At 69.2% G+C, this 211980-nt stretch carries 192 protein-coding genes, 2 tRNA genes and 2 pseudogenes; 82 read left to right on the top strand and 114 right to left on the bottom strand.

Annotated elements, in window-relative coordinates; translation table 11 throughout:
* Positions 1–982: pseudogene (locus Q0747_RS09975) on the bottom strand (IS3 family transposase); the annotation flags it as partial.
* Positions 983–1251: 269 nt separating this feature from the next.
* Between Q0747_RS09975 and Q0747_RS09970 the strand changes: the two are divergent.
* A complete protein-coding gene (locus Q0747_RS09970) occupies positions 1252–1620 on the top strand; it encodes an integrase core domain-containing protein (protein ID WP_298254152.1) in 369 nt (122 codons plus the stop codon).
* Positions 1621–1777: 157 nt separating this feature from the next.
* Here Q0747_RS09970 and Q0747_RS09965 read toward each other — a convergent pair whose 3' ends face one another.
* Both Q0747_RS09965 and Q0747_RS09960 read right to left on the bottom strand, forming a co-directional pair.
* Positions 1778–2941 carry a cystathionine gamma-synthase gene (locus Q0747_RS09965; protein WP_298254150.1) on the bottom strand — a complete coding sequence of 388 codons (1164 nt, stop codon included), beginning with the start codon at positions 2939–2941 and terminating at the stop codon, positions 1778–1780.
* A 26-nt stretch (positions 2942–2967) separates the two neighbouring features.
* Positions 2968–4344 carry a cystathionine beta-synthase gene (locus Q0747_RS09960; RefSeq protein WP_298254148.1) on the bottom strand — a complete coding sequence of 459 codons (1377 nt, stop codon included), beginning with the start codon at positions 4342–4344 and terminating at the stop codon, positions 2968–2970.
* Positions 4345–4466: 122 nt separating this feature from the next.
* Between Q0747_RS09960 and Q0747_RS09955 the strand changes: the two genes are divergently transcribed.
* The 3 genes from Q0747_RS09955 to Q0747_RS09945 are packed head-to-tail and all read left to right on the top strand — an operon-like array spanning position 4467 to position 6913.
* On the top strand, positions 4467–5543 hold the full coding sequence (locus Q0747_RS09955) for a tartrate dehydrogenase (protein ID WP_298254146.1): 1077 nt from the start codon (positions 4467–4469) through the stop codon (positions 5541–5543).
* A gap of 51 nt (positions 5544–5594) precedes the next feature.
* A complete protein-coding gene (locus Q0747_RS09950) occupies positions 5595–6566 on the top strand; it encodes a DNA-3-methyladenine glycosylase (RefSeq protein WP_298254144.1) in 972 nt (323 codons plus the stop codon).
* A gap of 56 nt (positions 6567–6622) precedes the next feature.
* A complete protein-coding gene (locus Q0747_RS09945) occupies positions 6623–6913 on the top strand; it encodes a putative quinol monooxygenase (RefSeq protein WP_298254142.1) in 291 nt (96 codons plus the stop codon).
* Positions 6914–6978: 65 nt separating this feature from the next.
* Here the strand turns inward: Q0747_RS09945 and trxA are convergent, their stop codons facing one another.
* Positions 6979–7368 carry a thioredoxin gene (gene trxA, locus Q0747_RS09940; RefSeq protein ID WP_148599390.1) on the bottom strand — a complete coding sequence of 130 codons (390 nt, stop codon included), beginning with the start codon at positions 7366–7368 and terminating at the stop codon, positions 6979–6981.
* Positions 7369–7475: 107 nt separating this feature from the next.
* On the opposite strand from trxA, the gene Q0747_RS09935 reads away from it, so the two are divergent.
* The gene (locus Q0747_RS09935) at positions 7476–7910 is read left to right on the top strand and encodes a DUF1810 domain-containing protein (RefSeq protein WP_298254139.1); all 435 of its coding nucleotides are present in this window, start codon (positions 7476–7478) and stop codon (positions 7908–7910) included.
* A 15-nt stretch (positions 7911–7925) separates the two neighbouring features.
* Here Q0747_RS09935 and Q0747_RS09930 read toward each other — a convergent pair whose 3' ends face one another.
* Both Q0747_RS09930 and Q0747_RS09925 read right to left on the bottom strand, forming a co-directional pair.
* A complete protein-coding gene (locus Q0747_RS09930) occupies positions 7926–9131 on the bottom strand; it encodes an MFS transporter (RefSeq protein WP_298254174.1) in 1206 nt (401 codons plus the stop codon).
* Between the two features lie 28 nt (positions 9132–9159).
* The gene (locus tag Q0747_RS09925) at positions 9160–9600 is read right to left on the bottom strand and encodes a MarR family winged helix-turn-helix transcriptional regulator (RefSeq protein WP_298254137.1); all 441 of its coding nucleotides are present in this window, start codon (positions 9598–9600) and stop codon (positions 9160–9162) included.
* 84 nt (positions 9601–9684) lie between these two features.
* On the opposite strand from Q0747_RS09925, the gene Q0747_RS09920 reads away from it, so the two are divergent.
* The gene (locus tag Q0747_RS09920) at positions 9685–10140 is read left to right on the top strand and encodes a DUF6314 family protein (protein WP_298254135.1); all 456 of its coding nucleotides are present in this window, start codon (positions 9685–9687) and stop codon (positions 10138–10140) included.
* Between the two features lie 2 nt (positions 10141–10142).
* Here the strand turns inward: Q0747_RS09920 and Q0747_RS09915 are convergent, their stop codons facing one another.
* The gene (locus tag Q0747_RS09915; RefSeq protein WP_298254133.1) at positions 10143–11165 is read right to left on the bottom strand and encodes an acyltransferase family protein; all 1023 of its coding nucleotides are present in this window, start codon (positions 11163–11165) and stop codon (positions 10143–10145) included.
* Between the two features lie 288 nt (positions 11166–11453).
* On the opposite strand from Q0747_RS09915, the gene Q0747_RS09910 reads away from it, so the two are divergent.
* The gene (locus tag Q0747_RS09910; RefSeq protein ID WP_298254131.1) at positions 11454–11768 is read left to right on the top strand and encodes a hypothetical protein; all 315 of its coding nucleotides are present in this window, start codon (positions 11454–11456) and stop codon (positions 11766–11768) included.
* Between the two features lie 228 nt (positions 11769–11996).
* Here the strand turns inward: Q0747_RS09910 and Q0747_RS09905 are convergent.
* Together Q0747_RS09905 and Q0747_RS09900 are read right to left on the bottom strand one after the other, a co-directional pair.
* Positions 11997–12078 (bottom strand) — tRNA-Tyr (locus Q0747_RS09905).
* 101 nt (positions 12079–12179) lie between these two features.
* Positions 12180–12563: a hypothetical protein gene (locus Q0747_RS09900; RefSeq protein WP_298254129.1), complete on the bottom strand. Its 384-nt coding sequence runs from the start codon at positions 12561–12563 to the stop codon at positions 12180–12182.
* A gap of 160 nt (positions 12564–12723) precedes the next feature.
* On the opposite strand from Q0747_RS09900, the gene Q0747_RS09895 reads away from it, so the two are divergent.
* Positions 12724–13212: a YajQ family cyclic di-GMP-binding protein gene (locus Q0747_RS09895; RefSeq protein WP_298254126.1), complete on the top strand. Its 489-nt coding sequence runs from the start codon at positions 12724–12726 to the stop codon at positions 13210–13212.
* A 66-nt stretch (positions 13213–13278) separates the two neighbouring features.
* Here the strand turns inward: Q0747_RS09895 and htpX are convergent, their stop codons facing one another.
* From htpX to Q0747_RS09880, 3 genes are all read right to left on the bottom strand, one after another.
* Positions 13279–14157 (bottom strand): zinc metalloprotease HtpX, encoded by an 879-nt coding sequence (gene htpX / locus Q0747_RS09890; protein ID WP_298254124.1) that lies wholly within the window; start codon positions 14155–14157, stop codon positions 13279–13281.
* A gap of 133 nt (positions 14158–14290) precedes the next feature.
* Positions 14291–15574 carry an MFS transporter gene (locus Q0747_RS09885; protein WP_298254122.1) on the bottom strand — a complete coding sequence of 428 codons (1284 nt, stop codon included), beginning with the start codon at positions 15572–15574 and terminating at the stop codon, positions 14291–14293.
* A 120-nt stretch (positions 15575–15694) separates the two neighbouring features.
* Positions 15695–16399, bottom strand: a complete 705-nt coding sequence (locus Q0747_RS09880; protein ID WP_298254120.1) for a triacylglycerol lipase — start codon at positions 16397–16399, stop codon at positions 15695–15697.
* A gap of 92 nt (positions 16400–16491) precedes the next feature.
* On the opposite strand from Q0747_RS09880, the gene Q0747_RS09875 reads away from it, so the two are divergent.
* Together Q0747_RS09875 and Q0747_RS09870 are read left to right on the top strand one after the other, a co-directional pair.
* Positions 16492–16962 (top strand): Fur family transcriptional regulator, encoded by a 471-nt coding sequence (locus Q0747_RS09875; RefSeq protein WP_298254118.1) that lies wholly within the window; start codon positions 16492–16494, stop codon positions 16960–16962.
* 25 nt (positions 16963–16987) lie between these two features.
* Positions 16988–18475 (top strand): catalase, encoded by a 1488-nt coding sequence (locus Q0747_RS09870; protein WP_298254116.1) that lies wholly within the window; start codon positions 16988–16990, stop codon positions 18473–18475.
* A 107-nt stretch (positions 18476–18582) separates the two neighbouring features.
* Here Q0747_RS09870 and Q0747_RS09865 read toward each other — a convergent pair whose 3' ends face one another.
* A complete protein-coding gene (locus Q0747_RS09865) occupies positions 18583–19113 on the bottom strand; it encodes a hypothetical protein (protein ID WP_298254114.1) in 531 nt (176 codons plus the stop codon).
* 424 nt (positions 19114–19537) lie between these two features.
* Between Q0747_RS09865 and Q0747_RS09860 the strand changes: the two genes are divergently transcribed.
* Complete coding sequence (locus Q0747_RS09860) at positions 19538–19924, top strand: hypothetical protein (RefSeq protein ID WP_298254113.1); 387 nt, start codon at positions 19538–19540, stop codon at positions 19922–19924.
* 67 nt (positions 19925–19991) lie between these two features.
* Here Q0747_RS09860 and Q0747_RS09855 read toward each other — a convergent pair whose 3' ends face one another.
* Both Q0747_RS09855 and Q0747_RS09850 read right to left on the bottom strand, forming a co-directional pair.
* On the bottom strand, positions 19992–22580 hold the full coding sequence (locus Q0747_RS09855) for an MMPL family transporter (protein ID WP_298254111.1): 2589 nt from the start codon (positions 22578–22580) through the stop codon (positions 19992–19994).
* 45 nt (positions 22581–22625) lie between these two features.
* Positions 22626–23297 (bottom strand): TetR family transcriptional regulator, encoded by a 672-nt coding sequence (locus Q0747_RS09850; RefSeq protein ID WP_298254109.1) that lies wholly within the window; start codon positions 23295–23297, stop codon positions 22626–22628.
* Positions 23298–23371: 74 nt separating this feature from the next.
* Between Q0747_RS09850 and Q0747_RS09845 the strand changes: the two genes are divergently transcribed.
* Together Q0747_RS09845 and Q0747_RS09840 are read left to right on the top strand one after the other, a co-directional pair.
* Positions 23372–24283, top strand: a complete 912-nt coding sequence (locus Q0747_RS09845; RefSeq protein ID WP_298254107.1) for a cation diffusion facilitator family transporter — start codon at positions 23372–23374, stop codon at positions 24281–24283.
* Positions 24283–24577 (top strand): annotated as a pseudogene (locus Q0747_RS09840) (ArsR/SmtB family transcription factor); the annotation flags it as partial. The gene Q0747_RS09845 and the pseudogene Q0747_RS09840, both read left to right, overlap by 1 nt.
* 115 nt (positions 24578–24692) lie before the next feature.
* Here Q0747_RS09840 and Q0747_RS09835 read toward each other — a convergent pair.
* From Q0747_RS09835 to Q0747_RS09815, 5 genes are all read right to left on the bottom strand, one after another.
* Complete coding sequence (locus tag Q0747_RS09835; RefSeq protein WP_298254105.1) at positions 24693–25091, bottom strand: DUF779 domain-containing protein; 399 nt, start codon at positions 25089–25091, stop codon at positions 24693–24695.
* Positions 25092–25105: 14 nt separating this feature from the next.
* On the bottom strand, positions 25106–26629 hold the full coding sequence (locus Q0747_RS09830; protein WP_298254103.1) for an aldehyde dehydrogenase family protein: 1524 nt from the start codon (positions 26627–26629) through the stop codon (positions 25106–25108).
* Positions 26630–26765: 136 nt separating this feature from the next.
* Positions 26766–28676, bottom strand: coding sequence for a peptidoglycan DD-metalloendopeptidase family protein (locus Q0747_RS09825; RefSeq protein ID WP_298254101.1), 1911 nt, complete (start codon positions 28674–28676; stop codon positions 26766–26768).
* 119 nt (positions 28677–28795) lie between these two features.
* The gene (locus Q0747_RS09820) at positions 28796–30157 is read right to left on the bottom strand and encodes a helix-turn-helix domain-containing protein (RefSeq protein WP_298254099.1); all 1362 of its coding nucleotides are present in this window, start codon (positions 30155–30157) and stop codon (positions 28796–28798) included.
* A gap of 62 nt (positions 30158–30219) precedes the next feature.
* Positions 30220–31641: an FAD-dependent oxidoreductase gene (locus Q0747_RS09815; RefSeq protein ID WP_298254097.1), complete on the bottom strand. Its 1422-nt coding sequence runs from the start codon at positions 31639–31641 to the stop codon at positions 30220–30222.
* Between the two features lie 283 nt (positions 31642–31924).
* Here Q0747_RS09815 and rarD point away from each other — a divergent pair, with 283 nt between their 5' ends.
* A complete protein-coding gene (gene rarD / locus Q0747_RS09810; RefSeq protein WP_367277701.1) occupies positions 31925–32857 on the top strand; it encodes an EamA family transporter RarD in 933 nt (310 codons plus the stop codon).
* 37 nt (positions 32858–32894) lie between these two features.
* On the opposite strand, the gene Q0747_RS09805 is transcribed toward rarD, so the two are convergent.
* The 4 genes from Q0747_RS09805 to Q0747_RS09790 all read right to left on the bottom strand — a co-directional run bounded on the left by Q0747_RS09805 (position 32895) and on the right by Q0747_RS09790 (position 37673).
* Positions 32895–33737, bottom strand: a complete 843-nt coding sequence (locus Q0747_RS09805; protein WP_298254092.1) for a universal stress protein — start codon at positions 33735–33737, stop codon at positions 32895–32897.
* A gap of 125 nt (positions 33738–33862) precedes the next feature.
* Positions 33863–35383 (bottom strand): APC family permease, encoded by a 1521-nt coding sequence (locus Q0747_RS09800; protein WP_298254090.1) that lies wholly within the window; start codon positions 35381–35383, stop codon positions 33863–33865.
* Entirely contained in the window at positions 35380–36267 is an 888-nt protein-coding gene (locus Q0747_RS09795) for a universal stress protein (RefSeq protein WP_298254088.1), read from the bottom strand. The genes Q0747_RS09800 and Q0747_RS09795 overlap by 4 nt, the downstream gene beginning before the upstream one ends.
* A 2-nt stretch (positions 36268–36269) precedes the next feature.
* Positions 36270–37673 carry an NAD(P)/FAD-dependent oxidoreductase gene (locus tag Q0747_RS09790; protein WP_298254086.1) on the bottom strand — a complete coding sequence of 468 codons (1404 nt, stop codon included), beginning with the start codon at positions 37671–37673 and terminating at the stop codon, positions 36270–36272.
* A gap of 130 nt (positions 37674–37803) precedes the next feature.
* Between Q0747_RS09790 and Q0747_RS09785 the strand changes: the two genes are divergently transcribed.
* Together Q0747_RS09785 and Q0747_RS09780 are read left to right on the top strand one after the other, a co-directional pair.
* A complete protein-coding gene (locus Q0747_RS09785) occupies positions 37804–38475 on the top strand; it encodes a TetR/AcrR family transcriptional regulator (protein WP_298254084.1) in 672 nt (223 codons plus the stop codon).
* A 98-nt stretch (positions 38476–38573) separates the two neighbouring features.
* Positions 38574–39167 carry a GNAT family N-acetyltransferase gene (locus Q0747_RS09780; protein ID WP_298254082.1) on the top strand — a complete coding sequence of 198 codons (594 nt, stop codon included), beginning with the start codon at positions 38574–38576 and terminating at the stop codon, positions 39165–39167.
* Between the two features lie 191 nt (positions 39168–39358).
* On the opposite strand, the gene gabT is transcribed toward Q0747_RS09780, so the two are convergent.
* Positions 39359–40744 carry a 4-aminobutyrate--2-oxoglutarate transaminase gene (gene gabT, locus Q0747_RS09775; RefSeq protein WP_298254080.1) on the bottom strand — a complete coding sequence of 462 codons (1386 nt, stop codon included), beginning with the start codon at positions 40742–40744 and terminating at the stop codon, positions 39359–39361.
* A gap of 26 nt (positions 40745–40770) precedes the next feature.
* Complete coding sequence (locus tag Q0747_RS09770) at positions 40771–42201, bottom strand: gamma-aminobutyraldehyde dehydrogenase (protein ID WP_298254078.1); 1431 nt, start codon at positions 42199–42201, stop codon at positions 40771–40773.
* Positions 42202–42364: 163 nt separating this feature from the next.
* Here Q0747_RS09770 and Q0747_RS09765 point away from each other — a divergent pair, with 163 nt between their 5' ends.
* Positions 42365–43825, top strand: coding sequence for a PucR family transcriptional regulator (locus Q0747_RS09765; protein WP_298254076.1), 1461 nt, complete (start codon positions 42365–42367; stop codon positions 43823–43825).
* 24 nt (positions 43826–43849) lie between these two features.
* Here Q0747_RS09765 and Q0747_RS09760 read toward each other — a convergent pair whose 3' ends face one another.
* Positions 43850–44815, bottom strand: a complete 966-nt coding sequence (locus tag Q0747_RS09760; RefSeq protein ID WP_298254074.1) for an alpha/beta hydrolase — start codon at positions 44813–44815, stop codon at positions 43850–43852.
* A 151-nt stretch (positions 44816–44966) separates the two neighbouring features.
* On the opposite strand from Q0747_RS09760, the gene Q0747_RS09755 reads away from it, so the two are divergent.
* From Q0747_RS09755 to Q0747_RS09745, 3 genes are read left to right on the top strand one after another with little or no spacing between them, the layout of a single operon-like run.
* Positions 44967–45602, top strand: coding sequence for a trimeric intracellular cation channel family protein (locus Q0747_RS09755; protein WP_298254072.1), 636 nt, complete (start codon positions 44967–44969; stop codon positions 45600–45602).
* A gap of 58 nt (positions 45603–45660) precedes the next feature.
* Positions 45661–46086, top strand: a complete 426-nt coding sequence (locus tag Q0747_RS09750; protein ID WP_298254070.1) for a hypothetical protein — start codon at positions 45661–45663, stop codon at positions 46084–46086.
* Complete coding sequence (locus Q0747_RS09745) at positions 46086–46562, top strand: HIT family protein (protein WP_298254068.1); 477 nt, start codon at positions 46086–46088, stop codon at positions 46560–46562. The genes Q0747_RS09750 and Q0747_RS09745 overlap by 1 nt, the downstream gene beginning before the upstream one ends.
* Positions 46563–46596: 34 nt before the next feature.
* Here the strand turns inward: Q0747_RS09745 and Q0747_RS09740 are convergent, their stop codons facing one another.
* Genes Q0747_RS09740 through Q0747_RS09730 form a run of 3 tightly spaced genes read right to left on the bottom strand, consistent with a single transcriptional unit; the run spans position 46597 to position 49779 of the window.
* Complete coding sequence (locus Q0747_RS09740; protein ID WP_298254066.1) at positions 46597–47691, bottom strand: polyprenyl synthetase family protein; 1095 nt, start codon at positions 47689–47691, stop codon at positions 46597–46599.
* A gap of 9 nt (positions 47692–47700) precedes the next feature.
* Positions 47701–49017 (bottom strand): geranylgeranyl reductase family protein, encoded by a 1317-nt coding sequence (locus tag Q0747_RS09735; protein WP_298254064.1) that lies wholly within the window; start codon positions 49015–49017, stop codon positions 47701–47703.
* Positions 49018–49779 (bottom strand): demethylmenaquinone methyltransferase, encoded by a 762-nt coding sequence (locus tag Q0747_RS09730; protein ID WP_298254062.1) that lies wholly within the window; start codon positions 49777–49779, stop codon positions 49018–49020.
* 139 nt (positions 49780–49918) lie between these two features.
* On the opposite strand from Q0747_RS09730, the gene Q0747_RS09725 reads away from it, so the two are divergent.
* The 4 genes from Q0747_RS09725 to Q0747_RS09710 all read left to right on the top strand — a co-directional run bounded on the left by Q0747_RS09725 (position 49919) and on the right by Q0747_RS09710 (position 53811).
* Positions 49919–51259, top strand: coding sequence for an isochorismate synthase MenF (locus Q0747_RS09725; protein ID WP_298254060.1), 1341 nt, complete (start codon positions 49919–49921; stop codon positions 51257–51259).
* 108 nt (positions 51260–51367) lie between these two features.
* Positions 51368–52168 (top strand): transporter substrate-binding domain-containing protein, encoded by an 801-nt coding sequence (locus tag Q0747_RS09720; RefSeq protein ID WP_298254059.1) that lies wholly within the window; start codon positions 51368–51370, stop codon positions 52166–52168.
* Positions 52169–52243: 75 nt separating this feature from the next.
* A complete protein-coding gene (locus Q0747_RS09715; protein WP_298254058.1) occupies positions 52244–53029 on the top strand; it encodes an amino acid ABC transporter permease in 786 nt (261 codons plus the stop codon).
* 5 nt (positions 53030–53034) lie between these two features.
* A complete protein-coding gene (locus tag Q0747_RS09710) occupies positions 53035–53811 on the top strand; it encodes an amino acid ABC transporter ATP-binding protein (protein WP_298254056.1) in 777 nt (258 codons plus the stop codon).
* Here Q0747_RS09710 and menD read toward each other — a convergent pair.
* A complete protein-coding gene (menD, locus tag Q0747_RS09705) occupies positions 53808–55661 on the bottom strand; it encodes a 2-succinyl-5-enolpyruvyl-6-hydroxy-3-cyclohexene-1-carboxylic-acid synthase (protein ID WP_298254054.1) in 1854 nt (617 codons plus the stop codon). The genes Q0747_RS09710 and menD overlap by 4 nt on opposite strands.
* 159 nt (positions 55662–55820) lie before the next feature.
* Complete coding sequence (locus Q0747_RS09700) at positions 55821–56819, bottom strand: o-succinylbenzoate synthase (protein WP_298254172.1); 999 nt, start codon at positions 56817–56819, stop codon at positions 55821–55823.
* 131 nt (positions 56820–56950) lie between these two features.
* Here Q0747_RS09700 and Q0747_RS09695 point away from each other — a divergent pair, with 131 nt between their 5' ends.
* Together Q0747_RS09695 and Q0747_RS09690 are read left to right on the top strand one after the other, a co-directional pair.
* Positions 56951–57184, top strand: coding sequence for a hypothetical protein (locus Q0747_RS09695; protein WP_298254052.1), 234 nt, complete (start codon positions 56951–56953; stop codon positions 57182–57184).
* Positions 57181–57399 carry a hypothetical protein gene (locus tag Q0747_RS09690; RefSeq protein WP_298254051.1) on the top strand — a complete coding sequence of 73 codons (219 nt, stop codon included), beginning with the start codon at positions 57181–57183 and terminating at the stop codon, positions 57397–57399. The genes Q0747_RS09695 and Q0747_RS09690 overlap by 4 nt, the downstream gene beginning before the upstream one ends.
* 19 nt (positions 57400–57418) lie before the next feature.
* On the opposite strand, the gene Q0747_RS09685 is transcribed toward Q0747_RS09690, so the two are convergent.
* The gene (locus Q0747_RS09685) at positions 57419–58363 is read right to left on the bottom strand and encodes an oxygenase MpaB family protein (RefSeq protein ID WP_298254049.1); all 945 of its coding nucleotides are present in this window, start codon (positions 58361–58363) and stop codon (positions 57419–57421) included.
* Positions 58364–58515: 152 nt separating this feature from the next.
* Here Q0747_RS09685 and Q0747_RS09680 point away from each other — a divergent pair, with 152 nt between their 5' ends.
* The gene (locus Q0747_RS09680; protein ID WP_298254047.1) at positions 58516–59445 is read left to right on the top strand and encodes a phosphatase PAP2 family protein; all 930 of its coding nucleotides are present in this window, start codon (positions 58516–58518) and stop codon (positions 59443–59445) included.
* Between the two features lie 7 nt (positions 59446–59452).
* Here Q0747_RS09680 and Q0747_RS09675 read toward each other — a convergent pair whose 3' ends face one another.
* The 8 genes from Q0747_RS09675 to glyA all read right to left on the bottom strand — a co-directional run bounded on the left by Q0747_RS09675 (position 59453) and on the right by glyA (position 69816).
* Positions 59453–60775 carry an MFS transporter gene (locus Q0747_RS09675; protein WP_298254171.1) on the bottom strand — a complete coding sequence of 441 codons (1323 nt, stop codon included), beginning with the start codon at positions 60773–60775 and terminating at the stop codon, positions 59453–59455.
* 210 nt (positions 60776–60985) lie between these two features.
* A complete protein-coding gene (purU, locus tag Q0747_RS09670; protein ID WP_298254045.1) occupies positions 60986–61855 on the bottom strand; it encodes a formyltetrahydrofolate deformylase in 870 nt (289 codons plus the stop codon).
* 1 nt (position 61856) lies between these two features.
* Positions 61857–63230, bottom strand: coding sequence for an L-serine ammonia-lyase (locus Q0747_RS09665; RefSeq protein ID WP_298254043.1), 1374 nt, complete (start codon positions 63228–63230; stop codon positions 61857–61859).
* On the bottom strand, positions 63231–63866 hold the full coding sequence (locus tag Q0747_RS09660) for a sarcosine oxidase subunit gamma (RefSeq protein WP_298254041.1): 636 nt from the start codon (positions 63864–63866) through the stop codon (positions 63231–63233).
* On the bottom strand, positions 63859–66801 hold the full coding sequence (locus Q0747_RS09655; protein WP_298254039.1) for a sarcosine oxidase subunit alpha family protein: 2943 nt from the start codon (positions 66799–66801) through the stop codon (positions 63859–63861). Before Q0747_RS09655 ends, Q0747_RS09660 begins: the two co-directional genes overlap by 8 nt.
* Positions 66798–67214, bottom strand: a complete 417-nt coding sequence (locus Q0747_RS09650; RefSeq protein ID WP_298254037.1) for a sarcosine oxidase subunit delta — start codon at positions 67212–67214, stop codon at positions 66798–66800. The genes Q0747_RS09655 and Q0747_RS09650 overlap by 4 nt, the downstream gene beginning before the upstream one ends.
* Positions 67215–67253: 39 nt before the next feature.
* Entirely contained in the window at positions 67254–68471 is a 1218-nt protein-coding gene (locus Q0747_RS09645) for a sarcosine oxidase subunit beta family protein (protein WP_298254035.1), read from the bottom strand.
* A gap of 4 nt (positions 68472–68475) precedes the next feature.
* Complete coding sequence (gene glyA, locus Q0747_RS09640) at positions 68476–69816, bottom strand: serine hydroxymethyltransferase (RefSeq protein WP_298254169.1); 1341 nt, start codon at positions 69814–69816, stop codon at positions 68476–68478.
* A gap of 332 nt (positions 69817–70148) precedes the next feature.
* On the opposite strand from glyA, the gene Q0747_RS09635 reads away from it, so the two are divergent.
* The 6 genes from Q0747_RS09635 to Q0747_RS09610 all read left to right on the top strand — a co-directional run bounded on the left by Q0747_RS09635 (position 70149) and on the right by Q0747_RS09610 (position 76352).
* Positions 70149–71918 (top strand): BCCT family transporter, encoded by a 1770-nt coding sequence (locus Q0747_RS09635; RefSeq protein WP_298254033.1) that lies wholly within the window; start codon positions 70149–70151, stop codon positions 71916–71918.
* Between the two features lie 135 nt (positions 71919–72053).
* Positions 72054–72839, top strand: coding sequence for a creatininase (locus Q0747_RS09630; protein ID WP_298254031.1), 786 nt, complete (start codon positions 72054–72056; stop codon positions 72837–72839).
* A 108-nt stretch (positions 72840–72947) separates the two neighbouring features.
* On the top strand, positions 72948–74204 hold the full coding sequence (locus Q0747_RS09625; RefSeq protein ID WP_298254029.1) for an aminopeptidase P family protein: 1257 nt from the start codon (positions 72948–72950) through the stop codon (positions 74202–74204).
* A 183-nt stretch (positions 74205–74387) separates the two neighbouring features.
* Positions 74388–75056, top strand: a complete 669-nt coding sequence (locus Q0747_RS09620; protein ID WP_298254027.1) for a GntR family transcriptional regulator — start codon at positions 74388–74390, stop codon at positions 75054–75056.
* Between the two features lie 111 nt (positions 75057–75167).
* The gene (locus Q0747_RS09615) at positions 75168–76013 is read left to right on the top strand and encodes an IclR family transcriptional regulator (protein WP_298254025.1); all 846 of its coding nucleotides are present in this window, start codon (positions 75168–75170) and stop codon (positions 76011–76013) included.
* A gap of 72 nt (positions 76014–76085) precedes the next feature.
* On the top strand, positions 76086–76352 hold the full coding sequence (locus tag Q0747_RS09610; protein ID WP_298254023.1) for a hypothetical protein: 267 nt from the start codon (positions 76086–76088) through the stop codon (positions 76350–76352).
* Between the two features lie 47 nt (positions 76353–76399).
* Here Q0747_RS09610 and crcB read toward each other — a convergent pair whose 3' ends face one another.
* Positions 76400–76786: a fluoride efflux transporter CrcB gene (crcB, locus tag Q0747_RS09605; RefSeq protein WP_298254021.1), complete on the bottom strand. Its 387-nt coding sequence runs from the start codon at positions 76784–76786 to the stop codon at positions 76400–76402.
* Positions 76783–77229 (bottom strand): CrcB family protein, encoded by a 447-nt coding sequence (locus tag Q0747_RS09600; protein WP_298254019.1) that lies wholly within the window; start codon positions 77227–77229, stop codon positions 76783–76785. The genes crcB and Q0747_RS09600 overlap by 4 nt, the downstream gene beginning before the upstream one ends.
* A 119-nt stretch (positions 77230–77348) precedes the next feature.
* Here Q0747_RS09600 and Q0747_RS09595 point away from each other — a divergent pair, with 119 nt between their 5' ends.
* The 4 genes from Q0747_RS09595 to Q0747_RS09580 all read left to right on the top strand — a co-directional run bounded on the left by Q0747_RS09595 (position 77349) and on the right by Q0747_RS09580 (position 80578).
* Positions 77349–78953 carry an SLC13 family permease gene (locus tag Q0747_RS09595; RefSeq protein ID WP_298254017.1) on the top strand — a complete coding sequence of 535 codons (1605 nt, stop codon included), beginning with the start codon at positions 77349–77351 and terminating at the stop codon, positions 78951–78953.
* A gap of 32 nt (positions 78954–78985) precedes the next feature.
* Positions 78986–79381, top strand: coding sequence for a hypothetical protein (locus tag Q0747_RS09590; protein ID WP_298254016.1), 396 nt, complete (start codon positions 78986–78988; stop codon positions 79379–79381).
* A gap of 75 nt (positions 79382–79456) precedes the next feature.
* Positions 79457–80047 carry a nitroreductase gene (locus tag Q0747_RS09585; protein ID WP_298254014.1) on the top strand — a complete coding sequence of 197 codons (591 nt, stop codon included), beginning with the start codon at positions 79457–79459 and terminating at the stop codon, positions 80045–80047.
* A gap of 261 nt (positions 80048–80308) precedes the next feature.
* The gene (locus tag Q0747_RS09580; protein WP_298254012.1) at positions 80309–80578 is read left to right on the top strand and encodes a helicase associated domain-containing protein; all 270 of its coding nucleotides are present in this window, start codon (positions 80309–80311) and stop codon (positions 80576–80578) included.
* 27 nt (positions 80579–80605) lie between these two features.
* Here Q0747_RS09580 and Q0747_RS09575 read toward each other — a convergent pair whose 3' ends face one another.
* The 8 genes from Q0747_RS09575 to eat form a co-directional block, all read right to left on the bottom strand.
* Positions 80606–81727 (bottom strand): Ig-like domain-containing protein, encoded by a 1122-nt coding sequence (locus Q0747_RS09575; protein WP_298254010.1) that lies wholly within the window; start codon positions 81725–81727, stop codon positions 80606–80608.
* Between the two features lie 102 nt (positions 81728–81829).
* Complete coding sequence (locus Q0747_RS09570) at positions 81830–82498, bottom strand: hypothetical protein (protein ID WP_298254008.1); 669 nt, start codon at positions 82496–82498, stop codon at positions 81830–81832.
* Positions 82499–82714: 216 nt separating this feature from the next.
* On the bottom strand, positions 82715–83401 hold the full coding sequence (locus tag Q0747_RS09565; protein WP_298254006.1) for an LmeA family phospholipid-binding protein: 687 nt from the start codon (positions 83399–83401) through the stop codon (positions 82715–82717).
* 84 nt (positions 83402–83485) lie between these two features.
* Positions 83486–84256, bottom strand: coding sequence for a 3-oxoacyl-ACP reductase (locus tag Q0747_RS09560; protein WP_298254167.1), 771 nt, complete (start codon positions 84254–84256; stop codon positions 83486–83488).
* 81 nt (positions 84257–84337) lie between these two features.
* The gene (locus tag Q0747_RS09555) at positions 84338–85714 is read right to left on the bottom strand and encodes an aldehyde dehydrogenase (RefSeq protein ID WP_298254004.1); all 1377 of its coding nucleotides are present in this window, start codon (positions 85712–85714) and stop codon (positions 84338–84340) included.
* Positions 85711–86436, bottom strand: coding sequence for a gamma-glutamyl-gamma-aminobutyrate hydrolase family protein (locus Q0747_RS09550; RefSeq protein ID WP_298254002.1), 726 nt, complete (start codon positions 86434–86436; stop codon positions 85711–85713). Before Q0747_RS09550 ends, Q0747_RS09555 begins: the two co-directional genes overlap by 4 nt.
* Positions 86437–86447: 11 nt before the next feature.
* Positions 86448–87821 carry a glutamine synthetase family protein gene (locus Q0747_RS09545; protein ID WP_298254000.1) on the bottom strand — a complete coding sequence of 458 codons (1374 nt, stop codon included), beginning with the start codon at positions 87819–87821 and terminating at the stop codon, positions 86448–86450.
* A 36-nt stretch (positions 87822–87857) separates the two neighbouring features.
* Entirely contained in the window at positions 87858–89294 is a 1437-nt protein-coding gene (eat, locus tag Q0747_RS09540; RefSeq protein WP_298253998.1) for an ethanolamine permease, read from the bottom strand.
* A 198-nt stretch (positions 89295–89492) separates the two neighbouring features.
* On the opposite strand from eat, the gene Q0747_RS09535 reads away from it, so the two are divergent.
* Both Q0747_RS09535 and Q0747_RS09530 read left to right on the top strand, forming a co-directional pair.
* Complete coding sequence (locus Q0747_RS09535) at positions 89493–90248, top strand: FadR/GntR family transcriptional regulator (RefSeq protein WP_298253996.1); 756 nt, start codon at positions 89493–89495, stop codon at positions 90246–90248.
* 71 nt (positions 90249–90319) lie between these two features.
* Positions 90320–91573 (top strand): phosphatidylserine/phosphatidylglycerophosphate/cardiolipin synthase family protein, encoded by a 1254-nt coding sequence (locus tag Q0747_RS09530; RefSeq protein ID WP_298253994.1) that lies wholly within the window; start codon positions 90320–90322, stop codon positions 91571–91573.
* 36 nt (positions 91574–91609) lie between these two features.
* Here Q0747_RS09530 and Q0747_RS09525 read toward each other — a convergent pair whose 3' ends face one another.
* The 4 genes from Q0747_RS09525 to Q0747_RS09510 form a co-directional block, all read right to left on the bottom strand.
* On the bottom strand, positions 91610–92284 hold the full coding sequence (locus Q0747_RS09525) for a YitT family protein (protein WP_298253992.1): 675 nt from the start codon (positions 92282–92284) through the stop codon (positions 91610–91612).
* A gap of 131 nt (positions 92285–92415) precedes the next feature.
* The gene (locus Q0747_RS09520) at positions 92416–94944 is read right to left on the bottom strand and encodes an excinuclease ABC subunit UvrA (RefSeq protein WP_298253990.1); all 2529 of its coding nucleotides are present in this window, start codon (positions 94942–94944) and stop codon (positions 92416–92418) included.
* A 277-nt stretch (positions 94945–95221) separates the two neighbouring features.
* Positions 95222–95722 (bottom strand): DinB family protein, encoded by a 501-nt coding sequence (locus Q0747_RS09515; RefSeq protein ID WP_298253989.1) that lies wholly within the window; start codon positions 95720–95722, stop codon positions 95222–95224.
* 149 nt (positions 95723–95871) lie between these two features.
* On the bottom strand, positions 95872–96054 hold the full coding sequence (locus Q0747_RS09510) for a hypothetical protein (RefSeq protein ID WP_298253988.1): 183 nt from the start codon (positions 96052–96054) through the stop codon (positions 95872–95874).
* Positions 96055–96280: 226 nt separating this feature from the next.
* Here Q0747_RS09510 and Q0747_RS09505 point away from each other — a divergent pair, with 226 nt between their 5' ends.
* The gene (locus tag Q0747_RS09505) at positions 96281–98512 is read left to right on the top strand and encodes an acyltransferase family protein (protein ID WP_298253986.1); all 2232 of its coding nucleotides are present in this window, start codon (positions 96281–96283) and stop codon (positions 98510–98512) included.
* Positions 98513–98611: 99 nt separating this feature from the next.
* Entirely contained in the window at positions 98612–99820 is a 1209-nt protein-coding gene (locus Q0747_RS09500) for a cysteine desulfurase-like protein (RefSeq protein ID WP_298253984.1), read from the top strand.
* A 48-nt stretch (positions 99821–99868) separates the two neighbouring features.
* Here Q0747_RS09500 and Q0747_RS09495 read toward each other — a convergent pair whose 3' ends face one another.
* The 3 genes from Q0747_RS09495 to pdhA are packed head-to-tail and all read right to left on the bottom strand — an operon-like array spanning position 99869 to position 103687.
* Positions 99869–101425 carry a dihydrolipoamide acetyltransferase family protein gene (locus Q0747_RS09495; RefSeq protein WP_298253982.1) on the bottom strand — a complete coding sequence of 519 codons (1557 nt, stop codon included), beginning with the start codon at positions 101423–101425 and terminating at the stop codon, positions 99869–99871.
* 1 nt (position 101426) lies between these two features.
* Positions 101427–102503 carry an alpha-ketoacid dehydrogenase subunit beta gene (locus Q0747_RS09490; RefSeq protein WP_298253980.1) on the bottom strand — a complete coding sequence of 359 codons (1077 nt, stop codon included), beginning with the start codon at positions 102501–102503 and terminating at the stop codon, positions 101427–101429.
* Positions 102500–103687: a pyruvate dehydrogenase (acetyl-transferring) E1 component subunit alpha gene (gene pdhA / locus Q0747_RS09485; RefSeq protein WP_298253978.1), complete on the bottom strand. Its 1188-nt coding sequence runs from the start codon at positions 103685–103687 to the stop codon at positions 102500–102502. The genes Q0747_RS09490 and pdhA overlap by 4 nt, the downstream gene beginning before the upstream one ends.
* Before the next feature lie 199 nt (positions 103688–103886).
* On the opposite strand from pdhA, the gene Q0747_RS09480 reads away from it, so the two are divergent.
* Positions 103887–104330, top strand: a complete 444-nt coding sequence (locus Q0747_RS09480) for an Lrp/AsnC family transcriptional regulator (protein ID WP_298253976.1) — start codon at positions 103887–103889, stop codon at positions 104328–104330.
* Positions 104331–104372: 42 nt separating this feature from the next.
* Here Q0747_RS09480 and Q0747_RS09475 read toward each other — a convergent pair whose 3' ends face one another.
* On the bottom strand, positions 104373–104771 hold the full coding sequence (locus tag Q0747_RS09475; RefSeq protein ID WP_298253974.1) for a hypothetical protein: 399 nt from the start codon (positions 104769–104771) through the stop codon (positions 104373–104375).
* A gap of 80 nt (positions 104772–104851) precedes the next feature.
* On the opposite strand from Q0747_RS09475, the gene Q0747_RS09470 reads away from it, so the two are divergent.
* Positions 104852–105661: an IclR family transcriptional regulator gene (locus Q0747_RS09470; RefSeq protein WP_298253972.1), complete on the top strand. Its 810-nt coding sequence runs from the start codon at positions 104852–104854 to the stop codon at positions 105659–105661.
* A gap of 21 nt (positions 105662–105682) precedes the next feature.
* Here the strand turns inward: Q0747_RS09470 and Q0747_RS09465 are convergent, their stop codons facing one another.
* Together Q0747_RS09465 and Q0747_RS09460 are read right to left on the bottom strand one after the other, a co-directional pair.
* Positions 105683–106819: an aromatic ring-hydroxylating dioxygenase subunit alpha gene (locus Q0747_RS09465; RefSeq protein WP_298253951.1), complete on the bottom strand. Its 1137-nt coding sequence runs from the start codon at positions 106817–106819 to the stop codon at positions 105683–105685.
* Between the two features lie 54 nt (positions 106820–106873).
* Positions 106874–108157 carry an NAD(P)/FAD-dependent oxidoreductase gene (locus tag Q0747_RS09460; RefSeq protein ID WP_298253949.1) on the bottom strand — a complete coding sequence of 428 codons (1284 nt, stop codon included), beginning with the start codon at positions 108155–108157 and terminating at the stop codon, positions 106874–106876.
* Between the two features lie 300 nt (positions 108158–108457).
* Here Q0747_RS09460 and Q0747_RS09455 point away from each other — a divergent pair, with 300 nt between their 5' ends.
* Complete coding sequence (locus Q0747_RS09455; protein ID WP_298254166.1) at positions 108458–108808, top strand: bifunctional 3-phenylpropionate/cinnamic acid dioxygenase ferredoxin subunit; 351 nt, start codon at positions 108458–108460, stop codon at positions 108806–108808.
* Between the two features lie 53 nt (positions 108809–108861).
* Positions 108862–111369 carry an FAD-dependent oxidoreductase gene (locus Q0747_RS09450; protein ID WP_298253947.1) on the top strand — a complete coding sequence of 836 codons (2508 nt, stop codon included), beginning with the start codon at positions 108862–108864 and terminating at the stop codon, positions 111367–111369.
* Between the two features lie 39 nt (positions 111370–111408).
* Here the strand turns inward: Q0747_RS09450 and Q0747_RS09445 are convergent, their stop codons facing one another.
* Positions 111409–112245, bottom strand: coding sequence for a DUF1028 domain-containing protein (locus tag Q0747_RS09445; RefSeq protein WP_298253945.1), 837 nt, complete (start codon positions 112243–112245; stop codon positions 111409–111411).
* Positions 112246–112489: 244 nt separating this feature from the next.
* On the opposite strand from Q0747_RS09445, the gene Q0747_RS09440 reads away from it, so the two are divergent.
* Positions 112490–113902, top strand: coding sequence for an amidase (locus Q0747_RS09440; protein ID WP_298253943.1), 1413 nt, complete (start codon positions 112490–112492; stop codon positions 113900–113902).
* Positions 113903–113990: 88 nt separating this feature from the next.
* On the opposite strand, the gene Q0747_RS09435 is transcribed toward Q0747_RS09440, so the two are convergent.
* From Q0747_RS09435 to paaA, 6 genes are all read right to left on the bottom strand, one after another.
* The gene (locus tag Q0747_RS09435; protein WP_298254164.1) at positions 113991–114770 is read right to left on the bottom strand and encodes an enoyl-CoA hydratase/isomerase family protein; all 780 of its coding nucleotides are present in this window, start codon (positions 114768–114770) and stop codon (positions 113991–113993) included.
* A 121-nt stretch (positions 114771–114891) separates the two neighbouring features.
* Positions 114892–116022 carry a 1,2-phenylacetyl-CoA epoxidase subunit PaaE gene (paaE, locus tag Q0747_RS09430; protein ID WP_298253941.1) on the bottom strand — a complete coding sequence of 377 codons (1131 nt, stop codon included), beginning with the start codon at positions 116020–116022 and terminating at the stop codon, positions 114892–114894.
* Entirely contained in the window at positions 116022–116534 is a 513-nt protein-coding gene (gene paaD / locus Q0747_RS09425; protein WP_298253939.1) for a 1,2-phenylacetyl-CoA epoxidase subunit PaaD, read from the bottom strand. The genes paaE and paaD overlap by 1 nt, the downstream gene beginning before the upstream one ends.
* On the bottom strand, positions 116528–117352 hold the full coding sequence (paaC, locus tag Q0747_RS09420) for a 1,2-phenylacetyl-CoA epoxidase subunit PaaC (RefSeq protein WP_298253937.1): 825 nt from the start codon (positions 117350–117352) through the stop codon (positions 116528–116530). The genes paaD and paaC overlap by 7 nt, the downstream gene beginning before the upstream one ends.
* Positions 117349–117696: a 1,2-phenylacetyl-CoA epoxidase subunit PaaB gene (gene paaB, locus Q0747_RS09415; protein WP_298253935.1), complete on the bottom strand. Its 348-nt coding sequence runs from the start codon at positions 117694–117696 to the stop codon at positions 117349–117351. The genes paaC and paaB overlap by 4 nt, the downstream gene beginning before the upstream one ends.
* Positions 117697–118677 (bottom strand): 1,2-phenylacetyl-CoA epoxidase subunit PaaA, encoded by a 981-nt coding sequence (gene paaA / locus Q0747_RS09410; RefSeq protein ID WP_298253933.1) that lies wholly within the window; start codon positions 118675–118677, stop codon positions 117697–117699.
* Between the two features lie 119 nt (positions 118678–118796).
* Between paaA and Q0747_RS09405 the strand changes: the two genes are divergently transcribed.
* Together Q0747_RS09405 and Q0747_RS09400 are read left to right on the top strand one after the other, a co-directional pair.
* Positions 118797–119411: a TetR/AcrR family transcriptional regulator gene (locus tag Q0747_RS09405; protein WP_298253931.1), complete on the top strand. Its 615-nt coding sequence runs from the start codon at positions 118797–118799 to the stop codon at positions 119409–119411.
* Between the two features lie 703 nt (positions 119412–120114).
* Positions 120115–120927 carry a type IV toxin-antitoxin system AbiEi family antitoxin domain-containing protein gene (locus tag Q0747_RS09400; protein WP_298253929.1) on the top strand — a complete coding sequence of 271 codons (813 nt, stop codon included), beginning with the start codon at positions 120115–120117 and terminating at the stop codon, positions 120925–120927.
* Between the two features lie 902 nt (positions 120928–121829).
* Here the strand turns inward: Q0747_RS09400 and paaZ are convergent.
* From paaZ to Q0747_RS09380, 4 genes are all read right to left on the bottom strand, one after another.
* Entirely contained in the window at positions 121830–123917 is a 2088-nt protein-coding gene (paaZ, locus tag Q0747_RS09395) for a phenylacetic acid degradation bifunctional protein PaaZ (RefSeq protein ID WP_298253927.1), read from the bottom strand.
* Between the two features lie 86 nt (positions 123918–124003).
* On the bottom strand, positions 124004–124876 hold the full coding sequence (locus tag Q0747_RS09390) for a 3-hydroxyacyl-CoA dehydrogenase family protein (RefSeq protein WP_298253925.1): 873 nt from the start codon (positions 124874–124876) through the stop codon (positions 124004–124006).
* Positions 124873–125613, bottom strand: a complete 741-nt coding sequence (locus Q0747_RS09385; RefSeq protein WP_298253923.1) for an enoyl-CoA hydratase/isomerase family protein — start codon at positions 125611–125613, stop codon at positions 124873–124875. Before Q0747_RS09385 ends, Q0747_RS09390 begins: the two co-directional genes overlap by 4 nt.
* Positions 125613–126821, bottom strand: a complete 1209-nt coding sequence (locus Q0747_RS09380; RefSeq protein WP_298253921.1) for an acetyl-CoA C-acyltransferase — start codon at positions 126819–126821, stop codon at positions 125613–125615. Before Q0747_RS09380 ends, Q0747_RS09385 begins: the two co-directional genes overlap by 1 nt.
* A 185-nt stretch (positions 126822–127006) precedes the next feature.
* On the opposite strand from Q0747_RS09380, the gene Q0747_RS09375 reads away from it, so the two are divergent.
* Both Q0747_RS09375 and Q0747_RS09370 read left to right on the top strand, forming a co-directional pair.
* Entirely contained in the window at positions 127007–129190 is a 2184-nt protein-coding gene (locus Q0747_RS09375) for a S9 family peptidase (protein WP_298253919.1), read from the top strand.
* A 59-nt stretch (positions 129191–129249) separates the two neighbouring features.
* Positions 129250–129624, top strand: a complete 375-nt coding sequence (locus Q0747_RS09370; RefSeq protein ID WP_298254162.1) for a PaaI family thioesterase — start codon at positions 129250–129252, stop codon at positions 129622–129624.
* Positions 129625–129851: 227 nt separating this feature from the next.
* Here the strand turns inward: Q0747_RS09370 and Q0747_RS09365 are convergent, their stop codons facing one another.
* Complete coding sequence (locus Q0747_RS09365; RefSeq protein WP_298253917.1) at positions 129852–130622, bottom strand: tyrosine-protein phosphatase; 771 nt, start codon at positions 130620–130622, stop codon at positions 129852–129854.
* 60 nt (positions 130623–130682) lie between these two features.
* On the opposite strand from Q0747_RS09365, the gene Q0747_RS09360 reads away from it, so the two are divergent.
* From Q0747_RS09360 to Q0747_RS09350, 3 genes are read left to right on the top strand one after another with little or no spacing between them, the layout of a single operon-like run.
* Positions 130683–131636, top strand: a complete 954-nt coding sequence (locus Q0747_RS09360; protein WP_298253915.1) for a 1,4-dihydroxy-2-naphthoyl-CoA synthase — start codon at positions 130683–130685, stop codon at positions 131634–131636.
* Between the two features lie 7 nt (positions 131637–131643).
* The gene (locus Q0747_RS09355; protein WP_298253912.1) at positions 131644–132771 is read left to right on the top strand and encodes an AMP-binding protein; all 1128 of its coding nucleotides are present in this window, start codon (positions 131644–131646) and stop codon (positions 132769–132771) included.
* A gap of 46 nt (positions 132772–132817) precedes the next feature.
* Positions 132818–133702 (top strand): 1,4-dihydroxy-2-naphthoate polyprenyltransferase, encoded by an 885-nt coding sequence (locus tag Q0747_RS09350; RefSeq protein ID WP_298253910.1) that lies wholly within the window; start codon positions 132818–132820, stop codon positions 133700–133702.
* A 25-nt stretch (positions 133703–133727) separates the two neighbouring features.
* Here the strand turns inward: Q0747_RS09350 and Q0747_RS09345 are convergent, their stop codons facing one another.
* The gene (locus Q0747_RS09345) at positions 133728–134033 is read right to left on the bottom strand and encodes a DUF4229 domain-containing protein (protein WP_298253907.1); all 306 of its coding nucleotides are present in this window, start codon (positions 134031–134033) and stop codon (positions 133728–133730) included.
* Positions 134034–134063: 30 nt separating this feature from the next.
* On the opposite strand from Q0747_RS09345, the gene Q0747_RS09340 reads away from it, so the two are divergent.
* Positions 134064–134462, top strand: a complete 399-nt coding sequence (locus Q0747_RS09340) for a PLDc N-terminal domain-containing protein (RefSeq protein ID WP_298253905.1) — start codon at positions 134064–134066, stop codon at positions 134460–134462.
* Between the two features lie 96 nt (positions 134463–134558).
* Positions 134559–135380 carry an IclR family transcriptional regulator gene (locus Q0747_RS09335; RefSeq protein WP_298253903.1) on the top strand — a complete coding sequence of 274 codons (822 nt, stop codon included), beginning with the start codon at positions 134559–134561 and terminating at the stop codon, positions 135378–135380.
* Between the two features lie 129 nt (positions 135381–135509).
* Here the strand turns inward: Q0747_RS09335 and Q0747_RS09330 are convergent, their stop codons facing one another.
* On the bottom strand, positions 135510–136280 hold the full coding sequence (locus Q0747_RS09330) for an N-carbamoylsarcosine amidohydrolase (RefSeq protein WP_298253901.1): 771 nt from the start codon (positions 136278–136280) through the stop codon (positions 135510–135512).
* A gap of 374 nt (positions 136281–136654) precedes the next feature.
* Between Q0747_RS09330 and Q0747_RS09325 the strand changes: the two genes are divergently transcribed.
* Both Q0747_RS09325 and Q0747_RS09320 read left to right on the top strand, forming a co-directional pair.
* On the top strand, positions 136655–140521 hold the full coding sequence (locus Q0747_RS09325; RefSeq protein ID WP_298253899.1) for a hydantoinase B/oxoprolinase family protein: 3867 nt from the start codon (positions 136655–136657) through the stop codon (positions 140519–140521).
* 101 nt (positions 140522–140622) lie between these two features.
* Entirely contained in the window at positions 140623–141993 is a 1371-nt protein-coding gene (locus Q0747_RS09320; RefSeq protein WP_298253897.1) for an MFS transporter, read from the top strand.
* Positions 141994–142175: 182 nt separating this feature from the next.
* Here the strand turns inward: Q0747_RS09320 and Q0747_RS09315 are convergent, their stop codons facing one another.
* Together Q0747_RS09315 and Q0747_RS09310 are read right to left on the bottom strand one after the other, a co-directional pair.
* On the bottom strand, positions 142176–142841 hold the full coding sequence (locus tag Q0747_RS09315) for a response regulator transcription factor (protein WP_298253895.1): 666 nt from the start codon (positions 142839–142841) through the stop codon (positions 142176–142178).
* Positions 142823–144151 carry a sensor histidine kinase gene (locus Q0747_RS09310; RefSeq protein ID WP_298253893.1) on the bottom strand — a complete coding sequence of 443 codons (1329 nt, stop codon included), beginning with the start codon at positions 144149–144151 and terminating at the stop codon, positions 142823–142825. Before Q0747_RS09310 ends, Q0747_RS09315 begins: the two co-directional genes overlap by 19 nt.
* Positions 144152–144282: 131 nt before the next feature.
* Here Q0747_RS09310 and Q0747_RS09305 point away from each other — a divergent pair, with 131 nt between their 5' ends.
* Positions 144283–145179, top strand: a complete 897-nt coding sequence (locus Q0747_RS09305; protein ID WP_298253891.1) for an ATP-binding cassette domain-containing protein — start codon at positions 144283–144285, stop codon at positions 145177–145179.
* Positions 145176–145991, top strand: coding sequence for an ABC transporter permease (locus tag Q0747_RS09300; protein WP_298253889.1), 816 nt, complete (start codon positions 145176–145178; stop codon positions 145989–145991). Before Q0747_RS09305 ends, Q0747_RS09300 begins: the two co-directional genes overlap by 4 nt.
* A 199-nt stretch (positions 145992–146190) precedes the next feature.
* On the opposite strand, the gene ccsB is transcribed toward Q0747_RS09300, so the two are convergent.
* From ccsB to Q0747_RS09275, 5 genes are all read right to left on the bottom strand, one after another.
* Positions 146191–147225: a c-type cytochrome biogenesis protein CcsB gene (gene ccsB / locus Q0747_RS09295; protein ID WP_298253887.1), complete on the bottom strand. Its 1035-nt coding sequence runs from the start codon at positions 147223–147225 to the stop codon at positions 146191–146193.
* On the bottom strand, positions 147225–148934 hold the full coding sequence (locus tag Q0747_RS09290) for a cytochrome c biogenesis protein ResB (protein ID WP_298253885.1): 1710 nt from the start codon (positions 148932–148934) through the stop codon (positions 147225–147227). Before Q0747_RS09290 ends, ccsB begins: the two co-directional genes overlap by 1 nt.
* A gap of 113 nt (positions 148935–149047) precedes the next feature.
* The gene (locus Q0747_RS09285; protein WP_298253884.1) at positions 149048–149851 is read right to left on the bottom strand and encodes a cytochrome c biogenesis CcdA family protein; all 804 of its coding nucleotides are present in this window, start codon (positions 149849–149851) and stop codon (positions 149048–149050) included.
* Positions 149852–149863: 12 nt separating this feature from the next.
* Complete coding sequence (locus tag Q0747_RS09280; protein WP_298254160.1) at positions 149864–150394, bottom strand: TlpA disulfide reductase family protein; 531 nt, start codon at positions 150392–150394, stop codon at positions 149864–149866.
* Between the two features lie 123 nt (positions 150395–150517).
* Positions 150518–151195 (bottom strand): histidine phosphatase family protein, encoded by a 678-nt coding sequence (locus Q0747_RS09275; RefSeq protein ID WP_298253882.1) that lies wholly within the window; start codon positions 151193–151195, stop codon positions 150518–150520.
* A gap of 164 nt (positions 151196–151359) precedes the next feature.
* On the opposite strand from Q0747_RS09275, the gene Q0747_RS09270 reads away from it, so the two are divergent.
* Both Q0747_RS09270 and Q0747_RS09265 read left to right on the top strand, forming a co-directional pair.
* Positions 151360–151917: a YceI family protein gene (locus Q0747_RS09270; protein ID WP_298253881.1), complete on the top strand. Its 558-nt coding sequence runs from the start codon at positions 151360–151362 to the stop codon at positions 151915–151917.
* Between the two features lie 167 nt (positions 151918–152084).
* Positions 152085–152750: a hypothetical protein gene (locus Q0747_RS09265; RefSeq protein WP_298253880.1), complete on the top strand. Its 666-nt coding sequence runs from the start codon at positions 152085–152087 to the stop codon at positions 152748–152750.
* Between the two features lie 39 nt (positions 152751–152789).
* Here the strand turns inward: Q0747_RS09265 and Q0747_RS09260 are convergent, their stop codons facing one another.
* Together Q0747_RS09260 and Q0747_RS09255 are read right to left on the bottom strand one after the other, a co-directional pair.
* Positions 152790–153482 (bottom strand): redox-sensing transcriptional repressor Rex, encoded by a 693-nt coding sequence (locus Q0747_RS09260; protein WP_298253878.1) that lies wholly within the window; start codon positions 153480–153482, stop codon positions 152790–152792.
* A 150-nt stretch (positions 153483–153632) separates the two neighbouring features.
* Positions 153633–153896 (bottom strand): glutaredoxin family protein, encoded by a 264-nt coding sequence (locus Q0747_RS09255; RefSeq protein ID WP_298253876.1) that lies wholly within the window; start codon positions 153894–153896, stop codon positions 153633–153635.
* A gap of 60 nt (positions 153897–153956) precedes the next feature.
* On the opposite strand from Q0747_RS09255, the gene Q0747_RS09250 reads away from it, so the two are divergent.
* Positions 153957–154769 carry an HAD family phosphatase gene (locus tag Q0747_RS09250; protein ID WP_298253874.1) on the top strand — a complete coding sequence of 271 codons (813 nt, stop codon included), beginning with the start codon at positions 153957–153959 and terminating at the stop codon, positions 154767–154769.
* A gap of 137 nt (positions 154770–154906) precedes the next feature.
* Here the strand turns inward: Q0747_RS09250 and Q0747_RS09245 are convergent, their stop codons facing one another.
* From Q0747_RS09245 to Q0747_RS09230, 4 genes are all read right to left on the bottom strand, one after another.
* Entirely contained in the window at positions 154907–155005 is a 99-nt protein-coding gene (locus tag Q0747_RS09245) for a 30S ribosomal protein bS22 (protein ID WP_003792170.1), read from the bottom strand.
* Between the two features lie 175 nt (positions 155006–155180).
* Entirely contained in the window at positions 155181–155393 is a 213-nt protein-coding gene (locus Q0747_RS09240; protein ID WP_298253872.1) for a helix-turn-helix domain-containing protein, read from the bottom strand.
* Between the two features lie 44 nt (positions 155394–155437).
* Positions 155438–155977, bottom strand: a complete 540-nt coding sequence (locus Q0747_RS09235; protein ID WP_298253870.1) for a helix-turn-helix transcriptional regulator — start codon at positions 155975–155977, stop codon at positions 155438–155440.
* A gap of 53 nt (positions 155978–156030) precedes the next feature.
* Complete coding sequence (locus tag Q0747_RS09230; RefSeq protein ID WP_298253868.1) at positions 156031–157233, bottom strand: acetoin utilization protein AcuC; 1203 nt, start codon at positions 157231–157233, stop codon at positions 156031–156033.
* Between the two features lie 134 nt (positions 157234–157367).
* On the opposite strand from Q0747_RS09230, the gene Q0747_RS09225 reads away from it, so the two are divergent.
* From Q0747_RS09225 to Q0747_RS09215, 3 genes are read left to right on the top strand one after another with little or no spacing between them, the layout of a single operon-like run.
* A complete protein-coding gene (locus Q0747_RS09225; protein WP_298253866.1) occupies positions 157368–158780 on the top strand; it encodes a TrkH family potassium uptake protein in 1413 nt (470 codons plus the stop codon).
* Complete coding sequence (locus tag Q0747_RS09220) at positions 158773–159441, top strand: TrkA family potassium uptake protein (RefSeq protein WP_298253864.1); 669 nt, start codon at positions 158773–158775, stop codon at positions 159439–159441. The genes Q0747_RS09225 and Q0747_RS09220 overlap by 8 nt, the downstream gene beginning before the upstream one ends.
* A gap of 1 nt (position 159442) precedes the next feature.
* Positions 159443–160681, top strand: a complete 1239-nt coding sequence (locus tag Q0747_RS09215) for a glycosyltransferase 87 family protein (protein ID WP_298253863.1) — start codon at positions 159443–159445, stop codon at positions 160679–160681.
* On the opposite strand, the gene proC is transcribed toward Q0747_RS09215, so the two are convergent.
* The 6 genes from proC to Q0747_RS09185 form a co-directional block, all read right to left on the bottom strand.
* The gene (proC, locus tag Q0747_RS09210) at positions 160647–161504 is read right to left on the bottom strand and encodes a pyrroline-5-carboxylate reductase (RefSeq protein WP_298253862.1); all 858 of its coding nucleotides are present in this window, start codon (positions 161502–161504) and stop codon (positions 160647–160649) included. The genes Q0747_RS09215 and proC overlap by 35 nt on opposite strands.
* Positions 161505–161799: 295 nt before the next feature.
* Positions 161800–162600, bottom strand: coding sequence for a sugar phosphate isomerase/epimerase (locus Q0747_RS09205; protein ID WP_298253859.1), 801 nt, complete (start codon positions 162598–162600; stop codon positions 161800–161802).
* Between the two features lies 1 nt (position 162601).
* The gene (locus tag Q0747_RS09200) at positions 162602–163615 is read right to left on the bottom strand and encodes a Ppx/GppA family phosphatase (protein WP_298253858.1); all 1014 of its coding nucleotides are present in this window, start codon (positions 163613–163615) and stop codon (positions 162602–162604) included.
* A gap of 61 nt (positions 163616–163676) precedes the next feature.
* A complete protein-coding gene (topA, locus tag Q0747_RS09195) occupies positions 163677–166424 on the bottom strand; it encodes a type I DNA topoisomerase (RefSeq protein ID WP_298253856.1) in 2748 nt (915 codons plus the stop codon).
* A 133-nt stretch (positions 166425–166557) separates the two neighbouring features.
* Positions 166558–168225 (bottom strand): methyltransferase, encoded by a 1668-nt coding sequence (locus Q0747_RS09190; protein ID WP_298253854.1) that lies wholly within the window; start codon positions 168223–168225, stop codon positions 166558–166560.
* Complete coding sequence (locus Q0747_RS09185; RefSeq protein ID WP_298253852.1) at positions 168225–169151, bottom strand: rhodanese-related sulfurtransferase; 927 nt, start codon at positions 169149–169151, stop codon at positions 168225–168227. The genes Q0747_RS09190 and Q0747_RS09185 overlap by 1 nt, the downstream gene beginning before the upstream one ends.
* Before the next feature lie 86 nt (positions 169152–169237).
* Between Q0747_RS09185 and Q0747_RS09180 the strand changes: the two genes are divergently transcribed.
* Entirely contained in the window at positions 169238–169888 is a 651-nt protein-coding gene (locus tag Q0747_RS09180; protein WP_298253850.1) for a GNAT family N-acetyltransferase, read from the top strand.
* Between the two features lie 48 nt (positions 169889–169936).
* On the top strand, positions 169937–172294 hold the full coding sequence (locus Q0747_RS09175) for a DEAD/DEAH box helicase (RefSeq protein WP_298253848.1): 2358 nt from the start codon (positions 169937–169939) through the stop codon (positions 172292–172294).
* Between the two features lie 248 nt (positions 172295–172542).
* Here the strand turns inward: Q0747_RS09175 and Q0747_RS09170 are convergent, their stop codons facing one another.
* The 9 genes from Q0747_RS09170 to ssd form a co-directional block, all read right to left on the bottom strand.
* Positions 172543–172941: an Rv3654c family TadE-like protein gene (locus Q0747_RS09170; protein WP_298253845.1), complete on the bottom strand. Its 399-nt coding sequence runs from the start codon at positions 172939–172941 to the stop codon at positions 172543–172545.
* Complete coding sequence (locus Q0747_RS09165) at positions 172934–173257, bottom strand: TadE family type IV pilus minor pilin (protein WP_298253843.1); 324 nt, start codon at positions 173255–173257, stop codon at positions 172934–172936. The genes Q0747_RS09170 and Q0747_RS09165 overlap by 8 nt, the downstream gene beginning before the upstream one ends.
* A gap of 167 nt (positions 173258–173424) precedes the next feature.
* Complete coding sequence (locus Q0747_RS09160) at positions 173425–173835, bottom strand: DUF4244 domain-containing protein (protein WP_298254158.1); 411 nt, start codon at positions 173833–173835, stop codon at positions 173425–173427.
* Between the two features lie 284 nt (positions 173836–174119).
* Complete coding sequence (locus Q0747_RS09155; RefSeq protein ID WP_298253841.1) at positions 174120–175151, bottom strand: ornithine cyclodeaminase; 1032 nt, start codon at positions 175149–175151, stop codon at positions 174120–174122.
* Between the two features lie 164 nt (positions 175152–175315).
* Positions 175316–175747, bottom strand: coding sequence for an Lrp/AsnC family transcriptional regulator (locus tag Q0747_RS09150; RefSeq protein ID WP_298253839.1), 432 nt, complete (start codon positions 175745–175747; stop codon positions 175316–175318).
* A 163-nt stretch (positions 175748–175910) separates the two neighbouring features.
* The gene (locus tag Q0747_RS09145) at positions 175911–176585 is read right to left on the bottom strand and encodes a type II secretion system F family protein (protein ID WP_298253837.1); all 675 of its coding nucleotides are present in this window, start codon (positions 176583–176585) and stop codon (positions 175911–175913) included.
* On the bottom strand, positions 176582–177373 hold the full coding sequence (locus Q0747_RS09140) for a type II secretion system F family protein (RefSeq protein WP_298253836.1): 792 nt from the start codon (positions 177371–177373) through the stop codon (positions 176582–176584). The genes Q0747_RS09145 and Q0747_RS09140 overlap by 4 nt, the downstream gene beginning before the upstream one ends.
* Entirely contained in the window at positions 177370–178716 is a 1347-nt protein-coding gene (locus Q0747_RS09135) for a TadA family conjugal transfer-associated ATPase (protein WP_298253834.1), read from the bottom strand. Before Q0747_RS09135 ends, Q0747_RS09140 begins: the two co-directional genes overlap by 4 nt.
* Positions 178713–179780, bottom strand: coding sequence for a septum site-determining protein Ssd (gene ssd, locus Q0747_RS09130; RefSeq protein ID WP_298253832.1), 1068 nt, complete (start codon positions 179778–179780; stop codon positions 178713–178715). The genes Q0747_RS09135 and ssd overlap by 4 nt, the downstream gene beginning before the upstream one ends.
* 106 nt (positions 179781–179886) lie before the next feature.
* Here ssd and Q0747_RS09125 point away from each other — a divergent pair, with 106 nt between their 5' ends.
* Positions 179887–181581, top strand: coding sequence for a bifunctional 3'-5' exonuclease/DNA polymerase (locus Q0747_RS09125; RefSeq protein ID WP_298253830.1), 1695 nt, complete (start codon positions 179887–179889; stop codon positions 181579–181581).
* Between the two features lie 143 nt (positions 181582–181724).
* The gene (locus tag Q0747_RS09120) at positions 181725–183209 is read left to right on the top strand and encodes a hypothetical protein (protein ID WP_298253828.1); all 1485 of its coding nucleotides are present in this window, start codon (positions 181725–181727) and stop codon (positions 183207–183209) included.
* On the opposite strand, the gene Q0747_RS09115 is transcribed toward Q0747_RS09120, so the two are convergent.
* The 3 genes from Q0747_RS09115 to Q0747_RS09105 are packed head-to-tail and all read right to left on the bottom strand — an operon-like array spanning position 183121 to position 186275.
* Positions 183121–183804 (bottom strand): CoA pyrophosphatase, encoded by a 684-nt coding sequence (locus tag Q0747_RS09115; protein ID WP_298253827.1) that lies wholly within the window; start codon positions 183802–183804, stop codon positions 183121–183123. The genes Q0747_RS09120 and Q0747_RS09115 overlap by 89 nt on opposite strands.
* A gap of 51 nt (positions 183805–183855) precedes the next feature.
* Positions 183856–184677, bottom strand: coding sequence for an endonuclease III (gene nth / locus Q0747_RS09110; protein WP_298253825.1), 822 nt, complete (start codon positions 184675–184677; stop codon positions 183856–183858).
* A gap of 56 nt (positions 184678–184733) precedes the next feature.
* On the bottom strand, positions 184734–186275 hold the full coding sequence (locus Q0747_RS09105; RefSeq protein ID WP_298253823.1) for a hypothetical protein: 1542 nt from the start codon (positions 186273–186275) through the stop codon (positions 184734–184736).
* Positions 186276–186472: 197 nt separating this feature from the next.
* Here Q0747_RS09105 and acs point away from each other — a divergent pair, with 197 nt between their 5' ends.
* A complete protein-coding gene (gene acs / locus Q0747_RS09100; protein WP_298253821.1) occupies positions 186473–188431 on the top strand; it encodes an acetate--CoA ligase in 1959 nt (652 codons plus the stop codon).
* 65 nt (positions 188432–188496) lie between these two features.
* Here acs and Q0747_RS09095 read toward each other — a convergent pair whose 3' ends face one another.
* Entirely contained in the window at positions 188497–188919 is a 423-nt protein-coding gene (locus Q0747_RS09095) for an organic hydroperoxide resistance protein (RefSeq protein WP_298253819.1), read from the bottom strand.
* A 116-nt stretch (positions 188920–189035) separates the two neighbouring features.
* Between Q0747_RS09095 and Q0747_RS09090 the strand changes: the two genes are divergently transcribed.
* The 4 genes from Q0747_RS09090 to Q0747_RS09075 all read left to right on the top strand — a co-directional run bounded on the left by Q0747_RS09090 (position 189036) and on the right by Q0747_RS09075 (position 193468).
* Complete coding sequence (locus Q0747_RS09090) at positions 189036–189617, top strand: TetR/AcrR family transcriptional regulator (RefSeq protein WP_298253817.1); 582 nt, start codon at positions 189036–189038, stop codon at positions 189615–189617.
* A gap of 107 nt (positions 189618–189724) precedes the next feature.
* A complete protein-coding gene (locus Q0747_RS09085) occupies positions 189725–191050 on the top strand; it encodes an MFS transporter (RefSeq protein WP_298253815.1) in 1326 nt (441 codons plus the stop codon).
* Between the two features lie 7 nt (positions 191051–191057).
* Positions 191058–191528 carry a type II 3-dehydroquinate dehydratase gene (gene aroQ, locus Q0747_RS09080; RefSeq protein WP_298253813.1) on the top strand — a complete coding sequence of 157 codons (471 nt, stop codon included), beginning with the start codon at positions 191058–191060 and terminating at the stop codon, positions 191526–191528.
* A 65-nt stretch (positions 191529–191593) separates the two neighbouring features.
* Complete coding sequence (locus tag Q0747_RS09075) at positions 191594–193468, top strand: ABC transporter ATP-binding protein (protein ID WP_298253811.1); 1875 nt, start codon at positions 191594–191596, stop codon at positions 193466–193468.
* A gap of 119 nt (positions 193469–193587) precedes the next feature.
* Here the strand turns inward: Q0747_RS09075 and Q0747_RS09070 are convergent, their stop codons facing one another.
* From Q0747_RS09070 to Q0747_RS09060, 3 genes are all read right to left on the bottom strand, one after another.
* Positions 193588–194529: an ABC transporter permease gene (locus tag Q0747_RS09070; RefSeq protein WP_298253809.1), complete on the bottom strand. Its 942-nt coding sequence runs from the start codon at positions 194527–194529 to the stop codon at positions 193588–193590.
* Positions 194526–195530: an ABC transporter permease gene (locus tag Q0747_RS09065; RefSeq protein WP_298253807.1), complete on the bottom strand. Its 1005-nt coding sequence runs from the start codon at positions 195528–195530 to the stop codon at positions 194526–194528. The genes Q0747_RS09070 and Q0747_RS09065 overlap by 4 nt, the downstream gene beginning before the upstream one ends.
* 112 nt (positions 195531–195642) lie before the next feature.
* The gene (locus tag Q0747_RS09060; protein WP_298253805.1) at positions 195643–197337 is read right to left on the bottom strand and encodes an ABC transporter substrate-binding protein; all 1695 of its coding nucleotides are present in this window, start codon (positions 197335–197337) and stop codon (positions 195643–195645) included.
* Positions 197338–197517: 180 nt separating this feature from the next.
* On the opposite strand from Q0747_RS09060, the gene Q0747_RS09055 reads away from it, so the two are divergent.
* Positions 197518–198519, top strand: coding sequence for a DUF2332 domain-containing protein (locus Q0747_RS09055; protein WP_298253804.1), 1002 nt, complete (start codon positions 197518–197520; stop codon positions 198517–198519).
* A gap of 21 nt (positions 198520–198540) precedes the next feature.
* Here Q0747_RS09055 and Q0747_RS09050 read toward each other — a convergent pair whose 3' ends face one another.
* Complete coding sequence (locus Q0747_RS09050; protein WP_298254156.1) at positions 198541–199734, bottom strand: MarP family serine protease; 1194 nt, start codon at positions 199732–199734, stop codon at positions 198541–198543.
* 1248 nt (positions 199735–200982) lie between these two features.
* Here Q0747_RS09050 and Q0747_RS09045 point away from each other — a divergent pair.
* On the top strand, positions 200983–201660 hold the full coding sequence (locus Q0747_RS09045) for a Crp/Fnr family transcriptional regulator (protein WP_298253802.1): 678 nt from the start codon (positions 200983–200985) through the stop codon (positions 201658–201660).
* A 419-nt stretch (positions 201661–202079) separates the two neighbouring features.
* Here the strand turns inward: Q0747_RS09045 and Q0747_RS09040 are convergent, their stop codons facing one another.
* Genes Q0747_RS09040 through Q0747_RS09030 form a run of 3 tightly spaced genes read right to left on the bottom strand, consistent with a single transcriptional unit; the run spans position 202080 to position 203644 of the window.
* Complete coding sequence (locus tag Q0747_RS09040; protein ID WP_298253800.1) at positions 202080–202994, bottom strand: NUDIX hydrolase; 915 nt, start codon at positions 202992–202994, stop codon at positions 202080–202082.
* 3 nt (positions 202995–202997) lie between these two features.
* The gene (locus Q0747_RS09035) at positions 202998–203486 is read right to left on the bottom strand and encodes a RidA family protein (protein ID WP_298253799.1); all 489 of its coding nucleotides are present in this window, start codon (positions 203484–203486) and stop codon (positions 202998–203000) included.
* A 2-nt stretch (positions 203487–203488) separates the two neighbouring features.
* Entirely contained in the window at positions 203489–203644 is a 156-nt protein-coding gene (locus Q0747_RS09030; protein WP_298253797.1) for a DUF4177 domain-containing protein, read from the bottom strand.
* Positions 203645–203679: 35 nt separating this feature from the next.
* Between Q0747_RS09030 and Q0747_RS09025 the strand changes: the two genes are divergently transcribed.
* From Q0747_RS09025 to Q0747_RS09000, 6 genes are all read left to right on the top strand, one after another.
* Positions 203680–205956 carry a transglycosylase domain-containing protein gene (locus tag Q0747_RS09025; protein ID WP_298253795.1) on the top strand — a complete coding sequence of 759 codons (2277 nt, stop codon included), beginning with the start codon at positions 203680–203682 and terminating at the stop codon, positions 205954–205956.
* Positions 205957–206017: 61 nt separating this feature from the next.
* Entirely contained in the window at positions 206018–206905 is an 888-nt protein-coding gene (locus Q0747_RS09020) for a metallophosphoesterase (RefSeq protein ID WP_298254154.1), read from the top strand.
* Between the two features lie 101 nt (positions 206906–207006).
* The gene (locus tag Q0747_RS09015) at positions 207007–208830 is read left to right on the top strand and encodes an ABC transporter ATP-binding protein (protein ID WP_298253793.1); all 1824 of its coding nucleotides are present in this window, start codon (positions 207007–207009) and stop codon (positions 208828–208830) included.
* Positions 208827–210749 carry an ABC transporter ATP-binding protein gene (locus Q0747_RS09010; RefSeq protein WP_298253791.1) on the top strand — a complete coding sequence of 641 codons (1923 nt, stop codon included), beginning with the start codon at positions 208827–208829 and terminating at the stop codon, positions 210747–210749. Before Q0747_RS09015 ends, Q0747_RS09010 begins: the two co-directional genes overlap by 4 nt.
* A gap of 92 nt (positions 210750–210841) precedes the next feature.
* Positions 210842–210918, top strand: a tRNA-Pro gene (locus Q0747_RS09005).
* A gap of 439 nt (positions 210919–211357) precedes the next feature.
* A complete protein-coding gene (locus Q0747_RS09000) occupies positions 211358–211618 on the top strand; it encodes a hypothetical protein (RefSeq protein WP_298253789.1) in 261 nt (86 codons plus the stop codon).
* Positions 211619–211980 lie beyond the last annotated feature (362 nt).

The following is a 211980-nucleotide window of genomic DNA, read 5'->3' as shown; positions in this document are numbered from 1 at the left end:
CGCAGGACGCGACCCGTCCCATCGAACCGACCATCCGGTGGTGGGTCAGAGAACGCAGGAATCTCCTACTCCGAAATTGCGACCCTCGGTCGCTGTGAACCACGCAGCCGGCGACATCACCACGACGAGCAACCGCATTCTCCAACGCATTCACCGCCAATCTCGATTTCATCCTCGAGTCGATGGAGTAACCGACGATCCGGTTCGAGAACACATCTTTGACCGCGCAAACGTAGAGCTTCCCTTCTGCGGTTTTGTGCTCTGTGATATCCGTGAGCCACAGCTGGTTCGGTTTCTCCGCGCTGAAGTCGTGCCGGACCCGGCCGTCGTCATCGGTGACCGTGCAGAGGTCATCATGGACCGCAGGCCCAGGTTTCCTCCCGTTCTTCCCGCGCTTCTTCCCGAACGAGCTCCACCAGCCATTGATTGCGCAGATCCGCCACGTAAGTCCGGTCCGCCATCGCCTCTCCGACGTCACGGGCCTCGTCCGCCAGGAGCCGGTGACCAAACTCGGGGTCGTCCGCGTGAGCGTGGAAGAGTGCGTTCGCGCGATACGCCTCAACGACCTCGCTAGCTCTGATGGGTGCTGCCAGCCACCGGTAGTAGGGCTGGCGGGAGAGCTTCAAAACCCGACACGTCACCGCCACGGGAATCCCATCGACGGCGAGCTCTTTCACGAGCGGGTAGAACCTTTTCCCGGCAGGTTCGCCTGCGACAGATACGCTGCCGCCCGCCGCAGAACCTCGTTCTCCTGCTCGAGCAGTCGAACCCGCTTGCGCAGCTCACGATTCTCCGCCGTCTCACTGCGAGCCTGACCAGGCTTAGCGGCATTATCGGCCTCGGCATGACGTAGCCATTTCGTAAGGGTCATCGGGTGAACACCGAAATCTTTGGCGATCTGCTCGATCGTCACTCCTGCTTCGCGGTTCCTCGCAACACGGATGACGTCGTCGCGGAATTCCTCTGGGTAGGGCTTTGGCACAGCAACATCCTTCCAGGCCCGCCTTCCGGCAAGCCAGATCAGATGTCACCTATCCGTGCAGCAGACCCAATCAGGAGGTGACGCTCACGCAGCCTGACACACCGATCCACAGGTCTTGACTATTCCTCCGAAACCGGCCGCGGAGACCGGTAGGCCGCAGGATCTGGTCGAGCGCCGGTTCACCGCGACGGCGCCGAATCGGCTGTGGGTCGCCAATATCACGTACGTGCGTACTTTCGCCGGCTGGGTGTACGCGGCGTTCGTCCTGGATGTCTTTTCTCGCCGGATCGAAAGGCTGGCAAGTCGCCACGAGCCTCTATACCGAGCTCGCCTTGGATGCCCTTGAGATGGGTATCTGGTCCCGCACCAGGGACGGCGCGGATCTCACCGGTCTTGTCCATCACAGCGACCGAGGCGTCCAATATCGGGCTATCCGCTATGCGGAGCGCCTCGCCACGGAGGACGCCATAGCGTCGGTGGGTTCCAAGGGCGATAGTTACGACAATGCGATGGCCGAGGCTCTTGACTCGCTGTTCAAGGCCGAGCTGGTCCGCAACAAAGGGCCCTGGCGCGACATCAATCAGCTCGAAGTCGCCGTCGCGGAATGGGTCGATTGGTACAACTGTGATCACCCATGAGAGCTTAGTCGGCAGGGCTGACGGCGAAGAACGAGAACGCGGGTCTGCATCTCGGCTGCATCAACGGAATGATCAGTACGCCGCCAGCGACCACGCGGCCGGACGCACGAAAGGCCCCTCCGAACGGAGGGGCCTTTCAGAAGAAGCGAGGGCAGGACTAGCGCAGGGCGCCGATGGCCTGCTCGAGATCGCCGATCAGATCCTCGAGATCCTCGATGCCCACCGACAGGCGGACCAGGTTCTCGGGAACGGCCAGCTCCGTGCCCCGCACCGAGGCGTGCGTCATGTCCGAGGGGTAGTTCATCAGCGACTCGATGCCACCGAGGGATTCGGCGAGGGTGAACACGTGCGTCGACTCGGCCACCTTCTTCGCGGCCTCGGCCCCGCCCGTGAACGTCACGGAGATCATGCCGCCGAAGTCCTTCATCTGCGCTGCAGCGAGATCGTGGCCGGGGTGCTCGGGCAGGCCCGGGTAGTAGACGCGCTCCACCCCGGCCTGCTCCTGCAGCCAGCGGGCGATCGCCGTCGCGTTCGAGGAGTGGCGGTCCATGCGGACGCCGAGCGTCTTCAGCCCGCGCGTGGTGAGCCAGGCCTCCATCGGCGCGGAGACGGCGCCGACGGCGAACTGCACGAAGCCGACCTTCTCGGCCAGCTCGTCGTCGTTCACCACCACGGCGCCGCCACTGGCGTCGGAGTGGCCGCCGATGTACTTCGTGGTCGAGTGCACGACGACGTCGGCACCGAAGGTGAGCGGCTGCTGCAGGTACGGCGAGGCGAAGGTGTTGTCGACCACGAGCAGGGCGCCGGCGTCGTGCGCCAGCTGGGCGGTCGCGGCGATGTCGGTGATCTTCATCATCGGGTTCGACGGCGTCTCGACCCAGACCATCTTCGTGTTGTTGGCCGAGATCGCGGCCTGAACCGCGGTGGTGTCGGCCATGTCGACGGCGGAGTTGGTGATGCCCCACTGCGACAGGACCCGGTCGATCAGCCGGTAGGTTCCGCCGTAGGCGTCATTGCCGAGCACGATGTGGTCACCCGGACGGAGCGCGCCGCGGATCAGCGCGTCCTCCGCGGCCAGGCCCGAGGAGAAGCTGAACGCGTGCTTGCCGCCCTCGAGGGCTGCGATTTGCGTCTGCAGCGCATCGCGCGTGGGATTGGTGCCGCGCCCGTACTCGTAGCCGTTGCGGAGCTTGCCGATGCCGTCCTGGGCGAACGTCGTCGTCTGGTACAGCGGCGGGATCACCGCTCCCGTGGTGGGATCGGGGGTCTGGCCTGCATGGATGGCCCGGGTGTTGAAACCCTGGGCGTCAGAGTGCGTCACGATGCTCCTGGTGTTCTGGTGGACTGTCAGCTGCTCATATACGTCAGCACGTCCTGGCGCGTCAGAATTCCCACCGGCGAGCCGAGGGACGTGACCATCAGCGTGTCGCTGTGCTGCAGCCGCTCCCGTGCGGCCTCGAGGGACTCCCGCGATCCGATGAGCGGAAGCTTCGCGTCCAGGTGCTCGGAGACCGTGTCCGTGAGCTCGGCCCGGCCCTGAAGGAGCTTCTCGGTGAGCGACCGCTGGTCCACCGAGCCCAGCACCTCGCCCATCTTCACCGGGGGTTCCTGCGACAGCACGGGGACCATGGATACGCCGTACTCGGCCATGAGCGCGATGACGTCGCGGAGCGTCTGCGCCGGGTGGGCGTGGACGAGGGCCGGCATGGAACCGTCCTTCGCGTCCAGGACCGCGCCGACGCCGGCGTCCGCACCGCCGTCCATGAAGCCGTAGGACTTCATCCAGTCGTCGTTGAAGATCTTGCCGAGGTAACCCCGGCCGCCGTCGGGCAGCAGGACCACCACGACGTCGTCCGCCGTGAGCTCCTTCGCCACGCGCAGGGCGGCGACGACGGCCATGCCGCACGAGCCGCCGACCAGGAGCCCCTCCTCACGGGCGAGGCGCCGCGTCATCCCGAAGCTCTCCGCGTCGGTGACGGCCTCGATCTCGTCCGGGACCGCAGGGTCGTAGGAGCCGGGCCACATGTCCTCGCCCACACCCTCGACGAAGTAGGGCCGCCCCGTGCCACCGGAGTACACGGACCCCTCCGGATCGGCGCCGATGATCCGCACCGGGCCTCCGGCGCGATCCGCGGAGACCTCCTTCAGGTACCGCCCCGTCCCGGTGATGGTGCCGCCCGTTCCGACGCCGGTGACGAAGTGCGTCACCGTGCCCTCGGTGTCGGCCCAGATCTCGGGACCGGTGCTCTCGTAGTGGCTCAGCGGGCCGAACTGGTTGGAGAACTGGTCGGGCTTGTAGGCACCGGGGATCTCGCGGACTAGGCGGTCCGAGACGCCGTAGTAGGACTCCGGGCTCTCGGGGGCCACTGCCGTGGGCGTGACGACCACTTCAGCCCCGTACGCCTTCAGGACGTTCCGCTTGTCCTCGCCCACCTTGTCGGGCACCACGAAGATGCACCGGTAGCCACGCTGCTGCGCGACGAGCGCGAGGCCCACCCCGGTGTTGCCGGACGTCGGCTCCACGATGGTGCCGCCCGGCTTGATCCGGCCCTCGGCCTCCGCCGCGTCGAGCATCCGGACCGCGATGCGATCCTTCACCGACCCGCCCGGATTCAGGTACTCGACCTTGGCGAGGACGGTGGCGGCGATGCCGTCCGTCACGGAGTTGAGCCTGACCAGCGGGGTGTTGCCGATCAGATCGACAATCGACTTGGCATACTTCATGACCACAACGCTACCGGCTGCCGACCCCGCCGCTGTGCGACCACGTAACACACGCCGTGCGGCCCCGGGGGCCTGCGCCTAGGGTTGGAACACCAGCCACCGTCCGACGAGGGGATCCAGCCATGACCGAGACCTATCGCATCGCCGTCATCGCCGGGGACGGGATCGGCAAGGAGGTCATGCCCGAGGGCCTGCGCGCCCTGCGGGCCGCGGCCACGCGGTACGGCTTCGGGATCGACGCCGTCGAGTTCGACTACGCGAGCGCCGAGTACTACACGGCCCACGGCCAGATGCTGCCTGACGACTGGTTCGAGGAACTGCGCACCTTCGACGCGATCTTCTTCGGCGCCGTCGGCTGGCCCGACGTCGTGCCCGACCACGTCTCGCTGTGGGGCAGCCTGCTGCAGTTCCGCCGCCACTTCGACCAGTACGTGAATCTGCGCCCCGTGCGCCTGCTGCCGGGGATCACCAGCCCGCTCGCGGGCCGGGAGCCCGGGGACGTGGACTTCTGGGTGGTGCGCGAGAACACCGAGGGCGAGTACTCGAGCGTGGGCGGCAGGATGTTCGAGGGCACCGAGCGCGAGACCGTCATCCAGGACACCGTCATGACACGCACCGGCGTGGACCGGATCCTCCGCTACGCGTTCGAGCTCGCGCAGACCCGCGAGAAGAAGCACCTGACCTCCGCGACGAAGAGCAACGGCATCTCCATCACCATGCCCTACTGGGACGAGCGCGTGGAGGCGATGTCCACGAAGTACGACGACGTCCGGGTGGACAAGTTCCACATCGACATCCTCTGCGCGAACTTCGTGCTCCATCCCGACTGGTTCGACGTCGTAGTGGCCAGCAATCTCTTCGGTGACATCCTCTCCGATCTCGGGCCTGCCTGCACCGGCACCATCGGCGTGGCACCCAGCGGCAACATCAACCCCGACCGCACGTTCCCCAGCCTCTTCGAACCCGTGCACGGCTCGGCCCCGGACATCGCCGGCAAAGGCATCGCCAATCCGGTGGGGCAGATCTGGAGTGCCTCCATGATGCTGGACCATCTCGGGGAGACCGACGCCGCTGCTGGCATCCTGGCGGGCATCGAGTCGGTGCTCGCCACCGGTGGTGATGCACTCACCCGCGATCTGGGCGGTACGGGCACGACGGCGTCGCTGGGTGAGGCGATCACCGACGCCATCGCGGGCTGATCCCCTGCCCGGCGAGCGCCCCGGGGGCGATCGACATGGCACCATGGTTCCATGTCGATCGCCCCCGCTCTCGTGCCCTCCGGCGCGGAGACGGCGGAGTGGGTCCCGGGCGGTCCGTACAGCCTGACCCGCAGCGTGGGCACCCTGCAGTGCGGGGCCCACGACCCCGCGTTCATCGTCCAGGGGCCGGACCACTGGCTGGCGTTCCGCACGGATCAGGGACCGGTGAGCCTGCTGCTGCGACAGCACGGTTCCCTGAACGACAGTGTGGTCCAGGCAGCGGCGTGGGGCCCCGGGGCCGCCCGGGCCCTCGAGGCTCTCCCCCGGCTGCTCGGCGCCGACGACGACTGGAGCGACTTCGACAGCCCCGCCTTCCGCGCCACCCTGCCGGACCTCGCCCGGAAGGGCAGGTACCTGGCTCCCGGGCTCCGCCTCCCCTCGTCGGGCCGCATGCTCGACACCGTGGCCCGCGCGGTCCTCGAACAGAAGGTCACCGGGATGGAGGCCAAGCGCGCCTGGCGTTACCTGCTGACGCGCTACGGCGACGCCGCGCCGGGCGCGGGGACCACCACCCCCGCAGGCCTGCGGCTCCCGCCGACCGCCGGGCAGTGGCGGCGCGTGCCGTCCTGGGACTGGCACCGCGCCGGTGTCGATTCCAAGCGCTCCGCCACGATCCTGAAGGCGGCACACGTGGCGAGCGGCCTGGAGCGGCTTGCCTCCCGGCAGGGTGAGGCGGTCCGGGTGGGTCTGCGCTCGGTGCCGGGCATCGGCGTCTGGACCGTCGCCGAGGTGGTCCAGCGGACGCACGGGTGCCCGGACTCCATCTCCGTGGGCGACTACCATCTCGCGGCCTATGTCGGCGCTGCGCTGACCGGGAGCCGGACGGACGACGCCGGGATGGTGGAGCTGCTGCGGCCGTGGGCGGGGCAGCGCCAGCGCGTGGTGCGGGCCCTGTATGCGAGCGGATTCCGGAAGCAGGCCTTCGGCCCGCGGCTGACACCCGAGGACCACCGCGGGCGCTAGGCACGGAGCGCGGCTCGCGTGCGGGAAGGTCCCCGGGTGGCCGCTAGGGTTGGGGTATGAGCGAACCTGTAGACGTCACAGCAATCTTCACCCCGCAGGAGGGTGAGTTCACCCGCGTGAAGCTGGCTCTCGATCTGGCCATCGAACAGGTGGTCCAGGAACCGGGATGCCTCCGGTACGAGATCACCGAGGCACAGGAGGACCGGATCGTGCTCCAGGAGCGGTGGGAGTCCACCGAAGCCCTCGATCTCCATATGCGCGGCCCGGCCCTGCAGGATCTCGGCGAGTCGCTGAGCGCGCTGCTCGCCGCACAGCCCGACGTGGTGCGCTCCGACCAGCCGGCCTGAGTCCCACGCACCCGACACGAACGGCCCCGCACTCCACGAGTGCGGGGCCGTTGCGGTGACGGGTACTACTGCGCGTCGGCGGCGGGAGAGTCCTCCTGGGACTGCTGCGCGATCTGCTCGTGCACGGCCTTCATGTCCAGGCCCTTCACGGCCTCGACCAGCTCGCCGAACTGCGTGGCGTTGAGGGCACCCGGCTGGGAGAAGACGAGGACCTTGTCCCGGAACGCCATGAGCGTGGGGATCGAGGTGATGCCGGCCGCTGCGGCGAGCGACTGCTCCGCCTCGGTGTCCACCTTGGCGAAGGTGATGTCGTCGTGCTGCTGCGACACGGCGTCGTACACCGGTGCGAACTGCTTGCACGGGCCGCACCACTCGGCCCAGAAGTCAACGAACACGATGTCGTTGCCCTCGATGGTTTCGGGGAAGCTTGCCTCGGTGATATTGATTGTCGACATCCCTCTACGGTAACGAGAGCACCCCGTACCTGTCAGGTCTGTTCGCTACCGATGAAGAAGTAGTGGCCCGAACACCTACTGAACCCCTACGAGTCCTGGAGACACGAGTGAACACCGACCCCTTCGACCTGGCGCGCTTCGTCGACGCACAGGACGCCCACAACACCTACGAGCAAGCTCTCACCGAGCTGCGCGGCGGACGCAAGACAGGGCACTGGATGTGGTTCGTCTTCCCTCAGGTCCAGGGCCTCGGGAGCAGCCCGACGTCGGTCCGGTACGCCATCGCGTCCCTCGACGAGGCGCGGGCGTATCTCTCGCACCCCGTCCTGGGGCCGCGCCTGCTCGAGTGCGTGCACGCCCTCCTCAATCTGGAGGGCAACGATCCGGTGGAGGTGCTCGGCGGGATCGACGCCCGGAAGCTGCAGTCCTCCATGACCCTGTTCAATCTCGCAGCCCCGCAGGAGCCGTGGTTCAAGGCCCTGCTGGGCCGGTACTACGGGGGCGTGGAGGACCAGGCGACGACGTCGTTCCTCGCGGACTGACGGCGTCGCCCGTCATCACCCGTGCGCCGTCGCGTGCTTCAGCGATCCGCGGCATCCGAGGACGACGGCGCCGGCGATGACCACCATGACGGCCGCCACCGCGTAGGTGACCCGCGGGTCGTAGATCTCGGCGAGCTTCGTCGCGGCGAAGGGGGCGAGGGCGCCGCCGAGCCAGCGGACGAAGTTGTAGCCCGCCGAGGCGACGGGCCGCGGCGCGTCCGAGACCCCCATGGCCAGTTCCGTGTAGAGCGTGTTGTTGATGCCGAGCAGCGCGCCGGAGACGATCACGAGCACGACGACGGCTGTCACCGAGCGCTCCGCCGCGAGAGCCAGGCCGACGAGGACGAGCGCGAGCGCGCCGAGGGTCAGCAGCAGCACGCGGGTGGTGCCGAGCAACCGCTGCAGGACCGGCGCCACGAGGACCGAGAAGACGGCGACCATGAGGCCCCAGCCGAAGAAGACGGCGCCGATGCCGTAGGCGTCCATGCCGAGCACGAAGGGCGTGAACGCGAGGATGGTGAAGAAGCCGTAGTTGTAGAACAGGGCGCTGGAGGCGGTGGTGCGCAGTCCCCTGTGCCCGAGGGCCAGCAGCGGATCCTTCAGCGACGTCCGGTGTGCCGGCGTCGGCGTGGGCGGCAGCATCACGGTCAGGGCGATGAGCGCCGCGGCCATGAGGGCGGCCGTGCCGAAGAACGGCGCACGCCACTGCCACCCGCCCAGGAGCGCACCGAGCAGCGGGCCGAGGGAGATCCCCAACCCGAGGGCCGCCTCGTAGAGGATGATCGCGGTGGCCGTGCCGCCGCTCGCGACGCCGACGATCACCGCGAGCGCGGTGGCCACGAAGAGCGCGTTGCCCAGCCCCCAGCCGGCTCGGAAGCCGACGAGGGTCGCCACGTCGCCCGACAGCCCTGACAGGGAGGCGAAGACGACGATGAGCCCGAGGCCGAGCAGAAGCGTCTTCTTCCCACCGATCCGGGAGGAGATGAACCCGGTGACCAGCATCGCGATGGCCGTGACGAGGAAGTAGCTCGTGAAGAGCAGGGACACCTGACTCGGTGTGGCGTCGAGATTCTCGGCGATGGCGGGGAGGATCGGGTCCACGAGCCCGATGCCCATGAAGGCGAAGACTGCGGCGAGGGCAGTGGCCCAGACCGCCCTGGGCTGACGGAAGAAGGACTGCTTCTCCTCACCCAGGACCGAGGTGGGCGAGGTCTCCGGCACGGAAGCACGGGTGGTCACTCAGGAACTCCTAGCTGTGGTTGGTCAGTTGTGCGACGACGGGCAGGGCTGCGGCAAGGGTCGCCCTGTCCCGGCTGTCGAGGCGGCCGAGCAGCTCGGCGATCCGTGCGTTCCGGCGCCGGTTGACCTCTTCCCAGGTGGTGCGGCCGGTCCGGGTGAGCTGCACCAGTACCGCCCGGGAGTCCGTGGGGTCCGGCTGCCGGGAGACCAGTCCCGCCTGCTCGAGCTTGATGATCTGCTCGGTGGCCGAGGGCACCCGGATACCGAGATTGGCCGCGACGCGGCTGACCCGCAGGGGTGCGTCGGCAGCCATGCTCAGCGTGCTCATCTGCATGGTCGACAGTTCGCCGTCGCTGTCCATGGAGCGGCTCAGGTAGACGGCGTGGCGCAGGGTGCTGCGGAAGGACTGCGCAAGCGCCAGCAGCTCCGCCTCCTCGGTCTCGGTTTCCATAGTTAGGCAGCCTAACATTCACGGTCCGAGTCACCAAGACGAGTGCGGGAGGCTACCGTGGAATCGGCCGACGACAGGAGATCCATGGATGAGACAGCACCTGCGACACCGGGTTCCTGGGGCGTGGAGGACCCGATCGCGTTCCTCACCGGCGTGTGGTCGACGGAACGCCGTCTCCTCGACCGCGCATCGGGCATCAGCGGCACGTTCAGCGGCCTCACCACGTTCACTCCTGACTCCGACGGCCTGGCCTGGGTCGAGGAGGGAACGGCGTGCTGGCCGCACTTCCAGGCGCCGGCGTCGCGCACCTACCGGGTCAGTGCCGTGGGGGCCACCATGATCGTCCGATTCCCCGATCAGCGGGTGCTCTGTCGGCTCGATCTGCGCACGGGGCGGGCGCAGGACGTGCACGGGTGCCCCCCGGACACGTACCGCGTGGCCTTCCACATCCGGGCCGCGGACGCCATCGAGTACTCCTGGGATGTCACGGGACCGGCGAAGGACCAGTTGCTGTCCACCAGGCTTGCGCGGGTCCGCTGAGGTCAGGCGACGTGCGACCGCCGACGGCGGGAGGACCGCACCCGGGGCCGTTCGCGGAGCGCGGGCAGTTCGAACAGGAGATTGACTGAGGCATGCTTCCGCGTCGCATACACCCGGGCGATGCCCAGCGGCACGCCGACGCCGACGCCGAGCAGCAGGGGCAGCACGAACCATGCACCGGCGAGCCCTGCGGCGTCCACGAGGGCCAGCGTGATCATGATGGGGCCCAGATGCACCACGTAGAAGACGATCGAGTAGCGGCCCACGAACTCGAGCGCAGCGTTCACGCGTCCGCCGGGCAGGCGCGGGAACAGCCAGCAGACCACACCGAGCGCCCCCACCACACCCCACGCGAACTCGCCGTGGTAGAGCACGTCGCGCCCGGTCAGGTTCAGCACACCCACGGTCACGGCAGAGGCCCCTGCCATGACCAGCACCCACGGGCGCTCGATGATCCGGGTGACCTGCCGAGCGTGCGCAGCGCACCATGCCCCGAAGAAGAAGAACGCCGCGAGGAAGGCCATGATCTCCGGGCGGCCGCCGTCCGGCAGCACGAGCGAGACCAGCAGTGCGATCCCGGAGATCAGCAGGGGCGGCACGCGGCGGAGTGGAAACGCCACGGCGTAGAAGAGCAGGATGAACCAGAGGTACCAGAGGTACGTGGGCGAGAGGTAGACGATCTGCGCGAGTCCGGCCAGGCTGACATCGCCTCCGGCAGTCAGGAGGATCAAGGACCACAGGAGGTACGGCCACGCCACCATGGACACCTTGCCCGCGACGTACTCCCGGCCCGGTTTGGCGACCGAGCGCGGCAGCAGGATGCCCGAGAGGAACATCAGCACGGGCATGCGGAACGGCTCGAGGAACAGATTGACCTGGTCGACGCCGGGAACGGGACCGACGACGAGGCACAGGGCCTCGCCCGCGTGCAGCACGATCACCAGCAGGATGGCGACGCCCCGCAGGCTGTCCAGCCACCCTATGCGTGCCTCCGGCGTCGTGCTGATCGTGGGCTCCTCCGACATCGCCTCCCACTGTAGGTAAGCGCACTGACCATTCGCGGAGGAGGCGTCACCGGATGGCTCCAGCGCCCGGCGCGGCGCAGTCTGTCCAGTAGTCCTCGTAGACGAGAGTGCCGGAGGGATTCCCGACGTCGAGGAGGACGATGCACGGAGACCGATCCGCGCTCATCGCCCGCGGAGTTGTGCGGCGTCGGGGACGGCCGCGCTCCTGACGGATGATCCGAAGTCGGCTTACGAGCCGCGCCGAGCGCCCGGCCGAGCGGTTCCGTGATGTGGCTCTAGGATCACCGGATGGACTCCTTCGAGGTCACTGTCGACGACGAGGTATTTCGAATCGACGAGAGGAAAGGACCCGGCGGGGCCCTGTCCTACGACTTCTCCTGGGTCAGTGGGCCTGCTGACGGAACGTACGGCTTCAGCGTCGGGAGGCTCTGCCACGAATCGGGAGGAATGACCTCGGAGAAGGAATCGCGGATGACACGGGACGAACTCGTGGATGAGGTGCGGGCCTTCGTCGGGCACGTGTACGACCCGGGCGGGATCGGTGAAGCCTGGCCTGACCATATTCCGGCTCGCGACCGCCGCAGCCCGCGCGTCGACTGGTGATGGTGCCCTTCTCGAACCGGTCCCCGTTCGGCTCTACCTTGTAGATGCCCACAGCGCCTGACCCGTCCTGCTCCCGGGACAACGGTATCGATCCCCTCAGGCGCACCATCATCCCGGCGCCCTGGGCCGTCATACAGGAGGTCGCTGGCTCTCCGGCCAAAAGGAAAGACCCACCAGGAGCTCCGAAGAGATCCTGGTGGGTCCATGTTCCCCGCCATGACTGGCGAGTGGCAGATACTGGATTCGAACCAGTGAAGGCGATGCCAGCTGATTTACAGTCAGCCCCCTTTGGCCACTCGGGTAATCTGCCCTACGTCCCCGCTCGGAGGACCGCCCGTAGCAAGCTCGGGCAAGACAACTTTACAGACAAACGGCGCGGGTGACGAATCGGAGCCTGTGCCTGATCCGCCACTAGAGGCCGGCGGCCACGCGGCGTTCCATCTGGGCGTAGAAGCCGCTCGCCTGCTCCGGCGTGACGAGCCGCAGCAGCACCGCCCGGTCCAGATCGGCCTCCACACCGGCAAGCCGATCGTCGGAGGTCCTGCCGATCGTGGCCAGGGAGGTCGAGCCGGTCGAGGCAGGTCCCACCGACGAGGCCACCTCGCCCCGTGCAACGCGATCGCCGGGTACCTTGTCCACATGCTCGGGACTCTCCACCGTCACACGTGCCGTCGAGGCCAGGGCCGGGGCTGTTCCGACGCCGAGCAGGGAGGTCGCCGACGCTGCTGCGAGGATGGATCCCGCCAGAGCCGTGCGGAGCCGGACCCGGTAGCGGCGGCGCGGTGGTGTGGTCATGATGTGGTTTCCTCTGCTGCAGCGGTCACCCCACCGTTGCACCGCCGGTTGTACACGGACCGGGCGTGGGCTGTCACCCACCTGTGAGCACCGGCAGGACGCCGCACGGGGGTTGCCGATAGTCTTGAGGCAAAGTATCCCCACCACCCCAGGAGGCATCGTGGCAAGCGAATCCACGTTCGACGTCGTCAGCAAAGTGGACAAGCAGGAGGTCGCCAATGCGCTGAACCAGGCCCAGAAGGAGATCGTTCAGCGCTACGACTTCAAGGGGGTGGGCGCGGAGGTGGACTTCAGCGGCGAGAAGATCCTCATGAAGGCCAACTCGGAGGAGCGCGTGATGGCCGTGCTCGATGTACTGCAGTCCAAGATGATCAAGCGCGGCATCTCCCTCAAGTCCCTCGATACGGGTGAGCCCTACGCGTCCGGCAAGGAGTTCCGGCTGGAGACCACCATCAAGGAGGGCATCGCGCAGGACATCGCGAAGAAGATCAACAAGCTCATCCGCGACGAGGGACCCAAGGGCGTGAAGTCCCAGATCCAGGGGGACGAGCTGCGCGTCAGCTCGAAGTCCCGCGACGATCTGCAGGCCACCATGGCATTGCTCAAGAACTTCGACGAGGCAGATCTGCAGTTCGTGAACATGCGCTGATCCACGCTCCGGAACGACGACGGCGGCCCTACCCGATCAGGTAGGGCCGCCGTAGTCATGAGGTGGTCAGCGCAGGGGGCGTCCGGCCATGCCTTCGAGCCGCGCGATGCGCTCGTTCATGGGCGGGTGCGTGGCGAACAGCCTGCCCAGCCCGCCGCCCTTGAACGGATTGGCGATCATGAGGTGGGAGGTGTTGACGAGCTTCTGGTCCTGCGGCAGCGGAGCGCGCTGGGTGCCGCTCTCGAGCTTGCGGAGCGCGGAGGCCAGGGCCAGGGGATCGTCGGTGAGGGCGGCGCCGTCCTCGTCGGCGTCGAACTCCCGCGTGCGGCCGATGGCGGTCTGGATGAGCCCCGCGGCCAACGGCGCGAGGATGGCCAGGAGCAGCGCGGCGAGGGGGTTGCCGCCCTGGTTCCTGTTGCCGCCCATCATGCCGGTGAAGGCGAAGATCTGCGCCACGGACGTGATGACCCCGGCCACGGCGGCCGCGACGGATCCGGTGAGGATGTCGCGGTTGTACACGTGCATGAGCTCGTGCCCCAGGACGCCGCGCAGCTCACGCTCGTCGAGCAGCTGCAGGATCCCCTGGGTGCAGCACACCGCCGAGTTCTCCGGGTTGCGACCCGTGGCGAATGCGTTCGGCGCATTCGTCGGAGAGACGTACAGCCGCGGCATGGGCTTGCCCGCCCTCGTGCTGAGCTCCCGGACGATCCTGTGCATCGCCGGTGCCTGCTGCTCCGACACCTCCACCGCGCGCATGCTGCGGATGGCGATCTTGTCGCTGTTCCAGTAGCTGTAGGCGATGGAGCCGACGCCGAAGAGGGCGAACAGCCAGATGAACATCGAGCTGCCGGTGGCTCCGGCGATGACCGCGCCGAAGACGAGGAAGATGCCCATGAGGGCACCGAACAACAACGCCGTCTTGGCACCGTTGAAATGGTTGTGCACTGCTCACTCCTTGCGAGGTGGAGGCCCCGGCCGAATCGCCACGGAGGGCGGAGGATCGGACGAGGCTTGTCCGTTCATGGTACGGGTCGGAGCTTCACGCTCGCTGAGAGGCGCCCGGCAGGCGACGCTGCGATCAGGGCTCGGGTCGGCGCGAGTCGTACCGCGAGAAGCCCGGCTGCCAGCGCACCAGGGCGAGCACCAGCACGATGCACGCGAGGCCCCCCACGACGGCGGTCCAGCCCTCGCCGAGCCACGCGGCCTGACCACCGGCCACCATGTCGCCGAGACGGGGACCGCCTGCGACGACGACGATGAAGACCCCCTGCAGCCGTCCGCGCATCGCATCCGGCGTCGCCGACTGCAGGATGGTGTTGCGGAAGACGCTGCTGATCGAGTCGGCGATGCCGGCGAGGATCAGGCAGGCGGCCGCCGGGAGCACCCACGGCGACAGGTCCCCCTCGACGGCGGGCAGCGACGACGACCCCGCCATCACGACGACGGCGCCGAAACCGGCCACGGAGGCACCCCAGCCCACGATGGACCAGATCACCGCCTGCCCCTGCCGGTGGATGTGGCCGAGCGGGCCCGAGAACAGCCCGGCCAGCACCGATCCGAAGGCGCCGGAGGCCAGCAGGATGCCGACCGTGAGTTCGCCGCCGCCGATGAGCACGGTGCCGACGGCCGGCAGGAGCGCGCGTGGCTGCGCCGTGATCATGGCGATCAGATCGAGGATGAACGTCATGCGGATGTTCGGGCGCGTCCCGAGGAAACGGAACCCCTCGAGCACGGTCGCCAGCCCGGCACGCCTGGTGGGACCCTCCGGCGGCAGCGGCGGAAGGCGGTAGACCGCCCACAGCGCGAAGGTGAAGGTGACGACGTCGACCGTGTACGTCCAGGCGTAGCCCACCTGGGCCACGAGGACCCCGGCGAGCAGCGGCCCGATGGTGAAGGCGAGGCCGAACGTGATCATGCTGAGCGCATTCGCGGCCGGCAGCAGCGCCGGGCGGACCAGCCGCGGGATGATGGAGCTCCGCGTGGGCTGGTTGATGCCGGCGGCCCCGGACTGGACGGCGATCAGCGCGTAGAGCAACCCGACGCTGTCGATACCGAACCACGCCTGCAGCGCGATGGCCGTGGTGGTGCCCCAGAGGGCGACGCCGGACCACAGGGCCACCTTCCGCCGATCCAGGGCATCGGCGATCGCGCCGCCGTAGAGCCCCGCCACCACGAGCGGCACGAGGGCGAACAGACTGAGCAGGCCCACGCTGAGGGTGGACTGCGTGAGCGCGTAGATCTGCAGGCTCACCGCGACGATGGTGAGCTGGGTGCCGATCGCCGAGAGCGCCGTACCGAGGTAGAGCCTGCGGAACGCCGGACTCTCCCTCAGCGGGGTGATGTCGGCGAGGAGTCTGGGCACGCGGCAAGTCTAGCCGCGCTTTGATTCGCAACAGCAACGATTCCCGAGGGATCATTGGCGCCGCGTCGTGCCGTGGATCGGGACGGGGTGGGACGGGGTGGAACAGGGTGGGGTTGCGCGTCAGGCGGTGTGGCCGTCGCCGTCGCCGATCGCCCGGTCGATCTCCTGCAGCACGCGCGGGTCGGCCACGGGCCGGAAGTGGCCCATGGTGTCGAGCCGGACGTTCCGGGCACCCTCCAGGAAACTGCCTGCGGGGATGTGGGGGTCGAAGCGGCCGTAGATGGACGTGATGCGGGCGTTCAGGTCGAGCTTGGCCCGCAGGGTCTTCAGGATGCTGTTCTGCGGCGAGAACGCCCGGATGCTGGGCAGGACGAAGAAGTTCGCGTAGACGGAACCGGAGAACGGCGCGTTGATCGCCACGAGGCGGGAGATCCGCGGCGCCGTGTCCGGCATCGTCAGGAGGAACTTGCCGATGAGCCCGCCCTTGCTGTGGGTGACGACGACGACGTCGGTGAGGTCCTGCCGCTCCAGGTACTCGGCCGCGAGGTCCGCCATGGCGGGCACCGTGCCCCGGTTGTACCCGAGCCGCTGCACCACGTGGACCGGGTGCCCGGCACGGTGCAGATGGTCGGCGACCGGCTTCATGAACTGCCACCGCTCGTACACCCCGGGGATCAGGAGCACGGGAGCGAGTCCTTCCGGGGCTTCCGGGTCCGGGACGAGATACTGCGCCGGATCGGCCCGGACGATGAAGTCGTGGGCCTGCCGGAATCCGACATAGGCGTAGTCCAGCAGCCAGGCCCAGCCCCGCTCGATGAGATGCACGCCTCTTACGGTACCGACCGGGCGCTCGGAAGGTGACGACACACGATCCCGTTTTATTATGAACTTCTAAGATTTACTGCTTGACTGGTGACATGACACACACGGCCGCGACTCAGGGGACCCAGGAGTCCCTCTGGTCCACGGCCCTGCGGTCCCGCAACCGGCGTGTCACCCGTCAGCGGCTCGGTGTCCTGGCCGCCGTCGAGGCGATCCCCCATGCGACCGCCGAGGAGATCTCGATCGCGGCGCAGGCGGAGCTGCCCCACATCACGGTGCAGTCCGTCTACGTGATCCTGGCCGACCTGACGGACGTCGGCCTGATCCGACGGATCGACACGCCGCACTCCCCCGCCCGCTACGAGACCCGCGTCGGGGACAACCACCACCACGCCATCTGCTCGGGCTGCGGCCGGATCGAGGACGTCGACTGCGCGGTGGGCCACGCCCCCTGCCTCACCCCCGAGTGGTCGCCCGGCGCCCACCGGATGACCATAGCCATCGCGGAGGTCGTGTACCAGGGCCTCTGCGAGGACTGCCGCCCGGCAGCCACCAGCCACCCCTAACCCCCATTCCAGGAAAAGGAGCACCATGTCCGCGAACTTCAGCACCACGCAGTCCGGCGCGCCGGTCATCGACGACGGCAACTCGTCCGTCATCGGTCGCGACGGCGCCATCCCGCTGACCGATCACTACCTCATCGAGAAGCTGGCCCAGTTCAACCGCGAGCGCGTCCCCGAGCGCGTGGTCCACGCCAAGGGCGGCGGCGCCTTCGGCGTCTTCGAGACCACCGAGGACGTCAGCATGTACACCCGCGCCGCACTGTTCCAGCAGGGCGCGACCACGGAGACGCTCCTGCGGTTCTCCACCGTGGCCGGCGAGCAGGGCTCACCCGACACGTGGCGCGATCCGCGCGGCTTCGCGCTGAAGTTCTACACCTCCGAGGGCAACTACGACCTCGTGGGCAACAACACCCCGGTGTTCTTCATCCGCGACGGCATCAAGTTCCCCGACTTCATCCACTCGCAGAAGCGCCTTCCGGGTACCAATCTGCGTGACGCGGACATGCAGTGGGACTTCTGGACGCTCAGCCCCGAGTCCGCCCACCAGGTGACCTGGCTCATGGGGGACCGCGGTATCCCGAACTCCTGGCGCACCATGAACGGCTACGGCTCGCACACCTTCATGTGGATCAACGGGTCCGACGAGAAGTTCTGGGTCAAGTACCACTTCAAGACGAACCAGGGCCACGAGACGCTGACCGGAGCGGACGCCGAGCTGCTCGCCGGCGCCGACGCCGACTACCACCTGCGCGATCTCTCCGAGAACATCGAGCAGGGTAACTTCCCGAGCTGGGACCTCAAGGTGCAGATCATGCCCTACGAGGATGCGAAGACCTACCGCTTCAACCCCTTCGACGTGACGAAGACCTGGTCGCAGCAGGACTACCCGCTCATCCCGGTCGGCAAGCTCACCCTCAACCGGAACCCGGAGAACTACTTCGCGCAGATCGAGCAGGCCGCGTTCGCGCCGTCGAACTTCGTGCCCGGGATCGCGGCCAGCCCCGACCGCATGCTGCAGGCGCGCGTCTTCTCCTACGCCGATGCGCACCGCTACCGCGTGGGGACGAACCACGCGCAGCTGCCCGTGAACGCGCCCAAGAACGAGGTGCGGAACTACTCGAAGGACGGGGCCGCCCGCTACAGCTTCAACTCCGCCTCCACCCCGGTGTACGCGCCGAACTCCATGGGCGGACCCGCCGCGGATCCGGCCCAGTACGGGGCGCACGGCGGGTGGGAGAACGACGGCGAGCTCGTCTATGCCGCCCACTCCCTGCATGCCGAGGACGACGACTTCGGTCAGGCCGGGACGCTCTACCGCGAGGTGTTCGACGACGCCCAGCGTGAGCGCTTCCTCGAGACCATCAGCGGCGCCGTCGGAGGTGTCAAGAGCGAGGAGATCCGCGCCCGGGCCGTCCAGTACTGGACCAACGTGGATGCGGACCTGGGAGCGAAGCTGGCCTCGAACCTCGGGCAGGGCAACACGCCGGCCACCGAGTCGGAGGCCGCGCTCTACTAGGAGCCCGGCAACGGATCTCCCGGGATCCACACAGGAAGGGCGGACCCTCGAGGGTCCGCCCTTCCTGTGTTCCATGAGGGGGCGTCACGGGCCCCGAGCGCGGATCCCTAACGCTGCGCCGTCAGGGACCGGTCCTCGGCCTCGTAGTCGAAGTCGTCCTCGAAGAAGTCCGTCGGCTGCACCGACTCGATACCACGGCGTCTCGCCTCGTCCACCAGCCAGTCGACGGTGGGACCCACCGTGGTGGCATAGTCCCCCACCGGTCGGTAGCCGAGTTCCAGGGCCGCCGACAGATCGAGGACGATCGGCGCTGACGCGTCCCACGGGGTCCGGCCGAGCCGGTCGTCCGCCGGGTCCGGGACCACTTCCTGCCACTCGTGGCCGAGGCGCGCTGCGATGGTGCGGACGATCTCCACCACGGACGGCGCCTCCGGATCGGCGCTGTTGAGGATGCGCGCACCGGGCACCTCCGCCACCACCCGGACGAGTGCGGCGATATTGGCCGCCGCACTCGTGTGGTTGACCGCGTGCGGCGCGCGCAGGAGGATGGCGCCGCGAGGGTCGAGGACCCGCCGCACCACGTGCCACTCCCGCGCGGGCAGGGCACCGACGCCGTGGACCTTCGAGGCCCTGATCACCGAGACGGGGTGGCCCGAGTCCAGGTAGGCCTGTTCCGGCGTCGGCGCCGGTGAAGGCGAGACAGTCGACCAGCAGGTCCGCACCGGGTGACAGGACCGCCGCGAGCCCCGCGGCGTCGTGACGCTCGAAGGCCGTGAAGGAGGCTCCCGCGGCTAGCAGATCGGCGGGCATCCGGGAGGGATCCCGAGCTGCCACCTCCACGTCCCAGCCCTCCCCCACCAGTCGTCGTGCGACGGCGAGGCCGATGACACCGGTTCCGCCCAGGATGATCGCTCTGCCCATTCGAGCACTGTAGTGGACGTCGCCGTCCGGGATCCGCCGGGCGCCGTCGCGGGTTGCCCCGACCTGATCGACGCTCTGCTGCGCCAACTCTTGGGACGGGCCCCACCGGTCACTAGACTCGTCGAAAGGGGGGCGGCAGCCATGGGAGCGGAACGACGATTCTCGCTGACGGTCGAGCAGGAGAACCTGGTCCGGGTGGAGTGGGCGCCGACCATCGTGCTCCGCCACATCGACGGCGCGCTCCTGACCGGGGAGATCCGCCGCGTGCAGCCACGTCGGCGCGTCCATCTGCTGATGCTCCTGAACGAGATGACGTCACTGCGCCAGGACGTGCTGGCCTACTTCGCCAAGCACGTCCAGCTCTCCGCCGTCGCGCTCGTGGGACCCTCGGTCCTCGACCAGCCGCTGGTCGATCTGTATCTCGAGGTGTACGAGCCGCCCTTCCCCGTGGGGTACTTCGCCACCGAGGCACCGGCCCGGTCCTGGCTGAGGTCCCAGCCCACGCTGGAGGGTCCGCCGCTCCGGTGACGGATGCGTGCCCGGGAGGATCGAGCCTCCCGGGCACGCATCGTTCGGCGCCGGCCGAAGGGCAGTGCTAGACGGAGACCTTCTCTCCGCGCTCCAGCTCTGCGTCGTCCTCGCCGCGCTTTGGCGTGGCCGGCTCCCCACGCTCCAGCTTGGCGCCCTCGACGTCGACATCCGGCAGGATGCGCTCCAGCCAGGCCGGCAGCCACCAGGCGTGCCTGCCCAGCAGGTACATGGCCGCCGGGATGAGCGTCATGCGGACCACGAACGCGTCCAGGAGGACGCCGAACGCGAGCCCGAACCCGATGGGACGCACCATGGCGAGCTCCGAGAAGACGAAGCCGGCGAACACCGAGACCATGATGATGGCCGCGGCGGTGACGACCCGTGCGCCGTGGCTGAATCCGATGCGCACCGCCGCCCTGGGATCGGCACCGTGCACGAAGGCCTCCCGCATGCCCGAGACCAGGAACATCTGGTAGTCCATCGCGAGGCCGAAGAGCACGCCGATCAGGATGATGGGCAGGAAGCTCAGGATGGGCCCGGGGTTGGAGACCGCGAAGAGGCTGCCGAGCCACCCCCACTGATAGATGGCGACCGTGGCTCCGAAGCTGGCCAGCAGGGAGAGCAGGAAGCCCGCCGTCGCGATGACCGGCACGAGGATGGAGCGGAAGACGAGCAGCAGCAGGATCAGGGACAGCCCGACGACGATGCCGAGGTAGGGCGGCAGCGCCTGGACGAGCTTCTCCGACACGTCGATGTTCGCGGCTGTCTGACCCGTGACGGCGACCGGCACGCCGGTCTGCTCCTCGATGCTGTCCGAGGCGGAGCGCAGGTCGCGCACCAGGTTCTCCGTGCTCTCGCTCGACGGGCCTTCCTCCGGGATGACCTGGAAGATACCCGTCCGACCGTCCTCGCTGAGGGTGGCCGGCACCGAGGCCGCGACGTTGTCGACGTCCAGCAGGAGGTCGTTGACATCCAGCTGGAGCGCGGTCAGTTCGGTCTCGTCCTGTGTCTCGGGGAAGGACCCGACCACGATCAACGGGCCGTTCGTCCCCTCACCGAACTTGTCGCCGATGGTGGTGTACGCCTGGTACGCGGTGGAGTCGGCCGGCTCGGCACCGCCGTCGGGCAGTCCGACACGCAGCTGCGTGGCCGGGATGGCGATCACCCCGAGCAGGACCACGCCGGCGAGGACCGTGAGGATCGGCTTCCGGGTGGCGATCCCGCCCCAACCAGCGCCCTTGGCGGCCCTCTCGTCGGCGGCCTCCGTGGGATCCTGGCCCTCGACGGGCGCCGTGGCGGAGTGCTTCCCGCCGTTCCCCCGCGCCCAGCGGCGCTTCGACACGATCCGCCGCCCGATCACGGCGAGCATGGCCGGCGTCAGGGTGAGCGCCACGAGCACGGCGGCCGCGACCGTTCCGGCCGCGGACAGACCCATCACCGTCAGGAAGGGCAGACCGGGTACGGCGAGCGCGGCGAGGGCCACGACGACGGTGATCCCTGCGAAGAGGACGGCGTTACCCGCGGTTCCCGTGGCCCGGGCGATGGACTCCCGCAGGTCCATGCCGCGGAGCAGCTGGGTCCTGTGGCGGTTGACGATGAAAAGGGAGTAGTCGATCCCCACGGCCAGGCCGAGCATCAGGGCCAGGACGGGCGAGATGCTGTTCATCTCGATGACGCCGGAGAGGGCGAAGGTGATGCCCACACCCACACCCACACCGACCACGGCCATCAGCAGTGGCAGACCGGCAGCGACGAGCGTCCCGAGCATCAGGATCAGGACGATCGCGGCGACGGCCAGGCCGATGAGTTCGGCGGCGCCGGCGATGCCGGAGACGTCCTCGACGATCTCCTTGCTGAAGTCGACCGTGACGCCGGCCGAGTCGGCCTCGGCCGCTGTCTCCTGCACCTTCTCGCGGAGCTCCGGGGAGACGCCGTTGATCTGCCCGTCGAACTGGACGTTCGCGACGGCTGCGGAGCCGTCATCGGAGAGCAGGCTCACCCCGGACGTGGCCTCGAGCTGCCGCTGGGCCTGATCGAGTTCGGTGGTACCCGACTCGAACTGCTCGCGGCCGGACTCGAGTTCGGCCCTGCTGGCATCGAGCTCGGCCTGGCCCTGCTCGAGCTGCCGCTCCGTGGCCGCCTCCCTCGCTGCCGGAAGCTGGTCGCGGGCACTCTCGAACTGGGACCGCTGCTCGTCGAGCTCGGCCTGGCCCTGCTCGAGCTGCTCCTCGCCGCTCGTGAGCTTCTGCTCGCTGGCCTCGAGCTCCGCGCGCCCGGACTCGATCTCCTCCCGGCCCGAGGACACCTGCGCTGCCACGTCGAACGGATCGACGACCCCACGTATGCCGTCGAACCCGGCGATGGAGGCGAGGACGGCCTGCACCTCGTCCTGCTGCTCGGCCGAGAACTCCGAGCCGTCGTCCGTGGTGAACACCACGGTGCCCGTACCTCCCACGGCCTCGGGCAGTTCGTCCTTCAGCCGGTCGGAGATGCGCTGGGACTCGGTGCCGGGGATCGAGAAGTTGTTCGTGAGCGTGCCGGAGAACGCAGCGGCTGCCCCGCCGACGGCGAGCATGATCGCCAGCCAGGCGGAGATGACCCACCATCGCCTCCGATAGGCGAACGAGCCGAGCCGATAGAGCAGAAAAGCCATGGAGTGATCCTTGCGGGGAGAAACGGACGGGAAGGGGACGGAGAATCAGGAACGGGCAGGAGTGTCCGGGGGATGCGGCGTGATCAGCGCACCCGGATCGGCGAAGCCGTCGCGCAGCATCGTCAGGGCGGCGAGGATCCGAGCCTCGAGTTGCCTGCCCGAGTCGGCGGCCGATGGCGGCGTGTGCACGGCCCAGTCGCGCAGGGCGGCCCTGGTGCTGGACATCACGCAGCCCACGAGCGCCGTCAGGTAGAGCTCGGACGCAGCGGTACCGAGTCTGGCGCGCAGGGCCTCGGCGATCCTCGCCTCCGCCCGCTCCCAGGAATGCAACTGGGCCCTCAGCAGATCGGGGTCGGCACCCGCCATGCGGAACAGTTCGCCGTGCTGGGACAACCCCTCCATCCGCGTCGTCTCGGTGAAGGCGCGGATGATCGCACCGAACAGCGGTTCGTCCGCGGGGAGCTGCTCGAAGACGCCCAGGGCCAGGTCGATGAACAGGTCCATCCGGACCGTCAGGGCGTCCTCGGCACTCGGGAAGTAGTTGAAGAACGTGCGCCGGGAGACTCCCGCGCGCTCCACGACCTGGTCGACGGTGAAGGCACCCGGTCCGACGGACCGTGCCAGCTCGAACGCCGCGTCCGCGATGGCCTGACGGGTGTCGATCTTGTTTTGTTCACGGCGGCCCAGGGGCTCGGCGTGGTGGTTTGCCTTCAGCACTGCTCCAGAATACTGCAATTTTTGCACTCCGTGCAACAAAGCATGGGTTCAGCTGAGACTGTACTGTGGGAGGCATGGCGGCCCATCAGCATCACACCTCGAGTTCGCGTCGCGGACCCCTGGCCGGGGCCCTGGGCATCACGCTCCTCGTCTTCGTCCTGCAGATCATCGGGGCCCTGTGGACGGGGAGCCTTGCCCTGCTCTTCGACTCCGTCCACGTCCTCACGGACGCTGCAGGGCTGGCCATCGCCCTCGGTGCCGCGACCCTGGCGATCCGCCCGGCCACGGCGAGGCGTTCCTGGGGTTTCCGCCGTGCCGAGGTGATCGCGGCCCTGCTCCAGGCAGCCTTCCTCCTGGCCGTCGGCGCCTATGTACTGGTCGAGGGGGTCAAGCGCCTGATCGTCCCGGAGGACGTCGCCGCCCCGGAGATGATCGTCTTCGGCGTCGTCGGTCTCCTGGGAAATCTGGTGGCCCTGGGCCTGCTGTCGCGGCACCGGGCGGCCAGCTTCAACCTGAGGGCGGCCTTCCTCGAGGTGCTCAATGACGCCCTCGGCTCGGTGGCCGTGATCGTCGCGGCCGTCGTCATCACGCTCACCGGCTGGATGCGCGCCGATGCCCTCGTAGCCCTGCTCATCGGCGCCCTGATCATCCCGCGGACCGTCAAGCTGCTGCGCGAGACCATCGACGTCCTGCTCGAGTCCACTCCGGTGGGCATCGATCTCGATGCCGTCCGGGCGCATCTCGCGCGCCTGCCCCGGGTCCGCGACGTCCATGACCTGCACATCACCCAGATTGCCACCGGACTTCCGGTCCTCACGGCGCACGTGGTGGTGGACGACGAGTGCTATCGGGACGGCTCCGCCCACACCGTGCTCGATCAGCTCCAGGAGTGCGTGAGCGAGCACTTCGAGGTGGGCATCGATCACTGCACCTTCCAGATCGAGCCCCTGGGGCATGTCCCCCACGAGACGGAACTCGCACACTGATGCTGCATGCCCTGACCTCGACGTCGGTCCTGGAGCGCGTGGGGACGGCCCTGTCGGATCCGACGCGGGTCCGCATCCTGGTGGCCCTTGCGGGATGCCCCGGCGTACCCCAGCGAGCTCGCCGCCCTCCTCGGTGTCAGCAGGCAGAGCCTGTCCAACCACCTCTCCTGCCTGCGCGGGTGCGGCCTCGTGGTCTTCGTACCCGAGGGCCGGCGCTCCCGCTACGAGCTCGTGGACCCGAGACTCGGCCACGCGATCACCGATCTGCTCGGCGTCGTGCTCGCCGTGGATCCGGAGCATGACGCCGGCCCGACGGAACACGGGGACGGCAGGGCCCCGGCGGATACGACGATCCGCCGGGGCCCTGCCGTCCGCGATCCCGCGGAGACGATGCCTGTGCGGAAGCCGGTCAGTCCATCAGCCGGGACCGGATGAGGAATCTCTTCCCCTCCGGCGCCTCGACGGAGAACCCGCTCCCCCGCCCCGGCACCACGTCGACCGTCAGATGCGTGTGGCGCCAGTACTCGAACTGCTCCCGCGACATCCAGAACTCGATCGGCCGGGGATCGGCGCCGGGCGTCCCCGCGGAGATGTCGAGGACGCCGAGGAGCACGTCGGCCTCGGCCGTGATGAACTCGCCCGCCGGATAGCACATCGGCGACGAGCCGTCGCAGCAGCCGCCGGACTGGTGAAACATCAGGGGTCCGTGGAGGAGCCACAGCTTGTCCAGCAACCCGACGGCGCTCCTGGTGAGCGCCACCCGGGAGAAGGTCTCCCCCGGGATGGTCACCGATGCCTCGACGGTCATGGTGTCCCCATCACCTAGAAGAACCCGAGCTTGGATTCCGAGTAGCTGACCAGGAGGTTCTTGGTCTGCTGGTAGTGATCGAGCATCATGGCGTGGTTCTCCCGGCCGATACCGGAGGACTTGTACCCTCCGAACGCAGCTCCCGCCGGGTAGGCGTGGTAGTTGTTCACCCACACCCGGCCCGCCTGGATCTCGCGGCCGGCCCGGTAGGCGACATTGCCGTTCCGGGACCAGACGCCGGCACCGAGGCCGTAGAGGGTGTCGTTGGCGATCTCCATGGCCTCCGCGTAGTCGTCGAACCGCGCCACCGACACCACCGGACCGAAGATCTCCTCCTGGAACACCCGCATCCTGTTCGTACCCTCGAACACCGTGGGTTGCACGTAGTACCCCTCGGCGAGATCGCCGTCGAGCATGTTCCGTTCACCGCCGATGAGCACCTTGGCGCCCTCCTCCCGGCCGATGTCCATGTAGGAGAGGATCTTCTCCAGCTGGTCGTTGGAGGCCTGTGCGCCCACCTGGGTCTCCGTGTCCAGCGGATTCCCCTGCACCATCTTCTCCACCCGGGCGATCGCGTCCGACATGAAGGAGTCGTAGATGGAGCCCTGGACGAGCGCGCGGGACGGGCAGGTGCACACCTCACCCTGGTTCAGCGCGAAGAGCGCGAAACCCTCGAGGGCCTTGTCGTAGAAGGAGTCGTTGGTCTCCGCGACGTCCGCGAAGAAGATGTTCGGGCTCTTCCCGCCGAGTTCCAGCGTGACGGGGATCAGATTCTGGCTGGCGTACTGGCTGATGAGCCTGCCGGTGGTCGTCTCGCCGGTGAAGGCGATCTTCCGGATCCGCTTGCTCGAGGCGAGCGGCTTCCCCGCCTCCACGCCGAAGCCGTTGACCACGTTCAGCACGCCCGCGGGGAGGATGTCGCTCACCAGCTCCATGAGGACGAGGATCGACGCCGGGGTCTGCTCGGCGGGCTTGAGCACGACGGCGTTTCCTGCGGCGATCGCGGGCGCCAGCTTCCAGGTGGCCATGAGGATCGGGAAGTTCCAGGGGATGATCTGCCCGACGACGCCGAGGGGCTCGTGGTAGTGGTACGCCGTCATGTCCTCGTCGAGCTGCGACAGGCGCCCCTCCTGGGCACGGATGGCACTCGCGAAATAGCGGAAGTGGTCGATGGCGAGCGGGATGTCGGCGGCCAGGGCCTCCCGGACCGGCTTGCCGTTGTCCCAGGAGTCCGCGACCGCGAGCATCTCCAGGTTCTCCTCCATACGGTCCGCGATGCGGTTCAGGACGGAGGCCCGTTCCGCGACGGAGGTCTTCCCCCATCCCGGAGCCGCCTTGTGGGCTGCGTCGAGGGCCAGGTCGATGTCCTCGGCGGTGCCCCTGGCCACCTCGCAGAAGACCTTGCCGGTCACGGGCGAGATGTTCTCGAAGTACTGGCCCTTCGCCGGCGGCACCCATTCACCGCCGATCCAGTTCTCGTACCTGGGCTTGAAAGAGACCTTCGATCCGTCCTGGCCGGGCTGGGCATAAACAGTCATTGTCGAACTCCTCGGATTCCGCGGGTGAGGGACCTGTACGGTCCACTGACCACAGCGTAGGAGCCGGATGGTTGCATCGACGTTGCATGGGCGCCGGACCGGGCGATCCCGGTCCGGCGCGGGAGGAGGGCTCCGCTCAGCCCTCGTTGCGGGGTGCCGCTGCCGGCGCTCCCGGCATGGCCGGGGTGACCGGCGCGGGGTCCTGCGCCGGGTCCTGCGCCGGATCGGGATTGCCCGACGCGTCGCCCGGCGCCGCGTCGTCGCAGGCCGTCTCCTCAGCGCCGTCGGCATCCGCCGGCTGCTCTGCCCCCGGTGCTCCCGCGACATGTCCGGGACCTGCGCCGGGCGCAGGGGCTGCTGCCAACGGCCCGGTACCTGCCGCGGGCTCTGCCCCTGCTGCTGGCTCTGGCTCTGCCCCTGCCGCTGACTGTGCCGCCGTCTTCGCCGCGGCATCGGGGCTGCACGACGAGTCCGTCCCCGCCTCGGGAACGACCTCCGGCTGGACCACCGGCTCTGCCGGCGTCGTGGTCTCGGCGGGCTCGGTCGTCTTCGTCGGCTCGGGCTCGGTCGTCTTGGTCGGTTCGGGCTTCGTCGTCTTGGTCGGCTCGGGCTCGGTCGTCTCCACCGGCTTCTGCCCGGTGGTCTTGATGGGCTCGGGCGTACTCGTCTTGGTCGGCTCCACCGGCTTCGGCTCGGGGGTCTTCGCCGTCTCGGTCGGCTTGGGCGCAGTCGTCTTCACGGGCTTCGGCTCGGTGGTCCTCACCGGCTTCGGCTTGGTGGTCCTCGTCGGCTCCGACGTCACCGGCGGCTTCGTCGCCTCGGGTTTCGCGGTCTCCGTCGGCTTGGTGGTCCTCGACGGCCTGGACTGCGTCGTCGATTCCGTCGTCGTGGACGGTTTCGGCTTCAAGGTCGTGGTCGGCCTGGACTGCGCGAGCGCCTCCTCCCTCTTCACGACGAGCTTCGACTGCTCCGGCGACGCTTTCACTCTCGCGCCGGGCTTCGACGCCGGTGGGGTGGTGGACGCCGATGCTCCGCGGGAGCCACTCGGCGGCGTCGTGGCCGCGACACGGGGCGGTGGGGTCGGGAGCAGCCTGCGCAACTCACCGGGACTTGCGCCGAGAACCGGCTGAAGATCGAGGAGCGGCGGCACGACGCCCGGATCGGTGGCGAACACCTGATCGGACCGGGTGCTCGACTGCGCCCAGGCCGGGACGGCGGACGCGGCGGCACCGCCGGGCGTGTAGTCCTTCATCACGCCGGGACGGTCGCGATGCGTCGTGGGGACGTACGTCCAGCGCTCCGGGTCCACGTGCCCGCCGTCGAGGATCGTCTCGAGATGCAGGTGGCAGCCTGTGGACGACCCGCTGCTGCCCACCTCCGCGATTCGATCACCGCCGTCGACCACATCCCCCGTCTCCACGGAGATTCCCTGGAGATGGTTGTACGTGGTGATGAGGCCGTTGCCGTGGTCCACCTCGACACGGTTCCCGCCACCCCACTGATGCCAACCGACACCGCGGACCACCCCGGCATCCGCCGCGTACACCGGGGTGCCGCAGGGTGCTGCGAAGTCCTGGCCGGTGTGGAGCTCTCCCTCCTCCGCCGTGACGGGGCTCGTCCGCGGTCCGAAGGGCGAGGTGGGGGTGAGTTCGCCGAGGGGGGCGAACAGCGTGCCCGCGACGGGCCGCTGGACGGCAGCGGAGAGATCGGTGAGGAGCGCACCGGCAGCAGCGGAGGTGCCCGACGACGGCGCCTGCTCCCGCGGCTTCGTCGCGTCGAGGGCATCGGCGTAGCGGAGGGGAACCAGCAGGGAGGAACCGACCGACCCCGTGGCCGACAGTGCGTCGTCGAGCCGGAGAAGGGAGGAGTCCGTCTGCACGGAAGCCCGCGCCATGGCATCGGCGGACTCCCACGACTGCGGGACGACGCCCTGGAAGCCGACGAAGCAGACCACCATCGCGAGGCTCGCGTTCATCTTCGTACGACGTACGCCCCGACTGCGCCCTGGCACCCTCGCCATGCTCCGGTGCTTTCCAGCCTGCGTCACGAAGATCCCCTTTTGGAAGTGCATTCTGCGGTGATCCGGACCAGCAGGCAGCATTGCCCGCCGGGCACGTCGGCCACCGGATACAACGGTAGCTGCAAGGTGGCCCGGATTGCGATGCTCTATTGCGATTCGGTGACAAACTTCAGTGAATCCTGAGCCTGCCGGGGCGCGGCCAGCTCCGCCGTCAGCCGTTCCACATGGGCGACGACGGCGCCCCTCCTCGGGGACCGCGGAGGCAGGACCCTCAGGGCCAGTTCCCAGGCCTCGGTGTCGTCCTCGGCCTCGGGAAGTGCCAGGTACTGCATCACGGCGTCCGGCGCGCCGTCACTGAGGACCGCATCGCGCAGCAGCGTGGACACCTCGCTGCGCAGGCGCACGATCGCCGGGGCCTGGGACCGCGGCAGGACGGGCCCCCGGTAGATGCCGAGTGCCGTCCGGTGGGCTCCCCGCCGCAGATAGCCGAGCACCTGCACCGCATCGACGACGAGTTCGCCCGGCAACCTGTACGGCCTGGACTGGGTGACCATCGCGGCACCGCAGGGCACCAGCGCCTTCCGCAGTCGGAGCATCTCCGCGCGGACGGTCACGCCCGCTGCCTCATCGGGGTAGACCATGGCGGCCAGCTGCTCCGCCGTGAGGCCCTCGGGGTGCAGTGCCAGGAGCGTGAGGAGTTCGGCGTGCCGCAGGCTGAGCTCCAGGGAGGCACCACCGACGTGCAGCACACCGCGATCACTCCCCAGGATCTGCAGACTGTTCCGGTACAGCGCGGTCGAGGAGCGGCCCCGCCGGGACGACCGCCGACCCGCGGGCTCGCGGCTCGTGAGGCGGTGGATCTTCAGCTGCGCCTCTGCTGCCGCGACCGCCGCCTCCACGAGCGAGAGGGTCTGCGGAGCCACGGCATCGGAGGACCCGGTGATGTCGACGACCCCGAGCACCGTCCCCGAGTCGGGGTCGTGCAGCGGAACGGCCGTGCAGCTCCAGGGCCGGGCATCGGGACTGAAGTGCTCGGCACCCGCGATCTGGACACTGCGCCCGAGCGCCAGGGCTGTCCCCGGAGCACTGGTGCCCACCGTGGCCTCCGACCAGTCGGCTCCCGCCACGAACAGCATGCCCTCGGCCCGCCGGCGCAGCTCACGGTCGCCCTCGACCCAGAGCAACCGGCCGTTCTCGTCGCCCACCGCCACGAGGAGACCCGCGCGGAGGCTCGGCTGGACCAGCAGCCGGTCGATCACCGGCATGACCGCGGTCAGCGGATGGGACTGGCGGTAGGACTCGAGTTCGTCGTCCGCGCAGAAGAGGTGAGCCTGGGCGGTCGAGGGATCCGGGAGGAAGGACAGCGATCGCAGCCAGGACTGCTGGACGACGCTGCGGAGATCACCCTCCACCCGCCCCTGCCAGAGGGCTTCATGGGCGGCGAGCGCCGTGCGCTGCAGCGCCTCGGAGGACAGCGCCGCTGCGGCGACTGAACGGGACGGCGACATCGACACTCCGCTTCATGACCTGCTCCACGGGACGGCGTGGGGCAGGTCACAGTCTAGCGGGGCTACTCGCCGCGGGAAATGGCCACCATGTCCTCGCGCGGTACGAGCTTGACGCGCTCGCGGACGACCTCGGCGTTACCCGAGGTGTTGACGAAGTTCGCGCCGAGCTTCATCTCGTGGCCGTCGAGCTTCAGCCATCCGTCCCAGGTGGTGTAGCGCACGCCGCGCTCCTCCAGCAGCGCTGTCACGGCTGCTTCGGACGGGTTCTCGGCGGCGGGCAGGTTGAGCCGGTCCTCGAGCAGGAAGCCGATGGTCTCGAGTGCGTCGCCCTTCGTGTGGCCGATCAGCCCCACCGGTCCGCGCTTGATCCATCCGGTGGCGTAGAGACCGGGCACGGGGTCGCCGGACTCGTCGATCACCCGCCCCCCTGCGTTGGGGATGACACCGCGCTCGGCGTCGAACCCGACCTCCGGGAGCTCGGAGCCGAAGTACCCGATGGCGCGGTAGACGGCCTGGACGGGGTAGTCGAGCATCTCCCCGGTGCCGCGCACGCTGCCGTCACCGGTCAGTTCGGTGCGTTCGAACCTCATGCCGGCGACCCTGCCGGGTGTCTCCGGCGAGTCGTGGATCTCGACCGGCGAGTGGAGGAAGTGCAGGTGCAGCCGACGCGAGGCACCGGTCGGCTCATCCTCGACGAGCCAGTTCGTCAGTGTCTTGACCATCGTCTTGGTCTGGTTGTTCGAGGCGATCTGCTGCTCCGAACCGGCGTCGAAGTCGAAGTCCTCCGGGTAGAGGACGATGTCGACGTCGCGGGAGTGGGACAGTTCCCGCAGTTCCAGCGGGGTGAACTTGATCTGCGCGGGACCGCGCCGTCCGAAGACGTGCACATCCGTGACGGGGGAAGCCTGCAGCCCGGCGTAGACGTTGTCCGGGATCTCCGTCGAGAGGAGATCGTCGGCGTGCTTGGAGAGGATGCGCGCAGTGTCGAGCGCCACGTTGCCGTTCCCGATCACCGCGATCTCGGTGGCGTCCAGCGGCCAGTCCCGGCTCACATCGGGGTGGCCGTCGTACCAGGACACGAAGTCGGCGGCGCCGAAGGAGCCCTCCAGCTCCACGCCGGGAATGGGAAGATCGGCGTCCTTGATGGCGCCGGTCGCGAAGATCACCGCGTCGTAGCAGCGGCGGAGATCGGAGAGGGTGAGATCGCGCCCGTAGTTCACGTTGCCCAGGAAGCGGATGTCCCCCCGGTCCAGGACCTTGTGGAGTGCGTTCACGATGCCCTTGATCCGCGGGTGGTCGGGAGCCACCCCGTAGCGGATAAGGCCGTAGGGGGCCGGGTACTGATCGAACAGGTCGATGCTGACGGCGAAGTCGCCCCCCTGCACCTCGTTCGACTTCGTCAGGATGTCGGCAGCGTAGACGCCGGCCGGTCCTGCGCCGATGATCGCGACCCGCAGCGGTCGTCCCGCAGCTGAGGTAGACACTGAATAGCCTTCTTCCCGGTGGAACTGCTCCCGATGGATACCGTGACGCGTACCAGGCGCACAGTCACCCATTCTAATTGCCGCGCGGTGACACCCGCCAAAATAGTGGCCGGTGTCTCCTGCGATCCAGCACACCACACCCCGCCACCACACCCCGACGCCGCGGGAACAAGCCGCGGGAACAAGCCGCGGGAATGAGCGTCGGGAACATCCGCGGGAATAGAACGGCGACGCCGATGGTTCAGCCCTCGTGAGCAGAACAGAGGCAAGATCCCCACGCCCGGTGAGAAGCGAGAATTCCCTGGGCATCCTCTTCGGGGTCAGCGCCTACGGTCTCTGGGGTCTGCTCCCCCTCTACTTCATCATCCTGGCGCCGGCGGGGCCCGTGGAGATCGTGGCGAACCGCGTGCTGTGGTCGCTGATCTTCTGTGCCCTCCTCCTCACCGCGATGCGTTCGTGGCGGCCGGTCCTGACCGCACTGCGGACACCGCAGATCGTCGGGCCGCTCACCCTCGCGGCCCTGCTGATCGCGGTCAACTGGCTCGTCTACACGTACGGTGTCACCTCGGGCCAGGCGATCGAGGCCTCGCTGGGCTACTTCATCAATCCGATCGTCTCCGTCCTGCTGGGCGTCCTCGTGCTCCACGAGCGGCTGCGGCCCCTGCAGTGGACCGCCATCGGGATGGGCGTCCTCGCGGTGATCGTCCTCGCGGTCGGCTATGGATCCGTCCCCTGGATCGCGCTGACCCTGGCGTTCTCCTTCGGCACGTACGGCTTCGTGAAGAAGAAGGTGGGCTCGAGGGTGGACGCCGTCTCGAGCCTGAGCATCGAGACCGTGGTCCTCGCCCCCATCGCCGCCGTCGTCATGCTCTGGCTCTCCTCGAGCGGTGCCGCGACCCTCACGAGCGAGGGTCCGGGGCATTTCTGGATCATGGCCGCCTCGGGCGTGATCACCGCCGTCCCGCTGATCTTCTTCGGGGCCGCGGCACGCCGGTTGCCCCTGACCACCATCGGGATGCTCCAGTACCTCGCCCCCGTGCTCCAGTTCCTCCTCGCCCTGCTGGTCCTCCACGAGGAGATGCCGTTCGAGCGCTGGGTCGGGTTCGGACTGGTGTGGGTGGGCCTGGTACTCCTGACGATCGACATGGTGCGGACCGTGCGCCGGCAGCCCCGACCGGCGGGGAAGCCCGTCGCGGCCCCGGCCGCCACTTCCTGACCCACGCGCTGACCCACGCGCAGGGCCGGATCACCCGTCAGCGGGGGGTGCGCACCCAGTCCCGGGGGACCACGACCATGGGGACGGGCAGGGCCCGCAGCATCTTGTTGGCGGTGGAGCCCAGGAAGATCTGGCGATTCTGGGCCAGCCGGCTGGAGCCCACGATCACGAGTTCGCCCGCATCCCATTCGATGTCGTCGATGGCCTCCTCGATGGTGCGGCCGTGCGCCACCGTGATGGATGCCTCGTGGCCCTCGGGGAGCTGCTCGACGGCGCGGGCCAGCACCGACTCGGCATGCTGGTGCGCCCTGTTGATGGCCTCACCCGAGTCGGAGGCCTCGTGCACGTCGAGCGCCACGAGCGAGATCAGCCGCAGTGGCAGGCCGCGCCGGGCGGCCGACTCGACGGAGACCTCCAGCACCGACTCCGCCCCGGCGCGCGTTCCCACCGCGCAGGTCATGCGGGTGAACGCCGCGCGGTGCCGGTAGCCGCGCGGCGCGAGGGCCACCGGGACGCTGGAGCTGTGCAGCACGGCGTTCGCCACGCTGCCCACGGTGAAGCGCCGGAGCAGTCCGTTGCTGGAGGCCCCGATCACGATCAGGCCGGCATCGATGTCGTTCGCGAGCTCCACCAGTCCTGCGGCGAAGGAGTCGGCGAGGCGCACGTGCGTGGAGACCTCGACGCCGTCGGGCACGTTCTCGCTCGCGCGGTCCAGCGCCTCCTGCGCGCGGACGCCGCCCGGGGCCACACTGCCGTCCTGGGGCCAGTCGAGAACGGTGACCAGATCGATGCCGGCCGCCTGGGTGACGGCCAGGGAGGTCGCCAGCTCCAGGGCATCCCTGCCGCGATCATTCTCGGTATAGCCAACGACGTAGCGCACGGCGACTTCCTCTTCCTCGATCAGTGGCGGCCGCGGCACGACGATGCCGCGCCGCAGAGTCGGTTCACTCTAGCGCAGCGGCCGGCCCGTGCACCGTTGATCGGGGCGGCTGCCACGGCCGGCGGCTACTGCCTCGGTGCCGAGCCCTTCGTGAGGATCTCCTGCCGGAAGAAGGCCGGGTTGATCCGGGCCCAGACGAGCATGAGGACGGCCCCGAGGAGGATCACGCCGATGCCGAGGATGAAGACCATGCCGATGCCGAACAGCTCCGAGCCCGAACCGTAGGCGGGATCCATGGAGTCCATCGCCGTCTTCACGAACATGACCAGGAGGATCACCCCGCCCAGCAGCGGAGCCAGGAACTTGAAGACCAGGTTCCGGCCGCTGGTGAAGGCCTGCGCGCGGAAGTACCAGACGCAGGCGAGCGCCGTGATGCCGTAGTAGAAGCAGATCATGAGCCCGAGGGCCGTGATGGTGTCCCACAGCGCGTTCTCCGACACGAGGCGGGTGAACACGTAGAAGCCCGCCGCGGCGACGGCCGCAGCCACGGTGGCGACACTCGGGGACTTGTACTGCGGACTGATGCGCCCGTAGCTCGTGGGCAGCGCCGTGTAGTGCCCCATGGCCAGGAGGGTGCGCGCCGGGGAGACGAAGGTCGACTGGAGCGAGGCGGCCGAGGAGCTCAGGACCGCCATGGACATCAGGATGGCGAAGGGACCCATCACGGGCCCGGCCAGGGCCGCGAAGATGCTCGCCTGGTTGTCGGGATTGCCGGCACCGAGCTCGCCGTCACCGATACCCGCATAGGCGAGCGTCGCGAGTGCGACGGTGAGGTAGATGACCACGATGACGACGACGGTGAGCGCACCGGCCCGGCCCGGTGTCTTCTCCGGATTCCTGGTCTCCTCGTTCATGGTCAGGGTGACGTCCCAGCCCCAGTAGATGAAGATCGACAGGGACACCCCGGCCGCGAAGGCGGAGAAGGAGCCGACGGCGAAGGGATTGAACCACTCGGCGCTGATACCGGTGGCGTCGAAGGCGGTGCCGTTGGCCACGTGGACGAAGGCCGCCACGGCGAACCAGCCCAGCACGATCAGCTGGAAGGTGACCAGGACGTACTGGACGGTCTTGGTGGTCTCCATCCCGCGGTAGGAGACGTAGCACGCGAGGGCGATGAACACGAGGGTCGTCGCGATGTTGAGCGGAAGATTCAGGGTGAGATCGGCGACGGCCGGATCACCCAGGAGCTGCGAGAGCAGCAGGTAGAAGAAGTCCACGGCGACGGCGGCGAGATTGGACAGCACGATGATCGTGGCCGCGATCAGCCCCCATCCGCCCATCCAGCCGACCCAGGGCCCGAAGGCGCGGGTGGCCCAGGTGAAGGAGGTCCCCGAGTCCGGCATGGAGTTGTTCAGCTCACGGTAGCCCAGCGCCACGAGCAGCATGGGGATGAACCCCACGAGGAAGATGGCGGGCAGATTCACGCCTACCTCCGCCACGGTGGGGCCGAGCGCTGCGGTGAGTGTGTAGGCAGGGGCCACGCAGGACACGCCGATCACGACGGCCCCCACCAGTCCCACCTTCCCGGAGGCCAGGCCCTTCCTGCTCAGTCCGCCCTCGGTCCTGGTGGTCTCCTCGATGCTCATGCGTCCGTCTCCGTGGTCGGGGCGCCCTGTCCGGGCGTGCTGCGGGGTGAGGTGTAGCTGCGCGGGACGACCACCATGGGGATGGTCAGCGTGCGCAGGATCTTGTTGGCCGTGGTGCCGAGGAAGATCCTCAGGTGCTGGGCGAGCCGGCTGGAGCCGACCAGCAGGATCTCCCCGTCGTCCCACTCCATGGACTCGATGGCCTCCTCGACGGAGGTACCGTGCGCCGTCTCCACGCTCACCTGGCCGCCGATCGAGGCGGCCGCCTCCCGGAGCCGGAGCTCCGCGGCGTCCTCGGCCCCGTCCGGGTCGGGCCGGCCGGCGTCGAGCGGGACGAGGGACACCAGCCGCAGGGGAAGATCACGACGGCGTGCCGAGGACACGGCGACCTCCACGACGTCCCCGGCGCCCGCGCGCCGTCCCACGGCGCACGTCAGGCGGGTCACCGGCTCCATGCGCCGGTAGCCCTTCGGCGCGAGCGCCACGGGGACCTCGGCGGCGTGGAGCAGGCTGCGTGCCACGTTGCCCACGTTGAACCGGGCGCCCAGCCCGCGCGAGCTGGCACCGATGACGATCAGCGCCACGTCCGGCTCGGCGGCGGCCCTCATGAGTCCCTCGGCGTTCGATTCCGCCCGCAGCACCACGCCGCGGGCCGCGACGTCCGCGGGGACGAGGGCGAGCCCCTCGTCCATCCACTCCTTCATCTGGTCCGAGAGGACCCCGTCGAAGTTCCTGGCCGGCGGGTACGTCCCGGCGTACAGGGAGTGCTCGGGGGTCACGAGCACGAGATCGAGGGTGGCCTCCTGGCGGCGCGCCAGCGCGACGGCGAGGCACACGGCGTCGTGCCCGCGTGCGTCAGCGGTGTATCCGACGACGTAGCGCATGATCAGGCCTCCTTCACGGAACCGGCTGGCTGCAGTCCGGACACGAGCGCCTCGTGGATCGCCGCGGCCGTGCGCCTACCCATCCGGATGGCGCCGTCCACGTGCTGGTACCCCTCCGCCGCGATGTCCGAGCAGGACCAGTGGATGGGGCCCACCGGAGTGCGCTGGTCCCGTCCGTAGCGATGGAGGCCGCCGAGGTCGTAGCTCGAGGCGTAGGCGCCGCGGGTCCACTCCTCCGAGGCCCAGTCCGATTCGTAGTAGACCTCCGGTTCGAGGGCCTGGGGGCCGAGGAAACCGGCGATCGACTCCAGGATGCGCGTGCGCCGCTCGGGTTCGGGGAGCTCGAACATCGCGTCGGCCTTCTCGTCGGACACGAAGCCGACGAGCGTGCCGCGCGGGTCCTCGTGGTTCGAGTTGTCGTAGATCTCCTGCACGATCGAGCCGGCGCTGAAACCGGTGCCGGAGAGTCCGTCCTCCCGCCAGAACGGTGTGGCGTAGACGGCGTGGACCTTGATGACGAGGCCGAGCGACTGGTGCTGGTGCATCTGGTGCTGGCGCCGCGGCAGGGGCGGGTCGTAGCTGATGCGCGAGTAGAGATTGGGCGGCACGGCGACGACCGCGTAACGCGCATGGACCGTGACCGTGTCGGAGACCACCGTGACGCCGTCGCCCCCGTCAGTCCCGTTCCGGCGCAGGGTGCGTACCGGGCTGCCGAGGATCACGTCCTCCCCGAGCTCCTCGGCCATCCGCTCGGAGACGGACTGCATGCCGCCGATGACGCGCTTGTCGAGGATGAAGTCCTCGTCGACGAGGTTGGAGAAGGATCCGGCCGTGGCGGCCATGAGGATGGCCTGCAGCGTCGAGAACGCGTGTGCGGGTTTGGTCAGCATGCCTCCCGCGATGAAGAGCCCGATGTTGTTGCAGGCCTCCTCGTCGTCCGACTGCTGACGCAGCCAGTGGTGGAAGGAGACGGTGTCGAGCGCGCGGGCGTCCGGGTGGTTCCAGGGCTCCTCGGGACCCGCCTCGGCGACGAGCCGGTCCAGGAGGGCGATCAGCCGCTCCATCTCCTCACGGGTGTGCTCGCCCACCGGGAACATCTCCCCCGTGTAGCGGACGGGCCCGCCGGCCGGGCCGATGTAGACGGACTCACCCTCGCGGTAGCGGGAGAACGTCCCCAGGCCCAGCTCGTCGAGCAGGCCGATGAGCTCGGTCTGGTCGGGTGAGACCCACTGGCCCCCCACCTCGAGCATCGCCCCGTCGACGATGTCGGTATGGGTGCGGCCTCCCACCCGGTCCCGGGCCTCCACGACGGCGACCGAGTGTCCGGCCTTCGTCAGGTCCCGTGCGGCGGTCAGGCCGGAGGGGCCTGCTCCGATAATGACGACGTCGCGTTCGATGGTTCGCATTTGATCCTCCCGGCCGCATGATGCGGACCACAAAATGAATGGCGTTCATTATTTCGGCCTACTATAGCCTTGAGGCTTCTCCGGGGGAAGAGTCGAGCCGGAATCCGTCGATCGCAGCAGGGGGCGAGCCATGAGTGCAGGACCAGCGGCCCCGCGCCGCGCCGGGCGACCACCCCGCGGCGTGCTCTCCCGCGACAGCATCACCGCGGCCGCCCTCGGCCTGATCGAGGACGAGGGCTACGAGGGACTGACGATGTCGGCCCTGGCACGCCGGCTCCGGGTCGCCCCGTCGGCGCTCTACAACCACGCGGCCTCCAAGCGTGAGGTGCTCGGCTGGGTGCAGGACCACGTCATGACGATGGTCGACTACAGCGCGTTCGCCCGTGAGCCGTGGGAGGACGCCGTCCGGCACTGGGCCCGGTCCTACCGGACGGTGCTGGCCCGCCACGGCCCCCTCGTGCCGGTGATCGCCGTCATGCCGGTCACCGACGCGGCCGAGACACTGCGCATGTACGAGGAGGTGGCCCGTGGCTTCCTCGCTGCCGGATGGCCCGAGGACCGGATCGTGCCCTCGATCGTGGCCCTCGAGTCCTTCATCTTCGGATCCGCCCTCGACGTCGCCGCGCCCAGCGACATCTTCGACTCGGGCAGCCTGGGACCGCACTTCCCGGTCTTCACCTCCGCCGTACGGACCGCCAGGGAGTCCGACGGCGCCCTCGGAGCGGCCGATGCCGCTTTCGACACCGGTCTCGAGGCCATGCTCGACGGCCTCCGTGCCCAGTTGGCGGCCCTCCGCGGCTGACGGCGCCTTTACCCCCCTCCGCAACACTGTTACGATCGCGTCACGGTCAAGTAGCGGCCGGCACTTCTGGCTCAGTGAGGTCCACAGTGAGGTCCACAGTGTCCGTTACACCCCTTACCCCGATCCCCCTGCCTCCCGACGGTCTCGATGACGGCCCGTGGATCAGCGAGGACGGCCTCGGCCTCGTCGTGCGGGAGCTGCCCGGTCGTCCGAGCCGGTCCGCACCGGTGGTACCGCGCGATCTCTCCGCGACCCCCGACCGTGAACTCTGGTCCCTCAGCAATCAGCTCTACCGTGTGCTCGACACCGACAACGCGCCGTTCGGGGCACTCGAGGACTACGAGGCCGTGATCGAGGAGCTCGACGAGCGCGCGGCGCATGCAGCACAGCGCGTCGAGGCCGAACGCGTGCGGGAGAAGTTCCGCGACAATCCCGTCACCTCGCGCTTCGAGCTCTTCCACGACGGCGTGATGGTGGGCTACGTGAAATACGATCTGCGCGCCGGGCGCCTGCGCCTGTTGGAGACCATCGTGGGTACGGACCACCAGGGCTCCGGGCTCGAAGCGGTCCTCGTCCGCGAGGCGCTCCTCGACGCGCACCGCCGGCGGCTCGCCCCGATCCCCTACTGCCGCCATGCGCAGGCGTTCCTGGCCGGTAACCCGCACTTCCGGGCCCTCATCCCCCTGGGCTGACCCCTCGACCGGGCCGAACTCACGCCCGGACCGGAATAGCGCCCGCTCCCGCAGAACGCGCGGGCCGGTGCAGCAGCAGGAAGACCCCGCAGCCGGGCTGCGGGGTCTTCCTGGTCCGGCGTCTTCCTGGTCCGGGGTCTTCCTGGTCCGGGGTCTTCCGACCCGGTGGCGCCGAGCGCGCGGGCGGGTGCTCAGCCGGGCTGGACGCTCCGGATCGCGTGCGTGAGCACATCGAGTCCGTCGGCGAGCAGCTCGTCGCCGATCACGAGCGGCGGGAGCAGCCGGATCACGTTCCCGTAGGTCCCGCAGGTCAGGATGATCACGCCCTCCCGCAGGCACTGCGCAGCGATGGCCTTCGTGGCCTCCGGGTCGGGGACCTTGCCACCGGGCTCCACGAACTCGATGGCCAGCATGGCTCCACGGCCGCGGATCTCACCGATGATGCTGTGCTCCCCGAGCTCGGACTGCAGCGCGGCGAATCGCTCCATGACCTGCGCCTCGATGGAGCGGGCCCTGCCCACCAGGTCCTGGTCCTTCATGGTCCGGATGGCGCCCAGCGCGGCCGCGCACGCGACGGGGTTACCTCCGTAGGTCCCGCCGAGGCCGCCGGCATGGACCGCGTCGAGCAGATCCGCCCGGCCCGTGATCGCCGAGAGCGGCATGCCGGCGGCGATCCCCTTCGCCATGGTGATGATGTCCGGGACCACGCCCTCGTGGTTCACCGCGAACCACTCGCCCGTGCGGCAGAACCCCGACTGCACCTCGTCCGCGATGAGGACGACGCCGTTCGCCGTCGCCCACTCGGCCAGGGCCGGGAGGAACCCGGGTGCCGGCACGATGAAACCGCCCTCGCCCTGCACCGGTTCGATGATGATCGCGGCCACCGATCCCGCACCGATCTGCTTCTCGATCATCGTGATGGCGCGCTGCGCCGCTTCGGGGCCCGTGATCTCCGGGTTCTCCTCGCGGAAGGGGTAGCTCATCGGCACGCGGTAGATCTCGGGCGCGAACGGACCGAAATCGGTCTTGTAGGGCATCGACTTGGCGGTGAGGGCCATCGTCAGGTTGGTGCGGCCGTGGTAGGCATGGTCGAAGGCGACGACGGCGTTCCGGCCGGTGGCCAGGCGCGCCACCTTGACCGCGTTCTCCACGGCTTCGGCACCGGAGTTGAACAGGACGGTGCGCTTCTCGAAGTCACCGGGTGTGAGCTCGGCGAGCTGCTCCGCGACGGCGATGTAGCCCTCGTAGGGCGTCACCATGAAGCAGGTGTGCGTGAAGTGCTCCACCTGTTCCTTGACCGCGTCGACGACCGCGGGGGCAGAGGCTCCCACGCTCGTCACGGCGATGCCTGCGCCGAGATCGATGAACGAGTTGCCGTCGACATCGACGACGATGCCGCCGTCCGCGTCCGCAGCGTAGACGGGCACACCCGAGACGGCACCCCTGGCGACGACCTGCGCGCGGCGCTCGGCCAGGGCCGCGGACTTCGGGCCGGGGAAGGTGCCCCTGATGTGGCGCTTCTGCTCGATCCTGGCAGCCGGAGCCGTGGCCCCCGGCGTTGTTGCATACGTTGTCATGCGAGTTCCTTTCCTCGTGGACCTTCTCAGGCGTCCAGCACGCTCATGACGTGCTTGATGCGGGTGTAGTCCTCCACGCCGTACATGGAGAGATCCTTGCCGTAGCCGGAACTCTTGAAGCCGCCGTGCGGCATCTCGGCGGTGAGCATGATGTGCGTGTTGATCCAGACCGCTCCGAAGTCGAGGTCGCGGGAGACGCGCATCGCCGTGCCGTGGTCGGTGGTCCAGACGCTGGAGGCCAGGGCGTAGTCGACCCCGTTCGCCATCTCCACGGCCTCCTCCTCCGTCCTGAACGTCTGCACGGTCAGGACCGGGCCGAAGGTCTCCTGCTGCACCACTGGATCGTCCTGCCTGGCCCCGGTGACGATGGTGGGCTCGAAGAAGTAGCCCTTCTCCCCCGCACGCCTGCCGCCCGTGGCGATGCTGCAGTGGGCCGGCAGCGCATCGATCACGGCATTGACCGCGTTGAAGTGGTTGATGTTGTTGAGCGGTCCGAAGTAGTTCTCGGAATCGTCGGCGCTGCCCGTCGTCAGGGTCTTCGTGTGCTCGACCATCGCCCCGACGAGCTCGTCGTGGGCATCCTCGTGGACGAGGATCCGTGTGATCGCGGTGCAGTCCTGCCCGGCGTTGAAGAAGGCGAACTCCGTGATCTGCTGCGCCGTCCTCTGCAGGTCCGCGTCGGCGAACACGACGGCGGGGGCCTTGCCGCCCAGCTCGAGGTGGGCACGCTTGAGTCCCTTGGCCGCGCCGGAGGCGACGGCGATGCCCGCGCGTACCGACCCGGTGATGGACACCAGCCCGGGTACGGGGTGCTCCACCATGGCCGCTCCTGTCTCCCCCGTGCCGAGCACCACGTTCAGGACGCCGTCGGGAAGGATGCCCTGCGTCAGCCGGGCGAGGACGAGGGTCGATTCCGGGGTGGTGTCACTGGGCTTGAGCACCACGGTGTTGCCCGCGGCGAGCGCCGGGCCGATCTTCCAGACGGCCATGAGGAACGGGTAGTTCCACGGCGCCACCTGCGCGACGACGCCGATCGGTTCCCGCCGCACGTAGGAGGTGTGGCCCTCCATGTACTCCCCCGCGGACTTGCCCTCGAGGATGCGGGCCGCTCCGGCGAAGAACCGCAGCTGGTCGGCCCCGGCGGCGACCTCCTCCGCGGCGATCATCTCGCGGACCTGGCCCGTATTGCGGTGCTGTGCCTCGACGAGCTCCTCCGCCGCGGCCTCGACGGCATCGGCGAGCCGGAGCAGCATGAGCTGGCGCTGCCCGGGTGTGGTCCGCTTCCAGGTGCGGAACGCCCGGGCGGCCGCCTGCATGGCGTCGTCCACATCGGCGGCCGACGAGACGGGCGACTGCGCCACGACCTCGCCGTTGGTGGGATTCACGATGTCCAGGAGGTCTGTTCCGGCCGGCGTCACGAAGGTGCCGTCGATGAAGTTCTGAAGGGTCTCGGCCACGCTGCTCTGCCTTTCACGAGGGTGGTGACACGGCATCATGGTGCATCCGGTCACGTCTGTTGTGGTAACGGTACCGACGCCCACACGCTCTCGCCACGGCTACTTGCACAGGCGGCGGGCTCGCCAGTGGTGCAGCGGCACAGGGTTCTCCTAGCATGGTGCCATGGCCCTCTCGCTCCCCGATCTCCTTGCCGATCCCGCCCTCGAGCTGGCGTCGGAGGGGCATACCGAGGCCTCCTCGCTCCCCATCCAGTGGGTCGCCATGACAGAACTGGAGGATCCGGCGCCCTTCCTCAACGGCGCCGAGGTGGTGCTGACCACCGGGGTGCGGCTGCTCACGGAGGCCGCCCAGCGCCGCTTCGTCCGGCGGACCCATGCTGCCGGAGCGCTCGCCATCGGCTTCGGGGTGGGTTTCGCCCACGACCGGGTCCCTGCCGCCCTGGTCTCGGCGGCCGACGCCGTCGGCCTGCCCGTCTTCCTCGTCCCGTACGAGGTGCCGTTCATCGCCATCGGGAAGAAGGTCTCCGATGCCCTGTCGGCGGACCACTACGCCGGGCTGGAGGAGCTGCTCGAGGGGCACGCCGTCCTGGCCTCGGCCCTGCTCGGGGCCGGAGGACTCGGCGCCCTCCTCGACCAGCTGGCGCGCATGCTCGGCACCGAGGTGGCGCTGTTCCAGTACGGCGCGCGGATCGCCGGTGCAGCCGCACCCCGACGCGCCGGGGCACGGGGTCCGGACGCGGTCGAGGGGGCCGCCGATCCGGCCTGGCACCGCCTGCCGATCGCCACGGGGCTCAAGGACCGGTGCACGCTGGCGATCGGTGAACCCTACGTCCGCGCCGCCGTGGTGGACTACGCGCAGAGCCTCATCTCGGTGGAGCTCACCAACCAGGCGCGCAACCGCACGGGAGCACGGATGGCGCTCGGTCAGCTGCTCGAGGACGTGGTCCGGGGCACCCTGGCCGGGCCGGACGCCGCCGCGAGACTCGCCGGCTCCGGCATGGACACGACGGGACGCCACAGCGTGCTGATCGTCGACGTGGCCTCGGGGCAGCGTCGGGCCCTGCGCACCCTCCCGCTGCCGGACGGGTGGGACGGCGTCTCGTCCGGGCTCGTCGACGATCAGCTCGTGCTGGTCCTGCCGTCGTCGGGCACCCCCGAGCCGATGGACCTCACCCGGTATCTGCACGGCGCCGGACTGACCGCGCGCATCGGCGTGGGCGGCACCTACACCCAGCCGAACGGCCTGCGCTGGAGCTACTACGAGGCCCGCGAGGCCCTCCTGCGCGGGCAGAGCCTCAATGTCGCGGACCGCCTCAGCCTCACCTCGCTGCTGCTGTCCAGCGCCGACGTACCCCTGGCCGACCTGGCCGCGGAGACCCTGCAGCCCCTGGAGGCCTTCGACGACGCCCATGGGGCGGGGCTCACCCTCACGCTCCAGCGGTACCTCGACCTCGACGGTTCGGTGGCCGCCGTGGCCGCGGACCTGGACCTGCACCGCAACACCATCCGCTACCGTCTCCAGCAGGTCGTCACACTCTCCGGCTACGACCCGGCCGTCACGGCGGATCGGGTGCACCTCTACCTCGCCCTGCGGGTGCGGGCCCTCGACCGCAACGATCGCTGACCGCCGCAGAGCACGCCGTCCGGGTCAGGGCAGCATGGGCCGGCCGAGGAAGTCGGCGATGTCCGCGTAGACCTTCTTCGACTCCGGCAGGCGGGGGAACGCCGGGAAGACGTGGAAGCCGCCCGGGTAGACCCTCATGGTGACGCGCGCGCCTGCTGCCACGGCGCGGTCCCGGAACACCGCGGCGTCGGCCATGCAGATATCGCGTGTGCCCTGGTAGATCCGTGTTGTCGGCACCATTCCCAGCAGCGTGTCCGGCGCGCACGCCGGACTGATCAGCGGAGTACGCGGATCGTCCCCGGCGGCCCACCACAGCCCGGCCTGGACGCCGCCGGCCACGGAGAGCATGGGGTCCACGGCGTCGTATTCGGGGATCCGCGGGTTCGTCCCCGTGACGTCGAGCCAGGGCGAGAAGGCGACGATCCGGCCGGGTGCCGGCAGCCCGGCCTCACGGAAGGCCCACGGCTGGGCGATCGCGAGACCGCCGCCCGCCGAGTCCCCCATCAGGGTGACGTCGCCGGGAGCAACCGTGCGCAGCACCTCGCGGTACACGGAGACCAGATAGCCGAACGCCTCGCGGTAGGTGCTCTCCGGCGCGAGGCGGTAGAGGGGAACGGTGACGGCTGCGCCCGTGCGCCGGGTCAGCTCCGCGATGATCCACCAGTGCGGACGGCCCAGCTCGTTGATGTAGATGCCGCCGTGCGTGTAGATGATGTGCGAGCGGGTGGCTCCGAGGACCGGACGCACCGTGATGGTGCGCACGCCGTCGATCGTCGTCTCCTGGATGGTGTGCTTCTGCCTGAACGTCCAGGGGATCGCCGCCGCCGCCGGGTAGCTGCGGCCCTCATAGGTGCGCCTCACCCAGTCGGTGTCGGCGAGCTGCTTCTTCGTGGGCAGGAGACCGATCAGGCGGGATACGAGGCGCATCGCCCGGGAACCGTCCTGCGCGCTCGGTTCGATACTCTCGGAGGGTGCGGATCCGTGCGTCATCGGCCCAGCCTAGTGCTGACGCCTCCCACGCCGCCGCCTCTGTCATGCTGGTCAGGGCGCGCCGGCCGTGCCCGTCGACTCCGACCGCCTGCTGCCGGGGCGAGTCGATCCACCGGCTGCGACCGCAGCGCCCGGCATGCCGAAGGAGGACATGGACACCGCGTCACAGATAGCCCTCGCCGCCGATCTCCTCGGCGTCCTCTTCTTCGCGGTCTCCGGCTCGCTGCTCGCTGCGCGGAAGAGCTTCGACCTCGTGGGATCGCTCCTGCTCGCGTCCCTCGCCTCGCTCGGCGGCGGCGTGGTCCGCGACGTCATCCTCGACGTGCCCCCGGCTGCCTTCAACAATCCCGCCTACCTCGTACCGCCGCTGCTCGCCACGGTGCTGGTGTACTTCGTCTTCTCCGGTGTGGAGCGCGTGCGGCAGGTGCTGGTCCTGTTCGACGCCGCGGGGCTCGCGCTCTTCTGCATCACCGGGACCGTCAAAGCCCTGGAGCTGGGACAGCACCCCGTCTCGGCAGCCCTGCTCGGGGTCACCACGGCGGTGGGCGGCGGTCTGCTGCGCGACGTCGTCGCCAACGAGATCCCGCAGCTGTTCGACCCGCGCGACATCTATGCCCTGCCCGCCCTGCTCGGGGCCACCATCGTCACCGTCCTGTACCTGACGGAGACCTTCACGATCGTCACCGGGATCCTCGCGGCCTGCCTCGTGTTCTCTCTGCGCGTCCTCGCCTGGCGCTACGGCTGGCACGCACCGCTGGCCGCGAGGACCTGGAGTACACGTCCGTAGCTCCGGCCGTGTCGGCGGCGGCTAGGATGGGAGGCCCGCCACCTCTCCTGGAGTACCTGTGACCGAGCTTTTCGCCGACAAATTCCGTGGCCTCGTGCCCCAGTACTTCGAGGACGAGTGGGTCGAGGAGGACGGCCTGTCCGAGCTCGAACTCTCCGAGATGCTCCACGGCAAGGGGATCGACCTGCCGCTCGCGCTGTGGGAGTTCTACCGTGCGGTGGGCGCCACCGAGGACATCATGGAGGCGTTCCACTTCTTCTGGGACCCGGACGAGCTCGAGATCGAGGACGGCTTCCTGCTCTTCCTCGAGGACGAGGACGAGCAGTACGCCTGGGGCATGAGGGCCGACCAGCTCGACGTCCCCGATCCCATCGTCTGGCGGCGCAACAACGCCCGCGGCGAATGGCAGAGCGAGGAGGGCACGTTCAGCGAGTACGTCCTGGACCTGTTCGAGTGGGTCTTCGAGGAAGGGGACGACGACTGATGGACTTCACCCACCACGCGCCCGCGGGCTACCGGTGCCCGTTCTGCGACCTGGCGCGCGGGGACTTCAGCAATCCCGGTAATCTGTGTCGACCGGGCGACGTCATCCACTCCGACGATCTCGCCCTGGCGTTCATCGCCTCGCACGGTTTCGAACCGAATCCCGGCCACGTGCTCATCACGCCCCGCGACCACGTCGAACTGCTCTACGAACTGCCCGACGACGTCGCGGCCCGCATCATGACGCTCACGCGCGACATCGCGATCGCGATCAAGCGGGCATGGACCCCCGACGGCATCTCCACCCGGCAGCACAACGAGCCCGCGGGGAGCCAGCACGTGTGGCACTACCACCAGCACGTGCTGCCGCGCTGGGAGGACGACGGCTTCTACTTCACGCCGAAGCGGCCCGTGGTGGACCCGGGGATCCGCGCCCGGAAGGCCGACGAACTGCGCGCCTTCCTCCCGCCGCAGTAGGCGCCGGGAAGAAATCCGCACGGGACGACGCCGTCTACACGTCCCGGCTGACCACGGCCTGCGCGAAACTCGTCAGGGCCTGTTTCACCACGCTGTCGGGCAGGGGCTCCAGGGCGGCGACGGCGGAGTCCGCCCACCGCTGGGCCACCGCCCACGCCTCCTGCGTCTGCGGGTGTCCCCGCAGGGCGGCGACGGCCGCGGCGAGGGCCTCGTCCGAGGAGAGGTCGCCGTCGACCAGCGCGAGGACGTCGGCGGCGGAGCGGTCCCCTGCGGCCGCGGCGCGGCGCAGCAGGATCACCGGCAGCGTCGGCACCGCCTCACGCAGATCGGTGCCCGGCGCCTTGCCGGAGGTGACCTTGAGCCCGGTGACGTCGATGACGTCGTCGGCCAGCTGGAAGGCCACGCCCACCTTCTCGCCGTAGGAGACCATGACGTCCACGACCTCGCGGGGTGCATCGGCGAAGATGGCGCCCAGCTGGCCGGAGGCGGCGACGAGCGAGCCGGTCTTGTCGGCGATCACGGAGAGATAGTGCTCGAGGTCGTCCTGGCCCTCGCGGGGTCCGACGGTCTCGTGCAGCTGGCCCAGGCACAGTCGCTCGAAGGTCCGCGCCTGGATGCCGAGCGCCTCCCCGCCCAGCTCGGACACGAGGATCGAGGCCCGGGCGAAGATGAGATCGCCGGTGAGGATGGCCACGGAGTTGCCCCACACCTCGTGTGCCGTGGGTCCGCCGCGGCGGTACGGGGCCGAGTCCATGACGTCGTCATGGTAGAGGGTGGCCAGATGGGTCAGTTCGACGACGACGGCCGCCTGGACCACCTGCGGCGTGGCCGGTGTGCCCAGATGGGACGCGAGGATGGTGAGCAGCGGCCTGATGCGCTTGCCGCCGGCCTCCACGAGGTGCCGGCTCGTGGCGTCGGCCAGGGGATCGGAGTTGGAGATGGCGTGGCGGAGCTGCGTCTCGACCTCCGCGAGGCAGGACGACACGGAGGGCCCCAGCTGGGGGTCCTCGGCGATCAGGGCGAAGCCCGGCGGCAGGCGCAGGGTGTCCGCCTCGTCCCGGGGGTCCGCCGCGTCCGGGGCGCTGCCCGGGCCCACGTTGGTCCAGCCGGGGCTGAAGGAGTGCGTCACCGTCTAAGCCTAACCACGTGCGCCTGCTCCCTGCGCACGCAGCAGCTGCGCCGCGGGCGGCTGGTTGGTGGTGGCGGGAACGAGCGATTCGAGCAGGCGGATGACGCGGTCCTCGAATCCCCTGCCACCGGCATCGGTGAGATTGGCGAGCATGCGCACCACGAAGCGCATGAGCAGCGGGATCGGCATGCCGGTCCGCAGTGCCAGGGACATCACGGCGGGCTTCCCGATCAGCTGCGCGAAGACCCGCCCGAGCGTGAAGTGGCTGCCCCAGCGGCTGCGCACGTAGGGAGCGTAGCCGGACATGACCTGGTCCCGGCCCGGCGGGGAGGAGATGCCCTGTGCGCGCTCGATGAACTCGGCCGCGTACCGTGCGGACTCCATGGCGTAGGAGATCCCCTCGCCGTTGAACGGTGACACCATGCCGCCGGCGTCCCCGAGGAGCAGCAGTCCGGGGCTGTAGTGCGGCGTCCTGTTGAAGCCCATGGGCAGCGCCGCGCCGCGGATCTCGCCCACCTGGTTCTCCGGCGTGAAACCCCACTCGGTCGGCATGGCCGCGGTCCAGTCGCGCAACACCTGCTTGTAGTCGAGCTTGCCGAACTCCGCGGAGGAGTTGAGGATCCCGAGGCCCACGTTGGAGGTGCCGTCGCCCACGCCGAAGACCCATCCGTAGCCGGGCAGGGGCTTGCCGGTGGCGTCGGGGAGTTCCAGCCAGCCCTCCATCCACTCGTCGTCGGTCCGCGGACTGGTGAAGTAGGTGCGCACGGCGACGCCGAGGGGACGGTCGTCCCGCTTCTGCATGCCGAGGCTGACGGCCGTGCGGGTGGAGTTGCCGTCGGCGGCCAGGACGACGTCGGCCGAGAAGGAGCGCGTCTCGCCGGTCCTGCGGCCGTCGGCGTCGAGCAGGTTCACCGTGACGCCGGTGACGCGCCCGGCGTCGTCGCGCACCGCGGAGGACACCGCATGGCCCTCGAGGATGGTGGCGCCGGCGGTGCGGGCATGCAGTGCCAGGGCCTCGTCGAAACCGAGCCGGGTGCGGACCAGGCCGTAGTCGGGGAAGTCGCTGAGCTCGGGCCAGGGCACCTCGACGGTGCGGGTGCCCGCGATGAGGCGCAGGCCCTTGTTCCGGCGCCATCCCGCGCTCTCGTCGTGCGGCAGGCCGAGCAGCTGCACCTCCCGCGTGGCACGGGGTGTCAGCCCGTCCCCGCACACCTTCTCCCGGGGGAAGAAGGTCTTCTCCAGGACGGTGACCTCGATGCCGGCGCTCGCGAGATAGTAGGCGGCGGTGGATCCGGCCGGGCCGGCACCGACGATGAGGACCGTCATCTAGACGGCCGTCGTCTGGCGGGTCAGGCGGACCTGACCGGGCCGCAGCGGTTCCTCACCGGGCGCGGCAGGGGCCTTGAAGGCACGGTGGACGGCGACGATGCCCCCGTTGAGATTCCGGTACTCGACGTCCTCCCAGCCGCTCCCGGTCAGCCACGCCGCGAGCGCGTCCTGGTCCGGCCAGGCCCGGATGGACTCCGCGAGGTACACGTAGGCGTCCGGGTTGGAGCTGACCCTGCGCGCGATCGCGGGCAGTGCTCGCATGAGGTACTCGGTGTAGGCGGTGCGCCAGAGCGCGGCCGTGGGCTGGGAGAACTCGGCGATGACGAGCCGCCCGCCGGGTCTGGTGACGCGCAGCAGCTCCTCGAGGGCCTTCCTCGGCTCGTTGACGTTGCGCAGGCCGAAGGAGATGGTCGAGGCGTCGAAGGAGTTGTCCGCGAAGGGCAGCGCGGTGGCGTCCCCGGCCACGAAGTCGATGTCGGGGCGCCTGCGCTTGCCCACCTTCAGCATGCCGAGGGAGAAGTCGCACGCCACGACGTCGATCCCGGCGTCGGCGTACGGTTCGCTCGAGGTTCCCGTGCCGGCCGCGAGATCGAGCACGCGCTCCCCGGGTTCGGCGCCCACGGCGTCCACGACGATCCGACGCCACCGGCGGGCCTGTCCCACGGACAGGACGTCGTTGACGACGTCGTACTTGGGCGCAACGTCGTCGAACATGGCCGCCACTTCGTCAGGGCGCTTCTCCAGGGATGCACGATTCACCTGTCCATCATCTCAAACAAACCCGGGTGACCCAATCACGATCACCCCGGTCGCCGTGGAGGCCGGCGCCGGCCTCCACCCCGGTCCCGGCACGGCAGCGGGCGGTCCGGATCAGCGCCCCGGAGTACGCTGGGGAATCATGAGCACTCCGTCCCTCACCGCGCTGACGCCTGCGCCCGGACAGTCCAGCGGGCTCCGCAGTATCACGGTGGCTCGTGAGGACCTGGACCCACGGACAGGCCTCCTCGAGTACGTGGTGCGCGACGACGCGCACACCTGGATCCGGCGAGGTGGCGGATTGGTGGCATACGGGGAGATCACCCGGTTCACGGTGACCGGACCGGACCGTTTCACGCGGGCGCAGGACTGGTGGCGGCGCGAGCTGGCCGGCGCCCAGGTGGTCGACGAGCTCGGTATCCCCGGTTCCGGCCTGATCGCCTTCGGCTCGTTCGCGTTCTCCAAGACCTCCCCGCACGCCTCGCGCCTGATCGTCCCCGAGGTGGTGGTCGGGTGCACCGAGGGTCGCAGCTGGCTGACCTACATCACCCGCGATCCCGAGGCGGACCTGAGTGCGGCGGCCGCGGAGGCAGCCCTGGCCGCCTGGCTCCTGGAGCCGGCCATCGACCGCTCCCCCAGCCCGGGTGACCGCCTGGCTCCCGGCGTCCTGACCGAGGACCAGTACACGCGGGCCGTCGCCGAGGGGGTCGAGCACGTCCGGAGGGGCGAGCTCAGCAAGCTCGTGCTCGCGCGCGACATCGTCGCCGAGCTGGAGCAGCCGGTGGCGACGGCACGCGTTCTGCGTGAGCTCGCCGTGCGCTACGAGGACTGCTGGACCTACGCCGTCGACAGCCTGATCGGCTCGACGCCGGAGATGCTCATCAAGGTGGAGAACAACGCGGCCGAGGCGCGGGTGCTGGCCGGGACGCTGGATCGGGCCGACGCGCCGGCCGACGATCCCGGTTACGCCGAGAGGGTCCTCGCCGGGTCCGAGAAGCAGCTGCACGAGCACCAGATCGCCATCGACTCGCTCACCGAGACCCTCGCTCCGTTCACGAGTTCCATGACCTCCCACAGCGCACCGTTCGTCCTGCAGCTGCCCAACGTGTGGCACCTGGCTTCGGACGTGACCGCCAGCCTGACGGCGGACGACGACGGACACGTGCCGACCTCGCTGGCGCTCGTACAGGCGCTGCACCCGACGGCGGCGGTCTGCGGTACGCCGACCACCGTCGCGGGTGCGCTCATCCGCGAACTCGAGCACCTGCAGCGCGGGCCCTACGCCGGTCCCGTGGGCTGGATCGATGCCGCCGGCAACGGTGAGTGGGGTATCGCGCTGCGGGGCGCCGTGATCGAGACGCCCACCCGCGTGCGGCTCTACGCCGGCTGCGGCATCGTGGAGGGCTCCACCCCCGAGGCCGAACTGGCGGAGACCTGGAGCAAGTTCCGGCCCATGATCGAGGCCCTCGGCATCCGTCGCTGATCTCGATCTGGTTACCAATAGGCAAAACCTGTAGCCTGTGACGCACATCTCAACGATCGTCGCTACAATCAGCAGGACATTCTCCGCTCCCGTCCAAGTGAGGCATTCATGAATCGCAGCAGAAGCGCAATGCTGGCGGCACTCGCCACCGGTACCCTCCTCCTCAGCGCGTGCGGCGGAGGTTCCGACGACGCCGGCTCCGACCCCAGCGCCGGGGCCGGCGGCCTCGACCTCGTCTCCGAAGGATCGCTCACCGTCTGCTCGGACGTCCCCTACCCGCCCTTCGAGTTCGAGGAGGACGGCGAGTACACCGGCTTCGACATGGACATCATGCGCGAGATCGCCACGGGGATGGACCTCGAGTTCACCGTGCAGGACGTCGGGTTCGACGGCCTGCAGAGTGGCGTCGCGTTCGGTGCGGGCCAGTGCGACGTGGGCGCCAGTGCCATGACCATCACCGAGGATCGCAAGGCCAATCTCGCCTTCTCCGACCCCTACTACGACTCGCTGCAGTCCCTGCTGGTCCCCGAGGGCTCCGACATCGCCGCGATAGACGACCTGGGTGGGATGCGGGTCGGCGTACAGCAGGGCACCACCGGTGAGAACTACACGAAAGAGAACGCGCCGGAGGACACGGAGATCATCTCCTTCCCCTCCGACGCCGAGATGTACGCGTCCATCCAGGCCGGCGGCGTGGACGCGCTGCTGCAGGACCTGCCCGTCAACATCGGGCACACCGAGGACGGCGCCTTCACCATCGCCGAGGAGTACGAGACGGACGAGCAGTACGGCTTCGCGATGTCGAAGGAGGGCACCGAGGATCTCGTCGCCGCGGTGAACGAGCAGCTCACCGCGATGCGGGACGACGGCAGGTACCAGGAGATCTACGACTCCTACTTCTCGGAGTAGCCCGGCCCCGCCCGTGCGGCCGGGGCGATCTCCGGCCGCGCGGGCATCCCCACCGAAGGAAGGCGTGCCCCGCGCGTGAAACGTTCAACCCGCAGGCGGCTCATCCAGGGCCTCCTCTACGTCGTGTTCGTCGCAGTGGTCCTCTTCGTCGTGCTGGCCGCCGACTGGGAGCGGATCCAGCCCTACTTCTTCAACCCCGACGTCGCTGCCTCGCTGTTCCCCGAGATCGTGCTCACGGCCGCGAAGAACAGCGTCATCTATACCCTGATCGCCTTCGTGGGCGGCGTCCTCCTCGGACTCCTGCTCGCCCTCATGAAGCTCTCGCCCGTGCTGCCGTACCGGTGGTTCGCCACCGGCTTCATCGAACTGTTCCGCGGGCTCCCGGCACTGCTGGTGATCTTCGCCTTCGCCTTCGCGGTCCCCATCGCCCTCTCCTGGCAGCCGCCCGGGGGCAGCACGGGTGCCGGTCTGATCGGCCTCGTCATCGTCTCCTCCGCCTACATCGCCGAGACCATCCGCGCCGGCATCGAGGCGGTTCCGAAGGGGCAGACGGAGGCCGCACGATCGCTCGGCCTGAATCCGCTGTGGACCATGATCACGGTGGTCCTGCCGCAGGCCTTCCGCATCATCACCCCGCCGCTGACCAACGAGCTCGTGATCATCATCAAGGACACCTCGCTGCTGTTCATCGTCGGCATGGCCCTGGACCAGCGGGAACTGACCACGTTCGCGCGTGACGGGCTCTCGAGCACGGCCAACGCGACCCCGCTCGTGGTCGCGGCCCTCCTGTACCTGGTCATCACCCTGCCGCTCACACAGCTGGTGGCGAAGCTCGAACGACACAACAAGAGAGGCCGGTGATCCCGATGTCCCACACAGCATCGGAGGAGACAGGGCGCGGATCGGCAGCAGCTGCACCCGCCATCGAGGTACGCGAGCTGTGCAAGACGTTCGGCAGCAACGCGGTGCTCAAGGGCATCGACTTCCACGTGGACCAGGGCGAGGTGGTCTGCGTGATCGGTCCCTCCGGCTCCGGCAAGTCGACGCTGCTGCGCTGCGTCAACCGGCTCGAGGAGCCCACCAGCGGCACCATCGTGGTGGAGGGCATCGACATCACCGACAGCGAGACGGATCTCGACGCCGTCCGGACGCGCATCGGCATCGTCTTCCAGCAGTTCAATCTCTTCCCGCACCTGACGGTCCTGCAGAATCTGACGCTCGCGCAGCGGCGGGCCAAGAAGCGGGGCAAGAAGGAGGCGGCCGAGATCGCCCGGAAGAACCTGGAGAAAGTGGGTCTGTCCGAGAAGGCGGACGCCTTCCCCACGCAGCTCTCGGGTGGTCAGCAGCAGCGCGTCGCCATCGCCCGGGCACTGTCCATGGACCCGGACATGATGCTCTTCGACGAGCCGACCAGCGCCCTGGATCCTGAGCTCGTGGGCGATGTGCTGGAGGTCATGAAGCAGCTGGCCCGTGAGGGGATGACCATGATGGTCGTCACGCACGAGATGGGCTTCGCCCGGGAGGTGGGCGACCGCGTGGTCTTCATGGACGGCGGCGTGGTGGTGGAGCAGGGCGTGCCCGAGGACGTCCTCGGGAACCCGCAGCACGAGCGGACGCAGTCGTTCCTCTCGAAGGTGCTCTAGCCGTCCAGCTCCGCCGCCGCATCCACGTCGGCCGCAGCGTCCAGCACGGCGCGGCGGATGCGTGCATGGAGATCGCGGAGCGAGCTGCGCTGCGTCCGGATCTCGAGGAGGGAGCGGCCCCGGATGGGCCGTTCCAGCGCCACCTCCAGCTCTCCGGTGCTCGTCGCCCGCTCGTATCGCAATTCATGGGCGGCGGCCAGTGCGGCGACGTCGACGGCGTGCGGAGTGCCGAAGAGTCGCTCGACGGCAGCGCCGTAGCGGTCCGTCGTCGACTCCGCGCCGTGCTCGAGCAGACCGAAGATCCCGCCTCCGCCGTCGTTGAGCACTACCAGCTGCAGCTCCGGCCGCACTTCCCCGGTGCCGATCAGCAGCCCGCCGACATCGTGCAGGAAGGTCAGGTCCCCGAGCAGCACACGCGTGGGGACGCCCGTCGCGAGCGCGATGCCCGTGGCCGTCGAGACCGTGCCGTCGATGCCCGCGAGCCCGCGGTTGGCGAAGACCTCCAGTGGATGGTGGTCCGTGGCTGCCATGAGGTCCACGTCCCGGATGGGATTCGAGGAGCCGAGCACCAGATTGCCCGCAGTACCCGCCCACACCATCTCGGCGACCTGCAGTCCCGTGAGCTCCTGCTCGCCGTCGAGCACGGCACGGACGGCCGCCTGCGCCCGTGCTCCGGCGTCCTGCCAGGTCCGTAGCCAGCCAGCCGCGCCGCGTCCGGCGAAGAGGAGCAGCTCCGACAGCTCGTCGATGATCCGCTCGGGGCGGCGACCCTCCTCGAACCAGGCGACGGGGCCGGGCAGGTAAAGCGCGTGCTCCACGTCGGACCGCGCCAGGAGTGCTGCGACGGGCCGGGAGAGGGTGGGCCGCCCGAAGACGACCACCCGCGTGATGCTCGGCCCGAGCTGCTCGAGGAGCAGGCGGTAGGCGGCGACGGCGCTGCTGCCGGAGCGGGCGTTCGACGACGGTTCGGCGAGCAGCGGGAGCTCCAGATGGGCGGCGAACGCAGCCGCGACCCCGCCGGCGTCGTGCCCCGCGACGACCACCGTGCGCGCGTCGTCGCGCGCCTGCGGGAGCGAACTCCGCCCAGCCGCAGCCGACACGGCAGCGTCCGCCGACGTCGTCCCGATCGTGGCCCGCACGGGCGACGCCGCCGGTGACACGGTGACCTTGCCGGTGCCGGTGACGCTGGCGGTGTCGGTGACGCTGGCGATGTCGGCATCGGTGTCGGTGTCGGTGGCGGTGTCGGCATCGGTGGCGGTGTCGGCGTCGGGCGCGGCTCGGCCGTCGGGGACCAGCGGATCCCGGAACGCGAGATTCAGGTGCACGGGGCCACGCGGGGTGTCACCCGTGTCGCCGCCGAGTGCGGCCCGGAGTGCCGCCGTGACGGGACCGGTCGGGTCGTCCCCGGCGGCGACGTCGAAGTCCGCGCGTACGTGCACGCCGAACAGCTGCGGCTGCACGGTGGTCTGGTTGGCCCCGGTTCCCCGCAGTTCGGCGGGCCGGTCGGCCGACACCACCACGAGGGGCACCGCCGCGTGATTGGCCTCCATGACGGCGGGTAGCAGTTCGCCCACGGCGGTGCCCGACGTCGTCACGATGGCCGCGGGGTGATCCGCTCCGAGCGCGAGCCCCAGTGCCGTGAAGCATCCGGAACGTTCGTCGATACGCACGTGCAGGCGCACGTGCCCGGCGGCCTCGGCGTCGGCGAGCGCGTAGGCCAGCGGCGCGCTGCGGGACCCCGGGGCGACGACGACGTCGGTGACGCCGCCCGCGATCAGAGCGGCGACCGCCCGGGCCGCCGCCGTCGCGGAATCGAGGGGAGCATCGGGGCGGGTCGCTGATTCGGTCACGCTCCCATCCTCACACCCTGCGGGGTGGTCCGAGGGGTGTCGCTCGGCCGCGGCGGAACGCCGACCCCGGTCGGCGTCGTCCCAGCCGTCAGCACCCCAGCTGTTATCGTCCGACCGTCATCACCCCGACCGTCACCACCCGAGCCGTCCTCCCAGCCGTCATCCCGACAGGACGGCGTGCGTGCGGCGGAGCCGGTCCAGCCACCATCGCCTGCGTTCCGGCGCTGCAGCGAAGCGGTCCAGGAGTGCCTCCGACACCTCGACCTCGCGGACCGGTAGGGCGCCGCCCTCCGGGACCAGCGAGGACTCCGTCACGTCGCCGGCCATGAGCGAGACCGTGGCGAGACCGCACGCGTAGGGCAGCTCCGGCAGCGCTGCGGCGAGTGCCACCCCGGAGCGGATGCCCACGGACGTGTCCAGCGCCGAGCTGACGACGGCGGGGAGACCCGCCTGCGCGATGATGTCGAGGGCCCGCCGGACACCTCCGAGGGGTGGCGCCTTGATGACCAGCAGATCGGCCGCGTCCTCGCGTGCCACGAGCAGCGGGTCCTCCTGGCGCCGCACGCTCTCGTCGGCGGCGACGAGCACCCCGTTCCCGCGGCGCCTCAGTTCGAGGCGCACCGAGCGCAGGCCCGGGATGTCCGCCACCGGCTGCTCCACGTACTGCAGCCCGAAACGGTCCAGCGCCTCGACGGCCCGGAGTGCCTCGTCCACGGTCCAGCCGCCGTTCGCGTCGAGCTTGATGCCGGCGTCGGGGAGGAGGCGACGTACCTCCGCGACCCGGGCGACGTCGTCGGCGAGGCGCTGGCCGCGCTCGGCGACCTTGATCTTGACCGCGGAGACCCTTCCGAAGCGGGACAGGACGGCTTCCACCCGGTCCGGCCCGACGGCGGGCACCGTCGCATTCACGGGGACGGACGAGCGCACAGGCGCGGGCAACCCCTGCCACGCGGCCTCCAGCGCCGATGCGAGCCACGGTGCGGCCTCGGCGTCGTCGTACTCGGGGAACGGGCAGAACTCCCCCCAGCCGGCAGGTCCGCGGACCAGGAGGGCCTCGCGCTCGAGGACCCCGCGGAACTTCACGCGCATGGGGATCGCGACCACGCGCGCGGAGGCGGTCACCTCCTCGAGGGCGGGCACGGGGGTGTCGTCGTCCATGCCGGAGCCGGGCCGGGCGTCAGGGTGGGAACTCACGCCCTCAGGGTACGGGAGCGCGGCGGGCCGTCGGGCGCACGAGAACGTCGAACACCTACGGGCGCCGGCTACGACACCTCCGTAGAGTTGTGACCATGACCATGGGGACGAACGAACAAGCACAGACACCACCACGATCACACAACTCGAAGCGCGACGCGGTGATCCATGGGTTCGCGGGTACGATGCTCGCGCTGATCACCGTGATGACCTTCTCGAGGGTCAACGCCTGGTACCTGATGATCGGCTTCGGCCTGATCGCGGTCCTGGCCGTCGTGTACGTCGCCAAGGCGATCATCGCGCTCCGCCGCCAGAACGACTGGTCATGAGTCTCTGGAGCCGCTATCTGTTCGGGGCCTCACTCGTCTTCGGGATCGGCGTGACGATCCTCGCCGAGCGGTTACCGGCAGGATGGGGGCCCGCGTCGCTCCTTGCCATGGTTCTGGCTGCAGCCGCGTTCCTGATCCGCTCCATCATCGACCACCGGCGTGAGCGTTCAGCGATCGGCAGTGTCGAGGACCAGGACGCCGGGCTGCCTGGGTGAGTGCCGGTGCGGGCGGGGTTCAGTTGAGCCAGTCCGGGCGGCCGGCGAGGCCGAGCCGGTAGCGCGCCGCGTCCACGGAGGGACTGTGCGGGCCGAGGGCCAGCTGGAAGGTTCGCAACTGCAGGCGGGTGCGCTGCAACCGGAGGCGACGTGCGAGTGAACGGTCGCCGCGGCCGGGCACCCCGGCGAGGGGGGCCACGGACGGGGAGATGACCAGCGCTCCTGCGCTTGCGATGCCGCTGTAGAAGATCCGTTCGGCCCGGTTCAGCCCGTCCGGGGCGGAGAGGAAGGTCAGGAGCTCGGCGGGGACGGGTTCGAGTTCGGGCTCCAGCGCGCGCAGTGCCTCGGCGAGTTCCCGGCGGTTGAGCGGGAGGTCCTCGGCTCCGAGGGTCCGGGCGCTGCGGGACCAGTCGGCGACGTAGGTGTCGGCCCAGTTGCGGCCGAACCGTGGGGCCAGGTCGTGGCCGACGGCCTCGTGGGCCCCGAGGAAGGCATCGGTGAAGGCCAGGTGCACCCAGCGGAGCAGTGCGGGGTCGGAGGCGGAGTAGTCGCGGCCGTCGTCCGTGGTGCCTTGGACCCGCCCGTGCATGCGGCGGACCCGTGCCGAGTCCCGCTCGGCGAGTTCCGCGGAGCCGAAGGTGGTGATGGTGAGCCAGCGCGCGGTCCCGGCCAGGCGGGCCCAGGGGTCGCTGCGGTAGGAGGAGTGCCGTGCGACCCCGGCCATCGCCAGCGGGTGTGCACCCTGGCCGAGGAGGGCCGCGACGCCGCCGACCAGGGTGGAAAGACCACCGTGGACCTGCCAGACGACGCCCTCGGGTTCGAACAAGCCCGGGCCCTCCCCCACCAGGGCGATGTCGCGCACCCAGTCGGGTGCCCCGGTGGGATCACCGGAGACCCGGGCACGAAACGCGTTGCGGACGCGGTGGCCCAGATCGGCGGGGCGCGGGATCGAGCTGAGAGGCATGATGCTCCAACGACGGTAGGACGGGCACGACGGACACCTGGGACAGGAGACCACTACGAAGCGTAGAACACGGCCCTGACAGGCCGATGGCTGCCGCCTGGTCCCACAGCCGCCTGCAGGAACTCACAGCTGCATGTGGAACGATCGGTGGGATGCCGTCGACGACTAGCCCCGCAGGCCGATCCGGGTCCCCACTCCCCTTCGTCCTCGCCGCGCTGACCTGCGCCGCCGCCCTCGGTGGGACCTACTGGGCCTTCGTCCGGACCACGCGGGGACAGTTCGCCGACGAGTCGGCGTGGCGCGAGGCGGGGCTGCTCGCACCGGAGACGAAGGGTCCGTTCCTGCAGTTCCTGGACACGCTCCCCACCATCTCGCTCGTCCTCGCGGCCGCGGCCATCCTGTTCGTCGCGGTACTGCGCCGCCGCTACGCTGCTGCGGTCGTGGTGAGCCTCGTCATCGTCGCCTCGAACATCACCACGCAGGTGCTGAAGAACGTGGTCCTCGACCGGCCCGACCGGGGCGTCCAGACGCTGGACTTCAATTCCCTGCCGTCCGGGCACACGGCCCTCGCCGCCTCCACGGCGGCCGCCGTCTTCCTGATCGTGACACCGAGGTGGCGTCCCGTCACCGCGGTGCTGGGCGGGGCGTACGCGGTGCTCGCGGGCGCTGCCACCTTCGTCAACCTCTGGCACCGTCCGGCGGACGTCGTGGCTGCCCTGCTCGTGGTCGGCGGCTGGGTGCTCCTCGCCGGACCGGTGATCCTGCTGACGGACGCCCCGGGAAGCCCAGGCCGGCAGGCGCCGCACGCCGGCTGGGGCTCCTCACGCCGCTGGCTCGTGCTCTGCTGGACGCTGGGTGTCGGCAGCCTGCTGGCCTCCGCCCTGCTCTACCTCGCGGTCCGGGCCGGCGTCCTGGTGTCGGTAGCGGACGCCGGTCGTCCGCTCTACTTCTGGTGGGGCCTGTTGTGGATCATCGGCGTCGGCTTCGTCCTCGCCGCCGTGACGGCCTCGCTGTTCATGGCGCGGACCCGCCGGCCGGCAGGGCGAACTCCCCACCGCTCCGACGGGTCCGCCCCGCGGTGACCTCCGGCTACTCGTGGCGCAGGGGTTCGGCGGAGGTCTCGCGCGACAGTGCGACGGCGATCAGGGAGACGACCGCTGCGGCCACGAGATACCATGCGGGAGCCAGGTCGCTTCCCGTCGTGGCGATGAGGAACGTCGCCACGAACGGAGCGGTACCGCCGAAGATCGCGTTCGAGAGATTGAAGCTGACCGCGAACCCGGTGTAGCGGACGCGGGTGGGGAACATCTCCGCGAGGAAGCACGGCAGGGTGCCGTCGTTGAGCGTCAGCATGGCGCCGAGGAGGATCTGCACGAGGACGATGATCAGGAAGTTCCCCGTCCCGAGCAGGGCGAAGGCCGGTACGGTCAGCAGGATGAAGGTGACGGACGCCGAGATGAGCACCTTCTTCCTGCCGTAACGGTCGGAGAGCGCCCCGGTCAGGAAGATGAAGCCGATGTAGGTGATCAGCGCGATGGTGGTGGCGAGGAAGGACTCCGTGGCACCCAGGCCCAGCTCCGCGGATAGATACGTGGGCATGTAGCTGAGGATCACGTAGAAGCCGACGGCGTTGAGCAGCACAGCGCCACCCGCCCGTACCAGGAGGCGCCAGTGGAGCCGGAACAGGCTGGCAACGGGTGCCTTGATGGTCTCGTCCTCCGCCGCGAGTTCCCGGAACACCGGGGTGTCCTCGAGCTTTGTCCGGATGTAGCGCCCGATCAGGCCCATGGGTGCCGCGAGGAGGAAGGGCAGTCGCCAGCCCCAGCTGCTCATGGCGTCGTCGTCGAGCAGCGTGGTCAGGAGACCCGCGATGAGCGAGCCGAGCAGGAGCCCGGCCGCCGTGCTGGCTGGCACCACCGCCGCGTAGAGACCACGCTTCTTCTCGGGGGCGTACTCGACGAGGAACGCGGACGCCCCGGCGTACTCACCCGACGCGGAGAAGCCCTGGACCACGCGCAGGAGCAGGAGGAGGATGGGCGCCCAGATGCCGATGATGGCGTAGCTGGGGATGAGCGCGATGCAGAACGTGGCACCGGACATGATGAGGATCGAGAGGGAGAGCGCGGTCCGCCGTCCCACCCTGTCGCCGATGTGGCCCCACACGAAGCCGCCGATCGGACGCACAAGGAAGGAGATGGCGAAGAGCGCGAATGTGAGCAGGAGGCCCGTCTGCGGATCGGAGTCGGGGAAGAACACCGCGGCGATGGTCACCGCGAGATAGCCGTAGACGGCGTAGTCGAACCACTCCACGAAATTGCCGATGAAGCTCGCGGCGACGACGCGTCGGCGCGTGCTGGCATCCACCGTGACCGGGGCGGACTGCTCGTCCAGGCCGGTGGAGGACGAGCTCATCAGGACCGACCTCCGTTCGTCGTCGTGCTGCGGCATGGACCCACCCCTTCGTCAGGTTGCACGTATTGCAACGTTGTTGCACAACCATAGGAGTGGGCAGGATCACAGTCAAGGGTTCCGGCACTCCGATCCCGTGATCCCCGGAACGGGCCACGAAAAAGACCGACCGGTGGTCCGGTCGGCCTTCTCCGCACTGCTCGCGTGGTACTCCTAGCGCAGGACCACGGTCCTGTTGCCCTGCAGGATCACGCGGCCCTCGCAGTGCCAGCGCACCGCGTTGCTGAGCGCCTTGCACTCGGTGTCCCTGCCCGCCGCGACGAGGTCCTCGGGCCCGTAGGTGTGATCGACCTCCACCACCTGCTGGGAGATGATGGGGCCCTCGTCCAGCTCGCTGTTGACGTAGTGGGCCGTGGCCCCGACCGTCTTCACACCGCGCTCGTACGCCTGGTGGTAGGGCTTGGCTCCCTTGAAGCTCGGGAGGAACGAGTGGTGGATGTTGATCGCCCGGCCGTCCAGCTTCCGGGTCAGCCCGTCGCTGAGGACCTGCATGTACCGGGCCAGCACCACGAGCTCCACCTCGAACTCCTCCACCAGCTCGAGGAGGCGTTCCTCCGCGGCCGGCTTGGTGTCCGCCGTCACCGGCACGTGGAAGAACGGGATGCCGTGCCACTCCACGAGCCTCTGGTGATCGGTGTGGTTCGACACCACGGCCACCACCTCCACGTTCAGTTCACCACTCCTCGTCCTGAACAGCAGGTCGTTGAGGCAGTGCCCGAACTTGGAGACCATGATGAGCACGCGACGTCGGGCGCTGTGCGGCTCCAGCCGCCACCGCATCCCGAACTCCTCCGCGACCGCGCCGAACGCCTCCCGGAGGTCCTCGGCGGAAGGACCGCCCTCGGCCCGGACGTGCAGGCGCATGAAGAAGTGCCTCTGAGAGCGTTCCCCGAACTGCTTGTTGTCCAGGATGTCGCACCCGTGCTCCAGCAGGAACCCGGACACCGCGTGGACTATACCCGGCCTGTCCGGGCAGTCCAGTGTCAGGACGTACTCGTCCGCCGCCTCGTCACTCCGGGCCATCTCAGCACTCAATGACGTTCACGGCGAGGCCACCCCTGGAGGTCTCCTTGTACTTGGACTTCATATCGGCACCGGTCTCCCGCATGGTCTTGATCGCCTTGTCCAGAGACACCTTATGACTGCCGTCGCCGTGCAGGGCCAGGCGCGCCGCGTTGATCGCCTTCACGCTGGCGATCGCGTTGCGCTCGATGCACGGGATCTGGACCAGCCCGCCGACGGGGTCGCAGGTGAGACCGAGATTGTGCTCGATCCCCACCTCCGCCGCGTTCTCCACCTGCGTCGGCGTACCGCCGAGCACCTCGCACAGGCCTGCCGCGGCCATGGAGCAGGCCGATCCGACCTCTCCCTGGCAGCCCACCTCGGCCCCGGAGATCGAGGCATTGAGCTTGAACAGGATCCCGACGGCGGCCGCCGTCAGGAGGAAGGTGACCACGCCGTCGTCGTCGGCGCCCGGGACGAACTTCGTGTAGTAGTGAAGCACGGCCGGGATGATGCCCGCGGCGCCGTTGGTCGGGGCCGTGACGATACGGCCACCGGCCGCGTTCTCCTCGTTCACGGCGAGCGCGAACAGATTCACCCACTCCATGGCTCGCAGCGGATCGCTCACGCCGAGATCGGCGTTCAGCGTCTGGTACAGCGCCGGCGCGCGGCGCTTCACCTTGAGCCCGCCGGGGAGGATCCCCTCGGCGGCGCAGCCGTTGTCCACGCACTCACGCATGACGGCCCAGAGGCTCAGCAGTTCCTCGCGCAGCTCCTCCTCCGTGCGCCAGGTCAGCTCGTTGGCGAGCATCACCTGCGAGATGGACATCCCCTCACGACTGCAGATCTCGAGCAGTTCGTCGGCGGAGGTGAAGGGATAGGGCAGTACGGTCGAGTCGGCCACCACGCGGTCGGCGGCGTCGGCATCGCCGTCCACCACGAAGCCGCCGCCGATCGAGTAGTAGCTCCGTTCGGTGAGGACCGAACCGGCATGATCCAGCGCGCGGAAGGTCATCCCGTTGGGGTGGGCGGGCAGGGACTTGCGCCGGTGCAGCACCACGTCCTCGTCCCAGTTGAAGTCGACGCGCTGGCTGCCTCCCACCCAGAGCTCCGCATCGAGGGCCGCGGCTGCCACGAGATCGTCCGCCGCCGCCGTGTCGACCGTCTCGGGCAGCAGTCCCTTGAAGCCGAGGACCACCGCCTTGTCCGATCCGTGGCCCCGCCCCGTGGCGCCGAGGGAGCCGAACAGTTCGGCCTGGACCCGCCGGGTGGAGCCCAGGACGCCGTCCTCCTCGAGCCCGTCGGCGAACAGCTTGGCCGCCCGCATCGGGCCCACGGTGTGGGAGGACGAGGGCCCGATGCCGACGGAGAACAGATCCAGGACACTCAGTGCCATTCAGGGCACCTCGGGCGAGGCGAACTCGCGCATCGCATCGAGGAGCCAGCGGCCCAGGAAGTCCGCGAACGAGGCACGGGGGAAGATCCGGAAGCTCTCGTCACCGGTCTTCCAGAGGACCACGGGGATCTGGCCGATCTCCGTGGACAGCGCCGTGCCCGCCTCGAGGACACGGGGGTGCAGGTCCAGCGAGCACCCCTTCTCCAGGACCGCACGGGCCCGCGACCCGGTCAGTTCGAACGTGGTGCGATTGGCGGAGAGATCCACCACCTGCCCCGCTCCGTCGCCGAGCGCGTCGCGCAGCGACTGGATCAGGGTGCCGCCGAGCGTCTCGTGGGCCTCCATCGGAGCCACCACCAGGAACTCGGTGGGGCCGAGCCAGAGCACGGAGCTGTCCTCGTTGCCGCTGACACCGCCCGAGGCCTCGGGCAGACCGCCGGTGACCGCGGCGATGCGCTCGCCGACCTCCGTCCCCCGCTGCACCCGGAGGCCCACCATGGTCAGGAAGGGCTCCTCGCGCAGTTCCACGACGCCGGCCACGGAGCCGGCCTCGAAGGCGTCCGCGAGCGGTGCGGCCGGGCTCGTCCTGCGGGAGAGATCGTTGTCTCGTACTGTGTGAGCTGTGGTCTTAGCCATCTTTGCGGGTCCCTTCGGGGTCGAATAGCACGGTATCTGACACGACGACGTCGACGCTTCTGTCTCCGGCCACGGCCACGAGAGTCTCGCCGATCCGTCCGCGCCCGTTCTTGATCAGCGCCAGCGCGAACGACCTGCCGAGGGCCGCGCTGTGGTAGCTGGAGGTGACGAAGCCCTCCATGGAGACCTGGCCCTCGGCCGGATCGGTGGAGGCGCCCTTCGCCACGAGCTGCGACCCCTCCGGCAGCCTGAAGCTGCCGTCGGCGGGCAGCACGCTGACCAGGTGCTTGCGGTCCTCGCGCTGGGCGTCGGCCCGGGCGTAGGAGCGCTTGCCGATGAAGGACTTCACCTTCGAGACCACCCACTCCATGCCCGCGTCCTGCGGGGTGACGGTGCCGTCGGTGTCCTGGCCCACGATCGGGTAGCCCTTCTCCGCACGCAGCACGTGCATGGTCTCCGTGCCGTACGGCGTGATCCCGTACTCGGCCCCGGCGGCCGCGACGGACTCCCAGGTGTTGAGCCCGTACCAGGCCGGCACGTTGATCTCGTAGGCCAGCTCACCGGAGAAGGAGATGCGGCAGACCCTCGCCCGTACACCCGACGCGAGCGTGGTCTCCCGGAACGTCATGAACGGGAAGGCCTCCGCGTCCAGTCCGCCGTCGGCGTCGAGCTCGGGGGCCACCTTCGCGAGTACCGCGCGGGACTTAGGTCCCACGACGGCGATGGTGGTCCACTGCTCCGTCACGGACGTGCACTGCACATCCAGTTCCGGCCACTCGGTCTGCAGCCATTCCTCGAGCCAGTCGAGCACCTTCGCGGCGCCGCCGGTGGTCGTGGTCATGAAGTACCGGTCCTCGTCGAGGCGCAGGGTCACGCCGTCGTCGAAGATCATGCCGTCCGCGGTGCACATCACGCCGTAGCGTGCCGAGCCGGGCTTGAGCTTCTTGAACGCGTTCGTGTAGATCCGGTTCAGGAACTCACCGGCGTCCTTGCCGCGGATCTCGATCTTGCCGAGCGTGGTGGCGTCCATGAAGCCCACCGAGTCGCGGGTGGCGGCGCACTCGCGCAGCACAGCCGCATCCATGTCCTCCCCGTCCTGGGGGTAGTACCACGGCCTCTTCCACTGCCCAACGTCCTCGAACAGGGCGCCGTGGGCCTCGTGCCAGGGCTGGATGGACGTCTTCCGCGCGGGGTCGAACAGCTCCCCGCGCTGGCGGCCCGCGAGTGCCGCGAAGGCCACCGGGGTGAAGGGTGCGCGGTACGTGGTGGTACCGATGTCCCCGATACCGCGGGAGGCCTCGCCCGCCGTGCGCAGGGCCGCGGCGATCACGCCGATCGCGTTCACGCCCGAGGTCTTGCCCTGGTCGTTGGCCGTGCTGATGGACGTGTAGCGCTTGATGTGCTCCACGGACCGCATGCCCGCGCCCGTGGAGCGCAGGACGTCGGCCACGGTCTGGTCCCGCTGGAAGTCGACGAAGTGGTGGTACCACTCGTCCGGCGTCCCGGTCTGACCCGGGACGAGCCACAGCTGGCGGGTGGGGGCCGACGCGGTCGGCTCCGCCGGCGCGCCGGGCGCCGTCGCGTCGCTCGACCCGACGGCGATCGCGGCCGTCAGGCCCGCGGCGCCACCTTCGGCGAGGCAGTCCTCGAGGGCGAAGCTGCCGCGGCCGGAGCCGATGGACTGCTGGTCGGGCACCACGGTGCTCGGCACGAAGGCCGCGAGCTCGTCGTCCCAGCGCAGCTTGCCCTGGCGCTGGGAGTGGAGGTGCACCACGGGGCTCCACCCGCCGGAGACCGCCAGCAGGTCGCACGCGATCTCCTCGACGGTCTCGGTGAGCTCACCGTCGTCGGTGATGCCGCGCACGGTCACGCCGTCGAGCCGATTGTCCGCGGAGGCCGAGGTGTCGGCCACCGCGCTGCCGACGAGCACCCGGGTACCCGCCGACGCCGCGGCCGAGGCCACGTCCGAGTGCTCGGGACGGGCGTCGACGACGGCCGCGACCTCGATGCCGGCTGCAGTGAGATCCGCGGCGAGGGCGTACGCGCTGTCATTGGTGGTGCTGATGACGACCTTGCGCCCGGCCGCGACGGCGTACCGGTTCAGGTACGTGCGTACCGCGGAGGCGAGCATGATGCCCGGGCGGTCGTTGTTCTCGAACACCAGCGGGCGCTCGTGCGCGCCGGGGGCGAGGATGACCTGCGAGGCACGGATGTGCCAGATCCGCTGCCGGGACACCCCGGGGGGCGCCGGGCTGGAGAGGTGGTCGGTGCGGTTCTGGACCGCGATGATGTAGTTGGCGTCGTACGCTCCGAAGACCGTGGTGCGGTTGAGCACGGTGCACTCTGCACCCGAGACCAGTTCGGCCTCGACGTCGTTCACCCAGGCCAGCGCGGGCTTGCCCTCGATGGTCTCCGCCAGCTCGGGAGCCGTGGAGCCCGACAGCAGCGATCCGCCCAGCTCGGACTGGTCGTCGAGCAGCATCACGCGGGCGCCGGTGCGCATGGCCTCCCGCGCGGCCATGAGGCCCGCCGGTCCGCCGCCCACCACCAGGATGTCCGTGTGCATGTACTTCTTGTCGTACTCGGCGCGGTCCTCCTCCGGGTCCAGACGCCCGCGGCCGTTGAGGAACTCGGTCTTCAACCCGTCCACGAGGGTCACCGTGGGCGCCGGGAGCATGGACTCGGCGACATCGCCGGGGAACCGCGGGGAGATGCGGACCAGGGCGTTGGGTTCCTCCACGCCGGCGGAGACGATGCCACGGGGGCGGTTCTCGTAGAGCGAGTCGCCCGCCGCGATCCGGCCGTTGGCCAGCAGGGCGGAGGTGAGGGTGTCCCCCGGGTGCCCGGAGAGTTCCTCGCCGTCGACGGTGAAACGCCAGGAGATGGTGCGGTCGATGCGCCCGCCCTCGGCGAGGCGGGAATTCTGGGAAGTCACTTCATTGCTCCCTTCGGGGCGGTGGCGGCGGGTTCCGCGGGGCCGAGGTCGGTCGAGGCGACACTCGGGCCCGTGGTTCCCGTGGTGGTGCTGTCGGGGGCCAGGCTGGCGGTGCCGAAGTCGGCCGGCTCACCGGCGTCCGGCACGGGCCGCGGCGCACCCATCGGGTAGATGGCCTGGATGTCGTAGGTGACGGTGTCGCGGAGCATGTTGAACCACTGGCGGCACCCGGTACTGTGCAGCCAGCGCTCGGCGAACGAGCCCTTGGTGTTGTCGCGGTAGAACAGGAACTCGGCCCACTGCCGGTCGGTCAGTTCGTCCGGGTTCTCCGGGTAGGGCACGTGGGCCTGGCCACCGTAGTGGAACTCGGTCTCGTCACGGGAGCCGCAGTTGGGGCAGGAGATGAGCAGCATGTGCTTCTTCTTTCTGGGATCGGAGGTCGCGGACGACGGCTAGTGGGCCACGGCGGCTGCGCCGTGTTCGTCGATCAGGGCGCCGGTCTCGAAGCGTTCGAGCGCGAAGGGCGCATTGAGCTCGTGCGGCGTCCCGGTCGCGATGGTGTGGGCGAAGGTGTAGCCCGCGGACGGCGTGCCCTTGAAACCTCCGGTGCCCCAGCCGCAGTTCACGAACATGTTCTCCACGGGCGTGGTCCCCACGATCGGCGATGCGTCCAGCGTGGTGTCCACCACCCCGCCCCAGGTCCGCAGGACGTGCGCCCGGGCGAAGATGGGGAAGAGCTCGACGGCGGCCGCCATCTGGTGCTCGATGACGTGGAACGAGCCGCGCTGGCCGTACCCGTTGTAGGAGTCCACGCCGGCGCCCATGACGAGCTCGCCCTTGTGGGCCTGGGAGACGTAGACGTGCACGTGGTTGGACATGACCACCGTGGGGTGGACGGGTTCGTGCAGCTCGGAGACGAGGGCCTGGAGCGGGTGGGACTGGATGGGCAGTCGGAAACCCGCCATCTCCGCCAGGACCGAGCTGTGACCTGCTGCGCACAGACCCACCTTCTCGGTGTTGATGGTCCCGCGGGTGGTCTTGACGCCGGTCACCCTGTTGCCGTCCTTGACGAACCCGGTCACCTCGCAGTTCTGGATGATGTCCACGCCGAGCTCGTCGCACTTGCGGGCGAAGGCCCAGGCCACGTGGTCGTGCTTGGCGATACCAGCACGGGGCTGGTACGTGGCGCCCATGACCGGGTAGCGGATGTTGTCGCTGATGTTCAGGATGGGGCAAAGTTCCTTGACCTGCTTCGGGTCGAGCCACTCCGCGTCGACGCCGTTGAGCTGGTTCGCACCCACGCGGCGCATGCTCTCCCGGACGTCCCCGAGCGTGTGGGCGAGGTTCATCACGCCGCGCTGGCTGAACAGGAAGTCGTACTCGAGTTCCTCGGGCAGGGTCTCCCACAGCTTGAGCGCGTGCTCGTACATCGCCGCGCTCTCGTCCCACAGGTAGTTCGACCGGATGATCGTGGTGTTGCGCGCCATGTTCCCGCCGGCGAGCCAGCCCTTCTCCAGGACCGCGATGTTCGTCATCCCGTGGTTCTTCGCGAGGAAGTACGCGGTGGCCAGGCCGTGACCGCCGCCTCCGACGATGATCGCGTCGTAGGAGGGCTTGGGGTCGGGGTTGTGCCAGAGGAAGTCCGGGTGCTCCGGAAGTTTTTCGGCCATGGTCTTAGGCTCCGATCGGGGTTGAGAGGGGCGCGAGGTCGGGGTAGAGCGGGTGCTGCCGGGCGAGTGCGAGGACGCGGTCCCGCAGCTCGTCGAGGACTGCGGTGTCGGCCGGCCCCTGCTGGGTGCCGGCCACGAGGGTCAGGGCGATGATGTCCGCGACCTCCACGAAGGCCTCGGTGCTGAAGCCTCGGGTGGCGAGCGCCGGCGTACCGATGCGCAGACCCGAGGTGACCATCGGCGGACGCGGGTCGAACGGGACGGCGTTGCGGTTGACGGTGATGTCGATCGAGGCCAGGAGATCCTCGCCCTGCTGGCCGTCCAGCTCGGAGTTGCGCAGGTCCACGAGGACGAGGTGCACGTCGGTGCCTCCGGTGAGCACGCCGATGCCGCGCTCGGCGACATCCGGACGGCCCAGGCGCTCGGCGAGGATGCGGGCTCCTTCGAGGGTGCGCTCCTGCCGCTCGCGGAACTCCTCCGTGGCGGCGATCTTGAAGGCGACGGCCTTCCCCGCGATGACGTGCTCCAGCGGGCCGCCCTGCTGCCCCGGGAAGACCGCGGAGTTGATCTTCTTGGCGATATCGGCGTCGTTGGAGAGGATGATCCCGCCGCGCGGGCCGGCCAGCGTCTTGTGCGTCGTGGACGTGACCACGTGGGCGTGCGGAACCGGGGAGGGGTGCAGTCCGGCGGCCACGAGCCCGGCGAAGTGGGCCATGTCCACGAGGAGGTAGGCACCCACCTTGTCGGCGATCCGCCGGAAGGCGGCGAAGTCCAGCTGGCGCGGGTACGCGGACCAGCCGGCGATGATCAGCTTGGGCTGGTGCTCCACCGCCAGTCGCTCCACCTCGGCCATGTCCACCAGGTGCGACTCGGGGTCCACCCCGTAGGCGGCCACGTCGTAGAGCCGACCGGAGAAGTTGATCTTCATCCCGTGGGTCAGGTGCCCGCCGTGCGCGAGGTTCAGCCCGAGGATGGTGTCTCCCGGCCGGATCAGGGCGTGCATCACGGAGGCATTGGCCTGCGCACCGGAGTGGGGCTGCACATTCGCGAAACCCGCGCCGAAGAGGTCCTTGACCCGGTCGATCGCCAACTGCTCGACGACGTCGACGTGCTCGCACCCACCGTAGTAGCGCTTTCCGGGATATCCCTCGGCGTACTTGTTGGTCAGGACCGAGCCCTGTGCCTGCATGACGGCCTGGGCGGTGTGGTTCTCCGACGCGATCATCTCGAGGCCCTCACGCTGGCGGCTGAGCTCCGCATCGATGCGTGTTGCGATCTCGGGATCCAGGTCCGCGAGATCAGCGGTCAGCGACGGCGAGACGACCGGCCCGTTGGCACCCTCCACTGCCGCCGTCGGGTTCGTCCTGGACTCCTCGGAGGAGATCGTCGTTTCCTGAACCATCGAAGGTCCCTGCCTTTCCGTCGACAACTGATATATCAGATTGCACCCACCATAGGATGAAGATCACATCGGGTCAAGACATCGGATCGATCCAGCTGATGCTCGCCGGGCCATTGACTTCCCGGATCACATTCTGTTCGACCTCTTGACTGTGACGCTCACCACTGTACGATCTGTGGAACACCGTTGCAACGTCCGCAACAACTCAGTGTCTCGAGTCCTCGAGCAATCTCGCAGCCGTCGATGTGCGGCCGCCCAACGAAAGAGACGTTGGCATGTCCAATCATGAGCAATTGGATGCCGCCCGAGCGGCATCCACGAACGAGGTCGGCGCCGAAGGCGGCAGCACGTCGACCTCGACCAAGGCGGCCCGGGGCGACGGGGGCAAGCCCCCGCGCCAGGTCGAGCTACCCCGCTTCCGCGGCCGGGTCATCCCTCCGCTGGACCGCGCCATCATCAAGATCCTGCCGCCGCTGCTGATCATCGGTCTGGTGATCGCAGTCACCCTCAACCCCGAGGGTGCCGCCGGGGTCATCGGCGAGCTGCGCACCTTCGTCACCTCCGGCTTCACCTGGCTGTTCGTCCTCTACTCCCTCGTCGCCCTCGGCGTTTGTGGCTGGCTCGCCTTCAGCCGCGTGGGGAAGATCCGACTCGGCGGCCCGCAGGCCAAGCCCGAGCACGGCAATTTCGCCTGGTACTCCATGCTGTTCGCCTGCGGCCAGGGCATCGGACTCATCTTCTGGTCGGTCGCCGAGCCGATCATGCTGCGCGACGAGAGCCCGGTCATCGCACCGCAGGCCAACACCTCCGGCGGCGGCATCGTCTGGTCCTACTTCCACTGGGGCCTCACCGCCTGGGCCATGTACTGCGTGGTGGCGGTCTGCCTCGCCTACTCGCACCACAACCTCGGGAAAACCCTGACGTTCCGGGAAGCCACCGTGGACTTCCTGCCCAAGAAGACCCAGCGTGGTGCCGGCGTGATCGTCGAGCTGCTCGCGATCATCGCGACGGTCCTCGGCCTGGCGACCTCGTTCGGCTTCGCCGCCCTGCAGTTCACCTCCGGCCTCTCGTCCTTCACGGGCCTCAGCGCGGGTCCCGGCCTCTGGATCGCCGTGATCATCGGACTCGGCGGCCTGACCGCCGTCTCGGCCTTCCTCGGAGTCAACAAGGGCATGAAGAGGGTCAGTGAGGCCAACTCGATCCTGAGCATCGTCCTCATGGGTGCCGTGTTCGTCTTCGGACCGACCATCTACATCATCTCCAACATCTCCGAGACCTTCGGCTCGTTCTTCTACAACTTCATCCCGATGAGCTTCTGGACCGACTCACCCACTGCGGCAGCTCCCATCGAGAGCTGGCAGGACAGCTGGAACGGCTGGTGGACGGTCTTCATCTGGTGCTGGGTCATCGCCTTCTCGCCCTTCGTCGCCGGCTTCATCGCCCGCATCTCCCGTGGCAGGACCATCCGCGAGTTCGTCATCGGCGTCACCGTGATCCCCTCGCTGATCGTGATGATCTGGATCGGGATCCTCGGCTCGGCCGCCGTCTACTACGACGACCAGACCGACCGCTCCATCTCGGACGGGGTCGCGGCCGACACCTCCAGCGGCCTGTTCTCGATGCTGGGCATGGTTCCTGTCGTCGGCGGCCTGCTTCTGGTCGTCGCGACCATCCTGGTGGCCACCTACTACGTCACGAGCCTTGATTCGGGTACTTACGCCCTCGCGGAGTTCGTCTCGGCGCCCAACAAGTCCGGTCCCTGGTTCAGGGTGATCCTCGTCGTCAGCATCGCTGCTGTTGCGATGATCCTGCTCTCCATCGGCGGCACGGCCGTGGTGGACACCGTCCAGACAGGCACCATCATCGGCGCCTTCCCCTTCTCCTTCGTGATCCTCCTGATGATCGCGAATCTCATCCGGAGGCTGCGGAAGCGCAACAAGGAGGTCAAGAGGCTCGAGAAGGAAGTCAACGACCCCGCACACCGCGCGGAGGACGACCAGCTCGATGCCGACGGCCTCCCGCTGGCGCATCGCGCACAGCACTAGTCCCCCGAGCACTAGTCCCCCGAGCACTAGTCCCCCGAGCACGCAGCGCCTCGCGGCGCTGCGTGCTCGCCCTGACCCAACTTCAAGGAGCACGTCATACACGCGGAACCAGCTGTCGCAGGAAACAGTGTCCTGATGTCCGAGATGGACGCCCACACCTTCAGTGCCTGGCTGGAGGAACAGCCGGGCCCGATCCTGGTGCCGGTCGGCGCCCTGGAGCAGCACGGCCCCCATCTCCCGCTGGGCACGGACGCCGTCCTGTCCACGAGCATCGCCGCGGCGGTGGCCCGGCGGACCGCGGGCCTGGTGGCCCAGCCGTTCACCTACGGCTACAAATCGCAGCAGAAGTCCGGGGGCGGCAATCACCTCCCGGGCACCACGAGCCTCGATGCCGCAGCCCTCATCGCCCTGACGCGATCGGTGACGGTGTCGCTCCTGAAACAGGACGTCCGCCGGATCGTGTTCGTCAACGGGCACTTCGAGAACTACCAGTTCCTCTACGAGGGCATCGATCTGGCGCTCGACGAGCTCGGCATCGGCAGCGGCGACGAGCGGAGCGTTCTGCTGCTCTCCTACTGGGACTACGTCTCGGAGCCCACGCTCGCGCAGGTCTACCCCGACGGATTCCCGGGCTGGGCGATCGAGCACGGTGGTGTCCTCGAGACGTCCCTCATGCTGCACCTCGAACCCTCGCTGGTGTCGCTGGACCGCGCCATGCAGCATCCGGCGGCATCCCTCCCGCGATTCGACCGGTTGCCCGTCGTCGCGGACCGCACCCCGGGTTCCGGCTGCCTGTCGGCGCCCGCCGGATCCGACGCCGACAAGGGAAGACTGCTCTTCGACCAGGTGGTGGAGGACCTCTCGGCAGACATCACGACCGAGTTCGGCCTCGACCCGGTGGAACATGCCGCAGGGGCTTGACTTCGGTCGGGCAACGCTCAATACTCCAAACAACAGTGTTGCACGTCACGCAACATGCACCCCGAGTCGCACTCCCCGCGGCTCGCACGACCCAGGAAAGGCCCTCCCATGACAACCACCAATGATCACGCCGTCACCGACGTCGCGAAGCTCGACCGCCTCAAGACGCTCAACAACGGCCAGAAGGTCTCCCTCACCTTCTCCGACGCCGAGTTCGAGCGGCGCCTCGCCGGCCTCCGCCGCATCATGGCGGAGAAGGACCTCGACGCCGTGATCCTGACGAGCTACCAGTCGATCAAGTACTACTCCGACTTCCTCTTCACCTACTTCGGGCGCTCCTACGCCATGGTGGTCACGGCGGACGACACCGTCACCATCACCGCGAACATCGACGCCGGCATGCCGTGGCGTCGCAGCTACGGCGACAACATCGTCTACACGGACTGGCGCCGCGACAACTACATCTTCGCCATCCAGGAGGCGCTGCGGACCCGCGGTATCAACGCGAAGCGCCTCGGCGTCGAGGACGACTCGCTGCCGCTGGACAACCGCAACAAGATCCAGGCGGCCTTCGAGAGTGCGACCCTCGTGGACGTGGCCCAGGCGGCCATGCGCCAGCGCATGATCAAGTCCGCGGAGGAGATCGAGGTCATCAAGCACGGTGCGCGGATCGGCGACCTCGGAGGCGAGGCCATCCGCGGGGCCATCAAGGCCGGCATCACCGAGTACGAGGTGGCACTGATCGGCACCGAGGCCATGGTGCACGAGATCGCCCGGACGTTCCCCGACTCCGAGATCCGCGACACCTGGGTGTGGTTCCAGTCGGGCATCAACACCGACGGAGCGCACAACTGGGCCACCACCCGCAAGATCCAGGAACACGACATCCTGTCGCTGAACTGCTTCCCGATGACCTCCGGCTACTACACGGCCCTGGAGCGCACCCTGTTCTTCGGCGAGCCGGACGAGCGTTCCCTCGAACTGTGGAACATCAACGTCGAGGTCCACGAGCGTGGCCTGGAACTCATCAAGCCCGGAGCCGTCTGCAAGGACATCGCCGCCGAGCTGAACGAGATCTACATCGGGCACGGCCTCCTGGCCAACCGCACCTTCGGGTACGGGCACTCCTTCGGTGTGCTGAGCCACTACTACGGACGCGAGGCGGGCCTGGAGCTCCGCGAGGACATCGACACGGTCCTGGAGAAGGACATGGTGGTCTCCATGGAGCCGATGATCACCGTCCTCGACGGCCAGCCCGGCGCCGGCGGCTACCGCGAGCACGACATCCTGGTGGTCGGGGAGAACGGCGCGGAGAACATCACCAAGTTCCCGTTCGGACCCGAGCACAACATCATCAGCGCCTGATACCGGCGTAGCAGGACGGGAAGGGCGGTGCGGCAGAGGTTGCCGCACCGCCCTTCCCGTCCGTCCGGAGCGGGTGCTGCAGGGGCATCCGCTTCACGTCCTCGTGGGACGGACCCGCCCGATCACACGGTAAAATAGGCACACCGGTGGCCAGGACCTGGGGCCTCGGACTATCGGTGAGGGATGGGGACCATGGGCAGTACCAGCATGATGACGACGGAGGACGTCTCCCTGGCCGAGCGCGCCTACGGGATCCTCCGCGACCGGCTCATCATGCTGGACATCGCACCCGGTGACCCCATCAACGAGGCCCGCGTGGCAGCGGAGCTGGGATTCGGCAGGACACCCCTGCGCGAGGCCCTCAAGCGCCTGGAGACGGATCATCTGGTGGTCTCCTACCCCCGGCGGGGGACCTTCGCGACCATCGTCGACATCACCGAACTCGCCGCGATCTCCGAGGTGCGCCAGGTGCTGGAACCGCTGGCTGCCCGCCGCGCCGCGCTGAACACCGATCCCGGCATCCGGCTCGAGCTGGAGCAGGTGGTTGCGGCGATCACGTCGATGGACGCCCACCAGGGGCGCCATGAGCTCATGCAGTACGACCTCGAGGTGCATCGCCTGATCTACCGCGCGGCCGGCAATCACCACCTCGAGGAGTCGCTCATCAGGCTCGACAACCTCGCCACGCGCATCTGGTGCCTGGTGCTGAACCGGTTGCCCTCGATCTCCGGGCACATCACCGAACACGTCGAGCTCCTCCACGCCATCCTCGCCGGCGATGCGGACACGGCCGCGGCGCTGTCCGCCGCCCACGTCACGCACTTCGAACGGACCGTCCGCACCATCCTCTGACCGGCCGGACCCGCCTCCGGCCCCGCCGAGGGCTCCGCGCCGGACGGGGCGTGGACCGAAACGGACATATGCCGCCGATCTGCCGCCGGATACGCAAGGATGGTCCCCATCATGACTTCAGCTGATTACGCCACGGGGGCCGCAGAGCCCAAGAACGCCTCCGTCATCATCAACGCCATCGCGGTGCTCCGCTCGTTCACGGCGGACGAACCCCTCCTCGGTGTCACCGAGATCGCCAACAGGGTGGGACTGCACAAGAGCACGGTGTCGCGGATCCTCGCCACCTTCGAGCAGGAGCACCTGGTGGAGCGCGATCCCGAGACCCGGAGATTCCGGCTCGGCCTCGGTCTCATCGCCGTCGCCGGCCCGCTGTTGGCGGAACTGGAGGAACGCCAGGTGGCCTACCCGGTGCTGCGTTCCCTGGCGGAGCAGACGGGCGAGACGAGCGCGCTCATGCTGTGGAGCGACGGCCAGTCGATGTGCGTGGAGCAGATCGCGAGCCACCACCAGATCAAGCACACCACACCGCTCGGGGCCAGGTACCGGGACGCCATGAGTGCGTCCGTGCAGGTCTTCCTGAGCGCCGAGTCCGACGAGCACGTCGCGTCGATGCTGCGCGAGGGCTCGATCACCCATCCCGGTCCGGACGACGCCGCCGCCGTCGACGCGTATCTGCGGCGGCTGGAGGAAGCCCGGGTGAGGGGCTGGGCCATCAACTACGGCGAGTCCTCCACCGACGAGGTAGGGGTGGCCGCCCCCGTCCGCGACCACCGGGGTGATCTCGTGGCCGCGGTGCTCATCCCGGCTCCGCGCTTCCGCATCGGACCGGACCGACTGCAGGAGCTCGGAGAGGCCTGCGCGGCCGCCGCCCGTCAGATCTCGGCCCGCCTGGGCGGGACGGCCGCGAACGGCCTGCAGCCACTGGTCACAGCGACCGGCCGTACGAGGAACAGCTAGCCGCCGGCGGACAGATACTGAGAGTGTCGCTGACACTGGCACTGGCACTGGCACTGTCGAGGAAGGACACCCATGAGCACCCCATCCGCAGCCGGGCCCGGCGACCACCCCTGGCGCGGCCCCCTGATCTCCGTCGGAGCCCTCATCGCGGCGTTCGTGCTCCTGGCCGTGACCGGGGCGTCGGTCCTGCTCCTCACCCCGCTCCTGGTCGGAGCCTGGAGCATCGTGCAGCTCCGCGGGAACAGGCGCTACTGGCTACCCCTCGCCCCCTGTCTCCTGGCCGTCCTGTTCTGGCTCTACCTCTTCGTCACAGTCCTTCTCGGCTTCGTCCTCGGCTAGGGGCGCTCCCGGGCGCACACCGTTGCCCGGTCCACGAGGCCGGCCCGTCAGAGCTGGGCGAGCAGGAGGCCGATGGTGAGTCCGAGACCCGCGGCGAGCAGCGCCGTCACGGCGGTTGCTGCGCCCGAGACGAGCGCTGCTCCCACCCGGCCGGCCTGGAGCAGGCGCACCGTGTCGATGCTCGCGGTACTGAACGTGGTGTAGCCGCCGAGGAAGCCGGTACCGGCCACGAGCGTCCAGGCCGGTGGTACGGCGGCCACGAGCACCAGGCTCGTGACGATGCCGAGCAGGAACGAGCCACTGATGTTGATGGTCATGGTCCCCGTCGGGAACCGGTTCGAGGAGCGGGAGGCGACGACGTCGTCGAGCACGAAGCGCGCCACCGATCCGAGGCCACCCGCCACGGCGAGCACGAACACGAGGAGCACACTCACGAGGTCCTCCCCCGCGCCCTGGTGCCGAGGAGGACCCCCAGGGCACCGGCCGCGAGGCCGAGCACCACGGAGCCCACCAGATAGGCGACGCCCTCGAGCGCGCGGCCGGTACCGAGCAGCAGCAGCGCATCCACGGCGAGGGCGCTGTAGGTGGTGAATCCCCCGAGGAACCCCGTACCGATGAGGAGCCGGACGGAGCGGCGGCGTCCCTCGTCGGGACCGCGGTGCACCAGGGTCTCGAGGACCAGCCCCAGCAGGAACGCACCCGAGATGTTGATCAGGAGGATCCCGAGTGGGAGGCCGGTCGGGGTGGGGAGGAGCTCGGCGATGCCGAAGCGCGCGAGGGTGCCACCCGTGCCGCCGACGAACACGAGGGCGAGGTCGACGATCCGGCGCCGTTCCGGTACCACCTCGCTCGGCTGGACGTCGGACAGCTCGCTCATCGACCTACAGTTGCATGCCGGCCGACGGCGCGCCAAGAAGCTGCACCCGGGCGAGCACACGGCAGTAACGGACCTGTAACATCGTGACCTGGAACACAATGGCGTGCGGAGGGAACCAGATGAGTCATCAGTCCGGACAAGTGGCAGCGGGCGGGAACGCGGTGATGGAGGACGGCGAGTCCGCCCGTTCGATCGGCAGCACCTGGCTGCTCCGCGGGATCGGCGTCGTCGTGGCCGTGGCGATCTACCTCCTGCTCGGCGGCTCCGAGCTCTCGCACGACGGGCGGGTCGTCGCGGCGATCGCAGGTCTCATGGCCGTGTGGTGGATGACGGAGGCCGTACCCCTGTCCGTCACGTCGCTGCTGCCGATCGTGCTCCTGCCGATGTTCACCGTCATCACGGTGGCGGAGGCCACGGCACCGTACGCGAACTCGATCGTCTTCCTGTTCCTCGGCGGATTCCTGATCGCCATCGCCATGCAGAAGTGGAATCTCCACCGGCGTATCGCGCTGCTGACCCTCCGACGCGTGGGCACCCATCCGCGCCGGATCATCCTCGGCATGATGATCTCCACGGCGTTCCTGTCGATGTGGGTCTCCAACACGGCCACGACCCTCATGATGTTGCCGATCGCCCTCAGCGTGCTCACGCTCGTCGTCGAGAACAGCCGCGGGGCCAACGTCGTGGAGGGGAGGACGGGCGCTGATCTCGAGGCGGGCAAAGCGATCAGCAACGTGGTGGACGACAAGCAGATCCGCATCTTCGGTGTGGCGCTCGTCCTCTCGGTCGCCTGGGCTGCGACCATCGGCGGACTCGGGACACTGCTCGGCAGTCCCCCGAACGCGATCGTCGCCGGCTACATCAGCACCGAACTGGGCGAGGACGTCGGATTCCTGCAGTGGATGCTGCTCGGCGTGCCCATCGTGATCGTGTTCATCGGCCTGGCCTGGCTGCTCATCACGCGCGTGATCTTCAAGTTCTCGCTGGAGGAGATACCCGGTGGCAAGGGACTGATCGACACCGAGATCGGCAAGCTGGGGCGGATGAGCCAGGGCGAGAAGACCGCCCTCGTGGTCTTCTGCAGCGCGGCCTTCCTCTGGATCGTCCCCGGACTCGTGTCCAACATCGGTGCGGTCAGTGAGGCGTTGCCCTGGCTCGGAGAGTTCAACGACACCGTGATCGCCATCGGCGCGGGAATCGTTCTCTTCATGATCCCGGCGGACAAGGCCGGCCGTATGACCCTCGTCTGGAAGGACGCCGAGGAAGGACTGCCCTGGGGCGTACTCCTGCTCTTCGGTGGTGGCCTCTCGCTGGCCGGGGCCGTCGCTGCCACGGGGCTCGACGCCTGGTTCGGGGAGCGCGTGAGCGGCCTCGGGGCCCTGCCGATAGTCCTGCTGCTCGCCGTCGTCGTCACGATCGTCCTACTGCTGACCGAGATCACCAGCAACACGGCCACCGCCGCCACCTTCATCCCCATCCTCGGCGGCGTCGCGATCGGGATCGGGATGGATCCGACCACCCTGCTCATCCCTGCGGCCCTGGCCGCCACCTGTGCCTTCATGCTCCCCGTCGGCACTCCGCCCAACGCCATCGTCTACGCGACCGGGAATGTGAAGATCTCGGAGATGGTGCGCGGTGGGGTCGTCCTCAACATCGTCGGGGTCATCCTCATCACCATGTTCACCGTCCTCATCGGTCCGTTCGCCCTGGGCCTCGTGCTCTGACGGTTCGGCACGAGACACGGACCGGGCGCCCGATGACAGCGGACAGCACGACGAAGCGACCCGAGCCTATCAGGCATGTCCTGGAGCACTGCGAGATCCTCGACCACCGGGCGTGGATGGAAGTGGTGCTCAGCCCCGGTCATGACGTGACCGATGCAGACCTGCTCGTCTTCCGAGCAGGTCTGCACGAGGTGGCGGACTGGCAGACGAAGCCGATGCTGATCCACATGCGGTCCCTCCTCGGGGTGAGTCTCGAGGGCCGGGCACGCATCAGCCGCTACAGGCATCCGACGCCGATCGCGGTGGTGGGGTCCAGTCCCCTGGACGAGATCATCGCGGGTTTCACCCTGCGCTCCCCCAGCCGGACGGAGTACTTCTCCGATCGGCTGGAGGCCCTGCGGTGGCTCGGAGTAGCCCCTTCGCACTGATCCGCCCATGCCGGCAGAGCCGCCGGTGCGGCTTGTCGTCGAGGACTCGGGCGATGACGGGCGAGAATGGAAGGCATGACGTTCTCCTCCGACCCGGTCCTCGACGCCATGGCGACCAGGCGCTCGGTCTCGAAGGTGGGTCCCGGGACCCCCTCCGACGCCGAACTCCTCGAGCTGCTGGCTGCGGTCACCCCGGTGGCCGACCACAAGGCACTCCGCCCCTGGCGGCTCATCACCCTGCGCGGTGATGACCGGAGACGGCTCGGCGAGGCACTCGACGAGGCTGCGGGGACGGTCCGTGGCCCCGGTGAGCACAACACGAAGACTTTCCGCGCAGAACTGCTGATCGCCGTCGTCGTGAGCCCGACGGAGCACCCCAAGGTACCGGTCTGGGAACAGCACGCCACAGCCGCCGGTGCCGCGCACCTGCTGGAGCTGGCGCTCTGGCGAGCCGGCTGGGGCGTCATGTGGCGGACGGGCCTGCTGACAAATGCTCCGGCGGTGCGGACCGCGCACGGGCTCGCCACGCACGAGCAGCTCATGGGATGGCTCTACGTGGGCAGTATCAGCGACTCGTTCCGCAGCCGCCTCCTCGGATCGAGCCGGCCGCCCCTCGATCCCAATCAGTTCCTGGGGACCATGCCGCCGGCGCCGACCGACGCCTGACCGGCGCTGCTGCTCCGAAGATCCACACCCGGCGCTGCCGGTCAACAGCTGCGGGCGAGGATGCCGTCCGTTCGGGCAGGCGGGGCTGCGGTGCTTATGATGGGCTCTCGTGCCGACTCCGGGGAAGCCTGCACCAAGTTCAGAAGCGAGCTTGACCACTGCGTCGTCCTTCGTGACCGGACAGGTAGCCATGCTGAACCGTTTCTCGCCCTGCAATGCCCCTCCCGACGAGCTCATCGTCCCCGAGGCAGGGCGCCGCTGATGATCGACGACCCTACCGACCGGGCCCAGCGGGCCGGCCTCTCGTGGAAGCGTCATCTGGAGGACCTGGCGGCCTTTCACGCCCACTACGGGCGGACCCCGTCCTCGATCCGGCCCGTGAACGCCGGCGAGGAACGTCTCGCCAGGTGGTGGCACCGCCAGCTCGTCGCCGCCGGACGGCAGACGCTGACCGCCGAACAGGCGTGTCTCCTCGACAACCTCTTCAGCCCTGACGCTCTGGATGACCTGGACGCTCTGGAAGCCTGCTGAGCACACGAGAGGTTCGGCCGAGTGCAATCAGCGGGTGATCCGGACCTCCACCTCCTCCGAGACGGCCGTGGCACCGGCGTTGCTCCTCGCGATGGCCCGGCCCCGGTAGACGCCCTCGGGCGCACCGCTGGTGTCCAGGACGCAGGAGTACGGCGCCGTCGTCGTGGTGCACACGGTGGTCCACACGGTGCCTCCGGTCTCGGCGTACTCGATGCTGACGCTCCGGATCCCGGATCGCGGCTCAGCAGCATCGGCGCTCAGGGTGATGCGTCCCTCGACCGCCGGCCCCGAATCCTGGAGCGTGACGGAGGGCACCGGCCACTCGGAGGCGACGGTGAAGGAGTTCCCGGTGTTGGAGGTGGACGCCGTGAAGGCCGCTGAGGAGAGCACCGAGGCGCTGGCAGCCACCAGAGCGGCAAGGATCGCGGCCACCCCCACAACGACCGCCAGCCGGAGGAGCAGGGCTCGCATGCGGGCCTCGCCGTCGATCTCTGACGGGGGTATCCCGGGCGCGTCGTCGTCGAAGACGGCGAGCGGCGAATACGGCTCCTCGTCCGGCAGCGGATCCGCCTGGTCCGGGCCGGCGTCGGCCTCCGCCACGGCGACGACCCGCCCCTCGACCCGCACGACGACGACGGCGAGCGCCGACAACCCCGTCCACGCCGCGAGCAGGGCCAGCTCTCCGGTGGCGAGCCACAGACCGGGGAGTCCGATCATCGGCACGAGGAGCCGGCCCTGCCCGGTGATCTGCTCCCGGATCAGGGGGGCGCTGTCCGCCTGGGGGTTGGCATCACCGGCGGTGACGAAGGTGCCGTCCAGGTTGTCCGCCACGATCCTGTGGAGCCAGGTCTCCTGCTCGGCCGCCGGTCCGGAGGCTGGCACGAGGAACTGCACCACCCGGCCGACCGGCACCGGCTTGTCCGGATCCAGGGATTGGGTCAGAACCACGTCCCCGGCTGTGATGTGGGGTTCCATCGACCCGCTCTGCACCACCGTGCCGTGCCAACCCCACAGCAGGGGCAGCACCCCGATCAGGGCGAGACTGACGGTGAGGATGAGGTAGAAGCGGGAGACGAACCCCGCGATCAACAGGACCCAGCCCTCGGCGCCGAAGATAGTCCGGAACCATTCGACGGCGGAAGCGGGCACCGGAAACAATCCGGCCGGGGGCGAGGGAGCTGGTGCGAGTATCAGAGCGAGTCCCCGACCGTTCCGCTGTCCAGGCGGGATGAGCCGGTGGCTGGGACCGGCCTAGGGGTTGGGGTGGTCACTCGAGTGGATCTCCCACACCAGCTCGGCCCCGACCGTACCCTTCTGCAGACTGTTGACCTGCTCCTGGGTCAGACCGTCGGTGTCGAATTCCCAGGTGATCTTGTACGTCCGCTTCTCACCGGTCGTCTGGATATCACCCGTGGTCTGCCAGACGGCACCGCCACTGTCGAAGCTGCTGTGATCCCGGTTCAGGACGGAGATCGGCTGCCTACCCGCAGCGCCGAAGCCCGTGGCGGTTGCGGCATCGGCCGCGAAACCCTCGCAGTCGCCGAATGAGCCACCGTCGCCCTGTACGAGGTCGAGGAAGAGGTGGTCCTCGAGCGCCGTGTCGGTCGGTTCGTTCTTGGTACTCGTCAAGTTCCGGACATAGGGGCGCACTTCGCTGGGATGATTAGCGTACGAGGTGACGACGATGCATCGCTGACCCCGCTGGGTCGGGACGATGCTGTAGATGTTGAAGGCGGCGACACCGTTGTCGTCGTCAATCAGGTCCATGCTGCCCGCACTCCAGACGTTGTTGTCGTTGCTGGTGTCGTCGGTGAATGCAGCCTGGGATCCCTGCCACACGAGTCCGCCGGCGAGGAGGACGGCCAGCGGGACGGCACTCAGGGAGACGGTTCTGCGCATGCGGAGGGAAGGAGTTTTCATGAGTGAGACCTCGGGTCATGGACCGACGCGATGATGGATGCGTCAGTACCCCACCCCTGCCCGTGACCCTCCACGGGCAATCGGTATCGACCCTGACCTACAGAAGATAGCCGGTACCGCGAGACGGTTCCATGAAGCTGGCGAAGAACTGGGCAGATCCTGAGACTCCCCGCGGAGACCGCGTCCCCATGCCGGAGCCGGGTGTCCTCAGGACAGCTAGCGGGTGAGCACCACGTCCTCACCGCGGAAGGTCGCGCGGAAGCCGTCGTCCCCGACGCTCACATCCTGCAGCACCAGGCCCTCGGGCAGACCCTCGATGTCGTGCTCGATGGTCACGGCGCGGCGCGCGACGGCGGCCAGGGCGTCCGAGAGGAAGCCGGGCCCGCCGAGGTCGATGGAGCGGGGTTCGACGACGAGCCGACCGGCGTCGACCTCCACCGTGCCGGACGCGACCACGCGCACCTCCCGGCCCAGCACCTCGACGCCCCGCACCACCTCGGCCTCGCCGTCGTCCCCGGCCCGGACCAGCGCCCCGCCACCGAGTTCCTCGGCGACGACGTCGAACGGCACCGTGGCGTCCAGCTCGAGCCCGCCCGCGACGAGCCCGTCAGGCCCGGTGAGCACATCCCGCCCCACGGCGTCGATGTCCCGCAGCGTGGTGCCCCCGCTCACTGCTGTCCCCACCTCCAGCACGACGTCGGCCAGCCACACGTCGTCCTCCGCGAGCCCGTCGGGCGGCCCCGCATCGACCGGTCCCTCGCTGCTCGGCGACGGAGTGGCCCCCGGCCCGCTCCGTCCGACGGGGTCGCTGATCACGAACCAGGCGACGGTCAGCACCACCACCAGCACGACCAGCAGGCCGGCGGCTCCGATGAGCCAGTCCTTCGCACGCGTCCACTCCATGCCCTCAGTGTGAAGGGTCACCGATCCGTGAGCGACTCCCCGCGCGGGAGCCGCACCGGTTCGAGGCGTACGGGCGTCACAGCGTCACAGCGGTGTGACGTAGGCACCCGCGATCCCCCCGTCGACGAGGAACTGGCTCGCGGTGATGAAGGAGGAGTCGTCCGAGGCGAGGAACGCCACGGCTGCGGCCAGCTCGTCGGGCTCCGCGAACCGGCCCAGCGGCACGTGGACCAGTCGGCGGGCGGCGCGCTCCGGGTCGCTCGCGAACAGCTCCGTCAGGAGGGGTGTGTTGACCGGACCGGGGCACAGGGCGTTGACGCGGATGCCCTGCCGGGCGAACTCGACGCCGAGCTCGCGGCTCATCGAGAGCACGCCACCCTTGGACGCGGAGTAGGAGATCTGCGAGGTCGCGGCGCCCATGACGGCCACGAAGGAGGCCGTGTTGATGATCGAGCCCTTGCCCTGGCGCTGCATGTACGGGATGACGTGCTTGCAGCAGTAGTAGACGCTGGTCAGATTGACCTCCTGCACCCGTCTCCACGCGTCGATACCCGTCTCGAGGATCGAGGCGTCCTCCGGTGGCGAGATCCCCGCGTTGTTGAACGCGATGTCCACCCGCCCGTAGGTGTCCCCGGTGGTCCTGAAGAGATTGACGACGTCGTCCTCCTGCGTGACGTCGGTGCGCACGAAGATCCCTCCCACCGAGTCCGCCGCCTCCTGCCCCGCCTCGTCGGAACAGATGTCCGCGATGACCACGCGGGCCCCCTCGTGGGCGAGGCGCCGGGCCGTCGCCAGCCCGATCCCGGACGCCCCGCCGGTGATCACCGCACTGCGGTCCTTCAGTCGATTGCTGATCAACCCGTTGTAGGGGGCGGCGCTGTCCTCAGCCATGGCACTCCTTGATTCCTTGCGTGGTGACGAATGGGTGGTCGGCGGTCAGTCGGTCGAGATGAACACGTTCTTGACCTCGCTGAAGGCATCGAGGGCATCGGGGCCCAGCTCACGGCCCAGACCCGACTGCTTGTAGCCTCCGAACGGCGTGGCGTAGCGGACCGAGGAGTGCGAGTTCACCGACAGGTTCCCCGCCTCGACGCCGCGCGAGACCCGCAGCGCCCTACCGACGTCGGACGTCCAGATGGACCCCGAGAGCCCGAAGTCCGAGTCGTTGGCGATGCGCAGGGCATCGGCCTCGTCGTCGAAGGGCACGACGGCGACCACCGGTCCGAAGATCTCCTCCCGCAGGGAGCGCGCCCCGGCGTCGGACGGCGTGAGGACCGTCGGCGGGAACCAGAAGCCGTCCCCGGACGGCGCGGTCCCCTGGAACGCGACCTCGGCGCTGGGCCGGCCGTCGCCGTCGTACACGAAGGACGACACCGTGGCGTGCTGGGCCGCCGAGATGAGGGGTCCCATCTCCGTGCTCTCGTCGGACGGGTCACCGACCCGGAAGGCCTTCACCGCGGGCTCGAGCAGACCGAGGAACTTCTCGTAGACGGAGCGTTGGACGAGGATGCGGGAGCGGGCGCAGCAATCCTGCCCGGCGTTGTCGAACACACCGCCCGGTGCGCTGGCGACGGCTCTGTCGAGATCGGCGTCGCCGAAGATGATGTTGGCGCTCTTGCCCCCGAGTTCCAGCGTGACGCGCTTGACCTGCTCGGCGCATCCGGCCATGACCCGCTTCCCGACGGCGGTCGATCCGGTGAAGACGACCTTCCGCACCGACGGGTGGGTGACGAAGCGCTCGCCGACCACCGATCCCTTGCCGGGCACCACGGTGAAGACACCCTCGGGGATGCCCGCCTGCAGGGCCAGTTCACCGAGCCGGATCGCGGTCAGGGGCGTCAGCTCGGCGGGCTTGAGAACCACGGTGTTGCCGGCCGCGAGCGCGGGCGCAAACCCCCAGCCGGCGATCGGCATGGGGAAGTTCCACGGGACGATCACCCCCACCACCCCCAGCGGCTCGTTGAAGGTGATGTCCACTCCCCCGGCCACCGGGATCTGCCGGCCGGAGTGCCGTTCGGGCGCCGCGGCGTAGTAGGTCAGCACGTCCCGCACATTGCCTGCCTCCCAGAGCGCATTGCCGATGGTGTGCCCAGCATTGGCCACCTCCAGGGTGGCGAGGTGCTCCAGATCGGAGTCCACCATGTCGGCGAACCGCCGCAGCAGCCGGCCCCGATCGGCCGGAGCCACGGCGCGCCAGGCCGGGAAGGCGGTGGCGGCTGCCTCGATGGCCCTGTCGGTCGCAGCGACGTCGGCCAGCGCGACGTCCTGGATCGCGGCACCGGTGGAGGGGTTGAGGACGGTGAAGCTGCTCACGTGAGGCTCTCCTGACGCTGGTGGTAGCGGGCGGCGGCGTCCACGAACCCCGTGAAGAGCCGGGCATCGGCCGGGTTCTCCTCCGGATGGAACTGCACGCCCAGCGCCCAGCCGGGTGCGTCCGTGCACTCGACGGCCTCGATGGTCCCGTCGGGTGCCCACGCGGTGGGGCGGAGTCCGGCTCCGAGCCGGTCCACGGACTGGTGGTGGTAGCACGGGGCCGTGCCCTCGTGCCCGAGCAGCTCTGCCGTCAGCGTCCCCGGCTCCGTGGTGAACTCCACGGTGCCGTACACCCCCGGGGAGGGCTGGTAGCGCGATTCAGGGAGCAGATCGGGCACATGCTGGAACAGGGTGCCCCCGAGGGCCACATTCAGGATCTGCGCGCCACGGCAGATCGCGAAGAGCGGCACGCCGGTCTCGAGCGCTGCCCGGGTGAGCCGGATGTCGTGGTCGTCACGTTCGGGCTGCGCCGCGGTGGTGGGGTGCGGATCGGCCCGGTAGTTGGCCGGGTCCACGTCCACCCCGCCGATCACGATCAGGCCGTCCAGGACGGAGAGGACCGATTCGTCGGTACCCACCGGAGGCAGCAGGAGAGGGGTACCGCCCGCGGCCACGACCCCGGTGACGTACTTCCCCGGGACGATGGCGGCGCGATCCTCCCACACACCCCACGACGCCTCCTGCCAGTAGGTGGTGAGACCGATCCTGGGCCTGGACTGCATGGCATCCCCCATCAGTGGCGCTCGAATCCGCGGTGGACTTCCCAGTCCGTGATGGCCGCGTTGAACTGCTCCAGCTCGATGTCCGCGTAGTGCGTGTAGTGCTCCACGACCTCGTCCCCGAAGACCTCCCGGGCGATGGCGGAGGTGGCGAAGAGCTCCCTGGCCTCCGCCATGGTGTGGGGCACGTGCTGCGCGTCGGAGTCGTAGGCGTTCCCCTCCGTCATGGGTGGCAGTTCCAGTTCGTGCTCGATGCCGTAGAGGCCCCCGGCGAGCATCGCGGCCAGCGCGAGATAGGGGTTCGCGTCCGCGCCGGGCAGCCTGTTCTCCATCCGCGCGGAGTGCCCCTTGCCCACCAGGCGCACCGAGCAGCTGCGGTTGTCCAGTCCCCAGGCGACGGCGGTGGGGGCGAAGGAGCCCTTCGCGAAGCGCTTGTAGGAGTTGATGTTGGGCGCGTAGAAGAGGGTGAAGTCCCGCATGGTGGCCAGCACCCCGGCGATGAAGTGGTTGTACAGCGCGGTGCGCTCCCCCGTGTCGGCGTCCCAGAAGACCAGGTCGCCCTCGGTGCCGCGCAGGGACATGTGGATGTGGCAGGAGGAGCCGTCGCGTGCGTTCGGCTTGGCCATGAAGGTCACCGCCTGCCCGCGCTGCGCCGCCATCTGCTTGGCCGAGAGCTTGTAGAAGACGTGGTTGTCCGCCGTCGTGATGACGTCGTCGTACCGGAAGGCGATCTCGTGCTGCCCGAAGTTGCACTCGCCCTTGGCCGACTCGACGATCATGCCGGCCTCGAACATGGTGTTGCGGATGTCGCGCAGCAGCGGTTCCACCCGCATGGACCCGAGGATCGAGTAGTCGACGTTGTAGAGATTGGCCGGTGTCAGCTCCAGGTAGTTGCCGCGCTGCGCCTCCTCGTAGCTGGTGTTGTAGATCATGAACTCCAGTTCCGTCCCTGAGACGGCCCGGTACCCCTGGGCCGCGGCCTTCTCCTGCTGGGAGCGCAGGAGGCTCCTCGGGGAGACGGAGACGCGCTCACCGGTGGTGTAGTTGAGATCGGCCTGGATCATGGCCGTCTTCTCCAGATAGGGCACGCGCCGGATGGTGTCCAGATCCAGATCGAACTCCATGTCCCCGTAGCCCTTGTCCCAGCTGGACATGGCGTACCCGGCGACTGTGTTCATCTCCGTGTCGACGGACAGGAGGTAGTTGCAGGCCTCGGAGCCGTGCTCCAGGGCGGACTCGAGGAAGAAACCGCCGTGGATGACCTTCCCCTGCAGGCGCCCCTGCATATCGGTGAAGGCCAGGATCACACTGTCGATCTCGCCGTCGTCGATGGACTGCCGGAGCTGGTCCACGGTGAGCATCTTCTCGTTGCGCGGATGTGACGTCATTGTTCTCTCCTCGGGTGGGGCACTGGGACGCAGGCTCTATTTCAGGGACTTCTCGGAGTCCTGGAGCAGGGCGAACTCCTCCTCGGGTGCGCTCGCCACCAGGTGGTGACGGCTGTAGAACCAGAAGTACGCCAGGGCCACGAGGAACACCCCGGCGGTGATGCTGGCGGCCACCACGTCCAGGACGAAGGTCGCGACCAGCGCGACCACGGCCAGGACGAGCGCGATCCCTGTGGTGACCACACCGCCCGGCGTCCGGTAGCCGCGCTCCAGGTCGGGCTCCTTGACGCGGAGCATGATGTGGCTCAGGTTCAGCAGCACGTACGAGAGCGTGGCACCGAAGACCGCGATGTTGATCAACAGGCCGCCGTTGCCGGTCACCGACGCCAGGATGAACCCGATCGTTCCCGGGACCACGAGCGCGAGCCACGGAGTGTGCCGCGAGGTGGTGAGGGAGAGCGCCCTGGGCAGATAGCCCGCGCGGGACAGCGCGAAGAGCTGTCGCGAGTAGGCGAACACGATCGAGAAGAAACTGGCCACCAGGCCCGCGAGACCGGCGTAGTTCACGACGTCGGCCAGGACGGAGTCGCCACCGGCGACCGCCCGGAGTGCCTCCGGGAGTGGCGAGTCGGACCCGCCCATGGCCGAGGCCCCCGCTGTACCGGGGACCAGCACGAGCATCGCCGCCCCGGAGACGAGGAGGAACACCATGGCGACGATGATGCCGCGCGGCATGTCCCGCTTGGGGTCCGAGGACTCCTCGGCAGCCAGCGGCACGCCCTCGATGGCCAGGAAGAACCAGATCCCGAAGACCAGCGCGGCCAGGACACCCGGGATACCGAAGGGCAGGAACGCACTGGACCCGGTCGATCCGTCGGGGACGATGTCGAAGAGATTGTCGGTCCGGAAGTGCGGGACCAGTCCGATCACCGTGATGACCAGCGCCACGACGGCGATCGCGGTGATGCCGAACATGACCTTCAGCGCCTCACCGACACCCCAGAGGTGGATGCCGATGAACACCACGTACGTCACGAGGTAGACGGGCCACGAGTTGGTCAGTCCGAAGAGCCCGAGTGCCTCGATGTAGCCTCCGATGAAGGTGGCGATGGCCGCGGGCGCCACCGCGTACTCGATGAGCACGGCCATGCCGGTGGCGAAGCCTCCCAGCGGTCCGAGGGCGCGCCGCGCGAAACCGTAGCCGGCCCCCGCTGTCGGGAGGGTTGAGGACATCTCCGCGAGCCCGAACACCATGCACGTGTACATGAGGCCCATGAGCAGGAAGGCGATGAGGAGTCCGCCCCAGCCGCCCACGGCGAGACCCAGGTTCCAGCCGGAGAAGTCCCCCGAGATGACGTAGGCGACGCCGAGGCCTGCGAGCAGGATCCAGCCGGCTGCGCCTCTTTTGAGCCGACGGTGCTCCAGATAGTCCTTGTCCACAGCTCCGTAGTCGATGCGGGATGTTCGCGCCATGAGTCGTCCGTTCTGGGAAGGAGGAAGCTCTGCTGGATCTCTGCCGTCGGATCATCAATGGACCAATTTCAGTCCTTTGACCTGACTCACTGTGAGTCAGAACACATACCCGCGTCAACCCCTCGAGGGGAGGGAACTTTCGCATGGTTCCCGATCGGACCACAGCTCGTGGAGCAGGCTTCGTGGGATGCTGGCGTCATGAACATCACGGACGACGCAGCCCCGGGACTCCACCCGCGTTACCGGCTGCTCGGCTCGGTCCGGACGGGCAACGCCTTCGAGGAGACCGTGGAGCACCTGCTGCGCGGTATCAAGATCGGCCTCTTCCCCGCCGGTGAACGCCTGCCGGCCGAACGCGAACTGGCCAAGGTCCTCGGCGTCTCCCGGGCCACCCTGCGCGACGCCCTGGCGGAACTGCAGCAGGCCCGGTACCTGAGCATCCAGCGCGGACGGTACGGCGGAGCAGTCGTCGCCCCGGAGTTGCCCTCGCAGGGTGCGGCCCTGGGGAGCCAGGACCGGGCGGCCGTGGAGGACGTCCTCGCCTTCCGGGCCGCCGTGGAACCGGCGGCGGCAGCCCTGGCTGCCGACTCGACGCTCACGGCGTCCGACCGCACCCGGCTGCTCGACGGGCTCCGCTCGGTGTCCGGCGCCGGCCCCGGACAGTACCGTCCCCTGGATGCACGCCTGCACATCACCATCGCCGAGCTGGGCGGCTCCCCCCGCCTGGCCGCAGCCGTCGCCGAGGCACGCGCCGCCACGAGCGATCTGCTGGACCGCATCCCCTTCCTGGAGCGGAACATCGAGCACTCGGACCTCCAGCACACCAGCATCGTCGAGGCGATCCTGGCCGGGGACCCGACCGTTGCACGGGCCCTGATGCTGGAACACCTCGAGGGAACCGCCGCACTGCTCCGCGGCTTCCTCACCGAGGCCACGCGGGAGCACGAGGCCTGACCGGCCCGCTGTACGACCGCCGTGCTCCGACGGCTGCAGACGGGCGGTGCGGGATTGAGTAGGCTCCGAGCATGACGTGGCTGACGCGCAGTGCCGGTTTCCATCCGATCCGCCGGACCGCGGCCTGGCTCGCCGCGGGCTTCCTCACCCTGCAGGGCGTGGTCATCGCCGTGCTGCTGGTCACGGATGCCGTGAAGAAGAAGGGGCGGGCCCGCCGAACGGGTTTCCCCCGCCCGGGCACCTTCCACAGCACGGTGGGTGACACGCGGATCACCACCTACACCTACGGCGCCGATCTCTACCGGGACATGATTGCCGCGATCGACGGAGCGCAGACGCGCATCCTGCTGGAGACCTTCATCTGGAAGGGCGACGAGGTGGGCCGGCAGATCCGCGACGCCGTGAACAGGGCAGCGGCCCGCGGCGTGGAGGTGTACGTGATCTACGACCAGTTCGGGAATCTGGTGGTCCCTCGGTCCTTCTACAGCTTCCACCCCGAGGTGCGGGTCCTCCGCTTCCCCGCCTTCGATCCGACCCTGCTGCTCAGCCCCCGCCGTGCCACAGGGCTGACCCACCGCAAGCTCCTCGTGGTGGACCAGGGCCTGGGCTTCGTGGGCGGGTACAACCTCGGGTCCCTCTACGCGACCGAATGGCGCGACACCCACCTCCGGCTGGAGGGGACGACGGCGTTCGAGCTGGGGCATTCCTTCGCGCAGGTCTGGAACAGTCTCGCCACCAAGCACCCCGGTCTCTCACCGCTGAATCCGACGGCGTGGAACCCTCCGATCCGTGCCATCAACAACATGCCGGTCAATCGGGTCTTCCCGATCCGCAGCGTGTACCTGGACGCCATCAGCCGCGCCCAGGAGTACATCCATCTCACGACGGCGTACTTCATCCCCGACCAGCAGGTGCTCAAGGCCCTCATCGAGGCGTCCCGGCGCGGCGTGGACGTGCGGGTGATCGTGCCGGAGGTCTCGAACCACATCCTGACGGACTGGTTGTCCCGCGGCTTCTACACCACGCTCCTGCGGGAGAACATCACCATCCTGCTGTACCGGAACGCCATGATCCACGCCAAGACGGCCAGCATCGACGGCCAGTGGTCCATCGTCGGCACGGCCAACATCGACCGGCTCAGCCTCGAGTTCAACTACGAGATAGACCTCGAGATCCAGGACGAGGGCTTCGCCGCCGACATGGAGCGGATCTTCACCGTCGACAGCGCCAACTGCCGCATCGTCGACGCCGAGGAGTGGAGCAGGCGCCACCCCGCGGCGCGCATCGCGGAGACGGTCCTGATACCGCTGCGGCCCTACCTCTGACCCTCGTTCGCCGGTGAGCAGTGCCCAGCAGGACGCTCAGTCGGCGGTCCCGCCCGCAGGTGCTGCGCCGCCGGCGGCCGGGCCTCTCGCGATGACGTCGTCGTCGTCGAGTGGCCTCCGAGGAGACTCCGGGATGCGGAACACCGGGAGGGCGATGTTGATCATCGGCCCGATGAGCAGGGCGAAGGCCACTGTGCCGAGACCCACGGAGCCACCGAGCCACCAGCCCAGCAGCAGGACCGTCCCCTCGATGGCCGTACGGACGAACCAGATGGGCAACCCGAAGCGGTCGTGGAGGCCCGTCATGAGCCCGTCGCGTGGTCCGGGACCCAGCCTCGCCCCGATGTAGAGGCCGCTGGCGATCGCGAGCAGCACCAGTCCGCCGGTGAACAGCAGGATCCGGGCCCACAGCTGATCCGGCTCGCCCAGGAGTGCGAGTCCGGCCTCGGCGCTGGGGCCCACGAGCAGCACATTGAGGACGGTCCCGATACCCGGGCGTTGCCGCAGCGGGATCCAGAGGATGAGCACCACCACCCCGATGATGTTGGTCATGAACCCGAACGGGATGCCGGTCTGCAGTGCCCCACCCTGGCCCAGGACGTCCCACGGCGAGACCCCGAGCGTGGCCCTGATCATCATGGCGAGCGAGAACCCGTACAGGAACAGGCCGACGAGGAGCTGGAGGCCCCGCCAGGTACCGCGAAATGTCATGGTCCCAGTAGACCGCCGAACGGCCCCTGCAACAAATGGTCCCGTGCCGTGTGCAACACCTCGGGTCATCCCCAGACCGCGCCCTCGCGTCGACGGGCCCGGGTCACCGCGTCGCGGCGTCACGCGGCCGGTCAGGCGGCGGGGACGCGCTGGTCGAGGTACTCGGCGAGGTAGGGCGCCGTGATGCTCGTTCCGCGGTCGAGGTCGGCGATCTGCCGGGGTGTGCCGCTGGCCACGATGGTCCCGCCGGCCGACCCTCCACCGGGCCCCAGATCAATCACCCAGTCCGCTGCCGCCACCACGGCCATGGTGTGCTCCACGACCACCACGGTGTTCCCGGCCCCCACGAGCTTCCGGAGCTGCGCGAGGAGCAGGACGACGTCGGCCGGGTGCAGGCCCGTGGTCGGTTCGTCCAGGAGATACAGGGTGTGGCCCCTGCGGGCACGCTGCAGTTCGGTGGCCAGCTTGATGCGTTGGGCCTCCCCGCCGGAGAGCTCCGTGGCCGGCTGGCCGAGACGCAGATAGCCCAGCCCCACCTCGCGGAGGGTCTCCAGGGACCGGGCCGCTGCGGGGATGTCGGCCAGGAAGACCTCGGCGTCGTCGACCATCATGCCGAGCACGTCGGCGATGGTTCGCCCGCGCAGGGTGACCGTCAGTGTCTCGTCGTTGTAGCGCGCGCCGTGGCAGGTGGGGCAGGGGCCGTAGCTGCCGGGCAGGAACAGGAGCTCCACCGAGACGAAGCCCTCGCCCTGGCAGGTCTCGCACCGCCCGCCCGGGACATTGAAGGAGAAACGGCCCATGCCGAAGCCCTTCGCGCGCGCGTCCGGGGTGGCCGCGAAAGCTTTCCGGACGGCGTCGAAGAGTCCCGTGTACGTGGCCAGGTTGGAGCGGGGCGTCCGGCCGATGGGCTTCTGGTCCACGCTGACGAGGCGGTCGATGTGCTCGAGGCCCCTGATCCCGGCGACCACCGCGCCGGTCACCGCGTCCTCGTCGGGCTCGGTGTCCGCCGGGGTGTCGTTGCGGACGTGCCGCCCCACGCCCTCGGCGAGGACGGTGCTGACGAGGGTGGACTTGCCGGAGCCGGACACCCCGGTGACGGCGGTGAGGACACCCACGGGGATGTCGGCGTCGAGCCCCACGAGATTGTGGCGGTGGATGCCTTCGAGGTGCAGCCAGCCCGAGGGCTCGCGGGGTTCGGCGGTGTCCGGGGCCGTGGTCGGCGCCAGGAAGGGCGCCGTCAGGGATTCGGGCACATCCCTCAGCCCCTCGACGGGCCCGCTGTAGACGATGGTGCCGCCGCCCTGGCCCGCGAGCGGCCCGACGTCGACGATCCACTCGGCCCGCCGCACCACGTCCATGTTGTGCTCCACCACGAAGACGGTGTTGCCGGCGTCCTTCAGTGCCTCCAGGACGCCCAGGAGCGGTTCCACGTCGGCGGGATGCAGACCGGCGGAGGGCTCGTCGAGCACGTAGATCACGCCGAACAGACCGGAGCGCAGCTGGGTCGCGATGCGCAGGCGCTGCATCTCGCCCGGGGAGAGTGTGGGCGTGGCCCGGTCGAGGCTCAGGTAGCCCAGTCCCAGGTCCACCAGCACCTCGAGCCGCTGGATCAGGTCCCGGCTGATGGTCACGGAGACCTCCGTCCGCTCCCCCGAGCTGGACGAGCGGTGTGCGGCGGTCGGGTGTTCGACGGCGGCGGCCGGCGCGAGGTGCGCCGCCAGCTCCGCGAGCGGCAGGGCGTTCGCTTCCGAGATGGGCAGTCCCGCGAACGTCACGGCGAGGGCCTCGGCGCGCAGTCCGGTCCCTCCGCACAGGGTGCAGGGGCCCGATTCCATGAACGGCAGCACGCGATCCCGCATCTGCTGGCTCTTCGAGTCGTGCAGGGTGTGCATGACGTAGCTCTTCGCGCTCCAGAACCGCCCCTTGTAGGGTTTGGCGATCCGGTCCCGCTGCGGAGTGACGTCGACCACGGGCTGCTCGTCGGTGAACAGCAGCCACGAGCGCGCCTCCTCGGGGAGGTCACGCCAGGGGATGTCGATGTCGTAGCCGAGCTCGCGGACGATGTCCCGGAGGTTCTTGCCCTGCCAGGCACCGGGCCACGCGGCGATGGCGCCCTCGGTGATGCTCAGTGAGGGGTCGGGGACGAGGGTCTGCTCCGTGACGTCCCGGGCTATCCCGAGGCCGTGGCAGCGGGGGCAGGCTCCGGCAGCGGTATTGGGCGAGAACGCATCGGAGTCCAGCCTGCCGTCGACTCCTTCGGGATAGGTTCCGGCGCGGGAGTAGAGCATCCGCAGTGAGTTGGAGAGCGTGGTCAGCGTCCCCACCGTGGAGCGCGCACTCGGGGTTCCGCGGCGCTGCTGCAGGGCGACGGCGGGCGGGAGCCCGGTGATCGACCCGACGTGCGGGGTGTTGCCCTGCTGGATGAGGCGCCGCGCATAGGGTGCGACCGACTCGAGATAGCGGCGCTGGGCCTCGGCGAAGATGGTCCCGAACGCGAGCGACGACTTCCCGGACCCGGAGACGCCGGTGAAGGCGACGACGGCGTCGCGGGGGCAGTCGACGTCGACCGCGCGGAGGTTGTTCTCGCTCGCGCCGCGCACGCGGACGAAGCCCTCCCGTGTACTGCTCGTCTCGGCGGGGGCGTTGATCAGTTCACTCACCGTCACCACCCTACGGTCATTCGGTCCTCTGCCTGCCCTGCCCTGCCCAGGCTGACCAGGCGGAGGGCTACGTCCCGGGATGGGCTGCAATGATCGTGAGCCGGCTGGGCCGGCCCATGGACGGTCCCGGCTCCATGGCACGGGGCGAGGGCGGTCCAGTCCACCCGTGGGAGAGTCGCTCTCGGTCGCCGAGCAACCGAAGTCCCGTAGGGGCATTCTTGTGCCTCGGCTGCCCGACGCGGCCTGAGTGTTGCGGGTGCGCCCCGTGATTCTGGGCCTAATCCCCGGTAGATCCGTCCAGCAGCTCGCGCAGAATATCCAGATGACCGCAGTGCCTACCCGTTTCCTCGATCATGTGCACCAGTACCCACCGCACGCTCTGTCCGCCGTCGCCAGCGCGGCAGCGATCCTCCAGCCCATACCGCTCGAGCACGTCGCGGGACTGGTGGCAGGCAGCCTCGTAGTCCTCGATGATGCTCACCAGGCTGTCCTCCTCGCCCACCCGGAATTCGCCGTCGGGATCCTCCGGCGACCACCGGGTTGGTACGTCCTGCTGCCCGTCGATCCGGTCCTGGAACCAGAACCGTTCAACCTCTGTCAGGTGTTGTACCAATCCTGACACCGTCGTCAGCGAAGGTAGGAGCCGCCTGATGCCGTCGGTATCGCTGAGGCCACTGGCCTTCATCACTACCGTTGCCCGGAAGTAGTCCAGAAAGCCCGTCAGTGTCTCCCGCTCTCCGGCCGCCACAGGTGGTTCCGTCCGGCTGTCGTGTCCCATCCGACCAACCTAGTCAGAGGAGTCGAGCCGCAGTGCGGGCGCGCCGAACATGACGAACGGGGACGAGCGGAACGGCTCGAGAAGAAGTCTCAGATGCCGATCGGGTTGTGGAACAGCCTCGTGAGTACCGAGCTCAACGCTGCTTCAGTTCACGGTTGTGGGGCCGATCCCGGTCCGTAGGTTCTCCTGTAGTTGATCACTAGAAGGGCTGCGACGGTGCTGCAGATGATTCCGGTGGTCATCGCAGCCCATTCAGACCGCTCGGGAAGGGAGAACAGGAAGAAGGCGAAGCCACCGACGGCGTGGATGAGAAGCAGTGCGATGGCCGCCAACCACGTATTTTTCGGCATGCAGACCACACTAGTGCTGCGGTGAGTCAGCGTCCGTAGGCCGATGATCAAGGTAGGAAGCAACACGGCTGCTCGGAGCTTCAGATCGATGGGTCTGCTGCACGGATACGTGACGGACCGTCCCGCTGTCGATTCTCACAACGCCCTCGCGCCAGCGTGTCGTACAGTCGTTGAGGGGACCCCGTCCGCACGCTACCTGAAGGCTCCCATGCACCCCTCGCCCCCCTCCGATCCCGCTCACGCGGGGACCAGGCGAAAGGCTGCGTCCGGGAGTACACGCGTTCGGCCGGACATCCAGGGCCTCCGCGCCCTGGCGGTCGTGGTGGTGGTACTGGATCATCTGATCGGCTGGCCGAGCGGCGGCTTCATCGGCGTGGACATCTTCTTCGTCATCTCGGGCTTCCTCATCACGGGGCTCCTTCTCCGGGAGTACGAGAAGTCCGGACGCATCTCCTTCGGCAACTTCTACCGGCGGCGCATCAAGCGCATCATTCCGGCGTCGCTCGTCGTGATCGTAGTGACCCTCCTCGGGGCCTACGCGATCTTCAGGCCCTCCCGCTTCCACGGGACGGCGCAGGACGGCGTGGCAGCGGCGCTGTTCTACGCCAACCGGCGCTTCGCAGCCATTGGCACCGACTACTTCCGGGCGAATGTGCCGGTCTCACCCCTGCAGCACTTCTGGTCCCTGTCCGTCGAGGAGCAGTTCTACTTCGTGTGGCCCGCCGTGATGCTCCTGGTACTGACGTTGGTGGCGAAGCACCCGAACGGGGGCCCCGCGCGAGCCCGGCTCTGCGCAGGACTCATCATCGGACTGATCTCCGCAGCATCCTTTGCCTGGGCCTTCCGGGAAACGCAGACCTCACCAACCCAGGCCTACTTCTCCACGTTCTCCCGCGGCTGGGAGATCGGTGCCGGTACGGCTCTGGCCTGCGCGACACCGCTGTGCAGCCGACTCGCTGCGAGGGTGCGTCCGCTGCTGGCCTGGCTGGGCATCGGCCTGATGATGGCCGGGCTGTTCCTCGTCGACTCGTCCTCGGCCTTCCCAGCACCGTGGGCACTTCTCCCTGTCCTCGGTACGGTCCTCGTGATCATGGCTGGCACCGGTACGGACAGACACCGGTTCCTGCTGCCACTCACCAATCCCGTGAGCGGATACCTCGGCAACATCTCCTACTCGCTGTACCTCTGGCACTTCCCGGTGATCATCCTCGGCGGCGCCGTGTTCCTCGGCCGGGGCCCCCTGTTCTACCTGGGCTGCGCTGCAGCGATGATCCTCCTCGCGGTGTTCTCCTACCACCTCATCGAGGACCCTGTCCGTAGATCCTCGTGGCTCTCCGGGCAGGAAGTAGGGGCCCCCGGAACGACGACGCCGGACGGGAATGCAGCTCACGAGACGGCACGGGGGGCCGGTTTCCAGCGGGCCGCCATAGCTGCAGGCCTCACGGCCGTCCTGGTGACAGTAGCGGTGCCCCTCGTACCAGAGCACGCCCGGGCCATCGAACTGACCGGCTTCGACGTGCCCGGAGTGTCGGACGAGACGGCCATTCTGCAGAAGCAGATCCGCAGTGCGCTCGAGAAGGAGGACTGGCCGCAGCTGGAGCCCAGTATGGACGAGGCGATGAACGGACCGTTGACTGCCGGAGAGATCAGCGCCTGCGGCGGTACCGGACGCTTGGATATCAGCAAGTGCACGTGGGGTGACCCCGATGCCGCCCGGCGCGCCGTGGTTGTCGGCGACTCGATCGCAATGTCCTGGACGTCGACAGCGCGAGACGTGTTCGGATCCGCGGATGGCTGGTCGGTCACCAGCCTCGCGTCGTCCGGCTGTACCTTCACGGATACCCTCGTGAAGAATCCTTCCCCGAGGCTCGTGGCAGCGTGCGAAGGGCGGAAAGCGCAAGCTGTGGAGGCCATCACCAGGCTCCGACCAGAGGTGGTGATCATCTCCAACACGTACGAGCCGCGCATCCCCGCGGGCCGGGACGAGCCGATGACCCCGGAGGAGTGGAAGGACAGCACACAGGAAATCGTCTCCCGCTTCAAGGATTCCGTGGGCGCCGTCGTGTTCCTCTCGCCCCCACCCCTCACCACCGATATCCAGACGTGCTATTCGAAGATCGCCGACCCATCCTTCTGCGCCGGACAGATCGATCCGCGGTGGCACACCTTCGCGACCGCCGAACAGGAACTCGCCGCAGAACTCGGTGCTATCTACGTGAGTCCGGAGCCCTGGTTCTGCACAGAGAATTGGTGCCCGAGCTTCATCGGGAACACTCCCGTGATGCGGGATCTCGTCCACATGACGCCGCAGTTCCAAACCAAACTGGTACCCGCCCTACGCCACGAGCTCGCGGACCACGCCATCCTCGAATCCCGACAGTCCTCTGCCCGGAAAAGCCGTGACCAGCCACGAGAACGGCTTCCGTTGGCTCATTCGTGATCCTGGCGCTGCTACAGGATGCGGGTCTCTCGCGATGATCCATGACGACTCGCGTCCGCGCCCCTTTCCGCATCGACCTTCACCTGAGAAGGTAACGGGATGACCCTGGACATCGCGGCCCTCCGCGCTCACTTCCCCGCCCTGCTCACCGGCACCGCACACTTCGACGGCCCCGGTGGAACACAGACCCCCACCGTGGTGGGAGCCGCGATAGCCGATACCCTCACCAGGCCGCTGTCCATCCGCGGCTCCGGTACGCGATCGGAAACCAACGCCGAAGTAGCGGTCGGCGAATTCCGGGCAGCGATGGCCGACCTGCTCGGGGCGCATCCTCGGGGTGTCGTCTACGGGCGGAGCGCGACCCAGCTCACCTACGACTTCTCCCGCCATCTGGCCAGGACCTGGCGGCCAGGGGACGAGGTCGTCGTCTCCCGCCTGGACCACGACTCCAACATCCGCCCGTGGGTGCAAGCAGCCGCATCGGTCGGCGCCACGGTGCGCTGGATCGAGTTCGACCCGGACACCACGGAGATCGACGACGCGTCCGTCGCAGCCGCGATCACCGAGCGCACTAAGCTGGTGGCCATCACCGCCGCGTCGAACCTGCTCGGCACCAAACCGCCGGTGCGCCGCATCGCCGATGCCGCACACGCGGTCGGCGCCCTGGTCTACGTGGACGGGGTGCACTACACCGCCCATGCGGCCGTGGATGTGACGGCGCTGGGAGCGGACTTCTTCGCCTGTTCGCCCTACAAGTTCCTCGGGCCCCACTGCGGTGTCCTCGTGGCCGACCCGGAACTGCTGGAGTCACTGCAGCCGGACAAGCTGCTGCCGTCCACGAACGAGGTGCCCGAGCGGTTCGAGTTCGGCACCCTCCCGTACGAGATCATGGCCGGAGCTACGGCGGCCGTGGATTTCCTCGCGGCGATCGCGCCCGGTGCCGCCACCGACCGCCGTACGCGTCTTCTCGCCTCCGCACACGTGGTCGAGGAGCACGAGCTCGCCATGCGCTCCCGCATCGAGACAGGGCTGACCGACCTCGGGAACGCCGTCACGCTGCACTCGAAGGCCCAGGATCGGACGCCGACACTGCTGGTGACCTTCCCGGGCCGGTCCTCCACGGACGCCTACCGGTTCCTGGTGGATCGGAACATCCTCGCGCCGGCCGGCTCGTTCTACGCCTACGAAGCCTTCCGTCGCCTCGAGCTCGAGGACACGGCCGCCCTGCGGATCGGCGTCGCGCCCTACACCGACGACGACGACGCGGACCGTCTCGTGGACGCGCTCCGCGAGTTCGTTGCGTCATAGCGCGGGAGTGAGGATCGTCCTAGTGCAGGGGTGAGCACCGTCGCGGTCCTACAGGTCGGCGAGCAGCCCGCCCGGGTTCTCCATCGCATCCGCGACGAAGCGCAGGAAGCCACCGGCGGTGCCGCCGTCGCAGACGCGGTGATCGAAGGCGAGCGTCAGTTCGGTGATCTTCCGGACCGCGAGCTGACCGTCCACCACCCAGGGCCGGTCCATGATCCGGCCCATGCCGAGGATCGCGGACTCCGGATAGTTGATGATCGCCGCGCTGCCGTCGACTCCGAAGACGCCGTAGTTGTTGAGGGTGAACGTGCCGGAGGACAGCTCCGTCGGCGTCGCCCTGCCCTCGCGCGCGAGAGCGGCGAGACGACGGATCTCGGCGTCGAGCTCGCGAGCCGACATGGTGTCCGCACGTCGGACACTGGGCACCACGAGCCCGCGGTCGGTCTGTGCGGCGATGCCGAGGTTCACGCCGTCCACACGCACGAGTTCCTGCGTGCCGTCGTCGGCTGTGGAGATCCGGCTGTTCAGCTCCGGGTAGCGGGCCAGGCCGGCGACGACGAAGCGCGCCACGAACGCCAGGATGCCCGGCACGGCGTCGGGGGTGCGGCGCTTCATGCCCTCGCGCAGCTCCATCAGGGCCGAGACGTCCACGTCCACCCAGACGGTCGCCTCGGGGATCTCCCGCCGGCTGCGCGTCATGGCGTCGGCGATGGTCCGGCGGACGCCGCGCAGCGGTGTGCGCTCCAGCACTTCCAGACCGGATCGGGAATCCGCGACCGGCTCGGCGTCGACACTGTCCTGTGCCTCCTCCGGTGCTCCGGCGGCCGTGACGGGTAGTGCCGCGCTCCCTGAGATCGCCGCCATCACATCGCGCCGCAGGATCAAGCCCTGCTCCCCCGAACCGGTCAGCTCGGTGAGCCTCAGACCGTTCTCACGGGCGAGTCTGCGGACCAGCGGGGAGATGCAGAGTGGAGCTCTCGCGCCCTGTCCTGCGGAAGTCGATGTGACGTGGGACGACGGCAGGTCGGCCGGCGTAGGAGCCGATGGGGCGGCGGGCGTTGCGGCTGCGGGTGTAGAACCGTCAGCCGGGCGGGCAGGCTCGGCGGTCCCGGCAGGCTTGGCGGCGACCCTCCGCGGGCGCGTGCGCCCCCCGGTCAGGCCGCCGGGGGTGCCGTACCCGATCAGCACGTTGCCCGAGCCCTCTGCGGCCACGGGTGGTTCATCGTTGTCCTGCGTCGCGGCAGCAGGCACCCCGGCCTCCTCGCGCACGGCGGCTGCGGCTGTGAGGAGGGCGGGATCGCCGGCGGCGGTCGTCTCCTCCGGATCACTGGACGCCGCCGTCCCCTCGGGACGGACGGACAGGAACGGTGCGCCGACGTCGAGCACCTGCCCGGGCCTGCCGTGCAGGACGGCGACGGTCCCCTCGAAGGGCGAGGGCACCTCCACCACGGACTTGGCGGTCTCCACCTCCGCGATCGGCTGGTCGACGGCGACGGCGTCGCCCTCGGCGACGAGCCAGGTCACCAGCTCCGCCTCGGTGAGGCCCTCCCCGAGGTCGGGGAGGGCGAAGACCAGGAGTTTCGCTGTCTCTGGAGCGGCAATCATGTCAGGCCTCCCACTGCAGGGCGTCGACGGCGTCGAGGATGCGGTCCACGCTCGGCAGGTAGAAGTGCTCGAGCTTCGGTGACGGGAAGGGGATGTCGAACCCGGTCACGCGGAGCACCGGCGCAGCGAGCGAGTGGAAGCAGCGCTCCTGCACCCGCGCCACGATCTCCGAGGCCACCGAGGCGAAGCCCGGCGCCTCGGCCACAACCACGGCGCGACCGGTGCGCCTCACGCTCTCGGTGACGGTCCCGTCGTCGAACGGGACGATGGAGCGTAGGTCGATCACCTCGATCGAGCGTCCCTCCTCGGCGGCCGCCGCAGCGGCGGCGAGCGCCGTGGGCACGGACGGCCCGTAGCTGATGAGGGTGGCGTCGGTCCCGGCGCGGGCGACGACGGCGCGTCCGATGCGGCGCGGTGCCTCGCCGTCGTCGAACGTCCTGCGGAGTTCCGCGAGGTCGACCTCCTCCTTGGACCAGTACAGCTTCTTGGGCTCCAGGAACACCACCGGATCGGGCGAGGCGATGGCCTCGCGCAGCATGAAGTAGGCGTCGCGCACGGTCGCGGGAGCCAGGACCGTCAGACCGGGTGTGTGGGCGTAGTAGGCCTCGGACGAGTCGCAGTGGTGCTCCACGCCGCCGATCCCGCCGGCGTAGGGGATCCGGATGACGATCGGCAGGCGGACCCTGCCCTTGGTGCGATTCGGCATCTTCGCCACGTGGCTGACCACCTGCTCGAAGGCCGGGTAGGCGAAGGCGTCGAACTGCATCTCGACCACAGGCCTCATGCCGTTCATGGCCATGCCCACGGCCATGCCCATGATGCCGGCCTCGGCGAGCGGCGTGTCGAAGCAGCGCTCCTCGCCGAACCGGGCGGTCAGGCCGTCCGTGATGCGGAAGACCCCGCCGAGCGGCCCCACGTCCTCGCCGAACATCAGCACGGCGGGGTCGGTCTCCATGGCGTCGGCGAGGGCCGCGTTGAGCGCCTTCGCGAAGGTCGAGGTGGTCGGGGCTGTACGGGTCGGGGTGGCGCCGGGTTGCCCGGTGCCGTCCGCGACGGGCGCTTCGGTGGTCTGCGTCATCGCTGGTTCTCCTTCGTCGTATTCCCGGTCACGCCGGGATCCGCGGGAGCTGCGTCCCGTGCCAGCTCCTCGCGCAGTTGCTCCGCCTGTTCGCGCAGCTGCGAGGTCTTCTCCGCGTAGACGTACTCGAAGAGCTCCGCCGGATCGATCCGGGCGTCCGTGTTGAGCCCCTTGCGGATCACCGAGGCGATGGTGTCGGCTGCTGCCGCGAGCTCGGTCTCCGCCTCGTCGGTCAGCAGGTCCAGGCCCTTCAGGTAGGTGCGCATCCGCACCAGCGGATCCTTCGGAATCCAGCGCTCGACGTCGTCGGCCGACCGGTAGCGCGTGGCGTCGTCGGCGTTCGTGTGCGCCTGCATGCGGTACGTGTGCGCCTCGACGAGGGAGGGGCCTCCGCCGTCGCGCGCCCGGCTCACCGCGGAGCCGAGGACCGCCAATAGGGCGGCGAGATCGTTGCCGTCCACGCGCTCCCCCGGCATGCCGTAGCCGATCGCCTTGTGGGCGAGCGAGGGTGCCACGGTCTGGCTCGTGAGGGGCACGGAGATCGCGAACTCGTTGTTCTGGATGAAGAAGACCACGGGCACGTGGAAGACCGCCGCGAAGTTCAGGGCCTCGTGGAAGTCTCCCTCGCTCGTCGCGCCGTCACCGCACATCGCGAGGACCACGGTGCTCTCGCCGCGCAGTTTCGCGGCATGCGCCACGCCGACCGCGTGCAGGAGCTGCGTCGCCAGCGGGGTGGCCTGGGTTGCGACCCTGTGCTCGTAGGGGTCGTACCCGCTGTGCCAGTCGCCGCGGAGCAGGGTGAAGACCTCGAGCGGATCGACCCCGCGGGTCACGACGGCGACGGTGTCGCGATAGGTGGGGAACAGCCAGTCCTCCTCACCGAGGACGACGGCGGCGGCGACCTGGCAGGCCTCCTGCCCGTGCGAGGACGGGTAGACCGCCATCCGGCCCTGTCGGACGAGTGCGTTGGCCTGGTCGTTGATGCGGCGACCGGAGACGAGCCGGCCGTACGCCCCCAGCAACTCCTCACCGGAGGGCAGTGGATAGCGGTCGTCGGGCGTGTGTCGTCCCTCGGGATCGACCAGTTGCACGGGTTGCGCGGAGGGCAGCAGCGCGCTGTCCGCGGTCCGGGTTCGCACGCCGTCCAGTACGCCCTCGTGGCCCTCGTTCGTTGCCGTACTCATTCCGCCTCCGTTACCGGCCGCTGCAGCGGCCTACGTGGCAGCGCCTGGCTCCGGCGCTGGATACTCTGTCGAACCAGTATGGCCAGGAGCAGGTTTCGTCGCCACGAACGAGCAGAATTCTGGAATCTAGAGGACAAGAGGCGCTATTCTGTGGACGAATCGGCATAGTGAGCTGGATTACGCAGAGGGGCGTGGACGGGTGGGAACTGGAGATCTCGATGAGGTGGATCGGAAGATCCTTGCGGAGCTGACGCGGGACGGCAGGCAGTCGGTGACGGCGGTGGCCGAGCGCGTCCATATCTCGCGGGCCCATGCGTACTCGCGTATCGCCAGATTGACCGAGGACGGCGTCCTGACGAAGTTCACCGCGATCATCGACCCCGCGAAGGCGGGTCTGAGGTCATCGGCCTACGTCACACTGAAGGTGCGTCAGCACTCCTGGCGGGAGTTGCGGGACCAGCTGCGGCAGGTCCCGGAGGTCCACCACATAGCGCTGGTGGGGGGTGACTTCGATGTGATCCTGCTGGTCCGCGCCGAGGACAACGTGGGGCTGCGGCGCCTGATCTTCGATCGACTGCAGTCCATGCCGGGCGTGCTCGACACCCAGACGTTCCTCGTGTTCGAGGATCTCGACACGAGGTGAGGATTCCCGCGTCAGTGGGGCGTCGGGGGCGTCAGTGGGGCGTCAGTGACGGACGGGGAGCCCGCCACCCCAGAGTGCGCCCGCGATGAGCACCGGCTGGAAGAAGAGGCGTCCCAGCCGCTTCCCGTCGGAGTCCAGATTGAACGCATCCAGTCGCTGCACGTACTGATTGATGTTGCCGGGGAAGATCGCGGTGTAGAAGCCGGCGAGCGCGACGCCGACCACGCGGCGGTGGCGCGGCAGGGCGAGGAATGCGACGCCCAGGCCCACCTCGACCACGCCCGAGGCAAGCACCACGAGGTCCTTGTCCAGCGGGATCCATACCGGGACCTGCGCCTGGAACGGCTCCCGCGCGAAGGTCAGGTGCGACGTCCCCGCGAAGGTCATGAAGGCGCCGAGGCCGATCCGGACGAGCCTCTGGGATGCGGTGGAGGAACTCATCCCTCAACGGTAGGTGACGACCTGTGTGGCGCCCAACTGCCGTATACAAGTCCGGGGTTTCGATTCTGAGAGGATGAAGTATGGCTTCGAAAAGTGCCCATGACGTCGACAATGAGACGGAGGCGGGCCCGCAGGGTGGTGTGCAGTCGGTGGATCGCGCCCTCACGGTCCTGGAGATCCTGGCCCGCGACGGTGACGCCGGAGTGAGCAGCATCGCCCTCGAGATGAACATCCACAAGTCCACCGCCTCACGCCTGCTGGCCTCGCTCGTGAACAGGGAGCTGGTCCATCAGGACAGCGAGCGCGGGAAGTACAGGCTCGGCTTCGGCATCCTACGGCTGGCCAGCTCCATCCCCGGAAGACTGAGTCTGGTGAGGGAGGCCCGTCCCGTCCTGGAAGGACTGGCGGAGAAATTCAAGGAGACGGTGAATCTGGCCGTGCTGCGCTCCAACTACGCCGTCAATCTCGATCAGGCCATGGGGCCCTCGACCTTGGCCACCTACGACTGGGTGGGGAGCCTGACGCCGCTCCACGCCACCTCCAGCGGCAAGGTGCTGCTGGCGGCGCTCCCCCCGGAGGACCGGGAACGCCTGCTCGCCGAGACCGGGCTGCCTCCCCGCACTCCGCACACCATCACCGAGCGGGCCCAGCTCGAGCGTGAGCTGGGCAGGGTCACCGAGGACGGCTACGGGACCGTGATGGAGGAGTTCGAGATCGGGCTGAACGCGGTCGCCGTCCCGATCGTCAGCCATCTGGACATGGTGATCGGCGCCGTCAGCATCTCGGGGCCGGCGTTCCGCTTCGATCCCGCGGCCGTGCCGGAGCTGATCGGGGAGCTGAAGGAAGCGGGTCGGCGCATCAGCGCCAGGATCGGGCACACCGACGGCTGACCGAACGGAGCGCACACCGGCTCAGGGGTGGGACGAGGCATCCCCCACCCTGGCCTGGACCCACTCGTGGAACGCGCTGATGTGGTGCTCGCTGGGTACCAGGACGCCGCCGTTGGCGTAGACCCTCGAGCTCATGGCGGGCTGGCAGCGCTCGCAGGCATCGAAGTCCTGCTGGTTGACGCGGTGGAACAGCTCCACCGAGGCGCTGACGTCCTTGCCACTCTCCACGACGCTGGGCAGGTAGAGCCAGTCGCACTCCACCACCGTGTGGTCGGCGGCCAGGGGGAACATGCGGTGGATGATCACGTGGTCCGGCACCAGATTGACGAAGACCGTGGGCTTGATGGTGATGGCGTAGTAGCGCCGGTCCTGGTCCTCGTCGATGCCGGGGATGCGCTCCAGTCCCTCGGAGCCGTCCACCGTGAAGCCCTTGATGTCCCCGCCGAAGTCGGCACCGTGGCCCACGAAGTACTGCGCGGCCAGGCCGTCCGCGAACTCCGGCAGCACCTCCGTGAGCTCCGGATGGATGGTGGCGCAGTGGTAACACTCCATGAAGTTCTCGATGATCAGCTTCCAGTTCGCCTTCACCTCGTACCGGATGCGCCGCCCCACACTGAGATTGGCGACGTCGTAGCCCTCGATCGCCTGCGCGTCACCCAGCCGTTCCTCGATGGCCCCCATGACGTCCTCCTCGAAGGACGGCGGCTCATCGGCGAGGCACACCCACACGTAACCGAGATACTCGCGGAGGTGAACCTTCGCCAGGCCGTAGTCGTCGCGGTCGATGTCCGGCATCTTGGTGAGATTGGGCGCCGCGATGAGCTTGCCGTCGAAGTCGTAGGTCCACGCGTGGTACGGGCACTGGAACGACCGCTTGGCCTCGCCCTGCTCCTCCATGCACAGTCTGACGCCGCGGTGCCGGCAGACGTTGTAGAACGCCCGGATACCGCCTTTCCGGTTGCGGCTGATCAGGACGCTCTCCCGGCCCACCTGGACCGTCCGCCAGGCACCGGGTTTGTCCAGGTCCGAGCTGCGGACGGCGCAGAACCACATCTGCTCGAAGATCCGCTCCTGCTCCGCCGCGAACACTGCCGCGTCGACGTAGGTGCGGCCGGGAAGGGTAGGGATCAGACTGGGGGTGGTTACCTCGACGGACAACTCATCCTCCTAACGGGTGGGTGGTGATGATCGTGCGGGACGCGGGTGGGGCGATCAGGTGGAGCTGCGGTCGGAACGCGCACCCGCTCCGACCAGTGAGGACAGGCCCGCTCCGCCCCAGAGGTCCGCGAGCGACCGCGGCGCGCGCCCGGTCGGGGCAAGGACGGCGGAGTCCACCGGCACACGAGCGGGAAGAGATCGACGCCGTCGGGTGAACAGCTTGGGCTGGTTCAACCCCAGGACCGCGACCGGCACCTCTGCCCGGTAGTAGACGGCGAGGAAACTGCCCGATCCGACGTCCCCCGCCTCGATCTCCAGGCGGTCGTACCCGGCGGCATCACCGGAGAACTGCAGCTTGACCCCGTACTGGTCGGACCAGAAGTAGTGGGGCGTGGCGGGTCCCTGCGGTGCCTCGGGGTCCAGGAGCACCTCCACGGCGAGCGCGGCGCGCTCGAAGGCCCCGGTCCAGTGCTCGGCCCGGCGGTGGTGGCCGGTCTCCGCGTCGAACCAGGCGGCGCAGTCCCCGACGGCGACCACCCCGGGAATGCCCGTACGGCCCATGGCGTCACACAGGACCCCGCGGTCGAGGGACAGTCCGGACGACTCGAGCCACTCCGTGTTCGGCTCGGAGCCGATACCGACCACGACGGTATCGGCGACGACGGAGCGCCCGCCCTGCAACCGGACAGTGGTGACGCCGGGCCCGCTGCTCCCGAAGCCCTCGATCACCGCGGAGGAGATCAGCTCCACTCCGTGGGAGGCATGGAGCCCCGCCATGACGGACCCCATCTCGGGGCCCAGCTGGGCGTGGAACGGGATGGGCTTGGTATCGATGATGGTGACCTGCATGCCGCGCTGGATCGCCGCCGAGGAGACTTCCGCGCCGATGAAGCCGGCACCGATCACCGTCAGCCTGCCGCCCGGTCGGAGGGCGGGCGCGAGGCGCTGTGCGTCGGGGAGGCTGCGCAGGGTGTGGACATTGGCCAGACCCGAGAGCGCGGGGAGGACGCGGGCACGGGCGCCCGTGGCGATGACGATGCCGTCCGCCGTCAGTGCCCTCCCGTTCTCGAGCAGCAGCGTCCGTGACGATGCATCGAGGGCCACGGCGGCCGTCCCGAGGACCCACTCGGCGTCCAGTTCGTGCGGATCCGATTCGAGCAGCAGATCCTCCGCCTGCACGCGGCCGAGCAGGAAATCCTTCGACAGGGGCGGGCGGTCGTAGGGCCGATGGTGCTCGTCGCCGATCATGATGAGCCGTCCGGAGAATCCTCGGGCTCGTGCCGCCCTGGCCGCCGACAGACCGGCAAGAGACGCTCCTACAACCGCAAGGGTTTCCATCTGCACAACCTCTTCATACTGCTTCCACAGCAACACTCATCGCTATATGCAACAGCGTGGATGACACGGCAGGTTGCGTCAACCTCTTTCCCTGGCCCGTCGGCGGCGTGGAGCAGGAGCCGGATGACCCTTGACAAGCAGATCATCCCTGCCAGACTTGTTGCTCATCGTGCGTGGTGTTGTTCACAGCGAGACCGCACCGTACGACGAGTGGACGTGGCGCAGTCCCCGTCCACACAGCCGCTCAGGAGAATGTTGCGGATCACCGACCTGAAGACCCTGGAAGTAGAGGTCATCCCCATGCACAAGGCCTGCCCCCTCAGCGAACTGGCACCCGGCGACTCCCTGCGGCTGGACACCTCGCCCCCCATCGCGGTCTTCCACACGGAGGAGGGCGAGCTCTTCGCCCTCGACGACACCTGCACCCACCAGGACGCCTCCCTCGCCGACGGGTGGGTGGAGGATTGCTGGGTCGAGTGCCCGCTCCATGCCTCGAAGTTCGATCTCCGTACCGGCGGGGTCGACGCGCCTCCCGCGAAACTCCCGGTCCGCGCCCACCGGGTCACGGTGGTCGACGGCGACATCATGGTCGAGGAGTCGACGGCGGAACCCAATCTCCCGCCGGGCGTGCGGGCGGAAAGCACCACCTGACCACCCATGGCACATCGTCGTCCTCCGCTGATGCGGACCCAGGAGCCTCGCCCATGAGAACATCACCACGCGTCGTCATCATCGGTGCCGGCATCGTCGGCACCAACCTCGCCGACGAACTCACCGACCGCGGATGGACCGACATCACCGTCGTGGAGCAGGGACCGCTGGAGCTGGCGGGTGGGTCCACCTCGCACGCTCCGGGGCTGGTCTTCCAGACGAACCCCTCGAAGGCCATGACGGAGTTCGCCGCCTACACGGTGGGCAAGCTGCTCTCGCTCAGCGCCGACGGCATCTCCTGCTACAACCAGGTGGGCGGTCTCGAGATCGCCACCACCCCCGCCAGGCTCGAGGACCTGAAGCGCCGGCTGGGCTTCGCGACCTCCTGGGGCCTCGAGGGGCGGTTGATCGACGCCGACGAGTGCGAGAAGAAGTACCCCTTGCTGTCGACGTCGTCCCTCGGTGACGGTCGCCGGGTCCTCGGGGGCCTGTTCGTCCCCTCGGACGGACTCGCGTCGGCCGCACGTGCCACCCAATTGCTGATCCGCAGAACGCGGTCCGCCGGGGTGGAGTACCGCGGGTCCACCACGGTCACCGGCATCACGCGGGCGGGGAGCAGGGTCACGGGCGTGGAGACGTCCGCGGGGGCCATCCCGGCCGACATCGTGGTCTCCTGCGCCGGATTCTGGGGTCGGGAGCTGGGCCGCCTGGCGGGACTGTCCGTGCCGCTGCTGCCCCTGGCCCACCAGTACGTCACGACCACTCCGCTCCGTGAGCTGCGCGGCGTGAACGAGATGCCCAACGGTGCCGGCCGGCCGATCCTCCGCTACCAGGACCGGGATCTCTACTTCCGCGAGCACGGGGACCGGATGGGTATCGGCAGCTACGCGCACCGGCCCCTGCCGGTGGACATGGACGCGCTGCCCCGGATCGGCGCGGACGAGATGTCGGACCACCGGATGCCCTCGCGCCTCGCCTTCACGGAGGAGGACTTCGCGCCCTCGTGGGCGGACAGCCAGGAGCTGCTGCCCGCCCTGCGCTCGACGCGGATCGAGGACGGCTTCAACGGCATCTTCTCCTTCACGCCCGACGGCGGTCCGCTCATGGGCGAGTCCCCCGACCTCGAGGGCCTCTTCGTGGCCGAGGCCGTCTGGGTGACGCACTCGGCCGGCGTCGCCAGGGCGATGGCCGAGCTGCTGGTCGAGGGCCGGTCCCGCACCGATCTGAGCGGCTGCGAACTCACGCGCTTCGAGGAGGTGCAGACCTCCGGCGCCTATGTCAGTGTGGCGTCGCAGCAGAACTTCGTGGAGATCTACGACATCCTGCACCCGCTGCAGCCCAGGCTGTCCCCGCGCGACCTGCGCGTCAGCCCCTTCAACACCCGGCAACGGGAACTCGGCGCGGTGTTCCTCGAGGCGGCCGCGTGGGAGCGCCCGCACTGGTTCGAGGCCAACCGCGGCCTGCTGGACGAACTTCCCGAGGAGTGGCGTCCCCCCGAGCGGGATCCCTGGTCCGCCATGTTCTCCTCCCCCATCTCGGCAGCGGAGGCCTGGAGGACACGCACCGCCGTCGGGCTCTACGACATGACACCGCTCAAGCGGCTCTCGGTCACCGGCCCCGGAGCCGAGGCGCTGCTGCACCGGCTCAGTACCGGCAACATCACCAAGAAGCCCGGTGCCGTGACGTACTGCCTGCTCTTGGCCGGCGACGGCGGCATCCGCAGCGACGTGACCGTGGCCCGTCTGGCGGCGGAGGACTTCCAGCTCGGGGTCAACAGCAACGTGGACTTCGACTACCTCCGGGTCCAGGCGCGGCACCAGTCCGCCGCTGATCCTGCGCAGTGGGTGCAGGTCACCGACATCACGGGCAGCACCTGCTGCATCGGGCTGTGGGGACCACTCGCGCGGGAGGTGATCGGCGAGGTCAGCAGCGACGACCTCAGCAACGACGCGCTGAAGTACTTCCGCACCAAGCAGATCGCGGTGGGTGGCATCCCGGTCACGGCCATGCGGCTCTCCTACGTGGGTGAGCTCGGCTGGGAGCTGTACACCACGGCCGACTACGGCCTGAGGCTGTGGGACCTCCTGTTCGAGGCCGGCCGGAAGTACGGGATCATCGCGGCAGGCCGCGGGGCCTTCAACAGCATGCGGCTCGAGAAGGGCTACAGGCTGTGGGGTACGGACATGACCTCGGAGCACCGTCCGCAGGAGGCCGGTGTCGGCTTCTCGATCGCCAAGGACAAGACGGGCTTCGTGGGCGCGGAGGCGCTGTCCGTTCCGGCGACGCACGCCATCGCCCGGACGCTCCGGTGCCTGACGATCGACGACGGTACCTCGATGGTCCTGGGCAAGGAGCCCGTGTTCGCCGGCGACGAGACCGTCGGGTACGTGACCAGCTCGGCCTACGGCTACACGGTCCGGACGCCGATCGCCTATGCCTGGCTGGCGGACTCCATCGGGATGGGAGATCCGGTGGAGATCGAGTACTTCGGACGCCGCGTTCCCGCGACGGTCACGGCCGAGCCACTCTTCGATCCGGGAATGGAGAGACTGCGCGGCTGAAGCTCACCGACCGCTCGGGACAGCCCGGCGCCGGGAAGCTCAGCCGCCCTGGCTGCGGAGATGATCGAGCACGACGGCGTCGATCCGCTCCGGGCCCAGCCAGCGCTCCTCGAGATTCTCGTGCCCGAAATAGGCGAACAATGCGGCCTCGAAGCCCTGTCCGGTGTCCAGGCCGCGCCGCTCGAGCAGGGTGAGCAGCTCGGAGCGGAGTTCGACGTCGACGGTCACGGCCGAGGCCGGATCGGCTCGCCGGAACAGGAAGTCGTGGAGTCCGTGCAGGCGGCGAAGTTCCGCGATGGGCTCCTGGTGATCATCGACCCGCAGATCGAGCATCCTGTCGTGGTTCCCGCCATAGCCTCCGCCCTCCTTCACCACGAGCAGTGCTGCGGACTGCTGGCCACGCTGGTCGCCGCCCGCCTGTTGCGCCCGCTCCAGGGCATCGATCAGGCGGGCGGCGAGGGGTGCGTCCGGCCGGGCGAGGAATCCCGCTGCCAGGCCCTCGACCACGGCCCTGCCGGCCAGGATGTTGCCCTGCGCCGCGAATCCCTCGCCGAGGAGCGACGAGGCGTGGTCGAAGCATTCCCTGCCGGTGAAGGCGATACGGCGGCCGTCCGCGGACACCATGCCGAACTGCCGCTGCTCGCGCAGCGGGTCGTCCCGCAGGAGCCGCTCGACGCAATCCTCAGGCGCCACGCCCTGCTCCAGGAGATCGAGACCCCGGGACCCGATGGTCACGTCGACGAACGCCTGGCTGGCGATCGCGCCGATCCCGGCGCGTGCGAACGGGACCAGGGCGCCGACGGCCAGGAATTTCGACTGGACGGCCACACCGAGCTCTCCGGTCCGCGCGTCGACGGCAACGAGGGAAAATGTCATGTCCTACCTCTCCGAGGGATCTGCTGCGGACGTCGTGGCTGGCGCGTGGCCGGCAGAACACCTGCGGGGCGGCGTCGCGGCTCCTGCGGAAGACCTGCGGGGCCGGATTCTGGCACTGTAGCGCAGCCTCACCTGCTCCATCCTCGTCCGGGCCGCTGCGCGCACAAACGATTGTGCGACTCCCTGCCGGATGCTACTTTTGCGACGCCGGAGATCACGACACCGTTCGAGGAGGGAGGCACCCGTGAGCGAGAGCGCTGTCCTGGCGGGCGTCGGACCGTTCGGCGGGACGACCATCCCCATGCTCGCGGCCCGCATCCGCTCCCGCAAGACCACCGCGTCGGAGATCACCGAGCTGGCCCTGGCCGCGGCCCACGAGTACGGGCCGATGCTGAATTGTTTCGTCACCATCGACGACCACGGAGCAACGCACGCGGCGTCCGTGGCCGATCAGGAGCTGGCCGCCGGGCTGGACCGCGGCCCCCTCCACGGCATCCCCGTCGGCATCAAGGACATGATCGCCACGAACGGACTCCTGACGACCATGGGCTCGCGGCACTTCGCCGACCACGTCCCCACGGCCGACGCCGACGTCGTCACGGCACTGCGTAACGCCGGTGCCGTGATCCTGGCCAAGACGCAGACCCACGAGTTCGCCTATGGTCCCACGAGCGACCGGTCGGCTACGGGCCCGGCACGCAACCCGCACCGCCTCCAGCTGATGACCGGCGGGTCGAGCGGCGGGTCCGCAGCAGCAGTGGCGGCCGGGCTCCTGCCCCTGGCGCTGGGCACCGACACCGGAGGTTCCACCCGCGTCCCGGCCGCGCTGTGCGGGACGCTCGGCCTGCGCCCGACCGGGCAGTCCCTGAGCAACCGCGGCGTCTTCCCGCTCTCACCCACCCTGGACGTGGTGGGCCCGCTGGCCGCGACGGCCGCGGACATCGCCCTCGCGTGGCAGGCGCTGTCCCGGAACGGCGGGGGGTTCCCCTCAACCGCCGGTCCGGGCGACCTGCTGAGCCCTCCCGCTCCGGTCCGGGCGGGCGAGCTGCGCTACGCGCTGGTGACGTGCGCACTGACCGAGCGCGCGGCGGCGGACTCCGCCGACGCGGTCCGGATGGCGGCGGCCACCTTCACGCGCGACCGTCCGCCGGTGCCGACGGTGTTCCTCCCGGAGCTCGACGCGTGCGCCGACCCCTACCGGATCATCCAGTCGGCCGAGGCCTACGCCCTCCACCACGACCGTGTGGAGCGCGCCCCGGAACTCTTCGGCGACGAGGTCCTCGAGCGACTGCAGGAGGCGTCCGAGGTCAAGGGCTGGGAGTACGTGCTGGCCCTCGCGGAGAAGGAGCGGCTACGGGCCCGGGTCCTGGACCGCTTGAGGGCGGTCGACGTCCTGCTCATGCCCACCGTTCCCGTGAGCGCTCCGGCCATCGACCAGCGCAGCTTCCCGCCGGAGACTCCGTGGACCGGCCCGCGGCAGGCGCTGCTCTCGATGACCTCGGCGTGGAGCGTCCTGGGGTTCCCTGCACTCAGCGTCCCGGTCCCGGGCGCCGGGGACGGACTGCCGCGTTCGGTGCAGGTGATCGCGAAACCGGATCAGGAGGAGCATCTCTTCGTCGTCGCGTCCGCCCTGGAGGAGTCCTTCGCGGCTCCGTGACAGGAGTCCGCAGCACGGACGAGCGGAACGCCGCGCGCCGGGTCCACCGGACGGGCGCCGCCGGCTGCGGCAGGTGGACCTCCCGGCCTCAGGCCCCGAAGCGGGGCGCCCGCTTCTCGCGGAAGGCTTCGAGGCCCTCCCGGTAGTCGTCGGAGGCGGCGAGTACGGCCTGCGCGTCGTTCTCGCCGCTGATGGCGTCCCAGAGTCCCAGGCGTTCGTCGCGGATCCGGTTGATGAGCTGCTTCGAGGACACGTGCGCCTGCCGGGGGCCGCTCGCGGCGCGGGCCGCCTTGCCCCGGGTGAAGTCGAGCAACCCGTCGGCAGGCATCGCCCGGCTGAAGAGGCCGCCAGTGACGGCCTCGGTGCCGCTCATGAGATCGCCCGTGTAGATGAGATCCAGGGCCCGGTGCGCGCCGAGACGCTCCATGAACAGCCAGTGCCCGCCCGAGTCCAGCACGAGCCCCAGGTTCGCGAAGGGCGAGCCGATCTTCGCGTTCTCCGCCACGTACACCACATCGGTCGCGATCAGCAGCCCGAGCCCGACGCCGAGGCACGCTCCCTGCGCGGCGGCGAAGGTGGGAGCCGGGAAGCCCGCCATCTTCCGCAGCAGTGGCGTCAGCGTGGTGTCGAGGAACCCGAAGGCGTCGTCGTTCCCCGGTTCGACCGTGCCGAGATTGCGACCGGCGCAGAAGGCCCGGCCCTCGCCGCGCAGGACCAGCGTCCGCACCGTCCCCTCGCGCACGCCGGCTGCGGCGTCGTCATACGCCGCCGAGAGGTCGTCGAGTGCCTGCGTGTCGACGGCATTGAGCCGGTACGGGGCATCGAGGACCACCTCGGCGATGCCGTCGGCGATCGTCAGCCGGATCATGCCGCCGCCGGTCTTCTCGTCCGGGGCCTTCTCGTCGTGGGTCTTCTCGGTCGGGGTCTTCTCGTCCGGGGCCTTCCCGTCGTGGCTCACGGAGGTTGCTTCGGCGGGCATGGGTGTTCTCCTAGGCGTCGTAGTCGACGGACACGGCGTCGCTGGTGGGGTGGGCCTGACAGGTCAGGATGAAGCCGTTGGCCACCTCGTCGGGCTCGAGGGCGTAGTTCTCCGCCATCTCCACCGTCCCCTCGACCACCTTGGCCCGGCAGGTGCCGCAGACCCCGCCGGCGCAGGCGAAGGGCACGTCGGGACGCACCCGCAGCGCTGCGTTGAGGATCGACTCGCGCGCATGGGTGGGGCTCTGGACGGAGCCCTTCAGCCCGTCGAGATTGAAGGAGATCGTGTAGCTCTCACCGCTCTCGTCCGCGACCACGGGACGCCCGATGTTCCCCTCGGGGCGCGCGGGCTCGCCGGTGGTGAACAGTTCGAAGCGGATCTTCTCGGCCTCCACACCGCGCGCGGCCAGGGAGTCGCGGCACAGCTGCACCAGCTCGAACGGTCCGCACAGGAACCACTCGTCCACCTGATCGGCCGGCAGCACCGATGCCAGCAGCCTCTCCAGCTTCTCGGAGTCGATACGGCCGGAGAGCAGCGGGGAGATGCGCTGCTCCCGGGACAGGACGTGGTGCACGGCGAACCGGGACGGGTAGCGGTCCTTCAGATCGGCCAGCTCCTCGAGGAACATCACGTCCATCGCCGCCTTGTTCGCGTACACGAGGTCGAAGCGGACGTTCGGTCCGGCCGCGAGCATGGACCGGGCGATCGAGATCACCGGTGTGATGCCGGACCCGGCCGCGACGGCGACCAGCGAGACGGCCTGGTCCCCCGGCGTCGTGCGCGGGGTGAACTGGCCCAGCGGGCTCATGGCCTCCAGGGTGTCCCCGGGCTTCAGCGACTCGTTGGCCCACGTGGAGAAGACCCCGCCGAGGTCCCGTTTGACGGCGACCCGCAGCTCACCCGGCCGGGGATCCGCGCAGATCGAGTAGCTGCGGCGAACCTCCTTCGGTTCGCCGTCGACGTCGAGCGTGGTCCTCAGCGCCACGTACTGTCCGGGAAGGTAGTCGTAGGCGTCCTGCAGCTCGGCCGGGACGTCGAGGGTGACCTCGACGGCGTCGTCGGTCAGACGGCGGACCTCGCGGACCGTGAGTGCGTGGAAGGCGCTCCGCCGCTTCGTGGAGGGGGCGAGGACAACGGCCATCAGTGCACCTTGAAGTAGTCGAAGGGTTCCTTGCAGTCGCCGCAGACGTACAGCGCCTTGCAGGACGTGGAACCGAAGCGGGTCAGCTCGCGCGTGTTCAGCGACGAGCACTGCGGGCACTTGACGCTGAGTCCCACACGGACGGGACCTGCGGCCGCGGTGCCGGTGGGCGGGGCGATGCCGTACTCCTCGAGCTTGGCCTTGCCGTCCTCGCTCATCCAGTCGGTGGTCCAGGCCGGCGCGAGGACGAGGCGCACGGCGACGTCGTCGTACCCTGCACCTCCCAGCGCGGTGGTGACGTCGTCGCGGATGGCGTCCATGGCGGGGCACCCGGAGTACGTAGGAGTGATGGTCACCTCGACCTGACCGGTCTCGGCCACGTGGGCCGCACGCAGGATCCCCAGGTCCTCGATGGTGAGCACGGGGATCTCGGGGTCGCACACCGTCGCGGCGATGTCCCACACCGCGGCGTCCGTGGGCGTCGAGGGCCGCAGCTGCTCGACGGTCACCACGACGCTCCGGGGTACTCGCGCGCCAGGACCTGCAGCTCCGCGAGGATGTAGCCCAGATGCTCGCTGTGGAGGCCCTGCCGGCCACCGCCGATGGCGCCGGGCACGTCGGGCAGCTCCAGTTCGGCCTCGTCGAGCACCAGCTTCACCGCCTCGTCGAAGGACGGACGGAGACTGCTGGGACGCGCGGCGACGTCCCCGAGCTCGTCGATGAGCGGGTGATCCGTGAAGAGCTCCTCCACGTAGGGCCAGGTGAGCTTCAGGCCGGCGATCATCCGACGGCGCGACTCGTCGGTCCCCTGCGCGAGGCGCAGGATCCACTGGATGCTGTGGTCGCGGTGGTAGTCCACTTCCTTGACGGCCTTCGCGGCGATCGCGGCGAGGGTCGGATCGCTGGAGTCCACCAGGCGCGAGTACAGCTCCCACTGGTACAGCGCGACGACAAACTGGCGTGCGATGGTGCGGGCGAAGTCCCCGTTGGGCTGCTCCACGAGATGCACTGAGCGGAACTCGGGCTCGCGGCGGAAGTAGGCGAGATCGTCCTCGGTCTTGTCCCACGCGCGACCCGCGTAGGTGAGGAACGAGCGGGCGTGGCCGATCTGGTCGAGCGCGATGTTCCCGAGGGCCACGTCCTCCTCGAGCTCGGGGGCCCGGGAGATCCACCAGCCCAGGCGCTGCGCCAGGATCAGGGCGTCGTCGCCGAGCCCGAGGGCGTACTGCGCGACGGCGTCGGCGGGCTTGGTCTCCAGGAGCGCGATGTCCTCGGGGCGCAGTGCGTTGCCCGGGGTGATGCGCGTGGCGCTGGCGTTGGCCTCGCTCACAGGTGCTTCACTCCCTCGCTCTTCGTGTAGTAGGTGGCGTGGCGGTAGTCCTTGCCCTGCGGGGACTCGAAGAACTGGTCCTTCGAGTCGGGATCACTGGTGACGATAGACGTCGCCGGCACCACCCACAGGCTCACGCCCTCGTTGCGCCGCGTGTACAGGTCTCGGGCGTTCCGGACGGCCATCTGCGCGTCAGGGGCATGCAGCGAACCGGCATGCACGTGCGAGAGTCCGCGCGAGGATCGCACGAACACCTCCCACAGCGGCCAGGCCGCGCGGGGCTCCTGCGGGCCCGACGACGGTGCCTTCGCGCCGTCGTCGCCCGTGGTCGATCCGCCGGTCACCTAAGCCGCCTGCGCGTACTTGAGGGCCTGCTTCTCGGCGTAGGCCGCTGCGGCCTCGCGCACCCAGGCGCCGTCCTCGTGGGCCTCGCGCCTGCGCTCCATGCGCTGGGCGTTGCAGGGGCCGCGTCCGGCGAGGACCTCCTTGAACTCGTTCCAGTCGAGGGGTCCGTGCTCCCAGCGGCCAGTCTCGTCGTTATAGCGGATCTCCTTGTCCGGGAGCTCCAGGCCCAGCACCTTGACCTGCTCGACCATCATGCCCACGAAGCGCGAGCGCAGTTCGTCGTTCGAGAAGCGCTTGATCTTCCACTCCATCGACTTCTGCGAGTTCGGCGAGTCCTCGTCGGGTGGGCCGAACATCATGAGCGAGGGCGCGTACCAGCGGTTCACGGCGTCCTGGGCCATGGCGCGCTGCTCGGGGGTGCCGTTGGCCAGCTCGAGCAGGATCTCGAAGCCCTGCCGCTGGTGGAACGACTCCTCCTTGCAGACACGCACCATCGCACGCCCGTACGGGCCGTAGGAGGCACGGCAGAGGGGCACCTGGTTGCAGATGGCCGCACCGTCGACGAGCCAGCCGATGGCCCCGATGTCTGCCCAGGTGCGTACGGGGTAGTTGAAGATGCTCGAGTAGCGGGCCTTGCCGGCGATGAGGTCCTCGGTCATCTTGTCGCGCGGCGTCCCAAGGGTCTCGGCGGCCGAGTAGAGGTACAGACCGTGGCCCGCCTCGTCCTGGACCTTGGCCATGAGGACGGCCTTGCGCTTGAGGGAGGGAGCCCGCGTGATCCAGTTCGCCTCCGGCTGCATGCCGATGATCTCGGAGTGCGCGTGCTGGGAGATCTGCCGCGTGAGGGCCTTGCGGTAGTCCGCAGGCATCCAGTCGCGCGGCTCGATCCGGGAGTCCTGTGCGATGAGTTCGTTGAAGAGCTGCTCTCCGGCAGTGTCCTCGTCCACGCGGCTACCCGCGTCGATCGCTGTGGTCGTCATGGTGTCTACCTCGTTCGTCTGGACGCCCGGCTTAATTACCGACCGTTCGTTCAGTATAGGGAGTGCTCTTCGGGCCAGTCAATGTCAAACCGACCGATCGTTCATGCGAAAATGGCTCCATGACTGCCGTCGGCCCCGTATCCGCACCCGCTGCCCGCCGCGGCAGACCCGGGTACGACCAGCAGTCCGTACTCGCCGTCGCCGTCGCAGCCTTCAACCGCTACGGGTACGAGGCGACGTCCATGGGCATGCTCGCCGAGGAACTGGGCATCAGCAAGTCCGCCATCTACCACCACGTCCCCTCGAAGGGCGATCTGCTGCGGCTGGCGCTGGACCACGCGCTCGGCGGACTCGAGTCGATCCTGGAGGACGAGCGTGCCGGTTCCGGTGCCGCGGACGCGCGCCTCGAGTTCGTGCTGCGCGGCACCATCGGCGTCCTCACCGAGCGCCTGCCGTTCGTGACGCTCCTGCTCCGGCTGCGCGGCAACACGGAGATCGAGCGGGAGGCGCTGGACCGGCGGCGCACGTTCGACCGGGAGGTCGCGGCCCTCGTCGACGCCGCCCGGCAGGAGGGCTCACTCCGCGGGGACATCGACCCGAGGACCACCACGCGGTTCATCTTCGGGACCATCAACTCCATCGTCGAGTGGTACCGGCCGGGCGGACCCCTGACCGCCCAGAAGCTGGCCGACGACATCATCCTGATGGTCTTCGACGGCCTGCACTGCCGCTAGCCCGTTCGGGCGTTTCCGGGGTCAGGTTGTTGGGTTCGGGGCTGTTCGGGTCCCTGCGCGCTCCTCGTTCCCACCGTTCGGCGTCGTACGGTGGGAACGACCGTTCCTTCCCACTGCTCGGCGTCGACCGGTGGGATCGACCGTGCGGGCCGGCGTCCCTCCCACCACTGGGCCTCGACCAGTGGGATCGACCGACGGGGACGGCCTCCCTCCCACCACTGGGCCTCGACCAGTGGGATCGACCCTTCCTTCCCGGCAACCGCCGTCGAACGCTGGGATCGAGGGGTCAAGTCCCTGGTGGTGGAGCATCCGCCGCGCTCCTCGTTCCCACCGGTCGGCTTGGGCCAATGGGATCGACCGACTCTCGCCCTCTCGCTCCCACTGATCGGTCACATCCACTCGATTCGACTACCCGAAAGGGCGCCCCCACAGCTGGGCCTCGTCCGATGAGATCGACCCTCCGTGGCTGCACCCTCCCACCGCCCCGCGGGCCCGGCATGGTTGGAATGATCGTTCCTTCCCGCTGCTCTACCCGCCCGATGGGATCGACCGCACTGCGCGCTCCTCGTTCCCGTTGCTCGGCCAGGCACGGTGGGATCGACGGTCCTCTCTTACCGTCGTCGTTGGACACTGGGGCAGAAACGATGTCCACATAGCTTGACCGGCGCAGCGCCGCTTCCCCTCAGCAGGACAGGCTTGGCACATGGATGTTGTCGAGGTGCTCGTGAAGCTGGGAGGAGTGGCACGGACACGCGAGCTCGTCGCCGCCGGAGCGAGTACAACCGCGCTCGCCCGCGCGTGCAGTGGAGAGCTGGTCGTCCGCGCCGCGAGGGGTATTTATGCCCTGCCCGGTGGAAACGGGGAACTCCTGGAAGCGCGCTGTGCAGGAGCCGAGTTGTCCTGCATCAGTGCAGCCCAGCAGCGCGGGCTATGGGTGTTGCGGCCTCCGACCCTCCTGCATGTCAGCGTCGACCACGGCGGACTCGTGCCGAGCAGCCGCTTACGCGTCCACCGCGCCAGGCTTCCCCTCTCGACGCTGTCCATCTGCGCCCAGTGTGCCCGCTGCGTCCCTGAACTCGACGCCCTGTGCATCATCGAGTCGGCCGTCGTGCTCGGATTGGTCGATCTCGCCGAGTTGAGAACCATCGCCAGGAGCCGGAGAGCCGGTGCGCTCAGGCGCGTGATCGAGCTGATCGATCCTCACTCCCAGTCCGTTCTCGAAACAGTCGCTCGGTACCACCTCGTCCAGGCGGGTTTCACCGTGGCATCGCAGGTACACGTCGGAGGAGTCGGGCGAATAGACCTGTTCGTGGATGGTGTCCTGGGCATCGAAGCGGATGGACGCGAGTTCCACAGCGAACGCCGTGAATTCGAGGAGGACCGGCGCCGTTGGAACCTGCTCACCACCAGAGGTGTACCGATCCTTCGTGTGAGTCGGAACCTCCTGGTCAATCAACCGGATCAGTTCATCCGTCTCGTCACTGCAGCACTGGCGTCGCATTCGCCGCAAAGGTGAAGCGCCGGCTCGAGACTCATTTTCAGTTGTATGGTTCCCGTAGGAGGCCGCGCCATCCAGTGGGAACGAGCAGCCCCACCTGTTTGGCGCCAGACCTCATTCCCAGTCCTCGGTACCGGGCAGTGGGCACGAGCCGCCGATCCCACCAATCACACCCGAACAGCGGGAACGACCAGCCCTACGGCGTCCAGCAGCGCGTCGGCCCCAGTGGTGGGGGCCCAATGATGGGGACGAGCAGCGCCGATCGGGCGGCATCACGCTTCAAACCCAGTGATCGGAGCCCGGCATTGGGAACGAGCGGTTAATCCCACCAACTACGCCTGAACAACGGGAACGAGAGCCCCGAAGGCGCTCAGCAGCGCTTCCTTCCCAGTGATCGGCGTCGAGCGGTGGGAACCAGCAGGTGCAGAGTCGAGCAGCGCTTCCTTCCCAGTGATCGGCGTCGAACAGTGGGACCGAGCGGCATGCAGAGTCGAGCAGCGTGTCGCTCCCGGTGGTGGGAGCCCAATGATGGGGACGAGCAGCTCCGATCGGGCGGCGCCAGGCTTCAATCCCAGTGGTGGACGTCGATCAGTGGGGACGAGGGGCCGATCCCACTGATCACGCCAGAACAGTGGGATCGAAGGACGCCGGCCGCCGCAGAACCCCCAGTGATGCAGCCCCGACCCCGGCCCCGGCCCCCACAGAACCCCCAGCCTGCCAACCGCACAGAACCCCAGCGGCGCAGCCCCGGCCGCCACAGAACCCCAATGACGCCGCCTGCCAACCGCGCAGAACCCCGCAGAACCCCCAGTAATGCAGCCCCGGCCCCCACAGAACCCCAATGACGCCGCCTGCCACCCGCCGGAGGACCCCACAGAACCCCCAGTGACGCCGAGCGCAGGGGCACCTCCGAAGCCGGGCTACTTCTCCACGAGGGTCAGGACATCGTAGGTGGCCACGATCTCGTCGTCCTGGTTGTGCAGCACGGCGTCCCAGGCCACCTCGCCGTACTCGTCCGTCTCGCGCGGGGTGATGCGCTTGGCGGTCAGGGTCACGCGGATGGAGTCGCCGGCCGCGACCGGCGTGATGAACCGCAGATTCTCCAGGCCGTAGTTCGCCAGCACCGGCCCGGGCTCCGGGTCGACGAACAGTCCGGCGCCCCAGGACAGCAGGAGGTAACCGTGAGCGACGATCCCCGGGAAGAACGGATTGGCCGCAGCGGCCTCCTCGTTCGTGTGGGCGTAGAACGTGTCGCCGGTGGTCCGGGCGAAGGCGCTGATGTCCTCGAGGGTCACCTGGCGCAGCTCCGACCGGACGGCGTCGCCGATGCGCAGCGTGGCGAGGTCCTTGCGGAACGGGTGGCCGTCGTCGAACCGTCGGTCCGCCCCCGTGTGCCACTCCCCCGTGATGCTCGTGAGCATGTTCGGCGAGCCCTGCACGGCGGTGCGCTGCATGTGGTGCAGCACCGAGCGCATACCGCCCAGTTCCTCGCCGCCGCCGGCCCGCCCGGGCCCTCCGTGCACGAGATGCGGCACGGGCGAACCGTGCCCGGTGGAGGTGCGGGCGTCCTCGCGGTTGAGGATGAGCACGCGGCCGTGGTGTGCGGCGATGCCCAGCACGAGTTCCTGCGCGACGGCGGGATCGTTGGTGCAGACCGTCGCCACGAGGGATCCCGAGCCGAGCGCCGCGAGCCGGATGGCGTGCGGCAGGTCCTCGTAGCCGATCACCGACGCCACGGGGCCGAAGGCCTCCACCGAGTGCAGCGCGCCGGCCTCGACGTCCTGCCACGTCAGGAGCATCGGCTCCATGAAGGCGCCGTCCGGAGCCTTGCCGGAGGTGTTGTCGGCGAGGACGACGTCGGGCGCGTCGAGCGAGCCGAAGGCCACGGACGCTCCGCCGGCGAGGAGTTCCCTCACGGAGTCCTGGACACCCTCGAGCTGCGCCAGCGACGCGAGCGCCCCCATGGTGACGCCCTCGGCGCGCGGATCCCCGAGCGTCACGCGCGACCGGATGCGCTCCCCGGCGGCACGGACGACGTCGTCGACCAGCGCCTCGGGCACGATGGACCGGCGGATCCCGGTGCACTTCTGGCCGGCCTTGACCGTGACCTCCGTGACGAGGGACTTCACGAACGCGTCGAACTCGGGCGTGCCGGGAACGGCGTCGGGGCCGAGGATCGCCGCGTTGAGGGAGTCCGTCTCGCACGTGAAGCGCACACCACCCTGCGCGACGGACGGGTGCGACTTGAGCGTGTTGGCGGTCGACGCCGATCCCGTGAAGGCCGCGAGATCGCGGTAGTCGAGATGATCGAGGATGTCGCGGGCAGGGCCGGAGATGAGCTGCAGCGCTCCGGTGGGCAGGATGGCGGTGCCGATCATCAGCTTCACCACGGCAGCGGTGAGGAAACCCGTGGGCGTCGCGGGCTTGACGATCGTGGGCACACCGGCGAGGAACGCGGGCGCGAACTTCTCGAGCATGCCCCACACCGGGAAGTTGAAGGCGTTGATCTGCACGGCGACCCCAGGGATGCGCGTGTGGATGTGCGTGCCGAGGAACGAGCCGTCCTTGGACAGCACCTCCGGAGGACCGTCGACGATCACGTGGGAGTTCGGCAGCTCGCGGCGCCCCTTCGACCCGAACGTGAACAGCACGCCGATGCCGCCGTCGATGTCGACCATCGAGTCGGTCCTCGTGGCCCCGGTCTTCGCCGAGAGCTCGTACAGCGGGTCGCGCTGGGCGTTGAGGAACTGCGCCAGCTCCTTGAGCTTGAGGGCACGCTCGTGGAAGGTCATGCGGCCGAGCTCGGTCTGCCCCGTGGTCCGCGCGAAATGGACGGCGGCGGCGGTGTCGATGCCCGCCGTGCTGACGATTGCGAGCTCCTCACCGGTGCTGGCATCGCGGACCACGGTGCCGTCGTCGTCCGCGGCCGCGCGGTCGGGCGTCCACCACGCGTCCTCGAGGAAGCTGGGGACGACGTCGATCTGTACTCGCTCCGAGGCGGTGGTCATGATCCGCTCACCTTTCACTGGTTCTGTCGGGATGCGTCCGGGACGGCCGGATCGCGGGTGTCGGGATGGGGCAGGGACGACGACGCTCAGGAAACCGGCGACGCCGGGGCGTCCCAGTCGAAGAAGCCGCCACCGCTCTTGCGTCCGAGGCGGCCCTGCGCCACCAGCTCGCGCAGGATGGCCGGCGGGGCGAACCGCGGCCCGAGGGTCGACTCGAGATACTCCGCGATGCCGAGCCGGACGTCGAGACCCACGATGTCGGTGGTGCGCAGCGGCCCCACGGGGTGCTTGTACCCGAGGACCATCGCGGCGTCGATGTCCTCCGCCGTCGCCACGCCCTCCTCGAGCATGCGCATGGCCTCGAGGGCGATCACCACCCCGAGCCGCGAGCTGGCGAACCCGGGGGTGTCCTGCACGACGACGGCGGTCTTGCCCAGCGCCGCGACCCAGGACCGCGTGGCCACCTCGAGCTCGTCGGACGTCCGCGCTCCGAGGACCACCTCGATGAGCGTGGACGCGGGGACCGGGTTGAAGAAGTGCAGACCGCAGAAGCGCTCGGGCCGCTGCAGCGCGCCGGCGAGCGCGTCGACGGACAGCGAGGACGTGTTCGTGGCGAGCCAGGCGTCGTCGTCGAGCACGGCCTCCACGGCCTGCAGGGCCTCCCGTTTGAGGTCCGGGTCCTCGGGCACGGCCTCGACCACGAGCCCGCACGAGGCGAAGGAGCCGTACTCCGTGGACACGGACACCCGGTGCTTCAGCGCCTCCTGGTCCTCCGTCGTGGTGCCTCGCTCCACGCTGCGGGCGAGTGCCGCGGAGACGCGATCGAGCGCGGCTGCCACAGCGGCGTCGTCGCGCTCGACGACGACGACGTCGGCTCCCGCGAGGCAGAAGGCGTGGGCGATGCCTGCCCCCATGCGCCCTCCGCCGAGCACACCGACCCGTGCCGGGATCTCGCTCATGAGCCCTTCTTCCGATCCAGGAACCGCTGCATGCGGTCGAATTTCGCCTCGGACTCGAACAGGACGGCCTGCGCCAGCTGGTCGATCACGGGATGGGCGTCGCGCGGGGCGTGGAACACGCTCTTGGTGATGCGGACCGCCAGCGGGTCCTGCCGGCCGATCCGGTCCGCGAGGGCGTGGGCCGCCGGCAGGAGCTCCTCCGGCTCGTGGAGGGAGCTGACGAGCCGGACGTCGAGGGCCTCCTCCGCGGAGAGGATGCGTCCGGCGAGCAGGATCTCCTTCGCCAGCGGTTCGCCCACGAGTTCCTTCAGCCGCCACGTGGCACCGGCCGCGGGGAGGATGCCCAGCCCGGTCTCGGGGTTGCCGAGGCGCAGGCGCGGTGTGCCGAGGCGGAAGTCGGCAGCGAAGGCGAGCTCGGCCCCGCCTCCGAGCGCATGCCCGTCCAGGGCGGCGATGACCGGCAGGGGCAGGGCTGCGATGCGCGCGAAGAGGGTCGAGTTGATTCCGGCGAGCGCGTCGTCGCGCCGGCGCTCCCGCAGTTCGGCGATGTCGGCCCCGGAGGCGAAGACGCCGTCGGATCCGATCAGGATGAGGATGCGGGGCGTCTGCTCGAGCGAGGCGCACACCGCGTGCAGCTCGTCGACCATCTGCCGGTCGATGGCGTTGCGCACCTCGGGCCGGTGCAGTTCGACGACGACGCGATCGGTACCGTCCGTGATGTTCAGGGCATCGACCATCAGACGCCCTCGACGAGCATCGCCGTGCCCTGCCCCACGCCCACGCACATGGTGGCGAGGCCGAGCCGCCGCGACGACCCGGCGAGCTCGCGCTCGAGCCGACCGAGCAGCGTGATGGCGATGCGGGAGCCCGAGGACCCGAGCGGATGCCCGAGGGCGATCGCGCCGCCGTCACGGTTGACGATCTCCTCGTCGAGTCCGAGCCGTCGGATGCAGGCGAGGGACTGCGTGGCGAACGCCTCGTTGAGCTCCACGGCACCGAGATCGCCGACCGAGAACCCTGTACGGTCGAGGACCTTCTGCGTGGCCGGGACGGGGCCGATCCCCATGATCTCGGGCGGCACACCGGCGGAGGCGCCGTCGAGGATCCGCGCACGCGGCGTCAGGCCGTGGCGTTCGAGGGCTGCCTCGGAGGCCACGATCACCGCGGAGGCACCGTCGTTGAGCGAACTCGAGTTGCCCGCGGTCACGATGCCGTCCGGCTTGACGATGGAGCGGAGTCTGCCGAGCGCTTCGAGCGTCGTGTCGGCGCGGGGCCCCTCGTCGGTGTCCACGGAGAAGGACGTCTTCCCGCGGTTCACCTGCACGGGCAGGATCTCGTCGGCGAAGTGCCCCGCCTCCGTGGCCGCGAGCGCCCGCTGGTGCGAGCGGAGGGCGAAGGCGTCGGCGTCGTCGCGCGAGATCCGGTCGACCTCCGCGACCTCCTCGGCCGTCTCCGGCATGGAGTAGGTGGCCTTGTCGCGGGCGGCGAGCACCGGGTTGGTGAAGCGCCAGCCGATGGAGGTGTCCGCCACGGCACCGGGCCGGGCGAAGGCCTTGTCCGGCTTCTCCATGACCCACGGCGCACGGCTCATGGACTCGACGCCACCGGCGATCACGATGTCCGCCGCCCCTGCCTTGATCATGTGGGACGCCATGATGATGGCGGACAGGCCCGAGGCGCAGAGGCGGTTGACCGTGATGCCGGGAACGGTGTCGGGGAACCCGGCGAGCAGCGACGCGAGGCGGGCCACGTTGCGGTTCTCCTCGCCGGCCCCGTTGGCGTTGCCGAGGATCACCTCGTCGACGGCGGCCGGGTCCAGGCCGGCCCGCTCGACGACGGCGGACAGCGTGAGCGCCGCGAGGTCGTCCGGGCGGATGCTGGAGAGCGCTCCGCCGTAGCGTCCGACGGGGGTGCGGACACCCCCCACCAGGAAGGCCTCGGCCATGGTCGTCTCCTCGTCGTCGTGAAAGAACCGGCCCGTGCCCGCTCGAATTACCGAACGTTCGTTCTGTAAAGGCCTGCTCCAGAATTGCATGCCCGCCCGGCACGGTCAACCATCGGCCCCCGGGCCCGCCCACGCCACGGACCCGCGTTGCCGGGGCGCGGAGGGAGGGTGGCAGGATGGAATGCATGACCGCTGACGCCACACCCGAGCTCCCCGTGCCCGATCCCGCTCCGCGCGTGCCGACCGAGCGCACCCATCACGGCGATACGTTCGTGGACCACTACGACTGGATGCGCCAGAAGGACAGCCCGGACGTCGTCGAGTACCTGACGCGCGAGAACAGCTACACCGACGCCGTCACCGCGGACCAGGAGCCGCTCCGGCAGGCCATCTTCAGCGAGATCAAGGAGCGGACGCAGGAGACGGACCTGTCCGTCCCGGCCCGGAAGCGGGACTGGTGGTACTACTCGCGCACCGAGGAGGGCCGGCAGTATGCGATCCAGTGCCGCGTCGCCGCCACCGACACCGGCGATCCCACGCGGGACTGGACGCCGCCCACGGTGGTTCCCGGCCAGGCGGTGCCCGGCGAGCAGATCATGCTCGACGGCAACCATCTCGCCGAGGGCAAGCCGTTCTTCTCCCTGGGCGGCCTGGCCGTGACCGAGGACGGCACCCTCCTGGCCTACAGCGAGGACAATGCCGGCGACGAACGCTTCACGCTGCGCCTCAAGGATCTCGCCTCGGGAGAGCTCCTGCCCGACGAGGTCCCCGACATCTTCTACGGGCTGGCCTTCTCCCCCGACGGCTCCCGCGTCTACTACACCGTGGTCGACGACTCGTGGCGTCCCTACCAGGTGAAGGCGCACGTGCTCGGCACCCCGGTGGCGGACGACGTCGTCGTGTACCAGGAGGACGACGTCGCGATGTGGACGGGCTTCGAGATCTCGGCCGATCGGAGCCGGCTGATGATCAGCATCGGCTGCTCCGAGTACAGCGAGTACCGCGTGCTGGATCTCGCCCGTCCCGACGCCGCACCGACCACGCTGATTTCCCGCGACGAACGCATCCTGTACGACGCCGAGCCGGTGACGATCGCGGGCGCACCGCACTACCTGCTGACCCACGACCGCGGCGCGAGGAACTCGATGGTGAGCCTCGTGGCCGCCGACCAGCTCTCCCGTCCCCTCGCGGAGCAGGAGTGGACCACGGTGGTCCCGCACGACGACGCCGTGCGCGTGGACGGCCTGTCCCTCACCCGGACTCACGTGGTGCTCTCGGTCCGCCGGGACACGATCGAGCGCGTGCAGGTCCTCCCGCTCGCCGGCCTCGGGACGCCGGAGCAAGTCCTGCCGGCGGAACCGGACTTCGACGAGGAACTGTTCACGAGCAATCTCGCGAACGCCGAGTTCGACTCCCCGATCATCCGGCTGTCCTATGCGTCCTACCTGACGCCCCCGCGGGTGTACGACTACGTCCTCGAGGACGGCACGCTGCACCTGCGCAAGGAGACCGAGGTGCTCGGCGACTACGACAGCACCCGGTACGTGGCCGAACGCCAGTGGGCGCCGGCGGCCGACGGGACGCTCATTCCGCTCTCGGTGGTGCGGCGCGCGGAGCTCGTGCAGGACGGCTCGAACCCGGCGGTCATCTACGCCTACGGCAGCTACGAGGTGAGCATGGACCCCGGGTTCTCGATCGCCCGGCTGTCCCTGCTGGACCGCGGGATCATCTTCGTCACCGCCCACGTCCGCGGCGGCGGCGAGATGGGACGCACCTGGTACGAGCAGGGCAAGAAGCTCGCGAAGAAGAACACCTTCACCGACTTCGTCGACGCCACCTCGTACCTGGTCACCTCGGGGTGGGTCGACGAGCACCGGATCGCCGCCATGGGGGGCTCGGCGGGCGGTCTCCTGATGGGCGCCGTCGCCAATCTGGCCCCCGAGAAGTACCGGGCCGTCGTGGCCCAGGTCCCCTTCGTGGACGCCCTGACCACCATCCTGGACCCGGACCTGCCGCTCTCCGCCCTCGAGTGGGAGGAGTGGGGCAACCCGATCACCGACCCCGAGGTGTACCGCTACATGAAGCAGTACACCCCCTACGAGAACGTGCGCCCCGTGGCGTACCCGCGCATCGCGGCCGTCACGAGCTTCAACGACACGCGCGTCCTGTACGTGGAGCCGGCCAAGTGGGTGGCCGAACTGCGCCGGACGACCACGGGGCCCGAGCCGATCGTGCTCAAGACCGAGATGGACGGCGGCCACGGCGGCGCCAGCGGCCGCTACTCCCGGTGGCGCGACGTCGCCTGGGACTACGCCTTCGCCGCGGATGCCATCGGCGCCTCCGCCCGGATGACGGACGCGCCGCAGTGACCCAGCCGACGCCGGAGCACACCCCGTGGACCATCACACTCGGCGAACTGGACGAGAAGATGGGTGTGCGGATCCTCGAACAGTCCGTCGACCGCGTCGTGGCGACGATGCCCGTCGAGGGGAACCGGCAGTCCTTCGGTCTCCTCCACGGGGGCGCGTCCCTGGCCGTCGGGGAAGCGGTGGGCTCCTGGGCCGCCGTGATCCACGCCTCGACGCTCGGGAAGACGGCGGTCGGGGTGGACGTCTCGGCCACCCATCACAAGGGGGCACGGGAGGGGCTGATCACGATCACCGCGACCCCCCTCCACCTCGGCGGCACCGTGACCACCCACGAGGTGCTGCTCAGCAACGAGGCCGGTCAGCGGATCTGCACCCTGCGGATCACCAACCTGCTCCTGGACAGGCCGATCCCGACGAGCCAGCCCGGCGCCTGACGCCCGGCCACCCGCCGGCGTCGTCGCCCGTCGCTGTCAGTCGCTGTCAGTCGGTCCAGGCGCCGTCAGTCGCTGTCAGTCGGTCCAGGCGCCGTCAGTCGCTGTCAGTCGGTCCAGTCGCTGTCAGTCGCTGTCAGTCGGTCCAGGCGCCGTCCTCGAGTGGCCCTTTCGTCACCAGTCGACCCAGGCGCGGTCGGTCCACTCAGTCGGCCCCGTCGGACCAGGACTCAGTGGGCCCAGGCAGGGTCCGTCAGTCTCGTCCGGAGGGTGCCGAGTTCCTCCTCGCTCAGACCGCCGGCGCGGAGCAGCTCCTCCGCATCCAGGGACGAGAGCAGTCCGAGCAGGTGTCCCTGGGCCTCCGCGAGCCACGAGGCCAGTTCCTCGTCCGAGCGCGGCGTCTCGTGCGGGACCTCCTGGGTCCGGTAACGGTCGTTGATGGCGGTCACGGCCGCGGCGTAGTCCGCGGCGATGGCGGAATGCGGTACCCCGGCGGCGCTCAGGAGCAACGCCACCACGAGCCCGGTGCGGTCCCGCCCGGCGGCGCAGTGCACCACCACGCCGCCGCGACGGGCGGAGACGATCACGCGGGCGATCGCGGCGAACTTCTCGGGCCAGCGGGCCAGGTTCTCGCCGTAGTGCTCCGGGGTGTTCAGGTAGGGGCCGGTCAGGGCCATGAACTCGTCGTCGGACTGGTCCTCGGTGGGGAGATTGTGCATCTCGAACCGGTCCAGGGCCTCGGCTGGGACCGCCGGATCACTGGACCGTCGACCGAGCTCAAAGGGATGGCGCAGATCGATGACGGTGCGGACGCCATCGGCCCAGGCCTGCTCCCACCCCGCCTCGGTGACCCACTCGTGCCGGCCCATCCGGTAGAGCCGGCCGGGCTGCACACCGCCGGTGCCGCCGAGATCCCGCGCGTTCACCGCGCCGTCCCACCGGATCGGAGCGGCGGTGGGCGCGACGTCGTCGACGGGTGGGGCTGCGGGTACGGCGTCCATGCCGGTAGCGTAGCAACGCCCACCGACGCCCGGGCAGACCCGCGCGGCTAGACTCGACGGGTGACCCACGAGCTCCCCCGCACGGTATCCGACATCTTCGACCCCACCCGCTGGCGCGTGGTCACGGGCTTCGAGGACCTCGCAGATCTGACCTATCACCGGCAGGTGGAGCGCGACGCCGCGGGCGCCGTCGTCCGCGACCTTCCCACCGTCCGCATCGCGTTCGACCGGCCCGAGGTGCGCAACGCCTTCCGCCCCGGCACCGTGGACGAGCTGTACCGGGCGCTGGACCATGCACGCATGACGCCCGACGTGGCCACCGTGCTCCTGACCGGCAACGGCCCCAGTCCCCGCGACGGCGGGCACTCCTTCTGCTCCGGCGGCGACCAGCGCATCCGTGGCCGTGACGGCTACAGGTATGCGGAGGGCGAGACGACCGAGACGATCGATCCCGCCCGCGCCGGGCGCCTCCACATCCTCGAGGTGCAGCGCCTCATCCGCACCATGCCCAAGGTGGTCATCGCCGTCGTCAACGGGTGGGCCGCCGGCGGTGGTCACAGCCTCCACGTGGTCGCGGACCTGACGCTCGCGTCCGCGCAGCACGGCCGGTTCAAGCAGACCGATGCGAGCGTGGGCAGCTTCGACGCCGGGTACGGTTCGGCCCTGCTCGCACGGCAGATCGGCCAGAAGAAGGCGCGGGAGATCTTCTTCCTCGCCCGCGAGTATTCCGCGCAGGACATGGTGGATCTCGGCGCGGTCAACGAGGCCGTCGACCATGCGGAGCTGGAGGCGACCGCGCTCGAGTACGCCGCGGACATCGCGGCTCAGAGTCCGCAGGCCATCAGGATGCTCAAGTTCGCGTTCAACCTCGCCGACGACGGCCTGGCCGGTCAGCAGGTCTTCGCGGGAGAGGCCACCCGGCTCGCCTACATGACGGACGAGGCGGTGGAGGGCAAGGAGGCGTTCCTCGAGAAACGCGCCCCGGACTGGTCCTCGTTCCCCTACTACTTCTAGGATCCGCGTGGAACTCCTGCCCGTCCACACGCCCGCGGGGTCCGATCCCCTCGGACTCCTGGAACCCCTCGCCGCGGCCCTCGCCGGTGAGGGACCCGCCGTCGCACCGCATGTGGTGCCGGGCCAGTCCTTCGGGTCGCTGCCGAACGACGACGTCGCGGCCGTGATCAGCACCTCGGGCTCCACGGGGGTCCCGAAGCAGACGATGCTCGGGGTCGACGCACTCGCCGCCTCCGCCATGGGCACGGCGTTCGCGCTGCGGGCCGAGGGACAGTGGCTCCTGACGCTGCCCGTGCACTACGTCGCGGGGTTCCAGGTCCTGGTCCGCTCCCTCTTCGCCGGGACCCGGCCCGCCGTCGCGGACACCGTCGGCGGCTTCACGCCCGAGGCGTTCACCGCCGGGGCCGCCGAGCTGACCGATCGCGTGCGTTTCACGTCCCTGGTCCCCACGCAGCTCCACCGGCTCCTGACCGATCCGACGCCGGAGACCCTCCGGCTCCTGCGCCGCTTCGACGCGATCCTGCTCGGCGGCGCGGCGGCGGGTCCTGCACTCCGGTCCCTCGCGCGGAGCCATGACCTGAGGATCGTGGAGACCTACGGCATGAGCGAGACGTGCGGTGGCTGTGTCTACGACGGCACCCCGCTCGACGGCGTGGAACTGGACGCCGTCGAGGGTCGGTTGCGCATCGGCGGGCCGGTCCTCGCCGAGGGGTATCTCGGTGACGCCCGGCTGAGCGAGGAGAAGTTCGTGTTCAACTCGGGACGGCGCTGGTTCATCACCGACGACGCCGGCGAGACTGCGACCGACGGCACCGTCGCCGTGCACGGGCGGCTCGACGACGTGATCGTCACGGGAGCCCTGAAGGTCTCCGCGGCCCGGGTGGGCGAGGTGATCCAGGCCGTCCCCGGCGTCGACCAGGTCATGGTGCTCGGCATCGACAGCCCGGAGTGGGGTTCCGCCGTCGCGGCCGCGGTCCTCGGTAACGTGGACAGCGGGATCATCCGCCAGGCCGTGCACGTGGAACTCGGCGCCCACGCGGTGCCGAAAACCATCCTGGCACTCGACGCGTTCCCCCTCCTCCCCGGCGGCAAACCCGACCGCCGCACCATAAGGGCCCTGCTCGAACGCGCCTAGCGTGCGGGACCGTACAACCCCACCGATCCGACCAGAAGGACAGACTGTGGCGACTGCCGCGCAATGGCTCGAAGGAGCCCGCCCCCGCACGCTGCCGATGGCGTTCGCTCCAGTGATCATCGGCAGCGCCGCCGCCTTCGGGCTCGGATCGTTCAAGCCGGTCAACGCGGTCCTCGCCGTGATCGTGTCGGTCCTGCTGCAGGTCGGCGTCAACTACGCGAACGACTACTCCGACGGCATCCGGGGCACGGACGACGAGCGGGTGGGGCCCCTGCGGCTGACCGGTTCGGGGGCCGCACCTGCGCGGCAGGTGAAGCTGGCGGCGTTCGTGTGCTTCGGTCTGGCGATGCTCGCCGGACTCGCCCTCGTAATCCTCTCCCAGACCTGGGTGCTGCTCGTGGTCGGGGCGGGCTGCATCGCCGCCGCCTGGGGCTATACCGGTGGGAAGAACCCGTACGGCTACCGGGGACTCGGGGATGTCTTCGTCTTCGTGTTCTTCGGTCTCGTGGCCACGCTCGGCACCACGTACACGCAGGCCAACCAGCTCAGCGCCGCGGCCTGGATCGGCGCCGTGAGTACCGGGCTGATCGCCATGGCCCTGCTCATGGCCAACAACGTGCGCGACATCCCGACCGACAGTGTGGTGGGGAAGAGGACCCTCGCCGTCCGGCTCGGGGACACCACCGCGCGCCTCACCTACGTGATGATGCTCGCAGTCGCGATCCTGCTGCCGCTCTTCCTCGCGGCGGACTACCCGTGGGTGCTGCTGGTCCTGGTGCTGATCCTCGCGGGTGTCTCGCCCAGCCGGCGCATGCTCACCGGGACGGAGCGCGGAAGCCTGGTCCCCGTACTGAAACAGACCGGGCTGATCAATCTCGCCTTCAGCATCCTGTTCGCCGCCGGCGTCGTGCTGAGCCGCATGCTCGCCTAGCCCGCGGCAGGACCGCAGGGCTTCGCTACACGGCCCCGTTGCGCGGCTTCCGGTCGGTGTTCACGGGAGTGTTCGGATCGAGGGCGTCCTCGGCAGCAGCATCATCGAGCTCGACGGCGGAGCGTACCGGAGGGGCGCCCGGGGTGAAGCGTCGCTGGAGCGTCGCCGCTGCGTCGTCGCGCAGACCGCGGGCGAAGAGATACGTCACGCACCAGGCGAGGATCGCCGCCACCACTGCGGACATGAGGAGTCCGAGACCCAGCTGCACCCCGATCACGTAGAACACGATGATCAGGACCAGGCGGAGGGCGGAGAATTTGAGGAAAGCCACGGGGCAAGTTTACTCGCCTACAATTGGAGGATGCCTCGCCTCCTGCTCTTCGCCGCGATCCTGGGGGTCGCCGTCATCATTTATTCGCTGATCGACTGCGTGATGAGCTCGAAGCACGAGGTGCGGAGCATCTCGAAAACCGCCTGGTTCCTGATCATTTTGCTCCTGCCCCTGATCGGCGCCGGGATGTGGTTTCTGCTCGGCCGGCCGCGCAGCGAAGGCCCCTCCGGTCCGCAGAGTCCGGCTCCACGCAAGCCGGTGGCTCCCGACGACGACCCGGCCTTCCTGCAGAATCTCGAGACGCAGCGGCGCCAGCAGGCCCGCGAGCAGGAGCGCCGGCGCCGCGAGCAGGCCGACCGCGAGGCCAGGGCGCGCGACAACGGCTCCGCGGACGAGAAGCTCGACGGCGAAGGCAGCGACCAGTCGTAGTCGGCGCCACCGGCGATGTCCAGCACAGTCTCCCGCTCAGAGCTGTCTTCCTGCTCCACTAGCGTGGAGGTCCGGGACGAACGATCAGGAGAAGCTATGAGCAGTGCAGCGAATGGGCGGAGCGAAGGTCCCCAGGGAGCCGCGGCGTCCCTGCTCAACGGGTTGCGGGTACTCGAGGCCTTCCGCGTGGACGACACCACCCTCGGCGTCACGGACGTCTCGCAGCGTGTCGGTCTGCACAAGAGCACGGTGTCGCGGATCCTCTCCGGTCTGGCCGAGGCCGGGTACGTACACAGGGACCCGGCGACGGGGCGCTACCGCCTGGGTCTGGGGGTGATCAGCCTGGCGGGTCCGCTGCTGGCCGAACTCGACGTGCGCCGCCTCGCCCAGGGCGAGCTGGAGCAGCTGACGAAACGCACCAGGGAGACCAGTGCCCTGTCGGTGTGGAACGGCAACGAGGCCGTGGTGGTGGAGCAGATCCCCAGCCCCCAGTTCGTCAAGCACACCGCCTACATCGGCACGCGCTACGACCGGTACGAGAGTTCGTCCGTCAGGCTCTTCCTGGCGCATCTTTCCTCGGGGGAGGTCACCACGCTGCTCGATTCCGGAAGGATCTCCCGCGGTCCGGGCGACGCACTGGACGGGGACGTCGAGCCACACCTGGCGCAGGTCCGCACCGACGGTTTCGCCATCAACGACGGCTGCACCGACGCCCAGGAATTCGGCATCTCCGCACCCGTGTACGACTACGCGGGCTCCCTCGTCGGGTGTGTCACGCTCTCGGCGCCACGGGCCCGGATCGGGGAGTCCGACGTGCCCCGCCTGGTCTCGGAGGTCCGCCACTGCATCACACGTATCAGCGACGGTTTCGGCGCCCATCCGCGGTCAGCGGTCGCCGGGATCCGTTCGCACGGATGACGGCGGAAGCTGTCGATCGGGGCAGGGCGCCGCAGCCGGGAACCCGGGACGCCGGCGCCTCGGCCATGCGCGAGAGTCCGGCACCCAGTGAGGGTACCGGACCGTCGCGCCGCCGGCCGGGCGGGTGACTCAGGCGGGATCCGCGGGGGCTGCCACCTCGGGCTGGGGATCCGAGAGCGTCTTAGGGACAGTATCCGCGAACTGCGGGAGGCCGTTCAGGTACTCGACCACCGAGTCCGTGGACTCCACGTCACCGAACTTGTTGTCGATGTCGTAGAGATTCCACTGCACCACGCCCGGCACACGGTCGCCGATGGTCTCCCTGGGAATGATCGGGCGGAAGCCCTTCGCGATGGCGTCCTCGACGGTGTGGCGCACGCAGCCTGCTGCGGTCGCGCCGGTCACGATCAGGGTGTCGATGCGGTTGGAGGTCAGGAAGAGCTCGAGGTTCGTCCCGGGGAACGCTGAGGCGCGGTTCTTCTCGATCACGACCTCGCCCTCCGCGGGCGCGATCCGGTCGTCGATCTGCGCCCAGTAGGAACCCGCCGGAAGGGTTTCCGTGGGGATCTTCGAGTACCAGAGCCCCATGTCGTTGGTACCGGAGCCGGCGTCGCGGTTCTTGTACACGTTCGTGGTGTAGAAGACCGGGACCCCCTTGGCGCGTGCGGCCTCGTTGATCCGCTGCACATTCGGGATGATCTCCTCCATGCCCGGGCAGCTGAACGGATGGCCCGGTTGGGTCCAGGCGTTCGCGAGATCGATGTGGATGACGGCCGGGCGGTTACCGTAGCCGATCCGGCGCTTGAAACCGCGCTCGTTGTAGATCCCTGCACCGGCTTCGAACGCCTCCTCCAGTACTGCTGCGAGACGGGCTTCGATGTCGCTGGACGTGTTTGTCATGGTCTTCTCCACTGTCGAAGTTCTATAGGTTGCTACACGAGCAACTAGGTTGCTGTGGAAAGTACTGTAGCTCACAGATCGAGCCAGCACCAGAGACCGCCGAGGCCCCTGGGAACGACCAGGCAGGCACGGCGATGGCCGCTGGAGGCCGTGCCGTGCAAATGTCGAGGAGATGCCACTGGGGCATTGCAAGTTGCTCTGTAAAGAACTAGATTGCACGCTAAGCAACTTCAGTGATCTGCATTACACAGCCCGACGGAGCAGAATCCGAGCCATCGGACGCAGTCTCCCGCAGGAGGGCCAGGAAGCACTGGCCCCAGGGCCTTCCTCCACCCTCGACCTTCCCAGGTAGTCCCCTCTCGAAAGGATCCATCATGAAGCGCATAGGAGTCGACGTCGGCGGCACATTCACCGATGTGTACTACTCGGACGACGAGCAGCGCATCGCCGTCGTGGAGAAGGTTCCCTCCACCCCTCACGATCCCGCAGAGGGAGTGATCAACGGCCTGAAGATGCTCAGTGAGAAGGCAGGAGTGTCGCTGTCGGAGATCGATCAGCTCGTCCACGGCACCACCGTTGCGACCAACACGGCGCTGACCCACACCGGCGCCGAGGTCGGCATGATCACGACCGAGGGATTCCGGGACATCCTGCACATCGCCAGGCACAAGAAGCCCTTCAACTTCTCCCTGCAGCAGTCCATGCCCTGGCAGACCAAACCCCTCATCAAGCGCCGTCACCGCCTGACGGTCAAGGAGCGCATCACGGCCCCCGACGGCGAGGTGCTGGTCGCCCTGGACGAGGACGAGGTGCGGGACCGGGTGCGCGAGCTGAAGAACGCCGGAGTCGAGGCCATCGCCGTCTGCCTGCTGCATTCCTATCTGAACCCGGAGCACGAGAAGCGCATCGGCGAGATCGTCACCGAGGAGTTCCCCGAGGCCTTCCTCTCGCTCTCGCACGACATCGTCCCGCTCTACCGTGAGTACGAGCGATTCTCCACCACGGCCCTCAACGCCTACGTGGGCCCCCGGGTCTCCCGCTACCTGAACCGGCTGCAGGACCAGGCGGAAGGTCTCGGCTACAAGCGCGAGATCCTCCTGATGCAGTCCTCGGGTGGAATGGTTCCCATCAAGGAGGCCGCAAAACGGCCTGTCACCCTCATGCTGTCCGGACCCGTCGGGGGTTTGATCGGTGGCATCTGGGCAGGACGGCAATCCGGCTTCAAGAACGTGGTCACCCTCGACATCGGCGGGACCTCGGCCGATATCGGCGTGGCCTACCAGGGCGAGCTGCGCATGCGCCATCTCCTGGACACCAAGATCGGCGACCACCAGGCCATGGTCCCCATGGTGGACATCGACACCATCGGCGCGGGCGGCGGTTCGATCGCCTATGTCGACGCCGGCGGGGTCTTCCGCGTGGGCCCGCAGTCCGCAGGAGCGGATCCGGGTCCGGTCTGCTACGGCCGCGGCGGCACGGATCCGACGTCGACCGACGCCCAGGTACTCCTGGGACGCATGCGTCCGGACCGTGTGCTGGCGGGCTCCGGGATGGACCTGGATCTCGACGGCGCCAGGAAGTGCATGCAGGGACTCGCCGACAAGCTCGGTATGTCCGTGGAGGAGGCCGCCCTCGGCGCACTCCAGGTGCAGAAGTTCGGCATGACCCAGGCCATCGAGCAGAACTCCGTACGCCGCGGGTACGATCCGCGGGACTTCACGCTGGTGGCCGCCGGCGGCGCAGGTGCTCTGTTCGCCTGTGAGATCGCCGCCGAGCTGGAAGTGCCGCAGGTGCTCGTCCCGGCCCATCCGGGCATCATGGCCGCGACCGGTCTGCTGGCAACGGACGAGCAGTACGAGTTCGTCGCGACGAATCGCTTCAAGTTCCGCGAGGCCGACCCGTCCGCGATCCAGGCCTCGTTCGAGCGCCTCGAGCGGGAGGCCACGGCCCAGCTCGACGCCGAGGAGGTCCCGCTCGATCGCCGCAAGCTGGATTGGCTGGCCGATGCCCGCTACGAAGGACAGGGCTACGAGATCCGCTTCGACGTGCCGGAGGGTCCGGTGGACCAGGACTGGATGACCACGGCGGAAACCGCCTTCCACGACGCGCACTTCGAGGAGTACGGTCACCGCTTCAAGGACGGCACCGTGGAAGTCATCAACATCCGCGTCGAGGCTCGTGCCCTCATGGATGACCTCCCGAGCCCCATCCCGACGCACTCGGGGGATCTCGAGGACGCGCTCGTGGAGACACGACCCGTGACCTTCACCCAGGACGGCAAGCCCGCCACCCTGGACACCGGCTTCTACGACCGGGAGCGGATGGGTGTCGGAACCGAATTCGCCGGTCCCGCCGTCATCGAGCAGTACGACGCCACCGTCGTCGTTCCGCCGGGCTTCTCGGGCACCGTGGACAGCGCCGGCAATCTCGTCATCACCTGCCCCGCGGCAACCGAGACGGCGGAGAAGCTGGCCACGCCGATCCTCATGCGTGTGATCGGAGGTGCGCTCAACTCGGCCGCCAAGGAGATGGCCTCGGTCCTCTTCCGGATGGCCTATTCCTCGATCATCCGGGAGTCCGAGGATCTGGGCGCGGGACTGTTCGACAAGGACGGCAATGTACTGGCCGAGTCGGATTCCACGCCGATGTTCATGGGGTCGATGCCGAAGATCGTCAAGGGCGTCATGTCGGTGCTGGGCGACGACATCCACGAGGGCGACGTCATCCTGCACAACGACCCCTACCTCGGCGCGACGCACTCCCCGGACGTGGCGATCATCGAGCCGATCTTCCACGACGGCCAACTCGTCGGTTTCGCCGGAGCCTCCGGCCAGCTGATCGACAACGGCGGAGCGTTCTCCGGGCTCATGGTGGACATCCAGGACATCCAGTCCGAAGGCACCATCTTCCGTGCCATCAAGGTCTACGAGAAGGGCGTCCGCCAGGAGTCCCTGATCCGGCACATCCTCAACAACAGCCGGACGCCGACCTCGAACGAGGGGGACTTCCAGGCGATGATCGCGGCGTGCGAGCTCGCCAAGTCCCGGTACATCGCGCTCATCGAACGCTACGGTTTCGCAGCGGTCCGGGATGCCGGCCAGAACTGGATCGACTACTCGGAGCGCATGCTGCGCCAGGAGATCGCCAAGATCCCGGACGGGGTGTACGAGACCGAGGTCGGCTATCTGGACGACGACGGACGCAACTACGGGAAGAAGCTGCCGATCGTCGTGAAGGTGATCGTCGAGGGCGACGAGATCACGTACGACCTCACCGGATCATCCGAGCAGGTACCGACGGCGTACAACTGCGCCTTCGAGGGCACCACGGTGTCGGCATTCACCTTCATCACCCGCATGATGTTTTTGGACGAGGTGGCCTTCCCGGTGTTCGTGCCGCAGAACGAGGGCATGCTCAAGCCCCTGAAGGTGATAGCACCGGAGGGCACCATCTTCAATCCGACATATCCGGCCGCAACGTTCTCGCGGTTCTCCCAGGTGCAGCGGGCGGTGGATCTTGCGCTGCGGGCGTTGGCCCCGATCATCCCCGACCGTGTCACGGCCGGTAACTCCGCGCACATCCACTTCGTCTCCTACTCGGGCTGGGACGAGAAGGCCGGTGAGTACTGGGTGTATCTGGAGGTCAACGAGGGTTCCTACGGTGCGCGATCGACATCAGACGGGCCGGATTCCGTGGACAACCTCATCGCCAACACCCGAAACAACCCCATCGAGGAACTCGAATGGCGCTTTCCGATGCGGACCGACCGCTATGAACTCCGTGACGAGCCTGCCGCTGCAGGCGAGTACCGCGGCGGCATCGGCATCGTCCGGGAGAACACCTTCCTGGTCGACACAGCCGTCACCTGCGAGGGCGAACGCCACGAGTCGGATGTGCCGTGGGGTGCGTTCGAGGGACACGAGGGCCTGAACGCCTCCCTCATCAAGAACCCGGGCAGGGAGGGCGAGGAGTCCTGGCCGTCCAAGGTGACCGGCTGGCAGCTCAAGGCCGGCGACTCGCTGCAGATCACGGTGCCCAGTGGTGGTGGCTTCGGCCATCCGACCCGCCGTGACCCCCAGCAGGTCCTCGAGGACGTCCTGGACGGCTTCACCACAATCGACGCCGCCGAGCGCGACTACGGCGTCGTGCTGGTCGAGGAAGTAGACCGCATGCGGCTCGATGCGGAAGGCACGATCGCACTCCGGGAGCGGATGAACTCCCGGACCGTCCTGACCCCGTAGGTCAGTCACGCAGTAAGAGGTCGTCCCGGGAGAAGGGGTGAACGTGCTCCCGGGACGACCGTCGCTGTATCTACCCGCATTCCGCTGACAAGGAACCTGCCATGGATATCACTCAGCAAGCGCAAGCCACCACCATCACCCAGGTCACTCCGAAGGATGTACGCATCGCGACCTGGATCTGCTTCTTCGCCTGGACCTTCGCGGTCTACGATTTCGTGCTCTTCGGCAATCTCCTCCCGGTCCTCGCCGAGGACTTCGGCTGGACCGGGGCCCAGTCCACCCAGGTCAACACCTGGGTCACCGCTGGAACGGCTCTCGTGGCCTTCGCCATCGGGCCGATCGCGGATCGCATCGGTCGGCGGAAGGGAATCCTCCTGGCGGTGACCGGAGCCGCCGTGGCGTCGGTGCTCACCGCGACGACCGGACTGGTCATAGGCCTGGCGGCGGGTGTGGGCGTCGTCTTTCTGATCCTCGTCCGGTCCCTGGCCGGACTCGGCTACGCGGAGCAGGCCATCAACGCCGCCTATCTGAACGAGATGTTCGCCCACAGCTACACCGATCCGGCGAAGGCACGGCGACGAGGCTTCATCTACTCGCTCGTCCAGTCCGGTTGGCCCATCGGTTCCGTGCTCGCCGCGGCATCCGTCTATCTCCTGTTCCCCATCGGCGGCTGGCCGCTCTGCTTCGTCGTCGCGGCTCTCCCTGCCGTGTTCATCGTCATCGCCGGGCGCTGGCTCAAGGAGAGCCCGCAGTTCACCACGCGGCGCCGGATCGAGGAACTGGTCAAGGCGGACCGTCAGACGGAGGCGAAGGAACTGGCCACGGCGAGTGGGATCGACATGACCAATCAGTCCACCCCGCTGGTGGCGGTGTTCCAGGGCGAGTCGCTGCGCTCCACCCTGGTGATCGGCACCTCGTTCCTGCTGAACTGGATCGGGGTCCTGGCCTTCGCGATCCTCGGCACGTCCCTGCTGACGGCCGTCGACGGCAAGAACATCACCTTCAACAGCGCACTGGCCATCCTGGTCATCTCCAACGCCACGGCCTTCGCGGGGTATCTCTTCCATGGCTGGCTCGGCGACCGGATCGGGCGCCGCAACACGATAGGCATCGCCTGGATCCTCAGCAGCGTGGCCTTCTTCGGAATGCTGCAGGCTCCCGACGGCAACTTCGCCGTCATCGTCGCGCTCTACAGTGCCGGCCTGTTCTTCCTCATCGGACCGTTCTCCGCCCTCCTGTTCTTCACCGGCGAGAGCTTCCCTGTTCACACGAGAGCCACCGGAGGCGCGCTGATCAACGCCTCGGGTCAGGTCGGCGCCATCATTGGTGGCCTCCTCATCACCATGACGCTCTCCTCGGGCGGCACCTGGACGGAAGCCGGCCTCTGGTGGGGCTGCCTGCCCATCCTCGCGTCAGGGTTGCTCGTCTTCGCTGCACGCAAGAGGGACCCCCGCGTCATCCGTACCGGCTGAGAGACCTGGACGTGCGAGCTCCCCTCACGAGGAGCTGGTACCTGTTACGTCCGCTGGATCCACTCGGGGCCCGGTCCCTGTCTTGAGATCATCCAAGACAGGGACCGGGCCCGGTCATCGTTGAGCGAGGTGAGGGTAACCAGATCCGATGCCCCCTCTCACGATCGATAGGCGCTGCTGCCTCAGGCGAGTTCTGCGTCGTGCACGTAGCGGGCGATCTGGACCCTGTTGGTGGCGTCGAGTTTCGCGAAGATGCTTCCCGTGTGTGTCTTGACCGTGGGAATGCTCATGTAGAGGTCCGCAGCGATCTGCGCGTTGGTCAGTCCGCGACCGATCGCCAGGGCCACCTCCTTCTCTCGCTCGGTCAGGCGCGTGAGCCTCTCGACGGCGTGTCTGCGGTGAGTATCGGGGATGCGGGTCACCGTGGCGATGAGCTGTGCGGTCACGCTCGGCGAAAGGATGGGATCGCCTCCGGCCACGCGACGAACGGCCGCCACGAGGTCGGCTGGAGGCGTGTCCTTGAGGAGGAAGCCCGCGGCGCCGTGCCGCAGCGCCGTGAGGACCATGTCGTCGGTATCGAAGGTCGTCAGGACGATCACCCGGGTACGGACGCTGCGATCCTGCAGCGCCCGGGTTGCGGCCAGCCCGTCCATGATGGGCATCCTGATGTCCATGAGCACGACGTCGGGGTCCTTCTGGGCGATCAGCGTCAGGGCTTCACGACCGTCACCGGCCTCACCGACGATCTCGAGGAGCGGATCGCCGCCGAGGATCATGCGCAGTCCCGCCCGCACGAGTGGGTCGTCGTCGACCAACGCCACACGCAAGGTCAGGTCGATGGCAACCATGCTCTCAGCACGAACGCCCCGTCCGGGGCAGGAGTGTGATCCAAGGCGCCACCGGCGAGTTCCGCCCGCTCCCGGAGACCGGTCAGGCCCAGCCCTGCTCCGGGGATGACCGCAGGGGTGGAGGGAATCCCGTTCCTCACCTCGATCTGCAACCGGGAGTCCACACGGTTCAGGCGGATCCGCACCGATTCGCCCGGGGCATGTTTTCGCGCGTTGGTCAGTGCTTCCTGGAGGATGCGGTAGGCGGTGCGCGAGATGGTCTCGGACAGACCCGTCAGCTCCGCCTCGCCGAGCTGCGGCAGTCCTGCGTGGGGTCGTGATGCTTCGGCACCGGACAGAGCTGCGGTCTCGAGCGTGACGGCCGTTCCGGCGTCCTCGGCTGCGGCCAGCAGCGCCGCCACATCGGTGAGTGAGGGCTGGGGTGGTTCTGCCTCGGCGTCGGGGTGGTGTTCGTCGCGCAGGACGCCGAGCACCTGACGCAGTTCGACCAGTGCCAGATGGGCGTTGTCCTGGATGACCCCTGCCGCCTCAGTGGTCTCCCGACTCGTGAGATCGGTCCGGTAGGTCAGCGCTCCGGCATGGAGTGCGACGAGGGAGATGCGATGGGCGAGCACGTCGTGCATCTCCCGGGCGATCCGCGTCCGCTCGGCCTCGCGCGCGGACTCAGCCTTCATCGCCTGCTCGCGTTCGGCGTTCTCCGCCCGCTCCTGGAGGGACGCAAGCAGCTCACGACGTGCCCCGATGTAGAAACCGATGGCCACACAGATGCCGTAGACGGCGATCGCCGTTCCACCCGCTGCCCACCTCGTCCCCGGCTGCACAGCGACTCCCGGGACACTCGGGCGCAGGAGAACCTCGTAGACGATCGTGGCGCCGCACCAGATCAACCCGACGAGAACGACGCCGAGCCAACGTCGACGCGTACTCATCGAGACCCCTGCCACCGCACCTGCGCCGAGCGATGACGCCGAGACGGCCGAGAAGGACACCGTCAGCGCGGCGGTGAGGACCGGCAGGCGGCGGCGCAGAGGGAGAAGGCACAGCGCGAGAACGCCGAGCAGGAGGTCGAGGACCAGCAGTCCGCCGATGGCAGCCTCGGTAGACGGGGGGACGCCGTCCGGCGCCGCTGTCAGATAGTCGGCCGAGACGAGCAGCCACAACAGGAGGCCGACGCCGACCGCCACCAGGTAGCGCCAGATCCGGGACCAGGGCCGGAGCGCCGGCGGTGGTAGATGACCGGAGCGGGTCGCCGTCGTCGAACGGACCGCGTCGGGCTCGACGGGAAGGTCGGCGGTGGGCTGGACTGTCACACCTTCCAGTGTAGGTAGCACCTACACGGCGAACCTCGGCCCTTCGGCTCTCCTGCCTCCTACCAAAGTCTGAGCCACTCCATACCCGCGCCCGATCCGCAGCCATCGGGACCGGTAGAACCATGGGACTCATGATCACAGCAGAGCACCTCACCAAACGTTACGGTTCCAGGACCGTTGTCGACGACATCTCATTCACGGCCCATCCAGGTCGCGTCACCGGCTTCCTGGGCCCGAACGGAGCCGGTAAATCCACCACGATGCGCCTCGTGTGCGCTCTGTCCACTGCGACTGCGGGAGAGTGCCTGGTGCTCGGGCGGCCGTTCCAGGAACTGGTCAATCCCGGCCGTCACGTGGGCGTCCTCCTGGACGCGAGCGCCCAGCACGCGGGCCGCACCGGACACGAGACCCTCGCTCTTTCGGCGCGGGTGATGGGTCTGCCCAGGCGCCACGTGCAGCAGGTTCTCGACCGGGTGGGACTTAGTCGGCAGGAGGCGGACGCGCGTACCCGGACCTACTCGCTGGGCATGCGACAGCGCCTCGGGCTCGCGCACGCGCTGCTCGGTGATCCGGACGTGCTGATCCTCGACGAGCCCGCCAATGGACTCGATCCGGCCGGGATCAGATGGATGCGCGGACTGGTCCGTGACTTCGCCGACGCCGGTGGCACCGTCCTGCTCTCGTCGCACCTACTCCTCGAGGTGGAGGCCGTGGCGGATGACCTCGTGATCATCGGCGCCGGTCGTATCCTTGCTCAGGGCCCGGCCGCCGAACTTCTCGCCACCGGCGGAACCCGGGTACACAGCCTCGACGACGGTGCCCTGACGCTTGCCCTGATCGAAGCCGGTCACGACGCCAGACGTGACCCGGAGGGCTTGTCCACCACCGCTTCGACCGAGGACGTCGGTCGGCTGGCGCTGAAGGCCGCCGTCGTCCTCACCGATCTTCAGCCGGCGCCCAGGGCCGGGCTCGAAGAGTTGTTCTTCACCACTACCGCCCAGCACGGGCGAGAGGAGATTCCCGCATGAGCTCCCTGAGTGTTCCCGCCGCCGCCGCCGGGGCTTCGGCCACGAGGCAAGCACGACTCGGCCCCGACACGGCGAGGGCGATCCCCTTCGGACGGCTCTGCCGGGTGGAATTACGCAAGCAACTCGATACCCGCGCCGGTGCCTGGCTCCTCGGGATCATCGCCCTCGTCAATGTCGGGCTGATCGCGCTCCTGCTCTTCACCGCAGAACCGGCCGGTCTCACCTGGTCGGAACTGACCTCGGCTGCCACCCTCGGCCAGATGTTCCTGTTGCCCCTCATCGGCATCATGGCCGCGACCAGCGAGTGGTCCCAGCGGACGGCGCTGACCACCTTCGCCCTGGAACCACGACGTATCCGCGTGAATCTCGCAAAGGTGGTGGCTGCCGCCTCCCTCGGACTGGCTGTCATGGTGGTGGCGCTCGCCGCTGGAGCGGTATCCAACATCGTGGGAGTGGTGTGGCGTGATGGCGATGGATCCTGGACCATGGACTGGCCCGTGCTGACCGGGATGATCCTCGCCCTGCTCCTGCTGGTGGCGCAGGGAGTGGCCTTCGGCCTGGCATTTCTCAGCACCCCGGTCGCGATCGTCGCGTACCTCCTGCTGCCCACCGTGTGGTCCGTCCTCACCCTCTTCGTCGACTCACTCCGGGAGCCGGCCGAATGGCTCGACATCAACCTCACCCTGCTTCCTCTCATGGCGGGAGAGATGACCACCAGCGGGTGGGCCCAGCTGGCGGTATCGATCGCCGTGTGGGTGGGACTTCCGCTCGCTTTCGGTCTCTGGCGCACGGCGCGCCGGGACATCTCGTGAACAACAGATCTGAAGGCACGGGTGTCCCTTCAGAACTCCTGACCGAGGCGTAGGCAAGTCCCCGGCGTGCTGTTCTGCGTCAGCGGGCAATCCGTCATCTAGCGAAGCGGGGCTGGGAGCCGAGCCGTACATGACAGCGCCCTCGATCCGACGTGACGGTCGGAACGACGGCGCTGTGCCGGGGCCGGACCGTGCCGGACTAGACCCCGGCGTAGCTGTGCAGCCCGGAGAAGTAGATGTTGACGATGGTGAAGTTGAAGACGATGCACAGGTAGCCGACGATCGACAGCCACGCGGCGCGCGTCCCCGTCCAGCCCCGTGTGGCGCGGGCATGCAGGTAGCCGGCATAGACGGTCCAGATCACGAAGGACCAGACCTCCTTGGTGTCCCAGCCCCAGTAGCGGCCCCAAGCCTGCTCGGCCCAGATGGCGCCGGCCATGACCGTGAAGGTCCAGCCCACGAACGCGATGGCATTGAGCCGGTAGGAGAGATTCTCGAGGCTCAGCGCGGAGGGCACGAGACGCAGGAACTTCGCGGTGTCGGCCTTGCCCGCCAGCAGCTTGGCCTCGCGCGAGGTCTGCAGCAACTGCAGCACCGACATCGCGAAGGTGATGGTGAAGATCGCCGAGGACGCCACCGCGATGGACACGTGCACGATCAGCCAGTAGCTCTGCAGTGCCGGGATCAGCCGCGACACCGGAGTGGGGAAGCCGACGGTCGCGGCACACAGCATGACGACCACGAGCCCCACCACGAAGGACCCGACGAACCGCAGATCCTTGCGCGTGAGGGTGATGAGGAAGATGACCGACACCAGCAGGGCGCCGGTGGTGCAGAACTCGTACATGTTGCCCCACGGCACGCGGTGCGCCGCGAAAGCCCTGCTGACCACCGCCGCGCCGTGGATGACGGCGGCCAGCACGGTCAGGGCGACGGCGATGCGGGCGGTTCCGCGCCTGGCGCCGGAACCGTAGTCCATGGAATCGTCGGCCGTGACCGGGGCCGGGCGTGCCTCGGCGACCGTCGACCCTCCCCCACCGGCGCCCACGCTGGCGAGGGACCGCGTGGAGGCCGCCTGCTCGCTCGCGAGGCGCGCCTCGACGGCGTTGATGGTGGTGCTCGACCTCACGAGATCGAGCACGAAGAAGATGAACGCCACCACGTAGGCGATGGAGGCGAGCAACATCAGCAGCTCGCTGGCCTGTCCGAGCTCGGCATTGACTGGTTGTGGCATCAGTTGTCCTTCGTAGTGTTCTGCGACTGCCCCGTGCCGGCGGCCGACGACGCGGCCTCCTGCACCCTGTATTCCCCCGTCGTGACCTCGGGGACCGACCAGCGATCCTCGAGCAGCTTCCGTACCATCAGCCCCTCGTCCTGGAGCCGGTGGTCCTCCCCGCGCGCCAGCAGCCCGTACTCGGCGACGAGACCGCCGTCGTCGTGCCCGGTGATCCTGACCCAGAGCCTGCGCCGCGCGATGAACAGGGACGCGGCGAGGCCGAACAGCGCCAGCATCGCGAAGACGAAGGCTCCGACCTTCGCGGGATCGTGATGGATGTCCAGCGCGATGTAGCGCTTGAGTCCGTCGAAGGTGATGGAGCCCTTGCCCTCGGGAAGATCGTACGTCTGACCGACCGACAGCACGATCCCGCCGTCGTCGTTGTTCCGGCTGTTCAGCTCGGTGAGCTCCTCCGTGTCGAGCACGTAGACGTTCTCGGGCGTGCCGTCGTCGAGCCCCAGGTCTCCGTAGTACGAGTTCAGGTTCAGCTGGGGGTTGAACGGATCCGGGTCCCGCGAGAACGAGACGCCCTCCTCGTCGACGAACGCCGTGGGGAGGAAGAATCCCACGAAACCGAGCTGGTCGGGCTGTGCGTCGGGGGCCTTGATGACGATCAGCGAGGTGTAGAGCCCGTCCGAGGGCACCGCCACCACCGGGCCCTCCGAGGCGATGTTGCCCTCGGCGTCCCGCACCGTCACCACGGGAGCGTAGCCGTTGCCCACCAGGTACACGTTCGTCCCCCCGATGGAGACCGGCGCGTTGACCTTGAGGACCTGCTGCTCCTCCTCGGCGCCCGGGCCGTCCTGCGTGGTGAGATTCGCGGTGAAGTCCAGCGGCTGCCCGTAGTTGCTCTCCTGCTCGCGATCGAAGCGCACGTCGAAGGCGTCGAGGCGGATCGAGTAGGGCTCGAGCCGATCGTCGGAGAAGTTGGATCCCGGACTGAAGCTGTCGTACCCGATCAGGGTGTTCACGAAGGTGTCACCCTCCACCACGACCTTCTGGCCCGTGTACCCGAAGAGTCCGCCGATGGCGACCGCGACGAGGACCCCCATCAGCGAGATGTGGAAGACGAGGTTGCCGAACTCCTTCGCGAGTCCGCGCTCGGCTCCCACCGATGGCTGGGCCGTCCCGTCGTCGCGGACGTCCACGCGGTAGCCGCGCTTCCTCAGCACGGCGGCGGCCTGCCGGGCGGCGGACGACGGCGTGAGGCCCACCGCCCGTGCTTCCTCGGCCGGTACCTCCACCGTGCCGTGCACCGGCAACCGGGAGAGCCGCTTCGGCGTGCGCGGCGGGGTGGAGCGGACGGCCCTGTAATGGGCCCGTGCCCTCGGCACCACGCATCCGATGAGGGAGATGAACAGCAGGAGGTAGATGGCGGAGAACCACACCGACGAGTAGACGTCGAAGAGCTGGAACCAGTCCAGCACGGGCCCGGTGTCGGGGTGGTCCTGGAGATACTGCGTGACGACGGCGGGATTCGCCGGGCGCTGCGGGAACAACGATCCGGGCACGGCCCCGACCGCGAGCAGCAGGAGCAGGAAGAGCGCCGTGCGCATACTGGTGAGCTGGGTCCACGCCCAGCGCAGCGAGCCGACCACCCCGAGCTCCGGGACGACGACGTCGCCCCGTGCGCCCGACGCGGCCCGCGCATCCGTGTCCTGCTTCACTGTGCCCTTCCCCTGCCGCCCTGTGCCTGTGCCCGTGCCTGTGCCCGTACCTGTGCCTGTGCCTGTGCCTGTGCCTGTGCCTGTGCCTGTGCCTGTGCGATCGTCCGGCCGGCTCATATCGGCAGCACCACACCGCTGATCAGCGCATCCTGCAGTCGGGTGATCCAGAAGTTCCAGACACCGGTGACCATGAGCACACCCACGAGGATCAGGAGCCCGCCGCCGGCCCGCTGCAGCAGCCGCCGGTGCCTGCGGAAGAACGCCAGCGCTCCCATGCCCCGCTGCACGCCGAGGGCGATCAGCAGGAACGGCACCCCGAGCCCCACGCAGTAGGCGAAGGTCAGCACCGCGCCCTTGAGCGCCGTGGCGTCGTTGCCCGAGACGGCGAGCAACTGGACAGCGCCGAGGGTGGGTCCGATGCAGGGAGCCCACCCCAACCCGAACGTGAGTCCGAGCAGGGGTGCTCCCAGCAGCCCGGCGGGGATCCTCGCGTGGATCCTGCTCTCCCGCTGGAACCAGGAGAACCCTCCCATGAAGACGACACCGAGCAGGATCACGACGACGCCGAAGACCTGGATGAGCCACCCCTGCGAGACGCGCAGGAACGCGCCGAGCTGCCCGAACAGCGTGCCGTAGGCCATGAACACCACTGAGAAGCCCAGCACGAACAGACCGATCCCCGCGATCATCCGCCCCTTGCGCTGCTTCTCGAGATCGATGCCGGTCAGGCCGGTGACGTACCCGAGATATCCCGGGACCAGCGGCAGCACGCACGGTGAGACGAAGGAGACGAGGCCCGCGAGTAGGGCGACCGGGAGCGCGAGGAGCATCGATCCGTTGAGGACGGCGTCGGCGAAGGCGTTCCCCGCGACGAGGGGAACGAGCAGTGCCGCCGGACCCGCCAGGACCCCGGTCATGGGCAGGGCACGCTACAGCACATCGCTGATCAGGGCATCGAGTGTGCTGCGGTCCGCGAGCCCGAGGATGCGCGCCGCAACCCGTCCCTCACGGTCGAGCACGATGGTGGTGGGGACGGCCTGGGGCGGTACGTACTGCGTCATGTCGAGCAGCACTCCTCCGTCCGTGTCGTCGAAGCTCTCGTACGGTATGTCGAAGCTGCGCTCGAACGCTTCGGCGGTGGCCTGCTCGTCCCTGATGTTGACCCCGTAGAAGACGGCGCCCTGGGGCGCATACTCCTCGTGCAGCGCCACGAGATCCGGGGCCTCCTCGCGGCACGGGGCGCAGGAGGCGTACCAGAAGTTCAGGACCGTGACCTGGTCGTCCCAGTCGGCGCTGGAGACCGTCGTCCCGTCGAACAGGGTTCCGGTGACCTCCACGGGCTCGCCCCGCTCCGACGCGGCGTACTCGGTCACCGAACCGTCACCGGCGATGTAGTTCTTGCCGTCCCCGGCTGCGGCCTGCCGTGCGAGCGGGTCGTCGGCGGCACAGGACGTCGCCATCAGGGTGACGGGCACGAGGAACGCCAGGAGCAGCGCCAGCCTGGACGGGCGTGCACGGTTCGCGGAGCGGACGATTGCGGTCACGGCTTCTTCCGTTGATTTCTACGACGTGTAGTAATTCTATTACGCGCCGGGGACATTCGCCGCACCGGGCAGCAGGTGGGCGGACGGCTCCGCGTAGCGCACGCGCTGCACGGTGTCGCCGTCGAAGTCGAACGAGGTGACGGAGGTGAGTGTGCATTCCCGCTGGCGAGGATCGTGCCAGAGCCTGCGCCGCTCGGCCGCGAGCCGCGTGACCCAGATGGGAAGCTGATGGCTGACGATGATCGCCTCCGCCGGACGACCGTCCTCCGGCGCTCCGGCGACGTCGAGCGCCCGACGACGGGCATCGCCCACGGCAGCCATCACACGCTCGACCTGCTCGTGGTAGGGCTCGCCCCAGGACGGTCGGAACGGATTGACCAGGAGCGGCCAGTACCGTGGCTGGCGGAGACGGCTCTTGATCTTCGACATCCCCTCGAAGCGGTTCTCCGCCTCGATAACGCGCTCGTCGGTCGTGAGCTCCAGACCCAGCGCAGCGGCGATGGGCCGAGCCGTCTCCTGTGCACGGACCAGGGGTGAGGCCACCAGGTGGACGATCCTCGCTCCGTCGTCCTGCCGCTGCTCGAAGTACCCCGCGACCTGACGGGCCATGCGCTGGCCGAGCTCGGAGAGGTGGAACTCCGGGAGCCGCCCGTAGAGGACCCCCTCCGGGTTGTAGACCTCACCGTGGCGCACCAGATGGACGGTTGATCGCTGCATGCCGTCCAGTTTCCCGCATGCCCGGGCGCATCGGCCAATCCGCCCACGGGTAAGTGACATCCGGGCCGATCGGAGGGCTATGCTGGCGGACGGAATAAAACATGCAAACGCATGCTTCTACACATCGCAAGCAATCGACACCACGACCCCCCAAGGAGATCATCATGGCAATCCCCTCAGGCCTCACCACCGGCACCTGGTCCTTCGACCCCTCGCACAGCGAGGTCGGCTTCAGCGTCCGCCACGCAGGGATCAGCAAGGTCCGCGGCACCTTCACGGATGTGGACGCCTCCCTCACCGTCGGCTCCACCCTCGAGGACTCGACCATCATCGCGACGATCAAGACCGCGTCCTTCACCTCGGGCGACGAGAACCGGGACGCCCACGTCAAGGGCGCCGACTTCTTCGACGTCGAGCAGTTCCCCGAGATGACCTTCATCTCCACCTCGCACGAGGGCACCGGGGAGACCTACTCCATCACCGGCAACCTGACCATCCGCGGCATCACCAAGTCCGTGGTCCTCGACGCCGAGTTCAACGGCGTGGCCGTGGACCCCTTCGGTGCCACGCGCGCCGGCATCTCCGCCTCGACCACCATCTCCCGCAAGGAGTTCGGCCTGACCTGGAACGCAGCCCTCGAGGCCGGCGGTGTGCTGGTGGGCGACAAGGTGACCATCACCATCGACGCCGCCTTCGTGGCCCCCGCCGTCGAATCGGTCTAGTCCCACCCCGTCCGCCCGACCGGCCGGTGTCCGCCCACGGGACACCGGCCGTCGGCGTAGAGCTTTCAGCGCGACCACGAACTACGCTGGCAGGGACAGGATCCGCTGCAGGGACGTCCATGGGGGCACCGGGTGGGTCGGAGCACACCACGACGGAGGACGCCGCAATGAGTACGCCACAGGACAATCCCGGCACCGGGCGGGACGGACAGCTCCCGGACCAGGGCGCAGCACAGGACTGGACCGCACCGGGCACCACCGGAGCAGGCCGGTCCGACCAGCAGGACCGGCGCACGGGGCAACCGGAGTACGGACACCAGGGGACGCAGCCCTCGGGCTATGCCTACCCCACCTCGGCGGTCGACCCCGCCCCCACTGACAAGGGCCCGGTACCCAAAGAGGTCATGCGGGCCTACTACCTGATCCTCGCCGCCGGTGTCGTGTATCTCCTGAGCGCGATCCTCTCGGCGCTGACGACCGAGGTGCCCGATGTCGCGGGAGCCTCCCTCGGCGTCGCGCTCGGCCTGGTGTTCGCGGTGATCATGGCCGCCGTCTACGTTCTCCTGGCCGTCTTCATCCGGAAGGGCCGGAACTGGGCACGGATCACCGCGACGGTTCTCGCCGCGCTGAACGTCGTGTTCTCGCTCGGCAGTCTCCTGCTCCTGCCGATGGCCAACGAGTTCGCCGAGGCCAACGGCCAGCAGGTCGCCGACACCTCGGCACTTCCGACGATCCTCGGGCTGATCGTGATGCTGCTCGGCGTGATCGGCGTGATCATGACCTACCTGAAGCCCGCGCGGCCCTACTTCGTGCAACCGAAGCCCGGGTACTGAGTGCCGTAGCGCAGCTCGTCGCAGGCCCCCGGTGGGGCCTCACCGGGCGCGGGAGATCGGACCGAGGTCCGGCTCCTGCGCCCGCTGTGCGTGATAGGCCAGGATCTGCAGCTCCGTGGACATGTCCACCTTGCGCACCTGGACATGGTCCGGCACCTGCAGCACCACCGGTGCGAAGCTGAGGATGCTCGAGATGCCGGCGTCCACGAGCCGGTCGCACATCTCCTGCGCCACGGCCGTGGGCACACAGAGCACCGCGATGTTGGTCCTCGTGCGCTCGAGGACGGCCTCGAGCTCGTCGACCGCACTGACACGCAGATAGCCGACCTCGGTGTCGACCACGAGCTGGTCGGCGTCGACGAGCGCCACGATGCCGAATCCGCGTGAGACGAAGCCCGGGTATCCGGCGAGCGCCCGCCCCAGATTGCCCACACCGATGATCGCCACCCGCCAGTCGAGCGTCAGGCCCAGGGCCGAGGAGATCTGCCGGGTCAGGAACTGCACGTCGTAGCCCACCCCGCGAGTTCCGTAGGATCCGAGGTGGGACAGGTCCTTGCGCAGCATCGGCGAATTCACTCCCGCGGCGTCGGCGAGCTCGTCGGAGGAGACCCGCTCGGTCCCGTCCGCGATGAGTGAGTTCAGGGCGCGCAGATAGATGGTGAGGCGTGCCACCGAGGCGGGCGGTATGCGGCGCGCCGGATCTCCGGCGTGCAGCCCTGGGATGTCAGGCATGGTCACTGTCGTCGCTCCGTTGCTTGCGCCGCCCGTTCCACGGGATCAGCGGTTCCGGGGTCCCCTGCCGGGGCGGAAGTATCCTCACTTTATGTCGCCGCGGCGGGCCCACCAAGCCGGACCCCGCCGCCGCCCGGTCCCGGTCCGGCCTCAGGACCGTGCGAGCAACCTGCGCAGTCTCGTCTCGTCGATGGCCCAGAAATCTCGTTGGACACCGCCGATGAACAGCACCGGGAGCTCCTCGGCGAATCGCGCACCGAGGTCCGGGGCGTCGACCACCGAGAGCTCCCGCCAGGTGAGCCCGAGGTCCGCCGTCACCCGGGCCACCACCGCCCTGGCGTCCTCGCAGAGGTGGCACTCGGGACGCGTGAGGAGGACGACGCCGGAATCCGGCCCGGCAGTGGGTTCTTCCATCCCTCGAGGGTACTGCGGCCCTCCGGCGCAGAAGGGAGTGGGACGAACTAGGATCGGAACATGCCGGACGCCATCCGGGGCCCGGAGCCCCTCCCAGAGCCTCCGGGGCCGAGGAAGGGCGAAGCGGCCTTCTTCGATGTGGACAACACCCTCATGCGGGGGGCGAGCCTGTTCCATGTCGCGCGGAAGATGTACCAGCGCAGGGCCTTCACCCTGCGCTTCGCCGCCGGGCTGGCCTGGAAGCAGCTGCGATTCATCATGCGAGGCGAGACCCTGACGGACGTCAACTCGGTGCGCGACGCCGCTCTCGCCTTCGCCATCGGCATAGCGCACGAGGACATCCTGGCCCTCGGCGAGGAGGTCTACGACGAGATGATCGCGTCGAAGATCTGGCCGGGAGCACGCGCCCTCGCCGAGCAGCACCTGTCCTCCCGGCGGCAGGTCTGGCTCGTCACCGGCAGCCCGGTGGAGGTGGCCGGGGTCATCTCGAGCCGACTCGGCCTGACCGGCGCCCTGGGTACCGTGGGCGAGGTAGCCGACGGTCTCTACACGGGTCGCCTCGTGGGCGACTTCCTGCACGGACCCGCCAAGGCAGCCGCCGTGCTCGATCTCGCGGAGCGGGAGAACCTCGATCTCGACCGCTGCTGGGCGTACAGCGACTCCTACAACGACCTGCCGCTGCTGACGCTCGTGGGACACCCGGTGGCCATCAACCCGGACTCCCGGCTCCGACGTCATGCGCGGTCGAACAACTGGCCGGTCTACCATTTCCGCAGCGGTCGCCGGGCGGCCACCCTCGGGTTGCGCGCCGCGACGGTCGCGGGGACCGTCTACGGCCTCTGGCGCGGCTTCGCACGTTTCCGCAGCAGCTGACCACCCCCCGCAGCAGTCGATCGTGCGGACGGACACCCTCCGGCGCGTCACCCGGGAACGACGACGGCCCGGCTCCAGCGTCTCGAGGACGGGATCCGGGCCGGTCGGCCTGCTCCGGCCCGGGGCCGGATGCTCGACTACTTCTTGTTGCGGCGCTGGTGACGCGTCTTGCGAAGCAGTTTGCGGTGCTTCTTCTTCGCCATACGCTTGCGGCGCTTCTTGATGACTGAACCCATAGAGTCCTCACAGACTTGGTGGTTGCGAGCGCTGATCGTCCGACTCGGGGACCAGCGCTGATCTTGACGGCGCGTACCTGGTGGCAGTTGCCCGGATGACACGGAGGAGGGTCGTGACCCACCCGAAACGCTCCTCTACAGGGTACATCCGTTTGCGGGACGCCCCGGACCGGCGTCAGGCGCTCTCGCTCCGCCCGTCCACCCGCGCCCTGCGCACGAAGTCCTCGACCGCGGACTCCGGGACACGGTAGGACCGGCCGAACTGCACGGCCGGCAGCTCCCCCGCGTGCACCAGCCTGTACACCGTCATCTTCGAGACGCGCATCATGCCGGCCACTTCCGCGACCGTCAGGAACTGCACCTCCGAGAGGTTCTTCCTGTCCGCCATGTCATCCTTCCTTCGTCTGGAGCTCCGTGGTCCCTGGGCAACACCTAGGCGGACGTATCGCGTCGACGCCGCAGGTGCGCCAGGAGATCGGCTGCACGGCCCGCGGCCCGGCCCACGGTCCATCCGGGCTGAGGACGACCGACCTCCGGCAGGTGCCGTTCGTCCGGGACGGCAAGTACGGCACCGGAGAGTGCCCGCTCCGCTGCCGTGCCCTCGGACGGGATCCCGCCGACGGGGACGGAGACCGGATCAGGTGGCGAACCTGCATCGGACAGCGACGCCGCACCGACGACCGGTTCGGCAGGTGTTCCCTCGCCGGCGCCCGAGGCGCCGAGGGAACTGAGCCAGCTCCCCACCCGGCCGAGCGGGGCGCGTTCCAGGGAGTAGTAGCGCTTCTGGCCCTGCGCCCTCATGGTCACGAGCCCGGCTTCCCGGAGCACCTTCAGGTGCTTCGAGACGGTAGGCTGGCTGACCTGCAGGTCGACCACGAGCTCGCCCACCGCTTTGTCGCCGTCCTGCAGATTCTCGAGGATCTGCCTGCGTGTGCGCTCCGCTATGACGGCGAAGACATCGTCGAATCCCATGCCTTCACCCTAGCGATATATACGGCGGAAGGCATCTTCCGCCGTCGGTGGTGTCAGTCGAACCAGGGATCGAGTCCGTGGAGGGGGAAGACCGCCTTGCGGGTGGCCATCACGGTGCGGTCCAGGTCGTCGTTCGGGTCGTAGCCGATCTCCCAGGAGCGCCACCAGATGTCGGCACCGTCGCCGAACAGGGCCGGTGCATCGATGCCGTGGCGCTCGCGCACGTAGTCGCGCCACGCCGCGGGCACCGCCGTCGTGGGCGAGATTCGGGCCCCCGCTGCCACCCCGACCAGGAGCGTCCACGCGCGGGGCACCACCGTCGCCAGGGCGTAACCGCCGCCACCGGTGGCGATCCAGCGCCCCTCGCACAGGCGATCGGCCAGCTCCCGCACACCGACCATCAGGGCGTGCTGCGCGTCGACGCTGAGCCGGAGATTGGTCAGCGGATCCTCGCGATGCGAGTCGCAGCCGTGCTGGCTCACGATCACCTCGGGTGCGAAGGCCTCGGCGAGCTGCGGGACGACGGCGTGGAACGCGCGCAGGAACGCGGCGTCCCCGGCGACGGTGGGCAGTGCGACGTTCACGGCGTAGCCCTCCGCTCCCGGCCCGCCCAGTTCGCTGCAGAACCCGGTCCCCGGGAACAGGCTCATGCCCGTCTCGTGCAGGGAGATGGTCATGACGCGGGGATCGTCCCAGAAGATGCTCTGGGTGCCGTCCCCGTGGTGCGCGTCCACGTCCACGTACAGGACCCGCTGCACACCGCGGTCGAGCAGGCGCTGGATCGAGGCGGCGGCGTCGTTGTAGACGCAGAAGCCGCTGGCGCGCGAGCGGGCGGCGTGATGCATGCCGCCGCCGAAGTTGACGGCCCGGACGGCCGTGCCCTGCAGGATCGACTCGGCGGCGCCGAGGGAGCCTCCCGCGAGGCGCGCGCTGGCCTCATGCATGCCCGCGAACGCGGGGGTGTCCTCGGTCCCCAGGCCGTGGGCGGCATCGGACCGGTCGGGATTGCCGCTGATGCTCCGGACGGCCCCGATGTACTCGGCGCTGTGCACCGTGGCGAGGTCCTCGTCGGTGGCCACGGAGGGGGCACCGACGCTCACGCCCTCGAGATCGAGCAGTCCGCTCTCGCGTGCGAGCCGGGCCGTCAGGTGCAGCCGCTCGGGGTTCATGGGGTGCTGTCCGCCGAAGTCGTAGGCCAGCATCGACTCGTCCCAGACGACGTGGACGGGGACCGCTGGTCTCGGGTGCGTGGACATCACTGCAAGGCTACGCGACGATGGTTGCCCGGACGACGTGCCGCGATGAGATGCTTTAGTACTGCAAGGGCAACTCGGGAAGATACGGTACCGCTTCAGCGGCAGGACCGGCAGACGGTGTGGAGCGGGCGTCAATGGCAAGTCAACAGCCACGGTGGCTGAGGGACGATCGACACGGATACCTCAGGATCCTGGGCGCCATCCGCGATTTCGCCGACTCCTTCGCCAACAGTTCGCCCGCCCGCCTGGCCCTGATGATCTTCAGCGCCGTGATCCTGGTGTTCACCGCCCTGCTCAGCCTGCCGATGGCAGCGAGCAGCGGGACGGCCACGCCCCTGCACGACGCGCTGTTCACCGCCGTCTCCGCGGTCTGCGTCACCGGACTGACCGTGGTCTCCACCGCGGCGCACTGGTCCTTCTTCGGGCAGTTCGTGATCCTGCTCGGCATCTTCATCGGCGGGCTGGGCACCCTGACCCTCGCCTCCCTGCTCGCCCTGATCGTCAGCAGGCGCCTCGGGGTCCGCGGGAAGCTGCTGGCCCAGGCGGCCCTGAACAACGCGAGCCGCCTCGGGGAGATCGGCACGCTGCTGCGGATCGTCATCACCACCTCGGTGATCATCGAGATCGTCCTCGCCCTCGTGCTGGTCCCGCGCTTCCTGATCCTCGGCGAACCCTGGTGGGAAGCCCTCTGGCACGGCATCTTCTATGCCATCTCGGCCTTCAACAACGCGGGCTTCACACCCCACACGGACGGGCTCGTGCCGTACGAGACGGACCTGTGGATCCTGACCCCGCTCATGGTGGGGGTGTTCCTGGGCAGTCTCGGGTTCCCCGTGATCATGGTCCTCGTCCAGGTCCGGCACCGCTTCCGCAAGTGGACGCTGCACGCGAAACTCACGGTGTCCGTCTCGCTGATCCTGCTCGTGGCCGGTTCCATCGCCTGGGCGCTGCTGGAATGGGAGAACACCAGTACGATCGGCGAACTGAACGGCGCGGACAAGACGATCCACGCCGTCTTCGCCTCGGTCATGATGCGCTCGGGCGGCTTCAACCTGGTGGACCAGAACGCCATGAGCCCCACGACGATGCTCCTGACGGACGCGCTGATGTTCGCCGGTGGTGGCTCCGCCTCCACCGCAGGGGGTATCAAGGTCACCACCATCGCCGTCATGTTCCTGGCCATCGTGGCGGAGGCACGCGGTGATTCGGAGGTTCGGGCCTGGGGGCGTAGCATCCCGCAGGGGGCCATGCGCGTGGCCATCTCCGTGATCTTCATGGGCGCCACCCTGGTGCTGGTCGGCTGCGGCCTCCTGCTGGCCATGACGGACGAGCCCCTCGACAAGGTGGTCTTCGAGGTCATCTCCGCCTTCGCGACGTGCGGGCTGAGCACCAACCTCAGCGCGGAACTCCCGCCGCAGGGCAAGTACGTCCTCTCGGCCCTGATGTTCGCAGGTCGCATGGGTACCATCACCCTCGCCTCGGCGCTGGCGCTGAGGCAACGCAGCACGCTGTACCGCTACCCCGACGAGAGGCCGATCATTGGCTGAAAGACCAGCACACAACGCACCCGTCCTCGTGATCGGTCTCGGCCGCTTCGGCGCGGCGACCGCGCAGCAACTGGTCCGGCAGGGGCGCGAGGTCCTGGCGATCGAGCGGGACCCGCAGCTGGTCCAGAAGTTCTCCAGCCTGCTCACCCACGTGGTGGAGGCCGACGCCACCAATATCGATGCCCTCCGGCAGCTCGGGGCGCAGGAGTTCTCCGCCGCCGTCGTCGGCGTGGGGACCTCGATCGAGTCCAGCGTCCTCATCACCGCCAATCTCGTGGATCTCGGCATCGCCCATCTCTGGGTCAAGGCCATCACGCCCTCCCACGGGAAGATCCTCAAGCGCATCGGCGCCAACCACGTCATCTACCCGGAGGCCGATGCCGGCCAGCGTGCGGCGCACCTCGTGGGCGGCCGCATGCTCGACTTCATCGAGTTCGACGACGGCTTCGCGATCGTGAAGATGTATCCGCCGAAGGAGACCCAGGGCTTCACCCTCGCCGAGTCGTCCGTGCGCTCGAAGTACGGTGTCACGGTGGTGGGGGTGAAGTCCCCGGGGGAGGACTTCACCTACGCGCGTCCGGACACCAAGGTCTCGGGGCGGGACATGCTGATCGTCTCCGGCCACGTGGACCTGCTCGAGCGCTTCGCCGGCCGCCCCTAGGATGCCCGCACGCCCGGCGCGCCGCTCGGGGCGCGCAACCGTCCTCCCGCCCGGGTGGGCGGCAGTCGGCCTCGTGGCCGCACTGGCCGCCGTCGTGCTCGCCGCCCGCATCCACGGCCTGGATCTGGCCGTGTACCGCCAGGGCGCGCTCGCGCTGCTCGGCCAGGCGGACGGCAAGAGCCTCTACGACGACGCACTGGTCCGCACCGATACGCGCGGGCTGCCCTTCACCTATCCCCCCTTCGCCGCCGTCCTCCTCGTCCCGCTGGCACTGCTCCCCGGCACGGCGGCGCTGGTCCTCCTCACGGCCCTGTCCCTGGTGTGCCTCGTGGGGGTCGCCGCCGTCGTCGTGCGCTACCTGGGCGCCGTGGACGGGCCGGCCCGGCCGGTGTGGCGGAGGCCTGCGCTCGTGCTCGCCGTGCTGCTGATCGGGATCAGCGGGCCCTGGCGCGAGGGGCTGGGCTTCGGCCAGGTCAACGCGCTGCTCATGGTCCTGGTCCTGGCCGATCTGCTCCGCTCCACGCGGCTGCCCTCCGGCGTCCTCACCGGCATCGCCGCGGGCATCAAACTGACACCGCTGGCCTTCGGGCTGGTGTTCCTCGCCCGTCGGGACTGGCGGTCGCTGGCCTGGATGACCGCGTCCTTCGCGGGCACCGTGATCGTGGGGTGGGCCCTCGCGCCACGGGAGTCCGCGGCGTTCTGGCTCGACGCCCTCTTCGACGCCTCGCGCGTGGGCGTCACGGCGGATCTCTACAATGTGTCGCTGAACTCGATCATCGCCCAGTCCGGGCTCGCCGAGACCCTGCAGCGCCCGGTCTGGGTGGCGGCCGCCCTGCTCGTCATCGGCGTCGGCTGTGCCGCGATCCGGCGGGCGGACGACGACGACGACCCGGTGCGTGCCATCTCCGCCAACGCCGTCGTGATGCTCGCGATCTCCCCCATCTCGTGGTTCCACCACTGGGTGTGGATCGCCCTGATCCTCCCGGCCGGCCTGCTCCACGCCCGCCGGCTCGCCGGAATGCCGCGCGTGGTGGGCCTGTCCCTGCTGGCCGCGCTGGTCCCGGTGATGATGTTCTCCTCGATCACGGTGACGCTGACCCTCACCGGGGAGGTCTCGGGCGAGGGCCCCCTGGCGCTGCGGCTGTTCACGACCCTCGGGGTGATCCTCCCGGTGGCCCTGCTGGCGCTGTGGGCCCTGCGTCCCGTCAGCTCGCCGACGGCCCTGCCAGCTCCCGCGTGATCTCCGCCGCGCGCGCCGTCGCCGCGCGGGCGCCGTCGGTGATGATGCCCTTCAGACCGCGCTCCTCGAAGGTCTCGATGGCGCTCTGCGTGGTTCCGTTCGGGCTCGTCACGGCCTTCCGGAGTGCTGCGGCATCGGCGTCCGGCTCGGCGAGCATGAACCCCGCGCCCGCCACCGTCTCGCCGGCGATCTGCGCGGACAGCTCCGGAGCCAGCCCGAGCTCCACTCCCGCTGCCGCCATGGCCTCCGCCAGGTAGAAGGCGTAGGCGGGGCCGGAGCCGCTGACCGCCGAGAGCGCATCCACCTGCTCCTCGGGGATCTCGACGACGGTACCCGCGGGCTCGAGCAGGGCGCGGGCCCGCTCCATGGTCTCGGGGCCGGCGGAGGAACCGGCGGAGATGGACAGCACTCCCCTGCCGAGGCGTGACGGCGTGTTGGGCATCGAGCGGACGACGGGCTGGCCGTCCGGCAGCGCCTCCTCGATCATCGCGATGGTGACGGCGGCTGCGACGCTGAGAACCACGGCGGAGGGAGGGAGTGCGGCGGCGATCTCGCGGGCCAGCGCGACGACGCCCACCGGCTTGACCCCGAGGACGACGACGTCGACGGCGCGCACGGCAGCGACGTTCGCGCCGTCGTCCTCGCCGGTCGCCAGGGCCCGCACGCCGTGGCGCTCCTGAAGTTCACGGGCACGTTCGGCGCGGCGGACCGTCGCGGTGACCTGTGCGGGGTCCAGCCCCGCCGCGAGGAGCCCCGCCAGGATGGACTCGTTCATGGATCCGCAGCCCAGGAAGGCGATGCGTGGGGAGGAGGTCGTCGTCATGCTGCCCATCCTGCCACGCGGCCTTCCCAGCGTGCTCCCAGCCGGCACGCGGGTCAGGCACATGTGCGGCACCTACAGTCGAATCACCCCATAAGGGTGCGAGTGATAGCGCCGGACCTTCCTGATCCGGCAGGCGTCGGTGACAGCAGCGGATCCCCCCAACCCCTGCCGGCCACCGGCGCCACTCCCGTTTAACAGAGCCCTGCTTCTTGACAGAGCCCTGCTTCGACGAAGCCCTCCGGTCGCTGTCGGCCCGCTGCACGGGCCCGGGCACCGACGGACCATGGGCTCCCGGTCAGTGCCGCAGGTGCGTGCGCGCGAAGGCGAGGGTCTCGGCCAGCCAGTCCTCCCGCTCCCCCGCACCCCGGGCGCGCCGGGTGCTCACCTCGACCGCCACGACGCCGTCCCAGGCCGACGTCGCGAGGTGGTCCAGGGCCTCCGCGCAGCGCTGCTGGCCCTGGCCCGGCAGCAGGTGCTCGTCCTTGCCGTTGGGTGTGCCGTCCGTCAGGTGCACGTGGGCGAGCCTGCTGCCCAGCCCGCGGATCTCCTCGTAGGAGTCCATGCCGGCGATGGCCGCGTGGGAGAAGTCCCAGGTGATCCGCTCGTAGGGCTCCGGGACCGGGTTCCAGTGCGGCAGGTAGGCCTTCGCCTCCCGGCCGCGGACCTTCCACGGATACATGTTCTCCACGGCGATGTCGACGCCGTACTCGTCGGCCACACGGGCGATGCCCGCGCCGAACTCCTCCGCATAGCCCGTCTGCCAGCGGAACGGCGGGTGTGTCACCACGGTCTTCGCCCCGACCTCCACCGCCATCGCGGCCGAGAGTTCGATCTTGGTCCACGCCTTCCCCCAGACCTGCTGGGTCAGCAGCAGCGTGGGAGCGTGGATCGCCAGGATCGGCATCTCGTACCGGTCGCTGAGCACGTTGAGCTGGTCCGGGTCCTGGCTCACCGAGTTGTTGGTGACCATGACCTCCACACCGTCGTAGCCCAGGTCCTGGGCCAGCGCGAAGGCGTCGTGGACGGCGAGGGGATAGACCGAGGCGCTCGAGAGAGCGACCGGGATCGCGGGCGCACCTCCGTCCGTGCCGGCCACGTCAGACCCCCTCGTGGACGGACGGGCGACGGACGGAGTCGAGCTCGGCGTGACCGAGTCGCGCACCCGGGAGGGGCTCGACGGCGTCGAACATCTTCGCGTCGAACCTGCGCAGCAGCACTCCCTCACGCAGCGCCCACGGGCAGATCTCGACCGAGGGCACCTCGAAGAGTTCGAGCGCGCACTCGGCGACGAGCGCCCCGGCGAGCACCTGGGGTGCGCGCAGTTCGGACACGCCGTCGAGCTCCGCGCGGTCCGCGCTGGTCATCGCGGCCAGGCGCCTGGCCCACAGCGTGAGATCCACGTGCCGCAGTTCCCGGCGGACGAACGGGCCGGCGGCCGACGGCGCCGCGCCGGCCATCCGCGCCAGGGAGCGGAAGGTCTTGGAACTCGCGGTCACCAGGTGGGGGGCGCCGAGGTGGGCGAACTGCGGCACGCACTCGCCCAGCACGGCCCGGATGTGCCGGCGGAGCGCGTTGACCTGCTTCGCCGACGGGGGGTCGCCCCGGAGCCACTCGCGCGTGAGCCTGCCCGCGCCCAGCGGCACCGAGAGGGCCACCTCCGGGAGCTCGTTGACCCCCATGGCCATCTCGAACGAACCGCCGCCGATGTCGAAGTTGAGGATCGAGTCCGAGGCCCAGCCGTACCAGCGGCGGACCGCCTGGAAGGTCACGGCCGCCTCCTGGTCACCGGAGAGCTCCTGGAGGTCGACGCCGGTCTCCTCACGCACGCGCGTCAGGACCTCGCTGCCGTTGGCCGATTCGCGGATGGCCGAGGTGCAGAACGCGAGGAAGTCCTCCGCCCGGTGCCGGGTGGCGAACTCGCGGGCCTCCTGGACGAAGCCGATCAGCTCGTCCTGGCCGGCGCGCGAGATGCTGCCGTCGCCCTCGAGATACGCCACCAGCTGCAGGGGCTTCTTGTGGGACGCGAAGGGCAGCGGCCGCCCGCCGGGGTGGGCGTCGACGAGCAGCAGATGGACCGTGTTCGACCCGATGTCCAGCACACCTAGACGCATGGTTCCCGCTCTTCCGGCTCAGTTCCCGCTCGTGTTCGTCTTCCCCGTGCCTGCTCCCGGCCTACTTGGAGGCCGCGGCCTTGCGCTTGGCGGGGGCCCGCCGCGTGGTCTTCTTCGGCGCGGGCCCCTTGGCGCGCTTCTCGGCGAGCATGTCGATCGCCTGCTCACGCGTGAGTTCCTCGATGGCCATCGACGCGGGCACCGTGATGTTGGTGACGCCGTCCGTGACGTAGGCCCCGAAGCGTCCGTCCTTGACCACGATCGCCTTCTCGCTCACCGGATCGTCGCCGAACTCGGCGAGCGGCGGGGTGACCGCGCGGCCGCCACGCTGCTTGGGCTGCTTGTAGAGCTCCTGCGCCTGCTCGAGGGTGATGGTGAAGATCTCCTCCTCCGACCCGATGGACCGCGAATCGCTGCCCTTCTTCAGGTACGGGCCGAACCGGCCGTTCTGGACCGTGATCTCCTTGCCGTCCTCGTCCGTGCCGAGGACGCGCGGCAGGTTCATGAGCCGCAGGGCTTCGTCGAGCGTCACCGTGTCCACGGACATCGACGTGAACAGCGATCCCGTGCGCGGCTTGACCTTGGCCGGCTTCTTCGGCGGTTTGGGCTTGCCGTTCTTGTAGTACTCCACCGGCTGCTTCGCCAGCTCCTCGGCGGTGACCTCGGGGATCAGCTCGATCACGTAGGGCCCGTAGCGGCCGTCACGGGCCACGATGGAGCGCCCGGTCTCCGGGTCGGTGCCGAGGACCCGCTCCTCCGACTGTGGTGCCTCCATGAGCTCGACGGCCTTCTCCGCGGTGAGCTCGTCCGGTGCCAGGTCCTCCGGCACATTGGCGCGCTGCGGTTCGGTGCCCTCCGGCGCATCGGCCGGCAACGGCTTCTCCAGATAGGGGCCGAACTTGCCCACGCGCAGCGTGATGCCCTCGGCGATCTCCACCGAGTTGATGCTGCGCGCGTCGATCTCGCCGAGGTCGTTGACGATCGTGTGCAGGCCGGTGTCCTTGCGGTCCCCGTAGTAGAACTGGGTGAGCCACTCGACCCGCCCGGTCTCGCCACGCGAGATCCGGTCCAGGTCCTCCTCGAGTTCCGCCGTGAAGTCGTAGTCCACGTAGTCGTTGAAGTGCTCCTCGAGGAGGCGCACCACGGAGAACGCGATCCAGCTCGGCACGAGGGCCTGGCCGCGGGTGCGCACATAGCCCCGGTCCATGATGGTGGACATGGTCGCCGCGTAGGTGGACGGGCGGCCGATGCCGCGCTCGTCGAGCACCTTCACCAGCGAGGCCTCGGTGTAGCGCGGCGGCGGTGAGGTCTCGTGGGCGAGCGCCTCGATCGCCGTCGCGCCCAGGGCGTCGCCCTTGACCACGTTCGGCAGCCGGGTGCCCTGCGCGTCCCCGTCGGTGCCGTCCTCTGCCCGATCGGCGTCGCGCCCCTCCTCGTAGGCGGCCATGAAACCGCGGAAGGTGATCACGGTGCCCGAGGCGGAGAACTCGGCGTCCCGGCCGTCGGCGCTGACGGCACCGAGGCGCAGCGACGCCGTCGAGCCCTTCGCATCCGCCATCTGCGAGGCGACGGTGCGCTTCCAGATCAGCTCGTACAGGCGGAACTCGTCCCCCCGCAGTCCCTGGGCCACCTGGGCCGGGGTGCGGAAGGAATCACCCGAGGGACGGATGGCCTCGTGGGCCTCCTGCGCATTCTTGGCCTTCCCCTTGTAGACGCGCCGCGCCTCGGGGACGTACTCGGGACCGTAGAGCTCCGAGGCCTGCCGGCGCGCGGCGTTGATCGCCTGGTCGGAGAGCGAGGACGAGTCGGTCCTCATGTACGTGATGTAGCCGTTCTCGTACAGGCGCTGCGCCACCTGCATGGTGACCTTGGAGCTGAAGCGCAGCTTGCGCGCCGCCTCCTGCTGCAGGGTCGAGGTGGTGAACGGCGCGGCGGGGCGGCGCGTGTAGGGCTTGGTCTCGAGGGACCGGACGGTGAACTCGGCGCTCTCCAACCCTGTCGCGAGGGAGCGGGCGGCCTCCTCGTCGAGCCGGACGGCGTTCGCTGCCGTGAGCTCCCCGCGGTCGGAGAAGTCCTTGCCGGAGGCGATCCGGCTGCCGTCGACGGCGACGAGCTTCGCCGGGAACGCCGAGCCCTTCGCGGCGTCGGCGGGCGTGAAGGAACCGGTCAGGTCCCAGTACGACGCCGTGCGGAACGCCATGCGCTCTCGCTCGCGCTCCACGACGAGGCGCGTGGCGACGGACTGCACACGGCCCGCGGAGAGTCCGCGTGCCACCTTCCGCCACAGCACGGGGGAGATCTCGTAGCCGTAGAGGCGGTCGAGGATGCGGCGGGTCTCCTGGGCGTCGACCATGGGGATGTCCACCTCGCGCAGCTCCCCCAGTGCACGTGTGACGGCTTCCTTGGTGATCTCGCCGAACGTGAGGCGGTAGACGGGGACCTTGGGCTTGAGGACCTGCAGCAGGTGCCAGGCGATGGCCTCGCCCTCGCGGTCGGCGTCGGTCGCGAGATAGAGCGCGTCGGCGTCCTTCAGGGCGGCCTTGAGCTCGGCGACGGTCTTGCGCTTCTCCGGGGACACGACGTAGTAGGGCTCGAAGTCCTTGTCGAGGTCCACCGCGAACTTGCCCACGGAGGACTTCTTGAGCTCGGCGGGCAGGTCCGAGGGCTGCGGGAGGTCGCGGATGTGCCCCATGGATGCCGCGACCTGGAAGTCCTCACCGAGGTAGCCCGAGATGCTCTTGATCTTGCTGGGCGACTCGACGATGACGAGCTTCTTGCCGTGCTTCTTGTCCGTGGCCTTGGTCGGCACTTCTCTCCTCGATCTGCTGTTCGATGCCGCGGCAGCCGGGAGGGATCCTGTCCGGATCCCGCTGCTGGGCCTCATCCTTCAGTATGCGTCATGCCTGCCCGCATCCGGGAAATCGGCGTTTCCCGGGGAATCCCTAGGGCAGCGGCAGAAGGAACCCCTCCCGCAGGAGCTGCTCCACGTCCACCAGCAGCTCGGCGGTGAACGCGGCGTCCGGCCGTTCCAGCAGCATCGCGAGCGCTCCGGCGATCTGCCCGGCCGTGAGGTCGCCGTCGCACGCCGAGACGAAACCGGCCAGTTCCGTGCTGAGCAGCGTGGTGCGCCGGAGTCCGGCTCCCTGGCGCAGCAGGATGATCCCGGGGTGCTCGGCGCCCGGGCGCTGGTGCCTCTCCTCGGTGACGTCGTCGGCCACCAGCAGGAACTCGTCGGCGATCCCGGTGCCCGAGGCCGCCTGCTCGGTGTGCGCTGCGAGCCAGTCGCTGCGCGCCACGGCGGCCGCGAGATGCGGGCCCACCGGCTGCTCGATTTCGTGCGTGATCTCCTCGACGGTCACCCGGACCAGGTCGCTCGGGGCAGGGGGGCGTCGCAGCCAGATGGAGCCGAAGCCGATGCCCTCGACCGACCGGGACGCGAAGTCCTCGAGATAGGCGTCGAAGCCGGCGAGATAGCCCTCCCTGTCGCGGTCCTCGGCGGCATCCCGGAGCCAGGTCTCGGCGTACTGCACGGCACTCTGCTGCTCGCGCTGGATCACCCAGGCGTCCAGGCCGGCGGGGATGAAACCGCGGATGCGCCTGTCCCACGCCGTGGATCCGCTGATCTCCCAGTTGCCGAGGAGCTGCGCGGACCCGCCGGGCGAGAGCACGCCGGGGAGGTCGCGGACGAGGTTCTCCACGATGGCGTCCCCCGCGAGACCGCCGTCGCGATAGGTGTAGGTGTCCTCGGGGCCACCGGCGCGGGGCGTGATGACGAAGGGAGGGTTGGAGACCACGAGCTGGAAGCGGTCCTCCGCGACGGGCTCGAGCAGGTTTCCGAGCCGGAGACTGATCCGGGCCCCGAGGTGCTGCGGGTCCAGGTCCAGGGCCGGTGCGTTGAGCAGCAGATTGAAGCGTGCGAAGGCGAGTGCCCGCTCCGAGATGTCCGTCGCCGTGACGTGCCGGGCGTGGGAGAGGAGATGGAAGGACTGGATCCCGCAGCCCGTGCCGAGATCCAGGGCCCGTTCCACGGGAGCCCGCATGACGGTCTGCGCCAGGGTCAGCGAGGCGCCGCCGATTCCCAGGACGTGGTCCCGGCGCAGGGGACCCGGGCGCTGCTCCGACCCGAGGTCGCTGGCCACCCAGAGGTTCCCCGCGACGTCGGAGCCGTAGGGGCGCAGGTCCACCGTGGCGCGCCGGGCGGACCCCACGGGTGGGGCGCCGACGGGTGCGGCGCCGACGGCTGGTGCGCCGACGGGCTCGATCAGCCTGAGACGCTCGAGGCCGGAGACACCGGTCCCCGGGAAGGCCGCCCGCAGGTCCTGCTGCTCCACGGTCTCCCCGAGCAGCCACAGCAGCACGGGAACGGCTCGGGTGCGGCGCGGGCCGCCGAGGAGGCGCCGACACGCCAGCAGCGCCGGTGCGGTCTGGCCGCGATCGAGGGCCGCCGCCGCCTGGGCGCCCAGGAGTGCGGCGACGCCGTCGACCGTGTAACCGAGCTCCGCCAGGTCTCCGGCGAGTGCTCCGAGCAGCGCGACGTCCTCGCTCGAGGGTGCCGTGGCGACGTCGTCGTCGAAGTCGGCCCATTCCGAGCTGGGTGCGACGGGCGGCATCACGCGGCGCCCGCGATGGTCGCCTCGGCCTCGTCCGGCTCGCACCCCTGCGGGCAGCGCAGTGTCGACGGATCGGCCGCGCACCGGGCGCAGAACAGCGTGAGGTTCCGGCAGACGGCATTCGAGCAGTTCTCGAACGTGCTGGTGGGTGCCTGGCAGCGCACGCACGAGCCGAGGGTGACCGCGTCGTCGCTGAACTCGAGGTGCATGCGCTTGTCGAACACGTAGAGCGAGCCCTCCCAGAGTCCGCCGTCACGGTAGGTCTCGCCGTAGCGGACGATGCCGCCGTCGAGCTGGTAGACCTCCCGGAAGCCCCGGTTCACCATGAGACTGGAGAGCACCTCGCAGCGGATGCCGCCGGTGCAGTAGGTGACGATCGGGGAGTCCTTGAGGTTGTCGTACCTGCCCGAGTCGAGTTCCCGGACGAAGTCGGCGGTGGTGCGGACGTCGGGGACCACGGCACCCTTGAAACGCCCGATCTGCGCCTCGAAGGCGTTCCGGCCGTCGAAGAAGACCACCTCCCGGCGCGAGCCACGCCTGGCATCGACCAGCTGGTGCACCTGCTCCGGGGCCAGTCGCGTCCCTCCGCCCACCACGCCGTCGCCGTCCACGCGGAGTTCACCGGGGGCACCGAAGGAGACGATCTCCTCGCGCACCCTGACACTCAGGCGGGGGAAGTCCGCGGCGCCGCCGTCGGACCACTTGATGTCCATGCCACGGAATGCGGGGTGCTCACGCGTGGTCTTCACGTACTGCTTGACCGCACCGACCTCGCCGCCGACCGTGCCGTTGATGCCGTCCTTCGAGATGAGGATCCTGCCGCGCAGGCCCCACTTCTCGCACAGGGTCCGCTGCCACAGGCGAACGGCCTCCGGATCGGGCAGCGGGGCGAAGGCGTAATAAAGGGCAATACGGTTGGTCGACACGGCTTAAAGCGTACTTTGCGTATCGAATCGGTCTCCCTCGGAGGGCTTGGCTGTGTTTCACCGGCTCCGACAACTATCGTTCACGCATGGGTGCACACGTAGATACCGAACTCCTCCAGACCTGGATCACCGGATGGTCCGCGTGCCGCGGCGTGCAACCGCACGACGACGGCGCCAGCACCTTCGTGGTCACCACCGACCCGCAGGAGCAGACGGAGCACTTCGTCCTCGAACCCTCCACCGAGCAGTTCCTCGAGCTCGCGAGAGAGACGAAGGCCGATCCCCGGCGCGTGCTGACCGTCGTCACGAATCGGATGCAGGACCTGCTCGACGCCGCCGATCCGCTCGGTATGCGCGTGACCGACCGGCAGCAATCCCTGATGAGCGCCGACATGCACGGCCAGGACGTGGAGGATCCGCGCCCGCCCTCGGAGGACTTCGTGCTGGAACGCTCGGAGGAGGCTCCCTGCCGCCACGTGTCGGTGCGGGTCGGCGAGGAACTGGCGGCCCGCGGATCGGTCTCGGTGGTGGGTGACTACGCCGTCTACGACCGCATCATCACCGAGGAACAGTTCCGCCGCCGGGGACTGGCCAGCTTCGTCATGCGGGCGCTGACCGCCGGTGTCCTCACCGACGACGTGACCACCGGACTGCTGATGGCCTCCGCCGACGGACGTGCGCTGTACGAGTTCCTGGGGTGGCAGCACCTCGCCGACGTGTTCGGCATCAGAGGATAAGGCCGGTTCCCGCACTCCCCGCCGGCGACCCGGTGGGAGGATGGCGACGTGGCCGCGCATGACTCTCTCCTTCCGCTGCTCGGGGGTGGATCCGCTCCCGAGGAGTTGCTCCACGTGCGCCGGATCCCGGCCCGCGCCGCCGAGCACGGAGCGTGGCCCGACTGGGCCCACCCCGACGTCATCGGCGCCTTCACGGCCCGTGGTGTCCACGAACCGTGGCGGCACCAGGTGGAGGGGGCGTCCTCCGCCCGCGCGGGGACGCACACCATCATCGCCACGGGGACGGCCTCCGGTAAGTCCCTCGCCTACCAGTTGCCCGTGCTCGACGAGATCCATCGCAGCGAGCTGGGCAGCCGTGCCACCCTGGCGCCCAGCGGATCGGTGGCACTGTACTTGGCGCCGACCAAGGCACTGGCCGCGGACCAGCTCTCGTCCGTCAACGCACTGAAGCTGCCCACCGTCCGTGCGGAGACCTACGACGGCGACACGGAGCCGGGCGCCCGCCGCTGGATCCGGGACCACGCCAATCTGGTCCTGGCCAACCCGGACATGCTGCACCACGGGATCCTGCCCAACCACACCTGGTGGGCCCGCTACTTCCGGCGGCTGAAGTACGTGATCATCGACGAGGCGCACAGCTACCGGGGAGTGTTCGGCTCCCACGTGGCCAATCTGCTGCGCAGGCTCCGGCGGGTCTGCGCCAGCTACGGAGCGAACCCGGTCTTCATCGGGGCGTCGGCGACCTCCGCGGATCCCGCCGCGTCCTTCGGGCGGTTGATCGGCCTGGACGCGGAGGCCGTGACCCGGGACAGCTCACCGCACGGTTCCACGACGGTGGCCTTCTGGGAGCCCCGGCTCACCGGGACGAAGGGCGAGAACGGCGCGCCGACGCGCCGGACGGTCATCGCCGAGACGGCGGACCTGCTCGCGAATCTCGTTTCGGCGCAGGTCCGGACCATCGCGTTCGTCCGGTCGAGGCGGGGAGCGGAGAGCATCGCGCAGACCACGCGGCGCATGCTCGAGGACGTGCACCCGAGCCTGCCGCACAGGATCGCCGCGTACCGCTCGGGGTACCTGCCCGAGGAGCGCCGCGCCCTCGAGGAGGCGCTGCGTAGCGGCGAGCTCCTCGGTGTGGCCAGCACGTCCGCCCTGGAGCTGGGGATCGACATCTCCGGCCTGGACGCCGTCCTCGTGGCCGGCTGGCCGGGGACCCGCGCCTCCCTGCTGCAGCAGATCGGCCGGGCGGGACGCTCGGGCCAGGACGCCCTCGCCGCCTTCGTCGCCAGCGACGACCCCCTGGACACCTATCTGGTGCATCACCCCGAGGCCGTCTTCGACCTCGGGGTGGAGGCCACGGTCTTCGATCCGTCCAATCCCTACGTCCTCGGCCCGCACCTGTGCGCGGCCGCCGCGGAACTGCCCCTGACGGGTGAGGACCTCGCCCTGTTCGGCGCACGCTCCGAGCAGCTCCTGGGCACCCTGGTGGACCAGGGCTTCCTCCGCCGTCGGCCGGCCGGGTGGTTCTGGACGCATCCCCAGAGCGCCGCGTCGATGGTTCGCCTCAGGGCCGACGGCGGTGGTCCGATCACGCTCGTGGATGCCGCCTCCGGCGCGGTGCTGGGCACCATGGGGTCGGCACAGAGCCACTACCAGGCACACCCGGGGGCGGTGTACGTCCATCAGGGCCGCAGCTATGTGGTGGAGGAACTGAACGAGCAGGACCACTGCGCCGTGGTCTCCCGGGCGCAGCCGGACTTCTACACGCAGGCCCGCGACGTGACGCGGATCGAGGTGGTGGGCCGCGACGAGAGCCGGCTGTGGGGCGGCGTGCTCGCCACGTTCGGGGACGTGCAGGTCACCACGCAGGTGGTGTCCTTCCAGCGCAAGGCGTTCTCCTCCAACGAGATCATGGGAGAGGAGCCGCTCGAGCTCCCCGCCCGGGAGCTCTTCACCAAGAGCGTATGGTTCGAGATCAGCCCCGAGCTGCTCGAAGCCGAGGGCATCTCGGCGGAGGAGATCCCCGGCGCGCTCCACGCGGCCGAGCACGCCGCGATCGGCCTGCTGCCCCTCGTCGCCGCGAGCGACCGCTGGGACATCGGCGGGGTGTCGACGGCGCTGCACGCCGATACGGGCCAGCCGACCATCTTCGTGTACGACGGCCACCCGGGAGGTGCGGGCTTCGCCGAGCGGGGGTTCGAGGCCGCGCAGATCTGGCTCACCGCGACCCGGGACGCGATCGAGGCCTGCGAGTGCGAGTCCGGGTGTCCGTCCTGCGTGCAGTCCCCCAAGTGCGGCAACCGGAACAACCCGCTGAGCAAGGGCGGCGCCGTGGCCGTGCTCTCACTCATCCTGCAGCAGGCGGCCCGTGCCACCTCTCCCGGAAGCGACGCCGGCCCGATCTCCTAGGCAAGCATCGGCCCGATCTCCCCGACCAGGGCGCAGTGCCCGCGGCCCGACGCCGGGGGTCGGGTGCCGGGCCCGCCCGACCAGGGCGCAGTGCCTGCGGCCCGACGCCGGGGGTCAGGTGCCGCGCCCGCCCGACCAGGACGCAGTGCCCGCGGCCCGACGCCGGAGGTCGGGTGCCGCGCCCGCCTGACGTCCGGGCCAGGGACCGTCACTGTCCCGAGGGATCCGTCCCGGAGCGACGGGGCCCCTCAGGGCGGTGGTCCGGCCCTCGCTGCGCCGGTCGCGTCGGGCAGGAGACCCCGTAGGTCGACCGACACACGGATGAGCGCGGTCCCCGGACCCGTCGTGCCGATGTCACACTCCGTGACGCGTGCGCCGTGGAGTCCTGCCACCGCACCGGCGACCACGCAGGGCTCCCCGGGCGTGAGGCCCCGGGCGGAGTCTGCGGCGGCCAGCGCAGCCAGGTCCGCCGCCGTCGCCGCCTTCGACGCCGCGGACGACGCCTGCAGCAGAAGGACCACCACTGCGACCAGCAGCAGGGCCAGCACGGCGAGCCCGGTCATCAGGACTGTTCCCGCTCCGGCCTCCGACTCGCCGCCCTGCCTACCGGACCCGGGATGCGTGTGGTCCCGGTGCCGCTCACCCACCGTGCTCCACCTTTCCCGAGGCGGTGGCGCTGAGCTCAAGGTGGAGCAGGCCCACCACCGGACCCTCGACGCCGGCCCTCACCTCCACCGTGGTCCACCCGGTACCCGAGGCCACCTCCACCGACGCGTCCTTGCCGGCGAGCCGCTCGACGGTGCCCCGGACCGACGCTGCACCCTCACCGCGCATGGCCTCCCGCGCTCCGGCGCGGGCGGCCTCCTCGAGGCGCAGCTGCACCGTCCCGAGGTGCGCGGTCCCCAGCACGAGGGCGAGCAGGACGACCAGGGCGGGAAGGGCGACGGCGACTTCGGCGGTCACAGCGCCACGCTCCGATCGACGGCCGCGTTCGACCGTCGGCACGCACGCAGCATCGGACCCGGGACCCCCGAGCAGGGCCGTGGCGTGGGTGCAGCGCCGGGCTGGGCCGCACATCCGGCGGACCACAGGCACCGCACCCAGGTCACCTGACCCACCCCGGCCGACCATCAGCCGAAGTTCAGCGCGGACGTGATCAGGGACATCAGGAGTCCCTTGACCTCGCCGCTCGACAGGACCGCGACGAGGAGTGCGGCGAACCCGACGGCTGCGAGCGTGGCAATGGCGTATTCCGCCGTGGCCATTCCCGCCTCGCTGTCGGGACCCGCTTCCCGGCGGCGTCGGATGGCCCGCTCGTTGGTACGCCGTCGGTGCGCCCGGGCACGACGGGCTGCCCGATCGTCCGCATGTGCCGTACCCGTTGGCTCGGTTGGTCCAGCTGCGTCGACGAAGGCCCCTGTCCCATGGTTCTGGACGCCGGCGATCGATCGGACGGGTGGTACTGCTGAGCCACATCCCGCCGGTTCTTCCGCTGTCTCAGGCGGTGTCCGTTCCAGCCGGTTCGGTTGGGTGTGCGTCATCATGGCTTCTCCTCCTCTGAACGCGGGCGTCGCCCCACGTGCCGTGCGCGGCGATCGCCGCTCGTTCCACTCTGGCGATGCGAAGGGTCTCCATCCCTCTCGATCCCGCTTAAGTGGACAACACCGCAGAGGTCGGTTCCCGGGCGGCGGTCATGGTCGAGGCAGCTGCCGTTGCCCGGTACCTCCTGCCTCGTGCAACAGGGCGAGGAACTCCGGGACCGCTGTCCCGTACCGCGCCCGGCCCGCAGCTCTGCCCGGAGGGACCGGAGTAGCCGTGCTGCTGCTCAGGATCCGATCGGGGACAACGCGCCCACGAGGCTGAAGAGGTCCTTGGGATCCTCCGGATTCGCGACGAGGTCGATGTCCTCGAAGAAGTCCGAGGCGTCCACGGCGTCGCGGACGTAGCGCAGCGCGGAGAAGTCCTCGATCGCGAATCCGACGGAGTCGAAGATGGTGATCTGGTCGGTCGACGTGCGCCCGGGCATGCGGTCGGTCAGGACCTCCCAGAATTCGGTGACCGTGAAGTCGGGGCGCATCTGCTGGATCTCGCCCTCGATCCGCGTCTGCGGCGCGAACTCGACGAAGACATCACCCCGGTCGAGGACGGCGGCATCGAGCTCGGTCTTCCCGGGGCAGTCACCACCGATGGCGTTGATGTGCACACCGGGCACGATGAGATCCGCCGTGAGGATGGTCGCATTGGTCTTGTCGGCGGTACAGGTGGTGATGACATCTGCACCTTGCACGGCGTCGGACGCGGAGGAGGCGAGGGTGATGTCGAAGCCCAGGGGGGTCATGTTGCGGACGAATTTCTCCAGCGCAGCTGGGTCCGTGTCCCACATTCTCAGCGTGGTGATACCCAGAGCGGCACGAAAGGCCAGCGCCTGGAACTCGGACTGGCTGCCGGCGCCGATCATCGCCATGACCTCGGCATCAGGGCGGGCGAGTTTCTTCGCCACCATTCCGGACGTCGCGGCGGTCCGCAAGGCGGTCAGCACTGTCATCTCGCTCAGGAACGTCGGGTAGCCGTTGTGGACATCGGCCAGCACGCCGAAGGCCGTGACGGTCTGGAAACCTCGTGCGGGATTCGACGGGTGCCCGTTGACGTACTTGAAACCGTAGGTCTCGTGATCGCTGGTGGGCATCAGTTCGATCACGCCGAAAGGAGTGTGGCTGGCCACGCGGGGCGCTTTGTCGAACGATTCCCAGCGCAGAAAATCATCCTCGAGATACTGCATGAGCCCGGTGATGATGGTCTCTGGCCCCTGGGCGGCTGTCCAGCGGATCATGTTGTGCACATCGACGAAGCGCGTCATCTGCGCCCCCTTTCCACGACGGAACGGTGTTCCATCGAGCCTAGTGAGCGGCACTGTGCATCCACAATGAGGGTACTGTGAGCTTTTGCTCGAGAAGATGTACGAACTGGAGGGTTCGAGGAAGCATTCTGCGCACCGGAGGAGCCGCTGTGTTTGTGGGGCCCTCATCTCAGCACGGAGCTGAGGAGCAGGCTCGTCTCGCTGTTCACGACGCCCTCGACGCCGCGGATCCTGCCCAGTACCTGGTCGAAGCCTCCCAGGCTTTCCGTCCGCAGTTGGGCGACGAGATCCCAGCCTCCGTTGGTGGTGTGCAGCGCAGAGATCTCCGGGAAGCCCCGCAACTGGCGGATGACCTTGTCGGCGGACCGGCCCTCCACCGCGATGAAGGCGATGGCATGGATGGTCAGGGGGTCGACCTCGTCGCGCACCCTGGCTGTGAAGCCCATGATGGTTCCCGTGGCGATGAGGCGCTCGAGGCGGCTGTTCACCGTGGCCCGGGCGACGCCGAGCCTACGGGCGAGGCTCGCGACCGAGGCCCGGCCGTCCTCCCGCAGTGCGGACAGGAGGCGGCGGTCGAGGTCGGTCAATCCGGTCACGTACACAATGTATCCTGCCTCCTGCCATTTCGCTCGGATCTCGACGAAAGTACCGATAATGGCTGGGCTGAGCCACAATGTGTCGATTCATCCGACGGAAGCGCGCGAATGCGGCCCGCTGGTGTCCCTCCCGGTCCGCTGGCGAGGCGGGGCAGGCTGCGGGCTAGAGCGCGGGCAGCAGACCGAGGACCACGGGAACGACGCCCAGGCAGATGAACGCCGGCAGCGAGCACAGACCCAGCGGAAGCACGAGCTGGACGCCGAGAGCCGCGGCCCTGCGCTCGACGGCCCGGTTGTGCCGCCGTCGCAGTTGCGCGGCATGGGCATGCAGGAGCGCCGCCGACGGAGCGCCCGTGGACGTGGCGAAGCGCAGGCCCCGGCGGATGTCGGCCAGGCAGTCCTCCCTCCGACGCTCCCGCTCCCGCTGACGCCGGGACCACCACTTGCGTCCTGGACCAGGTCCGGGCGCACTGCCCGCCCCTGTCCCTACCGCCCGGGCGGTGTCCCAGGCGGAATCCCGGGCGGTGTCCCAGGCGGTGTCCCAGGATGCTCCGAGGTCTCGGGCCGCGTGGACCCGCAGCAGGGCGGCACCGATCTCTGCCTCGCAGGATGCTGCGACGATCGCCAGGGCGCGCTCCACCGACGCGCCGACGGACAGCATCGCGGCGAGCAGATCGAGGATCATCGGCGCCTGACCGGTGCCGCGATCCACTGCCCGCGTCGCGTCGGGGCTGCCCTGCGCGCCTGAGTACCCGGAGCGTCCGGAGCGCCCGGACGATGCACCCAGCAGGACAGCTGCGACGGCCAGCAACACACCGACGAGCACTCCCGGCGTCACGGGGGTGCACCGGCAGCACGGCGGACCAGCTGCCGGGACCAGATCCGCGACAGCAGCATGAGCAGGAGTCCGCTTACCAGCGCCAGATTGCCCAGCGGGGAGCCCAGCAGGATGCCGAGCGGATCGACCCCGAGGGCGTACCCGAGGACCACGCCGACCGCCGGCAGCCACGCGAGAAGGACCACCGTGGCGCGGGGCCCGGCAAGAGCCGTCTCGCGGGCCGAGACGCCGTCCAGGTGGGCGTCGAGCTGCACGGCGTACTGCTCGAGGATCGCCGCAAGTGGTGCACCGCTGCGCTCGGACACACCGAGGCAGGCGGCAAGATCCACCCACATCCGCTCCACCTGGGCAGCCACCTCCGCGTCTTTGGGTCGACGTCGCGCCGCCACGCGCTCCCGGCCCAGGACCTCCGGAACACCCAGTCCTAGGTCCGCAGCCCGTCGCGCCGAGGCCAGAACGGGTAGTACCAGTGCGGAGAACGCACCGGGGTCTGCCCGATAGAGCTGTTCCATGTCCTTCCAGAGCAGCTGCGGAGGCCGCCCCGCCCGGAGCAGCCCGGCGAGCTGATGCACGAAGAGCGTCAGCTCCTGGAGGTCCATCCGCCGGCTCCTGGCGGCGCCGGGCACGACGACGTCCCCTGCAGGATTCCCGAGCCACGAGGTCCGTCTCCCCTCCGGATGGTCACTCGCGCGGAGCCCGCGGGAACTCCCCCTGGCGCCGGCCGTCAGCGTCGGGGCGCAGAGGGCACACACCGCCGAGAGCAGGACGGCGACGACGAGGCCCGTCATGGTCCTGGCCCGCACGACGTCGGCGGGACCACGACCGGCCCGGCTCCGCACGCCACGGAGTCCGCCGGTCCGGCGACGGGTTCGCACCAGCCCACCCGGGCGGTGAAGTCGTCCCAGCCGTCAGCGGGTTGGCACCCCTCGCCCGTGTCGAGCAGGACCGGTCGCACGACCAGTCCCCTGCCGTCCACGAGTTCCAGGAGACCGATGCTCTCCACGCGCCGTCCGCGCCCGGTCCGCACGAGGTGCACCACGACGTCGAGGGCGCTGGAGGCCTGCAGCGCCAGGACCTCGGGGGCCAGGCCGGCGAGTGCTGCCAGTGCACTCAGCCGCGCGGGGACGGCCCCGGCCGAGTTGGCGTGGATGGTTCCGCCACCGCCGTCGTGCCCCGTGTTCATGGCCGCCAGCAGCTCGCGGACCTCGGCACCCCGGCACTCCCCCACCACGAGACGATCCGGTCTCATCCTCAGTGCCTGGCGCACCAGCTCGGTGAGGTCGAGCACCCCCGCACCCTCGAGATTGCCGTACCGGGCCTGGAGACCGAGGGCGTGGGGGTGGTCGGGATTCAGTTCCGCGGCGTCCTCCACCAGCACGATGCGCTCCTGCGGGTCGGCCAGACCGAGCAGCGCCGACAGGAGCGTGGTCTTCCCCGTCCCGGTGGCCCCGCTCACGAGGAAATTCAGCCGTCGGCGCATGATCAGCCTCAGCGCCTCGGCCATCAGGGGTGAGAGCGTACCGCCGTCGAGCAGCTCCGCCAGCGAGAACGCACGGTCCCGCCTGATCCTGATGGACAGCAGTGTTCCCGCGGTGGAGACGGGTGGCAGGACTGCGTGCACCCGCAACCCGTCGAGGCGGACGTCGACGGCCGGGCAACCGTCGTCGAGGCGCCTGCCGCCTGCCGCGACGAGGCGGACGGCGAGGGAACGCACCTGCTCCTCGGTCTCGAAGACCCGACCGATCCGGCGCAGCCCTCCGGCACCGTCGATCCAGACGTCGTCCGGTCCGTTGACGAGGATGTCCGTGATGCTGTCCTCGGCCAGGAGGTGCTCGAGCGGTCCCAGTCCCGCGAGTTCCGCGCGCACGCGGTCCAGGGCCGTCAGCGTGCCCTCGGAGCCGAGGAGTCTGCCGCTGGAGCCGACGGCGTCAGCGAAGGCCGCCCCAGTCGCCTGGACCGTCCCGGCGAGTACCGCCCTCCGGACGGAGTCGACCAGCGAGGGATCTCCGATGCCCGCCGGTGGGGCGTAGCCCTCGTCCTGGATCCCGGGCTCGCCGTCCTGGCGGGACCGCCCGAGGGCAGCCCGCCGCTGGCGGCGCGTCGGGCCACCGGGCATGCTCCCCGCGCTCATGCCGCCGGCTCCACGAGCGACACCACGTCCGCCACGAGCTTCCGCGCTCGCCGGGGAAGTCCTGCGGAGAGCAGCTGCCCGGCGGCCTCACTCGCGGCCGTGCCGCGGACGTGGGGCAGATACGGCAGAGGGCCCGCCTGACCCAGGAGATCAGCGACGAGCCAGGCGTCCAGGCCGTCGGTCACCGGGCCGCGCAGCACGGTGGTGACGGGGAGGAAGGAGTGCGTCCGGAGGACGCTCCTGGCAGCGGCGACGCCGCGCGGACGTGAGGGGAGCAGTAGGACGAGCTGGTCGCAGGCCGGTGCCAGTCCGGACCTGCTGCCGGCGCCGAGGTCGATGAACGTCAGTCCGAAGGCACCCCGTGCCGCGTCGAGGACGGCCGGGGCCGACTCCATCCCGTCATCCGGTGACAGTGATACGTGCTCCGGCCCCGAGTCGTGGGACAGGACCGAGAGGTCACCCTCCGCGGGCAGGGCTGCCACGAGCTGTTCGGCGTTCAGGGTGCCGCGGATCTCCCGAAGATCGCGCCACCGGACGCCCGGACGATCCTCCGTCCCGAGGGCCAGGTCCAGTCCGCCGGCATCGGGGCGTCCATCGACGAGCAGGACCCGCCGCCCGTGTCTCGCCGCGTGACGGGCACACCAGGCGGCGACGGTGGTGACCCCGCATCCGCCGACCGCCCCGAGGACACCGATGACCCGCCCGCCCGCCGCGGGAGCAAGACGGCGACCGAGATGCTCGGCGAGCCAGCCCGCACCCTGCGGCAGGATCACCACGCGCGACGACGCCAGGGCGGCCGCGCTCCGCCAGGTTCCGGCGTCGTCCTCCGCGGAGCCCACCACGATGACGTCGTGCACACCGGCGCACCCCTTGGCAGCCTGCTCCTGACCGACGAGCAGCACCAGCGGGTCGAGCGGCACCGCCTCCGCGAAGCCGGCCGTGAGGACGGGTTGGACCCCCGCGGCCGCACACGCCCTGGCCACCTGGTCCTGCACGAACTGCGACCCACCCACGAGCACCACGGGCCGCCGTCGTCCCTCCGGTGTCCACGTCTGCTGCGCCATGCCTCCACTTTTGCGCCGGCGTCCGTCCGGTCCGCAGCTGATGGAAGCTATGTGGACAACCCTGGCCGATTGCAGGAATGACACCGCCACCGCGGACAATGTCCCCATGTACATGGCCGTGGCACCCGCGCCGTCGGGCTCCGACCACGGCACCGCCGTGGTGCTGCAGCCGCTCGCTGCCGACGCCCGGCCCGACGGCGAACGCGTCCTCGTGGAGCGGCAGGAACTCGCAGCCGCCGTCGCCCGGGCCGAGACCCGGCATCCCCGCTGGGTCTGGCAGGGCACCCGCCTCTGGTACCCGGAGCTGCTGGCCGCGGGGTTGGGCGTGGAGCGGTGCTGGGATCTGTCCCTCACGCGTTCCATCCTGGCCTGGTCGCCGTCGTGCCGCTCCTCGCCGTACCTCGACGCGCTGCGGACCGAAGCTCTGACGGAGCAGGCCGCCGACCTGCCCGGGACGCTCCTGCCCCGCCCCGCGTCGCCGGACCAGGAGTCCCTGTTCGACGAACCCCGGCGGGTCTCCGGCCCGTCCCTGGACGACGTCGTCCAGGAGCTCGCCGCCCAGCTGGCAGCCGTCGCCACAGCCGAGGGATCCCAGCGCCTCGCACTCCTCGTCGCCGCCGAGTCCGCAGGGTCACTCATCGCCACCGAGATGGAGCACTTCGGCCTGCCGTGGCGCCGTGACGTCCACGAGGACCTGCTCGAACGGACGCTCGGACCGCGCCCGCCCGAGGGCAGCCGCCCCGTGGAGCTCGAGCGCCTCGCCGACCAGCTGCGCAGCACGCTGCAGGCCCCCGCGCTCAACCCCGACTCGCCCCAGGAACTGCTGCGGGCCCTGCACCGCGCCGGGATCGACGTCAGGACCACGCGGTCCTGGGAGCTCGAACGCCAGCGGCACCCGGCCATCGGGCCGCTCCTGGCGTACAAGAAGCTCTCGCGGCTGCTGACGGCGAACGGCTGGGCGTGGCTGGACGCCTGGATCAGGGACGGGCGCTTCCGGCCGGAGTACGTGGTGGGCGGCGTGGTCTCCGGGCGGTGGGCGTCCCGCGGCGGCGGGGCACTGCAGATACCCCACCAGGTGCGCGACGCCGTGCGGCCCGACGACGGGCACGTCTTCGTCGTCGCCGATGCCGCGCAGCTCGAGCCCCGCGTGCTGGCCGCCCTGGGCCGCGACCCCGCTCTCGCCACTGCCGCCCGCGGCAGGGATCTCTACCAGGGCATCGCCGACCAGGGCTTCGACGGTGACCGGGCGAAGGCCAAGCTCGCCATGCTCGGAGCGATGTACGGGGCCACCAGCGGTGAGGCGGGGCGGCTGATGCCGCAGCTCTCCCGCGCCTATCCGCGCGCCATGGGGGTCGTGGAGGCGGCCGCCAGAGCGGGGGAATCGGGTGCGGGCGTATCGAGCCATCTGGGCCGGGGCTGTCCTCCGGCGACGGAGGAATGGCACGCGGGGCAACGCTCGACGACGGCAGAGGAACAACGCCGTGCCGAGGCATCGGCCCGGGCCAGGGGACGCTTTACCCGGAACTTCGTGGTGCAGGCCTCCGCGGCGGAGTGGGCTCTGTGCTGGCTGGCCGAGATCCGGCGACGACTCGACGCGAGCCCGATCACGGAACCCCGCAGCCGCATCGCCTTCTTCCTGCACGACGAGGTGGTGCTGCACGTCCCCGCCGCGCGCGCCGTCGAGGCGGAGGGCATCCTCGGCGACGCCGCCAGGGCCGCCACCCGGCTGATGTTCGGCGACATCCCCCTCGAGTTCTCGATCACCACCATCACCGTCGCCTCCTACGCAGACGCGGCATAGGCACCGGTGCACAAGCGCAACGGCACGGGCACCTCCATGTGGTCATGGCCGACTGCCGTCCTTGTCCACACCCGGGCACGAGCGGCTCTGCTGCGTCGGGCCCCGTTCTACGGTGGCGGCAGGAACGGGGAGAGGCGGATCGCGTGGGCGTCCTGAGGGTCGATACCGACCGGCACATCGAGGCGGCAATCCTCGAGTCCATTGCGGGTCGGCGGATCGCCGACGCGGCGCACCTCGCGGAGAGCAGCCTGCAGCACACCTCGGGGATGGCCGGCTGGGACGCGGTGGGCGCGGAATGGGCCGCGTCCTACGATCCTGCGGCCTCCGAGGTCCTGCGGGCCTGTCACGACCTCGCGCTCGCATCATCCGATACAGCGCTGGCACTGACCCTGGCCGCCGGCCGGTACATCAGCGCCGAACACGTGGCATCCATGGGGCTGAGCCGATTCCTCACACCTCCGACGCCGCCTGCCGTGGAGGAGTATGCAGGCCTGCGGCTTCCCTCCGCCGGCGCGCCGAACCCCGGCTGGCCACCGCCCTCGTGGGACATCATCGCCGGTATCGCCGGCGTCGTCTGGCCCGCCGGTGACCCGGATGCCCTCGGCAGTGCCGCCGCGGCGTGGACGGCGCTCGCCGACGGCGTCCGCGCGGCGCTCGACGGGCCGGGCACCGATGCGGGGCTCGCCGTCCAGGGCCTGCAGTCCGAGGATCTGGCGCTCTTCCGGGAGCGCAGCACGGTGGTCCGGGAGTCCGGGGGCCAGATTGCACGGGCCTCGCGGGACATCGCGGCAGGGTGCGAGGAACTCGCAACAGCCGTGCGGACGGCGCACCAGGAGCTGATCGACGAGACGGAGGGCTTCGTGCTCGAGTGCGCGGCCCTCGCCGCCGTCGGCGCCACGCTCAGCCTCGTGACACTCGGCGGGTCGGCGGCCGTCACCACGCTCGTCGGTGCCGCGAGGACGGCACAGATGGTGGCCAGGGTGCACGGGGTGATCTCCCGGCTCGCTCTCCTGGCACGGACCGGCGCGGTGGGGACGAGACTGGCCGGCGCCACCCGCATCACAGCGGGCCTCAGGACGCGGCTCCGCCCCCTCACCCCGATGCGAGCGGTGCCCGGGTGGACCCGGCCGTCGGCCCCGCTCGCGGGTGCACGGGCCCCGCTGGGCCGCCCCTCCCGGCTCGCGCCCGCCGCGCGGGTCCTCCGGCCGGTCGGCACGGCGGGCCTGAAGCTCCTCGACTCCAGGGCCGTCTCCGTCGCACTCTCGAGCCCGGCTTCCCTCGTCCGCGGCCGGCTGTCGCTCCCGGCGCGCAGGATCGTCGTGGGACAGGGCGCCGTGGGTGGCAGCGCGTCCGACCAGGTCTTCGCCCTGCTGCGGAGCAGGGGCATGGGTCAATCCGTCCTGCCCGCGGCCGAGGCCGCAGTGAGGACCCGGGACCGCATCGAGACGGCACGTGGACTCGTCGCCCTGCCCGGGGCGCTGAGGGACCGCTACGGCCCGGTCGTGGTCCACACCGCCCCCGTGCACTCCCCGGGCCGGCTCACAGGGGTGCGGGCATCTCCCTGGACCGGTCCCACGACCGGGTCCAGCCGAGCTCGTCGAACATCTCGTCCAGCAGCATCGCCGTGAACCCCCAGATCACCGCGTCCTCCGTGAGGAACGCGGGTGTCCTGCTGACGAAGCCGTCGCGGCGGACGACGGCGGTCCTGCGGTAGGAGGGGTCGAGCAGCCTGCTGACCGGACACCGGAAGACGAGTTCGGACTCGGCAGGGTCCACCGCGTGGACGGGGGACTGCTCGGACCACCAGCCGAGGACGGGCGTGACCATGTAGTTGCTGACGGGCAGGCCGACCGCCGGGAGCATTCCGAGGATCTCGATGCCTGTCGGGTCCAGCCCCGTCTCCTCCTCGGCCTCCCGCAGGGCTGCCGCGCCCTCGTCGGCATCACCGGCGTCGATGGCTCCTCCCGGGAAGGCCACCTGGCCGGGATGGTTGGAGAGCGAGCTCGCACGGACCACGAAGAGGATGTCGAGGTCGTCGGGTCGCGCCTCCAGGGGTGCTCGTGCCGGGCCTCCGGCATGGTCGCCCAGAAGGATCAGGACCGCCGCCCGGCGGCTCCTGGCCGGGTCGAAGCGTGCGAACTGCCAGCCGTCGGGGCGCTCCCTCGCCGTCCGCGCAGGGTCCATGGACCGCGCCCACCTCACCAGCTCGGCGTAGGCGCTCATGTCCGCCTCCGCACGGCACGCGTCTGCAGGGCCACTCCCGAGATCCGCGGGTCAGGCACCCAGACCGTACCCGGCGTCGCGCAGTTCCGCGCGGGTGCGCCCCGCCCGCATGAGTTCGAGCAGGTCCTCGCGCCCGGGCGAGAGCTCGTACTTGAGCAGTGTCGCGGCACGGACCGGGTCCGTCTCGCCCTCCCCGTAGGAGGGACAGAGCGCCGCGACGGGGCAGGCCCCGCAGGCCGGCTTCTTCGCGTGGCAGACACGCCGCCCGTGGAAGATGACCCGGTGCGAGAGCATGGTGTGGTCCTTGCGCTCGAAGAGCTCCGCGACGTCCTGCTCCACCTTCACCGGGTCGGCGGAGTCGGTCCAGCCGAAGCGGCGGGCGAGGCGTCCGAAGTGCGTGTCGACGGTGATGCCGGGGATGCCGAACGCGTTCCCGAGGACCACGTTGGCGGTTTTCCTCCCGACGCCGGGGAGCGTGACCAGATCCTCCAGCCGATCCGGTACCACTGCGTCGAACTCGTCGACGAGCCTGCGGGACAGCGCCAGGAGACTGGTGGCCTTCGCCCGGTAGAAGCCGGTGGGCCGGATGAGCTCCTGCAGTTCGGCCTCCTGCGCCTCCGACAGGGCCCGGGCATCGGGGTAGCGGTCGAACAGGGCACCGGTGGTGAGATTGACCCGCACGTCGGTGGTCTGCGCGGACAGCACGGTGGCCACGAGGAGCTCGAACGGGTTCCGGAAGTCGAGTTCGGCCACCGCGTAGGGGTAGGTCTCGGCCAGCACCCGGTTGATCTTCCTGGCGCGGCGCTTCAGGGCCACCGGGGACACCCCGCTCCGCGCGGAACCACCCGCGCCGTCAGCTGACCTGGCTGCCACGCACGTCTCCTCCCCCGGCGAATCCGCCGCTCCCGCTGGGGTCATGCCCCTGCGGATCAGTCGCGCGGAGCGCGCTCGATGTTCCGCAGGTCCTGCAGGATGCCGACCATCCCGGTGCGCTTGTCCTGGACCAGGAACTCGTTGCCCCGGTCCTCGATGCCCACCTCCCAGTCACCGGGTTCGAGGATGAAGAGCTCCCGCCCCGACTGCTCGTCCAGCACCGGGCGCGGCGAGCCGACCGCGAACCAGAAGGCCTCGACGACGGGCTCGTCGTCCTGCGCGGACCGGGTCGCCGTGATGGTCTCGCGGCGGTCGCTCTCCTCCGCCGCGTCCTCCAGCGGGCCGGAGCCGTTCTCCTGCGCCTTCGGATGGTCCACGTCGATCACGCCGTCCAGCCCGGCCTCGTCCACCGGAATCACCGGCGAGCGCGTGGTGGAGGCGCCGTCGTCGTCGGAATTCTCGGTGTCGGTGCCCGTCGCATCGGTGTCCGACACGGCGTCACCTGCGGCGTCCGACACGTCGGTACCGGTCGCAGCAGGCGCCACGGGCTCATCGCGTGCGGCGTCCCGCTCCACCGCGTGGGAACCCTCGGCGGTGGCTCTCGACGGCTGCCCGGCGGAATCGGAGCGGGCGGATCCCGCTCCCGTCGTGTTTGGTTCGCCGACCTCGGCCTCCGCCGGTGCGAGGCCGGACTGGCCCGAGGCCGCGACTCCCGCCCCGACGGCTCCGGCAGCCCCTGCCCCGTAGAGACCGGCGCCGTTCTGCCGCGGGATGGCCACGGCCGGGTTGATCCCCCCACGGTGGTCCGACACGCGATCGTCCGACGCGCTGTGGGCCGACGGGTCGTCACCGAACACCCGCGAGGAGGTGCCGGGACCGTCCGCGACGGTATCGCTCCGGGCCTCGGACAGGGACTCGTCGGAAGCCTTCGGCGGCTTCGCGGGGCGCGGCCGGGCGGCGGTCGCCGGCCGTGCGAGGCGGTGGGCCGGCACCTCCGGACGGTCGAGGAAGTCGTTCCTGATGACGGGCAGGTAGGGTCCGACGACGGTCGTGGCGATCAGCGCCAGGGAACCGATCAGCCCCAGGAGCGACCCGAGTCCGAAGACCGTGACGGTCTGCAGGAAGAAGTAGACGGCAGCCAGGACCGCAGTCACGGAGGCGAACTGGTCGACCGACAGGGATCCGACCCGCAACCCGGACGTGCCCATGCGGCGTCCGGCGAGGAGTGCGCACGCCGCGACGGGCAGCAGGATCCCGATACCGATGTAGAACAGGGGCGCGGTGTTCCAGAAGTTGACGTAGCCGAGCGCACCGCCGATGAACGGCAGCAGTGTTCCGACGAACATGACGAGGACCCCGCCGCCGAAGACCACCTCGCGCAGGGTGAAGGGACCAAGGAGTGCACTGCTCGGGCCGGATGCGCCCAACTCGTCAGGTTCGGCCGCCCCGGGATCACCCCGGTCCTCGTCCGCTCCCGGCGCGGGGGCGCCCGGTTCTCCCGTGAATGCCTGGCTCATGGTGTACTCCCGTTCGTTGCACGTCTTACCGCCGGCCCGCAGCACATCCCGGCGTCGGTCTCCTGCGTCCACCCTAGCCACCGCCTGTCTCCTTCTCCACCGGTGACGGGCGGGCGCCGCTCGTCGCACAATCCCCGCAACTCGGCTAGCCCTGTGACACGGGGCACACGCGGGGCCGGACGGAGTGGATAGTGTTCCTCTGGAGCACACTCGGGTGCGGCGTATCGTCGTACCACCGACCGTCCCGTCCGTCAGTGATACGCATAGAGGGGTAGACCATGAACGCCGAGAATCCAGGCGACGCCTTCGAGAACCTGCTGCGCGAGAACCGCCGCTTCCCGCCCAGCGAGGACTTCGCGGCGAACGCCGTGGCCCAGCAGTCGCTCTACGACGACGCCCAGGAGCAGGGTGTGGAGTTCTGGGCCGCCCAGGCGAGGAACCTCCTCACCTGGGAGCAGGACTTCACCCGGACGCTCGACTGGTCGGACGCGCCGTTCGCCAAATGGTTCGTGGGCGGGACGGTGAATGCCGCGTACAACGCCCTCGACCGGCACGTCGAGGCGGGCCTGGGTGACCGCGTGGCCATCCACTTCGAGGGCGAACCCGGGGACACCCGGACCATCACCTACGCCGAGTTGACGCAGGAGGTGAAGAAGGCCGCCAACGCCTTCGAGTCCCTCGGCGTGGAGAAGGGCGATCGCGTGGCGGTCTACCTGCCGATGATCCCCGAGGCGGTGATCACCATGCTCGCCTGCGCGCGCATCGGAGCCGTGCACTCCGTGGTCTTCGGCGGCTTCTCGGCCGATGCGCTCCGCAGCCGCATCGACGACGCCGAGGCCAAGCTCGTGGTGACCGCGGACGGCACCTACCGGCGCGGCAAGCCCAGCGCCCTCAAGCCCGCCGTCGACGGCGCCCTCGAGAAGGAAGGCCACACCGTCACGAGCGTGGTCGTGGTGCGGCGCAACGAAGAGCCGGTCGAGTGGACCGACGGGCGCGATCTCTGGTGGCACGACGTCGTCGACAGCGCCTCGGAGGAGCACACCGCGGTGGCGCACGACTCCGAGCACCCGCTGTTCATCCTCTACACCTCCGGTACCACGGGGAAGCCCAAGGGCATCCTGCACACCACCGGCGGGTACCTGACGCAGACGGCGTTCACGCACCTGAACACCTTCGACCTCCGGCCGGAGACCGACGTCTTCTGGTGCACGGCCGACATCGGCTGGGTCACGGGTCACAGCTATGTCGCCTACGCACCGCTCATCAACGGCGCGACGCAGCTCATGTACGAGGGAACGCCCGACACCCCGCACCAGGGCCGCTGGTGGGAGCTGATCGAGAAGTACAGGGTCTCCATCCTGTACACGGCGCCGACGGCGATCCGCACCTTCATGAAGTGGGGCCGTGACATCCCGCAGAAGTACGACCTCTCCTCGATCCGCGTGCTCGGTTCGGTCGGTGAGCCCATCAATCCGGAGGCGTGGATGTGGTACCGGGAGGTCATCGGCGGCGGGAGCGCCCCCGTCGTCGACACCTGGTGGCAGACCGAGACCGGCGCCCACATGATCGCGCCGATGCCGGGTGTCACCGCCACCAAGCCCGGCTCCGCGCAGGTCGCCGTGCCCGGGATCGCCGTGGACGTGGTCGACGAGATGGGGGAGTCCGTCCCGGCCGGCTCGGGCGGGTACCTCGTCATCCGCGAGCCCTGGCCCGCCATGCTCCGCGGCATCTGGGGCGATCCGGAGCGCTTCAAGGAGACCTACTGGTCGCGCTTCGACGCCATGTACTTCGCCGGCGACGGCGCCAAGAAGGACGACGACGGCGATCTGTGGCTCCTCGGCCGGGTGGACGACGTCATGAACATCTCCGGCCACCGGCTCTCGACCACGGAGATCGAGTCGGCGCTGGTGAGCCATCCGTCCGTGGCGGAGGCGGCCGTCGTCGGCGCGACCGACGACACCACGGGTGAGGCGGTGGTGGCCTTCGTGATCCTGCGCGGCTCGGCGAAGGACGACGACGACATCGTCACCACGCTGCGCACCCATGTGGGCAAGGAGATCGGCCCGATCGCCAAGCCGCGGAACATCCTGGTGGTCCCAGAACTGCCCAAGACCCGCAGCGGCAAGATCATGCGGCGCCTGCTCAAGGACGTCGCGGAGGGCCGGGAGGTCGGAGACTCGTCCACCCTGTCCGATCCGATGATCATGCAGCAGATCGCGGTCTCCCTGCGGAAGTGACTCGAAGCCACACAGGACAGGCCCCCGCTGCTGCGGGGGCCTGTCCTCGTCCCACGGGAGGGGCGTCAGCCGATGGTGGCGTCGACCGTGACCTCGATGTTGCCGCGCGTCGCGTTGGAGTAGGGGCACACCTGGTGCGCCTGCTCCACGAGGCTGTCGGCGGTCTCCTGGTCCACGCCGCCGATCTCGGCGTGGAGCGCCACCTCGAGCTTGAAACCGCCCTCCTCGGTAGGGTTGATCCCGACCTCGGCGGTGACCGCGGAGTCGCTGATCCTCGCCTTGCTGCGACCGGCCACGAGCTTCAGCGCGCTATGGAAGCAGGCGGCATACCCGAGGGCGAAGAGCTGCTCCGGATTCGAGGCACCACCGGCCCCTCCCATCTCCTTGGGCACGGCCAGATCGACGACGAGTCGGCCGTCGTCCGTGCGGGTCTCACCGTTGCGACCGTCGCCGGTCGCTGTGGCCACTGCCGTGTAGAGAGCGCTCATGAGTGTCGATCCTTCCGTCGTGGGAGCCTTCCGGCTCCCGGTGTTCCATGTAGACTAACTAGTAACTCTACCTCAATCAAATCCTGCTCTCCCACACCGATCCCTCCAGGAGCACGATGAGCACCGCATCCCCGGTCCGCGAGCGCATCCTCGCCTCGGCCACCCGCCTGTTCGAGTCGACGAGCATCCGCGCCGTCAGTGCCGATCGCATCGTCGACGACGTCGGCACCACCAAGGTCACGTTCTACCGGCACTTCCCCACCAAGGACCATCTCGTGGTGGCCTATCTCGACAGCCACCTCCTTCACCTGCAGGACGCCGTCCGGCAGGCGCGGACCGACGGTACCGACGCGTGCGGGATCCTCCTCCTCCTGGCCGAGGTCAACCACAGTGCAGCGTGCCGTCCCGGCTTCCGCGGCTGCATCTTCAACAACGCCGCCGCCGAGTACCCGCAGCCCGACCACCCGGTGCGCCGGGCGGTCGGGCGGTATCGCACGTGGCTGCACGATACGGTCTCGGGGCTGCTCACCGACCTCGGGGTGGACGAGCCGGCGGCGGTCGCCGCCCAACTGATCACACTGCGCGACGGCGCCATGGTCGCCGGCTCCCTGGACACCCCCGGCACCGTGGCCGACGTGCTGCTCCCGGCCGGTCGCACCATCATCGCGGCCCATCGGGGCGGGCCGCTGCCCGCCTGAGCACAGGGGCGGGCCGACCGTCGGCGCTCGGGCCGGCCAGGCAATGGACGGTGTGACGTTGCTCCTGAAAGTCGGCCGGGCGGCACGGGCGAGAGGACAATATCAGCGTGTCCACAACAGCGCAGCAGCCCCCCGCCTCGTCCCCGCGCATGGCCCGCCGGGTGGCCGGCGCCTCCTTCGTCGGTACGGCCCTCGAGTCCTACGACTTCTACGTGTTCGGCACAGCGGCGGCGCTCGTGTTCGGCACGGTCTTCTTCCCCGGGCAGGATCCGCTCGTCGGAACCCTCTCGGCCTTCCTGGTCTTCGCCATGGGCTTCGTGGCCCGCCCGCTCGGCGCCATCCTCTTCGGCCACCTCGGGGACAGGATCGGCCGCAAGCGCACCCTGATCCTGACGATCACCGTCATGGGACTGGCCACCGGCACGGTGGGTCTGCTGCCCGACTACGCCACCATCGGCGTCTGGGCCCCGATCATCCTCACACTGCTGCGGCTGCTGCAGGGCCTGTCCCTGGGTGGCGAGTGGGGCGGGTCCATCCTGATCGCCACCGAGCACGCCGATCCGCGCAAGCGCGCCCTCTACGCGTCGATCCCCCAGCTCGGCTCCCCCGTGGGCACCATGCTCGTCTCCGCCGTCTTCCTGGTCTTCACGATCGCCGCCCCGGACGCCATGACCACCTGGGGCTGGCGGGTCCCGTTCCTGCTCGCCTTCCCGTTCCTCGCCGTCGCGATCTATCTGCGGGTGGCGATCGACGAGACCCCCGTCTTCCGGAGGACCAGCCAGGCCGATGCGCTCTCCCGGGTGCCCTTCCTCGACGTCCTGAAGTCCCAGCCGGTCGCCATCGTGGTGGCCATCGCCTCCGCCGTCCTCGGCGTCGGCTCCTACTTCCTGCTCGTGACCTACACGCAGGCCTACGGCACCGACACCCTCGGCCTGTCCCAGGCCACGGTGCTGAACGCGGCCCTCGTCGGCTCCGTCCTCCAGCTGGTCACCATCCCCGCCTTCGGCTATCTCGCGATGCGCATCGGATCGGCGAAGGTGGTTGCGGGCGGGGCCCTCGGCACGGCCCTGATCGCGTTCCCGCTGTACTGGGTGATCAGCATCGCCACCGAACCCGTGTACATCGCGGCGATCATCCTCGGCGGCATCCTGCCCACGGCCAGCTGGGCCGCGCTCGGCGGGCTCATGGCCGACATCTTCAGGCCCGCGACGGCGTTCACGGCGCTGTCCTTCGCCTACAGCATCGCGGCGATCATCGCGGGCTTCGCGCCGTCGCTCACGCAGAGGTTCGGCATTGCCACCGACGGTGCCTGGTGGCACCCCGGCGTCGTCCTCGCAACGATGAGTCTCGTGACCCTCATCGGCGCGCTGGGCGCCGTGTCCCTGCGCTCACGAGCGGCGTATCCCGTGGAGGTCCCCACCCGTACGGCATAGTTGGGGCATGGCTCCCGCGCGCATCCTCCTGATCAACGGACCGAACCTGAATCTGCTCGGGAGCAGGGAACCGGCCGTCTACGGCACGGCGACGCTCGACGACGTCCTCCGCCTCGCCTCGGACGCCGCTGAGGCCCACGGCTGCACGACGACGGCGCTGCAGTCCAACCACGAGGGTGAGATCATCGACGCGATCCATGCTGCGCGGAGCTCGGCGGAGGGCATCGTCATCAACGCCGGAGCCCTGACCCACACGTCCATCGCGATCCGCGACGCCCTCGCCGGCGTCGGACTCCCGGTCATCGAGGTCCACATCAGCAACGTCCACCGGCGGGAGGAGTTCCGCCACCACTCCTACCTCTCGGCCGTGGCGGACGCCGTGATCGTGGGTGCCGGGATCGACGGCTACCGCCTCGCGGTCGACCACCTCGCCCGGACGCTGCTGACCCGACAGCCGCGCGAGGAACCGGGACACTGAGCCGCGCGCCACGTCAGGACACGCCGCGCACGCCGTACGATCCACGCATAGGGCACGATGGTGGCATGACGGACATCACTCCCGCGGGACGTGCAGCTGACCAGCCCGAGAACCCGGACGCACCCCTGCTCGAGGTGCGGGACCTGGAGGTGGTCTTCCGGACCACGCACGGCGAGGTGCGCGCGGTCGAGAACGCGAGTTTCACACTGCAGCGCGGGAGCGCGCTCGCGATCGTCGGCGAATCCGGGTCGGGCAAATCCACGACGGCGATGGCGTGCATCGGCCTGCTGCCCGCGAACGGCTCGGTCAGGAGCGGCAGCATCCTGTTCGAGGGCCAGGACCTGGTGCAGTTGCCGGAGTCGAGGATGCGGTCCATCCGCGGCCGGGCGATCGGCCTCGTGCCGCAGGATCCGATGTCCAACCTGAATCCGGTGACGAAGATCGGGACGCAGGTCGGCGAGACCCTCCTCGTCCACGGCATGGCCACGAAGAAGAACGTCAAGCAGCGCGTCATCGAGGTCCTGACGGCTGCAGGACTGCCCGATGCCGGGGAACGCGCCAAACAGTACCCGCACGAGTTCTCCGGCGGCATGCGCCAGCGCGCACTCATCGCGATCGGCCTCGCGTGCCAGCCCCGCCTGCTCATCGCCGACGAGCCGACGTCGGCCCTGGACGTGACGGTGCAGCGCACCATCCTCGACCAGATCGACTCGATGACCGAGCAGCTCGGCACCTCGGTGCTGCTGATCACGCACGACCTCGGTCTGGCCGCGGAGCGCGCTTCGCAGCTCGTGGTGATGCACCGCGGGCGTGTGGTGGAGACCGGGCCCGCCGAGCAGCTGCTCAACGACCCGCAGCACCCCTACACCCAGTCGCTCGTCCGCGCGGCCCCCAGTGTGGCCGCCGTCCGCCTGCGCCCCGGTGCGTTCACCGTCGACGCCGCCACGCGGCAGAAGCTGGCCGAGGAGGCCTTCGCGGAGCACGAGGCCGGGCGCACTCCGCACCACGACACCGCTGGTGCCGGCCAGGACGACCCCACCCGCGATGGCCTGCAGGACGGCGCCGGGAACGGTCGCGCCGGAGCGCACGCGGCGTCGTCGGACGGTTCGGGTGTGCCCGATGCCGGGCGGGAGGTAGGATCCACCAACATCGTGGAGCTCCGCGACCTCACGAAGGTCTACAGGCGCAGGGGCAGCAAGGACGACTTCTACGCGGTCAAGGACGTCACGCTGGATGTGCCGCGCGGCCAGACCGTCGCCATCGTCGGCGAGTCCGGGTCCGGCAAGACCACGACGGCGCGCATGCTGCTGAAGCTGATCGAACCGACGTCGGGCACCATGATGTTCGACGGCATGGATGTCGCCACGCTCGACAAGACGCAGCTCAACGACTTCCGCCAGCGGGTGCAGCCCATCTTCCAGGACCCGTACTCGTCGCTGAATCCCATGTTCACGATCGAGCGGATCGTCGAGGAGCCGCTCAACGCCTACAGGCGGGGATCGAGGAAGGACCGCGCTGCGCGGGTCCGGGAACTGATGGACCAGGTCTCCCTGCCGCAGAACGCCCTCCGGCGCTATCCCGCGGAGCTCTCCGGCGGTCAGCGGCAGCGCGTGGCGATCGCCCGTGCCCTGGCCCTGCAGCCCGAACTGATCGTGTGCGACGAACCCGTGTCGGCCCTCGACGTCCTGGTGCAGGCTCAGATCCTCAAGCTCCTTGGTGACCTGCAGTCGGAGCTGGGCCTGAGCTATCTGTTCATCTCGCACGATCTCGCGGTGGTGCGGCTCATCTCGGACTACGTCTGCGTGATGAAGGACGGGGAACTGGTGGAGGCGGCCAGCTCCGAGGAGGTCTTCCAGAATCCGCGCCATCCCTACACGCGCAGACTCCTGGCCTCGATCCCCGGCAACGAGCTCGAGATCGACGAGAACCTCGCCTCGTAGGCCTCAGGGCCACTCGATCCGGTCCAGGGTGCCCTTCGCCAGTTCCTGCTGCCCTACGAGAAGGTGCGCCGCGCAGACGACCCCGACGCCGGTCCGCGACGGGGCGCCACCGGGTGCGGTCACTTGGTGCGCGTCTTCGGGTCCAGCGCCTCGCGCAGCGACTCCCCCAGCAGTGTGAAGCCCAGCGCCGTGATGGCGATACACGCACCGGGCAGGAACGCGAGCTGGGGTGCCACTGCGAGTTCGGCCTGCGCGTAGGTGAGCATGCGCCCCCACTCGGCCGTTTGCGGCAGCCCGCCGCCGAGTCCGAGGAAGGACAGCGCCGCCGCGTCGATCACCGCCGTGGCCAGGGTCAGGGTGGCCTGGACGATCACCGGCCCCATGCTGTTGGGCAGCAGATGGCTCATGGTGATCGTCCGCCGGCTGAGCCCGAGCGTCTGGGCGGCGAGGATGTAGTCCGCCCCGCGCTGGGACAGCATGGTGGAGCGCAGCAGCCGCGCGAAGATGGGGATCTGCGAGACGCCGATCGCGATCATGATCGCGTAGGCGCTCTGGCCGAGGACCGCGGCGATGCTGACGGCGAGGAGCAGATTCGGGATGGACAGCAGGATGTCCACGAAGCGCATGATCACGCTGTCCACCCACCCGCCGAACCCGCCGGCCAGGACGCCGAGCAGCATGCCGCCCGCCAGCCCCAGCGCCGTGGAGACCACGCCGATCAGCAGAGAGGCCTGCGCACCCCAGATGAGCTTGCTGAGCACGTCCCCGCCGAAGCGGTCCAGGCCGAGCGGGAAGCTGTCGATGTCCCCCGGCCCCGGGATGGTGGTCGGCGTGATGTCCGTCCGGCCGGGGAGGTCGTTGCCGCCGTAGGGCGCCAGCACCGGCGCGAAGAGGGCCACGAGCAGGAACAGCCCGATGATCACCGCACCCGTGATGGCCTGCGGATTGCGTCGCAGGCGAAGGAACGCGTTCTGCCACAGGCCGGTCCCCTTCGCGGCGTCGATGGCGGGATCGTTCGGCGCGTCGGAGCCGCCCGCGGCTGGAGGCAGGATGGTACTCATTGCACACGCACCCTCGGGTCGATGACGGAGTAGGAGAGATCCACGACCAGGTTGATCAGGGCGTACAGGATCGCGATGAAGATGATGAAGCCCTGGAGCACGGGATAGTCGAGGCCGAAGATCGCGTCCCGCAGGAATCTGCCGATGCCGTTGAAGGCGAACACCGTCTCGGTCAGGACCGCGCCCGAGATGAGCAGGCCCAGCTGGAGCCCGATCGTGGTGACGACCGGCAGCATCGCGTTGCGCAGGATGAAGCTGCCCCGGATGGTGCGTTCCATGAGGCCCTTGGCACGCGCGGTCCGGACGAAGTCGGCGTTCTGCACCTCGAGGACCGAGGCACGCGTGATGCGCACGATGATCGCCAGCGGGATGGTGCCTAGCGCCAGACCCGGCAGGATCAGGTGGAGGAAGGCATCCCACGCGGCGTCGTACTCGCCCGTCAGCAGACCGTCCAGCACGTAGAAGTCCGTGTAGTGCGTGGCGTTGATGCGTGGGTTCTGCCGCCCGTCCGGGGGCAGGAGGGACCACTTGATGGCGAACAGGTACTTGAGAATGAACGCCAGGAAGAACACCGGCACGGTGATGCCGATGAGGCTCAGCACCACGGAGCCGTGGTCCACCAGACGGCCGTAGTGCCTCGCCGCGAGGTAGCCGAGCGGCACACCGACGCCGATCGCGAAGATCAGCGCGATGATGGTCAGCTCCAGCGTCGCGGGGAAACGCGTGGCGAACTCCTCGAGCACGGGCCGGCCGGTGTTGATGGAGACACCGAAGTCACCCTGCAGGAGCTTGCCGATGTAGGTGAAGTACTGCACGATCAGCGGGCGGTCGAACCCGTAGAGCTCGTTCACCCGGGCGATCGCCTCGGGGGTGGCCTTCTCCCCGAGCAGGGCGGTGGCCGGGCCGCCGGGAAGACTGCGGACCCACAGGAACAGCAGGACGGACAGGCCGAACAGGGTGGGGATGAGCAGGGCTATCCGTTTACCGATGACGCGCAGCACTCGCGGGATCCTTCCGGGTTGACCGGCTGACTCGGACTCTGCCGGCCCGGGCAGGGCCGGCGCAGCACGGGCCGGCCACCGACGAGGTGACCGGCCCGCGCGGGCTCTTCGGTTACTCGCTCAACTCGATCTCGGTGAAGACCTCGTCGTTGACGGGGCTCGCCGGGTAGGAGGTGACGCGGGGCGCGAACGCCAGCGACGGAGCGGGGTGGGCGAGCGGGACCGCCGGGTTGAACTCGGCGATCTGCTCGTTGATGTCCTTGTACAGCTCCGTCTGCTCGTCGCGGTCGCTGACGGCGCGCGCGTCCTCGAGGGCCGTGAACAGCTCGGGGTTGTCGAAGCCGAACTCGAGCTTCTCCTGCCCGAAGAAGACGCCGATGAAGTTGTCGGTGTCGTTGTAGTCGCCGGTCCAGCCGAGCAGGTGCAGCCCGTGGTCCGCCGTGCCCTGCACCTGGTTCAGGTAGTCGGGTGACCAGACCGCGGGTGCCGGTGTCACGGTGATGCCGACGTCCGAGAGCTGCGCCTGCAGGTTGGTGAAGACCTGCTCGGGCGTCGGCATGTAGGGCCGCGACACGTTCGTCGGGTAATTGAACGTGACCTCGAAGCCGTCGGGGTAGCCCGCCTCGGCGAGGAGCTCCTTGGCGCGCTCGGGATCGAAGTCGTACGTGGTGACGTCCTCGTTGTAGCCGTCCACCACCTCGGGGATGAACTGCGTGGCGACCGTGGTCCCCTCGGGGAGCGTCTGGTCCACCAGAGCCTGCTTGTCGATCGCGTGGGAGATCGCCTCGCGGACCAGCGGGTCCTTCAGCTCGGGCACCGCCTGGTTCATCCCCAGGTAGAGGATGGTGAAAGGATCGCGCGGGGTGATGTTGTAGCCGGCGTCCTTGAGTGACTGCGTGTCGGCCGGGGCCACGAGGTCGTAGCCGTCGATCGTGCCTGCCTCGAGGGCCTGCCGGCGAGCCTGCGGATCGTCGATGATCCGGAAGATGGTCTTGGTGATCTGGCCCTTGTCGCCCCAGTAGTCGTCGTAGATCGACAGTTCGAGCTGCTGGCCCACGTTCCAGGAATCGAACTTGAACGGCCCCGTCCCCACGGGCTCGCCCAGGGCGTACTCGCTGAGCGAGGGAGCCTCGGCGGTGCCGCCGATCTCGTCCGCGGAGAACTCCTCGAGCGCCGTCGGGCTCTGCATGGCGAAGGCGGGCAGCGACAGCGCCGGGATGAAGCCGGCGAACGGCTTCGCGAGATTGATGGTGACCTCGCTGTCACCGTCGGCCTCGCACGACTCGTACACGGCGTCCTCGGGATCGTCCGCGAACCCGCGGAACAGCGAGCCGTAGTAGTAGGACGTGGTCTCGGCCTGCTGGATCCCGGTCCAGTTGTACCAGCGGTCGAAGTTGAAGCACACGGCGTCGGCGTTGAACGGCGTGCCGTCGTGGAAGGTCACGCCCTCCTTGAGCTGGAAGACGGTGGACAGTCCGTCCTCCGCCGTCTCCCACGACTCGGCGAGCAGCGGGGCCGGATCGGCGGTCCCCGGCTCCACCCCGACGAGGCCCTCGAAGATCTGGCGGCTCACGCGGAAGGACTCGCCGTCGTTGGCGAACGCGGGATCGAGCGACTTGGGATCGGACGACGCGGCGAAGACGAAGGTGGGGTCGACGTCGGAATCGCCCCCACCCCCGGCGTCGTCCTCGCGTTCGCTCTGCACGCAGCCGGTGAGCAGGAGGGCTGCGATGGAGATTCCAGCGGTCAGTGCGGCGCGTGAGCGCGCGGTTCCCGTGCCACGCGCGGAGGTGACTCGTTTGGACATGTAGTGCTCCCTGGTGAACGAATGATGGAGGTCGCGGTCGGCGGCATCCACGTGGTTCCGGACGCCCCGCGTCCTGAACCGTGTGACGAGCCTAACTTCATGGACCGGTCTGTACGCTATTCGCCGCATCTGGATGGTTACGATTTGGCAACACGCGTGCACGATCGGGAGGGGTGGGGCATGACGACAGCAGCGGAGACGGCCGGGCGGTACCGGCGCTTCGCCGAGGTCGAGGCGCGTGGATATTCGCCCCGGTACGAGGCCTGGTGCCTGTCCATCAGCACGGACGGTGAGATCCTGGACCTCCTCGGGACCCTCCCGTCCCCGCGTCGCCAGCCCAATCTGTTCCTGGGAGCCGCCCGCTACCTCGGTGTGCCGATCGGTGACTACGCGGGCTTCCGGTCCTTCGTCCTGGATCATCGGGACGACGTCCGGCAGGTCATGCTGCAGCGCTCCACGCAGACCAACGAGGCGGGGCGGTGCGCCGTCCTGCTGCCCTCCCTCGCCGCGATCAGTACGGAGGAGGGCAGACCGCTCGCCCTGATCGAGGTGGGGGCGTCGGCGGGGGCATGCCTCTACCCGGACCGCTATGCCTATGCGTATGCACCGGGACCGGCCCTCCAGCCGCTCGGCGGTTCCACCGTGCCTGCCATCGAGTGTTCGGTCAGCGGTGACGTGCCGTTGCCCGCGACGCTCCCGCAGGTCCTCTGGCGCGCCGGGATAGATCTCCATCCGCTGGATGCGGGCGACGACGACGACGTCCGCTGGCTCGAGGCGCTCGTGTGGCCGGAGCACTCCGCTCGGGCCGAGCGCCTCCGTGCGGCGCTCGACGTCGTCCGCGCGGACCCGCCACTGCTGGTGCGCGGCGACCTCAACGAGCAGCTCCTGCCGCTCGTCGAGCAGGCCCCGCCGGACGCCGTCGTCGTGGTGTTCCACAGCGCCGTCCTCGCCTATCTCGACGCACCGGGCCGGGACCGGTTCCGCTCCACCATGCTGGACCTCGTCCGGGGCCGCGGGCGAGCGGTCCACTGGCTCTCCCACGAGGGCCACGGAACCCTGGCCGGGGTCAGCGGCGCCCTGGCGAAGGAGGCCCAGGAGCGCGACGGGCGTTTCCTGCTCCAGCACAACGGGCACGCGATCGCCAGGACCGGCCCGCACGGCCAGTCGATCGAGTGGCTGTAGCGCAGGACGACGACGCCGGGCTCAGCCGATGTTGCACTGACCCGCCGACACCGCGTCCTGCAGCCCCGCCGCGCTGTCGGCGATCGGCCGCAGCTCGGCCAGGGAGAGGGCATAGCCGACCGGGGCATCGGCGGTCGACTTCGCGAAGACCACACCGGCCACGCGCCCCTGCAGATCCAGCAGCGGCCCCCCGGAGTTCCCCTGCTGCACGTTCGCCGCGAGGCTGTAGACCGTGAGCGGCTGCGCGTCCGCTCCGTAGATGTTGTTCACGAGGACCGGCGAGAGGCTCTGCACGCTGGCGGGCTGGATCCGGTAGGGGCCACCGGCGGGATAGCCGGCGAAGGCCGCCGTCGTGCCGTTCTCCAGTTCCTCCCCGAGCGGCAGCGGTGCCGCCTGCAGGTCGTCGACGGCGATCACCGCGATGTCGCGCACCGTGTCGAGCTGCACCACGCGCCCGGGGAGGGCGCCCTCGCCGGGGATCTCGACGACGGGTTCACCGACGCCCGCGACCACGTGGGCGTTGGTGATCACGCGGTCGGGCGCGATCACGAAGCCCGAGCCGGTCTGGTTCTGCCCGCACGCGTAGGCGGTGCCGGTGATGCGGACCACGGAGGACGCTGCGGCGGCGAGTTCCGGGGTGTCCACCGCTGCGTCCGGGACCACGGCCGGCGGTGCGGCAGGGCCCACTCCGTCGAGGATGGTCGGGATGCCCTCGTCGACGGCGATGGACCGCAGCTGGGCGAGCCAGGAGCGCACCGGGCCCGGGGTGAGCCTGTCGATCCCCTGGATGACCTGCGAGGACGCCAGTTGCTGGGACAGGACCGGCACACCGAGCGTGCCGACGCTGAACGCCAGCATCGACAGCACCAGGGCCGCGACCACCACGTTCACGGCCCCGCCGAGGATCCGGTCGATGACGCGCAGGGGCGGGAAGTCGGACCAGCGGCGGATCGACGCACCGAGGGCGGACCCCATCGCCTGCCCCACGACGACCAGGACGAGCACCGTGCCGATGACGGCGATCACCCGCCAGGGGTTGTCCGGCACCCAGCCGCTGACGAGTGGGATGGCGAAGAAGGCGGCGACCGCTCCGGCCACGAAGCCGACGATGCCACCGAGTGTGACGAGGAAGCCGTTGCGGAGCCCCGTGACGAGATAGCCGAGGAGGACCACCACCAGGACGATGTCGAGGAGCGTGAACTCCCCGAAGCTGATTTCCGGCACGAACGATCTCCCAGGGCTGTGACGGGCACCCACTGTCCCGTCGCTGCGAGAGATTCTAGTCGCGGTCCATGGGCACCACGTGTGAGGTCTCCTGTGCCACGGGATCCGGCCGCCCTTGCATGGCGGGCTCGCGTGGTGGCGTGCTCAGTACCTTTGGGCATCTCGTCGCTCCCACCGATCGGCGTCCACCAATGGGATCAGGCGCTCCGCCCCACCGACCGACCTCGAGCAGCGGGAACGACGACCGCACAGACGTGGAGCACTCCGTCGTTCCCAGTACTCAGGGCCCAGCAGTGGGAGTAAGCGCTCCGTGCGCCGGGGCATTGCGTCGCTCCCTCCGATCGGCGTCCACCAGTGGGACTCAACGCTCATCCCCACCAACCGACCTCGAGCAGCGGAAACGACGACCGGGCAGACATGGAGCACTCCGTCGTTCCCAGTACTCGGGCCGGAGCAGCGGGAAGGAAGCGCTCCGTGCGCCGGGGTATTGCGTCGCTCCCTCCGATCGGCGTCCACCAGTGGGACCCAGCGCTCATCCCCACCAACCGACCTCGAGCAGCGGGAAGGACGGCCTGGCAGGCATGAAGCACTCCGTCGTTCCCAGTACTCGGGGCCGAGCAGCGGGAACGAAGCCCTGAGTGCCCAGGCAATCGCGTCCCACCCAGTACTCGGGGCCCAGCAGTGGGATTGAAGCACAGACTGCTTCGGGCCATTGCGTTGATCCCACCGATCGGCGTCTACCAGTGGGACCCAGCGCTCATTCCCACCGACCGACCTCGAGCAGCGGGAAGGACGGCCTGGCAGGCATGAAGCACTCCGTCGTTCCCAGTACTCGGGGCCGAGCAGCGGGAACGAAGCCCTGAGTGCCCAGGCAATCGCGTCCCACCCAGTACTCGGGGCCGAGCAATGGGAAGGAAGCGCTCCGTGCACCAGGGCATTGCGTCGCTCCCACCGATCGGCGTCCACCAGTGGGACTCAGCGCTTATCCCCACCGACCGACCTCGAACAGTGGGAACGACGGCCTGGCAGGCATAGAGGGTCGCCTCGTTCCCGATCTCGTTCCCAATACGAAGGCTCGAGCAGTAGGACAGACGGCCGTCCAGGCGGGGGCTGACGGAGCCGGAGAGCCTTGCATAGGTGTATCGGTCGTCACATGAGCCCGTGTACGGCAAGATGGACTTGAGAAGACGGCAGACACGTCCGCACCACGGGCTGACACGAGACGCATCAGGAGAATTCATGGACATCGAGGTACTGCGCCGGGCGCCCCTCTTCGCATCACTGGGAGACGATGTCTTCGCCGCTCTGACGGACGAGCTGACGGAGCTGGACCTGCCGCGCGGATCGTCGGTCTTCCGGGAAGGGGACCAGGGCGATCAGCTGTACTTCATCATCTCCGGCAAGATCAAGCTCGGCCGCACCGCCCAGGACGGTCGCGAGAACCTGCTGGCCATCCTCGGCCCGGGAGAACTGTTCGGCGAGATGGCCCTCTTCGACCCGAGCCCCCGCACGGCCACGGCGACGGCTGTCTCCGAAACCCGGCTCGCCGGACTGAAGAACGAGAATCTCCGCACGCTCCTCGAGACCCGCCCGGAGGTGTCGGCCCAGCTCCTCCAGGCGCTCGCCCGTCGCCTGCGCCGCACCAACGAATCCCTCGCGGATCTCGTCTTCTCCGATGTACCCGGTCGCGTGGCCAAGGCCCTGCTCGATCTCGCGGACCGCTTCGGACGCCCCGCCACCGACGGCGTCCTCGTGGCTCACGAGCTCACCCAGGAGGAGCTGGCACAGCTCGTGGGCGCATCGCGCGAGACGGTGAACAAAGCTCTCGCCGAGTTCGTGCAGCGGGGCTGGCTCCGGCTCGAGGCACGCGCCGTCGTCATTCTCGACCTCCCCCGCCTGCGTCAGCGCAGCCGCTGACGCAGGTCGGCAAAGCGCAACCTCCGACCAGAGCATGCGCGAGCCCGCAGTCGACGCATCACCACTGCTGAGCGGCGGCCGTGCCAGCGCAGCCGCTGACGCAGGCCGGCAAAGCGCAACCTCCGGCCAGAGCATGCGCGAGCCCGCAGCCGGTGCATCACCGCTGCTGAGCGGCGGCCGTGCCAGAGCGGCAGCCGCTGACGCAGGTCGGCAAAGCGCAACCTCCGACCAGAGCATGCGCGAACCCGCAGCCGGCGCATCACTGCACCAACCGGCGGCCGTGCCAGAGCGGCAGCCGCTGACCACCCGCCGTTCTGCACTGAGCGCTGACCGCTGGTCTCCGCTCAGTGAAGACTTCGAGGACCGGCGGCCGACAGAGCCGCAGCGAGACCGCCTCAGCAGACCGCTGACGGAAGGGCTCAGCGCCCGCGCTGCGCCGAGCCGCCCTCGGTGAGCTTGGGGCACTCCACCTGGAGCATGAGCATGCCGTCCTGCTCGGCGAGTTCCGGGTGGTACACCTTCACCGGTCGCTTGTGGGAGAGGTAGGCGATACAGCCGCGCGAGGAACCGATCTTCTCGAGGATGATCTCCACCGCCGGCACCGCGAGGTCGCTGAGGGTCCGCCCGATCGTGTTCGGCTCCGCCACCGCGTCACCGAGCGCAGTGGTGTCCCGGTCGTCGATCTCCCGCGCAGCCCAGCGCCACTGCCCCCAGATGCCCTTGCTCTCGAGGATGCTCGGCTCCTGGTTCACGGGCTGGGCCGCCGCGAAGTAGTGGGTGTCGAAGCGGCGATGGGCGAAGTCCGGGGTGAGCCAGTGGGACAGCGGCTTGATCAGATCGGTGCGGACGCCGAGACCCCGGCGGCGGAGGATGTCGGCGAACGTGCATTCACCCTCGTTCAGCGCCTCCCTGGCCTTCATCCACTCCTTGGCCTGCGTGCCCTCCACGAGCGACGACGGATCGGGGCCGGCCAGGAGGACGCCGGTCTCCTCGAACAGTTCCCTGATGGCGCACAGCACGTGGCGCCGGGCCAGCTGGTGGTCGTCGATGCCGAGCATCTTCGCCCACGCCGACGGAGTGGGCCCGTACCAGGGCAGCTCGTCGTCGTCGGACTCCTCGATGCTCCCTCCCGGGAAGCCGATCACCCCGAGGGGGGACTGGCCCCGGCGACAGGTCAGGAACGTCTCCGTGCCGATCGCGGAGTCGCGCAGGAGCACCACCGACGACGCCGGCCGGGCCTCCAGCGGGCTGCGTTCCCCGTGCTCGATCCAGCTCTGCGCGGCAGAGCGCTGGTCGGCCGGGATGGGGAAGAGCCGGGTGCAGAGACGGTCCACGGTCTAGGCGAACTCCGCGATGACCTCGACCTCGACGGGCGAGTCGAGGGGGAGTACTGCTACACCCACGGCCGAGCGGGCGTGCACGCCCGCGTCGCCGAGGGCGGTGCCGAGCAGCTCGGAGGCGCCGTTGATCACACCCGGCTGTCCCGTGAACGAGGGATCGGAGGCCACGAAGCCGACGACCTTGACGATCCGCGTGATCCTGTCCAGATCGCCGATCTGGCTCTTGATGGCGGCCAGGGCGTTGACCGCACACGTCGCAGCGAGCTCGGACGCCGTCTGCGCCTCCACGCCGTCGGTCGCTCCGACCTTGCCCGTAGCTGTGAGTTTGCCCTCAATGAAGGGCAGCTGACCGGACGTGTAGACGTAGCTGCCGCTGACGACGGCGGGGACGTAGGCGGCCACCGGCGCGGCGACCTCGGGGAGTGTGATCCCGAGGTCCGCCAACCGCCCTTCGACCGCGGAAAGCCGGGCTTCTTCAGCTGCCACTGCTAGTTCTTCTCCCGCTTGAGGTAGGCCACCAGGCCGTTGCCGTCCGGGCCCGGGACCACCTGGACGAGCTCCCACCCGTCATCGCCCCACTGGTCCAGGATCTGCTTCGTGGCGTGGATGATGAGCGGAATCGTGGAATACTCCCATTTCTTCATGAGGGAAGCCTAGCGCGTGCTTGTAAACTGCAATAATGGCTGCTCGCAAATCCCCCCTCTTCGACACTGCAACCACACTCGGCAAGCTCATCGCCTTCCTCGGCATCAGCGGTCTCGCCGGTGTCCTCGCTGCCGGCCTGCTGGTGCCGGTCGCCGCCGCGGCAGGCACCGGGGCCTCGGCGTCGCTCCAGTTCTTCGAGGATCTGCCGGCGGAGCTGGCGCGTGAGGCGCTCGCCCAGCCGACGAAGATCCTCGCCAAGGACGACTCCCTCATCGCGACGCTGTACGAGGAGAACCGGCAGCCCGTGACCCTCGACCAGGTCTCGCCGGAGATGAAGGACGCGCTGATCGCCATCGAGGACTACCGCTTCTACGACCACGGCGGCGTCGACCTCGAGGGCATCTTCGGCGCCATCGCGAGCAACGTCACCAGTGGTACCCGGCGCGGGGCGTCGACACTCACCCAGCAGTTCGTCACCAACGTGCTCAACGACTCCGCCCGGCAGAACGGCGGCACGGTCGTCCTGAACGGCAGGGAGAAGGGCGTCGGCGACAAGCTGCGCGAGATGAAGCTCGCCATCGCCGTCGAGAAGGAACTGACCAAGGACGAGATCCTCGAGGGTTACATCAACATCGTCCAGTTCAGCGGCACCACCTACGGCGTGCAGGCGGCGTCGAAGTACTTCTTCAACGTGGACGCCAAGGACCTGAACATCCAGCAGAGCGCCCTGCTGGCCGGCCTGGTCAACGGCCCCACCCTGTACAGCCCCACGGAGAACCCGGAGGGGGCGCTCCAGCGGCGCAACCTCGTGATCGGCGCCATGCTCACCCGGGGCAAGATCACGCAGGAGGAGCACGACGTCGCCATCGCCAGCGATCTCGGTCTGGACATCACCCCGACGCTCAGCGGCTGCGTGGGCGCGGCCCAGGCACCCTACTTCTGCGACTACGTGACCCACCTGATCATGAACGATCCCGCCTACGGCGAGACCGAGGACGAGCGCGAGAAGGTCCTGTTCCGCTCCGGCCTGACGATCAAGACCACCCTCGACTCCCGCGTGCAGAAGGCGGCGCAGGTCGCCGTCAACGAGACGGCCGACCCGGACACGACCGACGGCAAGGTCGGTCACACCCTCGTGAGCCTCGACCCCAAGACGGGCAACATCCTCTCGATGGCCCAGAACACCCGGTTCGATCCGGAGCCGGCCGAGGGCAACACCGTGCTGAACTTCAACGTGGACCAGTACGACGGCGGCGACCCGAGCAAGAGCCTGGGCGGCGGCGGCGGCTTCCAGCCCGGCTCCACGTACAAGCCGTTCACCGTGGCCGCCTGGCTGGAGGACGGCCGGGCCCTGAACCAGGTGATCGACGGGTCCAAGCGGACCTATCGCCAGGGTGAGACCTGGGAGGCCAGCTGCGCCCCGGGCGGCGAGTTCCTCATCCAGGAGGAGGACGGCTACACCCCGCAGAACTACGGCGACATCAACTACCGCAACACCACGGTCCTCGAGGGACTCGCGAAGTCCTTCAACACCATCACCATGGGCAGCGCGAAGCAGCTGGATCTCTGCCGCATCAGGGACATCGCCTACGATCTGGGGGTCCACCAGGCCAAGAGCTCCGACGGCGAGGAGGAACGCTTCGGCTACCAGCCCGCTGCACTCATCGGCGGCGGCGGCGAGGCAGCTCCCCTGTCCATGGCGACCGCCTATGCCGGCTTCGCCAACGACGGCGTGGTCTGCGAGCCCCGCGCGCTGACGTCCGTCGCCGCTGTGGACGGGACCACCTACCCCGTTCCCGACGTCTCCTGCGACCGGAAGATCCCCACCGACGTGGCCCGCGGCGTCAACTACGCCACCCAGCGGGTCATGAGCGAGGGCTCGGGTCAGCTCCTCGAGTACGGGGACATCCCGATGGCGGGCAAGACGGGTACCAACGACGCCCGCTCGCAGACCTGGTTCATGGGCTACAACACCGGCATGGTCACCGCGAGCTGGGTGGGCAACTGGCAGGAGGAGGGCGAGAAGAGCGGCCTGGGTGGCCTGCAGATCGGCGGTCAGATCTACCCCGAGATCGACGGCTCGCTGATCGCCGCACCCTCCTGGGCACGCTTCATGCAGCAGATCCCCGGTCTCTACGTGGGTAAGCCGTTCGTGGACCCGCCCTCCAAGATGATCAACGCCCCGCAGCGCAACTCGACCGAACGACGCAGCGGCTCCGACACCAGGAATGGCATCGGCGGCATCCTCGGTGGTACCACTGGGGAAGGACCCGTCACCAACGGCGGCAATGACTTTGGAGGAAACGGCTAGCGTGACTTCGACCACGACACCCCGGCACGGGGCGCCACTCGGCTGGGCGGCCGGGCTCACCCTGACCGCCGCAGCAGCCACCCTCGGATACGCCTCGGCCGTTGAGCGGACCCTCTACCAGGTGCGGCAGGAGTCCCTCGCCATCCTCCCCCCGGGGGCGGCACCCCTGCGGGTGCTCCACCTGTCGGACATCCACATGGTGCCCGGGCAGAGATCGAAGGCCGACTGGCTGCACGGCCTGGCGGACCTGAAGCCGGACCTGGTGGTGAACACCGGGGACAACCTCAGCCACCATAAGGCCGTGGGACCCCTGCTCGAAGCCCTCCAGCCGCTCCTGAAGGTACCCGGTGTCTTCGTGCCCGGCTCGAACGACTACTACGGACCCGTGCTCAGGAATCCGCTGCGGTACTTCGCGGGCCCCTCGATCGCCCTGAAGGAGAAGGCCCCGAAGGAGCTCCCCTGGGCCGACATGTTCAGTGCCTTCGGCGCGGCCGGCTGGGTGGATCTGACGAACCGCTCGCAGTCGATCGGCTTCAGGAACATGCGCATCGACTTCACCGGCGTCGACGATCCCCACATCGACCGGGACAGGTACGCCGGCTATCCCGCCGGCAGCAGCACTTCCCGCGAGGCACCACACCTCCGGGTGGCCGTGGCCCACGCTCCCTACCAGCGGGTGCTCGACTACTTCACGGACGGCGGGGCCGAGCTGATCCTGGCCGGTCACACGCATGGTGGGCAGGTGCGCGTCCCGGGGTACGGAGCCCTCGTGAGCAACTGCGATCTGCCCACGTGGCGCGCCCGCGGCCTGACCTGGTGGGACCACGAGGGTCGCACGGTGCCCCTCAATGTCTCCGCCGGGATCGGGACCTCGCGGTTCGCTCCCGTGCGCTTCGCCTGCAAACCGGAGGCGGTACTCCTCACGCTGCTCCCGCGGAGCACCGACTGACCGGACCGGTCCTCCCGCGGCGCGTGACCGGCGCCGTGGTCGTCCCGACCCAGTATCGTTGCTGAAGGACACCAAGAACCACCGAGTACCGAGAAGACGTCATGGCGAATCAGAACACCCTGCGGGAATCCTTCGCCCGGCTCTACCCGCATGTCAGGCCCATCGTGCCGCGCCTGCTGCTGGGTCTGCTCTGTGCCCTCGGGGCGAGCGTCATGGCCCTGGCCATACCGCAGGTGCTGCGCGTCCTCATCAACGACGTGCTGGCCGAGGGCGGTGCCGCGAGCACCGTGTGGGTGGCCTCCGGCGTCGTCCTGCTCCTGGGGGTCCTCGAGGCGACGTTCGTGGCACTGCGGCGCCAGTTCGTCATCACCCCGGCGACGACGGTCGAGACGAGGATGCGCACCTCCTTCTACCGGCACCTGCAGGAGCTCACGGTGGAGTTCCACGACCGCTGGGGCAGCGGGCAACTGCTCTCCCGGGCCATGAGTGATCTGAATCTGATGCGCCGCTGGATGGCCTTCGGCCTGATCATGCTGGTGGTGACCTCGCTGACCGTGGTCATGGGCGTGACCATCATGTTCTTCACCAGCTGGCCACTCGCCCTGATCTTCGTCGCGGCGGCCGTCCCCCTGATGATCTACGGCTACCGCTTCCGCACCTCCTACAGCCGGGTCTCGCGCAGGAGCCAGGACCAGGCGGGCGATCTCGCGACCACGGTCGAGGAGTCCGTCCACGGCATCCGGGTCCTGAAGGCCTTCGGGCGCAGCCAGGAGGCCCTCGAGGACTTCGAGGAGCAGGCCGAGGAGCTCCGCCGGACCGAGATCTTCAAGGCGAAGTCCCTCGCCAACTTCTCCATGATCGTGACGCTGCTGCCCGAACTCGCCCTGGGCGCCTCGCTGGTGGTCGGGGTGTGGCTGGCGGCCGACGGCGGCGTGACCATCGGCGCGCTCGTCGCGTTCTTCGCCACCGCCGCGGCGGTCGCCGGGCCCGTCGAGTTCATCGGCCCGCTGCTGGCGATGACCTTCACCGCCAAGACCGCCATCGACCGGCACTACGAGGTCATGGACGCCGAGATCACCATCACCGATGCAGCCGAGCCGGTGCACCTGGCTGCGCCGCGGGGCGAGGTGGTGTTCGACGACGTCCGGTTCCGTTACCCCGACGCCCCCGAGGCCACCGCCGACATCCTGGACGGCATCGAGCTGCGGCTGCGGGCCGGGGAGACGATGGCCCTGGTCGGCGTGACGGGCAACGGCAAGAGCACGCTCCTCCACCTCGTCCCCCGCCTCTACGACGTCACGGGCGGCAGCATCATGATCGACGGCGTGGACCTGCGGCAGTTCTCCCTCGCCGAGCTGCGCACTCTCGTCTCGGTGGCGTTCGAGGACACCACCCTGTTCTCCAGCTCGGTGCGGGAGAACGTCCTGATGGGCTCGGAGGCCACCGGCGCCGAGGCCGACCGCGTCCTCGCCGAAGCCCTCGAGGTGGCGCAGGCGCAGTTCGCCTACACGCTGCCCGAGGGTGTCGACTCGCTCATCGGGGAGGAGGGCCTGAGTCTCTCGGGCGGGCAGCGGCAACGGATCGCGCTGGCCCGGGCGATCGCGGCCCGGCCCACCGTGCTGGTCCTCGACGACCCGCTCTCGGCTCTCGACGTCGCCACCGAGGAGCGTGTCGAGCAGGGGCTCAGGGCCGTGCTCGGGTCCACCACCACCCTGATCGTGGCGCACCGGCCCTCCACCGTGGCCCTCGCCGACCGGGTGGCCCTGCTGCAGGACGGGCGCATCACCGACGTCGGGACCCACCCCGAGCTCCTCGCCCGCAGCGAGCACTACCGCTATGTGATCGCGAGCCTCGACGACGAGGAGACGGCGCACCTAAAACGGTCAGGGCAGTCCGAGCACGACGACGAGGGGGCCGTGGCATGAGTCGCACCGCACCGTCCGGCACGACGCCGTCGGACAGGGACAGGGACAGGGACACGGACACGGACAGGGAGAAAGCCGACAACAGGATCGGCCCGGGCCGGGACCGCGAGCCGCAGGGCTCCCCCGGCGTCCGCAACGAGGACGACGTCGTCCTCGACCGGGCGCAGAGCAGAGCCGTCCGGTCGAGATCGTTCCGGCTCCTGGGCTCGCTGATCCGGCCGAACCGTCGGCAGTTCATCTGGACGGTCCTGCTGGTGGTGATCTCGCAGGCCGCCCGCGTGGCGGGTCCGGCCATCATCGCCTTCGGCATCGACCGGGCCCTGCCCGCACTGCTCGCCGGTGACCCGGTGCTGCTCTGGGTGGGAGGCGGCACGTATCTGGTGGCCGCCGTCCTCGCGGGGGTCCTCACCGCCGGGTACCTGCGCGCCACGGCCCGGCTCAGCCAGGCCATGCTCCTCGATCTGCGGGTCCGCGTGTTCCGCCACACCCAGCGACTGAGCCTGGAGTTCCACGAGAAGTACACCTCCGGCAGGATCATCTCCCGGCAGACGTCCGATCTCGAGGCGCTGCGGGAACTGCTCGACTCCGGCGTGAGCTCCCTGGCCTCGGGCGCCATCTTCATGGTCTTCACCGCGGTCACCATCTTCGCGCTCGACTGGCGCACCGGGTTCCTCATCCTCGCGGCGGCCGTCCCCATGTTCCTCCTGGCCCGCTGGTACCAGCGGCACTCCCAGCTCGCCTACCGGGCGTCACGGGTGGTGTCCGCGAAGCTGATCGTCCACTTCATCGAGACCATGACCGGCATCCGCGCCGTGAAGGCCTTCCGCCGCGAGGCCGTCAATGCCCGCCGCTACGACGAGCTGGCCGAGGACTACCGGAAGGTCACCGTCCGGTCCATCAATCTCAACGGCGTCTTCCAGCCCGGACTGGTCCTGATCGGCAACGTGACGGTCGCCGCCGTGCTCGTGGTCGGCGGCTTCCGCGTGCTGGGCGGCTCACTGGAGGTGGGAGCCCTGCTCGCCCTCCTGCTCTACAGCAAGCGCTTCTTCCAGCCCGTGGACCAGATGGCCATGTTCTACAACTCGTTCCAGTCGGCGGCCGCCGCGCTCGAGAAGGTCTCCGGGCTCCTCGAGGAGATCCCCACGGTCCGCCCGCCGGGGAACCCCGTGCCGCTGCCGGAGCCGCGCGGCGCCGTGGCCTTCCACGACGTCCAGTTCCGGTACGGGGACGGACCGGTGGTGCTGCCCAGTCTGGACCTGTCCATCCCCGCGGGCCAGACCGTGGCGCTCGTGGGGCAGACGGGCGCCGGCAAGTCGACACTCGCCAAGCTGATCGCCCGCTTCTACGACGTCTCCGAGGGCAGTCTCACGCTCGACGGCGTGGACCTGCGTGAGCTGGCACCGGACGATCTGCGCCGGGCCGTCGTCATGGTCACGCAGGAGGCCTTCCTCTTCACCGGCTCCGTGGCCGAGAACATCGCCCTCGGCAGGCCCGAGGCCACCCGGGAGGAGATCGTCGCGGCCGCGCGTTCCGTCGGGGCCGAGGAGTTCATCCTGGACCTCCCCGAGGGCTTCGACACCGACGTCAACAAGCGGGGCGGCCGCGTGTCGGCGGGCCAGCGCCAGCTCATCAGCTTCGCCCGGGCGTTCCTCGCGGACCCGGCCGTGCTGATCCTCGACGAGGCCACGTCCTCCCTCGACATCCCCAGCGAGCGGCTCGTGCAGGAGGGTCTGCAGAAGCTGCTGGGCAGCAGGACGGCGCTCATCATCGCGCACCGGCTCTCCACCGTCGCCATCGCGGACCGGGTCCTCGTGGTGCACGACGGCCGGGTGGTGGAGGACGGCACGCCGGACGAGCTCATCGGCGGTTCAGGACGCTTCGCCACACTCCATGCGGCGTGGAAGGACTCGCTGGTCTGAGGCGTCGTCCGGGTCGATGCCGGTTTTCCTCGCCGCTGATCCTCGGCTAGTCTTGGACGGTTGCTGTGAGGATGTTCCTTCTCCGGCGGCATCGGGGTGTGGCGCAGCTTGGTAGCGCGCGTCGTTCGGGACGACGAGGTCGCAGGTTCAAATCCTGTCACCCCGACCAGAGTCGCTTTATTCGAACCATGGTTCAAGTAGATCGACTTTAGTTGAAGCAACAGATATGGCGTCGAGAAATCGGCGCCATTTTTGGTATCTGGAAACTGGGTAGAAAGTGCGCCGGAAACGTCCAGGATCGCGCCTTGTTCGGACGATTGGGTCGATCCATGGACGGACATCGCCGAAGAGGTTTTGATCGACCGGTAGGCCGCCTGGGCCGCGAAGATGTCATCGAACGGTTGATTCAGGTCCGTTCCAACCGAGCCGTCTTGATCCACAAGGAAGCGGTGATAAAAGGATTCGTTGAGTAGCCGCCGGACTTTATCTGTTGCCTTCTCGTAGTAAGACTTCGGGTCGGCGATCTGATCAATCGCCTTGGCCAGAAGCTGACCGCCCACCGCGATCTGCTCGCCGATGTTCGCCAGGCTGTCTTCGATGCGGGAACGTTGAACGCGCAGCTCATGCATTTTCTCCCGGACTTTCGACTGAGGCAGGATGCCATCGGCCGCAATGTCAACGAGCCGGCTCTCCTTGGACTCGACTTCTTTGAGCTGATTTCTATACTTCGCGTACATCTCCTTTATGTCCTGCTGCTCACCCACAAGGGCTTCTTCGAGCCTTGCGCGAATATCCTCTTCGAAATCTTTGTCGAGCACGAGCTGACCGTAGGATTCGGCAACGCTATCCTCAACGAGGTAAGCCGGTAAATATGGAAGATCACACTGTCCTTCCTGCCGAGCACGACAGAAGAAATACTCGTGAATCGTGCCTCCACGCCCTTTCGCCTGCGTGTAGATGACGCGGCTTTCCCGACCCTGCCGATGACACTTGCCGCAGTAGATCATCCCCTTGAGGAAGTGATTATGAATGCGATCCCTGGTGCCTGATCCACTGCGCGAGCTCATGATCTCCTGGACCTCATCGAAAAGGTCTTGTCCGATGATCGGCTCGTGACGTCCCGGGTAAGCATCGCCCTTGTATACGACATAACCGGCTCTTCGGACATTTGGTGGGGGTCATTGTTTGAGGCCGCCGGCGGCGAGGAGCATGCGGAGCCGGTAGTTGTGGC

It is taken from the genome of uncultured Arthrobacter sp. (assembly GCF_947493765.1).
GTDB lineage: Bacteria > Actinomycetota > Actinomycetes > Actinomycetales > Micrococcaceae > Arthrobacter_D.
The sequence above is the reverse complement of the archived record's forward strand: the minus strand, read 5'-3'. Positions and strand labels throughout refer to the sequence as shown.

Bases quoted from the DNA above. Each gene is read 5' to 3' on its own strand.
- Q0747_RS09970 (WP_298254152.1), top strand. From the start codon at position 1,252: ATGTCTTTTCTCGCCGGATCGAAAGGCTGGCAAGTCGCCACGAGCCTC.
- Q0747_RS09960 (WP_298254148.1), bottom strand. From the start codon at position 4,344: ATGAAGTATGCCAAGTCGATTGTCGATCTGATCGGCAACACCCCGCTG.
- Q0747_RS09955 (WP_298254146.1), top strand. From the start codon at position 4,467: ATGACCGAGACCTATCGCATCGCCGTCATCGCCGGGGACGGGATCGGC.
- Q0747_RS09950 (WP_298254144.1), top strand. From the start codon at position 5,595: ATGTCGATCGCCCCCGCTCTCGTGCCCTCCGGCGCGGAGACGGCGGAG.
- Q0747_RS09945 (WP_298254142.1), top strand. From the start codon at position 6,623: ATGAGCGAACCTGTAGACGTCACAGCAATCTTCACCCCGCAGGAGGGT.
- trxA (WP_148599390.1), bottom strand. From the start codon at position 7,368: ATGTCGACAATCAATATCACCGAGGCAAGCTTCCCCGAAACCATCGAG.
- Q0747_RS09925 (WP_298254137.1), bottom strand. From the start codon at position 9,600: ATGGAAACCGAGACCGAGGAGGCGGAGCTGCTGGCGCTTGCGCAGTCC.
- Q0747_RS09920 (WP_298254135.1), top strand. From the start codon at position 9,685: ATGGATGAGACAGCACCTGCGACACCGGGTTCCTGGGGCGTGGAGGAC.
- Q0747_RS09915 (WP_298254133.1), bottom strand. From the start codon at position 11,165: ATGTCGGAGGAGCCCACGATCAGCACGACGCCGGAGGCACGCATAGGG.
- Q0747_RS09910 (WP_298254131.1), top strand. From the start codon at position 11,454: ATGGACTCCTTCGAGGTCACTGTCGACGACGAGGTATTTCGAATCGAC.
- Q0747_RS09900 (WP_298254129.1), bottom strand. From the start codon at position 12,563: ATGACCACACCACCGCGCCGCCGCTACCGGGTCCGGCTCCGCACGGCT.
- Q0747_RS09875 (WP_298254118.1), top strand. From the start codon at position 16,492: ATGACACACACGGCCGCGACTCAGGGGACCCAGGAGTCCCTCTGGTCC.
- Q0747_RS09870 (WP_298254116.1), top strand. From the start codon at position 16,988: ATGTCCGCGAACTTCAGCACCACGCAGTCCGGCGCGCCGGTCATCGAC.
- Q0747_RS09860 (WP_298254113.1), top strand. From the start codon at position 19,538: ATGGGAGCGGAACGACGATTCTCGCTGACGGTCGAGCAGGAGAACCTG.
- Q0747_RS09855 (WP_298254111.1), bottom strand. From the start codon at position 22,580: ATGGCTTTTCTGCTCTATCGGCTCGGCTCGTTCGCCTATCGGAGGCGA.
- Q0747_RS09845 (WP_298254107.1), top strand. From the start codon at position 23,372: ATGGCGGCCCATCAGCATCACACCTCGAGTTCGCGTCGCGGACCCCTG.
- Q0747_RS09835 (WP_298254105.1), bottom strand. From the start codon at position 25,091: ATGACCGTCGAGGCATCGGTGACCATCCCGGGGGAGACCTTCTCCCGG.
- Q0747_RS09830 (WP_298254103.1), bottom strand. From the start codon at position 26,629: ATGACTGTTTATGCCCAGCCCGGCCAGGACGGATCGAAGGTCTCTTTC.
- Q0747_RS09820 (WP_298254099.1), bottom strand. From the start codon at position 30,157: ATGTCGCCGTCCCGTTCAGTCGCCGCAGCGGCGCTGTCCTCCGAGGCG.
- Q0747_RS09800 (WP_298254090.1), bottom strand. From the start codon at position 35,383: ATGAGCATCGAGGAGACCACCAGGACCGAGGGCGGACTGAGCAGGAAG.
- Q0747_RS09795 (WP_298254088.1), bottom strand. From the start codon at position 36,267: ATGCGCTACGTCGTCGGATACACCGCTGACGCACGCGGGCACGACGCC.
- Q0747_RS09790 (WP_298254086.1), bottom strand. From the start codon at position 37,673: ATGCGAACCATCGAACGCGACGTCGTCATTATCGGAGCAGGCCCCTCC.
- Q0747_RS09785 (WP_298254084.1), top strand. From the start codon at position 37,804: ATGAGTGCAGGACCAGCGGCCCCGCGCCGCGCCGGGCGACCACCCCGC.
- gabT (WP_298254080.1), bottom strand. From the start codon at position 40,744: ATGACAACGTATGCAACAACGCCGGGGGCCACGGCTCCGGCTGCCAGG.
- Q0747_RS09765 (WP_298254076.1), top strand. From the start codon at position 42,365: ATGGCCCTCTCGCTCCCCGATCTCCTTGCCGATCCCGCCCTCGAGCTG.
- Q0747_RS09760 (WP_298254074.1), bottom strand. From the start codon at position 44,815: ATGACGCACGGATCCGCACCCTCCGAGAGTATCGAACCGAGCGCGCAG.
- Q0747_RS09755 (WP_298254072.1), top strand. From the start codon at position 44,967: ATGGACACCGCGTCACAGATAGCCCTCGCCGCCGATCTCCTCGGCGTC.
- Q0747_RS09745 (WP_298254068.1), top strand. From the start codon at position 46,086: ATGGACTTCACCCACCACGCGCCCGCGGGCTACCGGTGCCCGTTCTGC.
- Q0747_RS09735 (WP_298254064.1), bottom strand. From the start codon at position 49,017: ATGACGGTCCTCATCGTCGGTGCCGGCCCGGCCGGATCCACCGCCGCC.
- Q0747_RS09725 (WP_298254060.1), top strand. From the start codon at position 49,919: ATGAGCACTCCGTCCCTCACCGCGCTGACGCCTGCGCCCGGACAGTCC.
- Q0747_RS09720 (WP_298254059.1), top strand. From the start codon at position 51,368: ATGAATCGCAGCAGAAGCGCAATGCTGGCGGCACTCGCCACCGGTACC.
- Q0747_RS09710 (WP_298254056.1), top strand. From the start codon at position 53,035: ATGTCCCACACAGCATCGGAGGAGACAGGGCGCGGATCGGCAGCAGCT.
- Q0747_RS09700 (WP_298254172.1), bottom strand. From the start codon at position 56,819: ATGGACGACGACACCCCCGTGCCCGCCCTCGAGGAGGTGACCGCCTCC.
- Q0747_RS09695 (WP_298254052.1), top strand. From the start codon at position 56,951: ATGACCATGGGGACGAACGAACAAGCACAGACACCACCACGATCACAC.
- Q0747_RS09690 (WP_298254051.1), top strand. From the start codon at position 57,181: ATGAGTCTCTGGAGCCGCTATCTGTTCGGGGCCTCACTCGTCTTCGGG.
- Q0747_RS09685 (WP_298254049.1), bottom strand. From the start codon at position 58,363: ATGCCTCTCAGCTCGATCCCGCGCCCCGCCGATCTGGGCCACCGCGTC.
- Q0747_RS09680 (WP_298254047.1), top strand. From the start codon at position 58,516: ATGCCGTCGACGACTAGCCCCGCAGGCCGATCCGGGTCCCCACTCCCC.
- Q0747_RS09675 (WP_298254171.1), bottom strand. From the start codon at position 60,775: ATGAGCTCGTCCTCCACCGGCCTGGACGAGCAGTCCGCCCCGGTCACG.
- purU (WP_298254045.1), bottom strand. From the start codon at position 61,855: ATGGCCCGGAGTGACGAGGCGGCGGACGAGTACGTCCTGACACTGGAC.
- Q0747_RS09665 (WP_298254043.1), bottom strand. From the start codon at position 63,230: ATGGCACTGAGTGTCCTGGATCTGTTCTCCGTCGGCATCGGGCCCTCG.
- Q0747_RS09660 (WP_298254041.1), bottom strand. From the start codon at position 63,866: ATGGCTAAGACCACAGCTCACACAGTACGAGACAACGATCTCTCCCGC.
- Q0747_RS09650 (WP_298254037.1), bottom strand. From the start codon at position 67,214: ATGCTGCTCATCTCCTGCCCCAACTGCGGCTCCCGTGACGAGACCGAG.
- Q0747_RS09645 (WP_298254035.1), bottom strand. From the start codon at position 68,471: ATGGCCGAAAAACTTCCGGAGCACCCGGACTTCCTCTGGCACAACCCC.
- Q0747_RS09635 (WP_298254033.1), top strand. From the start codon at position 70,149: ATGTCCAATCATGAGCAATTGGATGCCGCCCGAGCGGCATCCACGAAC.
- Q0747_RS09630 (WP_298254031.1), top strand. From the start codon at position 72,054: ATGTCCGAGATGGACGCCCACACCTTCAGTGCCTGGCTGGAGGAACAG.
- Q0747_RS09625 (WP_298254029.1), top strand. From the start codon at position 72,948: ATGACAACCACCAATGATCACGCCGTCACCGACGTCGCGAAGCTCGAC.
- Q0747_RS09620 (WP_298254027.1), top strand. From the start codon at position 74,388: ATGGGGACCATGGGCAGTACCAGCATGATGACGACGGAGGACGTCTCC.
- Q0747_RS09615 (WP_298254025.1), top strand. From the start codon at position 75,168: ATGACTTCAGCTGATTACGCCACGGGGGCCGCAGAGCCCAAGAACGCC.
- Q0747_RS09610 (WP_298254023.1), top strand. From the start codon at position 76,086: ATGAGCACCCCATCCGCAGCCGGGCCCGGCGACCACCCCTGGCGCGGC.
- Q0747_RS09600 (WP_298254019.1), bottom strand. From the start codon at position 77,229: ATGAGCGAGCTGTCCGACGTCCAGCCGAGCGAGGTGGTACCGGAACGG.
- Q0747_RS09595 (WP_298254017.1), top strand. From the start codon at position 77,349: ATGAGTCATCAGTCCGGACAAGTGGCAGCGGGCGGGAACGCGGTGATG.
- Q0747_RS09590 (WP_298254016.1), top strand. From the start codon at position 78,986: ATGACAGCGGACAGCACGACGAAGCGACCCGAGCCTATCAGGCATGTC.
- Q0747_RS09585 (WP_298254014.1), top strand. From the start codon at position 79,457: ATGACGTTCTCCTCCGACCCGGTCCTCGACGCCATGGCGACCAGGCGC.
- Q0747_RS09580 (WP_298254012.1), top strand. From the start codon at position 80,309: ATGATCGACGACCCTACCGACCGGGCCCAGCGGGCCGGCCTCTCGTGG.
- Q0747_RS09570 (WP_298254008.1), bottom strand. From the start codon at position 82,498: ATGAAAACTCCTTCCCTCCGCATGCGCAGAACCGTCTCCCTGAGTGCC.
- Q0747_RS09565 (WP_298254006.1), bottom strand. From the start codon at position 83,401: ATGGAGTGGACGCGTGCGAAGGACTGGCTCATCGGAGCCGCCGGCCTG.
- Q0747_RS09550 (WP_298254002.1), bottom strand. From the start codon at position 86,436: ATGCAGTCCAGGCCCAGGATCGGTCTCACCACCTACTGGCAGGAGGCG.
- Q0747_RS09545 (WP_298254000.1), bottom strand. From the start codon at position 87,821: ATGACGTCACATCCGCGCAACGAGAAGATGCTCACCGTGGACCAGCTC.
- eat (WP_298253998.1), bottom strand. From the start codon at position 89,294: ATGGCGCGAACATCCCGCATCGACTACGGAGCTGTGGACAAGGACTAT.
- Q0747_RS09535 (WP_298253996.1), top strand. From the start codon at position 89,493: ATGAACATCACGGACGACGCAGCCCCGGGACTCCACCCGCGTTACCGG.
- Q0747_RS09530 (WP_298253994.1), top strand. From the start codon at position 90,320: ATGACGTGGCTGACGCGCAGTGCCGGTTTCCATCCGATCCGCCGGACC.
- Q0747_RS09525 (WP_298253992.1), bottom strand. From the start codon at position 92,284: ATGACATTTCGCGGTACCTGGCGGGGCCTCCAGCTCCTCGTCGGCCTG.
- Q0747_RS09515 (WP_298253989.1), bottom strand. From the start codon at position 95,722: ATGGGACACGACAGCCGGACGGAACCACCTGTGGCGGCCGGAGAGCGG.
- Q0747_RS09505 (WP_298253986.1), top strand. From the start codon at position 96,281: ATGCACCCCTCGCCCCCCTCCGATCCCGCTCACGCGGGGACCAGGCGA.
- Q0747_RS09500 (WP_298253984.1), top strand. From the start codon at position 98,612: ATGACCCTGGACATCGCGGCCCTCCGCGCTCACTTCCCCGCCCTGCTC.
- Q0747_RS09495 (WP_298253982.1), bottom strand. From the start codon at position 101,425: ATGATTGCCGCTCCAGAGACAGCGAAACTCCTGGTCTTCGCCCTCCCC.
- Q0747_RS09490 (WP_298253980.1), bottom strand. From the start codon at position 102,503: ATGACGCAGACCACCGAAGCGCCCGTCGCGGACGGCACCGGGCAACCC.
- pdhA (WP_298253978.1), bottom strand. From the start codon at position 103,687: ATGAGTACGGCAACGAACGAGGGCCACGAGGGCGTACTGGACGGCGTG.
- Q0747_RS09475 (WP_298253974.1), bottom strand. From the start codon at position 104,771: ATGAGTTCCTCCACCGCATCCCAGAGGCTCGTCCGGATCGGCCTCGGC.
- Q0747_RS09470 (WP_298253972.1), top strand. From the start codon at position 104,852: ATGGCTTCGAAAAGTGCCCATGACGTCGACAATGAGACGGAGGCGGGC.
- Q0747_RS09460 (WP_298253949.1), bottom strand. From the start codon at position 108,157: ATGGAAACCCTTGCGGTTGTAGGAGCGTCTCTTGCCGGTCTGTCGGCG.
- Q0747_RS09455 (WP_298254166.1), top strand. From the start codon at position 108,458: ATGCACAAGGCCTGCCCCCTCAGCGAACTGGCACCCGGCGACTCCCTG.
- Q0747_RS09450 (WP_298253947.1), top strand. From the start codon at position 108,862: ATGAGAACATCACCACGCGTCGTCATCATCGGTGCCGGCATCGTCGGC.
- Q0747_RS09445 (WP_298253945.1), bottom strand. From the start codon at position 112,245: ATGACATTTTCCCTCGTTGCCGTCGACGCGCGGACCGGAGAGCTCGGT.
- Q0747_RS09435 (WP_298254164.1), bottom strand. From the start codon at position 114,770: ATGATCCGGCTGACGATCGCCGACGGCATCGCCGAGGTGGTCCTCGAT.
- paaE (WP_298253941.1), bottom strand. From the start codon at position 116,022: ATGGCCGTTGTCCTCGCCCCCTCCACGAAGCGGCGGAGCGCCTTCCAC.
- paaA (WP_298253933.1), bottom strand. From the start codon at position 118,677: ATGACGACCACAGCGATCGACGCGGGTAGCCGCGTGGACGAGGACACT.
- Q0747_RS09405 (WP_298253931.1), top strand. From the start codon at position 118,797: ATGACTGCCGTCGGCCCCGTATCCGCACCCGCTGCCCGCCGCGGCAGA.
- Q0747_RS09400 (WP_298253929.1), top strand. From the start codon at position 120,115: ATGGATGTTGTCGAGGTGCTCGTGAAGCTGGGAGGAGTGGCACGGACA.
- paaZ (WP_298253927.1), bottom strand. From the start codon at position 123,917: ATGACCACCGCCTCGGAGCGAGTACAGATCGACGTCGTCCCCAGCTTC.
- Q0747_RS09390 (WP_298253925.1), bottom strand. From the start codon at position 124,876: ATGAGCGAGATCCCGGCACGGGTCGGTGTGCTCGGCGGAGGGCGCATG.
- Q0747_RS09385 (WP_298253923.1), bottom strand. From the start codon at position 125,613: ATGGTCGATGCCCTGAACATCACGGACGGTACCGATCGCGTCGTCGTC.
- Q0747_RS09380 (WP_298253921.1), bottom strand. From the start codon at position 126,821: ATGGCCGAGGCCTTCCTGGTGGGGGGTGTCCGCACCCCCGTCGGACGC.
- Q0747_RS09375 (WP_298253919.1), top strand. From the start codon at position 127,007: ATGACCGCTGACGCCACACCCGAGCTCCCCGTGCCCGATCCCGCTCCG.
- Q0747_RS09370 (WP_298254162.1), top strand. From the start codon at position 129,250: ATGGGTGTGCGGATCCTCGAACAGTCCGTCGACCGCGTCGTGGCGACG.
- Q0747_RS09365 (WP_298253917.1), bottom strand. From the start codon at position 130,622: ATGGACGCCGTACCCGCAGCCCCACCCGTCGACGACGTCGCGCCCACC.
- Q0747_RS09340 (WP_298253905.1), top strand. From the start codon at position 134,064: ATGCCTCGCCTCCTGCTCTTCGCCGCGATCCTGGGGGTCGCCGTCATC.
- Q0747_RS09335 (WP_298253903.1), top strand. From the start codon at position 134,559: ATGAGCAGTGCAGCGAATGGGCGGAGCGAAGGTCCCCAGGGAGCCGCG.
- Q0747_RS09330 (WP_298253901.1), bottom strand. From the start codon at position 136,280: ATGACAAACACGTCCAGCGACATCGAAGCCCGTCTCGCAGCAGTACTG.
- Q0747_RS09325 (WP_298253899.1), top strand. From the start codon at position 136,655: ATGAAGCGCATAGGAGTCGACGTCGGCGGCACATTCACCGATGTGTAC.
- Q0747_RS09320 (WP_298253897.1), top strand. From the start codon at position 140,623: ATGGATATCACTCAGCAAGCGCAAGCCACCACCATCACCCAGGTCACT.
- Q0747_RS09315 (WP_298253895.1), bottom strand. From the start codon at position 142,841: ATGGTTGCCATCGACCTGACCTTGCGTGTGGCGTTGGTCGACGACGAC.
- Q0747_RS09305 (WP_298253891.1), top strand. From the start codon at position 144,283: ATGATCACAGCAGAGCACCTCACCAAACGTTACGGTTCCAGGACCGTT.
- Q0747_RS09300 (WP_298253889.1), top strand. From the start codon at position 145,176: ATGAGCTCCCTGAGTGTTCCCGCCGCCGCCGCCGGGGCTTCGGCCACG.
- ccsB (WP_298253887.1), bottom strand. From the start codon at position 147,225: ATGCCACAACCAGTCAATGCCGAGCTCGGACAGGCCAGCGAGCTGCTG.
- Q0747_RS09285 (WP_298253884.1), bottom strand. From the start codon at position 149,851: ATGACCGGGGTCCTGGCGGGTCCGGCGGCACTGCTCGTTCCCCTCGTC.
- Q0747_RS09280 (WP_298254160.1), bottom strand. From the start codon at position 150,394: ATGGCGACGTCCTGTGCCGCCGACGACCCGCTCGCACGGCAGGCCGCA.
- Q0747_RS09275 (WP_298253882.1), bottom strand. From the start codon at position 151,195: ATGCAGCGATCAACCGTCCATCTGGTGCGCCACGGTGAGGTCTACAAC.
- Q0747_RS09270 (WP_298253881.1), top strand. From the start codon at position 151,360: ATGGCAATCCCCTCAGGCCTCACCACCGGCACCTGGTCCTTCGACCCC.
- Q0747_RS09265 (WP_298253880.1), top strand. From the start codon at position 152,085: ATGAGTACGCCACAGGACAATCCCGGCACCGGGCGGGACGGACAGCTC.
- Q0747_RS09260 (WP_298253878.1), bottom strand. From the start codon at position 153,482: ATGCCTGACATCCCAGGGCTGCACGCCGGAGATCCGGCGCGCCGCATA.
- Q0747_RS09255 (WP_298253876.1), bottom strand. From the start codon at position 153,896: ATGGAAGAACCCACTGCCGGGCCGGATTCCGGCGTCGTCCTCCTCACG.
- Q0747_RS09250 (WP_298253874.1), top strand. From the start codon at position 153,957: ATGCCGGACGCCATCCGGGGCCCGGAGCCCCTCCCAGAGCCTCCGGGG.
- Q0747_RS09245 (WP_003792170.1), bottom strand. From the start codon at position 155,005: ATGGGTTCAGTCATCAAGAAGCGCCGCAAGCGTATGGCGAAGAAGAAG.
- Q0747_RS09240 (WP_298253872.1), bottom strand. From the start codon at position 155,393: ATGGCGGACAGGAAGAACCTCTCGGAGGTGCAGTTCCTGACGGTCGCG.
- Q0747_RS09235 (WP_298253870.1), bottom strand. From the start codon at position 155,977: ATGGGATTCGACGATGTCTTCGCCGTCATAGCGGAGCGCACACGCAGG.
- Q0747_RS09230 (WP_298253868.1), bottom strand. From the start codon at position 157,233: ATGTCCACGCACCCGAGACCAGCGGTCCCCGTCCACGTCGTCTGGGAC.
- Q0747_RS09225 (WP_298253866.1), top strand. From the start codon at position 157,368: ATGGCAAGTCAACAGCCACGGTGGCTGAGGGACGATCGACACGGATAC.
- Q0747_RS09215 (WP_298253863.1), top strand. From the start codon at position 159,443: ATGCCCGCACGCCCGGCGCGCCGCTCGGGGCGCGCAACCGTCCTCCCG.
- proC (WP_298253862.1), bottom strand. From the start codon at position 161,504: ATGACGACGACCTCCTCCCCACGCATCGCCTTCCTGGGCTGCGGATCC.
- Q0747_RS09200 (WP_298253858.1), bottom strand. From the start codon at position 163,615: ATGCGTCTAGGTGTGCTGGACATCGGGTCGAACACGGTCCATCTGCTG.
- Q0747_RS09190 (WP_298253854.1), bottom strand. From the start codon at position 168,225: ATGCCGCCCGTCGCACCCAGCTCGGAATGGGCCGACTTCGACGACGAC.
- Q0747_RS09180 (WP_298253850.1), top strand. From the start codon at position 169,238: ATGGGTGCACACGTAGATACCGAACTCCTCCAGACCTGGATCACCGGA.
- Q0747_RS09160 (WP_298254158.1), bottom strand. From the start codon at position 173,835: ATGACGCACACCCAACCGAACCGGCTGGAACGGACACCGCCTGAGACA.
- Q0747_RS09155 (WP_298253841.1), bottom strand. From the start codon at position 175,151: ATGACGCGCTTCGTCGATGTGCACAACATGATCCGCTGGACAGCCGCC.
- Q0747_RS09140 (WP_298253836.1), bottom strand. From the start codon at position 177,373: ATGACGGGCCTCGTCGTCGCCGTCCTGCTCTCGGCGGTGTGTGCCCTC.
- Q0747_RS09135 (WP_298253834.1), bottom strand. From the start codon at position 178,716: ATGAGCGCGGGGAGCATGCCCGGTGGCCCGACGCGCCGCCAGCGGCGG.
- ssd (WP_298253832.1), bottom strand. From the start codon at position 179,780: ATGGCGCAGCAGACGTGGACACCGGAGGGACGACGGCGGCCCGTGGTG.
- Q0747_RS09125 (WP_298253830.1), top strand. From the start codon at position 179,887: ATGTACATGGCCGTGGCACCCGCGCCGTCGGGCTCCGACCACGGCACC.
- Q0747_RS09115 (WP_298253827.1), bottom strand. From the start codon at position 183,804: ATGAGCGCCTACGCCGAGCTGGTGAGGTGGGCGCGGTCCATGGACCCT.
- acs (WP_298253821.1), top strand. From the start codon at position 186,473: ATGAACGCCGAGAATCCAGGCGACGCCTTCGAGAACCTGCTGCGCGAG.
- Q0747_RS09095 (WP_298253819.1), bottom strand. From the start codon at position 188,919: ATGAGCGCTCTCTACACGGCAGTGGCCACAGCGACCGGCGACGGTCGC.
- Q0747_RS09090 (WP_298253817.1), top strand. From the start codon at position 189,036: ATGAGCACCGCATCCCCGGTCCGCGAGCGCATCCTCGCCTCGGCCACC.
- aroQ (WP_298253813.1), top strand. From the start codon at position 191,058: ATGGCTCCCGCGCGCATCCTCCTGATCAACGGACCGAACCTGAATCTG.
- Q0747_RS09075 (WP_298253811.1), top strand. From the start codon at position 191,594: ATGACGGACATCACTCCCGCGGGACGTGCAGCTGACCAGCCCGAGAAC.
- Q0747_RS09070 (WP_298253809.1), bottom strand. From the start codon at position 194,529: ATGAGTACCATCCTGCCTCCAGCCGCGGGCGGCTCCGACGCGCCGAAC.
- Q0747_RS09060 (WP_298253805.1), bottom strand. From the start codon at position 197,337: ATGTCCAAACGAGTCACCTCCGCGCGTGGCACGGGAACCGCGCGCTCA.
- Q0747_RS09055 (WP_298253804.1), top strand. From the start codon at position 197,518: ATGACGACAGCAGCGGAGACGGCCGGGCGGTACCGGCGCTTCGCCGAG.
- Q0747_RS09045 (WP_298253802.1), top strand. From the start codon at position 200,983: ATGGACATCGAGGTACTGCGCCGGGCGCCCCTCTTCGCATCACTGGGA.
- Q0747_RS09030 (WP_298253797.1), bottom strand. From the start codon at position 203,644: ATGAAGAAATGGGAGTATTCCACGATTCCGCTCATCATCCACGCCACG.
- Q0747_RS09025 (WP_298253795.1), top strand. From the start codon at position 203,680: ATGGCTGCTCGCAAATCCCCCCTCTTCGACACTGCAACCACACTCGGC.
- Q0747_RS09015 (WP_298253793.1), top strand. From the start codon at position 207,007: ATGGCGAATCAGAACACCCTGCGGGAATCCTTCGCCCGGCTCTACCCG.
- Q0747_RS09010 (WP_298253791.1), top strand. From the start codon at position 208,827: ATGAGTCGCACCGCACCGTCCGGCACGACGCCGTCGGACAGGGACAGG.